222 protein-coding genes and 5 pseudogenes (1 of these 227 running past the window's edge) are annotated in these 221,792 nt (G+C 64.1%); 103 read left to right on the top strand and 124 right to left on the bottom strand.

Going from position 1 to position 221,792, the window contains the following annotated elements:
* A protein-coding gene (gene epmA, locus ABIB66_RS14775; protein ID WP_354203599.1) for an EF-P lysine aminoacylase EpmA crosses the window boundary here: on the bottom strand, positions 1-269 show its start. The gene continues 796 nt to the left of window position 1, outside the view; the window shows 269 of its 1,065 coding nt (coding positions 1-269); its start codon is at positions 267-269; its stop codon lies beyond the left edge, outside the window.
* 162 nt (positions 270-431) lie between these two features.
* On the opposite strand from epmA, the gene efp reads away from it, so the two are divergent.
* From efp to ABIB66_RS14760, 3 genes are all read left to right on the top strand, one after another.
* Complete coding sequence (gene efp / locus ABIB66_RS14770; RefSeq protein WP_027569909.1) at positions 432-998, top strand: elongation factor P; 567 nt, start codon at positions 432-434, stop codon at positions 996-998.
* 23 nt (positions 999-1,021) lie between these two features.
* Entirely contained in the window at positions 1,022-2,644 is a 1,623-nt protein-coding gene (locus tag ABIB66_RS14765) for a M23 family metallopeptidase (RefSeq protein WP_354054685.1), read from the top strand.
* Positions 2,645-2,728: 84 nt separating this feature from the next.
* The gene (locus tag ABIB66_RS14760) at positions 2,729-3,715 is read left to right on the top strand and encodes a DUF808 domain-containing protein (RefSeq protein ID WP_354254962.1); all 987 of its coding nucleotides are present in this window, start codon (positions 2,729-2,731) and stop codon (positions 3,713-3,715) included.
* Positions 3,716-3,745: 30 nt separating this feature from the next.
* Here ABIB66_RS14760 and ABIB66_RS14755 read toward each other — a convergent pair whose 3' ends face one another.
* Together ABIB66_RS14755 and ABIB66_RS14750 are read right to left on the bottom strand one after the other, a co-directional pair.
* On the bottom strand, positions 3,746-4,249 hold the full coding sequence (locus ABIB66_RS14755; protein WP_275172017.1) for a cupin domain-containing protein: 504 nt from the start codon (positions 4,247-4,249) through the stop codon (positions 3,746-3,748).
* 21 nt (positions 4,250-4,270) lie between these two features.
* The gene (locus ABIB66_RS14750) at positions 4,271-4,750 is read right to left on the bottom strand and encodes a carboxymuconolactone decarboxylase family protein (protein ID WP_275171995.1); all 480 of its coding nucleotides are present in this window, start codon (positions 4,748-4,750) and stop codon (positions 4,271-4,273) included.
* Positions 4,751-4,804: 54 nt separating this feature from the next.
* Here ABIB66_RS14750 and ABIB66_RS14745 point away from each other — a divergent pair, with 54 nt between their 5' ends.
* The gene (locus tag ABIB66_RS14745; RefSeq protein ID WP_275171994.1) at positions 4,805-5,329 is read left to right on the top strand and encodes a MarR family winged helix-turn-helix transcriptional regulator; all 525 of its coding nucleotides are present in this window, start codon (positions 4,805-4,807) and stop codon (positions 5,327-5,329) included.
* A gap of 27 nt (positions 5,330-5,356) precedes the next feature.
* On the opposite strand, the gene ABIB66_RS14740 is transcribed toward ABIB66_RS14745, so the two are convergent.
* The 3 genes from ABIB66_RS14740 to ABIB66_RS14730 form a co-directional block, all read right to left on the bottom strand.
* Positions 5,357-5,536: a hypothetical protein gene (locus tag ABIB66_RS14740; RefSeq protein ID WP_275171993.1), complete on the bottom strand. Its 180-nt coding sequence runs from the start codon at positions 5,534-5,536 to the stop codon at positions 5,357-5,359.
* 85 nt (positions 5,537-5,621) lie between these two features.
* Complete coding sequence (locus ABIB66_RS14735; protein WP_354054694.1) at positions 5,622-5,873, bottom strand: hypothetical protein; 252 nt, start codon at positions 5,871-5,873, stop codon at positions 5,622-5,624.
* 61 nt (positions 5,874-5,934) lie between these two features.
* The gene (locus ABIB66_RS14730; protein ID WP_219680264.1) at positions 5,935-6,195 is read right to left on the bottom strand and encodes a hypothetical protein; all 261 of its coding nucleotides are present in this window, start codon (positions 6,193-6,195) and stop codon (positions 5,935-5,937) included.
* Between the two features lie 134 nt (positions 6,196-6,329).
* Here ABIB66_RS14730 and ABIB66_RS14725 point away from each other — a divergent pair, with 134 nt between their 5' ends.
* Entirely contained in the window at positions 6,330-7,559 is a 1,230-nt protein-coding gene (locus ABIB66_RS14725; protein ID WP_354203605.1) for a lytic murein transglycosylase, read from the top strand.
* 19 nt (positions 7,560-7,578) lie between these two features.
* On the opposite strand, the gene ABIB66_RS14720 is transcribed toward ABIB66_RS14725, so the two are convergent.
* The 3 genes from ABIB66_RS14720 to recJ all read right to left on the bottom strand — a co-directional run bounded on the left by ABIB66_RS14720 (position 7,579) and on the right by recJ (position 11,182).
* Entirely contained in the window at positions 7,579-8,376 is a 798-nt protein-coding gene (locus tag ABIB66_RS14720; protein ID WP_354203607.1) for an aldolase, read from the bottom strand.
* A 109-nt stretch (positions 8,377-8,485) separates the two neighbouring features.
* Positions 8,486-9,295 carry an SDR family NAD(P)-dependent oxidoreductase gene (locus tag ABIB66_RS14715; RefSeq protein WP_275171989.1) on the bottom strand — a complete coding sequence of 270 codons (810 nt, stop codon included), beginning with the start codon at positions 9,293-9,295 and terminating at the stop codon, positions 8,486-8,488.
* Between the two features lie 45 nt (positions 9,296-9,340).
* Positions 9,341-11,182: a single-stranded-DNA-specific exonuclease RecJ gene (recJ, locus tag ABIB66_RS14710; protein ID WP_354203609.1), complete on the bottom strand. Its 1,842-nt coding sequence runs from the start codon at positions 11,180-11,182 to the stop codon at positions 9,341-9,343.
* Positions 11,183-11,461: 279 nt separating this feature from the next.
* Here recJ and ABIB66_RS14705 point away from each other — a divergent pair, with 279 nt between their 5' ends.
* Positions 11,462-12,538, top strand: coding sequence for a methyl-accepting chemotaxis protein (locus ABIB66_RS14705; protein WP_275171987.1), 1,077 nt, complete (start codon positions 11,462-11,464; stop codon positions 12,536-12,538).
* A gap of 159 nt (positions 12,539-12,697) precedes the next feature.
* Here the strand turns inward: ABIB66_RS14705 and ABIB66_RS14700 are convergent, their stop codons facing one another.
* Both ABIB66_RS14700 and ABIB66_RS14695 read right to left on the bottom strand, forming a co-directional pair.
* On the bottom strand, positions 12,698-13,684 hold the full coding sequence (locus ABIB66_RS14700) for a helix-turn-helix domain-containing protein (protein ID WP_354203612.1): 987 nt from the start codon (positions 13,682-13,684) through the stop codon (positions 12,698-12,700).
* A gap of 317 nt (positions 13,685-14,001) precedes the next feature.
* On the bottom strand, positions 14,002-14,775 hold the full coding sequence (locus ABIB66_RS14695) for an MBL fold metallo-hydrolase (protein WP_354054709.1): 774 nt from the start codon (positions 14,773-14,775) through the stop codon (positions 14,002-14,004).
* Between the two features lie 73 nt (positions 14,776-14,848).
* On the opposite strand from ABIB66_RS14695, the gene ABIB66_RS14690 reads away from it, so the two are divergent.
* Entirely contained in the window at positions 14,849-15,733 is an 885-nt protein-coding gene (locus tag ABIB66_RS14690; protein ID WP_354203614.1) for a LysR family transcriptional regulator, read from the top strand.
* A 13-nt stretch (positions 15,734-15,746) separates the two neighbouring features.
* Here the strand turns inward: ABIB66_RS14690 and ABIB66_RS14685 are convergent, their stop codons facing one another.
* The gene (locus ABIB66_RS14685) at positions 15,747-16,487 is read right to left on the bottom strand and encodes an SDR family oxidoreductase (protein ID WP_354203616.1); all 741 of its coding nucleotides are present in this window, start codon (positions 16,485-16,487) and stop codon (positions 15,747-15,749) included.
* Between the two features lie 99 nt (positions 16,488-16,586).
* On the opposite strand from ABIB66_RS14685, the pseudogene ABIB66_RS14680 reads away from it, so the two are divergent.
* The 4 genes and pseudogenes from ABIB66_RS14680 to ABIB66_RS14665 form a co-directional block, all read left to right on the top strand.
* A pseudogene (locus ABIB66_RS14680) lies at positions 16,587-16,733 on the top strand (IS5/IS1182 family transposase); the annotation flags it as partial.
* A gap of 349 nt (positions 16,734-17,082) precedes the next feature.
* Positions 17,083-18,096: a formylglycine-generating enzyme family protein gene (locus tag ABIB66_RS14675; RefSeq protein ID WP_354203618.1), complete on the top strand. Its 1,014-nt coding sequence runs from the start codon at positions 17,083-17,085 to the stop codon at positions 18,094-18,096.
* A 237-nt stretch (positions 18,097-18,333) separates the two neighbouring features.
* A complete protein-coding gene (locus ABIB66_RS14670) occupies positions 18,334-19,077 on the top strand; it encodes an SDR family oxidoreductase (RefSeq protein WP_354254961.1) in 744 nt (247 codons plus the stop codon).
* 10 nt (positions 19,078-19,087) lie between these two features.
* Positions 19,088-19,504, top strand: a complete 417-nt coding sequence (locus ABIB66_RS14665; protein ID WP_354254960.1) for a cupin domain-containing protein — start codon at positions 19,088-19,090, stop codon at positions 19,502-19,504.
* A gap of 42 nt (positions 19,505-19,546) precedes the next feature.
* Here ABIB66_RS14665 and ABIB66_RS14660 read toward each other — a convergent pair whose 3' ends face one another.
* The 9 genes from ABIB66_RS14660 to ABIB66_RS14620 all read right to left on the bottom strand — a co-directional run bounded on the left by ABIB66_RS14660 (position 19,547) and on the right by ABIB66_RS14620 (position 28,492).
* Positions 19,547-20,542, bottom strand: a complete 996-nt coding sequence (locus tag ABIB66_RS14660) for a L,D-transpeptidase family protein (RefSeq protein ID WP_354203624.1) — start codon at positions 20,540-20,542, stop codon at positions 19,547-19,549.
* A 12-nt stretch (positions 20,543-20,554) separates the two neighbouring features.
* Positions 20,555-21,616: a glycosyltransferase family 4 protein gene (locus ABIB66_RS14655; RefSeq protein WP_275171976.1), complete on the bottom strand. Its 1,062-nt coding sequence runs from the start codon at positions 21,614-21,616 to the stop codon at positions 20,555-20,557.
* Positions 21,617-21,751: 135 nt separating this feature from the next.
* Positions 21,752-21,961 carry a hypothetical protein gene (locus ABIB66_RS14650; protein WP_275171975.1) on the bottom strand — a complete coding sequence of 70 codons (210 nt, stop codon included), beginning with the start codon at positions 21,959-21,961 and terminating at the stop codon, positions 21,752-21,754.
* A 136-nt stretch (positions 21,962-22,097) separates the two neighbouring features.
* Positions 22,098-23,102 carry a 4-hydroxythreonine-4-phosphate dehydrogenase PdxA gene (locus ABIB66_RS14645; RefSeq protein ID WP_354203627.1) on the bottom strand — a complete coding sequence of 335 codons (1,005 nt, stop codon included), beginning with the start codon at positions 23,100-23,102 and terminating at the stop codon, positions 22,098-22,100.
* Positions 23,099-24,649, bottom strand: coding sequence for a tripartite tricarboxylate transporter permease (locus tag ABIB66_RS14640; RefSeq protein ID WP_354054729.1), 1,551 nt, complete (start codon positions 24,647-24,649; stop codon positions 23,099-23,101). Before ABIB66_RS14640 ends, ABIB66_RS14645 begins: the two co-directional genes overlap by 4 nt.
* 11 nt (positions 24,650-24,660) lie before the next feature.
* A complete protein-coding gene (locus tag ABIB66_RS14635) occupies positions 24,661-25,143 on the bottom strand; it encodes a tripartite tricarboxylate transporter TctB family protein (protein ID WP_354203630.1) in 483 nt (160 codons plus the stop codon).
* 246 nt (positions 25,144-25,389) lie between these two features.
* Positions 25,390-26,382 (bottom strand): Bug family tripartite tricarboxylate transporter substrate binding protein, encoded by a 993-nt coding sequence (locus tag ABIB66_RS14630; RefSeq protein ID WP_354203632.1) that lies wholly within the window; start codon positions 26,380-26,382, stop codon positions 25,390-25,392.
* Between the two features lie 47 nt (positions 26,383-26,429).
* Positions 26,430-27,689 carry a CaiB/BaiF CoA transferase family protein gene (locus tag ABIB66_RS14625; RefSeq protein ID WP_354203634.1) on the bottom strand — a complete coding sequence of 420 codons (1,260 nt, stop codon included), beginning with the start codon at positions 27,687-27,689 and terminating at the stop codon, positions 26,430-26,432.
* 8 nt (positions 27,690-27,697) lie between these two features.
* A complete protein-coding gene (locus tag ABIB66_RS14620) occupies positions 27,698-28,492 on the bottom strand; it encodes an enoyl-CoA hydratase/isomerase family protein (RefSeq protein ID WP_354203636.1) in 795 nt (264 codons plus the stop codon).
* A gap of 116 nt (positions 28,493-28,608) precedes the next feature.
* Between ABIB66_RS14620 and ABIB66_RS14615 the strand changes: the two genes are divergently transcribed.
* The 6 genes from ABIB66_RS14615 to ABIB66_RS14590 all read left to right on the top strand — a co-directional run bounded on the left by ABIB66_RS14615 (position 28,609) and on the right by ABIB66_RS14590 (position 32,594).
* Positions 28,609-29,274: a GntR family transcriptional regulator gene (locus tag ABIB66_RS14615; protein ID WP_354203638.1), complete on the top strand. Its 666-nt coding sequence runs from the start codon at positions 28,609-28,611 to the stop codon at positions 29,272-29,274.
* A gap of 186 nt (positions 29,275-29,460) precedes the next feature.
* On the top strand, positions 29,461-30,432 hold the full coding sequence (locus ABIB66_RS14610; protein ID WP_275171967.1) for an MBL fold metallo-hydrolase: 972 nt from the start codon (positions 29,461-29,463) through the stop codon (positions 30,430-30,432).
* Between the two features lie 211 nt (positions 30,433-30,643).
* Positions 30,644-32,059 (top strand): L-lactate MFS transporter, encoded by a 1,416-nt coding sequence (locus ABIB66_RS14605; RefSeq protein WP_354203640.1) that lies wholly within the window; start codon positions 30,644-30,646, stop codon positions 32,057-32,059.
* A 26-nt stretch (positions 32,060-32,085) separates the two neighbouring features.
* Positions 32,086-32,241: a hypothetical protein gene (locus tag ABIB66_RS14600; protein ID WP_275171965.1), complete on the top strand. Its 156-nt coding sequence runs from the start codon at positions 32,086-32,088 to the stop codon at positions 32,239-32,241.
* A 7-nt stretch (positions 32,242-32,248) separates the two neighbouring features.
* Positions 32,249-32,374 (top strand): MFS transporter small subunit, encoded by a 126-nt coding sequence (locus tag ABIB66_RS14595; RefSeq protein ID WP_275171964.1) that lies wholly within the window; start codon positions 32,249-32,251, stop codon positions 32,372-32,374.
* 10 nt (positions 32,375-32,384) lie between these two features.
* Positions 32,385-32,594 (top strand): hypothetical protein, encoded by a 210-nt coding sequence (locus tag ABIB66_RS14590; protein WP_354203643.1) that lies wholly within the window; start codon positions 32,385-32,387, stop codon positions 32,592-32,594.
* 27 nt (positions 32,595-32,621) lie between these two features.
* Here ABIB66_RS14590 and ABIB66_RS14585 read toward each other — a convergent pair whose 3' ends face one another.
* The 4 genes and pseudogenes from ABIB66_RS14585 to ABIB66_RS14570 form a co-directional block, all read right to left on the bottom strand.
* Positions 32,622-33,515 carry a LysR family transcriptional regulator gene (locus ABIB66_RS14585; protein ID WP_354203645.1) on the bottom strand — a complete coding sequence of 298 codons (894 nt, stop codon included), beginning with the start codon at positions 33,513-33,515 and terminating at the stop codon, positions 32,622-32,624.
* Between the two features lie 72 nt (positions 33,516-33,587).
* A pseudogene (locus ABIB66_RS14580) lies at positions 33,588-33,743 on the bottom strand (haloacid dehalogenase type II); the annotation flags it as partial.
* A gap of 52 nt (positions 33,744-33,795) precedes the next feature.
* Entirely contained in the window at positions 33,796-36,945 is a 3,150-nt protein-coding gene (locus ABIB66_RS14575) for an ATP-binding protein (RefSeq protein WP_354203647.1), read from the bottom strand.
* A gap of 216 nt (positions 36,946-37,161) precedes the next feature.
* Positions 37,162-38,526, bottom strand: coding sequence for an FAD-binding protein (locus tag ABIB66_RS14570; RefSeq protein WP_354203649.1), 1,365 nt, complete (start codon positions 38,524-38,526; stop codon positions 37,162-37,164).
* Positions 38,527-38,854: 328 nt separating this feature from the next.
* Here ABIB66_RS14570 and ABIB66_RS14565 point away from each other — a divergent pair, with 328 nt between their 5' ends.
* On the top strand, positions 38,855-40,675 hold the full coding sequence (locus ABIB66_RS14565; protein WP_354203651.1) for a peroxidase family protein: 1,821 nt from the start codon (positions 38,855-38,857) through the stop codon (positions 40,673-40,675).
* Positions 40,676-40,677: 2 nt separating this feature from the next.
* On the top strand, positions 40,678-41,622 hold the full coding sequence (locus ABIB66_RS14560) for a hypothetical protein (RefSeq protein ID WP_354203653.1): 945 nt from the start codon (positions 40,678-40,680) through the stop codon (positions 41,620-41,622).
* On the opposite strand, the gene ABIB66_RS14555 is transcribed toward ABIB66_RS14560, so the two are convergent.
* The 5 genes from ABIB66_RS14555 to ABIB66_RS14535 all read right to left on the bottom strand — a co-directional run bounded on the left by ABIB66_RS14555 (position 41,619) and on the right by ABIB66_RS14535 (position 46,675).
* Positions 41,619-42,338 (bottom strand): haloacid dehalogenase type II, encoded by a 720-nt coding sequence (locus ABIB66_RS14555; RefSeq protein WP_354054757.1) that lies wholly within the window; start codon positions 42,336-42,338, stop codon positions 41,619-41,621. The genes ABIB66_RS14560 and ABIB66_RS14555 overlap by 4 nt on opposite strands.
* A 139-nt stretch (positions 42,339-42,477) precedes the next feature.
* On the bottom strand, positions 42,478-43,479 hold the full coding sequence (gene glpX / locus ABIB66_RS14550) for a class II fructose-bisphosphatase (protein ID WP_354054759.1): 1,002 nt from the start codon (positions 43,477-43,479) through the stop codon (positions 42,478-42,480).
* A 138-nt stretch (positions 43,480-43,617) separates the two neighbouring features.
* Entirely contained in the window at positions 43,618-44,934 is a 1,317-nt protein-coding gene (locus tag ABIB66_RS14545; protein ID WP_354203656.1) for a homoserine dehydrogenase, read from the bottom strand.
* Positions 44,935-44,963: 29 nt separating this feature from the next.
* Entirely contained in the window at positions 44,964-46,184 is a 1,221-nt protein-coding gene (locus ABIB66_RS14540; RefSeq protein WP_354203658.1) for an LL-diaminopimelate aminotransferase, read from the bottom strand.
* Positions 46,185-46,399: 215 nt separating this feature from the next.
* Positions 46,400-46,675, bottom strand: coding sequence for a hypothetical protein (locus ABIB66_RS14535; protein ID WP_354203660.1), 276 nt, complete (start codon positions 46,673-46,675; stop codon positions 46,400-46,402).
* A gap of 254 nt (positions 46,676-46,929) precedes the next feature.
* On the opposite strand from ABIB66_RS14535, the gene ABIB66_RS14530 reads away from it, so the two are divergent.
* The 3 genes from ABIB66_RS14530 to ABIB66_RS14520 all read left to right on the top strand — a co-directional run bounded on the left by ABIB66_RS14530 (position 46,930) and on the right by ABIB66_RS14520 (position 50,149).
* Positions 46,930-48,738, top strand: coding sequence for a PHA/PHB synthase family protein (locus ABIB66_RS14530; RefSeq protein ID WP_354203662.1), 1,809 nt, complete (start codon positions 46,930-46,932; stop codon positions 48,736-48,738).
* A 65-nt stretch (positions 48,739-48,803) separates the two neighbouring features.
* Positions 48,804-49,202, top strand: coding sequence for an MAPEG family protein (locus ABIB66_RS14525; RefSeq protein WP_275171950.1), 399 nt, complete (start codon positions 48,804-48,806; stop codon positions 49,200-49,202).
* A gap of 179 nt (positions 49,203-49,381) precedes the next feature.
* Positions 49,382-50,149: an outer membrane protein gene (locus ABIB66_RS14520; protein ID WP_354203664.1), complete on the top strand. Its 768-nt coding sequence runs from the start codon at positions 49,382-49,384 to the stop codon at positions 50,147-50,149.
* A 245-nt stretch (positions 50,150-50,394) separates the two neighbouring features.
* Here ABIB66_RS14520 and ABIB66_RS14515 read toward each other — a convergent pair whose 3' ends face one another.
* The 5 genes from ABIB66_RS14515 to ABIB66_RS14495 form a co-directional block, all read right to left on the bottom strand.
* The gene (locus tag ABIB66_RS14515) at positions 50,395-50,964 is read right to left on the bottom strand and encodes a class I SAM-dependent methyltransferase (RefSeq protein ID WP_354203666.1); all 570 of its coding nucleotides are present in this window, start codon (positions 50,962-50,964) and stop codon (positions 50,395-50,397) included.
* A 14-nt stretch (positions 50,965-50,978) separates the two neighbouring features.
* Positions 50,979-52,025 carry an N-acetyl-gamma-glutamyl-phosphate reductase gene (gene argC, locus ABIB66_RS14510; protein ID WP_354203668.1) on the bottom strand — a complete coding sequence of 349 codons (1,047 nt, stop codon included), beginning with the start codon at positions 52,023-52,025 and terminating at the stop codon, positions 50,979-50,981.
* A 99-nt stretch (positions 52,026-52,124) separates the two neighbouring features.
* On the bottom strand, positions 52,125-53,108 hold the full coding sequence (gene argC / locus ABIB66_RS14505) for an N-acetyl-gamma-glutamyl-phosphate reductase (RefSeq protein WP_354203670.1): 984 nt from the start codon (positions 53,106-53,108) through the stop codon (positions 52,125-52,127).
* Positions 53,105-53,773: an FMN-binding negative transcriptional regulator gene (locus ABIB66_RS14500; protein ID WP_354203672.1), complete on the bottom strand. Its 669-nt coding sequence runs from the start codon at positions 53,771-53,773 to the stop codon at positions 53,105-53,107. The genes argC (ABIB66_RS14505) and ABIB66_RS14500 overlap by 4 nt, the downstream gene beginning before the upstream one ends.
* 226 nt (positions 53,774-53,999) lie before the next feature.
* Positions 54,000-54,530, bottom strand: coding sequence for a DedA family protein (locus ABIB66_RS14495; protein WP_275171944.1), 531 nt, complete (start codon positions 54,528-54,530; stop codon positions 54,000-54,002).
* Between the two features lie 272 nt (positions 54,531-54,802).
* Here ABIB66_RS14495 and parE point away from each other — a divergent pair, with 272 nt between their 5' ends.
* From parE to ABIB66_RS14475, 4 genes are all read left to right on the top strand, one after another.
* On the top strand, positions 54,803-56,845 hold the full coding sequence (gene parE / locus ABIB66_RS14490) for a DNA topoisomerase IV subunit B (protein WP_275171943.1): 2,043 nt from the start codon (positions 54,803-54,805) through the stop codon (positions 56,843-56,845).
* A gap of 434 nt (positions 56,846-57,279) precedes the next feature.
* Positions 57,280-58,062: an outer membrane protein gene (locus tag ABIB66_RS14485; protein ID WP_275171942.1), complete on the top strand. Its 783-nt coding sequence runs from the start codon at positions 57,280-57,282 to the stop codon at positions 58,060-58,062.
* A 274-nt stretch (positions 58,063-58,336) separates the two neighbouring features.
* Positions 58,337-58,522 carry a hypothetical protein gene (locus ABIB66_RS14480; RefSeq protein ID WP_007591540.1) on the top strand — a complete coding sequence of 62 codons (186 nt, stop codon included), beginning with the start codon at positions 58,337-58,339 and terminating at the stop codon, positions 58,520-58,522.
* A gap of 21 nt (positions 58,523-58,543) precedes the next feature.
* On the top strand, positions 58,544-59,314 hold the full coding sequence (locus tag ABIB66_RS14475; protein WP_354203675.1) for an SDR family NAD(P)-dependent oxidoreductase: 771 nt from the start codon (positions 58,544-58,546) through the stop codon (positions 59,312-59,314).
* Positions 59,315-59,423: 109 nt separating this feature from the next.
* On the opposite strand, the gene ABIB66_RS14470 is transcribed toward ABIB66_RS14475, so the two are convergent.
* A complete protein-coding gene (locus ABIB66_RS14470) occupies positions 59,424-60,200 on the bottom strand; it encodes an outer membrane protein (protein WP_354203677.1) in 777 nt (258 codons plus the stop codon).
* 179 nt (positions 60,201-60,379) lie between these two features.
* Positions 60,380-61,636: an FAD-dependent oxidoreductase gene (locus ABIB66_RS14465; protein WP_354203679.1), complete on the bottom strand. Its 1,257-nt coding sequence runs from the start codon at positions 61,634-61,636 to the stop codon at positions 60,380-60,382.
* A 119-nt stretch (positions 61,637-61,755) separates the two neighbouring features.
* Between ABIB66_RS14465 and ABIB66_RS14460 the strand changes: the two genes are divergently transcribed.
* On the top strand, positions 61,756-61,890 hold the full coding sequence (locus tag ABIB66_RS14460) for a hypothetical protein (RefSeq protein ID WP_354203681.1): 135 nt from the start codon (positions 61,756-61,758) through the stop codon (positions 61,888-61,890).
* A 151-nt stretch (positions 61,891-62,041) separates the two neighbouring features.
* Here the strand turns inward: ABIB66_RS14460 and ABIB66_RS14455 are convergent, their stop codons facing one another.
* The gene (locus ABIB66_RS14455; RefSeq protein ID WP_354203683.1) at positions 62,042-63,556 is read right to left on the bottom strand and encodes a caspase family protein; all 1,515 of its coding nucleotides are present in this window, start codon (positions 63,554-63,556) and stop codon (positions 62,042-62,044) included.
* 211 nt (positions 63,557-63,767) lie between these two features.
* On the opposite strand from ABIB66_RS14455, the gene ABIB66_RS14450 reads away from it, so the two are divergent.
* The 4 genes from ABIB66_RS14450 to fabA all read left to right on the top strand — a co-directional run bounded on the left by ABIB66_RS14450 (position 63,768) and on the right by fabA (position 68,472).
* Positions 63,768-64,733: a helix-turn-helix domain-containing protein gene (locus tag ABIB66_RS14450; protein ID WP_354203685.1), complete on the top strand. Its 966-nt coding sequence runs from the start codon at positions 63,768-63,770 to the stop codon at positions 64,731-64,733.
* A 298-nt stretch (positions 64,734-65,031) separates the two neighbouring features.
* Positions 65,032-66,600, top strand: coding sequence for a DEAD/DEAH box helicase (locus ABIB66_RS14445; RefSeq protein ID WP_354203687.1), 1,569 nt, complete (start codon positions 65,032-65,034; stop codon positions 66,598-66,600).
* Positions 66,601-66,762: 162 nt separating this feature from the next.
* Complete coding sequence (locus ABIB66_RS14440) at positions 66,763-67,833, top strand: GGDEF domain-containing protein (RefSeq protein ID WP_354203689.1); 1,071 nt, start codon at positions 66,763-66,765, stop codon at positions 67,831-67,833.
* A 108-nt stretch (positions 67,834-67,941) separates the two neighbouring features.
* Positions 67,942-68,472: a bifunctional 3-hydroxydecanoyl-ACP dehydratase/trans-2-decenoyl-ACP isomerase gene (gene fabA / locus ABIB66_RS14435; protein ID WP_275171932.1), complete on the top strand. Its 531-nt coding sequence runs from the start codon at positions 67,942-67,944 to the stop codon at positions 68,470-68,472.
* 2 nt (positions 68,473-68,474) lie between these two features.
* On the opposite strand, the gene ABIB66_RS14430 is transcribed toward fabA, so the two are convergent.
* From ABIB66_RS14430 to ABIB66_RS14395, 8 genes are all read right to left on the bottom strand, one after another.
* A complete protein-coding gene (locus ABIB66_RS14430) occupies positions 68,475-68,930 on the bottom strand; it encodes a TfoX/Sxy family protein (protein WP_354203691.1) in 456 nt (151 codons plus the stop codon).
* 164 nt (positions 68,931-69,094) lie between these two features.
* Positions 69,095-69,505, bottom strand: coding sequence for a HesB/IscA family protein (locus tag ABIB66_RS14425; RefSeq protein WP_081747958.1), 411 nt, complete (start codon positions 69,503-69,505; stop codon positions 69,095-69,097).
* Between the two features lie 85 nt (positions 69,506-69,590).
* Complete coding sequence (locus ABIB66_RS14420; RefSeq protein WP_007591551.1) at positions 69,591-69,962, bottom strand: SUF system Fe-S cluster assembly protein; 372 nt, start codon at positions 69,960-69,962, stop codon at positions 69,591-69,593.
* Positions 69,959-71,206, bottom strand: coding sequence for a cysteine desulfurase (locus ABIB66_RS14415; protein WP_354203693.1), 1,248 nt, complete (start codon positions 71,204-71,206; stop codon positions 69,959-69,961). Before ABIB66_RS14415 ends, ABIB66_RS14420 begins: the two co-directional genes overlap by 4 nt.
* On the bottom strand, positions 71,203-72,507 hold the full coding sequence (sufD, locus tag ABIB66_RS14410; RefSeq protein ID WP_354203695.1) for a Fe-S cluster assembly protein SufD: 1,305 nt from the start codon (positions 72,505-72,507) through the stop codon (positions 71,203-71,205). The genes ABIB66_RS14415 and sufD overlap by 4 nt, the downstream gene beginning before the upstream one ends.
* Before the next feature lie 12 nt (positions 72,508-72,519).
* Positions 72,520-73,272 (bottom strand): Fe-S cluster assembly ATPase SufC, encoded by a 753-nt coding sequence (gene sufC / locus ABIB66_RS14405; protein WP_354054809.1) that lies wholly within the window; start codon positions 73,270-73,272, stop codon positions 72,520-72,522.
* Between the two features lie 62 nt (positions 73,273-73,334).
* The gene (gene sufB / locus ABIB66_RS14400) at positions 73,335-74,831 is read right to left on the bottom strand and encodes a Fe-S cluster assembly protein SufB (RefSeq protein WP_007609805.1); all 1,497 of its coding nucleotides are present in this window, start codon (positions 74,829-74,831) and stop codon (positions 73,335-73,337) included.
* A gap of 116 nt (positions 74,832-74,947) precedes the next feature.
* Positions 74,948-76,087: a cysteine desulfurase family protein gene (locus tag ABIB66_RS14395; protein ID WP_354203698.1), complete on the bottom strand. Its 1,140-nt coding sequence runs from the start codon at positions 76,085-76,087 to the stop codon at positions 74,948-74,950.
* A 341-nt stretch (positions 76,088-76,428) separates the two neighbouring features.
* Between ABIB66_RS14395 and ABIB66_RS14390 the strand changes: the two genes are divergently transcribed.
* A complete protein-coding gene (locus tag ABIB66_RS14390; RefSeq protein ID WP_007591562.1) occupies positions 76,429-77,076 on the top strand; it encodes an alpha/beta hydrolase in 648 nt (215 codons plus the stop codon).
* Between the two features lie 13 nt (positions 77,077-77,089).
* Here ABIB66_RS14390 and ABIB66_RS14385 read toward each other — a convergent pair whose 3' ends face one another.
* From ABIB66_RS14385 to ABIB66_RS14375, 3 genes are all read right to left on the bottom strand, one after another.
* The gene (locus tag ABIB66_RS14385) at positions 77,090-77,413 is read right to left on the bottom strand and encodes a DMT family transporter (RefSeq protein ID WP_354254959.1); all 324 of its coding nucleotides are present in this window, start codon (positions 77,411-77,413) and stop codon (positions 77,090-77,092) included.
* 10 nt (positions 77,414-77,423) lie between these two features.
* Positions 77,424-78,101: a glutathione S-transferase family protein gene (locus ABIB66_RS14380; protein ID WP_275171925.1), complete on the bottom strand. Its 678-nt coding sequence runs from the start codon at positions 78,099-78,101 to the stop codon at positions 77,424-77,426.
* 107 nt (positions 78,102-78,208) lie between these two features.
* Positions 78,209-79,312 carry an anhydro-N-acetylmuramic acid kinase gene (locus ABIB66_RS14375; protein ID WP_275171924.1) on the bottom strand — a complete coding sequence of 368 codons (1,104 nt, stop codon included), beginning with the start codon at positions 79,310-79,312 and terminating at the stop codon, positions 78,209-78,211.
* Positions 79,313-79,476: 164 nt separating this feature from the next.
* Here ABIB66_RS14375 and tyrS point away from each other — a divergent pair, with 164 nt between their 5' ends.
* The 4 genes from tyrS to ABIB66_RS14355 all read left to right on the top strand — a co-directional run bounded on the left by tyrS (position 79,477) and on the right by ABIB66_RS14355 (position 84,773).
* Positions 79,477-80,730 (top strand): tyrosine--tRNA ligase, encoded by a 1,254-nt coding sequence (gene tyrS, locus ABIB66_RS14370; protein ID WP_354203704.1) that lies wholly within the window; start codon positions 79,477-79,479, stop codon positions 80,728-80,730.
* 57 nt (positions 80,731-80,787) lie between these two features.
* The gene (locus tag ABIB66_RS14365) at positions 80,788-82,059 is read left to right on the top strand and encodes an MFS transporter (RefSeq protein WP_354203706.1); all 1,272 of its coding nucleotides are present in this window, start codon (positions 80,788-80,790) and stop codon (positions 82,057-82,059) included.
* Positions 82,060-82,278: 219 nt separating this feature from the next.
* Positions 82,279-82,683 carry a DoxX family protein gene (locus tag ABIB66_RS14360; RefSeq protein ID WP_275171921.1) on the top strand — a complete coding sequence of 135 codons (405 nt, stop codon included), beginning with the start codon at positions 82,279-82,281 and terminating at the stop codon, positions 82,681-82,683.
* Positions 82,684-83,078: 395 nt separating this feature from the next.
* Positions 83,079-84,773, top strand: coding sequence for a methyl-accepting chemotaxis protein (locus tag ABIB66_RS14355; protein WP_354203709.1), 1,695 nt, complete (start codon positions 83,079-83,081; stop codon positions 84,771-84,773).
* A 94-nt stretch (positions 84,774-84,867) separates the two neighbouring features.
* Here ABIB66_RS14355 and ABIB66_RS14350 read toward each other — a convergent pair whose 3' ends face one another.
* Positions 84,868-88,665: a YhdP family protein gene (locus ABIB66_RS14350; protein ID WP_354254978.1), complete on the bottom strand. Its 3,798-nt coding sequence runs from the start codon at positions 88,663-88,665 to the stop codon at positions 84,868-84,870.
* Between the two features lie 204 nt (positions 88,666-88,869).
* Between ABIB66_RS14350 and ABIB66_RS14345 the strand changes: the two genes are divergently transcribed.
* On the top strand, positions 88,870-89,562 hold the full coding sequence (locus ABIB66_RS14345; RefSeq protein WP_354204541.1) for a peroxiredoxin: 693 nt from the start codon (positions 88,870-88,872) through the stop codon (positions 89,560-89,562).
* 110 nt (positions 89,563-89,672) lie between these two features.
* Positions 89,673-91,031, top strand: coding sequence for a M23 family metallopeptidase (locus tag ABIB66_RS14340; RefSeq protein WP_275171919.1), 1,359 nt, complete (start codon positions 89,673-89,675; stop codon positions 91,029-91,031).
* An 18-nt stretch (positions 91,032-91,049) separates the two neighbouring features.
* On the opposite strand, the gene ABIB66_RS14335 is transcribed toward ABIB66_RS14340, so the two are convergent.
* The 6 genes from ABIB66_RS14335 to ABIB66_RS14310 form a co-directional block, all read right to left on the bottom strand.
* A complete protein-coding gene (locus ABIB66_RS14335) occupies positions 91,050-92,285 on the bottom strand; it encodes an ABC transporter substrate-binding protein (protein ID WP_354203712.1) in 1,236 nt (411 codons plus the stop codon).
* 108 nt (positions 92,286-92,393) lie between these two features.
* Positions 92,394-93,305: a DMT family transporter gene (locus ABIB66_RS14330; RefSeq protein WP_354203714.1), complete on the bottom strand. Its 912-nt coding sequence runs from the start codon at positions 93,303-93,305 to the stop codon at positions 92,394-92,396.
* Between the two features lie 129 nt (positions 93,306-93,434).
* Entirely contained in the window at positions 93,435-94,316 is an 882-nt protein-coding gene (locus tag ABIB66_RS14325) for an NAD(P)-dependent oxidoreductase (protein ID WP_354254958.1), read from the bottom strand.
* Positions 94,316-95,447 (bottom strand): peptide chain release factor 2 gene (prfB, locus tag ABIB66_RS14320; RefSeq protein WP_007609760.1). Its coding sequence is split into 2 segments (ribosomal slippage): positions 94,316-95,377 and positions 95,379-95,447, totalling 1,131 coding nucleotides; the frame shifts between segments, so codons are not numbered across the junction. The genes ABIB66_RS14325 and prfB overlap by 1 nt, the downstream gene beginning before the upstream one ends.
* Before the next feature lie 111 nt (positions 95,448-95,558).
* The gene (locus ABIB66_RS14315) at positions 95,559-98,060 is read right to left on the bottom strand and encodes a penicillin-binding protein 1A (RefSeq protein WP_354054830.1); all 2,502 of its coding nucleotides are present in this window, start codon (positions 98,058-98,060) and stop codon (positions 95,559-95,561) included.
* Positions 98,061-98,333: 273 nt separating this feature from the next.
* Positions 98,334-99,626: an N-acetylmuramoyl-L-alanine amidase gene (locus tag ABIB66_RS14310; RefSeq protein WP_354203718.1), complete on the bottom strand. Its 1,293-nt coding sequence runs from the start codon at positions 99,624-99,626 to the stop codon at positions 98,334-98,336.
* Positions 99,627-100,330: 704 nt separating this feature from the next.
* Between ABIB66_RS14310 and ABIB66_RS14305 the strand changes: the two genes are divergently transcribed.
* Positions 100,331-103,420: an Rne/Rng family ribonuclease gene (locus ABIB66_RS14305; protein ID WP_354254957.1), complete on the top strand. Its 3,090-nt coding sequence runs from the start codon at positions 100,331-100,333 to the stop codon at positions 103,418-103,420.
* Positions 103,421-103,484: 64 nt separating this feature from the next.
* The gene (locus ABIB66_RS14300) at positions 103,485-104,717 is read left to right on the top strand and encodes an NAD(P)/FAD-dependent oxidoreductase (RefSeq protein WP_354203722.1); all 1,233 of its coding nucleotides are present in this window, start codon (positions 103,485-103,487) and stop codon (positions 104,715-104,717) included.
* A gap of 120 nt (positions 104,718-104,837) precedes the next feature.
* Here ABIB66_RS14300 and ABIB66_RS14295 read toward each other — a convergent pair whose 3' ends face one another.
* The 3 genes from ABIB66_RS14295 to ABIB66_RS14285 all read right to left on the bottom strand — a co-directional run bounded on the left by ABIB66_RS14295 (position 104,838) and on the right by ABIB66_RS14285 (position 108,085).
* Positions 104,838-106,172 carry a dicarboxylate/amino acid:cation symporter gene (locus ABIB66_RS14295; RefSeq protein ID WP_354054838.1) on the bottom strand — a complete coding sequence of 445 codons (1,335 nt, stop codon included), beginning with the start codon at positions 106,170-106,172 and terminating at the stop codon, positions 104,838-104,840.
* An 83-nt stretch (positions 106,173-106,255) separates the two neighbouring features.
* On the bottom strand, positions 106,256-106,810 hold the full coding sequence (locus ABIB66_RS14290) for a biotin transporter BioY (protein WP_275172013.1): 555 nt from the start codon (positions 106,808-106,810) through the stop codon (positions 106,256-106,258).
* Between the two features lie 87 nt (positions 106,811-106,897).
* Complete coding sequence (locus ABIB66_RS14285; RefSeq protein WP_354203725.1) at positions 106,898-108,085, bottom strand: pyridoxal phosphate-dependent aminotransferase; 1,188 nt, start codon at positions 108,083-108,085, stop codon at positions 106,898-106,900.
* A gap of 217 nt (positions 108,086-108,302) precedes the next feature.
* Between ABIB66_RS14285 and ABIB66_RS14280 the strand changes: the two genes are divergently transcribed.
* From ABIB66_RS14280 to aat, 10 genes are all read left to right on the top strand, one after another.
* Positions 108,303-109,706, top strand: a complete 1,404-nt coding sequence (locus ABIB66_RS14280) for a M48 family metalloprotease (protein WP_354254956.1) — start codon at positions 108,303-108,305, stop codon at positions 109,704-109,706.
* A 99-nt stretch (positions 109,707-109,805) separates the two neighbouring features.
* Positions 109,806-110,573: a DsbA family protein gene (locus ABIB66_RS14275; protein WP_354203729.1), complete on the top strand. Its 768-nt coding sequence runs from the start codon at positions 109,806-109,808 to the stop codon at positions 110,571-110,573.
* Positions 110,574-110,799: 226 nt separating this feature from the next.
* Positions 110,800-111,654: a DUF1236 domain-containing protein gene (locus ABIB66_RS14270; RefSeq protein WP_354203731.1), complete on the top strand. Its 855-nt coding sequence runs from the start codon at positions 110,800-110,802 to the stop codon at positions 111,652-111,654.
* A gap of 254 nt (positions 111,655-111,908) precedes the next feature.
* Positions 111,909-112,376, top strand: coding sequence for a type II 3-dehydroquinate dehydratase (aroQ, locus tag ABIB66_RS14265; RefSeq protein WP_007591609.1), 468 nt, complete (start codon positions 111,909-111,911; stop codon positions 112,374-112,376).
* Positions 112,377-112,413: 37 nt separating this feature from the next.
* Positions 112,414-112,902, top strand: coding sequence for an acetyl-CoA carboxylase biotin carboxyl carrier protein (gene accB / locus ABIB66_RS14260; protein ID WP_275171905.1), 489 nt, complete (start codon positions 112,414-112,416; stop codon positions 112,900-112,902).
* Between the two features lie 60 nt (positions 112,903-112,962).
* Positions 112,963-114,321, top strand: a complete 1,359-nt coding sequence (gene accC, locus ABIB66_RS14255) for an acetyl-CoA carboxylase biotin carboxylase subunit (protein ID WP_275171904.1) — start codon at positions 112,963-112,965, stop codon at positions 114,319-114,321.
* Between the two features lie 106 nt (positions 114,322-114,427).
* On the top strand, positions 114,428-115,945 hold the full coding sequence (locus ABIB66_RS14250; RefSeq protein WP_354254955.1) for a sensor histidine kinase: 1,518 nt from the start codon (positions 114,428-114,430) through the stop codon (positions 115,943-115,945).
* Positions 115,942-116,382, top strand: a complete 441-nt coding sequence (locus ABIB66_RS14245) for a response regulator (RefSeq protein ID WP_354203736.1) — start codon at positions 115,942-115,944, stop codon at positions 116,380-116,382. The genes ABIB66_RS14250 and ABIB66_RS14245 overlap by 4 nt, the downstream gene beginning before the upstream one ends.
* Positions 116,379-117,482 carry a sensor histidine kinase gene (locus ABIB66_RS14240; protein ID WP_275171902.1) on the top strand — a complete coding sequence of 368 codons (1,104 nt, stop codon included), beginning with the start codon at positions 116,379-116,381 and terminating at the stop codon, positions 117,480-117,482. The genes ABIB66_RS14245 and ABIB66_RS14240 overlap by 4 nt, the downstream gene beginning before the upstream one ends.
* A gap of 50 nt (positions 117,483-117,532) precedes the next feature.
* The gene (aat, locus tag ABIB66_RS14235; RefSeq protein ID WP_354203739.1) at positions 117,533-118,213 is read left to right on the top strand and encodes a leucyl/phenylalanyl-tRNA--protein transferase; all 681 of its coding nucleotides are present in this window, start codon (positions 117,533-117,535) and stop codon (positions 118,211-118,213) included.
* Positions 118,214-118,247: 34 nt separating this feature from the next.
* Here aat and ABIB66_RS14230 read toward each other — a convergent pair whose 3' ends face one another.
* Positions 118,248-119,294 (bottom strand): DUF2155 domain-containing protein, encoded by a 1,047-nt coding sequence (locus ABIB66_RS14230; RefSeq protein ID WP_354203741.1) that lies wholly within the window; start codon positions 119,292-119,294, stop codon positions 118,248-118,250.
* A gap of 204 nt (positions 119,295-119,498) precedes the next feature.
* Between ABIB66_RS14230 and lipP1 the strand changes: the two genes are divergently transcribed.
* A complete protein-coding gene (gene lipP1, locus ABIB66_RS14225) occupies positions 119,499-120,446 on the top strand; it encodes a LipP1 family hormone-sensitive lipase (RefSeq protein ID WP_354203743.1) in 948 nt (315 codons plus the stop codon).
* Between the two features lie 13 nt (positions 120,447-120,459).
* Positions 120,460-121,476, top strand: a complete 1,017-nt coding sequence (locus tag ABIB66_RS14220; protein WP_354203745.1) for a Na+-dependent transporter — start codon at positions 120,460-120,462, stop codon at positions 121,474-121,476.
* A gap of 62 nt (positions 121,477-121,538) precedes the next feature.
* On the opposite strand, the gene ABIB66_RS14215 is transcribed toward ABIB66_RS14220, so the two are convergent.
* On the bottom strand, positions 121,539-121,715 hold the full coding sequence (locus ABIB66_RS14215) for a hypothetical protein (protein WP_275171898.1): 177 nt from the start codon (positions 121,713-121,715) through the stop codon (positions 121,539-121,541).
* Between the two features lie 164 nt (positions 121,716-121,879).
* The gene (locus ABIB66_RS14210) at positions 121,880-122,821 is read right to left on the bottom strand and encodes a GlxA family transcriptional regulator (protein ID WP_354203747.1); all 942 of its coding nucleotides are present in this window, start codon (positions 122,819-122,821) and stop codon (positions 121,880-121,882) included.
* A gap of 91 nt (positions 122,822-122,912) precedes the next feature.
* Between ABIB66_RS14210 and ABIB66_RS14205 the strand changes: the two genes are divergently transcribed.
* Positions 122,913-123,599, top strand: a complete 687-nt coding sequence (locus ABIB66_RS14205; RefSeq protein WP_354203749.1) for a DJ-1/PfpI family protein — start codon at positions 122,913-122,915, stop codon at positions 123,597-123,599.
* Between the two features lie 496 nt (positions 123,600-124,095).
* Here ABIB66_RS14205 and ABIB66_RS14200 read toward each other — a convergent pair whose 3' ends face one another.
* Complete coding sequence (locus tag ABIB66_RS14200; protein WP_354054866.1) at positions 124,096-124,503, bottom strand: NADH:ubiquinone oxidoreductase subunit NDUFA12; 408 nt, start codon at positions 124,501-124,503, stop codon at positions 124,096-124,098.
* Between the two features lie 248 nt (positions 124,504-124,751).
* Here ABIB66_RS14200 and ABIB66_RS14195 point away from each other — a divergent pair, with 248 nt between their 5' ends.
* From ABIB66_RS14195 to ABIB66_RS14185, 3 genes are all read left to right on the top strand, one after another.
* Positions 124,752-125,459 (top strand): BA14K family protein, encoded by a 708-nt coding sequence (locus tag ABIB66_RS14195; RefSeq protein ID WP_354054868.1) that lies wholly within the window; start codon positions 124,752-124,754, stop codon positions 125,457-125,459.
* Positions 125,460-125,694: 235 nt separating this feature from the next.
* A complete protein-coding gene (locus ABIB66_RS14190; protein WP_275171893.1) occupies positions 125,695-126,117 on the top strand; it encodes a response regulator in 423 nt (140 codons plus the stop codon).
* Positions 126,114-128,366 (top strand): CHASE3 domain-containing protein, encoded by a 2,253-nt coding sequence (locus ABIB66_RS14185; protein ID WP_354203752.1) that lies wholly within the window; start codon positions 126,114-126,116, stop codon positions 128,364-128,366. The genes ABIB66_RS14190 and ABIB66_RS14185 overlap by 4 nt, the downstream gene beginning before the upstream one ends.
* Here the strand turns inward: ABIB66_RS14185 and ABIB66_RS14180 are convergent.
* A complete protein-coding gene (locus ABIB66_RS14180) occupies positions 128,363-128,560 on the bottom strand; it encodes an arginase family protein (protein ID WP_354204545.1) in 198 nt (65 codons plus the stop codon). The genes ABIB66_RS14185 and ABIB66_RS14180 overlap by 4 nt on opposite strands.
* 329 nt (positions 128,561-128,889) lie before the next feature.
* Here ABIB66_RS14180 and ABIB66_RS14175 point away from each other — a divergent pair, with 329 nt between their 5' ends.
* Positions 128,890-129,381 (top strand): group I truncated hemoglobin, encoded by a 492-nt coding sequence (locus ABIB66_RS14175; RefSeq protein WP_275172012.1) that lies wholly within the window; start codon positions 128,890-128,892, stop codon positions 129,379-129,381.
* Between the two features lie 301 nt (positions 129,382-129,682).
* Here ABIB66_RS14175 and ABIB66_RS14170 read toward each other — a convergent pair whose 3' ends face one another.
* The 3 genes from ABIB66_RS14170 to ABIB66_RS14160 all read right to left on the bottom strand — a co-directional run bounded on the left by ABIB66_RS14170 (position 129,683) and on the right by ABIB66_RS14160 (position 132,121).
* Complete coding sequence (locus tag ABIB66_RS14170) at positions 129,683-130,351, bottom strand: type 1 glutamine amidotransferase domain-containing protein (RefSeq protein WP_354203755.1); 669 nt, start codon at positions 130,349-130,351, stop codon at positions 129,683-129,685.
* Between the two features lie 75 nt (positions 130,352-130,426).
* The gene (locus ABIB66_RS14165; RefSeq protein ID WP_354254954.1) at positions 130,427-131,185 is read right to left on the bottom strand and encodes an alpha/beta fold hydrolase; all 759 of its coding nucleotides are present in this window, start codon (positions 131,183-131,185) and stop codon (positions 130,427-130,429) included.
* A 522-nt stretch (positions 131,186-131,707) separates the two neighbouring features.
* Positions 131,708-132,121, bottom strand: coding sequence for a hypothetical protein (locus tag ABIB66_RS14160; RefSeq protein WP_354203759.1), 414 nt, complete (start codon positions 132,119-132,121; stop codon positions 131,708-131,710).
* Between the two features lie 108 nt (positions 132,122-132,229).
* Between ABIB66_RS14160 and ABIB66_RS14155 the strand changes: the two genes are divergently transcribed.
* Complete coding sequence (locus tag ABIB66_RS14155) at positions 132,230-133,165, top strand: LysR family transcriptional regulator (protein WP_354203761.1); 936 nt, start codon at positions 132,230-132,232, stop codon at positions 133,163-133,165.
* 29 nt (positions 133,166-133,194) lie between these two features.
* Here ABIB66_RS14155 and ABIB66_RS14150 read toward each other — a convergent pair whose 3' ends face one another.
* Entirely contained in the window at positions 133,195-134,091 is an 897-nt protein-coding gene (locus ABIB66_RS14150) for a DMT family transporter (protein WP_354203763.1), read from the bottom strand.
* 504 nt (positions 134,092-134,595) lie between these two features.
* On the opposite strand from ABIB66_RS14150, the gene ABIB66_RS14145 reads away from it, so the two are divergent.
* Together ABIB66_RS14145 and ABIB66_RS14140 are read left to right on the top strand one after the other, a co-directional pair.
* The gene (locus ABIB66_RS14145; RefSeq protein ID WP_275171885.1) at positions 134,596-134,796 is read left to right on the top strand and encodes a hypothetical protein; all 201 of its coding nucleotides are present in this window, start codon (positions 134,596-134,598) and stop codon (positions 134,794-134,796) included.
* A gap of 56 nt (positions 134,797-134,852) precedes the next feature.
* Positions 134,853-138,617: a vitamin B12-dependent ribonucleotide reductase gene (locus tag ABIB66_RS14140; protein ID WP_354254953.1), complete on the top strand. Its 3,765-nt coding sequence runs from the start codon at positions 134,853-134,855 to the stop codon at positions 138,615-138,617.
* A 367-nt stretch (positions 138,618-138,984) separates the two neighbouring features.
* Here the strand turns inward: ABIB66_RS14140 and ABIB66_RS14135 are convergent, their stop codons facing one another.
* A complete protein-coding gene (locus ABIB66_RS14135) occupies positions 138,985-139,554 on the bottom strand; it encodes a DUF7946 domain-containing protein (protein WP_354254952.1) in 570 nt (189 codons plus the stop codon).
* Positions 139,555-139,912: 358 nt separating this feature from the next.
* Between ABIB66_RS14135 and ABIB66_RS14130 the strand changes: the two genes are divergently transcribed.
* Positions 139,913-140,428 (top strand): ParB N-terminal domain-containing protein, encoded by a 516-nt coding sequence (locus tag ABIB66_RS14130; RefSeq protein ID WP_354254951.1) that lies wholly within the window; start codon positions 139,913-139,915, stop codon positions 140,426-140,428.
* A 120-nt stretch (positions 140,429-140,548) separates the two neighbouring features.
* Here the strand turns inward: ABIB66_RS14130 and ABIB66_RS14125 are convergent, their stop codons facing one another.
* Complete coding sequence (locus ABIB66_RS14125; protein ID WP_354254950.1) at positions 140,549-140,845, bottom strand: HdeA/HdeB family chaperone; 297 nt, start codon at positions 140,843-140,845, stop codon at positions 140,549-140,551.
* 219 nt (positions 140,846-141,064) lie between these two features.
* Here ABIB66_RS14125 and ABIB66_RS14120 point away from each other — a divergent pair, with 219 nt between their 5' ends.
* The gene (locus tag ABIB66_RS14120) at positions 141,065-142,123 is read left to right on the top strand and encodes a hypothetical protein (protein ID WP_354254949.1); all 1,059 of its coding nucleotides are present in this window, start codon (positions 141,065-141,067) and stop codon (positions 142,121-142,123) included.
* 55 nt (positions 142,124-142,178) lie between these two features.
* Here ABIB66_RS14120 and ABIB66_RS14115 read toward each other — a convergent pair whose 3' ends face one another.
* The 3 genes from ABIB66_RS14115 to ABIB66_RS14105 all read right to left on the bottom strand — a co-directional run bounded on the left by ABIB66_RS14115 (position 142,179) and on the right by ABIB66_RS14105 (position 143,925).
* Positions 142,179-142,397 (bottom strand): hypothetical protein, encoded by a 219-nt coding sequence (locus tag ABIB66_RS14115; protein ID WP_354203774.1) that lies wholly within the window; start codon positions 142,395-142,397, stop codon positions 142,179-142,181.
* Complete coding sequence (locus ABIB66_RS14110; RefSeq protein WP_354203776.1) at positions 142,391-142,609, bottom strand: hypothetical protein; 219 nt, start codon at positions 142,607-142,609, stop codon at positions 142,391-142,393. The genes ABIB66_RS14115 and ABIB66_RS14110 overlap by 7 nt, the downstream gene beginning before the upstream one ends.
* Positions 142,610-142,917: 308 nt before the next feature.
* On the bottom strand, positions 142,918-143,925 hold the full coding sequence (locus ABIB66_RS14105; RefSeq protein ID WP_354203778.1) for an acyl-CoA desaturase: 1,008 nt from the start codon (positions 143,923-143,925) through the stop codon (positions 142,918-142,920).
* A gap of 268 nt (positions 143,926-144,193) precedes the next feature.
* On the opposite strand from ABIB66_RS14105, the gene ABIB66_RS14100 reads away from it, so the two are divergent.
* Positions 144,194-144,928 (top strand): lytic transglycosylase domain-containing protein, encoded by a 735-nt coding sequence (locus tag ABIB66_RS14100; RefSeq protein WP_473317977.1) that lies wholly within the window; start codon positions 144,194-144,196, stop codon positions 144,926-144,928.
* A gap of 139 nt (positions 144,929-145,067) precedes the next feature.
* Here the strand turns inward: ABIB66_RS14100 and ABIB66_RS14095 are convergent, their stop codons facing one another.
* The 4 genes from ABIB66_RS14095 to ABIB66_RS14080 form a co-directional block, all read right to left on the bottom strand.
* Entirely contained in the window at positions 145,068-145,343 is a 276-nt protein-coding gene (locus ABIB66_RS14095; RefSeq protein ID WP_275171874.1) for a hypothetical protein, read from the bottom strand.
* Positions 145,344-145,434: 91 nt separating this feature from the next.
* On the bottom strand, positions 145,435-145,761 hold the full coding sequence (locus ABIB66_RS14090; protein WP_354203782.1) for a hypothetical protein: 327 nt from the start codon (positions 145,759-145,761) through the stop codon (positions 145,435-145,437).
* A 90-nt stretch (positions 145,762-145,851) separates the two neighbouring features.
* The gene (locus ABIB66_RS14085; RefSeq protein ID WP_354203784.1) at positions 145,852-146,505 is read right to left on the bottom strand and encodes a cell envelope biogenesis protein TolA; all 654 of its coding nucleotides are present in this window, start codon (positions 146,503-146,505) and stop codon (positions 145,852-145,854) included.
* Positions 146,506-146,811: 306 nt separating this feature from the next.
* Positions 146,812-147,348 (bottom strand): helix-turn-helix domain-containing protein, encoded by a 537-nt coding sequence (locus tag ABIB66_RS14080; protein WP_275171871.1) that lies wholly within the window; start codon positions 147,346-147,348, stop codon positions 146,812-146,814.
* Between the two features lie 199 nt (positions 147,349-147,547).
* On the opposite strand from ABIB66_RS14080, the gene ABIB66_RS14075 reads away from it, so the two are divergent.
* Complete coding sequence (locus tag ABIB66_RS14075) at positions 147,548-147,898, top strand: zinc ribbon domain-containing protein YjdM (protein WP_275171870.1); 351 nt, start codon at positions 147,548-147,550, stop codon at positions 147,896-147,898.
* A gap of 145 nt (positions 147,899-148,043) precedes the next feature.
* Positions 148,044-148,229: a hypothetical protein gene (locus tag ABIB66_RS14070; protein WP_275171869.1), complete on the top strand. Its 186-nt coding sequence runs from the start codon at positions 148,044-148,046 to the stop codon at positions 148,227-148,229.
* A 21-nt stretch (positions 148,230-148,250) separates the two neighbouring features.
* On the opposite strand, the gene ABIB66_RS14065 is transcribed toward ABIB66_RS14070, so the two are convergent.
* The 5 genes from ABIB66_RS14065 to ABIB66_RS14045 form a co-directional block, all read right to left on the bottom strand.
* A complete protein-coding gene (locus ABIB66_RS14065) occupies positions 148,251-149,171 on the bottom strand; it encodes a DMT family transporter (RefSeq protein ID WP_354203787.1) in 921 nt (306 codons plus the stop codon).
* 56 nt (positions 149,172-149,227) lie between these two features.
* On the bottom strand, positions 149,228-149,374 hold the full coding sequence (locus ABIB66_RS14060) for a hypothetical protein (RefSeq protein ID WP_167552239.1): 147 nt from the start codon (positions 149,372-149,374) through the stop codon (positions 149,228-149,230).
* Positions 149,375-149,623: 249 nt separating this feature from the next.
* Positions 149,624-149,878 carry a hypothetical protein gene (locus tag ABIB66_RS14055; protein ID WP_275171867.1) on the bottom strand — a complete coding sequence of 85 codons (255 nt, stop codon included), beginning with the start codon at positions 149,876-149,878 and terminating at the stop codon, positions 149,624-149,626.
* A gap of 172 nt (positions 149,879-150,050) precedes the next feature.
* On the bottom strand, positions 150,051-150,254 hold the full coding sequence (locus tag ABIB66_RS14050; protein WP_247297420.1) for a hypothetical protein: 204 nt from the start codon (positions 150,252-150,254) through the stop codon (positions 150,051-150,053).
* A 63-nt stretch (positions 150,255-150,317) separates the two neighbouring features.
* The gene (locus ABIB66_RS14045; protein WP_275171866.1) at positions 150,318-150,488 is read right to left on the bottom strand and encodes a Flp family type IVb pilin; all 171 of its coding nucleotides are present in this window, start codon (positions 150,486-150,488) and stop codon (positions 150,318-150,320) included.
* Positions 150,489-150,833: 345 nt separating this feature from the next.
* Here ABIB66_RS14045 and ABIB66_RS14040 point away from each other — a divergent pair, with 345 nt between their 5' ends.
* Positions 150,834-152,138, top strand: a complete 1,305-nt coding sequence (locus ABIB66_RS14040) for a M15 family metallopeptidase domain-containing protein (RefSeq protein ID WP_275171865.1) — start codon at positions 150,834-150,836, stop codon at positions 152,136-152,138.
* Positions 152,139-152,148: 10 nt separating this feature from the next.
* On the opposite strand, the gene pdxY is transcribed toward ABIB66_RS14040, so the two are convergent.
* From pdxY to ABIB66_RS14025, 3 genes are all read right to left on the bottom strand, one after another.
* A complete protein-coding gene (gene pdxY / locus ABIB66_RS14035) occupies positions 152,149-152,961 on the bottom strand; it encodes a pyridoxal kinase (RefSeq protein WP_275171864.1) in 813 nt (270 codons plus the stop codon).
* 46 nt (positions 152,962-153,007) lie between these two features.
* Positions 153,008-153,649, bottom strand: coding sequence for an FMN-binding negative transcriptional regulator (locus ABIB66_RS14030; protein ID WP_275171863.1), 642 nt, complete (start codon positions 153,647-153,649; stop codon positions 153,008-153,010).
* 92 nt (positions 153,650-153,741) lie between these two features.
* Positions 153,742-154,386 (bottom strand): TetR/AcrR family transcriptional regulator, encoded by a 645-nt coding sequence (locus ABIB66_RS14025; RefSeq protein WP_275171862.1) that lies wholly within the window; start codon positions 154,384-154,386, stop codon positions 153,742-153,744.
* Positions 154,387-154,483: 97 nt separating this feature from the next.
* On the opposite strand from ABIB66_RS14025, the gene ABIB66_RS14020 reads away from it, so the two are divergent.
* A complete protein-coding gene (locus ABIB66_RS14020) occupies positions 154,484-155,149 on the top strand; it encodes an O-methyltransferase (protein WP_354203792.1) in 666 nt (221 codons plus the stop codon).
* A 164-nt stretch (positions 155,150-155,313) separates the two neighbouring features.
* Entirely contained in the window at positions 155,314-155,658 is a 345-nt protein-coding gene (locus ABIB66_RS14015) for a DMT family transporter (protein WP_275171860.1), read from the top strand.
* 68 nt (positions 155,659-155,726) lie between these two features.
* Here ABIB66_RS14015 and ABIB66_RS14010 read toward each other — a convergent pair whose 3' ends face one another.
* Positions 155,727-156,035 carry a hypothetical protein gene (locus ABIB66_RS14010; RefSeq protein WP_275171859.1) on the bottom strand — a complete coding sequence of 103 codons (309 nt, stop codon included), beginning with the start codon at positions 156,033-156,035 and terminating at the stop codon, positions 155,727-155,729.
* 84 nt (positions 156,036-156,119) lie between these two features.
* Positions 156,120-156,326, bottom strand: a complete 207-nt coding sequence (locus ABIB66_RS14005) for a hypothetical protein (protein WP_342761057.1) — start codon at positions 156,324-156,326, stop codon at positions 156,120-156,122.
* Between the two features lie 111 nt (positions 156,327-156,437).
* Between ABIB66_RS14005 and ABIB66_RS14000 the strand changes: the two genes are divergently transcribed.
* Positions 156,438-156,716 (top strand): DUF3551 domain-containing protein, encoded by a 279-nt coding sequence (locus ABIB66_RS14000; protein WP_275171858.1) that lies wholly within the window; start codon positions 156,438-156,440, stop codon positions 156,714-156,716.
* Between the two features lie 19 nt (positions 156,717-156,735).
* Here the strand turns inward: ABIB66_RS14000 and ABIB66_RS13995 are convergent, their stop codons facing one another.
* The 3 genes from ABIB66_RS13995 to ABIB66_RS13985 form a co-directional block, all read right to left on the bottom strand.
* Positions 156,736-157,014, bottom strand: coding sequence for a hypothetical protein (locus ABIB66_RS13995; protein WP_275171857.1), 279 nt, complete (start codon positions 157,012-157,014; stop codon positions 156,736-156,738).
* Between the two features lie 174 nt (positions 157,015-157,188).
* Entirely contained in the window at positions 157,189-158,175 is a 987-nt protein-coding gene (locus ABIB66_RS13990) for an SH3 domain-containing protein (RefSeq protein WP_354254948.1), read from the bottom strand.
* A gap of 168 nt (positions 158,176-158,343) precedes the next feature.
* A complete protein-coding gene (locus tag ABIB66_RS13985; RefSeq protein WP_354203796.1) occupies positions 158,344-160,266 on the bottom strand; it encodes an FAD-binding monooxygenase in 1,923 nt (640 codons plus the stop codon).
* A gap of 103 nt (positions 160,267-160,369) precedes the next feature.
* Here ABIB66_RS13985 and ABIB66_RS13980 point away from each other — a divergent pair, with 103 nt between their 5' ends.
* Positions 160,370-160,834, top strand: a complete 465-nt coding sequence (locus ABIB66_RS13980; protein WP_354203798.1) for a MarR family winged helix-turn-helix transcriptional regulator — start codon at positions 160,370-160,372, stop codon at positions 160,832-160,834.
* Positions 160,835-161,011: 177 nt separating this feature from the next.
* The gene (locus tag ABIB66_RS13975; RefSeq protein ID WP_354203800.1) at positions 161,012-161,440 is read left to right on the top strand and encodes a COG4315 family predicted lipoprotein; all 429 of its coding nucleotides are present in this window, start codon (positions 161,012-161,014) and stop codon (positions 161,438-161,440) included.
* 7 nt (positions 161,441-161,447) lie between these two features.
* On the opposite strand, the gene ABIB66_RS13970 is transcribed toward ABIB66_RS13975, so the two are convergent.
* Positions 161,448-162,065, bottom strand: coding sequence for a L,D-transpeptidase (locus ABIB66_RS13970; RefSeq protein WP_275171852.1), 618 nt, complete (start codon positions 162,063-162,065; stop codon positions 161,448-161,450).
* A 354-nt stretch (positions 162,066-162,419) separates the two neighbouring features.
* On the opposite strand from ABIB66_RS13970, the gene ABIB66_RS13965 reads away from it, so the two are divergent.
* The 4 genes from ABIB66_RS13965 to ABIB66_RS13950 all read left to right on the top strand — a co-directional run bounded on the left by ABIB66_RS13965 (position 162,420) and on the right by ABIB66_RS13950 (position 164,881).
* Positions 162,420-163,439, top strand: a complete 1,020-nt coding sequence (locus tag ABIB66_RS13965; protein WP_354203802.1) for a hypothetical protein — start codon at positions 162,420-162,422, stop codon at positions 163,437-163,439.
* A gap of 371 nt (positions 163,440-163,810) precedes the next feature.
* Positions 163,811-164,041: a DUF6894 family protein gene (locus ABIB66_RS13960; protein WP_354203804.1), complete on the top strand. Its 231-nt coding sequence runs from the start codon at positions 163,811-163,813 to the stop codon at positions 164,039-164,041.
* A 91-nt stretch (positions 164,042-164,132) separates the two neighbouring features.
* Positions 164,133-164,522 carry a hypothetical protein gene (locus ABIB66_RS13955; RefSeq protein WP_275171851.1) on the top strand — a complete coding sequence of 130 codons (390 nt, stop codon included), beginning with the start codon at positions 164,133-164,135 and terminating at the stop codon, positions 164,520-164,522.
* Positions 164,523-164,632: 110 nt separating this feature from the next.
* Positions 164,633-164,881, top strand: coding sequence for a hypothetical protein (locus tag ABIB66_RS13950; RefSeq protein WP_354203806.1), 249 nt, complete (start codon positions 164,633-164,635; stop codon positions 164,879-164,881).
* 28 nt (positions 164,882-164,909) lie between these two features.
* Here ABIB66_RS13950 and ABIB66_RS13945 read toward each other — a convergent pair whose 3' ends face one another.
* From ABIB66_RS13945 to ABIB66_RS13925, 5 genes and pseudogenes are all read right to left on the bottom strand, one after another.
* A complete protein-coding gene (locus ABIB66_RS13945; protein ID WP_219683905.1) occupies positions 164,910-165,095 on the bottom strand; it encodes a hypothetical protein in 186 nt (61 codons plus the stop codon).
* Between the two features lie 176 nt (positions 165,096-165,271).
* The gene (minE, locus tag ABIB66_RS13940) at positions 165,272-165,553 is read right to left on the bottom strand and encodes a cell division topological specificity factor MinE (RefSeq protein ID WP_275171849.1); all 282 of its coding nucleotides are present in this window, start codon (positions 165,551-165,553) and stop codon (positions 165,272-165,274) included.
* Positions 165,550-166,285: pseudogene (locus ABIB66_RS13935) on the bottom strand (septum site-determining protein MinD). Before ABIB66_RS13935 ends, minE begins: the two are co-directional and overlap by 4 nt.
* Positions 166,286-166,304: 19 nt before the next feature.
* Entirely contained in the window at positions 166,305-167,003 is a 699-nt protein-coding gene (gene minC / locus ABIB66_RS13930) for a septum site-determining protein MinC (RefSeq protein WP_354203809.1), read from the bottom strand.
* A 283-nt stretch (positions 167,004-167,286) separates the two neighbouring features.
* Entirely contained in the window at positions 167,287-168,303 is a 1,017-nt protein-coding gene (locus ABIB66_RS13925) for an ABC transporter substrate-binding protein (protein ID WP_354203811.1), read from the bottom strand.
* 101 nt (positions 168,304-168,404) lie between these two features.
* On the opposite strand from ABIB66_RS13925, the gene ABIB66_RS13920 reads away from it, so the two are divergent.
* The 6 genes from ABIB66_RS13920 to ABIB66_RS13895 all read left to right on the top strand — a co-directional run bounded on the left by ABIB66_RS13920 (position 168,405) and on the right by ABIB66_RS13895 (position 173,615).
* Positions 168,405-169,052, top strand: a complete 648-nt coding sequence (locus ABIB66_RS13920) for a TetR/AcrR family transcriptional regulator (RefSeq protein WP_007591743.1) — start codon at positions 168,405-168,407, stop codon at positions 169,050-169,052.
* 84 nt (positions 169,053-169,136) lie between these two features.
* Positions 169,137-169,907: an ABC transporter permease gene (locus tag ABIB66_RS13915; protein WP_275171845.1), complete on the top strand. Its 771-nt coding sequence runs from the start codon at positions 169,137-169,139 to the stop codon at positions 169,905-169,907.
* Positions 169,908-169,937: 30 nt separating this feature from the next.
* Positions 169,938-170,975 (top strand): NAD-dependent epimerase/dehydratase family protein, encoded by a 1,038-nt coding sequence (locus ABIB66_RS13910; RefSeq protein WP_354203814.1) that lies wholly within the window; start codon positions 169,938-169,940, stop codon positions 170,973-170,975.
* The gene (locus tag ABIB66_RS13905; RefSeq protein ID WP_354054953.1) at positions 170,962-171,783 is read left to right on the top strand and encodes a GNAT family N-acetyltransferase; all 822 of its coding nucleotides are present in this window, start codon (positions 170,962-170,964) and stop codon (positions 171,781-171,783) included. Before ABIB66_RS13910 ends, ABIB66_RS13905 begins: the two co-directional genes overlap by 14 nt.
* Before the next feature lie 6 nt (positions 171,784-171,789).
* Positions 171,790-172,845 (top strand): dihydrodipicolinate synthase family protein, encoded by a 1,056-nt coding sequence (locus ABIB66_RS13900; protein ID WP_354054955.1) that lies wholly within the window; start codon positions 171,790-171,792, stop codon positions 172,843-172,845.
* A complete protein-coding gene (locus ABIB66_RS13895; protein WP_354203817.1) occupies positions 172,833-173,615 on the top strand; it encodes an ABC transporter ATP-binding protein in 783 nt (260 codons plus the stop codon). The genes ABIB66_RS13900 and ABIB66_RS13895 overlap by 13 nt, the downstream gene beginning before the upstream one ends.
* Before the next feature lie 122 nt (positions 173,616-173,737).
* Here the strand turns inward: ABIB66_RS13895 and ABIB66_RS13890 are convergent, their stop codons facing one another.
* The 3 genes from ABIB66_RS13890 to ABIB66_RS13880 all read right to left on the bottom strand — a co-directional run bounded on the left by ABIB66_RS13890 (position 173,738) and on the right by ABIB66_RS13880 (position 176,261).
* Entirely contained in the window at positions 173,738-174,829 is a 1,092-nt protein-coding gene (locus ABIB66_RS13890) for a TRAP transporter substrate-binding protein (RefSeq protein WP_354203819.1), read from the bottom strand.
* Between the two features lie 144 nt (positions 174,830-174,973).
* Complete coding sequence (locus tag ABIB66_RS13885) at positions 174,974-175,231, bottom strand: hypothetical protein (protein ID WP_275171839.1); 258 nt, start codon at positions 175,229-175,231, stop codon at positions 174,974-174,976.
* 79 nt (positions 175,232-175,310) lie between these two features.
* Positions 175,311-176,261 carry a DUF2778 domain-containing protein gene (locus tag ABIB66_RS13880; RefSeq protein WP_354203821.1) on the bottom strand — a complete coding sequence of 317 codons (951 nt, stop codon included), beginning with the start codon at positions 176,259-176,261 and terminating at the stop codon, positions 175,311-175,313.
* 234 nt (positions 176,262-176,495) lie between these two features.
* Between ABIB66_RS13880 and ABIB66_RS13875 the strand changes: the two genes are divergently transcribed.
* Complete coding sequence (locus ABIB66_RS13875; protein WP_354203823.1) at positions 176,496-176,936, top strand: DUF1810 domain-containing protein; 441 nt, start codon at positions 176,496-176,498, stop codon at positions 176,934-176,936.
* 97 nt (positions 176,937-177,033) lie between these two features.
* A complete protein-coding gene (locus ABIB66_RS13870; RefSeq protein ID WP_354054966.1) occupies positions 177,034-179,115 on the top strand; it encodes a methyl-accepting chemotaxis protein in 2,082 nt (693 codons plus the stop codon).
* 128 nt (positions 179,116-179,243) lie between these two features.
* Here the strand turns inward: ABIB66_RS13870 and ABIB66_RS13865 are convergent, their stop codons facing one another.
* Entirely contained in the window at positions 179,244-179,834 is a 591-nt protein-coding gene (locus ABIB66_RS13865) for an NADPH-dependent FMN reductase (RefSeq protein ID WP_354203826.1), read from the bottom strand.
* Between the two features lie 49 nt (positions 179,835-179,883).
* On the bottom strand, positions 179,884-180,831 hold the full coding sequence (locus ABIB66_RS13860) for an AraC family transcriptional regulator (RefSeq protein WP_354203828.1): 948 nt from the start codon (positions 180,829-180,831) through the stop codon (positions 179,884-179,886).
* 302 nt (positions 180,832-181,133) lie between these two features.
* Between ABIB66_RS13860 and ABIB66_RS13855 the strand changes: the two genes are divergently transcribed.
* From ABIB66_RS13855 to ABIB66_RS13845, 3 genes are read left to right on the top strand one after another with little or no spacing between them, the layout of a single operon-like run.
* On the top strand, positions 181,134-182,240 hold the full coding sequence (locus ABIB66_RS13855) for a DUF2336 domain-containing protein (protein WP_354203830.1): 1,107 nt from the start codon (positions 181,134-181,136) through the stop codon (positions 182,238-182,240).
* Positions 182,237-182,563, top strand: a complete 327-nt coding sequence (locus ABIB66_RS13850; protein WP_354203832.1) for a PilZ domain-containing protein — start codon at positions 182,237-182,239, stop codon at positions 182,561-182,563. The genes ABIB66_RS13855 and ABIB66_RS13850 overlap by 4 nt, the downstream gene beginning before the upstream one ends.
* 48 nt (positions 182,564-182,611) lie before the next feature.
* Positions 182,612-183,733, top strand: a complete 1,122-nt coding sequence (locus ABIB66_RS13845; RefSeq protein ID WP_354203834.1) for an HD-GYP domain-containing protein — start codon at positions 182,612-182,614, stop codon at positions 183,731-183,733.
* 363 nt (positions 183,734-184,096) lie between these two features.
* Here the strand turns inward: ABIB66_RS13845 and ABIB66_RS13840 are convergent, their stop codons facing one another.
* Positions 184,097-184,774 carry a nitroreductase gene (locus tag ABIB66_RS13840; protein WP_354203836.1) on the bottom strand — a complete coding sequence of 226 codons (678 nt, stop codon included), beginning with the start codon at positions 184,772-184,774 and terminating at the stop codon, positions 184,097-184,099.
* A gap of 128 nt (positions 184,775-184,902) precedes the next feature.
* Between ABIB66_RS13840 and ABIB66_RS13835 the strand changes: the two genes are divergently transcribed.
* Positions 184,903-185,865, top strand: coding sequence for an alpha/beta hydrolase (locus tag ABIB66_RS13835; RefSeq protein ID WP_354254977.1), 963 nt, complete (start codon positions 184,903-184,905; stop codon positions 185,863-185,865).
* 40 nt (positions 185,866-185,905) lie between these two features.
* Here the strand turns inward: ABIB66_RS13835 and ABIB66_RS13830 are convergent, their stop codons facing one another.
* Positions 185,906-186,277, bottom strand: coding sequence for a nuclear transport factor 2 family protein (locus ABIB66_RS13830; protein ID WP_354203838.1), 372 nt, complete (start codon positions 186,275-186,277; stop codon positions 185,906-185,908).
* A 101-nt stretch (positions 186,278-186,378) separates the two neighbouring features.
* On the opposite strand from ABIB66_RS13830, the gene ABIB66_RS13825 reads away from it, so the two are divergent.
* Positions 186,379-186,942, top strand: a complete 564-nt coding sequence (locus ABIB66_RS13825) for a TetR/AcrR family transcriptional regulator (protein WP_275171828.1) — start codon at positions 186,379-186,381, stop codon at positions 186,940-186,942.
* 15 nt (positions 186,943-186,957) lie between these two features.
* Here the strand turns inward: ABIB66_RS13825 and ABIB66_RS13820 are convergent.
* Positions 186,958-187,428: pseudogene (locus tag ABIB66_RS13820) on the bottom strand (cupin domain-containing protein).
* A gap of 204 nt (positions 187,429-187,632) precedes the next feature.
* On the opposite strand from ABIB66_RS13820, the gene ABIB66_RS13815 reads away from it, so the two are divergent.
* Positions 187,633-187,881 (top strand): hypothetical protein, encoded by a 249-nt coding sequence (locus ABIB66_RS13815; protein WP_354203841.1) that lies wholly within the window; start codon positions 187,633-187,635, stop codon positions 187,879-187,881.
* A 259-nt stretch (positions 187,882-188,140) separates the two neighbouring features.
* The gene (locus ABIB66_RS13810) at positions 188,141-189,193 is read left to right on the top strand and encodes a type II asparaginase (protein ID WP_354254947.1); all 1,053 of its coding nucleotides are present in this window, start codon (positions 188,141-188,143) and stop codon (positions 189,191-189,193) included.
* Positions 189,194-189,322: 129 nt separating this feature from the next.
* On the opposite strand, the pseudogene ABIB66_RS13805 reads toward ABIB66_RS13810, so the two are convergent.
* From ABIB66_RS13805 to ABIB66_RS13795, 3 genes and pseudogenes are all read right to left on the bottom strand, one after another.
* A pseudogene (locus ABIB66_RS13805) lies at positions 189,323-190,203 on the bottom strand (MBL fold metallo-hydrolase).
* A gap of 72 nt (positions 190,204-190,275) precedes the next feature.
* On the bottom strand, positions 190,276-191,898 hold the full coding sequence (locus tag ABIB66_RS13800) for an ABC-F family ATP-binding cassette domain-containing protein (protein ID WP_354254946.1): 1,623 nt from the start codon (positions 191,896-191,898) through the stop codon (positions 190,276-190,278).
* A gap of 123 nt (positions 191,899-192,021) precedes the next feature.
* On the bottom strand, positions 192,022-193,629 hold the full coding sequence (locus tag ABIB66_RS13795; RefSeq protein WP_354203849.1) for a multicopper oxidase family protein: 1,608 nt from the start codon (positions 193,627-193,629) through the stop codon (positions 192,022-192,024).
* Between the two features lie 236 nt (positions 193,630-193,865).
* On the opposite strand from ABIB66_RS13795, the gene ABIB66_RS13790 reads away from it, so the two are divergent.
* From ABIB66_RS13790 to ABIB66_RS13780, 3 genes are read left to right on the top strand one after another with little or no spacing between them, the layout of a single operon-like run.
* Positions 193,866-196,637 (top strand): xanthine dehydrogenase family protein molybdopterin-binding subunit, encoded by a 2,772-nt coding sequence (locus ABIB66_RS13790; protein ID WP_354203851.1) that lies wholly within the window; start codon positions 193,866-193,868, stop codon positions 196,635-196,637.
* Positions 196,634-197,158, top strand: coding sequence for a (2Fe-2S)-binding protein (locus ABIB66_RS13785; RefSeq protein ID WP_354203853.1), 525 nt, complete (start codon positions 196,634-196,636; stop codon positions 197,156-197,158). The genes ABIB66_RS13790 and ABIB66_RS13785 overlap by 4 nt, the downstream gene beginning before the upstream one ends.
* An 8-nt stretch (positions 197,159-197,166) precedes the next feature.
* Positions 197,167-197,784, top strand: coding sequence for an Isoquinoline 1-oxidoreductase subunit (locus ABIB66_RS13780; protein WP_354204549.1), 618 nt, complete (start codon positions 197,167-197,169; stop codon positions 197,782-197,784).
* 120 nt (positions 197,785-197,904) lie between these two features.
* Here the strand turns inward: ABIB66_RS13780 and ABIB66_RS13775 are convergent, their stop codons facing one another.
* The gene (locus ABIB66_RS13775; protein WP_354254945.1) at positions 197,905-201,000 is read right to left on the bottom strand and encodes an autotransporter domain-containing protein; all 3,096 of its coding nucleotides are present in this window, start codon (positions 200,998-201,000) and stop codon (positions 197,905-197,907) included.
* 371 nt (positions 201,001-201,371) lie between these two features.
* Here ABIB66_RS13775 and ABIB66_RS13770 point away from each other — a divergent pair, with 371 nt between their 5' ends.
* Both ABIB66_RS13770 and ABIB66_RS13765 read left to right on the top strand, forming a co-directional pair.
* The gene (locus ABIB66_RS13770; RefSeq protein WP_275167137.1) at positions 201,372-202,169 is read left to right on the top strand and encodes a helix-turn-helix transcriptional regulator; all 798 of its coding nucleotides are present in this window, start codon (positions 201,372-201,374) and stop codon (positions 202,167-202,169) included.
* A 68-nt stretch (positions 202,170-202,237) separates the two neighbouring features.
* Positions 202,238-202,588, top strand: a complete 351-nt coding sequence (locus tag ABIB66_RS13765; protein ID WP_354203858.1) for a hypothetical protein — start codon at positions 202,238-202,240, stop codon at positions 202,586-202,588.
* A 114-nt stretch (positions 202,589-202,702) separates the two neighbouring features.
* Here ABIB66_RS13765 and ABIB66_RS13760 read toward each other — a convergent pair whose 3' ends face one another.
* A complete protein-coding gene (locus ABIB66_RS13760) occupies positions 202,703-203,407 on the bottom strand; it encodes a GrlR family regulatory protein (protein ID WP_275167139.1) in 705 nt (234 codons plus the stop codon).
* Between the two features lie 330 nt (positions 203,408-203,737).
* Here ABIB66_RS13760 and ABIB66_RS13755 point away from each other — a divergent pair, with 330 nt between their 5' ends.
* A complete protein-coding gene (locus ABIB66_RS13755) occupies positions 203,738-204,196 on the top strand; it encodes a hypothetical protein (RefSeq protein WP_275167140.1) in 459 nt (152 codons plus the stop codon).
* Positions 204,197-204,260: 64 nt separating this feature from the next.
* Here the strand turns inward: ABIB66_RS13755 and ABIB66_RS13750 are convergent, their stop codons facing one another.
* The 4 genes from ABIB66_RS13750 to ABIB66_RS13735 all read right to left on the bottom strand — a co-directional run bounded on the left by ABIB66_RS13750 (position 204,261) and on the right by ABIB66_RS13735 (position 207,747).
* The gene (locus ABIB66_RS13750) at positions 204,261-205,082 is read right to left on the bottom strand and encodes a tetratricopeptide repeat protein (RefSeq protein WP_275167141.1); all 822 of its coding nucleotides are present in this window, start codon (positions 205,080-205,082) and stop codon (positions 204,261-204,263) included.
* Positions 205,083-205,114: 32 nt separating this feature from the next.
* On the bottom strand, positions 205,115-205,798 hold the full coding sequence (locus ABIB66_RS13745) for a substrate-binding domain-containing protein (protein ID WP_354203860.1): 684 nt from the start codon (positions 205,796-205,798) through the stop codon (positions 205,115-205,117).
* A gap of 18 nt (positions 205,799-205,816) precedes the next feature.
* On the bottom strand, positions 205,817-206,518 hold the full coding sequence (locus ABIB66_RS13740) for a GrlR family regulatory protein (RefSeq protein ID WP_354203862.1): 702 nt from the start codon (positions 206,516-206,518) through the stop codon (positions 205,817-205,819).
* A gap of 194 nt (positions 206,519-206,712) precedes the next feature.
* Positions 206,713-207,747: a glutamine synthetase beta-grasp domain-containing protein gene (locus tag ABIB66_RS13735; protein WP_354055017.1), complete on the bottom strand. Its 1,035-nt coding sequence runs from the start codon at positions 207,745-207,747 to the stop codon at positions 206,713-206,715.
* Between the two features lie 538 nt (positions 207,748-208,285).
* Between ABIB66_RS13735 and ABIB66_RS13730 the strand changes: the two genes are divergently transcribed.
* Positions 208,286-208,489 (top strand): DUF2735 domain-containing protein, encoded by a 204-nt coding sequence (locus tag ABIB66_RS13730; protein WP_007609476.1) that lies wholly within the window; start codon positions 208,286-208,288, stop codon positions 208,487-208,489.
* A gap of 114 nt (positions 208,490-208,603) precedes the next feature.
* On the opposite strand, the gene ABIB66_RS13725 is transcribed toward ABIB66_RS13730, so the two are convergent.
* Entirely contained in the window at positions 208,604-208,915 is a 312-nt protein-coding gene (locus ABIB66_RS13725; protein WP_354203865.1) for an MliC family protein, read from the bottom strand.
* Between the two features lie 71 nt (positions 208,916-208,986).
* Here ABIB66_RS13725 and ABIB66_RS13720 point away from each other — a divergent pair, with 71 nt between their 5' ends.
* Positions 208,987-209,760: a tyrosine-protein phosphatase gene (locus tag ABIB66_RS13720; RefSeq protein WP_354254944.1), complete on the top strand. Its 774-nt coding sequence runs from the start codon at positions 208,987-208,989 to the stop codon at positions 209,758-209,760.
* Here the strand turns inward: ABIB66_RS13720 and ABIB66_RS13715 are convergent.
* Positions 209,750-210,493, bottom strand: a complete 744-nt coding sequence (locus tag ABIB66_RS13715) for an SGNH/GDSL hydrolase family protein (RefSeq protein WP_275167147.1) — start codon at positions 210,491-210,493, stop codon at positions 209,750-209,752. The genes ABIB66_RS13720 and ABIB66_RS13715 overlap by 11 nt on opposite strands.
* A 117-nt stretch (positions 210,494-210,610) precedes the next feature.
* Between ABIB66_RS13715 and ABIB66_RS13710 the strand changes: the two genes are divergently transcribed.
* The 3 genes from ABIB66_RS13710 (at position 210,611) to ABIB66_RS13700 (ending at position 212,491) form a co-directional block, all read left to right on the top strand.
* On the top strand, positions 210,611-211,291 hold the full coding sequence (locus tag ABIB66_RS13710) for an SDR family oxidoreductase (RefSeq protein ID WP_354203868.1): 681 nt from the start codon (positions 210,611-210,613) through the stop codon (positions 211,289-211,291).
* A 112-nt stretch (positions 211,292-211,403) separates the two neighbouring features.
* Complete coding sequence (locus ABIB66_RS13705) at positions 211,404-212,090, top strand: DUF2161 domain-containing phosphodiesterase (protein ID WP_354203870.1); 687 nt, start codon at positions 211,404-211,406, stop codon at positions 212,088-212,090.
* 95 nt (positions 212,091-212,185) lie between these two features.
* Positions 212,186-212,491: a hypothetical protein gene (locus tag ABIB66_RS13700; protein WP_007591844.1), complete on the top strand. Its 306-nt coding sequence runs from the start codon at positions 212,186-212,188 to the stop codon at positions 212,489-212,491.
* Positions 212,492-212,570: 79 nt separating this feature from the next.
* On the opposite strand, the gene ABIB66_RS13695 is transcribed toward ABIB66_RS13700, so the two are convergent.
* The 7 genes from ABIB66_RS13695 to ABIB66_RS13665 form a co-directional block, all read right to left on the bottom strand.
* Positions 212,571-213,200: a GNAT family N-acetyltransferase gene (locus tag ABIB66_RS13695; RefSeq protein ID WP_354055029.1), complete on the bottom strand. Its 630-nt coding sequence runs from the start codon at positions 213,198-213,200 to the stop codon at positions 212,571-212,573.
* A 149-nt stretch (positions 213,201-213,349) separates the two neighbouring features.
* Positions 213,350-213,751, bottom strand: coding sequence for a PaaI family thioesterase (locus ABIB66_RS13690; RefSeq protein ID WP_354055031.1), 402 nt, complete (start codon positions 213,749-213,751; stop codon positions 213,350-213,352).
* 171 nt (positions 213,752-213,922) lie between these two features.
* On the bottom strand, positions 213,923-215,125 hold the full coding sequence (kynU, locus tag ABIB66_RS13685) for a kynureninase (protein ID WP_354203873.1): 1,203 nt from the start codon (positions 215,123-215,125) through the stop codon (positions 213,923-213,925).
* An 8-nt stretch (positions 215,126-215,133) separates the two neighbouring features.
* Positions 215,134-215,973, bottom strand: coding sequence for a tryptophan 2,3-dioxygenase (gene kynA / locus ABIB66_RS13680; protein ID WP_027569723.1), 840 nt, complete (start codon positions 215,971-215,973; stop codon positions 215,134-215,136).
* A 33-nt stretch (positions 215,974-216,006) separates the two neighbouring features.
* A complete protein-coding gene (locus tag ABIB66_RS13675) occupies positions 216,007-216,816 on the bottom strand; it encodes a hormone-sensitive lipase (protein ID WP_354055036.1) in 810 nt (269 codons plus the stop codon).
* A gap of 257 nt (positions 216,817-217,073) precedes the next feature.
* A complete protein-coding gene (locus tag ABIB66_RS13670) occupies positions 217,074-218,351 on the bottom strand; it encodes an ArgE/DapE family deacylase (protein WP_354203876.1) in 1,278 nt (425 codons plus the stop codon).
* A 54-nt stretch (positions 218,352-218,405) separates the two neighbouring features.
* A complete protein-coding gene (locus ABIB66_RS13665; protein WP_354055040.1) occupies positions 218,406-219,131 on the bottom strand; it encodes a pyridoxamine 5'-phosphate oxidase family protein in 726 nt (241 codons plus the stop codon).
* Positions 219,132-219,205: 74 nt separating this feature from the next.
* On the opposite strand from ABIB66_RS13665, the gene pdxR reads away from it, so the two are divergent.
* Complete coding sequence (gene pdxR / locus ABIB66_RS13660) at positions 219,206-220,678, top strand: MocR-like pyridoxine biosynthesis transcription factor PdxR (RefSeq protein WP_354203878.1); 1,473 nt, start codon at positions 219,206-219,208, stop codon at positions 220,676-220,678.
* Positions 220,679-220,749: 71 nt separating this feature from the next.
* Complete coding sequence (locus ABIB66_RS13655; RefSeq protein ID WP_027517580.1) at positions 220,750-220,998, top strand: DUF6719 family protein; 249 nt, start codon at positions 220,750-220,752, stop codon at positions 220,996-220,998.
* Between the two features lie 3 nt (positions 220,999-221,001).
* Here the strand turns inward: ABIB66_RS13655 and ABIB66_RS13650 are convergent, their stop codons facing one another.
* Both ABIB66_RS13650 and ABIB66_RS13645 read right to left on the bottom strand, forming a co-directional pair.
* Entirely contained in the window at positions 221,002-221,364 is a 363-nt protein-coding gene (locus ABIB66_RS13650; protein ID WP_354203880.1) for a hypothetical protein, read from the bottom strand.
* A gap of 35 nt (positions 221,365-221,399) precedes the next feature.
* A complete protein-coding gene (locus ABIB66_RS13645) occupies positions 221,400-221,564 on the bottom strand; it encodes a hypothetical protein (protein ID WP_354203882.1) in 165 nt (54 codons plus the stop codon).
* Between the last annotated feature and the right edge of the window lie 228 nt (positions 221,565-221,792).

Here is a 221,792-nt window from a genome sequence, read left to right as displayed (position 1 = left end):
AGCTTCTTGCAGGCGAATTCCGGCGAAGTCCGCAGATATCGGCTCACACGGCTGCCGTCGGGTCGCATGATCTCCGTCCGGGGGGCGTGCAGGTGGGTCTCATTGCCGGGGGAGACTTGGAGAACGGAGGTTTCGACCTCGACGAAGCCCTCCTCCGCGAAAAATCCCCGTAGAGCCCCGGTGATGGCCCCCTTGGCCTGCAGGAATGGCCGGCGGTCGAGATGCCGCGAAGGCGACCAGTACGGCGACATCGGCTTGTCCCCAGCCATTAGCCGGCCGCCCCGCAGGCCAGCAAAATGCTGGCATCCAACGGCAAAACCAGTATGTTGCGGCCCGAAACAGGTGCCGCGGTCTGATTTGGGGCCCCAGGTCCCCCATCAATTTGACCACGTCCTGGCCCGAGCCGGGCCAAGCAAGCAGGAAATACAGCTTTGAGAGTCATCGCCAGTTCTATTCGCAAGGGCAACGTGATCGAGCAAGACGGCAAGCTATATGTCGTCGTGACCGCCGAGAACATCCATCCCGGCAAGGGCACCCCGGTCAGCCAGATCGAAATGCGCCGAATCTCGGACGGGGTAAAGATCTCCGAGCGCTACAAGACCACCGACCAGGTCGAGAAGGCCACGATCGAAGAGCGCAACTTCACCTATCTCTATGAAGACGGTGACGGTTTCCACTTCATGAACCCGGAAACCTATGACCAGGTCCAGGTGTCCAAGGACGTCATCGGCGACGCCGCGGCCTATCTTCAGGAGAGCATGACCGTCAAATTGTCGACCCATGACGTCAACGTGGTATCGATCGCGTTGCCGCAGCGCGTGACGCTGGAAGTGGTCGAGACCGAGCCCGTGACAAAGGGCCAGACCGCTTCCTCGTCCTACAAGCCCGCGATTTTGTCGAACGGCGTGCGCACCACGGTGCCGCCGCACATCGCCGTCGGCACCCGAATCGTCGTGATGACCGAAGACGGCTCCTACTCCGAACGCGCCAAGGACTGACGGGGCCAAAGCGAGCGCAACAGGTGCCGCCGGGGGGCGAGACAGTGGTTGGGAAAAGTTTCCGCTTCGTCTCGCAACTTCTGGCGTCGCTTTCGCTCCTCATTGCCTCTCCGCTCGCTGCGGATGAGTTCCGCAGCCCCTCGCTCACGGCGCTGCGCGTCGATTGGCGCGCGGCGCTCGACCAGCTCCGCACCGAAATCAACACCCATCCACGGGCCGCGGACGATTTCATCTTCGCCCCCCGTCGTTCGGTGCCGCGCTACGATCCACGTGCAATGCCGGCGCTGGTGCAGCTCAACGCGATCTCTTCGCAATTTTTCACCGGCATCGCCCGCAGCTCCGTGCCCGTGCTGCTGCCGTTCGACACAGCCGCTTATTTCGAAGCACGGCGCAATGGCGCGCCGACGACCCTCGCGCTGTCGCGCTACCAGGCCGACTTCAGTTCCGTCGACATGTTCGATGCCGGCCCCGCCGGCTACAGCGCGACCTTTTCGTTCGAGCCTGGCGCCGGAGACGGCATGCCGAGCCGGGTGTTCGCAAGGCCGGTCGAGGTGCAGATCACGGGTTCTGCGCTCGTCTATGACATTGCCGATCCCTCGGGCGGCAAGGGCGACCCGGTCAAACCGCTCGCGGCGCTCTACCCGGACCTGCGCAAGTTCATCAGGGAAGGCTATGTGCGCTACGCTTTCACCCGTTTCGGCGTCGCCTATGTAGTGTCGATCCAATGCCTCGATAGCGTCGCCAAGCCGCGGCGACTTGCCTGCAAGGAGGCCTATCCGGTCGCCGAACGCTTCCTGAAGGCGCTGCGCGTGGCCGGCGGCCAGCGCATGCGGCCGCTGACGGACATCGCTTCCAACATTCTCGATCGTCCCGGGGTACGTTCCCCGGACTTCACCTACCGGCCGAGCGGCGACATCATCCCGAACACCGGCTATCGCAAGCAGGGCGGCCATCCCGACTTGATGGCCTACGCACAGATCCGCTTTCCTCTCGATAAGGCGCCCGCGTTCGTACACTCGCAATCCTATGCCAAGCGCGACAAGATGGAGAGCACGACCGCCTATCCCTGGCGGGACAATTTTTGCGAGTCCCGCAGTTTCGAGGTCTGGCAATGCGGCGGCGGTTATGGCCATCAGGGCGAGGACATCCGCGCGGCCGAGTGCCCGCCGCCCGGTGAAGGCCGCCAAGCCTGTGATCCCAAGCAGCGCGCCGTCGTCGCCGTGCGGGATGCGAGGGTCATACGCGCCTCCAAGGACCAGGCCGTGACGCTGCAAATCAACAGCCGGACCGAGCACATCCGTTTCCGCTACATGCATATGAACCCGCAGGCGCTGAACGCAGATGGCCTGCTCAATGGCCGCATCGTATCGGAGGGCGAGAAGATCGGCGTGGTCTCGAACTATCTCGACCATCCCGCCGGCACCTCGATGCACCTGCATTTCGACGTGCAGGTGTTCACTCGCGACGGCTGGATCTGGGTCAGTCCTTACGTCACGCTCGTCTCGGCGTACGAGCGCCTGATCCGCGCCCGCGGCCGCGAGGTCGGCCCGGAGATCGCCGGCACGCCGCAGCCCGTGGCGCATGCGCTACCGGAGGACGTGCTCAAGCCGGACCTGCGCGAGGGATCGGGCGGCGACGAGAACTGACGGCTTGCTCCTTCCATTGCCAGGCAGTGCAACAGCGTGTTTGTCGCACACACCGCCCGCTGGAAGGCCGAAGGAACTGGGTTGATGAGTGTCGGACTGATTGGTCTTCTCGACGATATCGCGGCGATTGCGAAGGTTGCGGCAGCCTCGCTCGACGATGTAGCGGGCCAGACGGCCAAGGCGGGAGCAAAGGCGGCTGGCGTGGTCATCGATGATGCAGCCGTCACGCCGAACTACGTGATCGGCTTTGCCTCGAAACGCGAACTGCCGATCGTGGGCAAGATTGCGGTCGGGTCGCTGCGCAACAAATTGCTGATCCTGCTGCCGATCGCCCTGTTGCTTGGTTATTTCCTTCCCGCCGCCGTCACGCCGCTGCTCATGCTGGGCGGCGCCTTTCTCTGCTACGAGGGTGCCGAGAAGGTGCTCGAGGCCGCAATGCCGCATGATGCGCACCACCACGAAGCTCAGTCCCAGCCGATTGCATTGAATGCGCGGTCGGTCGAGGACGAGAAGGTTGCGAGCGCGATCAAGACGGATTTCATCCTGTCGGCGGAGATCATGGCGATCACGCTGGCAGCCGTGCCGGCGGGCAGCATCTGGACGCAGGCGCTCGTGCTGGCGCTCGTCGCCATTTTCATCACAGTTGGTGTCTACGGCGTGGTCGCCCTGATCGTGAAGGCGGACGATGTCGGCCTGGCCCTTGCGCGGTATGACGGCGCTTCGGTCATTGGCAGCGCAATCCGCTTGCTTGGACGTGCGCTCGTCCGCGGCATGCCTGCCTTCCTGGCGGTGCTGAGCACCATCGGCACTGCGGCCATGATCTGGGTCGGCGGCGGCATCATCCTGCACGGCATCGAACAATACGGCCCACCGGCGATCGGCCAAACGGTCCATGCCGCGACCGAGGCTGCCGCGCACCTCCTTCCGTCCATTGCCGGCATCGTCGAATGGTCGGTCGAAGCAGCCATCTCAGGCGTCATTGGGCTCCTTGTCGGCGCAGTTGCGATACCGGCCGTCACACACGGTCTTTCACCGCTATGGAAACGTGTGAAGCGATCGCAGCCCACCTGAACAAGAGCCGCTTCGGATTGCGAGTGCCGGCTACTCCAGCAACGTCGTGAGTTGCGCGCCCTCGTCGGCCACGAACACCGCGATCAATTCCGCCGGCTCCGTGGTGCTGGCATTGGCCGAAACCAGATGGGTCGAGCCGGGCGGCTCGAAGAAGGACTGGCCGACGCCGAACGTCTCGACCGGGCCGCCGCCGAGCTGGGAGCGGATCTCGCCCTTGGTGATGTAGGCGGTGACGGATCCTGCGTGACGATGCGGCCGCGAGAACCCGCCGGGACCGTAGAACACGCGCACGATGGTGACGCGCTTGCCCGGTACGTTCGGCAGCGCGTAGGAGCCGATCGGTTCGATCTTGTCGAGCGGCGAGCTTTCGGCGGCTGTGGCGCAGAGCGGCGAGAGTGCGCCGGATATGGTGTCCATCGTCACCGGCAGCGCCTTGCCAATCGCAAGCGCGCAGGCGAGCCCTCCGACGACGGCGATCGCCATCGAGCGCGATGGCAACGGGCGTGGTGTGGTGGGCAGACTCATCGCTGTCATCATGATCTCCCTTCGTTGCAATCAGGATGCCGCTGCATTCGCTGCGACCGGCCGCTTCGCCGGCGTCCAGCGAAACGCCGCACCAAAACGGTTCCAGACGTTGATGGAGGCGACCGCCGAGGTCAGGTATGTCAGCTCGGTCTCCGAGAATTCACGGCTCGCCTCGGCGTACACGTCTTCGCCGACGCCGTCGGGCAGGCAGGTCAGCGCCTCGGTCCAGGCCAGCGCGGCACGTTCCCGCGCGGAAAAGATCGGCGCCTCGCGCCAGACCACGACCAAATTGAGCTTGTCCACTGGGACGCCGATCCGCTCCGAAAGCAGGATGTGATGCTGCAGGCAGAAGGCGCAGCCGTTGATCTGCGATGCGCGCAGCTTGACCAGTTCGAGAAGCTGCTTGTCGAGGCCGGCCTTGGCCGCGACCCGGCCGAGCGCCAGCACCAGCTCATACGCGTCGGGCGCGATCTTCTTGAAATCCTCGTATTCGCTGCGGGCGTGTGACATTGCCGTTCACCTCGTGGTATTGTAAGAGTGCTGATACATTATAAGAGCACTTATATGACGCGCAAGCCGCCTGATATCACGAGATCGCAACCGCGGCGGCAGGCAGCCACTGCCGCCCCGGCGGTTCGGGTGCCAGCGCCAGGGGAAGGCAAGCGCGGCGAACAAGGCTATCTCGGCTATCTGCTGCGCCAGGCCCACGCCGCAGTCCGTCTGACGATGGAGCGGTCGCTGGCCGATCTCGGTGTCACCTCACCGCAATTCGCGGTGCTGACCATGCTCAATGCCTATCCGGGACTGTCAGGGGCCGACGTCGCCCGCCTCACGTTTCTGACGCCCCAGACCGTCGGCGTCATCATCCGCAATCTCGAACGTGACGGTGCGATTGTGATGACGCCCCATCCCGTCCACGGCCGCATCCAGCAATGGACGCCGACGCCGCGCGGCGCGACGCTTTTGAAAGCGTGCCGGGAACGGGTGATTGCGTTGGAGAAGCGCCTTGCGGTCGGGCTCGATGCCAGGGCCGAGGCAAGCATTCGCCGCTGGCTCGCAGGCATCGCGGCCGATTTGCAGGAGGATTAGGCGAAGCGCGTTCGCCGCTGACGGGTCCTAGTCGCCGCCTCCTCCATCGCCGCAGCCGCCACCGTCCGAATCCGGGAAGTCACTTGCGGCGCCGTTGCCTCGAATACCGCGCCCAAAGTTCTCCGCAAGGATCATCAGGATGACGACGAACAACCCGGCGCCGAACGGCCAGGGATTGGCGCGGATGATGTCGAACAGCTCCTGCATTCACGCATTGTGCGCAGACGGAAGCGAATCGACCGTAAAGCGACAGGCTCAAAATTGGGGATACCCGACCCATTGCAGGCGCGCCCTACCCGCCCTTCAACACTTTCTTAACCTCGCCATCAGGCCAGGTCTCGCCCGCTGCAATCACCCGCACGCGGCTTTGATCGGCATCATTCACCAGCTCATGCGAACTCACCCGATCGCCGCTTCGCTCCAGATGCAGATCGGTTTCGGGCTTCCAGCTCAGCGTGGTCGCGAGATCGCCGGGAAAGATCTGCCATAGCGATCCGTCGTCGAGCTCGACGACATGGCTTTCCGCATGCGCGCGTATCTTCATTCCACCCCGAATCCTCGATGAACGGACGGCGGGCCCCGACGATCGGCCGGGCCCCAACCCATCAGTCGTTGTCGTGATGAATCACGGTCTTGCTGCGATTGCCGAATTCGTCTTCCTTCTTGATCACCGTGGTGCGGTCGGCGGGTTCGCGCTCCTTGATGACGGTGGTGCGGTCGCGATCACGGTCCCGCTCACGATATTCGTGAGACTGTCCGACCGTCACGCCGGCACCGACCGGACCGACGTGAACGCCGACTTCGTCGGCAAACGCAGGCGCGGCGATGGCCGTGACCATGGCGGCGGCAAACAGATATTTCCTCATCTTCTCCTCCTCTAATTTGGTGCTGGGGGAATGCGGGAGTGCGACAGTTTGTTCCGGGGAACGCGTGCCTGCGTCTCTTCCTCTGGTTCCAGGAACCGGGTCACAGCCGCCATGTTTCCCGCTAGAATGGGCCCATGAAACACGCTGATTCCATTGCCTCCCGCAGCCGCCGCGCTCTGCTTCGATCCACGCTCGGCGCGGCCGCACTCGTCGCAATCCCAACGCGCATCCTGGCCGCGCCTCCAGGCTTCGAGGAATGGCGCGAGGGCTTTCGCGCACGTGCAATGGCCAAGGGCATCTCCGCTGCGACCTGGCAGCGCGCGATGGCGCGGGTCGAGCCCGACATGAGCGTGTTCAAGCAGATGCGCAACCAGCCCGAATTCCATGAGCAGGTCTGGCAATACATCAACCGCCGCGTCTCCGACTGGCGCATCATCAACGGCAAGATTGCGCTGAAGAACAACGAGGCGCTGCTCGCGCGCGTCGAGCGCGATTTCGGCGTCGAGCGCGGCACGCTGCTGGCGCTGTGGGGCGTCGAGTCCGCCTATGGCGATCCGCTGGTGCAGCAGAACCACATGACGCCGGTGTTTCCCTCGCTCGCCGCCCTCGCCTGGAACGAGCCGCGCCGCAAAGCCTATTGGGAAACCGAGCTGATCAACGCACTGCGCATCGTCGACAAGGGCTGGAGCACGCCGGAGCAGATGCAGGGCTCATGGGCCGGCGCGATGGGGCATTCACAATGGATGCCGGAGGTCTGGCTCAATGTCGGCATCGACTACGATGGCGACGGCAAGGTGTCGCCGTTCGGCAAGCCCGACGACGCGCTGGGCTCGACCGCAAAATATCTCGTCAACCGGGGCAAATGGCACCGCGGCGAGCATTGGGGCTACGAGGTGCGCGCGCCCGGCGAGATGAGCGGCACCCGGACCTATGCGGCTTGGCAGGCAGCCGGCGTCACCCGCGCCGACGGCCAGCCATTCCCGCAAGCCTCCGCATCCGCGCAAATGTGGACCCCGGTTGCGGGCGGGCCGACGTTTCTGCTGGGACCGAATTTCAACGCGGTGAAGAGCTACAATCCCTCGATGAACTATGCGCTGGCGATCTGCCATCTCGGTGACCGCTGCCTCGGCGCGCCGCCTTTCATCCAGCCATTCCCCGGCTCCGAGCGCGCGCTGACGCTCGCCGAGGTGCAGGAGATGCAGACGCGGTTGACCAAGGCGGGCTTTGACACCGGCGGCACCGATGGCCGTGTCGGCAATGACACCATGAAGGCAATCAAGGATTTTCAGCAGCGCGCGGGCATCACGCCCGCGGACGGCTATGGCGGGCTGAAGGTGCTGGCGAAGCTGCGCCAGGGGTCGTAGGCGGGGGTCGTAGGCAGGCTCAGTGCCTGTACTGCGGCTCCTCCGCATCGAGCTGGCGACGGATTGCGGCGAGATGCAGCCGGGCGGATTCGGAATCGCCCTCGCGCATCTGCCTGTACGTCTCGGCCGCAATGGCGGGATCGACCGGCAGTACCTGACGCCCCGTCGACATCGCCAGCACCTGCACCTCGGCAGCACGTTCGAGATAATAGAGATCGTCCCAGGCTTCCGCGATGGTCGGTGCCAGCACCATCACGCCGTGATGCTTCATGAAGACGATGTCGGCGTCCCCCACGGCCGCTGCGATGCGCCCGCCTTCGCGGTTGTCGAGCGCAAGGCCGTTGTAGTCGCGGTCCACGGCCGTGCGACCGTAGAATTTCAGCGCGGTCTGGCCGGCCCAGATCAGCGGATCGCCCTCGGTCATCGACAAGGCCGTGGCGTAGGGCATGTGGGTGTGGAAGGCGACCTTGGCGCGCGGCAGCCGCTTGTGCATCTCGGCATGGATGTAGAACGCGGTCGCCTCGGGCACGCCCTCGCCGTCGAGCACGTTGCCGTGGAAGTCGCAGATCAGCAGTTTTGACGCGGTCAGCTCGCGGAACGCGTAGCCGTAAGGGTTGACCAGGAAGAGATCGTCATGGCCCGGCACCACGGCCGAGAAGTGGTTGCAGATGCCCTCCTCAAAGCCGTTGCGCGCAGCCATGCGAAAGCAAGCGGCAAGATCCTCGCGCGCGCTGCGGATCGCGTCGGTGACGAGGTCCGGACGGTTCGAGCGGAACGTTGCTGGCATGGATGACGAAGAGTGAAGGCTGTGCGCCATGGCGGAAGGACACCTCTGTCGATCGGAAGACGCCCGCGTTGTACAGGTCCGACGCCTGCGCGTCAGCCCCCGCGGGCGCCACCCTGCCCTTCGCAGCCCGCGCGGCGGCTTATTGCCGCCGCGGCACACCGCCGGCATTCATGCCGCCGTCGATGACGAGCTCGGTGCCGGTGACGTAGCGCGAGGCATCGGAGGCCAGATACAGCACGCCGGAGGCGATTTCCGCAGCCTGGCCGGCGCGGCCGAGCGGCGTGACGACGCGCGCACGCTCCTCCGGATCGATCGGCGCGTTGGCCTGGTTGCCGGTCGCGCCAGTCGGGATCTTGCCCCAGATCGGCGTGGCGATGATGCCGGGATGGACCGAGTTGACGCGGATGCCGTCACAGGCCGCCGCGCACTCCATCGCGATCGATTTTGCGAACAGCCGCACGCCGCCCTTGGTCGCCGAATAGGCCGACAGCCCGGGCGCGCCGCGCAGGCCCGCGAGCGAGGACATCATGACAATCGAGCCGCCGCCGGTCTTGCGCATCAAGGGCAGGCAATACTTCACCGAGAGGAACACGCCGTCGAGGTTGATCGCGTTCTGCTTGCGCCAGTCGCTGAGCGTCATGTCGACGATCGAGGGCACGGCGATGCCGATGCCGGCATTGGAGACGAGAATATCGAGCCGGCCAAAGCGCTTCGCGATCTCGGCTGTGATCTCGATCCAGCGCTCTTCGCTGGTGACATCCTGCTCCAGGAAAATTGCCTTGCCGCCGGCCTTGGTGATGCGTTTGGCGAGCTCGGGGCCGCGCAGCTCGTCGATGTCGGTGGCGATGACGGTGGCGCCCTCGCGCGCGAACATCTCGACGATGGCCTCGCCAATTCCGGATGCGCCGCCGGTCACCAGCGCGACCTTGCCCTCAACCTGCCCTGCCATGTTCACTCCCTTTTTTGCTGTAAGCTTTTTTGTTGTTTGCCGGGCCTATCTAATCATGGATGGTCCCTGGTCGGGTAGCGCGACGTCGATGACGCGGAATTGCACACGCTCGGCGCCCTGGTAGCGATCGACCGACAATGATCCCGCGACATGCAGTTGCTGGCCGCGATTGGCAACGAGCGCGTTGCCGAGCTTCTGTCCGATCGAACGGAACGCGATGCCGTTGACGATGGCGCCGTCGCCCGATTTGAAGCGTAGCCTCAAATGTGCCTGTCCCACCTCGTCGGCATAGACGAGCTGGTGCGCCGGCAGCGCCAACACGACTTCCGGATTGCCGCTGCCGAAGGGACCTGCGCGGTTGAGCGTCGTTGCAAGCTCGGTCGTCACCGCGCGCGCGGAGACCGCGCCGTCGATGTAGAGCTCGTTGACGTGGCGCGCCTCGGCGACGTCGCGTGCCAACGCATGCTCGAGGTAGGCGCGAAATTCGGCGAGCTTTTCCTTCCGCAGCGTGACGCCCGCAGCCATCGCGTGACCGCCGCCCTTGAGAAGAATGCCGTCGGCGACCGCCTGCCGCACCGCCTTGCCGAGATCGACGCCGGCAATCGAGCGGCCGGAGCCGGTGCCGATGCCGCCGGGCTCCAGCGCGATCGCAAAGGCGGGCCGCGAGAACTTCTCCTTCAGCCGGGACGCAACGAGACCGACCACGCCGGGATGCCAGCCTTCGGAGGCCGTCACGATCACGCCGATCTTGTCCTCGAGCCCGATCGAGGCGAGCGCCTCGGCTTCGGCCTGCGCTTCGGCCGCCTGCTCGATGATACGACGCTCACTGTTGAGGCGGTCGAGCTCGGCGGCGATCCGCGCGGCCTCGACGCTGTCACCCTCCAGAAGTAGCCGCACGCCGAGATCGGCGCGGCCGATGCGGCCGCCGGCATTGATGCGCGGCCCCAGCATGAAGCCGAGATGCCAGGCCTCCGGCGGGCCGTTGAGCCGCGCCACGTCCATCAGCGCGGTGTGGCCGACATGGTCGCGCCGCCGCATCGCGATCAGGCCCTTGGCGACGAAGGCGCGGTTGAGACCAATCAGCGGCGCGACATCGGCAACCGTGCCGAGCGCGACGTGATGCAGCATGCCGAGCAGATCAGGCTCGGGCATCTCCGCTTTCCAGAAGCCGCGCTGGCGTAATTCACGATTGACCGCGACCAGCGTCACCAGCACGAGGCCGACAGCGGCGAGATGGCCGAGGCCGGAGAGATCGTCGAGCCGGTTCGGATTGACCAGCGCGTCGACCTCTGGCAGCTCCGTGCCGGCCTGATGATGGTCGATCACGACGACGGACATGCCGAGACGTTTTGCCTCGGCGAGCGGCTCGATGCTGGTGGTGCCGCAATCGACGGTGACGAGCAGCGTGGCGCCCTTTTCGGCCAGCGCACGCACGGCTTCCGTGTTGGGCCCGTAGCCCTCGAAGATGCGGTCGGGAATGTGAATCAGCGGATCAAGCCCGCAATGGCGCAGATGCCAGGTCAGCAGCGCCGCCGAGGTCGCGCCGTCGACATCGTAATCGCCGAAGATCGCGACCTTCTCGCCGTTCGCCGCGGCATCCGCGATCCGCTTTGCGGCGGCTTCCATCTCCGTCACCGTGAACGGGTCCGGCAGAAGCTTGCGGATGGTGGGATCGAGGAAATCTGCGACGGCGTCGCTGTCGACACCGCGGCCTGCCAGGACCCGCGCCAGCAGTTCGGGCAGTTGGTGGCGCTGCACGATGGCAAGCGCCTTCGCCGCCCCGCGCGCATCCAGCCGGTCGCGCCAGAGCTTGTCGGTGAGCGAGCGCGCCACCCCCAGGAACGCCTGGGGCGCTTCGACGGGCAAGGCGGTGGCGGGCGGCGTCATGAGCTGCGGTCGGTTTGAGGAACCTGGGAGCCGGAGGTTGTTGCATCGTCCGGCCGACGGGACGATTGGCCCGGAATCCTGCGGGATTTGCAATGTCTGCGCCGCACAAAGCGGTGGATTGCCGCTTTGCTACGCGGACTGACTATCATTTGAGCATTCCGCAAAACAGCAAATTAAGCAGGCGTTAGGCGGAATCTTCGAAAAAGAATTGTATTCGATCTGTCAGTGATTGTTCCGGGTTCGTTGCAGATCAGACCTCATTGCCAAGGGAAGCCCCCGATGTCTGCTGCGCCGGGTCTCAAAGCCAAGCCGATCGCAAATGAACCCGCTGATGATGATTCCGACATCTCCGCGCTGATCAACCGCCTCACGGCGGAGGTCAACCAGATCGCGGTCGACAAGACCAAGGCGATCCAGCAGATCACCAACCAGATGAAGATGCTGGCGCTGAACGCGCTGATCGAAAGCTCGCGCGCCGGCGCGCAGGGCGCGGGCTTCGCCGTGGTGGCGCAGGAGGTCCGCGGCGTCGGCCAGCAGGTCGAGACCATCGCCCGCGAGCTCGAAAGCCAACTGACGAAACGGACCGGCGATCTCGTCTCCTCGATTGACCGGATGAGCCAGCGCTCGCGCGGCGAGCGCATGGTCGATTTGTCGCTCAACGCCATCGAGCTGATCGACCGCAATCTCTATGAGCGGACCTGCGACGTGCGCTGGTGGGCAACCGATTCAGCGTTGGTCGATTGCGCGGCCTCGCCCGACGGCGCGGCCGTGTCCCATGCCTCGCAGCGTCTCGGTGTGATCCTGGGGGCCTACACCGTCTACCTCGACCTTTGGCTCTGCGACCTCGACGGCAACGTCATCGCCAACGGCCGCGCCGACCGCTTTCGCACCGTCGGCCAGAACGTCGCCCACACCAAATGGTTTCGCGAGGCCAACACCCTGCGCTCCGGCGACGACTATGTCGCCGGCGACGTCGAGAACCAGCCGCTGCTCGGCAACGCCCAGGTCGCGACCTATTGCGCCAGCGTCCGCGCCGGGGGCCAGGCCAACGGCGCGCCGATCGGGGTGCTCGCCATCCATTTCGACTGGGAGGCACAGGCCCGCGCCATCGTGCAGGGTGTGCGCGTCGGCGACAGCGACAAGGCACGCGTGCTGCTGGTCGACTCCAATCTTCGCATCATCGCCGCCTCGGACGGCCAGGGCATCCTCAGCGAGCGCATCTCACTCTCGCTGGACGGCCAGCGCTCCGGCTTCTATCAGGACCGCTCGGGCACGCTGGTGGCGTTCCACGCCACGCCGGGCTACGAGACATATCGCGGCCTGGGCTGGTATGGCGTGATCGTCTGCGGGGCGTGAAGCTGGAGGCGGTCTGCCCATCCAACTCAAAACCGTGAAAACAACCCCATGCACAGTAGCCATCTGGTTGTTTTCATGACGGTTTTTTTCGCGATTTGACGCCGGCAAAAACCGGCACGCATGCCATCATGGCGTCTTTCGCGGTCCAGGCTCAGAGCGCTAGGCTCTGGTGATATCGTCTTCGAAAGCCTGCACCGTCGCAATTCCAAGCGTTTGCGACGGACGCTCTCCGAACATTGCCAGGTAATATTGCGAAAACCGGCCGAGCTCGTAAAAGCCCTGTTGCATGGCGACGGCTGTCACGGTGGTCGAGCCGGGTGCGCTCTGGTGCAGGATCGAATGAACAGCGCAGAGACGCTTGTGCCTGAGGAAGCTGACCGGGCCGAGACCGAATACCTCCTGAAAGGCGCGGTGGAGGGTGCGCCGCGATACGCCGAGCACCGCGCAAATTTCCGACACATGCACCGGACGCGTGCCGGCGTCGTCGAGAAACTCCTCGACCTTGCGGATCAGCCGTCGCGCGGAAGGCAGCCAGCCATTGCCATCAGGTGGCAGCGACGACGCGACGTTGGCAGCCATGCATTCGGCGATCGATCGTTTCCAGAAATCGGCAGTTGATGGCGTCAGCCCATATTTGTTGTCGCGCAGGTGCGACATGACCCGGACCAGGCGGCGCGAGGCGATCGCGCCGGTCTCGATGTGCGCGCGGAAATGACCGCGGCTGCGCCAGGTGTCGGGGTCGCTCAGCCGTGCCTCACCACCGAACAGCGTTGCGACTTCGTTGAGGTCGAAGCGCATGGCGGCGTAGGCGGAGCCGCCGTGAAAAACACCGTCATGTTCGAGCCGCGGCGGAATGACGAGCACATCATTAAGCTGCATGTCGAACGACCAGTGGGCGACGCGTTCTTCGGCTGCGAGCAGCATCCCGATGATCAGTCTGTCGTCGCTGGAAACCCGCTGCGTGCGCATGCCGACGTTGAAAGCACCAATGCTGAGCGAGAAGTCGCCGATGCCGACATGGGATAAAGTTCCGCGCAACCGACCGCGGCCGAGTTGCATCACATCGACATGCGAGCCGTGGACGGCCTGCTGAAGACCTTCGAAACCGTCCAGCTTGCGCGAATCAACCAGAAGGAATTGCCCCATGGCTGTACCGTGTTACTGAAGCGCGACAATTCTGCGGCAGGCAGCAGCGAAATACCACCACAACGCGAGGTGGGCGCGACAAGCCGACTTCGCGTTTTGAGGCAAATCATCGCCGAATTTGTCGCGAGATATGCCACTGAATTGCCTCTGCATTGAGGGATTTGCGACATGGGGCGCCAGGGTGCGTACCCATAAAATCTGCTGCTAAGAGTAGGCGCGCAATGTCCGCTTGTCCTCCAACAGCGGCGCGAAAGCGGACGTTGTCGGACTTCCAAGAAGGGCTGATCGCCGACACGTGCCGTCGCGCCAACCATCCGCTACCAAGAGATCGTCAACGCTTCGCCCTTCTCAAACCTTGTCAGACGTTTTGACAAGTTAAACGAGGCAAAGACTTCGGCAAGTTGATCTTGGCTCTCTCTCAGATGCCCCCATCCCTCATTATGCACAGCGACTAGAGCTGCATCCGGGAAGGCGTGCGCAGCCTCCAGCGCGTCCTCGCTACCCATCGTCATGTGAAACCGCCCGCGGGGCTCGGCCGCGCCAGTGTGTAGGATGACAATCCTGGGCGAAAACTTCCGCGCCACCTCAGACGTGCCATCGAACCAAAGCGTATCGCCCGTGATATAGATCAGGTCGCCGGCCTGCTCTGCTCCAAGCGCAAAGCCGACCACGTCACCAGCCTCGACGCCAACAGGGCCATGGCGAGCCGGCGTGGCGGTCACGATTAACCGCTGACCATCCTTTCCTTCGAGAAAACGAGCCTCAAATGGGTCAATGCCGACGGCATTTCCACCTAAACGTTGAGCTCCCGACATGGTCGTATAGACCGCGCCGACCTTCGGTAACAAAGCCCGGCCCAAATTATCGAGATTGTCAAAATGGTGGTCGTGGCTCAACAGGACTGCATCCACCCTTCCGACATTCTCCACCGAGATACTCGGCCCTTCGGTCTTGACGTGTTTCACGGGGCTGTGCGGCCCCTGATATTGCCCAGGTGGATCAAAGGTAGGATCAGTCAGTAGGCGAAAGCCATTGTGCTCAATGAGCACTGTTGGACCACCGATCAAGGTGAGGGTGATTGAACCGGACATAGAGCTCTCTTCAATGTTGTCCAACCTTAGATAATCCACTGGCCATCGGATAAAAATCCACTATCTTCTCCCAATGGCTGTTAAAAATCGCACAGCGCTTGATTGGGAGAATGTTCGGGTCTTTCTCGCGCTCGCTCGCCACGGTAGTTTGTCGGCTGCCGCGCGTGCCCTCTCCGTAAATCACGCGACGGTCGCCCGCCGCGTGAAGTCGTTAGAGCAATCTCTTGGTGAGCAGCTGGTCGAGCGGCGTCTCGACGGTTATTTGCTGACACCTGCGGGCACCCGTCTTCTCGGTCCAGCCACTGAAATGGAAACAGCGGCGGCAAACCTCGGCCGTGGCGGAGGCGAGGACAAGCCTATTGGGCTTGTTCGAGTAAACGCGCCGCCAAGTCTCTCGCAACACTTTCTCGTTTCACGGCTCGCCAAACTGTGCAGGCAACATCCAGGGCTCGATGTCGACTTGGCGACCGACTTTCGGTCGGTGAGTTTAGAACGACATGAAGCGGATATTGCCCTCCGTTTCGGACGCCCGCAGGATGGTGACGTTGTTGCCAAGCGGCTGCTGCCAATCGGGTTCGGCTTTTACGCTAATGCCGAATGGCGGCGCCGGGTTCAAGCCGGAGCCGAGCCGGTCTTTGTCGGGTTCGATGAAGTGAACGCGCATTTGCCGGAAGCACGCTGGCTGTCTAAGCACTTTCCACGTTGTCGATTATCTTTTCGAACCGACAGTCAGTCCGCCCAGGCGGTCGCCGCTCGTGCGGGCGCAGGCATTGCACTTCTACCGCATTTCGTTGGCAAATCGGAAGACGGCCTCTTCACATGCAATCTTGAGCGTGAACCGCTGATCCGCGAGCTGTGGCTGATCATGAGGCGTCAAAGTCGAGAAAGCCTGCCTATCAAAACCGTCGCGGACCATATTTCTTTTACTTTCGACGACGAGTCCAAATTGTTTCAGTAAGATCGATCCACGGTCAAATTGCTTGAGCCGTCGGGCGAACCACGATCTCATTTATATCGACATTGGCGGGTTGCTCCATTGCAAACGCGATTGCACGAGCTACCGCTTCGGGCGGAATCGCATTTTTGTAGATCTCAAGCATGCGCGCACTTTCGGAGCCTGTGGTCTTATGTTGGATGCCGGTGTCGACGGCACCTGGCGTGATTAAAGTCGACCGTATTGGCGTCGTTGCAAGTTCGGCTCGAAGACCCTCGGATAGCGCCCGGAGCGCAAATTTAGAAGCCGAATGCACCGCGCCGCCTGGCGAAAACACTTTGAGGCCGTGGATGGAACTGAGACTGATGATATGCCCGCGCTGCTGGCGCATGAAAACCGGCAGAACAGCCGCGATTGCCCACAACGCCCCCTTAATATTTAAGTCGACAGTGGTCTCCCATTCCACGGTGTTGATCTCCATCAGCGGGCGGACAAACATGATCCCGGCGCAGTTGATCAGCGTATCCAGCGAACCAAAATCCTGAGCGACCTTCGCGACTGTTGCCTTTACCTGCTCTTTCTGTGTCACGTCGACGGGATAGGCGCGGCTTTCGCCACCCGTGTTACGTATCGCCCTTGCAACATCCTCGGCCTTCGCCTCGCTGATGTCGGCGACCGCGATCTTCGCCCCTTTTGATGCGAGATCCTTTGCCGTTGCTGATCCGATGCCGCCAGCGCCACCAAGAATAAGAACAACTTTGTCTTTAGCGTCGCTCATCCGCCATCCCTCTACGTTGTGCGAAACGTAGCTCACCAAAGTGCCGTGTTGAATGAGCGTTTTTGATCAGCGACGGCGCAAAAATGAGTCGGCTTGATCTGCTTTAGCCCGTACCTCTATCGCGCTCGCAACCTCGTCGGACTGTTCTTCAACAGGATCAAGCACTGCCGTCGGGTGGCGACGCGCTACGACAGGCTTGCAGGAAACTACCTTGCCGTCGTCCAACTTGCATCTATCCGGCTATAGCTGGCCGCGCGTTATGAGTCCGCGCCCTAGGTCTCACCAAATGCCTGCAGACTGGCACAAACTGCACATCACAGCCGTCCAATCTTCGAGTACCGTTTGCAACCTTAGCGATATCAAGGGGAAGCGCTCTGCGGATGGCAGAGCGCACGCGGCATGATTTGCCGCGTACTCGAAAACGTGCGTGCGAAGGAAAGAGATGTTGACGCAATGCAGCGTCTTCCTCTCCCCCGAGCACCAAAAAAAGAGGGGGACTCAATGCGTCCAGTGGGCCGGGCAAAGAGCTATCGTCGAAGTCTGCCAGAGTTGGCGCAGTAGCATCGAGTGGAATGCGAGTATCGGAGCTTCCACCATGTTGCGAGCGGATCTGGATCACTGCGAGTGGTTGCCGGATGATTTGAAGACCGGCGAGATGGTCTTCATTCCCGGCGGAACCTTTCGCATGGGATCCGACCATCATTATCCCGAGGAAACGCCGAGCCATCGCGTCGCTGTCGACGGCTTCTGGATTGACCGCACGCCCGTGACCAACCGGCAGTTCAAGCAGTTCGTCAACGCAACCGGCCATGTCACCGAGGCGCAGATCGTTCCCAATCCGAAGGACTATCCAAGCGCGCTGGCAGAGTTGCTCTACGCGGGATCGCTGGTGTTCTCACCGCTGCCGCGCATCACCGATCTGACCGACTGGAGCCAGTGGTGGACTTTCCTGCGCGGCGCCAACTGGCGCCATCCCTATGGCCCCGGCAGCAACATCAAGGACCTCGACGACCATCCCGTCGTTCACGTCTCCTTTAGCGATGCGGCAGCGTATGCCCGCTGGGCCGGCAAGGACTTGCCGACGGAGGCGGAATGGGAGTTCGCGGCGCGTGGCGGCCTCGAGGCGGAGGAATACGCCTGGGGCGATGCGCTGATGCCGGGCGGCAAGCACATGGCCAATGTCTGGCAGGGCAACTTCCCCGTCCAGAATCTCGGCGAGGATGGGTACGAACGTACCTCGCCGGTCATGGCCTTCCCGCCGAACGGCTACGGTCTCTACGACATGATCGGCAATGTCTGGGAGTGGACCTCCGACTGGTGGTCGTCAAAGCACGCCGCCGAGGCTGCAAAACCCTGCTGCATTCCCAAGAATCCCCGCGGCGGCGGTGAGCACACGAGTTACGACCCTCGCCTCCCCGGCATCCAGATTCCGCGCAAGGTCCTCAAGGGCGGCTCGCACCTCTGCGCGCCGAACTATTGCCGCCGATATCGTCCGGCCGCGCGGCACGCCGAGCCGGTCGATACCTCGACCAGTCATGTCGGATTCCGGTGTGTGGCGCGGATGCCGTCAGTAACCGAACGCCAACAAGAAGGACGTGCTGCAATCTAGCGAGTGCCGCCGGCGGACGCCGGCGACAGCACTGCGCGCCGCGCTTCGGACTATTTCGATACCCAACTTTATCTATCGGCGATCGGATAGACGTCTTCAGCATTTTTCGACAAGGCAGGCCGGTTACAGGCAAGAGCCCGCCCCATTTCCCCGGTAAGAGTCGCCTCATCGCTTTCGCGACGCGCGCGCCGTCGCTCCTGAAACGCTCGCGCTCGCAACGTGCCGAGGAGACATGCCATGAAGATCGTCGTGATCGGCGGGACGGGATTGATCGGATCCAAGCTCGTAGCGAGACTCAAGCAGCAAGGCCACGACGCCGTCGCGGCTTCGCCGAAATCAGGCGTGAACGCCGTGACCGGGGAAGGCCTCGCCGCTGTGCTGGCGGGTGCGGATGTCGTCGTCGACGTTGCCAACGCGCCGTCCTCGGAGCCTGCCGCCGTGCTCGAATTCTTCGAGCGTTCGAGCAAGAACCTCGCTGCGACTGAGGCGGCTGCAGCCGTGAAGCATCATGTGGTCCTCTCGATCGTCGGAACCGAGCGCTCGCCCGATAACTCCTATTTTCGCGCCAAGCTGGCACAGGAGACCATCGTCAAGGCATCTCCGGTCCCTTACTCGATCGTCCGCGCCACCCAGTTCTTCGAATTCCTCAGCGCCATCGGCGATATGGGCGCGGCCGACGACCGGATCGTCGTTCCCACGGCATTGTTTCAGCCGATCGCAGCCGAGGACGTGGCTGATCGCCTCGCAGAGGTTGCGATGGGCCAGCCGCTCAATGGCACGATCGATATCGCAGGGCCTGAGAAGGCGCCCTTCAATGAATTCATCGAACGGCGCCTCAAGGCATCCGGCGACGCCCGACCGGTGGTGGGAGACCCAAAGGCGCCGTACTACGGCGCTCCCATCGACGACACATCGCTGAGGCCTCTCGGCGAGGCGCGGCTTGGCAAAACGCCGCTCGCTACATGGCTCGCGAGACTTTGAGGAGACTTCCATGCGCAGATTGCTGATCGCAACCGCTGTTTATGCCGCATCATTCCTGACGGTCCATGCCGCCGAGACGGCGGCACCCACAGCCAAGGTGACGGTCGTGTTCGACCAGGCGCTGCCCAACGTCCCAGGCAAGAGCATGAAGGGCGTGCTGGTCGAGTACGGCCCAGGAGGCTCCTCTCCGGCCCACATCCACGCGCCCTCGGCTTTCATCTACGCCACCGTCCTGGAAGGAGCGATCCGCAGCCAAGTGAATGACGGCCCCGCCAAGGTCTTTCATGAGGGAGAGAATTTTTCCGAACGACCTGGCGACCGTCATGCCGTCAGCGCCAATGCCAGCGACACCCAGCCCGCGAAGCTGCTTGCCGTGTTCGTGGTGGATACAGCCGACAAGGAACTGACGACGCCTCTCGCGAAGTAGCGCCAGGTCAGCAGACGGCGATGCTGGAACGGGACGCTGGCGTCAACCCGCGCTCGCCACGAACGCGACCGGCGTACCTTTCGAGACACTGGCTGCCACCCGTTCAGCGTCCCAGTTGGTGAGACGCACGCAGCCGTGGGATTCCGCTTTGGAGATCTTCTTCGGCGAAGGCGTGCCGTGAATGCCGTAGCCCTCGGCGGACAGGTTGATCCACATCGTGCCGACCGGATTGTTCGGACCGGGCTGGATGGTGAAGGGCTTGCGCGAACGGACGTCCCTGAAGTGGTAATCGGGGTTGTAGCGATAGTGCGGATTGCGGCTGATTTCCGTGACCTTCAGGGTGCCCGAGGGCGATGGCTTCTCTTCGCTTCCTACCGTCGCAGGATAAAAGCCGATCAGCGCATTCGACTTGTCGAACAGCTTCAACGTCTGTCGGCTCTTGTCGATCTCGACCCTGTCGGCTTTGGCAGGCGCAGCGCCTCCACTCGCGGTATCCACGATGACGATGGTGTCGCCGGCACGATCGAAGCGGCGCCCGGGGTTGAGCGCTGCCAAGAGCTCCTCGCTCATGTGAAATTTCTCGGCCAATCCTTCGCGCGGACTCGTGAATCCAAGCTTCGGAATTCCTTTCATCTCCTCCATGCTCGACGGAAGCCTGCTCAGGAAAGGGCCCGCCACGTCCTGCTGGGCAATCGTGTAGGTCGCCGTTGCCGGCCGGTCGTCCGCCAGCAACGCCTTCCAGATGTCTTCCGAGAGAGCCTCCGAACTCGGCAATTGCTGCGCTTCCGCATAGGCGCGCAGCGCCTTCCTGGCGTTCTCTCCGAACTTGCCGTCGATCTCGCCGGGCGAGAAACGCGCCCTGTCCAGGAGGACCTGCAGCCGGACGCCGGCCGGCGTCGGCTTCTCGTTCGAGAGAATCTTGTTGGTTGGCTGGGCGGAATTGATGGCGGCGGCGTCCATCGCCGCGGCGAACGCTGGCGGCGCCGTCAGAGCGAAGACCAGAAAGATGCAAATCTGCCCCGCTTTTCCGAGCGACATCGCCGGGTCCTTTCACGTTTCCGACGGTTCAGTGATGAATTCCCGAGCCACGGCGGCAGACAATTTGCGGTACTGATCTTCGTACTGCCTCGCCATTCGGCTCGCGGAAAAGCGCTCCTCGAACCGGGAGCGCACCTTCCTTCGATCCAGCTTGCCCAATTCGCCGACTGCCCTGACGGCCTGCTCCTCGTTCTCGACGATGAAGCCTGTCAATCCGTGCTCGACGACTTCAGGGACGGAGCCGGAGCGATAGGCGATTACCGGGGTTCCGCATGCCATGGCTTCGATCATGACCAGCCCAAACGGCTCCGGCCAGTCGATCGGGAACAACAGCGCAGCGGCTTCGGCAAGGAAGGGCTGTTTCTTCGCGTCATCGACTTCACCAACAAGCTGGATGTTCTTGCCGTCGATGTTGGGCTCGATGTGCTTCCTGAAGTAGGCTGTCTCGGCGCGAGGGACCTTCGCGGCGATGCGGAGGGGCATCTGGACCGCGCGTGCGATGCGAATGGCGTCCTCCGGACCCTTGTCTGCGGTGAGACGTCCGAGAAACGCCAAATAGGACCCCTGTTCGTAGGACGGCCGAAACAGGTCGGACGGCAGCCCGTGCTGGATTGTTCCGATCCATTTCGCATCCGGAAGCGGCAGGCGCTGATGATCGGAAATCGACACGAAGCATGCTTCAGGAAATTGCCTGGCTACGTCCGGTAGCCCAGGCAAGTCGAGGCGCCCGTGCATGGTCGTAAGGAACGGCACGCCGAGACGACTGAGCAACGGCAACGACAGCCAGTCGACATGCGCGTGGATCACGTCGAACTCCTTCGCACGCCTTGCAATCGCCTCCATCAGCATCGCGCTCGCGGCCGTCGGGTCCGCCCCCGTCCGCCCGAGACGCAGCGCGCGTGGCCAAACCGGATGAAGCGCACCATTCGTCCTGGAATCGCCGCTCGCAAACAGCGTGACCTCGTGGCCGAGCTCGACCAGTCCATCCACCAGCCAGGCCACTACCCGCTCAGTGCCGCCGTAAAGCTTCGGAGGGACGCTTTCGGCGAGGGGAGCAAGCTGAGCGATGCGCATGAGAGGCTACCCGTTAAACCGCCGCACGCACGATCAGAATGATCGCGGCGGACAGAAGGTTCGAAATCGCGAGCAGCGTCCAATTCGGCCTGGCACTTGCAGCCGCGACCCGGCAGACGACCCCTTCCATGAGCCTCAACATTCGTCGTCAGGAAGCCGATCGAGGTAGGCAATCCCGAATTGCGTGAGTTCTTCGGCATCGCTCCCGCGCGCTTTCCATCTCCCTTGCAGATGACGCTCAAGCAGACAGCGACGACTATCCGCGGCATCGACGTGGCGATGCCGGGCGCGGTAAACGGACCAAGCAATATCCACCGCCGTTCGTAGCGGGTCGTCGTCGACCATGTTCCAACTCCGAGATGGAGACGTTCATGCGACGGCAACTCGTTACGAGGACGGAAGTTTCCACTTTTTCCCGGAAAGTCCGAAACTGCGCGGCCACCGCAGACACAAGCAGGCGCCCACCTCCCCGTCGGAGAAATCAGGCGACGCGACGCACGGCCATCTCCGCGGCGAGCAACACCGCGGCGCGGCTGGCACCGACTGATGCAATGCCTTGGCCGGCGATGTCGTAGGCAGTGCCGTGGGCGGGCGTGCAGATCGGGAACGGAAAGCCGCCGAGCAACGTTACGCCGCGATCAAAACCCATCAGCTTCATCGCGATCTGGCCTTGGTCGTGATACATGGTCAGCACCGCATCGAAGGTCCCACCCTTGGCGCGCAGGAACACGGTGTCGGCGGGAAACGGTCCCTCCACGACGATGCCATCGCGCTGGCCGGCTGCGACTACCGGCGCAATAACATCGATCTCCTCGCGGCCGAAATTTCCGCCGTCGCCGGCATGCGGGTTGAGACCGGCGACCGCGATGCGCGGCCGGGCGAAGCCGGCATTGCGCATGCAGGCATCAGTCAGCTTGAGCGCGCGATGAATACGTTCGCCGGACAACAGCGCGGCGACGTCCTTGAGCGGGATGTGGGACGTCACGCGGGCGTTCCAGAGCCGGTCCAGCACATTGAATTCGCTTGCGGGAGTTTTGAGTCCGACCACTTCCGCCGAGAACGCGATCTCGTCGTCATACTCGGCGCGAGCCAGCCGCATCGCCTGCTTGTTGAACGGCGTAAAGCAGACGGCATCGACCCGGCTGTCACGGCCGAGTTCGAGCGCGTGCTTGTAGTTGGCAAGCGCGAACCTGCCGCCGGCTAGGCTCGCAATGCCCTGCCTGATGTCGCCGGGATCGAGGTGGCCGAGATCGACGAACAGCGTCTCGCCCACCGCCTCGCGCAGATCGGCCCCCTGCTCCACCATTGTCAGCTCCGGCTTGACGCCGGCAATGCGCGCGCCTTCGTCGAAGATGCGGCGGTCGCCGATCACGACGATCCGGCTGCGGGCGCGGATGTCGTCCTGCACGACCAGCTTTGCGGTCAGCTCCGGACTGACGCCGGCAGGATCTCCCATTGCCAATGCAATGAGGGGCTTTGCGGTCATATGGTCACCTTCTCTCGAGCGGTCTCTTGGGCCGTTGTCTCGGTCGCGGCAGATGCGGGTTTGCGCCAGAGACGCGGCAGCTGCAGCACGAGCGGAAGCAGCAACAGCGCGATGCCGGCCAGGATCAGGCACGTCACCAGCTTGTTGGCGAAGAAGATTCCGAGCGATCCCTTGGACATTAGCATCGACTGCCGGAACGCGTCCTCGGCCTTGTCGCCGATGACGATCGCGAGCACGAGCGGCGCCAGCGGATAGAACAGCTTCTTGAAGAGATAGCCGACGATGCCGAAGCCGAGCATCATGACGACGTCGAGATAGGAGTTCGACACCGAATAGGCGCCGACGACGCAGATGATCACGATCAGGGGTGCGATGATCACGAAGGGAATCCGCATCAGTGCCGCGAACACCGGGACGGTCAACAGCACCAGCACGACGGCGACGATGTTGCCGACATACATCGAGGCGATCAGGCCCCAGACAAAGTCCTTCTGGTCGACGAACAGCATCGGTCCGGGATTGAGACCCCAGATCATCAGCCCGCCCATCATGACGGCCGCGGTGGCCGAACCGGGAATGCCGAGCGAGAGCATGGGCAGAAGCGCGCTGGTGCCTGCGGCATGATCGGCCGTCTCCGGCGAGATGATGCCTTCGACCTCTCCGGTGCCGAAGTATCGGCCACGGCGCGAGAAGCGTCGGGCGATGCCGTAGCTCATAAAGGACGCCGCTGTCGGGCCGCCCGGCGTGATGCCCATCCAGCATCCGATGGCAGCGCTGCGCAGCAGCGCAACACTGTGCCGCGGCAGGCGGCCGATCGCGCGAAACACCTCGCGCCACTCGATCTTCGACGAGACCGCGCGGGCATGAAACTCCTCTTCGACGGCCACGAGCAGCTCGCCGATGCCGAACAGGCCCATCACCGCGACGACGAAGTTGACGCCCTTGACCAGCTCGTCGACACCCATCGTGAGGCGCACGCTGCCGGAGACGGTGTCGATGCCGATAGCCGCGATCGCAAAGCCGATCGCCAGCGCGACGATGGTCTTGATCGGCGCCGACCCGCCCATGCCGACGAAGCTGGCGAAGGCCAGGAAATAGACCGCAAAATATTCCGCCGGCCCGAAGGCGAGTGCGACCTGCGCCACCCATGATGCGAGGAAGGTGATCAGGATGACGCCGATCAGCGCGCCGAACGCCGCCGAGCCGAAGGCGGTGGCGAGCGCCGTCGTCGGCCGTCCGTCGCGGGCCATCGGATAGCCGTCGAAGGTGGTGGCGACAGACGACGGCTCGCCCGGAATGTTGAACAGGATCGAGGTCACGGACCCCCCGAACAACGCGCCCCAATACATGCTGGAGAGCAGGATGATGGCAGAGACCGGCTGCATGCCGAAGGTCAGCGGCAGCAGCAGCGACACCCCGTTCGGAGCACCCAGCCCAGGCAGCACGCCGACGAGAATGCCGAGCAGCACGCCGATCACCATCAGCGCCAGATGCGGCAGCGTGATCGCGATGCTGAAGCCGTGAAGGAGTTCCCCAAGATTGTCCATCGGCCTCTCCGTCAGAAGCCGAATGCCGCGGCGAGCGCGCCGTGCGGCAAGCTCACCTGGAACATGCGCTCGAACACGACATAGAGCGCGAGCGCTGTCGCCGCCGCCATGCCAAGCGCGCGCGGCACGGATTGTCGTCTGGGGATCGCCAGCACCGCGAAGATGTACAAGGCTGAGGCGACGTACATCCCGGCCAGCGGGATCGCAGCCACGAAAATCGCGGCCGGCACGAACAGGCCGGCAAGCCGGCGCAGCTCGATCGGCGTGATGGCAATTGGGACGCTGGCGAGCGTCGCGGCCGGCACGACACCTCGAACCAGGTTGTAGAGGCTCCCGAGTACGATGATGATCCCGGTCAGGAACGGAAACGTCCCGGCCTCCACACCCGCGCTCGACCAGCCGATACCGTTATCGAGGCTGGAGACGACGACGGTCACACCGAAGCTGCCGGTGAGGACGGCGGTCGCAAATTCGAGAGCGCGGCGCGATATCATGGCGGGACACCTTTGAAGGCAGGGCTATCGCATGTGACAGCGGAGAAGCTGCCGCACGCGCTCGGCCTGCATGGTTTGAGACGCCCGCTTTGGCGGGCTCCTCACCATGAGGATCTGATTTCTCGCCGCAACACGGGACGTCATCCTGAGGACCCGCCGCAGGCGGGCGTCTCGAAGGATGGCCGCAAATCCCTTGGCCGCCGCGTTTTTCGTCATATGCGCTTGCCCTGCCTTGAGGACCTCGCCTCACTTGACCAACCAGCCCTGCTCGCCCGCGACCTGCTTGACGTGCTCGAGGTCCTCCTTGATGAACTTGTCGAACTCGGCGCCGGTCAGGAAGGTGTCGACCTGGGAGGTCTTCTCGATGTAGTCCTTCCAGTCCGGGGTCGCCTGCACCTTCTTCATCAGGTCGACATAGAACGCGGCCTGGTCCGGCGTGACCTTGCCGGGGAGCCACACTGTCCGCGGCTGCTCATACTGCTTGATGTCGAGGCCCTGCTCGACGCAGGTCGGAACGTCGCCCCAGCCTTCGGTCGCGGTGACTTTGGCGCCCTGCGGCAGCCGCTTCGGGCTGAAAACGCAAAGCGGCCGTTGCGTTCCACCGCGCCATTGCCCGAGACTCTCGCTGGGATTGTTGACGTGGGAGTCGAGGTGTCCGCCGGCCAGCTGCACGGCGGTCTCAGCGCCGCTCTTGAAAGGGATGTAGGTCAGCTTGATGTGGCCGGCCTTCTCGATCATGCGGGTCAGCACCTCGTCGGTGTCCTTTGACTGCGCGCCGCCCATCTTGAATTCGCCTGATGCTGCGGCCTTCAGGTAGTCGCCCGCCGTCTTGTAGGGCGCGTCCTGCTTGACCCAGAGCAGGAACTCGTCCTGCGCCATCGCCGCGATCGCAGTGAGATCGGTGTAGTTGAAGGCAACCTTGGAGACGAGCGGCTGCTGCCAGGCATTCGACGTGCCGAAGATCACCTTGTAGGGATCGCCGGCGGATGCCTTGCCGTAGACATAGCCTTCCGCGCCGCTGCCGCCGCCCTTGTTGACGACGACGATCGGTTGCTCCACCAGCTTGTGCTTGATGATGATGTTCTGCACGGCGCGCGCGAGATTGTCGGTGCCGCCGCCGGGCCCGGCGGTCGCCACGAACTCGATCGGCTTTTGCGGCTGCCAGGCGCTGAGCGCCGGCATCGTACCGGCGAGCACGGTTGCGGCGGCGGAGAGCAGAAGTGTTGACGTCCGACCCATGATTTCCTCCAGCTGATTTTTTGTCTCTTGTTGTTTTCGACGTCCGGTCAGGCGACGCGTTCCTCGCGTCTTCCTGATGCCAGGACGATTGCGCCTTCTTGTTCGAGCGCTTCGATCTGCTTCTGGTCGAACCCGTGCTCGACCAGCACCTCGCTTGTATGCTCACCGTAGACCGGGGCGCCCGTGCGGACTTTGCCTGGGGTCTCCGAAAACTTGACCGGCAAGCCGATCGTCTTCACGGGACCGAGCGTGGAATGCTCGACCTCGACGACCATCTCGCGCGCCAGCGTCTGCGGATCGCGAAGCGCCTCCAGCATGTCGTGCACGGGTCCGCACGGCACGCCCTTCTCGTCTAGTGCCGCCAGCCAGTGCGCCCGCGTGCGGGTGCGGAAGCGCGCGCTCAGGACGGCTTCGAGCTCCTTCAGATTGGCCATGCGGTCGGCGCCGTTGATGAAACGCGGATCGGCAGCGAGCTCGCTCGCGCCCAGGGCCTCCAGCATCAACAGCCAGTGCTTCTTGTTGGCGCCGCCGACCACCAGCCAGCCGTCCGAGGCCTCGAAGGCCTGATAGGGTGCGTTGAGCGGATGGGCCGAGCCCATGGCGCGCGGTGCGGTACCCGCAGCCAGCGCGATGGTCGACTGCCAGTAGGTCTGCACTAGCGCGGCCTCATAGAGCGAGGTCTCGACCCACTGCCCTTCGCCGGTCTTGAGACGGTGCGTGTAGGCCGCGAGGATGCCCATGCTCGCCAGCAGGCCGGCGGTGATGTCGGACAGCGGCGGGCCGCATTTCACGGGCGGACCATCGGGACGTTCGCCGGTAAAGCTCATGATGCCGCTCATGGCCTGGGCGACCAGATCGAAGCCGCGGCGGTGCTTGTAGGGTCCGGTGCGGCCGAAGCCCGACAGCGAGCAATAGATCAGCGTTGGATGCTGCTTGTGCAGGTCTTCGTAGCCGAAGCCGAGGCGCTCCATGGCGCCCGGCGCAAAGTTCTCGACCAGCACATCCGCGCCCGCGATCAGCCGCCGCAACACTTGCTTGCCGCCATCGGTCTTCAGATCGAGCACGATGCCGCGCTTGTTGCGGTTCATCATCAGGAACGAGGCCGCCTCGTCGCCAATCTTCGGCGGCACCGAATGGCGGGTGTCGTCACCGTTCGGCGATTTCTCGATCTTGATCACGTCGGCGCCCATGTCGGCCAGCATCAAGGTGCAGGTCGGCCCCGCCATGACATGGGTGAGATCGATGACCTTGAGGCCGGCGAGCGGCCCCGAATGGCGCGAGGTTGATTGCGAGCGATCGCTTTGCATCGGGCGTCCTATTGGCCGCGCCATTGCGGCGCGCGCTTGGTGAGGAAAGCATCGAGCCCTTCGCGAAAATCCTGGCTCGTGTAGCACATCAGGATGAGGTCTTCGCCCTCGTCCGCCGTCAGCGGCCTTTGCAGGCGCGCCACTGCCTGCTTGGTCGCATTCAGCGTCAGCGGCGCGTGGCTGGCGAGCAATCGGGCAACCTCGTCCGCGCGCCTGTCGAGCGCGGCGAGATCCTCGACGACCTCGCCGAGCAGCCCGACACTGGCAGCCTCCGTCGCGTCGACGAGGCGCGCGGTGAAGATCAGATCCTTGACGCGGGCGGCGCCGATCAGCGCGGTGAGACGACTGACATTGGACATCGACAGGCAATTGCCGAGCGTGCGGGCAATGGGAAAGCCGATTTTCGCGCTTTGGGTACCAATGCGGAGGTCGCAGGCCGCGGCGATGCCCGCGCCGCCGCCGGTGCAGAACCCGTTGATCGCCGCGATCGTCGGCACGCGGCACTGCTCGAGCGTGGTCAGGACCCGATCGATGCGGCTCTCGTAGTCGATCGCGTCCTGCGGCGACTTGAAATCGCGGAACTGGTTGATGTCGGTGCCCGCGGCAAACGCCTTGTCGCCGGCCCCGCGCAGCACCAGCACCTTGATCGCGTGATCGTGGTTGATCTCCTCGCAGATCGCAGCGAGCCGCTCGTACATCGCGAAGGTGAAGGCGTTGCGGGCCTGCGGGCGGTTGAAGGTGATCCGCCCGATACCGTCCTGGCGCTCGAAAACGAGGTCTTCCGCCCCCACCTGCTGGTCCATTTCCTCATGTCCTTCTGTTTTTTACATTTTTGAATGCAAAATTACCGGTTTACAAGATGGAACTTGCAATCTTTCACGTATAGCTCCATTTTTGCATTCAAATGGACTTCAGACCCATGCTCCATGAGGAAGTCGTCGGCCGCATCCGGGCCATCCTGCTCGACGGCGAAATCCCGCCGGGCGCGCGGATTCCCGAGCGCGAGCTGTGCGAGCGGCTTCAGATATCGCGCACGCCGCTACGCGAGGCGCTCAAGGTGCTCGCCGCCGAAGGGCTCGTGCAGCTCCTGCCCCACCGCGGCTCGCGCGCGGCGAAACTGACCGACAAGGACATGCGCGACCTGTTCGAGGTCTGCCAGGGCCTCGAGGCGCTCGCCGGCGAGCTCGCCTGCGAACGCATCACCGATGCCGAGATCGACGCGATCGCCGCGGTGCACGCGAACATGGTGCGGCACTATCGCGAGCGCGATCTGATCCAGTACTATCGCGGCAACCGCGCCATTCACGAAGCCATCGTCGCTGCGGCCGGAAACCCGGTGCTGGCGGGGCTGTATACGTCCGTGACTGCGCGCATCCGCCGCGCGCGTTATGTCACGCCGATGACGCCCGAGCGATGGGCGGTCGCCGTGCAGGAGCACGATGCCATCCTGAACGCACTGCAGAGGCGGGACGGCGTCGGCCTCGCCCATATCCTGCGCGCGCATCTGCGCCATAAGCGCGAAGAGGTTTTGCAGGCAGGCTTTGCCGAAACGGAGCGCACTGACTTGGTGCCGAGGATTGCGTGAGACGGCATTCGCGACGAAGAAACTTGCGGTCCCGCTACAACGCGCAGTCAAGAGACACAATCGCGACACAATCATTGACTGCATTCGGCCGTACGATCCGATCGTGCTGACGCGAGGCGATCGGCGCAGGCCGAATGTAACGCGCAAACAATTGCGCAAAACAAAAGACAAAAGCGGAGGAAACGCATGACAATCGATGTCTCACGTCGGTCCTTGTTGGCCCTTGGGGCCGGCCTTGGAGCCAGCGCAATGCTCGGCAGCAGCGCGATGGCGCGCGCTCCCAAGCTCGGCACCCAGACGCCCTACTGGCACCGCTTCGTTCTCGGCGATGCCGAAGTCACCATCGTCTCCGACGGACCGCTTCCGCTCGGCGATCCCTCCGGCACCTTCACCGGCGTTCCCAAGGAAGAGGTGAAGAAGATGCTGGCAGACAATTTCCTGTCGCCGGACAATGTCGTGCTCGAACAGAACTCGCCGATCGTCAACACCGGCGACAAGCTGATCCTGTTCGATACGGGCATGGGCAGCTCGAAGATGTTCGGCGCTACCACTGGGCGGCAACAGAAGAGCATGACCGAGGCCGGCATCAAGCCCGGGGACATCGATGCGGTGGTCTGTTCGCATGCCCATATCGACCACATCGGGGGCATCGTGGACGACGGCGGCAAGCCGCTGTTTCCGAACGCGCAGATCTACATCTCGCAGACCGATTTCGACTTCTGGACCGACGAAGGCAAGCTCGGCAGCGACGCCAAGGATTTCGTCGTTCACGCCCGCAAGAACCTGCTGCCGGTGCGCGACCGCATCGTGTTCTTCAAGGACGGCCAGGAATTCCTGCCAGGCGTGCAGGCGATCGCGGCGCCCGGCCATACCGTCGGCCATACCATCTTCATGGTCTCGTCCGCCGGCAAGTCCTTCGCCTTCATGGGCGACCTCTCGCACCATTCGGTGCTGCTGCTGGAGCGGCCGCGAATGGAATTCTCCTACGACACCGATCCGAAGCAGGCGGCCGAGTCACGCGTCAAGCTGCTGACCATGCTCGCCGCAAACAAGGTGCCGGTGATGTCGTATCACTTCGCCTGGCCGGGCTATGGCCATGTCGCCAAGGCCGGCGAAGGCTTCCATTATTATCCCGAACCGATGCAGATGACTTTGTAGGTCGTCAAAGTCCGGGCAGCGCCTGCCGCCCGGACTTTTTGCTTCCCGTCCCAATGCGCCCACTTCGCCTTTTGGTATCTAAGATTCCGATTTAATCAGCCGATATTATTCGTTTGTCAAAATCGCCCTCCTGCGTAGCTTAGGCAACGCGGCTATCGCCCGCAGCCCGAACGGCCGCCACCAAGAATGGCGAAGCGCGAGGAGGATGAAGATGACGACGACGCTCGACGCATCGGGACTGCCTGCACGCTCGCTACTGCGGTTCCTCGATCGAGAGCATACGATCGCAAGGCCGGGCTATAGCCGATGGATGGTGCCGCCCGCGGCGCTTTGCGTGCACCTCTGTATCGGGCAGGCCTACGCCTTCAGCGTCTTCAACCTGCCGATGACCAAGCTGATCGGCGTCACGCAATCGGCGCCCGGCGACTGGAAACTGACCGAGCTCGGCTGGATCTTTTCCATTGCGATGGTGTTCCTCGGACTGTCGGCCGCGGTGTTCGGACGCTGGGTCGAGGAAGGCGGCCCGCGGCGCGCGATGTTCACCGCCGGCGTCGCCTGGGCGAGCGCGTTCCTGATCTCGGCACTCGGCGTCTATCTCCACAATCTCTGGATCATCTATCTCGGCTACGGCGTCGTCGGCGGCTGTGCACTTGGCATCGGCTACATCTCGCCGGTTTCGACGCTGATGAAGTGGTTCCCTGACCGGCCAGGCATGGCGACGGGCATGGCGATCATGGGCTTTGGCGGCGGCGCACTGATCGCCTCCCCCTTCTCGGTCTGGCTGATGAGCAAGTTCGCCAGCGCGACCGACGTCGGCGTGCTCGGCGCCTTCATCACGCTCGGCTGCGTCTATTTCGTCTTCATGATGGTCGGCTCCGCAATCGTGCGCGTGCCTGCGCCGGGCTGGAAGCCGGAAGGTTACGTGCCGCCTACAACCGCGACCAAGCTGATGACCAAGAACGACGTGTTCGTCTACCAGGCGATCAAGACGCCGCAGTTCTGGCTGATCTGGATCGTGCTGTTCTGCAACACCACGGCCGGCATCGGCGTGCTCGGCCAGGCCTCGGCGATGAGCCAGGAGATGTTCCCGGGACAAATCACCGCGGTCGCGGCCGCGGGTCTCGTCGGCCTGATGAGCCTGTTCAACATGGGCGGACGCTTCAGCTGGGCTTCGTTGTCCGACTTCATCGGACGCAAGAACACCTATTTCGTCTACATGGTGCTCGGCTTCGCGCTTTACGTCACGGTGCCCTATGCCGGCGCGAGCGGCAATGTCGTGCTGTTCGTGCTGTGCTTCCTGATCATCGTCAGCATGTATGGCGGCGGATTTTCCACGGTGCCAGCCTATCTGCGCGACATGTTCGGCACCCGCTACGTCGGAGCCATCCACGGCATCCTGCTCACGGCCTGGTCGATGGCCGGCATCGCCGGGCCGGTGCTGATCAACTACATCCGCGAATACAACGTCACCCACGGCGTGCCGAAGGCGCAGGCCTACAACACCACCATGTACATCATGGCCGGACTGCTCGTGGTCGGCTTCCTCGCCAACCTCTGCGTCCGTGCCGTCGACAAGCGCCATCACATGAAAGACGACAACGCAGGTCTCGAGCCCGCGCGCGCTTGAGCCGCGGCGGAACAGAAGGAGCGACCATGACAACGACATCGCGAAGCGAAGCGTCATTCTCCCAGTTGCTGCTGAGCTGGATCACCTATCGGGTGTCCCAGATGGCGGCGATCAAGCCGTCCCATCGCGCCAGCGAGATCGCTGCCGCCGCCGCGGCGAGCAACAACCCCTCGGGAGCGTGACATTATCATGCATCATGCCCAGACCGTAAAAACCACGCCGCTGCAATTGGCACTGGCCTGGAGCTTCGCAGGCATCCCCTTGCTTGCCGGTGTCATCCAGACCCTGCTCAACGCGATGAAGCTGTTCCAGTAGGCACGACCCCATGCGCTCGACGGACAGGCCCGCAACGCGCGTCGGCGGCGCGCGGCAATTGATCGCCGATGAGGGCTTTACCTTCTGCATGCTTGCCGCGGTGATCGCCGCTGCGGTTCTTGCATTCGGCTTCGATGCGACCCCGGACACCGTCGTCGCCATGCTTGCGATCGGCGCGGTGACGGCCGTTGCCGAAACCCGCTTGCACCGCCGGCGCTAGGACCGTCCGGCCGCTGCGAACCTGATGTCAGCGGCCTTTGCGCGCGCTCCGCGCCGGCGTTTCCATCACGCGCCGCGCTTGCTCGGCGGCGAGCTCGCGCATGATCGCGATCGCGCTCTGTACATGGTCGTCCGACTGGTCGACCGAATAGACGACATAGGCCGGCATGGAGAACTTCGGCGCGCCGGCCACCAGGTGCAGGTGCCGCGCCTTCAGCAGCGGTTCGACGATCCGGTGCGCGAAGTAGCCGGAGCCGCCGTTTGCCAGAACATGCTGAAGTCCGAGCCAGCCGATATTGGCGGTCAGCGCGGGCCCCGCAAAATTGGGGAAGACAGCGCTGTGGCGGGCATAGAACTCCGGTCCCCAGTCGACATAGACGTAACCTTCCTGCGGCTCGGGGGCGCTTTTGGGATTGGTCGAGACCAGCACCAGCTGCTCCTCGATCAGCAGCTCGACTTTCAGGCCGGGCCGACTTTGCGGCGTGTACATCACGCCGATGTCGATGCGGCCTTCGACCAGCCCCTGCATCAACTCGGGCTCGAGCGCGCTCTCGGCGCGGATGGAGATTTGCGGATTGGCCTCCTGCATGCGCGGCAGCCAGAGCAGCAGAAACTCCTCCCACAGCCCGATGCGGCCGCCAACCACCAACGCCCCGCTAAAGCCCTTGGGAACGCCGACGTCATGCCGGGCCTGCTCGACGGTGCGCACCAGGGTCGAGGCGTGGCGCTGGAATTGGCGCCCGGCTGCCGTCAATGCTGCGCCGGCCTTGTTGCGCACGAACAGCGTGCAGCCGAGCAGTTCTTCGAGGCTCTGGATCCGCGTGCTGACGGTGGACTGGCTGACGTGAAGCCGCTCGGCGGCCGTAATGAAATTGCCCGTCGCGACCACCGTCAGGAATGTACGCGCAAGCTCGGTATCCAAGGGCGGCCTCACATCGACATCGTCGATATGAAAGGCGCTCTCTTGAGGGATGTCAAACCGTAGAAAGGCTGCCTAGCACCCGAGCTTGTCGGCGATTCCGCCAAAATCCTTGGCGACGATGTCCCAATTGCCCGTGGCCTCGAAATCGACCTTCTTGAGCGGACCGTATTCGGTCGGCCGCGCCACGAAGGCGGTCAACCCGATCTTCTGCGCGGCGGCGATATCGCCGATGCCGACCGTCTCGCCGGCCGATGTCCTGATCGACCCCGGGTCTGAGCTATCAGCGCGACCGCTCCTGGAGGGAGCGCAACAGCCTGCTGGCCTCCGGACGATCACCACCGTCCGGCTGACCGACAAAAAATTGCAGTTCGTGATGCAGGAGCGTCCGGGCGCGCTCGGTCTCTCCTTTGGCGGCGAGCAGGCGCGCAAGACCCTCCGCGGCACGCAGGCCAAATCCGTGCTGGCCACGACGCTTGGCAAGCGCGAGCGCCAGCTCGAAGTTCCGCTCGGCCAGCGAAGTGTCGTTGATCTGCGCATGTGCGGCAAATCGCCCTTCGATACGCAGGCACTCGGCCTCGTACCAGTAGTTGCCGCCCCGCCCGAAGACGTTGCGCACCTGATCGAGACAACGCCGTGCGTCTGCCAGACGGTCGGCGCGGACATAGGCCTCTGCCAACCAGCAGAGATAAGTGGGCAGCCAATAGACGAGGTGCGCCGTCTGCAGGAAATCGCGCTGCTTCTCAAGCAGATCGATGCCTTCCGTGAGGCGGCCGCTTTCAACGTCGGCCCAACCGAGAAATGTCCGTGCCACCGAGACCCAGAGCGGCAGCTCCCGTCTGATCGCCCCATCGAGCGTCCGCTGGGCGAGCTCCCGCACCGTCGGCACGTCCCGCTCCAGCGTGTAGAGCATGCAGGCGTGGGCATAGGCGTAACCGAGGGTATGGGCATGCGACAATTGGTGCGCGTGTCGAAGTGCCTCTCGGCCGTGCGTGACCGCGTCGGCAACTCGGCCCACCAGCCAGTAGCAGATGCACAGGTTGGACAGGCTCGTGATCTGCACGTCGGTGCCGTATGTCACGGCCGTCGCTCGGTCGGCGGCAGCATCGTAGAGTTTGGCGGCCCGATCGAGATGGACGCACGCCTGCTCGGTCTCCCCGTCGAGCAGCGACGTGCCGAGCAGCCGGTGGCCCACCATCCGATCGGCCCTCGTTCCCTTTTGCTCGGCGAGCGTCAGAAAATCCCGCGCCAGCGTGCCGGCCTCCCGCACGTTGCTTGCAACACGCAAATAAGACCATCTTGCGTACAGCGCCGGAAAGATGCGCGGATCGTTGTCGAGGGCACGGCAGAGCTCGATGGCGCGGCTGCTGACGTCAGCGACCGCATCGGCGCCGAATCCCTGCAGCGCGATCGTGGGCCCGATCAGCGCGATCTGGGCGTTCAGCTCCAGATTGTCCCGTTCAAGTCCCGCCGGAAGCTTCCTGATCTCCTCCAGCGCCATGTTGAGCTCGGCGACCGCTTCCAGATTAGCCGAACGTTGTGCTGCCTGCTGGGCCGCCTTGAGCCGCATCTGTGCCGCGCGGGAGGTGCGCCCGGCCTCGGACAGGTGCTGCGCAAGATAGCCGGGTTCGGTGATGGCAACCTCCGGCAGATGGAGCTCGATCTCCGCAGCCACGCGGTCGTGAAGCTCTCGTCTCTGCCGTTTGAGAAGCGAATAATAGGCAACGTCCCGGACCAGCGCATGCTTGAAGGAGTAGACCTTTTCGTCGTCGTTGCGCTCAAATCCTATCAGCCCAGACGCTCGCAGCCGCTCGAGAGCCGGTTCGAGGCTATCTTGAAGCTCGCCGGCGACGGCAGCAAGAAGCCGATGCGGAAAGCTTCGGCCAATCACCGACGCGAGCTGCGCGACGGCCTTGGCATTGCCGAGGCGCTCGAGACGCAGCATCAGGGAGTCGTAGAGCGCCGACGGCACTTCTGAAGGTCCGCTGGCGCCAGCCGTTCGGACGCCCGGATCGACCTGGCCCGTTTCGAGGGCCGCCGCCGCCAGCTCCTCCACGAACAGCGGCACACCGTCCGATCGCGCCACAATCTGCTGTATCAGCTGACTTGATAGCTGTTTGTCGCGCACGACCGATCCGGCAAGATGGCGGCAGTGCTCATCGTCGAGACGCTGAAGCGCTATACGCAGGATCGTCGGCGACACGTCACCAAGCACGGATGCCCGGCTGGTGACCACTAGGAGATTCCGCGTACCGGCGATCTGGCCGGCAATTCGCTCGACGATCTCGATTGTTGATGGATCGGCCCAGTGAAAATCCTCAATCAGGATCAAGCTGGCTTCGCCGCGCGTTTGCGAGATCAACAGCCGCACCGCCGCATCACGCGTCTTTCGACGCTGCTCCTGCGCGTCGGGAATGATCGCGCCTGACGCCGCCGGCACCGCCAAGCCGAGCATCTGGCCGATCAGCGTCAACTGCTCCTCGTCGCCGCCGGACGTCGCGGCCACGAAATCATGCAGACGCGCCGAATTCGCGTCGGCGTCTCCATCCCTGCCGATGCCGATGCGCTGCTCGAGTGCCCTGATGATCGGGTAAAGCGGCGTGCTCTGATGCGGGGCGGAGGCTTGGATCGCCAGAATCAGGTCGTCCGGCAGCGCGGCCCTTTCGATCAGCTCCAATGCCAGGCGCGATTTTCCGATCCCGGACTCCCCAGTGATCTCCACCGTACGCCCCTGCCCGGTCCGCGCCAGCTCCCACGCTTGCAGCAGCTGGCCCATTTCAGCGACCCTGCCCACCAGGCGCGAGGCATTGCGACGGCGTGCACGATGGCCAGCGCCATCTTCCAACGCCTCGCCCATGACGAGAAAGACCTCGACTTTTCGCGACAGTCCCTTGAGCGAACGCATACCGAGCGGTTGCATGGCGAATTTGCCGCGGAGGAGACGCCTGGTCTCACCGCTGATCACCAGCGAATTGGGCTCGCCCATCTCCAGCAACCGGAATGCGATGTTGGGCGTATCGCCGACGATCTCGGTTGCATCGTGCACATGGCCCGGCCTTGCCTTGCCGATCACCGCTACGCCCGTATGGACCCCGATCCGAACGCGCAGCGGTTCCCGGATCTCCGCGATCGCGCGCTCACTCAGTTCGTGGAGTGCCCGCAACAACACCAGGCCGGCACGGACCGCGCTCTCGGCTTCGTTCTCAGATGCGAGCGGATAGCCGAATTCCGCACGAATGCCGTCGCCGATATAGTTGACGACGCTGCCCCCGGCATTGCTGATGCATCGCGAGCTTATCGCCTGGAACTCCAGCAGGATCTCTCGCAAATCCTCCATGTCACAGCGCTCGGACAGGCCTGTTGAGTCGACCACGTCGCAGAACAGGACTGTCAGCTGGCGGCGTTCGGTTGCTCTGTCGTGAGGGTCGTCCATCACTCATCCCGAAATTCTGAAGCATGTTGCCCGGTTCGACGTCACGGCTCGACTTGGCTCCGCTCCTCTTTCGAAAGTGTGACGCAGATTGGCCATTGCCTCGGCAGAAGTCCACGACACGTTACGCGAGTAATTGGTCAATCCCACTGCCTCAATCGTCAGAGCCCGCAGCTACTGCCGGCTTGTCAGCCTCGGTCAAACCGCTGGACTCGATCCTCACGGACTCAGCAGATCGGCAAAGAACGGATTCAGCATTCGTCCTCGCGGATCTTCCCTTCTCACATGCGCCGAGAAGTCGATCCATCTTGTCCCGTACGCTGCCTCGACGTGGTCCCTGGTGATGAATGGACTCTGGTTCAACAGGGGAATGCCGCCCCTCTTGCTCGCAAATTCATTGAACGCCTTCAAAAACCCGTCCCAAGCCGGCCGGTCCGTATAAGCGTGGATGGGGTCGACCGAAAACACGTCTCCGTCATGCGAGTAGGACAGCAACGAGTGCTCATCCTTCCGGATGAAATAGGAGCCGAGCGCCATGTTGCAGCGGAAGTCATGGTCCTTGAAATATTTTTCGCTGAAGTCCACGTAATCGCGCAGCACATGCAGCCATTCAGAGCGCGGAAATGCCCAGAACGTAAACGCATATCGCGCCGACGGCCGCGTATTGCTGTAGTCGATCGTCTTATCGGGATTGTATAAGGTCGCTCCGCCGATCAGGTGCAAGAACGACATCAACAGCCGGTTGCCAATGAACCACGTGTCGAGCAACGCATCCCTGAGAGGCTTGGTCGGGATGCTGCTGTCGATGAATCTGCCGACGCGGGCTTCCGCAAAATTCCAGAGGTTACGGCGGCTGGCGGCGAACAGCGATCCCAACGGTCCGATCCTGTCGATGGGACGTCGCGTCTGGAAGTACGCCTTTCGTCCGACCGTCCAACAGATCAGGCCTCGCGACGCATCGATGATCCCGTCCACTTCCTTCTCGGTCAGTTCGCCGATCCGGCGCGGCAAATATCTGAAGTGGATCGCTTCCAGCGGCTTGATGCGAAACGTCACCTCGTAGATGACGCCGCACAGGCCGTAACTGGAGCGCATCAGGTACATCAGATGCGGGTCCTTCTCCTCCGATGCTTCCGCCAGCCCGCCGCTGGGCGTCACCCATTTCATCGCTGTGATGTACGAGCCGACCTGTCCGAACTCGCCGCCGTCCAGGCCGTCCTTGGTGTGGCAGCAGGCCGCCGCACCGAGCGTCATGTTCCCGATCTCGATATTGGTCAGAAACTGGAGGTTCATCGCCCGCAATAGCCGCGATGCAGCAATGAACTGGAGACCGGCCTCGGCCGTGAACGTCATGCTGTGTGGATCGATCTTGTGGATGCGGCTCATCCCGGACATGTCGATGATCGTCCCGTCCGAGGACGCGCAAGGCGTCAAGGAATGATAGCTGCCCATCGCCCGAACAGGGCTTGGGTAGCGGTCGGCATCCCTGAGGATTGATTGAATCTCGTCGACGGAGCGCGGTGACCCCAATTGCGCGGGCGAGCTTGTGATCCCGCCGTCGTAATTGCGAACCATATTGCCCATCTGCGTCACCCCCTTGACGGCGAAACACGCAACTTAGGATGGCTTTTCGGTCTTGCCGGCGCCGGTGCCGGCCTGGTTCTCACGAGATTGAAGCGCTTTGTCGCGCAGCTTCGCCGCGCTCACGCAAATTCAGCCGGGTCGCCCGATGCACCCACGTGCTGTACGCTATCCTATCCGACCAAACATTTGGTCGACAGGGAAAATTGCATGCCCGGGCGACCGCAACCGCCGGAAAGCCGCGTTGGCAAACGGCCATTTTGGTGCTATTGAACTGCATTTACTAGTTGCAAATTGAGTTTATTTCACGCCATCGAGTTTGGGAGCGTCAATGTCCCGCGAGAACGATGGTTTTGCCTTCCATCGTGACCTGCTCCAGGCGGTCCTGGATGTTGTCTATCGGGCCATCAACTTCCTTGTCAGATGGGACCACCTGCCGACCCTGCTCGGAGCTGCCAATCTTTCGGTGTTCCGCGACCGGCTGCGCGAGCACAACCTCCACCATACCGGCTATGGCGCGACGTCGCCTGGCTGGAGCACCGGCAATGACCGGTGGCGTTCCGCTGACGGCTCGTTCAACAGCCTCGACCATCCGCGCATGGGCATGGCGGGCGCCCGGTTCGGACGCAATTTCCCGCTGCCGGAATGCGTGCCGGACGGCGTAGACGATCTGCTCGAACCCAGTCCGCGCGAAATTTCGACGGAATTGCTGGCGCGGGACCAATTTATTCCCGCGACCAGCCTCAATCTGCTGGCCGCCGCCTGGATCCAGTTCGAAACGCATAATTGGTTCAGCCATGGGGTGCCCGAGCCGGGAAACGAGTTCAAAATCCCGCTGAAAGCGGGCGACCAATGGCCCAAGAAGGAGCGGCTCGACGACTGCATGAAGATCCGTCGCACGGTTTGCGACGAGACATCGCGTGAGTCATGGCTCGGCGCCACACCGACATTTCGCAATTTCAACTCGCACTGGTGGGACGCCGGGCAGATCTACGGCAGCGATCGCGCGAGGCAGATGCAGATCCGATCCGGGGTCGATGGGAAGATCAGGGTCGGCGATGATGGGATGCTCCCAGCCGATCCAATCCATCCGGGTGCCGATCTCACCGGCTTCAATGACAATTGGTGGGTCGGGCTCAGCCTGCTCCACAATCTCTTCGCGCGTGAGCACAATTACATCTGCGATGGCTTGAAGACCCGGTATCCGGCCTGGAATGACGAAGAACTATTCCAGCGTGCGCGCCTGATCAACGCGGCCCTGATCGCCAAGATCCACACCGTCGAATGGACGCCAGGCATCCTCGGCCATCCTGCGCTGGATTTCAGCATGCACGCCAACTGGTCGGGGATACCATACCGGGTGCTGCGCGCAGTGCTCGGCAAGAACAGCGAGGCCGCCTATGGCATCATCGGCTCTCCGACGGACCAGCACAGCGCGCCCTACGCGATGACCGAGGAATTCACCGCTGTCTACCGCCTGCACCCGTTGCTCCCGGACAAGATGGATGTGCGGCGGCTCGATACCACAGAGCCAAAATCTTGCGACTTGGTCAACATGCAGGGACGCGTCTCCCGCGAGTTCATGCAGTCTCACGGCTTCGCCAACCTGATGTACTCCTTCGGCACCGCTCATCCCGGCGCCATTCGCCTCCACAATTATCCCAACTTCCTGCGCCAGTTCACGAAAGACGGCCAGCCGCTGCTGGACGTGGCCGCGATCGATATCATGCGTGATCGCGAGCGCGGCGTGCCGCGCTACAATCGTTTCCGCGAGCTGGTCGGCAAGAAGCGCGTCAAGACATTCGAGGAAATCACCAGCATCCCCGGTGCCGCCAAGAAGATGCGCACGATCTACAAGGGCGACGTCGACCGCGTTGATCTGATGGTGGGGCTGTTAGCCGAGGACCTGCCGGACGGCTTTGGCTTCAGCGATACCGCTTTCCGCATCTTCATCCTGATGGCATCGCGGCGTCTCAAGAGCGACCGCTTTTTCACCGACGACTACCGGCCGGAAGTTTACACCGACTTCGGTCTGGACTGGATCAACCACAACGGAATGAAATCGGTCCTGCTGCGGCATGTGCCGCAGCTCGGGGCGGCGCTCGAGGGCGTCAACAACGCTTTTGCCCCCTGGAATGTGCTGCGAGGCTAGTCATGGCCCTCATCATCACCATTCCGGGCCTCGTTCGTCTTGCCCTCGTGCGCGATCCGGACGAACTGCTCCGCGTCAACGATGCGGGCGTGGTCGCGCGCTCGCTGTCCGGCCGCGGCGGTCTGTTCAATCGCTCGATCGCGGCAAAGCTCGCGGTTTTCCGCACACGTGATGGTGACATCTGGCCGGCGTTTCGCGACCGGCGCGATGCATTCCGCGCGGCGCATCAGGCGGCGCTCGAATCCGCACTTTCGGATGTCGAGCCGCTGTTGCAGCGGATCGCGCCGGAGATCACCGAACTCGGCAATTACATCCGCGACGGGCACGCACATCGCAGCATGGGCGTCGCTGTTCAGCAAGCGATAGGCCGGCTCTTCTTCGCCGACTATGTTGCTAGCGAGGAGTCCTACGCCGCCGCGCGCACGTTGCAGGCCTGGCTGTCGGCCTGGCCGCTGCGTGCATACTGGATCAGGCGCAGCGGCGCGTTGAAGGCTGCGCTCGATCGAATTGAGGCAGCCTCGCGCGGCGACATGGCTTGCGCGCATGCAACTGCGCTTGCGATGGACAACATCGTAAAGTCGATCGATCTGATGCGCGAGCTGGTGCTTCGCGGCGACAATCTGGCGAAGATCGAACCGCAGGATGCACTGCTTCGCACGCTGCGCGCGCCCGCACGCGTGATCCGCGAAGTGCGCGATGGAGACTGCGTTGGTTTGATCCGGCTGCGGTCACGGACGTTGGTGCTGCTAGCAGTCGAAGACGCCCGCCAGCAACGTGCCTCCGACCCGGGATTCGCATTCTTTGCCGATGCGTGGAATCGTTGCCCCGCGCACAGCATTGTCCCCGCGTTGCTCATCGAGGTCTGGCAGGCGGCAAGGACCAACAAGAAGCACAGCGCGACGGGAACGCCGCCGCAAGGTGGAGTGACAACGTCGCGGCCGGCCTAGCACTTGAGCTTGTCGGCGATTCCGCCAAAATCCTTGGCGACGATGTCCCAATTGCCGGTGGCCTCGAAATCGACTTTCTGGAGCGGACCGTATTCGGTCGGCCGCGCCACGAAGGCCGTCTTCAGCCCGTTCTTCTGCGCGGCGGCAAGGTCGCCGTTATGGGCTGCGACCATCATCACCTCTTCCGGCTTGAGGCACAGCAGGCGCGCGGCGCCGAGATAGGTTTCGGGATCGGGCTTGTAGTGCTCGAACAGCTCGGCCGACATGATGAGGTCCCAGGGAAGCCCTGCGAACTTCGCCATGTTGGTGAGCAGCGCGACATTGCCGTTCGACAGCGGCGAGATCACGAATTTCGTCTTCAGCCGCGTCAGGCCCGCGACGCTGTCGGGCCAAGGGTTCAGGCGGTGCCAACCCTTGGTGAGGTGATCGAGATCGGCTTCGGTCAGGCCTGAAATCGAAAATTGCGCGACCAGCTTTTCCAGCGAGCGGCGATGCAGATCATCCAACATGACATAGCCGCGCTCGGGATGTTTGCGCACGTCATCCATCGAGGCCATGTACATGCCGCGCCAGCCGTCGACCAAGGCGGTCCAGTCGGCGGAGATCCCGCGGCCCTTCGCCCACCACATGAAGTCCGTGATCAGGCTGGTGCGCCAGTCGACGACGGTGCCGAACACGTCGAACACCAGGGCTTTGACGGCGGTGAGGTCTGACACTGGCGCTTCCCTTGATTATTCTTGTTGTCATTCCGGGGCGACGGCGCAGCATCAAGCCCGGAATCCATTTCACCGCGGATACTGCCGTCCGATAAATTCCGGGCTCTCGCTTTGCGAGCCCCCGGAATGACGGAGAACATCAATCCAGGTGGAATTTCGCCAGCTCGCGGTGCTCGGCCTTGATGTAGCGCACGGTGCCGGTGACGGAACGCATCACCACCGTCTCGGTCTCGATCACGCCGTCCTTGCGGAATTTAACGCCTGACAGCAGCGAGCCCGTGGTGACGCCGGTGGCCGCGAACAGGCAGTCGCCGCGCGCCATGTCCTCGATGCCGTAGATCATCTTGGGATCGTTGACGCCCATCTTGGCCGCGCGTTCGCGCTTCTCGTCGGAGTCCAGGATGAGACGGCACTGCATCTGGCCGCCGATGCAGCGCAGCGCAACGGCTGCGAGCACGCCTTCGGGTGCGCCGCCGGTGCCGAGATACATGTCGACGCCGGTGTTGTCAGGGTCGGCGCAGTGGATCACGCCGGCGACGTCGCCGTCGGTGATGAGGCGCACGGCGGCACCGGTCGAGCGCACGCTCTCGATAATGCTGGCATGGCGCGGACGGTCGAGCACGAGAACGGTGATGCCGTCCGGCTTGACCCCCTTGGCCTTGGCGAGGCGGCGGACGTTTTCGGCCGGTGTCGCATCGAGCTCGACGACGCCCTTGTCATAGCCGGGACCGATTGCGAGCTTCTGCATGTAGACGTCGGGGGCGTGCAACAGCGTGCCGCCGTCGGCCATCGCCATGGTGGCGATCGAGCCCGGCATGTTCTTGGCGCACAGCGTGGTGCCTTCGAGCGGATCGACCGCGATGTCGACCTGCGGGCCGGCGTTCATGCCGACCTTCTCGCCGATGAAGAGCATCGGCGCCTCGTCGCGCTCGCCCTCGCCGATGACGATGGTGCCCTCGATCGGGAGCTTGTTGAGCTCGCGCCGCATCGCGTCCACCGCGGCCTGGTCGGCCGCCTTCTCGTTGCCGTGCCCGCGCAGACGCGCCGAAGACACCGCCGCCCGCTCCGTCACACGCACGATCTCCAGCGTGAGAATGCGCTCGAGCAATGCATGCGGCGGGACTGAAATATGGGTCGACATCGGCTCACTCCTTCGAAACAGTTTTGGACGGACATCTCCGCCGCATCAACTCGTAACACCCACAGTTCGTTCGAACCGTGTCTTATTCTTGGAGCATGACCTTTCCGGAAAACCGCTTCACACTTTTCCGGGACATGCTCAGTTCTTCTCGATCCTGATGACCTGCGGCCGTCCGCTGATCACCTTGTCCTTCTGCACGGCCGCGAGCGCGCGGCGCACGGCGTCCTCGTGCGTGGCATAGGTGATGAGGATGACGGGCACCGGTACCGCCTTGCCGTCTGCCGGCGCAGCGCCGCCATTGGGATGGCGCTGCACGATCGACTCGATCGAAATCTTCTGCTCCGCAAGCCGCGTCGCGATCGCAGCCGCGGTGCCCGGGAAATCGCGTGCCAGAAGGCGGATGTAGTAGCCGCCCTCGTGGCGCTCCATCGGCGCCTTCTTGGTATCGCGCAGCTGCGAAATCGGCCGGCCGAACGGATTGGCGCGAATGCCGCGCGCGACATCGGCGATGTCGGCGACGACGGCGGATGCGGTCGCAGCGCCGCCGGCACCGGGGCCCACCAGCGTGATCGGCGGGATGCCCTCGCCATCGATCGTGACCGCATTGGTGACACCCATCACCTGTGCGATCGATGAGGATTTCGGAACCATGGTCGGATGCACGCGCTGCTCGATGCCCTTGGCGGTACGAACGGCGACGCCGAGGAGCTTGAGCCGGTAACCGAGATCGTCAGCGGCACGGAGATCTTCCGGCGCGATGGAGGAGATACCTTCGACATACACCGCGCTTTGAGCAACTTTCGTGCCGAAAGCGAGGCTGGCGAGAATGGCGAGCTTTTGCGCGGTATCGTGGCCGTCGACGTCGAATGACGGATTGGCCTCGGCATAGCCGAGCCGTTGCGCGTCCTTCAGGCACTCGGCGAAGGACAGGCCCTCCTGCTCCATCCGGGTCAGGATGTAATTGCAGGTGCCGTTGAGGATGCCGTAGACCCGGTTGATGCCGGTTCCGGCGAGACCTTCGCGTAACGTCTTGATGACAGGGATCGCAGCGCCGACGGCTGCCTCGAAATTCAGCGCGCCGCCGTGCTTTTCGGCGGCCTTGGCCAGCTTGAGGCCGTGCTTTGCCAGCAACGCCTTGTTGGCGGTGACGACGGATTTGCCGGCACCAAGCGCGGCCTCGACTGCCGCCAGCGCGGGATCGCCGGAGCCGCCCATCAGCTCGACGAAGCAGTCGATGCCGGGATGCGTGGCGAGGGTAAGCGGATCCTTGACCCATTCGATGCCGCGCAGATCGACGGCGCGCTTCTTGGCCTTCGAGCGGGCGGTGACGGCGACGACGCGGATGCCGCGGCCGCTGCGGCCGGCAAGCACGCGCGCCTGCGTTTCGATCAGACGGACAACTTCGGCGCCCACGGTGCCGAGCCCCGCTATGCCCACTTTCAGGGGTGCAACCATGATGCCTTGGAAAACCTGCGGAAGAGAACTTAACGCCGAGTGGCGAGCGGAACGACGTTGTGCAACGTTTCGATGCCGCTTTCAAGGAAGCGGCGCACGCCGCGCGCGGCCTGCCTGATCCGTTGCTCGTTTTCCACCATGGCGATGCGGACATATCCTTCGCCATGTTCGCCGAAGCCGACGCCGGGCGAGACCGCGACGCCGGATTTCTCCACCATCAGGGTCGCGAACTGCATGCTGCCGACGCTGCGGAAGGCTTCCGGCAGCGGCACCCAGGCGAACATCGACGCTTCCGGCGGCGGGATCTCCCAGCCGGCGCGGCCGAACGATTCCACCAGCGCGTCGCGCCGCTTGCGGTAGGTGTCGCGCATCTCCTTGATGCAATCGTCCGGTCCGTTCAGCGCGGCGGTCGCTGCGACCTGGATCGGCGTGAACGCACCGTAGTCGAGATAGGATTTGACGCGGCCGAGTGCCGCAATCACGCGCTCGTTGCCGACCGCGAAGCCCATGCGCCAGCCAGCCATCGAATAGGTCTTCGACATCGAGGTGAACTCGACGGCGACGTCCATCGCGCCCGGCACCTGGAGCACCGAGGGCGGCGGGTTGCTTTCGTCGAAATAAACCTCGGCATAAGCGAGATCGGACAGGATCAGGATCTCGTGCTTCTTCGCGAACGCGACCAGGTCCTTGTAGAAGTCGAGGCTCGCGACATAGGCGGTCGGGTTCGAAGGATAGCAGACGACGAGCGCCAGCGGCTTCGGGATCGAATGCACGATCGCCCGCTCGGCCGCCTCGAAGAATTGCGGCGTCGGCTCCGACGGCACCGAGCGGATCACGCCCCCCGCCATCAAGAAGCCGAAGGCGTGAATCGGGTAGCTCGGATTGGGACAAAGGATGACGTCGCCGGGCGCGGTGATCGCCTGCGCCACGTTGGCAAACCCCTCTTTGGAGCCGAGCGTGCCCACCACCTGGGTGTCGGGATTGAGTTTCACGCCGAAACGGCGGGCGTAGTAGCCGGCCTGGGCCCGGCGCAGCCCGGGGATGCCGCGGGAGGCCGAGTAGCGATCGGTGCGCGGCTTGCCCAGCGTCTCCTTCAGCTTCTCCAGCACGTGCGCTGGCGCCGGCAGGTCCGGATTGCCCATGCCGAGGTCGATGATGTCGGCGCCGGCGTTCCGCGCGGCTGCCTTGGCCCGGTTGACCTGCTCGAACACGTAAGGCGGAAGGCGGCGGATGCGGTAAAACTCTTCCATGGCTCTCTCGGCTCCAGGCAACCGGTCAGGACAGAATCGACAGACCATAACGGCCATGCGGAAAGGCGCCCGCTTCCCTCGCGAAAATTACTCAAGATCAAATACTTAGAGCAATCATCGACGACGGCGACTGAAGTCGTTCGCCCTGACTCTCGGCTGAACTAAGGTCTTTTAGCACGGCGAGGCGGAGGCGCCAGCGATTACCTTGCAGCGCCCTATTTCGCGTCCTTGGTGGCAACCGCCTGGCGGTCGCGCGCGGCAGCAAGCTCGGCCTCGATCTTGGCGCGTTGATCCGGCGGCATGACCGCCTGATCGCGATCCGGCGGCAGATCGTGCACCGGCAGATAGCTACCGGCCTCCCTGGGATGCGCTTGCGCATCGGCAGGCGTCATATCCGCAAGCTGGCTCGAGCAGCCCCCCAAGGCGAGCACCGCCATCAGCAGCACACCACAGATCCACCGCGACTTTTGCAGGTCCCTCAACGCCAACACCAGGGAAATCCCCTACCCGTCCCAAAGCACGGCCCCGGGCAACCTTACCCAAGTCCGCGCCCAAGCTCAAACCATTGCTGCCCAGATGGTGCGAGCGAGAAAACAACCCCGGGTCCACCAAGCCGAGCGGTGCGGCTCGATTGTGACGGAACCAAGAAAATTTGTCGCACTGCAACACATCTTCGAGAGTGTTTAACGCCAACCATGCGAGCTTCGCGGTGACGAATACGGAATGAATCGTTACTGTTCTGCTCATGAGTATGGCCACGACCGATACGCCCAAACCCGAGACGAAGTTCGATGCGGAAGCCTTCGCGATGAATGTCGCGCGGGCGATGGAAAGCGGCGGCAAGGCGCTCGCGGCGTACCTGAAGCCGCGGGAGAGCGGCGAGGTGCAGGATCGTCCGCCGGCGGAGCTTGCCGAGGTCGTCAAGACCTTCACCGCCGTCGCCGAATACTGGCTGTCGGATACGTCGCGGTCCTCCGCGCTCCAGACGAAGCTCGCCAAGGACTATCTCGATCTCTGGGGTTCGGCGGCGCGCCGCATGGCCGGTCAGGACGCCCCGCCCGCGATCGCGCCCTCGCCGCGCGACAAGCGCTTTGCCGATCCGGAATGGAAGTCGAACCAATTCTTCGATTTCCTGATGCAGCTCTATCTGCTCACGACCAAATTTGCGCAGGAGCTTGTGCGCGACGCCGAGGGGCTCGATCCGCTGACCCGCCGCAAGGCCGAGTTCTACGTCCAGCAGGTCACCAACGCGATGTCGCCCTCGAACTTCGTGCTGACCAATCCGGAAGTGCTGCGCGCGACGGTGGCCAGCAGCGGCGAAAATCTCGCTCGCGGGCTGAAGATGCTGGCCGAGGACATCGCCGCCGGCAAGGGCACGCTGAAGATCCGTCAGTCCGATCCGGATAATCTCGTCGTCGGCGTGAACATGGCGACGACGCCGGGCAAGGTGATCTACCAAAACGAGATGATGCAGCTGATCCAGTATGCGCCGACGACGGAGAACGTGCTGCGCACGCCGCTCCTGATCATCCCGCCCTGGATCAACAAATTCTACATCCTCGATCTCAAGCCGGAGAAATCCTACATCAAGTGGTGCGTCGACCAGGGCATCACCGTGTTCGTGATCTCATGGGTCAATCCCGACAAGCGGCTCGGTGCCAAGAGCTGGGAAGACTACATGAAGGAAGGCCCGCTCACGGCGATGGACGTGATCGAGAAGGTCACCGGCGAGATGAAGGTGCACACCGCCGGCTATTGCGTCGGCGGCACCATGCTCGCGACCACGCTGGCCTGGCTCGCCGAGAAGCGCCGCCAGCGCGTGGCGTCCGCGACGTTCTTCGCAGCACAGGTCGACTTCACCCATGCCGGTGATTTGCTCGTGTTCGTCGACGAGGAGCAGATCGCATCCCTCGAGCAGGACATGAAGGCGGCGGGCGTGCTCGAAGGCTCCAAGATGGCGATGGCCTTCAACATGCTGCGCTCCAACGATTTGATCTGGTCCTATGTCGTCAGCAATTACCTCAAGGGCCAGCAGCCGAGCGCGTTCGACCTGCTGCACTGGAATTCGGACGCGACGCGCATGACGGCGTCGAACCATTCGTACTATCTGCGCAATTGCTATCTTGAGAACCGGCTCTCGACCGGCACGTTGGTGCTGGACAACACCTTGCTCGATCTCTCCAAGGTCATGGTGCCGATCTACAATCTCGCAACCCGCGAGGACCATATCGCGCCGGCGGAATCGGTGCTGTACGGCTCCCAGTTCTTCGGCGGCCCGGTGAAATACGTGCTGTCCGGCTCGGGCCACATCGCCGGCGTGGTCAATCCGCCCGCCTCGAACAAATACCAGTACTGGACCAACGACAACGTGAAGTCCGGCAACGTCACCGAGTGGATGAAGGGCGCGGTCGAGCACAAGGGCTCGTGGTGGCCGGACTGGCGGCAATGGCTGGGCACACTCGATCCCGAGGAAGTCCCGGCCCGCACGGTCGGCAGCGAGGCGTTTCCCGCAATCGAGGACGCGCCCGGCAGCTATGTCAGGGTTCGCGCATAGCAGAATCTTCCGCGCTTTCGTATAAGCTCCACGCCTGCGGCAGAAATTGATGAGGGGACCGGGTTATGACGCGTGAATTGTTCTGGCTGACACTGACGGTGGTCCTGACCGGAATCCTCTGGATTCCCTACACCATCAACCGCTGCCAGATTCGCGGTCTCGGTGGCGCGATGGCCAATCCCTCGCGCGCCGACAAGCCGCAGTCGGAATGGGCAAACCGCCTGATGTTCGCGCATGACAACGCCGTCGAGAACCTCGTGCTGTTCGCGCCGCTGGTGCTGATCCTGAACGCGATCGACTATTCCTCGACATGGACGGTGCTTGCCTGCGCCGTCTATTTCTGGTCGCGCGTCGCGCATCTGATCGTCTATGCGCTCGGAATCCCGGTATTCCGCACGCTGGCGTTCACCGTCGGCTTCATCGCGCAGGCCGTGCTGGCCGTCGCGATCTTCAAGGTGGTTTGATCGCGTCTCCGATGGCTTAGCGCCTGCAACAAAGGAGTGAAATCCTCGAAACCTGCCCGGCTGCCGGTGTTGCCAAAGGATGACAGTGCGACAAAAACAGGGATGCCATCCGTGGGAGAGACGAAGGATCGCCAATCCACAGGTATATTTGGTCATCTCATTGATGATTCGGGGCAGACATGAATTGGAAGATTGCATCCGCGCTCGCCGGCCTCTCGCTCGCAGCCGTCACGACCCAGGCCAGTGCCGCCGATCTCGCCGCACGTCCCTACACCAAGGCGCCGCCGATGATCGCGGCGATCTATGATTGGAGCGGCTTCTACATTGGCGCCAACGGCGGCTATGGCTCGTCACGCAATTGCTGGGACCAGACTGTTGGTTTCGCGGCCGGCGTTGCGGAAGGCTGCCATGACGCGACGGGCGCCGTCGCCGGCGGCCAGATCGGCTATCGCTGGCAGAGCAGCGCCTTCGTGTTCGGCCTCGAAGCGCAGGGCGATTGGGCGGATCTCTCCGGCCGGAGCGCCAGCACCGTGGCCGGCGTCGCGAACCGCACCCGTGTCGATGCTTTCGGTCTGTTCACCGGCCAGGTTGGCTATGCCTGGAATAGCGCACTGCTTTACGTGAAGGGCGGCGCCGCCGTCACCCGCAATCGCTACCGCGGCATCGGAACGGGCGGTCTGGCCGGAGCCGAGTTCGACGGTGCCGACGATACCCGCTGGGGCGGCACGGTCGGCGTCGGCATCGAATACGGCTTCGCCCCGAACTGGTCGGTCGGCCTCGAATACGACCATCTGTTCATGGGCCGCCACGACGTCACGCTCACCTCCAACGGCGCGCTGGCGCCGGTCGGCACGTTCTCACGCACCGACCGCATCGGCCAGGACGTCGATTTGATCACCGCCCGCATCAACTACAAATTCGGCGGCCCGATCATCGCGAAGTACTGAGAAAGCCGCTCGCAATCGTCATGCCCGGGCTGGTCCCGCCTGCGCGGCTGAAGTCGCTTCGGCCAGGCGAAGGCCCGGGCATCCACAGTCTTCCTCGACTGCGGCGACGTGGATGGCCGGGACAAGCCCGGCCATGACGAGCAGCGAATGTTGCTCCTACGCCTTCACCGTCGGCTTCATCGCGCAGACCGTGCTGGCCATCGCGATCTTCGAGGTGGTTTGAGATCAGGCCTTGTAGCCCGAAATCAGGCTTTGCGAACGACGAGATGCAGCATGTGCGCCGGCGTCTTGTCAAAACTCTGGATCACGTTCCTGTCCGAGGACAGCGTGATCCATGAACCTGCGCTGGCGTAGGTCGCCTCGAGCCATTCTGGCGACGCATAATTGTAATAGCGCCCGAGACTGTCCCGGCCGTCGCCCTCGCCCATCTTGTAGCTTGCGTAGAACACGCCTGACGGCCTGAGTGCGCGATGAATCCGCGCCAGGATGCCGGCGAGTTCGTCGCGCGGCACGTGCAGGAGACAGGCACTGGCCCAGACACCGTCATAGGCCTCGAACCGCATCGCCTCGACGGCATGACCGAGCCGCTGCGAGGCGATCTCGGCCATTTCAGGCGAGCCGTCGTTGGCGCGCACCGAAAAACCTTCGGCCAGCATCACCGCCGAATGATTGCCGGCGCCACAGCCGAGCTCGAGGATCGAGCCGCCGGACGGCAGCAGAGCGAGAAAGCCTCGCAGCCGCGTCGAGGGCGCCTTCGCCCAGTCCGCATAGGACCGGGCGTTGCTCCGATAGAACTGCAGAGTCGCTTCGTCCACGGTGGCCACTCCGATCAGGGAAACAGCGCGATTTGCTCCAGTCCAGCGGTCTCGGGGAATCCGAACATCAGGTTCATGTTCTGGACCGCCTGACCGGCCGAGCCCTTCACCAGATTATCGAGTACCGAAATCACAATGGCGCGGTTCTTGATCCGGTCGGCGATGACGCCGATCTGCACATAGTTCGAGCCGCGTACGTTCTGGGTCTGCGGCAGCACACCCTTCTTGACGACATGCACGAACGGCTCGCTCGCGTAGGCTTTCTCGAGGGCGGCCCGCAAATCGTCCGGCGTCGCGCCATTGAGCTTGACGTAGGACGTGCAGAGTTCGCCCCGCGACATCGGTATGAGATGCGGCGTGAAATTGATCGTCACCGCGGAACCGGCGGCGACGCCGATCTCCTGTTCGATCTCCGGCGCATGCCGGTGCGTGCCGACCGAATACGGCGAAATCCCCTCGCCCGCCTCGCTGAACAGCGTGTTCTGCTTCAGGCCGCGTCCGGCGCCGGTGACGCCTGACTTGGCGTCGATCACGATATCATCGACGTCGATCAGTTTTGCTTTCGCCAGCGGCACCAGCGCCAACAGCGCTGCCGTCGGATAGCAGCCGGGACAGGCGACCAGCCGCGCCGCGGTAATCTTCTCCCGATAGAATTCGGTCAGGCCGTAGACGGCTTCGCCCTGCAGCTCGAGCGCCTGATGTTCGTGGCCGTACCACTGCGCGTAGGTTTCCTTGTCGCGCAGCCGGAAATCGGCGGACATGTCGAGGACCTTGATCTTCGGGTTGGCCTTCAGCACGGCCGCGATGATCTGCTGCGTGGTGCCGTGCGGCAGCCCGCAGAACACCGCGTCGAGTTTGGTCCAGTCGACCTTTTCCCATTCCACAAGTTTGGGCAAATCCAACATGAAGAAATGCGGAAACACCTCGCTCATCGCCTTGCCGGCATGGGTGTTGGCGGTGAGTGCCGTGATTTCCGCATTCGGATGCCGCGCCAGCAGGCGCACCGCATCGGCCCCGGTGTAGCCGGATGCGCCCAAAATGCCGATCCTCTTCGAACTCATCACACGTTCCTTTCAGGCGTCGCTGGATCGTCTTGGCGGGGTAGAAGGTTGCCGGGTCGCTTCGCCCACCGGACTGGTCTCGCGGCAACGCTCGATCGGTTACTCGTCGGCAAGGCCCAGCATCAGCCGCATGTTCTGCACGGCCGCGCCGGACGCGCCCTTGCCGAGATTGTCGAGCCGCGCGACCAGCACCGCCTGGTGGTATTTGTCACTGGCGAAGACGTAGAGCTCGAGCGTGTTGGTCTCGTTGAGCGCTTCCGGCTCGAGCTTGCCGCCCTTGGTCGCCTCGTTCTGCAGCGGCATCGCCGAGACGTATTTCGAGCCGGCGTAACGCTTTGCCAGTGCGGCCTGGAGATCGGCGCCGCTGGGCTTGCCGGGCAGCGTGTCGAGCTGGAGCGGCACCGACACCAGCATGCCCTGCCGGTAGTTGCCGACCGACGGGATGAAGATCGGCCGCCGCGTCAAGTTCGAGTAGAGCTGCATCTCCGGCAGATGCTTGTGCTCGAATCCGAGGCCGTAGAGCTCGAAGGACGGCGCACTGCCGTCCTCGAAGCTCGCGATCATCGACTTGCCGCCGCCGGAGTAGCCGCTCACCGCATTGACGGTGACGGGATAGTCCGCAGGCAGCAGGCCGGCATCGACGATCGGTCGCAGCAGCGCGATCGCGCCGGTCGGATAGCAGCCGGGATTGGAGACCTTCTTCGCAGCCCTGATCTTGCCAGCCTGATCCGGCGTCAGTTCCGGAAAGCCATAGGCCCAGTCGGGCGCGACCCGGTACGCGGTCGAGGCGTCCAGCACCTTCGGGCCCGACGGCCCCATGCTGTCGATGAGCGCAACCGTTTCCCTGGCAGCATCGTCCGGCAGACAGAGGATGACGAGATCAACCTCCTCCATCAGCGCCTTCTTGGCCGCGGGATCCTTGCGCTTGTCGTCGGCAATCGTCTTCACGACAACGTCGCTCTGCAGCTTCAGCCGCTCGTTGATCCCGAGGCCGGTGGTGCCGGAGCCACCGTCGACGAAGACGGTCGCGGGCTTTGTTGCAGCGCCGGTCTTGGGGGCATTTTTGGTGTCAACGAGACTCATGGCGCGCTCCTTTCGAGCATGTTGGTTTCGGATGCGAAGGCCTCCGGCCTTACGTCCTGCATCAGTTGCGCGATCTCCCTGGCGTCGGCGTGGGCTTGCGCGCCAAGCGCGTTGGCGATCGCCGTATAGTCGGCATCGGACTTGTGCTGGTTGAGCTTGAAGCTGCCTTCGACCTCCTCAATCGTCATGACCAGACCCACGATCCCCTTCTTCAGCCCCTCGAGCCGCCCCGCCGTCATTTTGCCTGAGGTCCACGGCTTCTTCGGCAACAGCCAGTTCTCGAACTTGTCGCTGAGCGTGTCGATCTGCACCGCCAGCTCGTCATCCGACAGGAGCCTCACCGGCCCGCTCAGATGCACCGACTGGTAAAGCCAGGTCGGCACCTGATCCGGCGAGACGTACCAGTCCGGCGACACGTAGGCATCGGGGCCGTTGACCGCGAGCAGCCAGGACGCCGCGCCGCCCGCCAGCTTTAGCAGCGGATTGTGACGGGCGACGTGGAAGGCGGCCTGCGGCGTGCCATCGGCGGCATAGGTCAAATAGAACGGCAGCGGCGAGGCGACCGGCTTGTGGCCGTCGAAGGCGCAGATGGTGCCGAAGCCGCGCGTGTCGGCGAATTTCAGGCTCGCGGCGCGGTCCTGCTTGAAAAAGGGTGGCGTGTACATCCTGGTCTCCTGCTGGCCTCTTTCGGGGGGGCCGCCGGATCAGATCGCGCTGACAGGAGAGAGAATGCCGCGGATCGGATCCAGCGGCAAAGACGATGATCTCAAACGCGATCGACCGCCCAAACCGCTAAAGAGCGGCGGCGGCGACGGGCGAACAAAATGGTCGCGGCGTTGATCATGGCGCGGGGCTATAGGGCCAGTTGCGGTTGGCGTCAAGGTTCGCACGTCACACCACGCGCCAGATCCATTCCATGAACTTCGCGATCACGTCGCCGAACAGCAGGAGCGCCGCCGACCAGATCAGCGCCGAGACGAAATTGGCGGCCTGGAAGCTCCAATAGGGCATCTCGAAAATGCCGGCCGCAAGCGGCACGGAGGCGCGCAAGGGGCCGAAGAAGCGGCCGATGAAGATGCTCGGCACGCCCCAGCTGCGCACGAAGGCCTCGCCCCTGGGCAGGAGTTCCGGATAGCGCGAGAGCGGCCACATCTGGGCAACCTTCTCCTTGTAGCGATAGCCGAACCAGTAGGAGACCCAGTCGCCCAGCGCCGCGCCGATGCCGCCGGCGATCCAGACCGGATAGAAGCTGATGCCACTCGCGCCGATCAGCGCGCCGATAGCGACCAACGCGCCCCAGGCCGGAATCAGCAGCGAGATGAAGGCGAGCGACTCCCCGAAGGCGAGCACGAACACGATGGGAGCTGCCCACGTCTGATGCGCGCGCACGAAATCGGCAAGCGCGTGCGCAAACTGCTCCATTCAAAATTGCCTTTCCGCCTGCCCGAAGGTGCTGCTCGATGAAAAGGACTGGTAAGCCAAGGACTTGTGTGACATCAAGTCACAAAGTCCCGTCCAGACCGGACCGGACCGTCAAATTGCCGGGAATTGATGGGGCTGCGGCGTAAAATCGCCGGGATTGGCTCCCAACCACACCGCCCGGCCCGCCCTGCGATAACCTTTCCAAGTCAGAAGTGGCATAGTCGGCCCAACCGATTCGCCGCTCATGCGGCCCTCAAAACGCATAAAGATATATGTCCAAGCAGTTGAAACCAAAAGCAAAAGACGACTTTTTCGGTGGTGATGAGCCGAAGCCTCGACCCGCCAAGGCGGCCCCGCGCGCGAGCGGCGCCGAGGCCGACTACACCGCGGCCGACATCGAGGTGCTCGAAGGTCTGGAACCGGTGCGCCGCCGGCCCGGCATGTATATCGGAGGCACCGACGAGAAGGCGCTGCATCACCTCTTCGCCGAAGTCATCGACAACTCCATGGACGAGGCGCTGGCGGGGCATGCGACCTTCATCGGAGTCGAGTTGAGCGCGGACGGGTTCTTGACCGTCACGGACAACGGCCGCGGCATCCCGATCGATCCGCATCCAAAATTCCCGAAGAAGTCGGCGCTCGAAGTCATCATGTGCACGCTGCACTCGGGCGGCAAGTTCGACTCCAAGGTCTACGAGACCTCGGGCGGCCTGCACGGCGTCGGCATTTCCGTGGTGAACGCCCTCTCCTCGCTGCTCGAGGTCGAGGTCGCGCGCAGCCAGAAACTCTATCGCATGACGTTCGAGCGCGGGCACCCGAAGGGCAAGCTCGAGGATCTCGGCAAGATCAACAACCGCCGCGGAACCCGCGTGCGGTTCAAGCCGGACACCGACATCTTTGGTGCGAAGGCCGCGTTCAAGCCGCAGCGCCTGTTCAAGATGACGCGTTCGAAGGCGTATCTGTTCGGCGGCGTCGAGATCCGCTGGAATTGCGCGCCCGAACTGCTCAAGGGCGTCGACGACGTGCCGGCGGAAGCGACGTTCCACTTCCCCGGTGGCCTCAAGGATTATCTGGCGGCCGCGATCCATGCCGACACGCTGGTGCATCCCGACATCTTCTCCGGCAAATCGGGCCGCAACGGCGCCCATGGCGCCTGCGAATGGGCCGTCGCCTGGACCGCGGATGCCGACGGTTTTCTGTCTTCCTACACCAACACCGTGCCGACGCCCGACGGCGGCACGCACGAATCCGGTCTGCGCAGCGCGCTGCTGCGCGGCCTCAAGGACCACGCCGAACGCGTCGGCCAGGGCAAGCGCGCGTCGTCCATTACGTCTGAAGACGTGATGGTGGGTGCAGCCGTGATGCTCTCGGTGTTCGTGCGCGAGCCCGAATTCCAGGGCCAGACCAAGGACCGTCTCGCCACCGCCGAAGCGCAGCGCATCGTCGAACAGGCGATGAAGGATCCCTTCGACCATTGGCTGTCGGGCAATCCGAACCAGGCCAACAGGCTGCTCGACTTCGTGGTCGACCGCGCCGAGGAGCGGCTGCGCCGCCGGCAAGAGAAAGAGACCGCGCGCAAGACCGCCGGCAAGAAGCTGCGCCTGCCGGGGAAGCTCGCCGATTGCAGCGATGCCGGTCTGGACGGCTCGGAACTCTTCATCGTCGAGGGAGACTCGGCCGGCGGCAGCGCCAAGCAGGCGCGCGACCGCAAGACTCAGGCCGTGCTGCCGCTGCGCGGCAAGATCCTCAACGTCGCGTCCGCCGGCAAGGACAAGCTGACAGCGAATACGCAGCTCGCCGACCTCGTGCAGGCGATCGGCTGCGGGATGCTCGCGCAGTATCGTGAAGAGGATCTGCGCTATCAGCGCATCATCATCATGACCGACGCCGATGTCGACGGTGCCCACATCGCTTCGCTGCTGATCACCTTCTTCTACCGGCAGATGCCGCGGCTGATCGACGAAGGCCACCTCTTCCTCGCCGTGCCGCCGCTCTACAAGCTGACCAACGGCACGAAGTCGGTCTACGCCCGCGATGACGCGCACAAGGCAGCACTGATCAAGAGCGAGTTCAACGCCAACGCCAAGGTCGAGGTCAATCGCTTCAAAGGCCTCGGCGAAATGATGCCGGCGCAGCTCAAGGAAACCACCATGGATCCGGCCAAGCGGACCATGCTGAAAGTGGTTCTGCTCGCCGACGACCGCGACACCACGGCGGATTCGGTTGAGCGCCTGATGGGCACCAAGGCCGAAGCGCGCTTCGCGTTCATCTCGGACAAGGCCGAATTCGCCAATGACGACCTGCTGGACGTCTGATCCGCAGGCGCTGCCCGGTCGTATCCCATCCAGAGCCCCGGCATGAAGCCCCGGGGCTCTTTTGTTTTTGGGGCCGACAATCGTCCTACCCCACCTCGACTCGCTGATTCCCGGCCTCGTCGCATCGCGAGTCGGCCAACGACTCACCCAGCCAAGCTGATGCAGGATTGCCTCCATTTCGGACAAAGCCGGATTTGCTAACGAGAAGTTACCAAAACACAGATCGCGAAATTCTGAATAACACGTTGATAATGCAGCTCTATTGTATATTTCGGCAATGGCACTCAGAATCCCTGCGGTGCAGCGTTTCCCGGCGACTGTGCCTGCTCTGCAACAGCATTTCGGAGAGAAGCAGCTATAGTCCGGGACATCAGATCACACGGACTTCAGTGCGCTCGCGCCTGCCAGACAGACCAAAGCTTGGGGATTTTAAAATGAAGAAGATTTTGCTCGCACTGACTGCGGTTGCCGCGATGACCGGTTCGGCCTCGGCCGCTGACCTTGGCGCCCGTCCCTACGTGAAGGCGCCGATGGCGGCTCCCGTCGCCAGCTGGACCGGTTTCTACATCTTCGGCGGCGCTGGCGGCGGCCTCTCGGCCTCTGACCAGCGCGTGCAGACCACGGTCGGCGCAGTTCCCCTGACGATCGATCAGCGCCAGGGTGGCTCGGGCTGGTTCGGCACGGTCGGCCTCGGCTACGACTGGCAGTTCAGCGGCACCTGGGTCGCCGGCGTGTTCGCTGACGGTCAGTTCGGCAGCATCCGTGCCACCATTCAGGATCCGACCCTTGGCCTCACCGGCAACCAGAAGCTGGAAGACTCCTGGGCCGCTGGTGTCCGCCTCGGCTGGCTGGTCGCCCCGAACGTTCTCTCCTACGTCAACGGCGGTTACTCTGGCGCCCATTTCGGCCAGACCAACTTCATGACGCTGGGTGGCGTTCCCGCTGGTGTCCACCTGGGCAGCTACAACCGCAACGGTTGGTTTGTTGGCGGTGGCGTCGAGAACAACCTGAACATCTTCGGCATCCAGTCGCCCGGCTGGTTCATGAAGACCGAGTATCGTTCGGCCTTCTACAACGCCAAGACCTCGGACATCGTGACCGACGTGGGCAATCTTCCGATCGGTAACAGCATCCGTGCCAACAGCTGGAACCAGACGATCTCGACCTCGCTGGTCTACCGCTTCAACTGGACCGGTCCGGTCGTCGCGAAGTACTGATCCGAACGCAAGTTCAGACGTCAAAGCCCCGGCATCGTCCGGGGCTTTTTCGTTGTGCGGTGCTTCAGCGGCTGATGCCCGCTTTCAGCTTTGGGTAGGCGTCTCGAAAGCTGGCTTTCCGGCGATCTTGCGTATGGACATGCATCCGCCCTGCGGCCTGCATCAGCAGCCATTGTATCCCAACCACGGCTACGGCTAGTCTCCCGCCAAGTTTTCGGGCCGCGGCAATCGGCTTGTCGCGTCCCGACAGAAGCGGACCAATGGGGAGGAATGCATGCGCAGATTTCTGCTTGTAGCAGGCCTGTTTGCCCTCGCCGTCGGGCTGCTCTGGATCGGACAGGGCACGGGCACCGTCGCGTGGCCGCGATCGAGCTTCATGGTCAACCAGTTGCAATGGGCCGGCTATGGCGCAGCCATGGCCGGCTTTGGGCTGGTGCTGATCTGGCAGAGCAACCAATAGAAGAAACCAGGGAATAGCAGCATGACATCCAGTCGGTTCGATCTCCGCGGCAAGGTCGCGATCGTCACGGGCGGCAATGGTGGCATCGGGCTCGGCATGGCCCGTGGCCTCGCCGATGCCGGCGCCAACATCGCCGTGGTCGGTCGCAACGAAACCAAATCCGCCGCCGCCGTCGCCGATCTCAGCCAACGCGGCGTGAAGGCGATCAGTGTTGCCACCGACGTCACCGACAAGGCGGCCATCGCCGCGATGGTCGAGCGTGTCATCGGGGATCTCGGCCGCATCGACATCCTCATCAACAACGCCGGCATGAGCATCCGCAAGCCGCCGCACGAGCTCGAGCTCGACGAGTGGAATACGGTGATCAACACCAACCTCACCAGCGCCTTCCTGTGCTCGAAGCTGGCCTATCCGGCGCTGAAGGCGTCCGGCAACGGCAAGGTGATCAACATCGGCTCGATGATGTCGATCTTCGGCGCGAGCTTCGCAACGGCCTATGCGGCGAGCAAGGGCGGCATCGTTCAGTACACGCGCGCCTGCGCCAATGCATGGGCGCCCGACAACATCCAGGTCAATGCCATCCTGCCGGGCTGGATCGACACCGACCTGACCCGCGGAGCGCGGCAGCAGGTATCAGGATTGCACGAGCGGGTGCTGGCACGCACGCCTGCGGGGCGGTGGGGCGACATCGACGACTTCGCCGGCATCACCGTGTTCCTTGCCTCGTCCGCCTCCAACTTCGTCACCGGCACCGCGATCCCCGTCGATGGCGGGTTCTCGGTGATGGCGTAGGCCGTACGCGAAAGCCCTGCACACAAAAAAGAAGCCCCGGACAATGCCGGGGCTTTTAAATTTGGGCAGTGATCGTCTTTTGTGGCTGCTTGGTCGTTCGTTGACGCACTCAGTAGCGGGCGATGACCGGCGCGTCGAACTTGTAGCTGGCGCGCACGACGGCCCACTGGATGTCGCGCGGCTTGGCATCGAAGCTGTAATTGCCCGAGGTGCCGCCAAGTTGATAGGTCTGGCTGGCGAAGGCTGCGTAGTTGTACTCGAGGCCGACGATCCAGTTGCGGGTGACGCCGTATTCCCAGCCGGCGCCGACGGTCCAGCCGTTGGCCCAATGGGTCTGACCGCCAGAGCCCGTCGACGGGTTCGGAACGGTATCGCTCACCGACAGGCGGTTGTTCACGCCCGCATAGCCGCCCTTGATGTAGAACAGATTGTTCTGCACGGCGAAGCCCGCACGACCGACGACGGTCGCGAGCACGTTGGCGCGCCAGGAGAACACATCGTCTAGGCCGACGCCGAACGTATTGTTCCTGCCCGAGCCGTGGTTGTCGAGGCCGGAGATCGTACCTTCCATGCCGAACACGTAGTTGTTGGCCTGCCAGTTGTAGCCAATCTGGGCGCCGCCCATGATGCCGGCGCCGCGCTGACGAAAGCCCTCGCCCGGAGCGAGGTCACCAAAGGGCGTTGTGTTCGCGGTGTTGTTCCAGCGCTCGTTGGTCCATGCGCCACCGATGTGACCGCCGACATAGAAGCCGGTCCAGTTGAACATCGACTCCATATAGGCCGGCGCCTTTGTGTAGGGCCGTGCACCGAGATCGGCAGCGGAAGCGGCGCCGGTCGAAATCAGAGCGGTCGTGCAGGCGAAGGCGGCAATCAATTTGTTACGCATGGTACACCCCGTGTCCTTTGATGGGTGCACGCTCACATGCAGTTCTTACTCAAATTTGAATCAAGACAGTTAAGACGTGGGATTGGCAAGCAGCGCGCCTTCAATCCGTTTGCGCTGTTGCACGCAGGCAACGCGCCGAGCGCGATTTAACGCAGCGTTATCCCTACCGGGTTCTTGCGCTACCGTGCCGGCGCAGCCTTCGACCGCACGTGCTCGGGCCGGACGCCGAGCGCGAGCAGGCGCGCCGGAATGCCCTGGAGCCACGGCAGCGCGGTGATGAGGCGCACGACCAGCGGCACTTTCAGCGGCCGGTCGCCGCCCTGCAAGGCGCCGCTGATGATGTTGTTCTGCACGATCATCTGCATTCGCTGCGTCATTTTCACCGGGAATTCGCGGCGACGGCGCACGGCATCGAGTTCGTCCTCCGACGGACAGCTGTTTTGCAGCTTGTCCGCCAGCAGATTTGCGGTCGCAACCGCATCCTGCACGGCGAGATTGACGCCGACGCCGCCGACCGGCGACATCGCATGCGCGGCATCGCCGATGAGAAGCAGGCCCGGCCGCGTCCAGCGCGGCAGACGGTTGATCGCGACGGTGAGCAGCTTGAAATCGTCGAAGCTCTTCACATCGGCAATGCCGATCTTCAGGATCGGCGCCATGCGAACGACGTCATCGAGCAACGCCTGTAATCCCCTCGCCTTCACCGCGTCGTATTGTCCCTTGGCGATGACATAGGCGCACTGCCAATAGTCGCCGCGGTCGAAGGTGATCATCATCTTGCCGGGCTCGACGCGCGCGAACACGTTCTCGGTCTCGTTCGCCTTGCGGCCGACGCGGAACCACAGCACGTCCATTGGCGCGCCGATCTCCTCGACCTCGAGGCCGGAACGCTGACGCACTGTCGAATGCCGGCCGTCACAGGCGATGGTGAGATCGGCTTCGATGTCCACGATGCCGTCCGGCGTCTTCGCCCGCACGCCGACGACGGTCTCGCCGCGGCGGATCAGATCGACGGCCTCCGTGTTCATCATCACCTTCAGCGAGGCGAAGCGCTGGCCGGCCTCGCGCAGGAAATTCAGGAAATCCCATTGCGGCATGAAGGCGATGAAGGGGTACTTGGTGCGGAGGCGGCTGAGATCGGCGATGCGAACGGGGGTACCGCCGAACAGGCCGTCCATCTTCTGCAAGCGCTGATGCGGCAGCTTCAGGAATCCGTCGATCAAGCCGAGCTCGTCCATCACCTGGAGTGTCGAGGGATGCACGGTGTCGCCGCGGAAGTCGCGGAAGAAATCCGCATGCTTCTCCAGCACCACGACATCGATGCCGGCGCGTCCCAGGAGATAGCCGAGCATCATGCCCGCCGGTCCGCCGCCGACGATGCAACACCGCACTTTCACCGAGGAGCCCTGGGGATGCTGCGACGTATCGGATTTCACGGCCGGGTCCTCATCCACCAGTTGAGCTTTCTGTGCAGTGCAGCAAGCAAGATTCATTTGCCGCAGTTGTGAATGGCCGTTAGCCTTGCTGCCAATTCCGACTCATTCAGGAAATTGCAGTGCAGACAATCTTAATACTGCTCGGCGTCTGGATCCTGATCAACGTGCTTTTCGTCGTGATCATGATCACGCCGCGGAGGCCCGGGCTGGCGCCGGTGCGCATCGAACAGAACGGCTATCCGTACGAGGAGTAGGAGAAGCTCCTGCTGCGCCGCGTCATCATTTCGATCGCGATGGGCGCGTTCTTCTCGCTGACTGCGCCCTTGATCGAGGCGCTCGACTCGATCAAGCCTTTGATAAGGATGCGCCGCGAATAGTTGCGGCGGACGCGGCCTGCTCGACACCTCAGTTGTTGCTGCGGTTCGCGCTGCGGAAGCTCTTGATCTCCGACACGCTGCCGTCGCGATAGGTCAGCTCCACCGAGATGAACTGCGTTGCCGGCGCGAGCTTCATGTAGAGCGGCATGCCAGCGCTGATCGCGCTGGGATCGCGCATGTCGCAGCCCGGCATCTTCAACACCTGGTTCGGAACGGCGGTGTCGATGCCGATGCGCACCTCGCGGATTGCGCAGCGGTAGGACACGAGGTGCGTGTAGTAGACCAGCAGCCCGTTGAACTCGCGGAATGACAGCCAGCTCGTCGCGGTCATGTCGAGGATCTTGCGCTGGTCGCGGATCAGCGCGGCTTCGGGATCGAACCTGATCGGGAACGGCCCCTGCATGTCACCGGACTGGTCGACATAGCGGACCTCGATGGTGCCGGCCTGCGCGTCCGGCGGCAATTCAATCGATGGGTTCGGCATTCTCTTGCGCGTGCGCGGGTCGAGCGTATCGATGAAGCCGGTTTCGCGGAAATCGCCATTGCCGGCCATGCGCCAGGATACGCCGAGGGTCGGGTCGGCAAAGGAGAACACCACGCTCCACCCGCCATTGTGGCGCGAGAAGCTCGCGATCGGCGCATTGGTGGTCTCCTCCTTCGGCACGCGCGGCACCGACACCGGCGGCAGCGCCGCAAGCTTCTGCGCCGGCGGATCGGCCGGGCGCGCGGCGACGTCCTTGGCGATGCCGCTGAGGAAGACGTCGTCGACCATCTGATCGAAATAGACCGGCACCTGCCTGTGCTTGACGGTGTCGGCCATCTCGGCGACGAGACGGCGCGTACGCTGCGCCACCTGCACCAGGTTCTCGCCGGGCTGGAGCAGCTCCTTGGCGAAGGTGCGCGTGAACACCGAATTGGGATTGGCGTCGTCGTTGGAGAGGCGGTCGAGCGCGGTCTGGCGCGGGCCCGCGGAGAAGACCGAGAACACGCCTTCAGGCAGCTGCACCATCGGGGCAAGTCCGCCACCACCTGAGACGGCGCGGGTGCCCTTGCGCTCGAACGGGTTGTTGCGGCACGCGTCGAACACCAGGATCGAGGTTCGCGCCTTCTTGTTCTGGAGACGCTCGACGATGCGATCGGCCAGGATGGAGGCGTCACGCACCAGCTCTTCCTGCCCTTCCGTCGCCGCCGGCACGTCGGTCGGCAGCAGATAGTTCTGGCCGGCGATCTCGAAGCCGTGGCCGGCATAGAAGAAGAACGCGGTGTCGCCGGCCTCGATCGTCCGATCGAACGCGAGCAGCGTTTCCGAAAATTGCTGCCGGCTCTGGTTTTCGGCGACCATCACCGAGAAGCCGAGCTGCTTCAGCGTATCGCCCATGGTGCGGGCGTCGTTGACCGCCTTGAGCAGCTTCGGAACGTTCCTGTAGTCGTTGTTGCCGACGACGAGCGCAACGCGCTTCTCTGCACAGGCGGGAAGCGCGAAACCGCTGAGGCCGGCCGCGAGGCCAAGCGCCGCCAGAACTCTGAAAAGCCGACGCGTCATCGAAAATCCCTCACGAACGGCCCACGCCGGTTCCCTCGAACATCGGTTCATGGGAACCGCGCCGTTGATGTGATAGTCGGCCCAGCCATAGCGCTGGTTCAACAGCCCCGAGGACTCAGGTTCTGTCGTCTAGCCTATGGCAGATCCCGCTGGAATCTGCTTTTTCTCAGTCAATTCTTGTGGGCGATTCCGCTGGAAGCGAGGGGCTGCCGTGTATCGCTGGTGCACCGACGAGGTCGAGCCGCACGACCGCTTCGACTTTTGGCGCGAGGTGCGCGCCAAGGGCCTGTTCGGCGTCACCGCCGAACTCGAGCGAGAACGCCGCGCGGACTTCTTCGGCGAATTCTCGCTGCGCCAGCTTGGCGGCGCCGGCCTCGTCGAACTGAAGGCGTCGCACTACAGTGTCGAGCGCAGCATGACCGACATCGCTCACGCGCCGAGCGACAGCATCTGCGTCTATCAGCAGCTCGGCAGCGGCGGCTGGTTCGGCGGCATGCGCAGCAGCGACTTCACGATCGCCAATGGCAGCTTCGCCACCAGCCATACCGACCAGCCCTATCGCACGACGCCGCTGGGCGCAGGAGGCTTCCATCTGCGGATCCTGAAGGTCCCCGTGAGCAGCCTCTCCACGCAGGATAACCGCATGCGCGAGCTTGCGCCCCGGACGTTCGACGATTCCACCCTGGCGCCTCTGCTCGGCGCCTGCTTCGCCGATCTCGGTGAGGTTGCCGCGGGTGATGACGGCCCCGCCGATGCCGCTTCCCTCGTCCAGGCTTTAGCCCATCTGGCGCTGATCGAGCGCGGCATCCTGCGGCCCGGCAGCCGCCTCGGGCAGGCCGCGCTGCGGACCGCCCGGCTCTCGCAGGCACGGCGCCTGATCGCGCGTCACCTGCAAGACCCGAATCTGGCGCCGACAGTGGTGGCCGATCTGCTCGGCATCTCCGTGCGTCACCTTCATATTCTGTTCGAAAGCACGGCCAAGAGCTTCTCGCAAACCGTGACGGAGGAACGCCTGAACCAGAGCCGCCACTTGATGCGCGAAGCCCCGGACCGGCTGATCGCCGACATCGCGACCTCCTGTGGCTTCGACAGCCTGGCGACCTATTACCGGGCCTTCAACGCCGCCTACGGGATGGCCCCCGGCGACTTCCGCGCGCAGGGGCCGCAGGGGCGTTAGCCGACGTTTGGGCAGCTCCGGCCGATCGCCGGATTGGGCGGAAAACCGCAGCCGCGCCCGCTATTTGGGCGAAAACCTCAGGTTTTTTAGGGCCTTCCCGCGCCTGCTCCATTGACTTTGGCCGATTCCCGCCTATGTTCCGTGGCGACGCGGCTCAGATCGAAGAGCGATTCCTGAGCTTGGCGCTTTGTTCGCGTGAGTCAGCACCCCCAGCTTCTTTGAGAGCGCGCCGTTTTGGGGTGGAACGCGACAGCCTTATTACCCTCGATTCCGAACGGCGGTTTCGACCAGAGGCTCAATGTCTTTTACCCATCTCGGACTATCCGAAAAAGTCCTCGCCGCAGTGGCGGCCACCGGTTACACCACCCCCACCCCCATTCAGGAACAGGCGATCCCTCACGTCCTCGCTCGCAAGGATGTGCTCGGCATCGCCCAGACCGGCACCGGCAAGACCGCGGCCTTCGTGCTGCCGATGCTCACCATTCTCGAAAAGGGTCGCGCGCGGGCGCGCATGCCGCGCACCCTGATCCTTGAACCGACCCGCGAACTCGCGGCGCAGGTGAAGGAAAACTTCGACCGCTACGGCGCGGGTCAGAAACTCAACGTCGCCCTCCTGATCGGCGGCGTTTCCTTCGGCGACCAGGATGCCAAGCTGACGCGCGGCGTCGACGTGCTGATCGCCACTCCCGGTCGCCTGCTCGACCACACGGAGCGCGGCGGCCTGCTGCTCACCGGCGTCGAGTTGCTCGTCATCGACGAAGCCGACCGGATGCTGGACATGGGCTTCATTCCCGACATCGAGCGCGTCTGCAAGCTCGTCCCGTTCACCCGGCAGACCCTGTTCTTCACCGCGACCATGCCGCCGGAGATCCGGCGCATCACCGAAACCTTCCTGCACAATCCGCAGAAGGTCGAGGTATCGAAGCCCGCCACCACCGCTGTCACCGTTACGCAGTGTCAGGTCCCGGCCGGGCGTGAGGCGCACGAGAAGCGCGAGCTGCTTCGCCGATTGCTGCGCGAGGCCAAGGATCTCCAGAACGCGATCATCTTCTGCAATCGCAAGCGCGAGGTCGCCGTCGTTCACAAATCGCTGCAGAAGCACGGCTTCAGCGTCGGTGCGCTGCACGGCGACATGGATCAGTCGGCCCGCACGGCGGCACTCGAACAGTTCCGCAAGGGCGAGCTGCCCCTGCTGGTCGCATCCGACGTCGCCGCCCGCGGCCTCGACATCCCCGAGGTCAGCCACGTCTTCAATTTCGATGTTCCCCACCATCCCGACGACTATGTCCACCGCGTCGGCCGCACCGGTCGCGCAGGCCGGTCCGGCATGGCGATCTCGCTCGTCACGCCGCTCGACCAGAAGTCGATGGTGGCGATCGAGAAGCTGATCGGCCAGAGCATTCCGCGCGCCGAAGGCGATTTCGAAGTCCGCACCGATGCTTCCGATGCGAGCGAGCGTCCGCGCGAGCAGCGCGGCCGTGAACGTTCACGCGGCGGACGCGGCAAGCCGCAACGCGGTCGCGATCGTGAGCGCAGCCACGAGCCGCGCGAAGCGCGTGGCGAGGCACAGCCTTCAGCCGAAGCACGGACCGCTCCCGAGGCGAGGCCCGCTTCCGAAGCAAGGCCCGCACGCGAGGCCAGGCCTCCGCGTGAATCAAGGCCTCCGCGTGAAGCCAGACCTCCGCGTGAAGGCAAGCCATCATCCGAGCCGCGTGACGGTGCGCGCCAGCAGGCCAATCCGTCGCATGTGCCGTCGATCGGTCGCCCCGAGCCGCGCCGCCAACGTGAGGCCGACAGTGAGCCGGGCGACCACTCGCATCTGCCGGCATTTCTGCTGCGTCCGGTTCGCACCCCCGCCGGCGCCTGAAGCGCGATGCGCGCCTTTGGTTGAAGTAAAGCTGGCGCGCACTTTTTTGGACGCATTCGTGGGCGTATATTTACGGGGCGTTCACGATCGTCCGTTAGCCTACGAACATAATTTAAGTATTGCTGCGGTCGACGGCGCGCCGATCGCTGTGGGGTATGTTCCGTGGTCAAGGTGCTCGACGAACACGAACGCACGATGGCGTTCGCTGAGGTTGCGCTCGGTCAAATCCGATCGCTACGACAGACGGCAATTCCCCGCAATTACGAGATCTGGTTCGTCTACGCCACCGGCTACAACGCCCCCCTCAACAAGATCATCAACGAGACGCTGGCGCGGAGCGGCAAGCTGACCGAAGCCGATCTCGATCAGATCTACGAGACCTACCTCTCCCACATCAAGACCACCGACCGCATCGACAAGGTCGGCGCGCGCGTCATCGGCGAGATCGACGACGTCATGAAGGTACTCGGCGACGCACTCGAGATGACCGGCTCCTACGATGCCAGCCTGTGGGGCGCGACCGAAAAGCTGTCTACGGCGCCCGAGAGCCGCGAGCAGATCAAGTCGATCGTCGAGACGCTGCTGCATTCCACCAGCGAGATGCGCGAGACCAACAAGGCGCTGGAAGATCGGCTGACGCTCTCGAAGAGCGAGATCAGCAATCTCCAGCAGAGCCTGGAGGCAATCCGCGCCGAGAGCCTGACCGATCCGCTGACGGGGCTCGGCAACCGCAAATATTTCGATCGCATGATCGACATGGCCGTGCAAGGCGCGCTCGCCTCGGGCGAACCGCTGTCGCTGCTGCTGGTCGACATCGATCATTTCAAGTCGTTCAACGATTCCTACGGCCATCTCACCGGCGACCAGGTGCTGCGGCTGGTCGGCCTGTCGCTGAAGCAGACCATCAAGGGCCAGGACATCACCGCGCGCTATGGCGGCGAGGAATTCGCGGTCGTGCTACCCAACACCGCGCTGCGCCAGGCCCTCACGGTGGCCGATCACATCCGGCGCGCGGTGATGGCGAAGGAATTGAAGAAGAAGTCCACCGGCGAAATCCTCGGCCGCGTCACCATCTCCGTCGGCGTCTCCATGCTCAAGCAGGGCGACGACACCGATGCGCTGATCGAACGCGCGGATGCTTGCCTGTACGCCGCCAAACGCAACGGCCGCAACCGCGTGATCTGCGAGGCCGATCCGGAATTCGCGGTAGAGACGCACAACCGCGTGGCGTGACGCCGAAGCCGCGCACCGCCGCCCGCGCTTGACATTCTGACCTGACGAACGACATCTCCCTCGCCGTCTCGAGGCGCCCGACTGCGAGCATCCGGAGGACTTATCGTCTTGCCCAACCCGCATGATTTTCACACGCCGCAACCGTCCTACACGAGGGACGACTTGTTGAAATCGAGCGAGGGCGGCTATTTCGGCCCGGGCAATGCGCAATTGCCGGCGCCGCCGATGCTGATGATGGACCGCATCACGGAGATCAGCCTGGACGGCGGCGAGTTCGGCAAGGGCCATATCGTCGGCGAACTCGACATCGCGCCGGCCCATTGGTTCTTCGATTGCCACTATCGCGGCGATGCGACCATGCCGGCCTCTCTGGGGCTGGATGCCATGTGGCAGATGGTCGGCTACTGGCTTGGTTGGTCGGGCTCGCCGGGCAAGGGCCGCGCCATCGGCGTCGGCGAAGTCGCGTGCACGGGCGAGGTCACACCGAACGCGCAACGCGTGCGCTACGAGGTCGCCATGCGGATGGTCCGGCGCGGCAAGCTGGTGCTCGGAATTGCTGACGGTCGCGTGCTTGCCGACGGCATCTGCGTCTTCACCGCCAAGGACATGCGGGTTGGTCTGACCAAGGCCGTGGACTGAGCTTACCCCAGTCGCTTGGCGCGCTTCCCAAGCGAGCTCTTTTTGCTCGCCTTCTTCGGCGCTTTCGCAGGCTTGGCGACCTTCTTCGCCGGCTTGTTCGCCGCTTTCTTCGGTGTCTTCTTGGCTTTGGGCCGCTTCTTCACCTTGGCGCGCTGGGCGGCGGCGAGCGCGGCCCTCGCCCATTGCGCGAGTTCCGCGGAATCGTCGAACAGGCGGGCCGGCAGCTCCCAGTAGGAGTTCACCACCACGGTCTTGGCGCGGGTCGAGTATTGGAACGGCTTCGAGCCTTCCGCCTCAAAATCCGGGATCGTCATCTCGTCGGCGCGGAAAAACAGGCCGGCGCGCAACGCGAGCGCGAAGTTGATGCCGTCGGCGGAGATGCCGTAGCCGGAAAACATTTTTCGAATCGCGACGGGGCCGAAATCGGCGAACAGGTCGATCAGGAATTCGCGGTCCATGGCTGACCTATCTCCGCACGGTCGTCCTGGCGAAAGCCAGGACCCATTACCCCAGGGAGTAGTTTAGCGAAGACTGCCCGTCGCGCCACGCCGGTACCGACATCTCTTACCGACGAGAGATCACGCTGTATGGGTCCTCGCTTTCGCCAGGACGGCCGCGGGCCCTACCCGTCGATCTGCGCGGGACGCAGCTCGACCGACTCGCCGCAGCCGCAGGCGGAGATCTGGTTGGGGTTGTTGAAGACGAACTGGGCCTGCATCTTATCGGCCTTGTAGTCCATCTCGGTGCCGAGCAGGAACAGCACGGCCTTCGGATCGACCAGGATCTTGACGCCCTTGTCCTCGACGACCTCGTCGGTCGGGCGGACGTCATGGGCGTATTCGACAGTGTAGGACTGACCGGCACAGCCGCCGTTCTTGACGCCGACACGCAAGCCCACGATCTCGGAATCGGCCCGCTGGGTCAGCTCGTTGATGCGCTGGGCAGCAGCGTCCGTCAGCCGCATCACCTGCGGGCGGGGCCGCCGCGGCTTCGGAGTGGATGCTGGTGTCGAGCCTGACGAAATCTGTGTCATGTCAGTGATGTGGTCCGTTGCCGAGCGAATTCAATGCCAAGGATCCAACAAGGATCTTCTAAGTATCTAAAGCGAAGGTTACGCGTCACCACATGTTGAGCACGAGGCGCGCCTCGTCGCTCATGCGCTCCGGCGTCCAGGCCGGTTCCCAGACCACCTTGACGTCGACTACGCCGACGCCGGGGACGCTGGCGACCGCGTTCTCGACCATCGTCGGCAGCTCGCCGGCGGCCGGGCAGTTCGGCGTCGTCAGAGTCATTTGCACGTCGACGGAACGATCGTCCTTGATCTCGACCTTGTAGATCAGGCCGAGCTCGTAGATATCAGCCGGGATTTCCGGGTCGAACACGGTCTTGAGCCCTGCGATGATCTCGGTGGTGAGACGCTCGGTCTCCTCCGGCGGCAGCGCCGACTGGGTTTCCATCGGATTGGCTTTGATTTCGGCCGTGTCACTCATGCGAACAAATCCCGCGCCTTCAGAAGCGCCTGTGCCAGATGATCGACTTCTTCCCGCGTATTATACATGCCGAACGACGCCCGGCATGTGGCTGTGACGTTGAACCGCTCTAAAAGCGGCATCACGCAATGGGTGCCGGCGCGCACCGCGATGCCCTGGCGGTCGATCACGGTGGCGACGTCATGGGCGTGCGCGCCCTTGAGCTCGAAGGAGATCACCGGGCCCTTGCCCCGCGCCGTGCCGATCAGCCGCAGCGAGTTGATCTCGCGCAGCTTGTCCTGCGCATAGGTGACGAGATCGTGCTCGTGCGCGGCGATACGCTCCTTGCCGATCGAATTGACGTAGTCGATGGCGGCGCCAAGCCCGACCGCCTCGACGATCGCCGGCGTCCCGGCCTCGAATTTGTGCGGGGGATCGCCATAGGTGACGATGTCGCGCGAGACCTCGCGGATCATCTCGCCGCCGCCGTTAAACGGGCGCATCGCGACGAGGTGGTCGTACTTCGCCCAGAGCACGCCGATGCCGGTCGGACCGTAGACCTTGTGGCCGGTGAAAACGTAGAAGTCGCAGCCGAGGTCCTGGACGTCGACGGGCAGATGCACGGCGCCCTGGCTGCCGTCGACCAGCACGGGGATGCCGCGGGCGTGGGCGATCTTCACGATGTCCTTGACCGGAACGATGGTGCCGAGCGCGTTCGACATCTGCGTGATCGCGACAAGCTTGGTCTTCGAGGTCAGCAGCTTCTCGAATTCGTCGATAAGGAAATTGCCCTCGTCGTCGACCGGCGCCCATTTGATCACGGCACCATGGCGTTCCCGGAGGAAATGCCAGGGCACGATGTTGGAGTGGTGCTCCATGATCGAGATGACGATCTCGTCGCCTTCTTTGATGTTCGGTTCAGCCCAGGACGAGGCGACGAGGTTGATCGCCTCGGTCGCGTTGCGAGTGAAGATCACTTCCTCGGTCCGCGGCGCGTTGATGAACTGCGCCACCTTGGTGCGGCCGCCCTCATAGGCCTCGGTCGCGGCGTTGGCGAGATAATGCAGGCCGCGATGTACGTTGGCGTATTCGGAGGTGTAGGCCTGCGTCATGCGATCGAGCACGGCACTCGGCTTCTGCGCAGAAGCCGCGTTATCGAGATAGACCAGCGGCTTGCCGTAGATCTGCATGGCCAGCGCCGGGAAATCCTCGCGCACGCGCGCAACGTCATAGGCGCCGTTCTTGACTGCCGGATGCGTGCTCATTGGCGCCGCTCCAGCCAGCGCTCGGCAATGCCGATCACGTGCTCGCGCAGATCATCATCGGCGATCTGCTCGATCGCCTCGCCCACGAAAGCCTGGATCAGCAGCGCCTGGGCCTGCTTCTCCGGCAGGCCGCGCGCTTTCAGATAGAACAGCAGGCTGTCATCGAGCGCGCCGGCGGTCGCGCCGTGACCGCAGGAGACGTCGTCAGCAAAGATCTCGAGCTCGGGCTTGTTGTCGGCTTCCGCCTCGTCCGACAGCAGCAGCGCGCGGATCATCATCTTGCCGTCGGTCTTCTGCGCATCTGGACGAACGATGATGCGGCCCTGGAACACCGAGTGCGCACGATCGTCGATCACGGCCCGGAAGACTTCGCGGCTCACACAATTCGGCACGGCATGGTCGACCACCAGCGTGGTGTCGCCATGTTCGGTCTTCTGCAACAGGTTCACGCCGTTGACCGAGAGTTCACTGCCCTCGCCTGCGAGCGTGATGAAGCCCTGGAGGCGGCTGACCGCAGCACCGGTGGTCATGTTGAAGAAATTGAGCTTTGTATTCGCGCCGACGGTGACGAATTGCGAGGTGATGTTCACCGCATCCGGCGAATCGTCCATCAGGCGGATATGCGCGACGTCGGCGTTGTCGCCGACCGAGAGGATGACGGCATCGTTGACCTGGTAGGCCTTGGCGCCGGCCGCGACAAAGCTCTCGATGATGGTGGCACGAGCGCCCTTCCCGACCGCGACCTGCGAGCGGGTGAAAGTCGACGCGGAAGGCGCGGTCGCAATGTGGATGATCTGGATCGGCGCGGACAGCTGCGCGCCGTCGGCGATATCAAGCACAACACCGTCGGTCGCCATTGCCGCGTTCAGCGAGATCACAGCATCGGTAGCTGCGGTCTTCAGCAGCCCGGAATCCTTCTCCAGCGTCTCCCGCAATGTCTTAAAGCCCGCCTCGGAGGCCAGCGCCTTGATGTCCGAGAGATCGGGAGCGAACACGCCGTCGACCAGCACCAGCTTGCGGGCGCCCGCGATCGCGTGCGCTTTCACCGCGTCCGCGGCGCGCTTCAACCCAGCCGCATCGGGCGCCGCCGCCAGCGGCAGCACCTCGCCGACCAGCGCGCGCAGATCGGTGTACTTCCATTCCTCGATCCGGCGGTGCGGCAGGCCGAGACGCTCATAGGTCTCGAACGCCTCGCGGCGCGCCGCGATCACGGAAGGCGAACCCGGCAGGCGGCCTTCGGCGCTGGCGAAGAGATCGCTCACCGCGCGGCCGTTTCCGGTCTTTGCCACAGCAACGTTCATCTCAAACAATCCTTACGCGGCGTCCTCGAACTGGGCGTAGCCCGACGCTTCCAGCTCCAGCGCCAGTTCCTTGCCGCCGCTCTTCACGACACGGCCCTTCGACATCACGTGCACGATGTCGGGCACGATGTAGTTGAGCAGCCGCTGATAGTGGGTGATCACGACCATCGCGCGCTTGGGCGAATGCAGCGCGTTGACGCCGTCGGCTGCGATGCGCAGCGCGTCGATGTCGAGGCCGGAATCCATCTCGTCGAGGATGCACAGGCTCGGCTCGAACAGCGCCATCTGCAGCACCTCGTTGCGCTTCTTCTCGCCGCCGGAAAAGCCGACATTGACGCCACGCTTGAGCATGTCCTGCGGGATATTCAGCGACTTCGAGACTTCACGAACCTTCTTCAGGAAGTCGGGCGTCGAATACTCGCTCTCACCGCGCGCCTTGCGCTGCGCGTTCAGCGCGGTGCGCAGGAAATTCATGGTGGCGACGCCGGGAATCTCGACCGGATACTGGAACGCCAGGAACACGCCCTTGGCGGCGCGCTCGTTCGGGGCCATCTCGAGCAGGTCTTCGCCCTTGAACAGAATCTGGCCGTCGGTAACCTCGTAGCCCGGCTTGCCGGCAATGACGTGGGACAGGGTCGACTTGCCGGAGCCGTTCGGCCCCATGATCGCGTGGATCTCGCCCTCGTTCACGGTCAGTGTCAGCCCGTGGAGGATCTCACGTTCCTCGACACGAACCTTGAGGTCTTTCACTTCGAGCAAAGCCATCTTGGTGTCCAGTTTATTCAAATGATGCATGGGGCGCGCGATGCGCGCCGCGAGGATCGGCGCTAGCCGACCGATCCTTCGAGCGAGATCGAGATCAGCTTCTGCGCTTCCACCGCGAACTCCATCGGCAGTTGCTGAAGCACGTCCTTGACGAAGCCGTTGACGACGAGGCCAACCGCCTCCTCCTGCGTGAGGCCGCGCTGGATGCAGTAGAACAGCACGTCCTCGGAGATCTTCGACGTGGTGGCCTCGTGCTCGAACGTCGCCGACGAGTTCTTGGCTTCGATGTACGGCACGGTGTGCGCGCCGCATTTGTCGCCGATCAACAGCGAATCGCAGGCGGTGAAGTTGCGCGCGCCGGTCGCCTTGCGATGCGCCGTGACGAGCCCGCGATAGGTGTTCTGCGACCTGCCGGCGGCGATGCCCTTGGAGATGATGCGGCTCGACGTGTTCTTGCCGAGATGGATCATCTTGGTGCCGCTGTCGACCTGCTGATAGCCGTTCGAGATCGCGATCGAATAAAACTCGCCACGCGAATTGTCGCCCCGCAGAATGCAGCTGGGATACTTCCAGGTGATCGCCGAACCGGTCTCGACCTGGGTCCAGGAGATCTTGGAATTGTTGCCGCGGCAATCGCCACGCTTGGTGACGAAATTGTAGATGCCGCCCTTGCCTTCCGAATTGCCCGGGTACCAGTTCTGCACCGTCGAATATTTGATCTCGGCGTCGTCGTGCGTGACAAGCTCGACCACGGCCGCGTGCAGCTGGTTCTCGTCGCGCTGCGGCGCGGTGCAGCCCTCGAGATAGGAGACGTAGGAGCCCTTGTCGGCGATGATCAGCGTGCGCTCGAACTGGCCGGTGTTGCGCTCGTTGATGCGGAAGTAGGTGGACAGTTCCATCGGGCAGCGCACGCCCGGCGGCACGTAGACGAACGAGCCGTCCGAAAAGACCGCCGAGTTCAGCGTCGCATAGAAATTGTCCGACGTCGGCACCACCGAGCCCAGATATTTCTGAACCAGCTCGGGATGCTCGCGGATCGCTTCCGAGATCGGCATGAAGATCACGCCAGCCTTCTTCAGCTCGGCCTTGAAGGTGGTCGCAACCGAGACCGAATCGAACACCGCATCGACCGCGATCTTGCGCCTGTTAGGGTCTTCCTCGCCGGGCTTCGGCTCGACGCCTTCGAGCATCGCGACTTCCCGCAAGGGGATGCCGAGCTTCTCGTAGGTCTTGAGGATCTCGGGATCGATCTCGTCGAGCGAGGTAATCGTCTTCTTCGGCTTTGGCGCCGAATAGTAATAGAGGTCCTGGAAGTCGATCTTGGGATAATCGACGCGCGCCCAAGTCGGCTCGGTCATGGTCAGCCAGCGCCGATAGGCTTCGAGCCGCCACTGGAGCATCCAGGCGGGTTCGTTCTTCTTCTCGGAGATGAACTTGACGGTCTCTTCCGACAGCCCCTTGGGGGCCTTGTCGGACTCGATCAGGGTCTCAAACCCATAACGATACTGATCGACGTCGATGCGCTTCACGCGCTCGACCGTCTCTTGCACGGCTGGCATTCTATCCTCCGCTCGCGGTTTCAAGGACCGCGGTGGATCATCAAACTCGGACGACTATTACGATGTTTCTTGGCGGGACGCACGCGCTTAGAACCGTTCAAGCCGTGTTTCATCGCTTATCCCTTAAGTAGGGTATTACCGAGCTTTCGCCAAGCCTCTAACGCCCTGTTGATGTCATCCGGCTCCGTGGACCAGCCCAGACTGAGACGCACCGCTCCCTGGGCGACGGTGGGATCATACCCCATTGCCGACAACACGTGGGACGGCTGGACTTTGCCCGAGGAACAGGCAGAGCCCGAGGACACTGCGACACCTTCGAGGTCGAAACCGATCACGGCGGTCTCGGCCTTCAAGCCAGGGGCCGTGAAAAGAACGGTATTAGGCAACCGCTCAACGTTGTCTGAGAAGACCGTTGCGCCGGCCATGGAGCGAATGCCGTTTTCCAAGCGATCTCTTAGACTTGCCATCCTCTCCGTATCCTCCGGCAAAGCCTGAAGCGCGACCCGCACCGCAGCCCCGAAGCCGGCGATGCCGGCGACATTCTCGGTTCCCGCGCGCCGGTTCATCTCCTGCCCGCCACCCCGCAGCAACGGCTCAAGTCCGGCCACGCCCTCGCCCACAACCAGCGCGCCGATCCCCTTGGGGCCGCCGATCTTGTGCGCAGAAAAGGTCGCAAGGTCTGCGCCGATAGCTTTGATATCGAAAGGGATTTTTCCAAGCGCCTGGATTGCATCGACGTGCAGGAGGCCGCCAGCCCCGTGAACGATTCCCGCGGCCTCGGCGATAGGCTGCTGCGCGCCCGTCTCGTTGTTGGCGGCCATGACGGAGACCAGCGCCGGCGGGCCATCGCCAAGCAGCGCCTTCAAATGGTCGAGGTCGATCACGCCGGATCGCGTGACCCGGATCTGACGGATCTTATCGCCCGGGAACCGGCCGCCTGCCAGCACCGAAGCATGCTCGACGGCCGAGACCAGAAGCCGCTCGACAGGCCCGCCCGACGGGCCCCGAAGGCCCGGCGACAGCGCCAGCGCGTTGGCCTCTGTTCCCGCCGAGGTGAACACGACATTCCGCGGCAGCGCCCCTACGGCTTCGGCAAGCGTGGACCGGGCCCCCTCGACGAGCCGCCGTGCCTCCCGCCCCTCGGCATGAACCGAGGACGGATTGCCGATCAGCTCGTAGGCTGCGAGCATTGCGCTTCGCGCCTCGGGGCGAAGCGGCGTCGTCGCGTTCCAGTCGAGATAAACACGGCTCGGCATGACGTATTATATTACCATTGAGTCAGGCTGCTTCGCCCGCTGGTACCCGACATGGGCCCGCAGGGAGCACTTGGCAATCTCGATTCCCAATCGCCATCGCGCGATGACGGCCATGACAGGCTAACGTCTTGAGCCGATTGCGGGATGTTCAAGATGCTTGCTTTTTGACCCTCGCCTCATGTTAGAACGCGCGCGTCAGTTCGCCGCGCGCCGCTCGCGCATCATCCGAGGGCGCCGCTCCACCCTTCCATTCGCGGCTTGATCGGCCCAGCAGCCGATGAAATCCGCACAATCGGTTGATTGTTGAAGAGCGTCTTCAAGGGATCAATCAAGAGATCATCATGCCTGAAGTTATTTTCACCGGCCCCGCCGGCCGTCTCGAAGGCCGCTACCACCCGGCCAAGCAGAAGAACGCGCCGATCGCGATGGTTCTCCATCCGCATCCGCAGTTCCACGGCACGATGAATCATCAGATCATCTACCAGTGCTACTATGCGTTCGCGCATCGCGGTTTCTCGGTGCTGCGATTCAATTTCCGCGGCGTCGGCCGCAGCCAGGGTTCGTTCGACCACGGCACCGGCGAATTGTCGGACGCGGCCGCGGCACTCGACTGGGCGCAGACCATCAATCCCGAAGCGCGCGCCTGCTGGGTTGCCGGCTTCTCCTTCGGCGCCTGGATCGGCATGCAGTTGCTGATGCGCCGCCCCGAAGTCGAGGGCTTCATCTCGATCGCGCCACCCGCCAACCTCTACGACTTCTCGTTCCTCGCGCCCTGCCCGTCCTCGGGCCTGATCGTGCATGGCGAGAAGGACGCGGTGGTGCCGCCCAAGGACGTCAACACACTGGTCGAGAAGCTGAAGACCCAGAAGGGCATCGTGATCGACCAGCAGGTCATCCCCGGCGCGAACCATTTCTTCGACGCCAAGCTCGAGCCGCTGATGGAAACCATCACCGCCTATCTCGACATGCGCCTCGCCAACGTGCGCTAAGGGGCGGCACCGCTCAAGCCAGCTTGAGCGCGACGATTCCCATCAAGACGAGCGCGATGCCCGCAAGTTTCATCGCGCTCAGGGCCTCGCCGAACAGCGCGACGCCCATGACGAAGGTGCCGGCGGCGCCGATGCCGGTCCAGACCGAATAGGCGACGCCGACCTCGAGCACCTTCAAGGCGCGCCCGAGCAGGACAACGAAGGCTACGAGCAGCACGAGCGAAACGACGCTCCAGCCAGAGCGCGTGTAGCCCTCCGCATATTTCATCGAGATCGCCCAGCCGACGTCGAGGAGGCCGGCGATCACCAGCATCAGCCAGGCCATGGATTGCGACATCGGCGTGGGCTCAGGCCGCAAGCTTGAGCAGATGTGCGTCGTGGCGCACGAGGAAGGCGCGCAGCAATTGCGAATAGTCCGCGCCCACGGCAGTGCGGACGCTCGGACGCTTCGCCAGCTCGGCGCGCCACGCCCGGACCTTCGGCACATCGCGGAAAATGCCGTGCTCAGTCAGCTCGTCGAACAGATCGAAATAGCGGAAGACGGGAGCGAACACGGCGTCGACCAGACTGAACGCTTCGCCAGCAAAATAAGGACCGGCACCGAGCGCCGCTTCGACCCGCGCAAATTTCGCCACGAGCGCCTGGCGCTTGCTCTCGAACGTCGCCGGATCGGTCGTGGTCTCCAGGCCCCAGAGGTCGCCGAGCACTGCTGAACCGAACTCCATCCAAGCCCGGTGCTCGGCACGCTTCAAGGCATCCGCCGGATGCAGCCTCACCCCGCCTTGCGTCTCCTCGATGTATTCGCAGATCACGTTGCTCTCGAACAAAGCGACCTCGCCCTTCTCGCTCGTCACGACCAGCACCGGCACCTTGCCAAGCGGTGACAGTTTGAGAAACCAGTCGGGCTTGTTGGCGAGATCGATGTCGACCCGCTCGAACGGAACGCCCTTCTCCTTGAGCGCGATCACTGCGCGCTGCACGTATGGACAAAGCTTGTGGCTGATCAGTTTGAGGGAAGCGGTCATGGCAACGATCCCGGCGGTTGGATGCAACTGCATCCAACATAAATGCATTTGCATACACTCGTCAAGTTCAATGCATTTGCATGGATCGGCGCCGATCTATTAAGGCCTCAAGGCCGCGCGATCACCCCGCCCGTCATCGGCATCGGCACGCCCGTGGTAGTGGGATACGACAGCGGCAGTCCCTTCAGGCCGCGCGCGGCGAGGAAGCCGAAGGCCTGCGCCTCGATGGCGTCGGAGGCCCAGCCGACTGTCTCGGCGGCCTCGACCGTGGCGGACCCGACGCGCTCCCGCAGCATCTGGAGCATGGTCCGGTTGCGCGCGCCGCCGCCGCAGACGATCCAGCTCCGCGGCCTGCGAGGCAGCAGCGGGATGATGCGGGCGATCGCCGCCGCGGTGAAGGCGGTGAGAGTCGCGGCGCCGTCGGCCGGCTGCACCTCGCCGAGCTTCAGGGCGGCAAAATCGTTGCGATCGAGCGATTTCGGCGGCGGGCTTGCGAAGAACGGCAGCTCCAGCGCTCGCGCGATCCAGGCTTCGTCCGCCTTGCCAAGGGCTGCGAACTTTCCGTCCGCGTCGAACGCCTGATTCATGGTGCGGTACATGAAATCGTCGAGCAGCGCGTTGCCGGGCCCGGTATCGCAGGCAATCAGCGTGTCGTTGCCGTCGATATAGGTGATGTTGGAGACGCCGCCGATATTGACGACAACGATCGGCCCTTCGCGCTCCAGCGAATGGACGAGCGCCCGGTGGTAAACCGGCACGAATGGCGCGCCCTGCCCGCCGGCCTCGACGTCGGCGGCGCGGAAATCATGCATCACGGGGATATGGATTGCCCTGGCCAGCGCCGGCGCATCGCCGATCTGCACCGTCAGCCGCTTCTCGGGGCGATGCAGCACGGTTTGGCCGTGGAAGCCGACGATGTCGATGTCTTCCGGTTTCATCCGGTTCTGGGCAACGAAAGCGGCCACCGCCTCGGCATGCGCGAGCGTCACCGCGCGTTCGGCCTCGGCCAGAACTCCCGGCCGGGCATCGCGTTGCGACAGCTGCACGGCCTCGCTCAGCGCCTGGCGCAGCAGGTTGCGCTCCGCCGGGCTATAGGGCCGATAGCCGGACGGCCCGAACGCCTTCACCTGCTTTCCGTCGGTTTCGATCAGCGCGACATCCACCCCGTCCAGCGAGGTGCCGCTCATCAAGCCGAGTGCCGTCAACATCATGGATCAGCGTCCTCAAGAGCCCCCTCCGGCATGCCGATCTTGTGCCAGAGGGACACATCTTATAATGCCACAGGCCAAAGTGGCGGGCGGCAACCGAGTTCCCACGGAAGACCCTTAAATTGCTCCCAAAACAGTAAACCAAGAATTGTCAGGCGCGCCGACAAATGACTGCATTCAAATCGGATTTCCTCAATACGCTGCAGGAACGTGGATTCGTCCATCAGTGCTCCGATTTCGAGGGGCTGGACGCACTCGCCGCCAAGGGCGAGGTGACCGGCTATGTCGGTTACGATTGCACCGCTCGCTCGCTGCACATCGGCAATTACCTGACCATGATGATGCTGCACTGGCTGCAGGAGTCCGGCAACAAGCCGATCACCCTGATGGGCGGCGGCACCACCATGGTCGGCGATCCCTCCGGCAAGGACGAGACGCGCGCAATCCGCTCCGTCGCCGAGATCGAGGCCAACAAGGAATCGATCCGAGGCGTGTTCGCAAAAGTGCTGCGCTATGGCGACGGCAAGAGTGACGCCATCATGCTCGACAATGCCGAGTGGCTGACAAAGCTCAACTACATCGAAATGCTGCGCGACGTCGGCCGGCACTTCTCGGTCAACCGCATGCTGACCATGGACTCCGTGCGGCTCCGCCTCGAGCGCGAGCAGGAGATGAGCTTCATCGAGTTCAACTACATGATCTGCCAGGCCTATGACTATGTCGAACTCGCCAGGCGGACCGGCTGCAACTTGCAAATGGGCGGCTCCGATCAGTGGGGCAACATCATCATGGGCGTCGATCTCGGCCGCCGCATGGGCACCCATCAACTGTATGCGCTGACGACGCCGCTGCTGACGACGGCGTCGGGCGCCAAGATGGGCAAGACCGCGCAAGGCGCGGTCTGGCTCAACGCCGACCAGTTCTCGCCGTATGATTTCTGGCAGTACTGGCGCAACACCGAAGACGCCGACGTCGGCAAATTCCTGAAGCTGTTCACGACGCTGCCGATGAGCGAGATCAGGAAGCTCGAGGCGCTCGGAGGCTCCGAGATCAACGAGGCCAAGAAGGTGCTCGCCACCGAGGCGACTGCGCTCTTGCATGGTCGCGACGCAGCGAACGAGGCGGCCGAGACCGCGCGCCGCACCTTCGAGGAAGGCGCGTTGGCCGAGAGCCTGCCGACCGTGGAAATTCCGCGCGGCGAGTTCGACGCCGGCCTCGGCGTGCTCAATGCCTTCGTTAAAGCGGGCCTCGTTGCCTCCAACGGCGAAGCACGGCGCCAGATCAAGGGCGGCGGCCTGCGCGTCAACGACGAGCCGGTCACCGACGAGAAGATGGCGTTGTCGGCGGCCGACCTGACGCCGGAAGGCGTCGTCAAGCTGTCGTTCGGCAAGAAGAAGCACATCCTGCTCAGGCCTGCATAGGCGTATGAGCTTTTCGCTGCTTGTCAGGGCGCGCCGAAGCGCGCTCCCTGATCGGCAATGGACCAGAACACGCTCGGGGAACAGTCCAAGCAAGCGACCAGGGAACGCGTCACGGCGACGCCGCAGGGTGTCGTGCGCACCGCGCTCGTGGTGCTCGCGCTCTGTTTCACACTCGCCGTGCTCGGCCGCGGCCTCAGCGAAAGCTTCACCGTCTTCCTGAAGCCGATCTCGGAAAACTTTGGCTGGGATCGCGCCCAGGTGGTCTCGATCTATTCGCTGACCTGGCTCGTTAGCGGACTGATGGCGCCGCTGGTCGGACGCCTGTTCGATCATTCCGGCCCACGCATCGTCTATGCCCTCGGCCTCTTGCTGCTCGGCTCGGCCTTCCTGATCGCAAGCCACGCGCAGTCACTCTGGCAGTTCCAGCTCTCGATCGGACTCTGCGTCGGCATCGGCGTCGCCTTCATCGGCAATGTGCCGAACTCGATCCTGCTGGGCCGCTGGTTCGGCCCGAAGCTGCCGACCGCGATGGCGGTGGTCTACTCGGCCATGGGTGGCGGCGTGCTGGCGCTGCTGCCGGCCTCGCAGCTTTTGATCGATCATCTCGGCTGGCGCGAGACCTACCAGCTGTTCGGCTTCGCTGCGCTCGGCCTCCTGGTGCCGCTCATGCTGCTGCCATGGCGGCTGTTCGCCTCGGGGTCGCCGCGTATCGCCAAGAAGACCGATCCGCATTTCGTCGATCACGGCTGGACCCTTCCGAGCGCGATGCGCCATCACGCCTTTTGGGCGCTGTTCTCGACATTCTTCTTCACCGCCGTCGGCATGTATGCGATCGCCGCACAGATCGTGGCCTATCTGATCGATGCCGGCTTTCCACCGCTGCAGGCCGCCACCGCCTGGGGCTTCTCCGGCGTCGTGCTGGTGTTCGGCATGCTAGGGGTATCAGCGCTCGACGGCCTGATCGGACGCCGGCCATCCGTGCTGCTCAGCTACGCGATCTCGATTCTCGGCATCTTCCTGCTGTGGCTGTTGCAGTACGATCCGAACATCCTCCTGCTCACCGGATTCGTGGTCTGCTTCGGCAGCATGATGGGCTCACGTGGACCGCTGATCACGGCGACCGCAATGAAGATCTTCGGGGGCAAGCGCGTCGGCACCATCTACGGCACCATCTCGATCGGCAGCGGGCTCGGCTCGGCGTTCGGCTCCTGGAGCGGCGGCCTGATCCATGACGCGACGCATGGCTACAACGCGCTGCTCGCCTTCGCGCTTGGGAGCGTGGTGCTCGGGATGATCCCGTTCCTGGTCGTGCCCGCCTTGCGGCGATAGGTCTCCCGCAGGTAACTTGGGCGCATTCGCGTCACCGGGAAATTACGGATGGGCGCGGCGCGAATAGATGCAAAAAATGCGGATCGCACGCGGCTGAAAGTCTCGGCTGCGGTGTTTTGTCCGACATGACAAAAATGTCAGCTCAAATTGAGCTGGGGTGGCTTGCGGCTCGGAACCGAATACGGTCCAAGTCGCGCATTGGATGGAGGGCACAAACCAATGAACTTTCCCTATCTCGTTCGCTTTCAACCCGTTCTCTTGAGCCTGTTTCGCTTTATGACTGGACTCCTGTTGCTCCAGTACGGCATCGCCAAGCTGTTCAAGTTTCCGGTGCTTCCCTACTTCGCAAACATCCCGCCGATCATCTACGCAGCCGGTACGCTTGAGCTCGTGCTTGGCGCGCTGCTGATGATCGGCCTGTTCACCCGCCTCGCGGCGTTCATCCTCTCGGGTGAGATGGCCTTCGCCTATTTCATGGGCCACATGTTCAAGGGCGAGACGCCGGTGTTCCTGCCGCTGCTCAATGGTGGCACCGCGGCGATCCTGTTCTGCTTCGCCTGCCTCTATCTCTCGGCAGCCGGCGGCGGCTCGGTCAGCGCCGATGCGGCGATGGGCAAGGACTAGCGGCACAACCGGCGGCGCGCTCGCGCGGCGCTGAGGCGTCAGCAATTGATTCGTGAATAAAGGGATGGCACCAGTATATTTACGGGTGCCATCTCAGCGCGAGCCCAGCACGTTCCAGACCAGGACGAGGACCGCGACGAGCAGCATCGACATGATGAGGCGATGAACGAATCGGTTCATGTCCGCTCCCACCGCATTCGATCGCGACTAAAGACCCACACAATTTTCTCCGACTTGACGCGCCATGCGCCCACGCGACGCATTTCCGCATGGATATCTGCGCATGCAGCTCGCGGACGCCGCTGCGCGGCAGCCCGTCGCACGCGTCCATTCATGATTGGTAAGAATTTCATGCTACCGACGCGAGCAACAATAACCATTCCGTCGAGGCCGTGATGAAGCTGCTGAGTCATCTCAAGATCCGCACCAAGCTCGCCAGCATGGTCTGTCTTTCGGCGCTCACGGTCACGGCCATCATCGGGGTGTCGTCCGTGCTCAGCAAGAGCCGCATGCTGGAGGACCGCGTCCAGCAGATGCGGACCGCGGTCGATATGCTCCACAACTTCGCCCAATCACTTGAAGAGGAGGTCGGCGCCGGCAAGCTGACGCAGGCCGAGGCGAAGGTCCAGTTCCATCTGCGCGGCCGCCGCATGAGCTTCAATGGCGGGCAAGGCTATCCGGTGGTCTATAACGCCGATACGTCTCTCATCGTCAACGGCGCCAACCAGCAGCTCGAAGGCAAGATTACCGGCGCGAAGGACTCCAATGGCGTCCTGATCGCCGACGCTATTATAAAGGCCGGCGCTGAGACCGCACAGGGCGGCGTAACCTCCTATCTCTATCCCCGCCCCGGCCAGACGGAGCCCGTCCGCAAGACCGTGTTCGCGCGCAAATTCGCGCCCTGGAACGCGACGATCAGCTACGGCCTCTATGTCGACGACATCGACGCCGACGTGCGAGCCTTGACGCTGGAATTGGGTGCGATCGGCATCGGCCTGATGCTGCTGATGGCGACACTGTCCTGGCTGATTGCCCGCGACGTGCTCGGTGCGCTCGACCGCCAGAAGAACCGCATGCAGGCCATTTCCGAAGGCGCCATCGACGCGGCGGTCGAGGAGACCGGTCGCGGCGACGAGATCGGTCGCATGGCCGAGACCCTCGAAGTGCTCAGGCAGACCGCGCTGACGGCGCGCAAGCTGGAGGCCGAGCAAGTCGCCACCAAAACCCGCAGCGAACAGGAGAAGCGCGACGCGCTGATCTCGCTCGCCGATCGGTTCGATGCCTCTGTCGGCCAGCTCGTCGGCCTGATGGCCTCGGGCTCCGGGGAGCTGGAGGTCACCGCCAAGTCGATGTCGTCGACCGCGGAAGGCACCAACCGCCGCGCCGCCGTCGTCGGCTCGGCTGCCACCGAAGCCAGCCAGCGCGTCCAGACGGTCGCCGCCGCCGCCGAGGAGCTCTCCTCCTCCATCACCGAGATCAGCCGTCAAGTCGCGCAGTCCGCCGTGGTCACCGGCCGCGCCGTGGACAGCGCACGCCGCACCGACACCATCGTGCGCGCGCTCTCCGATGGCGCCCAGCAGATCGAGCATGTCGCCGAGCTGATCTCCAGCATCGCGGCGCAGACCAATCTGCTCGCGCTCAACGCCACCATCGAGGCCGCACGCGCCGGCGAAGCCGGCCGCGGCTTCGCCGTTGTCGCCTCCGAGGTGAAGTCGCTGGCGAGCCAGACCGCGGAAGCCACCCGCGAGATCGGCGAAAAGATCGCCCAGATCCAGGGCGCGACCAAGGAAGCGGTGGACGCCATCGGCGGCATCACCGCCACCATCGAGGAGGTCAGCCGGATCGCCACCTCGATCGGCGCTGCGATCGAGGAGCAAGGCGCCGCCACCGCCGAGATCGCCCGCAGTGTCTCGCAGACAGCGGAGGCGACCCAGGAAGTCACCACCAATATCGGTGGCGTCAGCACGGCAGCGAACGAGACCGGCAATGCCGCGGGCATGGTGCTCGCCGCGGCCTCGAACCTCTCCAAGCAGGCCGAGCAGCTCTCCGGCGAAGTCGGGACCTTCCTGGCCGGCGTGCGCGCGGCGTAAACGGCCGGCATCAAACCCAGCACGTCGTCATGGCCGGGCTTGTCCCGGCCATCCACGTTCTGCGCGCTTATGGAAGGAGCTCGCGGCCTCGCCGCTATCGCCGCGCCAGGGTGCAGCCGCTCGATAGCTGGCGCGTCGATCCGCTCGAGCCATCGTTCGATTGCGACGGGAATTCCTCGAACGGCGAGTTCTGTTTGCCGGTGTTGAATTCGAAGATCTTGCGGAATAGACCGGGCGCCATCGCCGAAATCGGATTGACGCGCATCACGGGCGCGGCCGGCGTGCCGACGACCTCGTAGGTCACGCCGATCAATCCTTCATTGTTGCCGCCACCGAGGAAGATACCGAACAGCGGAATCTGGCCGAAGATGTTGTTGACGCCATACATCGGCACGAAGGTGCCGCTCATGCAGACCTGATTGCCGGGAAAGTCGATTGACCCCTCGATGGTGGCGCCGATCATCGGCCCCTTGACCACGCCGTCGCGGATCGTGAGCGCGCCGTTCTGCCGCGTGAACTCCGCACGCAACGCCGTGAAGGCCACGCCGCTCTGCGCACCGTTGGGAGCGCCCGCCGCGACGCGATCGAGTTGATCCATTCCCTTGACCGAGAAGTCGCGCACATTGATCAGGCCTTCCCGTGTCGTAGGCTCTGACGTCGGCGGCTCCATGGCCACCACCATCTGGCCGCCGTAGACCTTGTTGGTGGTGTCTGTGAAGCGCAGGAAGTTGCCGGCATCGCTGGTCTGGAGATAGATCACCTCGCGGTTGCCCTGGGCGCGGCCACCGCGCAGGTCGGCTGCCACGGGCGTGTCTTTTCCGATCCTGCCGCTCAGCGTGAAGGCTTTAACCGCACCGTTGCGCCGCGACATCTTGGCCTCGACGCTGCGCATCGCCTCGCCGTTGAAACCCATGACGGCGCCGAGCTTCACGTCCATGTCGAAATCGACGTTCTTCGTCTTGCTCTTGGCATCGTCCTTGGAATTGCCTGAGATCGCCGATTTCAGGAAGCCGCGGCCGTCGAATACGTCGCCGCGCATCGTGCCCTTGACCACGCCCTCCTGGCTACGCTCCACCTTCAGCGACGCCTTGTCGCCGTCGGACGGCGCGTAGGTCGGGAAGTTCGCGTTCATGAGATCGCCGTTGGCATCGACCTCGAGCGACCCCTTGATCGAGGCGCCGCCGCCTTCGATCACGATCTCCTCCAGACGCGTCGATTGCGCCGTCGGCACCACCTTGAAGCTGGCCTTGCCCGCTCTGCCCGGCAGCTTGACCCAGCCGGGCAGGATGTTGTCGAGCTTGACGGAGGTCAGGTCGGCCTCGATGCCGAGCTTCGTCGTCTGGTCGGGCCCCCCGGCGATCTTGCCCGACAGCTTGATCGGCACCGATCCGCTGACGGCGGGACCCAAGTCAAATCCGAGGCGCGCGCGGCTCGCATCGTCGAGCGTGGTCTGCAATTTGACGTCCGCGTCGCCCTCGGCCGGTTTGCGGTAGTCGAGCGAGGCCGCCTGCCCGTTGATCTTGACGTCGCCCTTGACCTGGTAGCCCTGGTTGCTCGCGACGATCTTGAGGTTGTTGGCCTCCAGCTTCTGGTTCATAACGAGCTTGTCGGCACCAAAACCGTTGAGATCGGCGGTAACGCTGTAGGTGGTGTCGGCTTTGGTCAGCTCGCCCTTGACCGGCAACCCAAGCTGGACGTTCGCCGAGAACGTCCCCTTGCTCGTATTGGGATCGATGACGGTCGACGACAGATCGCTCAGGCGATCGTTGGAAAGCATTTCGGCGGCCGCAGGCACCGGGCCTTCGACACGGAACCTGGTCCGCGACGGCGAAGGCTTGGGCGCCATATCGGGCACCTCGAAGACAAAGTCGGAAATCGTGACCTTGCGGCCTGCTGGCGTATCGGCAATGCCCTGCCCGATATTCACCGTCGCGGTGCGACCGGTCACGCGTGCCTTCAAATCGGCATCGTGCACCACCGGCAAGCCATCCACAGGGCGAACCGTGACACCGCTCGCTACGATATTGACCGACAGGCCGTCGTCGGGAATGGGCGGGCCCTTGCGCGGAAGATTCTTCGTCGGTGAATTAACGCCGATCTCGATGCGCTGGAGCGTTCCACGCTCGATCCGCTCGATCACCCATTCGCGCAACTCGGGAACGACAAGCGTCGGCCACATCCGCTTGAGCGCGGAGGCCGACATCGGCGTACCCGCAAAACCCAGTGTCAGCCGCGGCTCGCCCGAATAGTCGATGGCACCGGTGCCGGCGACGCCGATCTCCCCGTTGGAGATATCAGCCTGCGTCAACAGCAGCCTCTTGTGGTCGGTGTCGAAACGGAAGCCGATCGCAATACGGTTGAAGACCAGCGGCGGCTCGTTGTCGATGCCGCCGAGCAGGATCGAACCGCCGCTGAAACCCAGCTGCCAGTCATTGACGGTACCGTTGGGCGGCTCGACATGAGCCAGAAGCGTCAGACGGTTCGCGCCCGAGAGGACCTTGAAGGGAGCGACCAGCACCCGCCGATTGGCGTCCCACTCGACATTGATCTCAGCCGAGTCGATCGCCATCGGATAGTCGGGCGTATCGGTGTCGATGATGTTGCCCGCGCCGACCGCGATCTTGCCGCGAAAGAAGGTCGGCACGCCGTCGCGGCCGAGCTCGCCCTTGAGCTCGCCGGTCAGCGGCAGGTCGGCGGTGTAGGTGAGGTCCTTCACCCGCAGCGCCAGCAGGATGTTGGCGGTCGAGACCTTGTCGGCGCGGATATCGACCGAGCGCACGCCGTTCTCGGCGGGGCCGATCGTGGCACGCAACGACCACGGACGCGCGCCCTCCTCGCCGAGGCTGAGCGCGACGCCGCCACGGCTCGGTCGGCGCAGGCTGAGCGTGATGTTCTCAAACGTCCATTTGCTGCCGCGCTGCTGATCGTCGACGATCAGATTGCCGTTCTTCAGGCCGATCTCGTTGAGGTTCTGGCCGTCGAGGCCGGTCATGCTCAGACTGTCGAGCCAGTCGAGGCCCTGAAGAATGCCAGTCGGGGCCGCGGCCTGGGGCGCGACTTGCGATGCGTCGGGGGTCGCAGGCTCGGTGGCGAACGGCGGCGGTGGCACACCGTTGCGCGGGAAAGTCGGCGGCAGCCCCGCGTCCTTCTTGGAGGCGACGCCGGTTGCGAGCGGCTTTGCGGTGTCGCCAGCCGACACCGTGACGGTGCCGTCAGGCGCGATCCGGATCGCGAGCTCGGCATCGACGAGGTTGAGGCTTTCTGCGCGCAGATGCCCCATCAGCAGGCCCGCACCCGACAGCTTCACCTCGGCCTTCGGTGCGGTGGCGACAATGACGTGATCGTGGTCGCGCACGACGATATCGCGGATGCGCACGGCAATGCGGATCCGCCCGGCCCGTTCGATCTGCGTGCCGCCGACCTCCACGGTGTTGCCGTGACCGATATTGTCCTCGATCGCGGCGGCGAGCCACGGCGTCGCAATGTCGAGATTGATGGGACCGGCGCCGAGCCGCCACCACAGCGCGCCGAAACAGCCGACGAAGATGACGATCAGGGCACCGACGACCACGGCCACGCGCTTCAGCCAGCGACCGCCGCCCAGCCAGCGGCGCAGCGGCCCAAACCCGTCAGCGAAGCGATGGAAGCCCGAATTGGAACGCGACAACAGCCGGCGCGCCCGATAGCCCGCCGCCGCTTCCTGATCCGGATCCCAATCGGCGTCGTCCCATTGCTGCGACTCTGTTTGGCTGCCGCGCCGATCCAAATCCCGATTGTAATCCTGGGGCGACGTATTCCTTGCCATTGCCTCTCGATACAGGCGCCCGTCGTGGGATTGAGCGCCGCCGGGGCCGCAGCCGTCGACGGGAAGCGAAGCTTCCCGCGCCGGCATTGCCGCCATACCTCGAATATTCCTTCTGTTCGTCATGTCGCCCCGGGAGCGCGTTCAACGAGCAGTGGGGTGGTGCGTGGAATTCCTTGTAACCAGACTCCGGCGTCGTCAGACTCGCCCTGCCGAGGGCACGATTCCGGCATAGCGGAAAAGGGCTGCAATACCGCTTTGGTTGACCCGCCGAAAGCGACGAAAGGAAGGCGTATGTCCAAGAAATCCCAAAAGAAATCGTCCAAAACGCCCTCCGGCAGTCCGACGGCTAAAAAGACGCCCGTGAAAGCGCGGGCTGCGACTCAAACCAAGTCCGCGAAAACACAGCGGACGCCGGCGAGCAAATCAACTGGGACCATAGCAAAGACAGCATCGCATAAGGCCGCATCGAAACGGTTAAATTTTTCCAAATCGGCACCCGCGTCCGAAAAGGCGACGAAGGCCGGCTTGGCCGAGGGTCAGGATGCTCCCGCCTTCCGCCTGCCCCGCGACGGTGGCGGTGTCGTCGCGCTGTCGGATTATACCGGCCAGAAGCTGGTCCTGTTCTTCTATCCTCGCGCCGATACGCCGGGCTGCACCAGGGAAGCCATCGATTTCACCCGGCTGACCGGCGCCTTCGCCAAGGCTGGCACCGCCGTGCTCGGTATTTCCGCCGATCCGGTCAAGACTCAGGACAAATTCCGCGACAAGCACGGTCTCGGCGTCCCCCTCATCTCGGACGAGACGCACGCGATGCTGGAGGCCTACGGCGCCTGGGGCGAAAAGTCCATGTATGGCAAGAGCTTCCTGGGAGTTCTTCGTACCACGATGCTGCTTGGCGCCGACGGCAGGATCGCCCGGATCTGGCGCAATGTCCGCGTCGATGGCCACGCCGACGAGGTCTTGGAAGCGGCAAGAACCCTTTAACCAATCATTTAAATTCAAGCGGTTCCGTTTCCGGAAAATTAACCATGACTGGCCCAGATTGCCGCGGCAATTAGGCCGTACGGACTCATCCGACCGGCGCGGGAGTGCCGATGTCGAAAAGTTCTGCCCAGCTCTCGCAGTACCCCCAACATCACCCCCACGACCACGGACGAGCCTTTCATCGCCGTGCTGCCGCGGTGGCAACCGCGCTTCCCCTTCCGGACACCGACGACGCCTACACCATCGTGCATCACGGCAAGCAGGTTCGCCTGGGGCCCGTGGTGTTCTGGATCGTGGTCGGCACCGTGGTGTTGCTCGGGCTCTGGTCGGCCGCGACCGCGACCTATTTCGCCTTCCGCGACGACGTCCTCACCCGGCTGATCGCCCGGCAGGCCGAGATGCAATACGCCTATGAGGACCGCATCGCCGAGCTGCGCGCCAAGGTCGACCGCACCACCAGCCGGCAGCTGCTCGACCAGGAGCAGTTCGACCAGAAGCTCGACCAGATCATGAAGCGCCAGACGGCGCTGGAGTCCCGTGCCACGGCGCTCGGGTCCATGCCGGACGTGACCGGATCGATTCCCCGTTCCAACCCACAGCGTGGCGATGCCAGCCAGGCGACGCAGGGCACGCCAAAGCCCTCGCCGATCAGCGACACCGTGATCTTCGTGGCGCCGCCGGATCGCGAAGCGCGGCTCGAGTCGCGCGCGCCGACGCTCGCAGCTCCGCCCGTCAATCAATTCGCCAAGAATCAAGGGTTCGACAACGTCGTGGTTCGGCTCACGACCTCGCTGGACCAGGTCGAGCGTCGCCAGATGGCGGCGCTCAACGCCGTCGAGGAAGGCATGGATTCACGCATGCGCCGTATGCGCGGCGTCGTCAGCGATCTCGGCCTGAACCTCGCAAATCTCGAAGCCGCCGTGCCGCGCACGGCAATGGGTGGGCCTTTCGTACCCGTGAAGCTCACCGCCAGTTCGGGGCCGTTCGAGAAGCAGCTCCATCGCATCAACAGCACCCGCGCCGAGATGGACCGGCTCAATCGCACCCTCGCACTCGTGCCCTATCGCAAGCCCGTCATCGGCGAGGTCGAGTTCACCTCCGGCTTCGGCGTGCGCAGCGATCCATTCCTCGGCCGGCCCGCGATGCACACCGGGCTCGACTTCCGCGCCGCGAGCGGCGATCCCGTTCGTGTCACCGCCAACGGCAAGGTCGTCTCGGCCGGCTGGTCAGGCGGCTACGGCCGCATGATCGAGGTCGATCACGGCAATGGTCTTGCGACCCGTTATGGCCATCTCTCCGAGATCAACGTCAGGGTGGGCGAGATCGTGAAGATCGGCCAGGTGGTTGGTCTCGTCGGCTCGACCGGCCGATCCACCGGCCCGCATTTGCACTATGAAACCCGCATCGACGGCGAAGCGGTCGATCCGCAGAAATTCCTGCGCGCCGGCGTGCGCCTCAGCGCGGGCTAGGCCTGCGCTTCTCGCATTCTATTGGCCGCGCTCGTGGCCGACCTCACCGGTGATGACGTCGCCGAACAGCTCCCAGGCCTGCCCGTTGAAGCGCATCAGCTGCATCTGCTCGATCGGGAAATAATCGTCGGGCGACGTATTGACCATGATGCCCGGCAGCATCAGGTCGGTGTGGAAATCCTTTAGGTTCGTGGCCTGCTTCATCACGTTGTCACGTGTGAGGTTGTCGCCGCACTGCTTCAGCACCTGCGCCATCGCCTCTGCCTGAACGTAGCCGTAGATATTGTTGGAATTGGCCTTGTCGCCGTCAGGGTAATATTTGTCCATGAACTCGCGCCATTTGATCACCGCAGGATCCTTGTCCCAGTTCGGATCGGTCGGGTCCTTCAGATAGACGGTCGAGATGATGTCCTTGGAATAGTCGAGCCCGGCTGGCTTGAGCACCGAGGCGACCGAGGTCGCAGTGTTGGCCAGAAAGAATTTTGGCTTCCAGCCGAGCTCGCCGACCTTCCGGATCGCCTGCGCCGATCCCTTGGGCGCGGCCCATGAGAAGAAGATGTCGGCGCCGGAATCGTGAAGCGCGACGATCTGCGAGTCGATCGAGGGATCGCTGACCTCATAGGATTTATCGGCGATGATCATATTGGCCTTGTCGCCGAGGCCGTCCTTCAGGCCCTTGAACTGGTCCTTGCCGGCGTCGTCGTTCTGCCAGAACACCGCGATCTTGCTGTTCGGAAACTTGTCACGGATATATTTTGCGTAGATCCGCCCCTCGCTCTGGTAGTTCGGCTGAAATCCCATGGTCCACGGGAAATTCTTGGGATCGCCGAACTTGGTGCCGCCGGAGGCGACGAAGAGCTGCGGCACCTTCTTGGAATTCATGTATTTCATGATCGCTGAGTTCGAAGGCGTGCCGAGCGGCTGGAAGATCAGCAACACCTCGTCGCTCTCGACCAGCTTGCGCGCCTGCTCGATCGCCTTCGGCGGCGAATAAGCGTCGTCATAGCTGATGAAATTGATCTTGCGCCCGTTGATGCCGCCCTGATCGTTGATCATCTTGAAGAACGCGGCCTCAGTCTTGCCGATCACGCCATAGGACGATGCCGGCCCGCTATAGGGCATGATGTTGCCGAGCTTGATTTCGGTGTCGGTGGCGCCGGGATCGTATTTTTTCTGCGCCAGGGCCGGTGTCGTGACGAGCACGCCGGCAGCAAGAATGGCGAGGGCAGCAAGGCTTTCGCGACGACCCGGCATCGTTCTCTCCCCTGTGTTTTGTAGTCTTGTTTTGCCGAGAGTGTCGCAAGGCCGCCTGCGGCTGGCAAGCGCCACGATTTTCCGTGAGGTGAAACGGCCGCTCCAGAACTATGTGCCGCGCCGCAGCAGGTTCAGAACGCGCCCATCGATCACCAGCAATGCACTGCCGATCACGATCGCGCCCGCGATCTCACGCATCGAGATCGGCTCGCCCAGCACCAGCCATCCCAGAAGGATGGCGGTGACGGGAATGAGCAGCGTCACCAGCATCACATTGGTCGCGCCCGACCGCCGCAGTATCTGGAAGAAGACGATATAGGCGAGCGCCGTCGACAGGCCGGCAAGGCCAAGCACCGCGAGCCATGTCGTCACGCCCGGCATCGGGAGACGCCACGGCTGCTCCATCGCGCCGACAACGATCGCCATCATCCCCGTGGAAGCCATCAGTTGAAATGCTGCCGTCCCCAGCGGGGCGGCATCCTTCAACAACCGCCGCGCGGCCAACGCCGCAAAGCCATAGCTGAAGGCGCCGCCGAGGCAGAGCAGGATGCCGAGCCCCTGCCCTGCTCGTGTCTCGACACCCCATCCACGCAGGATGATCACGCCGGCGAGACCCAGTGCCACGCCGCCGACGCGGCGCAGCTGCAAGGCCTCTTCGCCTGCCGCCGCCATCACGATCACCGTGAACAGCGGCGTGGTGGCATTCAGGATCGACGCCAACCCGCTTGGAATGAAAGTCTGACCGATCACGATCAGCGAGAACGGGATCACGTTGTTAAGGAGTCCAATCGCAAAGAACGGTTTCCAGCCCCTCACGCCCTTTGGAAATCGGATGGCCTGGATACGGAGCAGCGGCAGCAGAATGGCCGCGCCAAGCGCGACACGCAAAAGCACCAACGTCAGCGGCGGCAATTCCCGCAGCGCCGCGCCGTTGAAAAAGAACGAGCCGCCCCAGAGCACCGAGAGCACAGCGAGCAGCGACCAGTCTCGCGCGTCGATCCGGTTGTCATTCGGGGGCATGGCGTCTCGTGTCGGTAGGCGAGACAGCCGCCCTAGGACAACGCGGCGAAAAGCGCCACCCGATTTCCGATGACGCGTCGGTTTACACAACCGATGCTCGAACGAGGCTGCGTATGCGGATATGATCCGCTACGACGGCTTCTTCGGCCGCGACACCAGCTCGATCATCTTGCCTTCATCGTCGTCAGGCATCGCGGCCTTGGCCTGCGCGTAGGCCTCGACCGCGGCGCGCGCGACCAGCGGCTTGTCGGCCAGCAGGCTCTCGGCGAGCTTCACCGCGTAGGCGGCATCCTTATGCCGCAGCGCCGCCGTGAACGTCGCGCCGGAAAAATCGCGGGCGACCATGCGCTTGGAGTGACGCTGCACCTGCGGGCTTGCGGCGACGCCAGCCTGGATCGAGTCCAGCACGAGGTTCATGTCGAGCCCGGCCTGCTCGGCGATCGCAAGGCCCTCAGCGAGACCGGCGATCTGGATCGCGCCCATCAGATTGTTGATCAGCTTGTAGACCGTGCCAGCGCCGACCGCGCCGAAATGGCGGATGGTCGAGCCGATCGGTGTCAGATAGGGCCGCGCGCGTTCGAGATCGGCCGCATCGGCACCGACGAGCAGCGTCAGCTTTCCGCTCGCTGCCGCATTCGGCAATCCCGTCACGGGGCAATCGATATAGATCAGCCCGCGCGCGTTCATTTCGCGGCCCATCTCGCGCGCATGGTCATAGGAGACGGTGGAGCATTCGATCGCGATGGTGCCAGCCTTGGCCGTCTTGGCCGCGCCCTCGGGCCCGAGCCAGACCGCACGCGAGGCCTCGTCATCGGCGACCATGGTCACGACGGCATCGGCGTCGATCGCCGCGTCCTCAGGCGAGGTCGCCCACAGCGCGCCGCGCGCGATCAGGTCTTCCGCCTTGGCCTTGCTGCGATTCCACAGCGTCACCGTAAAACCGGCATCGAGATAGCGGCCGGCCATGCCGTGGCCCATCCGTCCAAGCCCGATGAAGGCGATCCGGGGCATCAGTCGACGTCCTCGATGTCGGCGCCGGGAGTGCCGAAGGCGCGCTGCGCCAGGGTCGCGGCCATGAAGTCGTCGAGATCGCCGCCGAGCACGCCTGATGTGTCGGAGGTCTGCACACCCGTGCGCAGGTCCTTCACCATCTGGTAGGGCTGGAGCACGTAGGAGCGGATCTGGTGGCCCCAGCCGATGTCGGTCTTGGCGGCCTGGTCGGCGGCGGCTTTCTCTTCCCGCCGCTTCAGCTCGATCTGGTAAAGCCGCGCGCGCAGCATGTCCCAGGCCTGCGCCTTGTTCTTGTGCTGCGAGCGACCGGCCTGGCAGACCACGGCGACGCCGGTCGGGATATGCGTCAGTCGTACCGCGGACTCGGTCTTATTGACGTGCTGGCCGCCGGCACCGCCGGAGCGCATGGTGTCGACGCGAACGTCGGATTCCTTGATGTCGATCTTGATGGTGTCGTCGATCACCGGAAACACAGCGACGGACGAGAACGAGGTGTGCCGCCGCGCGTTGGAATCGAACGGCGAGATCCGCACCAGGCGGTGCACGCCCGCCTCGGTCTTGAGCCAGCCATAGGCATTGTGACCGGAGACCTGGATGGTCGCGGACTTGATGCCGGCCTCTTCGCCCTCGGACTCTTCCAGCATCTCGACCTTGAAGCCGTGGGTTTCGGCCCAGCGCGAGTACATGCGGAGCAGCATCTGCGCCCAGTCCTGGCTCTCGGTGCCACCGGCGCCGGCATGCACTTCGAGATAAGAATCGAAACTATCGGCCTCGCCCGAGAGCAGCGCCTCGAGCTCGCGCCGGGCAACTTCCTTCTTGAGGGTCTTCAGCGCGGCTTCGGCTTCCTTGACGACGCCCTCATCGCCCTCGGCTTCGCCGAGCTCGATCATGCCGATGTCGTCTTCGAGCTCCTGCTCGACCTTGCCGATGCCGGAGAGCGCATCCTCGAGCGAGGTGCGCTCCTGCATCAATTTCTGGGCTTTCTGGGGATCGTTCCAGAGGTTGGGATCTTCTGCGAGCTTGTTCAGCTCAGCGAGGCGCGCCGTCGATTTCTCGACGTCAAAGATGCCTCCTCAGCAGCCCGACAGACTGCTTGATCTCTTCTACCAACCGTTCGATTTCGGCGCGCATGGGATTCTCTGGTCTCGCGGGATTGTTCCGCGTCTAATGACAACGGGATGTAGCGGCGGCGGCTGCAAAGCGCAACCACCGCGGCGACGAACGTCTGTCTTGTCCTAAGCCTTAGTACAGCCCGCCCGTGCCCGGCCGCATGAAGAAACCGGAATCCGGCTGCTGCTGCTGCGACGCCGGCATGCGGCCGTCGGCATCGGCAACGCCGATGACCGAATAATTATCCGGCGGCGCCGTGCCCGGCTTGAAGGCTTCGAGGATGGTTCCGCCGGTCTCGCCCGGACCGGCGCGCATGCCGGACTTGGCGACGACCCGCACCAGCTTGATGCCTGCCGGCACCTTGAAGGGGACTGCCGGCTTGTCGGCGAGCGCGAGCTGGAGGAAGTCGCGCGCGATGGGAGCTGCGAGATGGCCGCCGGTCGCGGCGTTACCCTTGCCGAGCGGACGCGGCTTGTCGTAGCCCATATAGATGGCGACGGCGACGTCGGGCGAGAAGCCGACGAACCAGGCGTCCTTGGCCTCGTTGGTGGTGCCGGTCTTGCCGGCGATCGGCTTGCCGACCTGCTTGACAACGGTCGCGGTACCGGCCTGGACCACGCCCTCCATCAGCTCCGTGATCTGATAGGCGGTCATGGAATCCAGCACCTGCTCGCGGCGATCGATCAGCTGTGGCTCGTTCTGGTTCTTCCAGCCGCCCGGTGCGTCGCAGCCGCGGCATTCGCGCTGGTCGTGCTTGAAGATGGTGTGGCCGTAGCGATCCTGGATGCGGTCGATCAAGGTCGGCTTCACCCGGCGGCCGCCATTGGCGAGCATCGAATAGGCCGTGACCATGCGCATCGCCGTGGTCTCGCCGGCGCCGAGCGCGTAGGACAGATAGTTCGGCAGTTCGTCATAGACGCCGAAGCGGCGGGCATACTCGCCGATCAAGGGCATGCCGATGTCCTGGGCGAGGCGCACCGTCACCGTGTTGAGCGACTGCCGCAGCGCGTTGCGCAGCGTCACCGGCCCCTGGAATTTGCCCGAGGAGAAGTTTTCAGGCCGCCACACGCCCGCGCCCTGGCCCTGGTCGATCTCGATGGGCGCGTCGAGCACGACCGTCGAGGGCGTATAGCCGTTGTCGAGCGCGGCCGAATAGACGATCGGCTTGAACGACGAACCGGGCTGCCGATAGGCCTGCGTGGCGCGGTTGAACTGGCTCTGGTCGAACGAGAAGCCGCCGACCATCGCCAGCACGCGGCCGGTCCAGGGGTCCATCACCACCATCGCGCCGGACACTTCGGGGATCTGGCGCAGCCGGTACTGACCTTCGACAGGTTGGGCGTCCTTGTACAGCGGATCGGCGTAGATCACGTCGCCGGGCTGGAGCACCTGCGACACCGCGCTCGCCGCCCTGCCCTTCGCAGCTCCCGAGGCTGCTCTTGCCCATTTGATGCCGTCGAGCGTGATGAGGCCGGTCTCGCGCTGCTTGCTCACGGCGCCGCCGAGCTCGCGGCTCGGCTGGAAGCCGATGCGCGCCGACTGGTCGCTGGTCTCCAGCACCACGGCCATGCGCCACGGCGAGATATCGGACAGAGACTTGATCTCGGCGAGCTTCACGCCCCAGTCGCCCGAAATGTCGAGCTTGCTGATGGCACCGCGATAGCCCTGCTGCTCGTCATAGTTCACGAGACCGGCGACCATGGTCTTGCGCGCCATGACCTGAATCTTGGGATCGAGCGTGGTGCGGACCGAGAGGCCGCCCTCGTACAGCTTCTTCTCGCCATAGCGCTCGAAGATGTCGCGGCGCACTTCCTCGGCGAAATATTCGCCGGCGAAGGTGTGGGCGCCGTTGGAACGGCTGGTAACGGCCAGCGGCTCCTTGCGCGCCTTGTCGGCGTCGGCCTGCTTGACCCAGCCGTTCTCAACCAGACGATCGATCACGTAGTTGCGGCGCTCGATGGCGCGGTCGCGGTTGCGGACGGGATGCAGCGTCGCGGGCATCTTCGGCAGCGCCGCGAGATAGGACGCTTCCGCCACCGTCAGCTCGTTCACCGACTTGTCGAAATAAACCAGCGACGCGGCCGCGATGCCGTAGGCGCCGAGGCCCAGATAGATTTCATTCAGATACAGCTCGAGGATCTTGTCCTTCGAGTAGGTCTTCTCGATCCGCATCGCGAGCAAGGCTTCCTTGATCTTGCGGGCGAAGGAGACCTCGTTGGTCAGAAGGAAGTTCTTGGCGACCTGCTGGGTGATCGTGGAAGCGCCCTGCGGACGGCGGTTGGAGCCGTAGTTCTGGATGTAGACCACGCCGGCGCGCGCCATGCCGGTGTAGTCGATGCCGCCATGCTCGTAGAAATTCTTGTCCTCGGCCGCCAGGAAGGCATTGATCACGAGTTTCGGCACCGCCTGGATCGGCAGGTACAGCCGCCGCTCCTTGGCATATTCGCCGAGCAGCGAGCCGTCGGTCGCGTGCACGCGGGTCATCACCGGCGGCTCGTAATCCTGAAGCTGAGAGTAGTCAGGCAAGTCCTTGGAGAAATGCCAGATCAGGCCTGCGATGGCACCCACCCCGACAAGGAACAACACCGTTCCCGCGGCGAACAGGAAGCCCATGAACCGCACCAGCAAGCGCATTATCTGTTTATCCGTTCAAACTCTGGATCAGCCCAAAGATCAGCCCAAGACCAGCTTAAGATCAGCCCTCAGCACCCGAAACAGGCGCCAAACCATCGCGAATTCACCGGCCTTACTCAATACTATCAGTGCCGGACCCAAGGCGCTTGCCGAACGGGATTCTCGCCGATTCCGGAACCCCCTGCGGCGTTTTTATAAAGCGCCCGCTGTGGCCAAACTAGGGCTTTTGCGGCGGGACGGAAATTCCCCTCTCAATTCGACGATCCCCGGTCGTCAGTTCGACGATCCGGCCGTGGCCATCCGCTTGGCCAAAAACCCGTCGATCGCCTGCGCCATGGAGCCGACGGCACGCGACCGCCATCCTTCGGAGACCAGATGCTCGAGGTCGCCCTTGTTGGAGACGTAACCGATCTCGACCAGGACCGACGGCACGTCGGGCGCCTTCAGCACCCGGAAGCCGGCCGACTTCAGGGGATGCTTGTGCATTCGCACCGTCGACTTCATTTCGCCCATCAACAGCCGGGCAAAACGACTTGAAAATGTGCGGGTTTCCCGCTGGGTGAGATCGATCAGGATGTCGGCGACATCGGTCGGCTCCTCCGCGAGGTTGAAGCCCGCGATGGCGTCCGCCCGGTTTTCCGCATCCGCCAGCCGCTGCGCCTCGGCGTCGGAAGCCTTGTCGGACAAGGTGTAGATGGTCGCGCCCTGCGCATCGCCCTCGGCACGCGGCAGCGCGTCGGCATGGATCGAGACGAACAACGCAGCCTTGAGGCTGCGGGCGACTTTGACCCGGTCGTTGAGCGGAATGAAGGTGTCGTCGTCTCGTGTCATCACCACGCGATATTTGCCGGTTTTTTCCAGCCGTTCGCGCAGCGCCAGACCGAAGGCCAGGACCAGATTCTTCTCGCTCTCGCCGCTCGACTGCGTGCCGTTGTCGATGCCGCCATGCCCGGGATCGATGACGACCACCGCGCGGCCATCGGCCTTTTGCCCGGCTTCAGGGTGTGCAGATGCGGGAACCGTCGCGGGCGGCGGATCGGCAATTGCCGGCCGCAGCTCAGGACGGTTTTCCGGAGCCAGCGACGGCACGAAGGCGGTGCGCTCGACCTCCTCCAGTTCGAGCACCAGCCGCGCCGGCTGGCCGTTGGCAGCCTCCACCACGTAGGAATTGGCGATCTTGGCCGGGCCCGTCAGGTCGAACACGATTCGGGAGCCGCCGGGCATCACCAGCCCATAGCGGAAGGCCTTGACCAGCCCGCGTCCGCCGGCCCCGGTGCCAGCGGGAAGCTGAAAATTGACCTGGGGGACGTCGACCACCACCCGATACGGGTCGGCCAAGGCGACGGCGCGGAAGCTAAGGGTCTGGTCGATGTCGAGGACAAAGCGAGTTTGCCTGCCGTCACCGGCCAGCCGGGCGGCCGAGGCCGTCGGGAAATTCGCTGATGCAACAGGGAGTTGAGGCTGACTTTCCGCGGCCTTCAGGCGCGAGGAATCAGCACATGGCAATGCCGCCGCGCAGAGCAGCACGCATCCCAGCAAGATCCTTTGATTTGCGCGGCTCGCCACCGATTCCGTGCCTCCGAGCAGCCTCTTTAACGCAATAGAACCACAGGGTTAAACGATCCTTAATGACAGACACGCGAAACTCGCTGACTGTGACCGCCGTGCGACGCTCCTTGCACGGATGGTCCAATCCACGTATGTACGGAATGCTGACGGCCGATATTTCCGGTTGTGTCGCATTCAGCCTCCCGGTGCAGCGCCGGAACTCTCAAGGTTTGGGAATTCCAGCGTTTTTCCGTTCCCCTCTAGGTCCAGCGCGGTGCGCGGCAGCGAGGTGGAGCGGGGCAAGCCCCGGCGGCGGACGGTCTCCGGTTACCACCACGTTTCCGGGACGGTTCTGACAGCGGCGCAACCCGTTACCCGGTCCCTTAATCTCAAGGGAGCGGTTCGTACTACCCAAGGCGAGCGCGCTCGCGCCATGCCTGGCCAACAGCAACTGATTGAGGGGCGGCCCCGCCGCCCAATGTTTCATACGGGCCGACGCTTGATGCGCCAGACTGTGCCGACCAATTCTGAAGGACCATTCGCGACGCTGCGGAGTGACAATTCCGCGCGCCGCTTTGGTCCTCCGGCTTCCGGTTCGGCAAGGCGCGAGAGACGGCGTTTCGGCCTTCCCCTCACCCCCGAATCAGGTGGACCGTCGCGTCACCCGGCAGCGCTGATGGCGCCCACGGTGAATCGCGCCCGCCGCCGCCAAGAGTTAAGACATGCCCAACAAGATGTTGATCGATGCCACCCACCCGGAAGAGACCCGGGTGGTCGTGGTCCGCGGCAATCGCGTCGAAGAGTTTGATTTCGAGACCGCGCAACGCAAGCAACTGCGCGGGAATATCTACCTCGCCAAAGTCACAAGGGTCGAACCCTCGCTCCAGGCCGCTTTCGTCGAATATGGCGGCAACCGCCACGGCTTCCTCGCCTTCAGCGAAATCCATCCCGACTATTACCAGATCCCGGTTGCCGACCGGCAGGCGCTGATCGAAGCCGAAGAGCAGGCCCATCGCGAGGCCGAGGAAGAGAGCGAGAACCGCTCCCAGGGCCGCCGCCGCTCGCGCCACCGCAATTCCCGCCGCCGTAGTCATGGCGAGCGCGTCCGCAGCGACATCGTCGAAGGCACCGATCCCGCCGCCCAGCAGGTCCAGGGCGAGGCCCTGCCCGAGGGCGCTTCGCACGAGGGCGAGCACCTGCATGCCGGCGCAGAGCATCACGGCGAGCACGAAGGCCACGATCATCACGATCACGGCCACGAAGTACATGACCACGAAGGGCATGGCCACGAAGGACATGACCACGACGACCATCATCATGCCCATGGCGACGATCATCACGACGACCATCGTGGCGAACACGATCATCGCGACCATGATCATGCCGACGAGACACCGGCGCCTGTCGCAGCAATCGGCGCCGAGCCCGCGGTCGCCACCGAGGCCGTTGCCGAGCCGCAGGAGGTTGCCTCCGACGTCCACGCCGACGATCTCGCCGAGGCCGTGACAGCGGCTGCTGAGCCTGCCGACGCCGTGTACGCCGCAGGCGAGAGTGCGCAGCCTCCGCATCACGAATCCGAAGCGACGGCCGAGGATGACGACGAAGACGAGGACGACGAGGAAGCCGAAGAGGACGTTGTTGAATCCGTCGGCGGCGACGATGTGCTGGAGGAGGTGCCGGAGCGCACCTTCCGTCCCCGCCGCCAATACAAGATCCAGGAAGTCATCAAGCGCCGCCAGGTGATGCTGGTGCAGGTCGTCAAGGAAGAGCGCGGCAACAAGGGCGCAGCGCTGACGACCTACCTCTCGCTCGCCGGCCGCTATGCCGTCTTGATGCCGAACACCGCACGCGGCGGCGGCATCAGCCGCAAGATCACCAGCGCGCAGGACCGTTCGCGCCTGAAGGAAGTGGTGCAGGATCTCGACGTGCCCGAGGGCATGGGGATCATTCTGCGCACCGCCGGTGCCGCCCGCACCAAGCCCGAGATCAAGCGCGATTTCGAGTACCTGATCCGGATGTGGGAGACGGTGCGCGACATGACGCTGAAGTCGCAGGCCCCGACCCTCGTCTACGAGGAAGGCTCGCTGATCAAGCGCTCGCTGCGCGACCTCTACAACAAGGAGATCGACGAGATCTCGGTTGCCGGTGAATCCGGCTACCGCGAAGCGCGCGACTTCATGAAGATGCTGATGCCCGCCAATGTGAGCGCGGTGAAGCAGTATCGCGACGGCCAGCCGCTATTCTCGCGCATGGGCGTCGAAAGCCAGCTGGATGCGATGTTCTCGCCGACCGTGCAGTTGCGCTCCGGCGGCTACATCGTGATCAACCAGACCGAAGCGCTGGTCTCGATCGACGTCAACTCCGGACGTTCGACCCGCGAGCACCATATCGAGGACACCGCGCTCAAGACCAATCTCGAGGCTTCTGAGGAGGTCGCGCGTCAGCTTCGGCTGCGCGACCTCGCCGGCCTGATCGTCATCGACTTCATCGACATGGACGAAAAGCGCAACAATCGCGCGGTCGAACGCAAGCTGTCCGACTGCCTCCGGCAGGACCGCGCGCGGATCCAGGTCGGACGCATCTCGCATTTCGGCCTGCTCGAGATGTCACGTCAGCGCATCCGCGCCAGCGTGCTGGAATCCTCGACCGATCCCTGCACGCATTGCGGCGGCACCGGCCATGTGCGCTCGGTATCCTCGGTTGCGCTCCAGTTGCTGCGCGGCCTCGAAGAGATCTTGATGAAGGGCGCGACCCACAATCTGGTGGTCCGCACCCGCACCGACGTCGCGCTCTATGTGCTGAACCACAAGCGCGGCCATCTGCGCGACCTCGAGAACGGCTTCAAGGTCACGTTGGCGGTGATCGCCGACCCGAGCGTCAGCGGACCGCAGGCCTATGTCATCGACCGTGGCGAGCAGGTGCATACGCTGGAAGCCGCCAAGGCTCTGCTGGTGGCGCAGGCGGCCGCAAGCCCGCCGCCCCTGATCGAAGAGGCCTATGACGACGAGGAGTTCGATCCTGAGACCGAATCCGAGGTCGAGACCGAGGAGACCGAAGGTCTCGCCGAGGAGCAGACGGCAGGCGATGCCGCTACCGAGCAGGACGGCCAGCGCCGCAAGCGCCGCCGCCGCCGCCGCGGTCGCGGTGGCCCGCGCGACGAGGAGACGCGCGAGGATGGCGCTCCCGCTATTGCCGAGACGGCCGTGGCAGCCGGCGAAGGCGAAGAGGATACCGAGGCCGAGCCGGAGGGCGAGGAAGGCGAGGAACAGGCAGCCCGTGGCGAGCAGCAGGGCAGCGCCGATCGCCGTCGCCGGCGTGGTCGCCGTGGCGGCCGCCGCCGTCGCGGTCCTGGCGAGGAAGGTCTCGCCGGCTCCATCAGCGACGAGCTCACTGCCAATGCGCCGTCGGAAGCGACCGACGCAGTCGCCGATTTCGACGGTTTTGGCGGCGAGGCTGCGCCTTCGGTCGCGCAGGCCGAGCACACCTCGCAGCCGCAGGTCACGCAGCCAGAGCCGCGCGCCGAGGCAAAGATCGAGGCACGGATCGAGGCAACGCCCCAGCCTGAGCCGGCTCCTGCTGCCGCGGACGAAGAGCACGCCGACGACAAGGCCGCACGACGCCGTTCGACGGTTCGGGAAAAGGTAAGCTTCCTGTCGAGCAGCCAGAGTGAACCGGCACCGGTTGCTCAGGCGGCCGAGCCGGGTGCGCCGCCCGCACCGGCTCCGGAGCCCGCGCCCGCAGCGGCAAGCGAGACGTCGGCCGCACCGCGTCGCGCCGGCTGGTGGTCCCGCCGCTTCGGCGGCGGCGAATAGACGAGCAAGACAGTTGAAACCGCCCGGCCAAGCCGGGCGGTTTTGATTTGGCGAGGTGAGTTCAATGCAAAGCGCGATCGTACTCGGCGGCGGCATGATCGGCGTCAGCGCGGCGCTGCACCTCCAGCAGCGCGGCTGGTCCGTCACGCTCATCGACCGCAGGGAGCCGGGCCGGGAGACCAGCTACGGCAATGCCGGGATGATCCAGGCGGAAGCAGTGCGCCCCTATCCGATGCCGCGCGACCTTGCCACGCTCCTGCAGATCGCGACCGGCCGCACCAACGACGTGCGTTACAGCCTGTCGTCGCTTCATCTCCATATCGAGCCCCTGCTGCGCTATTGGTGGCATTCGGCACCGAAGCGGCATCGTGAAGCCATCGACGCCTGGGCGCGGCTGATCGCCTACGCGACGGCGGAGCACGACATCCTCATTCGCGAAGCCCACGCCGATAATCTGATCCGCCGCGCGGGATACCGACACCTGCATCGCGACGCAGCGTCGTTCGATCTCGCCGTCAAGGCGGCGGAAGAGGACGAGCGCGAATTCGGCGTGAGGTTTCGGGCGCTCTCGGGCGCCGAGCTCGCCAAGGCCGAACCTGTCCTGCGCGACGATCTGCCCGGCGCGATCCATTGGCTCGACACCTGGACGGTGTCCGATCCCGGCGCGCTCGTCACGGCCTATGCCGATCTGTTCGAGCGCCTCGGCGGCAATATCGTGCTTGGCGATGCTCAGACCTTGCAGCAGACCGCGACCGGCTGGTCGGTCGCGACCGACATTGGACACATCGACGCCGCCCACGCCGTGGTGACGCTCGGGCCGTGGTCGCCCGATCTCCTGCTCAAATTCGGCTATCGCATCCCGCTGGTGCGCAAGCGCGGCTACCACATGCATTACAGCGGCGGCGCCTCGCTCGATCTGCCGCTGGTCGACAAGGCCGGCGGCTACGCCATGGGTCCGATGGCCAAAGGCATTCGCATCACCACCGGCGCGGAGTTGACCGGTCTGGACGCGCTCGCGACGCCCGTGCAGCTCGCCAGCGCCGAAGCTTCCGCGCGCGAGTTGATTGACCTCGGCAAGCGGGTCGAGCCCGACCCGTGGTTCGGCACCCGCCCCTGCACGCCCGACATGCTGCCGGTGCTCGGCCCTGCCCCACGCCATCCCGGCCTGTGGATGAACTTCGGCCACGGCCACCAGGGCTTTACGCTGGGGCCAGCGACCGGGCGCCTGCTCGCCGAGATGATGAGCGGCGAAACGCCAGCGATCAATCCGACGCCATATCGGCCGGAGCGGTTCTAGCGCTCTGCGCTCGCGGGGAGGATCTCGACTGGTCACCGCAAGAAAAAGGGCTGATCGAGGATCTCGACCAGCCCTGCTATTTCAAGACCTGACGGCGCGCCGTCGGTGACAGCTTGCAGATCAGTCCGTCGTGAGCGCCGTTTCCATGTCGGTCGGATCGATCTGCTTGGCGAGGTTGGCGTTGAGCTTGTCGCGATCGAGCTCGCCCTCCCACCAGGCGATGATCACGCAGGCAACGCCGTTGCCGCACAGATTGGTCAGCGCGCGGCACTCGCTCATGAACTTGTCGATGCCGAGCACGATCGCCATGCCCGGCACGAGGCGCGGATCGACCACGGCGAGCGTCGCCGCCAGCGTGATGAAGCCCGCCCCCGTGATGCCGGAGGCCCCCTTCGAGGTCAGCATCGCCACCACCAGGATGGTGAGTTGCTGGCTGAAGGAGAGATCGAAGCCCAGCGCCTGCGCGATGAACAACGTCGCCAGCGTCATGTAGATGTTGGTGCCGTCGAGATTGAACGAATAGCCCGTGGGCACCACGAGGCCGACCACCGATTTGGAGCAGCCGAGGCGCTCGAGCTTTTCCATCAGGGACGGCAACGCGCTTTCCGAGGACGAGGTGCCGAGCACGATCAACAGCTCGTCTTTGATGTAGGCTAGGAACTTGAAGATGGAGAAGCCGGCGAAGCGCGCGATGATTCCGAGCACGACGAACACGAACAGCGCCGCGGTCACGTAGAACGTCGCGATCAGGCCGATCAGGTTGAGGATCGCCCCGGTGCCGAACTTGCCGATGGTGTAGGCCATCGCGCCGAAGGCGCCGATCGGCGCCGCGCGCATCACGATGGAGATGACGCCGAACACCGCATGCGCGGCGTCGTCGATGAAGCTGCGGATGGTATGGCCGCGTTCGCCGAGCCCCATGATGGCGAAGCCGAACAGCACCGAGAACAGCAGCACCTGAAGGATCTCGCCTTGCGCGAAGGCGCCGACGACGGTGTCCGGAATGATGTGCAGCACGAAGTCGACCGACTTCTGGCCTTCGGCCTGCTTGGCGTAGTTGGCGACGGCCTGCGCGTTGGCGGCGGCGCCGCCGAAGCCCGCACCCGGCTTCACCAGATTGCCGATGATGAGACCAATCACCAGTGCGAAGGTCGAGACGATCTCGAAATAGACCAGCGCCTTGACGCCGATGCGGCCGACCTTCTTGGCGTCCTGTATATGGGCGATGCCCGAGACCACGGTGCAGAAGATGATCGGCGCGATCACCATCTTGATCAGCTTGATGAAGCCGTCGCCGAGTGCCTTGATCCACTCATTGGTGGCGACTGACGGCCAGAGCCAGCCGACGATGGCGCCGAGCACGATCGCGATCAGCACTTGGATATAAAGTACTTTGTACCACGGCTTGGCGGCGGGCGGCGCGACCGGCGCCCCCGCCATCGTTGTCGTCGTCATTGTTTCACTCCCCCTCAAACGCCAAGCCAGCCAAGATCAACTTGGCCGGCCCTGTCAATCGGAACTGCTCGTTATTGCGCGCTTTACCCGCGATCGACCACCCGGCGTGTCGCCGGCATCAATGTCGCGCCCAGCGCGTTCTTGACCAGCGACGCCGCAACGAACGGCATCAGGCCAACCTGCCACGCTTTTGCGGCGCCAAGGCCGAGACCGAACGCCAGCCAGCCAAAGCCCGCGGCCAGAATGAGGATGTGGCCGACGGCCATAGCGGCAAACAGCAGAAATACGCTGCGATCCCAGCCGCGCTCGGTGAGCCAGCCGGTGACGAAGGCGGCGCCAATGAAGCCAAACAGATAGCCCGCGGTCGGGCCGACCAGCGGTGCAATTCCACCGACGGGGCCGGCGAACACCGGCAGGCCCATTGCGCCCTCGGCGAGGTAGGCGATCATGGTTGCGCTGCCAAGCCGCCAGCCATAGGCGGCGCCAATCATCAACACGACCAGCGTCTGCAACGTCATGGGCACGTAAGGCAGCGGCAGGTTCACCTTGGCTGACAGGGCCATCAAGGCGGTACCGAGCGCAATCAGCACGACAGCACGCAAAGCGCCGACGGTTTCACCGGGCCGGACTGGCCACATCAATGCGGCGAGAGGAGAATGCGTGGCGGTAGACGGGGCGGAACGGTCAGGCAAGTTGCACTCCAGAAGGCTGTCGAAAACTGGCGGCTATTTAAGCCAGTGAGCGATCCGGTCAACTGCTTCCCGCATCTCCGCAGCCGAACGCGCATAAGAGAGCCGTATGAATGAACGACCATGGATGGGATCGAAGTCGAGGCCCGGCGTGGCCGCGACATGGGCCTGCTCGAGCATCTGCTTGGCGAACTCGAAACTGTCGGAAGTGAAGTCCGAGACGTCCGCATAGAGATAGAATGCGCCGTCGGCCGGCAGAAACCTGGTCAGGCCGGCCTTGGGCAATCCCTCGATCAGGATGCGCCGGTTTTCCTGATAGCCGTGCTTGATCTCCTCCATCTCAGCCGCGCCGTCGAAGGCCGCTTCGGCCGCGATCTGCGACAGCGACGGCACCGAGATCGACAGGTTCTGCTGCAGCCGCTCGATCGGCCGCACCAGAATCTCGGGCACGACCATCCAGCCGACGCGCCAGCCCGTCATGCAGAAATACTTCGAGAACGAGTTGATCACGAACGCGTGGTCCGACAGCGCCGCAGCCGTCACCGCGGGAAATGCGTAGTCGAGCCCGTGATAGATCTCGTCCGAGATGAAACGGATGCCCGCGTCTTCCGCCGCCGCGATCAGGCCGGCGAGCGCCTCGCGGGACATCATGGTCCCGGTCGGATTGGCGGGGCTGCCGACCAGCACACCCTTCAGCGGCGCCTTGCGATGGGCGGCCAGCAGCGCCTCGCCGGTCAGCGCATGCCGCGTCTCGTTCGTGGTCTCGATCAGCACCGGCTCGCAGCCGAGCGCGGTGAGGATATGTCGGTACGGCGGATAACCCGGCACCGTCACGGCAACGCGGTCGCCCGGCTCGAACATCGCCAAGAAGGCCAGGATGAACCCGCCGGAGGAGCCGGTGGTCACCACGATCCGCTCGGGGCTGATGTCACAGCCATAGGCATCGCGATAATGCCGCGCGATGCGCGCGCGCAAGGAGGGGATGCCGAGTGCGGAGGTATAATCGATCCGCCCTGCCTCGAGCGCCGCATGGGCGGCCGCAATCGCGGTCTTCGGCGCGCCCGCGGCGGGCTGGCCAACCTCCATGTGGATGACATGGCCCCCCGCCGCCTCGATCCGGGCCGCGGCGGCCATGACGTCCATCACCATGAACGGGGGAACATCGCTGCGGCGGGAGGGCTCAAGCCACTGCCCCAACCGGTTCCTCAATGTCGTATCGTGCATCGATTTCTGCTATTCGCTGGCGAACCGGTCCGTCCGACCCGGAAACGGGGTGCTTGCGCCCCAGACTGGCCGCATTGTACGGCTCATAAGGGGTACGGCTCAAAGGGGCATATCGCGTATCCGGTCCGCCGCCAATCGCCAAAAACCAATCACGAAACTGCTTGACCAAGAATGCCTGACAAGCCTGCCGACAAGACCGTTTGACCCAGACCGCTTGATGTTATTCCAGATCGCATTGCGCAAGAAGGCCACCGCCCTCACCTCCCTCGTTGCGGCGGCTGCGATCGCGCTGACGCCGTTCTCGGCCGCGCATGCGCAGGCCAAGGGGCCGCCGGTCTTGCGCGACACCGAGACCGAACAGCTGCTGCGCGAATACACGCGCCCGATCCTGCGCGTCGCGGGTCTGGAGAAGCAGAACATCCAGATGGTGATCGTCAACGAGGGCTCGTTCAACGCGTTCGTCGCCGATGGCCGCCGCATCTTCGTCAATTACGGCGCGATCCTCCAGTCGGAGACGCCGAACCAGATCATCGGCGTGCTCGCGCACGAGACCGGGCATCTGGCCGGCGGCCATCTCTCCAAGCTGCGCGAGCAGCTCGCCAACGCCCAGACCCAGATGATCATCGCGATGCTGCTCGGCGCCGGCGCGATGGCCGTGGGCAGCACCCGCGGCAGCGGCAGCGCCGGCAACAATGGCCTTGCCAATGCCGGAGCCGCCGCCCTCGCCGGCCCGCAGGAGATGATCCGCCGTACGCTGCTGTCCTACCAGCGTCAGCAGGAGGAGAACGCCGACCGCGCCGGCGTGAAATTCCTGACGGCGACCCAGCAGTCGCCGAAGGGCATGTACGAGACCTTCAAGCGCTTCACCAGCGAGAGCCTGTTCGCGGCACGCGGCGCCGATCCCTATCTCCAGTCGCACCCGATGCCCGCCGAGCGCGTCGCGTCACTCCAGGAGTTCGCCAGCGCGAGCCTTTATTGGGACAAGAAGGACGATCCCGCGCTCCAGCTCCGCCACGACATGGTGCGCGCCAAGATCTCCGCCTTCATGGAACGGCCGGAGACGGTGTACCGCCGCTATCCTCTGACCAACGACAGCATGCCGGCGCGCTACGCCCGCGCCATCAGCACCTATCTCCATGGGGATTTGCGCAGCGCGCTCGCCCAGATCGACGCACTGATCCAGGTCCAGCCCAACAACGCGTATTTTTACGAGGTGCGCGGCCAGGCCCTGCTGGAGGGCGGCAAGCCGGCTGAGGCGATTCCTGCCCTGCGCAAGGCTGTCGCACTTTCGAACAACGCGCCCCTCATCGAGATGTTACTTGGGCAGGCTCTGGTTGGGTCCGATAATAAGGCCTACACCGATGACGCCGTTCGGATTCTCCGGGCCGCGGTGGCACGGGAACCGGAGGCCGTTCTCGGCTACATGCAGCTCGCGATGGCCTATGGCCGCAAGGGCGACTATGCCGAGGCCGATCTGGCGTCGGCGCAGGCCGCTTATCTGCGCGGCGACAACAAGACCGCCCGCGAGCTTGCGACGCGCGCGAAAACCCGTTTCGCCGTCGGCACGCCCGGATGGGTCAAGGCCGACGATATCGTGGCGTCCAAACCGCCGCGCAACTGACAAGACCAGAACGACGCCTTACGAAATGACGTCACGACACCGAGATTAAGTCCGCCGGGACGTTTTCCGAAAACCTGCTTTGGATAAGAGGATTTGCCTATGCCTTCGCTGCGCCTGCTTGCTCCCGCGCTGTTTGCGCTCGCCATGTTCGGCGCAGCCGCGCCCGCGTCGGCCGACAGCTTCTCCGATGCCCAGCGCACGGACATCGAGGTGATCATCAAGAACTATCTCGTCACCCATCCCGAGGTGCTCGAGGAAGCGATGGCCGAGCTCACCAAGCGCCAGGCCGCGGCCGAGACGCAAAAGCACGAGGCCAGCGTCGCGCAGAATTCCGATGCGATCTTCAACTCGCCGCGCCAGGTCGTGCTCGGTAACAAGGACGGCGACGTCACCTTCGTCGAGTTCTTCGACTACAATTGCGGCTACTGCAAGCGCGCGATGGACGACATGCTCACCCTCATGAAGGCCGATCCGAAGCTGAAGGTGGTGCTCAAGGAGTTTCCGGTGCTGAGCCAAGGCTCCGTCGAAGCAGCCCAGGTCGCCGTCGCCGTGCGCATGCAGGATCCCTCCGGCAAGAAGTACCTCGACTTCCACCAGAAGCTGCTCGGCGGTCGTGGCGCGGCCGACAAGGCGCGCGCACTTCAGGCGGCCAAGGAAGCCGGCCTCGATACCGCGAAGATCGAGAAAGACATCGGCAGCGCCGAGGTGCGCACCACCATCGAGGAGAACTTCAAGCTCGCCGAAGCAATGGGCATGAACGGCACGCCGAGCTACGTGATTGGCAAGCAGATCGTTATTGGCGCCGTCGGTGTCGAAAGCCTGAAGGAAAAGATCGCTGTGGCCCGCTGCGGCAAAGCGACTTGCTAACAAGGCGACTTGCTAACAAGGCGACTTGCTGATCACGTCTACAACTCACGCATGCAACGAGGCCGGCTGAAAAGCCGGCCTTTTCATTGCGCCGAAATCTGGCGCGCGCGTTCATCTGGCATTCAACAAACAAAAGCCTCGGAACCGCCAATGTTCCGGAACTCCTGATACGTCGTTTCGTTGTCGGCGCGGGCAATGACGCAGAGAAACACGTGAGGAGAATTCAATGTCTAACCGCTTTATGATCTCGGTCGCCGCGCTCGCGCTCGTCGCCGGTACCGGTCTGGCGAACGCACAGGGCACCATGAACCGCGACAGCGGTGGCGGCGCAGGCGCGCAGCCGACGCAGCACTCGCAGCCTTCCGGCGCCGCCGAGCGCGGCGGCTCGATGGGCCGTGAATCCGCTCAGGAGAAGGGCACCGTCGGCCAGACTGGCGGCGCCATGAAGCCCGGCGGAGCAGCCGAGGAGAAGTCGTCGGGCGGGATGGACAAGTCCGGCGCGATGAACAAGAACGCGGCCGACGAGAAGGCCGGCGCGGCGAAGGGTGAGCACGCCCAGGGCGCGCAGGACAAGTCCGCGCAAGACAAGTCCACGCAGGACAAGTCCATGCATGACAAGTCAGCGCAGGACAAGGCAGCGCAGGACAAGTCGAAGAGCACGATGGACAAGTCCCAGACGGACAAGACCAAGAGCACGGAGACTGACACCAAGAGCGGCAACATGAACGCCCAGACCAAGGGCGCAGACAGTCAGACCAAGGGTGCAGACAGCAAGGCTGCCGATACCAAGTCTCAGACCACGACCGGCACGGCCTCCGCGACCGCTTCTGCGCCGCCGCCCGAGAAGCGGACCGAGATCTCATCCGCGATCAAGTCGACCAAGATCGAGGAAACGACCAACGTCAACTTCAACATCTCGGTCGGCACGACCATCCCGGCGAGCGTTCGTTTCCATCCGCTCCCGCCCCGGATCGTCGAGATCTATCCGGAGTGGCGCGGCTACGAGGTGATCTTCGTGCACGGCCAGTACGTCATCGTTCGTCCGCAGACGCGCGAGATCGTATACGTCATCGAAGGCTAAGCTGCCTCGCTGATGCCCAAATGAGCCCTTGCCGAGAGATCGGCAGGGGCTTTTGGGCTATCGGGCGCTCCTCCCCCGCCTGTCCCGTCCGGCAGCCACGATTAGAACTGGTTAACAAGCAATTTCCTTGCGCACAGGTTTTTGCACCCCGGATGAGGCATCTGAAGCCACCTCGGAGGTCCTTCAAGGCTTCCCCTCACGCGCTTTGTTACCTATAACCCCCGCCACGCCGAAGCACCTCTTGCGGGATTGGAATGGCCGAACCAGCAACCGACACGATCCTTGTCCTGAACGGGCCGAACCTCAACATGTTGGGGACACGCGAGCCCGAGAAGTACGGGCATGCGTCGCTGGCCGACGTCGAGGCGCTGTGCCGGGAAACGGCGGCGACGTTCGGCCTCAAGGCCGACTGCCGGCAGTCCAACCGCGAAGGCGAGCTGATCGACTTCATCCACGAGGCGCACGCCCGCAAGATGAAGGGCATCATCATCAATGCCGGCGGCTATTCGCACACGTCGATCGCGCTGCACGACGCGCTGCTTGCAGTGCAGATCCCGACGGTCGAAGTGCACGTCACCAATATCCACGCCCGCGAGAACTTCCGGCATCATTCCTACACCGCGCGCGCGGCCTTCGCTTCGCTCTGCGGTTTCGGCATCGAGGGCTACCGCCTCGCCATCCAGGGCCTTGCCGCCAAGCTCGGCATCAAGCCCAAAGCCTGACGCTCCCCCTTCACACAGAACATTCGGATCAAACAACATGGCGCGCCAGCCAGACGACAAAGCAGCCGCAAAGTTTTCCAGCGAGGATTCCGCCCTCGTCCGCGAGCTCGCCTTGCTGCTCGATGAGACCAGCCTCACCGAAATCGAGATCGAGCGTGCCGGCCTGCGCCTGCGCGTCGCCCGCAACATCAGCGTCGCCGCGACCATGCCGATGCAGATGGCGGCCGCCCCCGCCGCTCTCCCAGCGGCCGCCGTTGCCGCCGCGCCTGCCGCTGCCGACCTGTCGAAGCATCCCGGCGCCGTGACCTCGCCGATGGTCGGCACCGCCTATTGGGCGCCGGAGCCCGGCGCCAAGCCGTTCATCGAGGTCGGCAGCAAGGTCTCAGTCGGCCAGACGCTGCTGATCATCGAAGCCATGAAGACCATGAACCAGATCCCCTCGCCGCGCGCCGGCACGGTGACGCAGATCGTGATCGAGGACGGCCAGCCGGTCGAGTACGGCGAGCCCCTCGTGATCATTGAGTGACGGTCGAGGGCGGTCTCATCGCCCTGGCCGCTTTCCGCGCGTCAGTCCAATAAGGACACCATGTTCGACAAGATCCTCATAGCCAATCGCGGCGAGATCGCCCTTCGCATCCTCAGGGCCTGCAAGGAGCTCGGGATCGCGACCGTCGCCGTGCACTCCACCGCCGACGCCGATGCCATGCATGTGCGCCTGTCGGACGAGAGCGTGTGCATCGGGCCTCCGGCGTCCAAGGACAGCTATCTCAACGTGCCCGCGCTGCTCGCGGCCTGCGAGATCACCGGTGCCGATGCCGTGCATCCCGGCTACGGCTTCCTGTCGGAGAACGCGCGCTTCGCCGAAATCCTCGCCGAACACAATCTGCATTTCATCGGCCCGAAGGCCGAGCACATCCGCCTGATGGGCGACAAGATCGAGGCCAAGAGGACTGCCAAGAAGCTCGGCATTCCCGTGGTGCCCGGCTCCGACGGAGGGGTCGGCCCCAACGACGACGCGATGGCGATCGCCAGGAAGATCGGCTTCCCCGTGCTGGTCAAAGCCGCGGCCGGCGGCGGCGGCCGTGGCATGAAGGTGGCCGAGAGCGAGGCCGATCTTCAGGTCGCGCTGTCGACGGCCGCCAACGAGGCCAAATCCGCCTTCGGCGATGCCTCCGTCTACCTCGAAAAATATCTCCAGAAGCCGCGCCACATCGAGATCCAGATCCTCGGCGACGGCCGCGGCGGCGCGATTCATCTTGGCGAACGCGACTGCTCGCTGCAGCGACGCCACCAGAAGGTCTGGGAGGAAGGCCCCTCGCCCGTGCTGACCGCGGCTGCACGGGCCAAGATCGGCGAGACCTGCGCCAAGGCGATGCGCGAGATGAAATATCTCGGCGTCGGCACCATCGAATTCCTGTTCGAGGACGGCGAGTTCTACTTCATCGAGATGAACACGCGCATCCAGGTCGAGCATCCCGTCACCGAGAGCATCACCGACATCGACCTCGTGCTGGAGCAGATCCGCATCGCCGCCGGCGGCGACCTGCCGGCGCGGCAGGACGAGGTCCAGGTCATCGGCCACGCGATCGAGTGCCGCATCAACGCCGAGAATCCGCAGACCTTCCGTCCTTCGCCCGGCCGCATCACGCAATATCACCCGCCCGGGGGACTTGGCGTGCGGATCGATTCCGCCGTCTATCAGGGCTACACGATCCCGCCTTATTACGACTCGCTCGTCGGCAAGCTGATCGTGCACGGCAAGACCCGCGGCGAGTGCCTGATGCGGCTGCGCCGGGCCTTGGACGAGATGGTGGTCGAGGGTATCGAGACCACCCTGCCGCTGTTCCGCGCTCTGGTGCGCGAAGACGACATCATCAACGGCGACTACCACATCCACTGGCTGGAACAATATCTCGCCGGCAAGGCGGAACCCGCCCCGAAGTAGCCGTCCCTCCACATGGAACCCTTTGGCCCCAATCGCGTTTGGGACGATGGGGACAGTTCCGAGGGGGCGTTTTGAAGTCCGGCAAGCCTGACCGAGCGAGGCCGTCGTGACTGCTGACGCACAGCGACGGCGTGCATTTTGGCAGATCCTGCTGTTCACGGCGGGGCTTCTCGTGCTGACCGTGATCAGCGCCGGCTCCGTCTACCTCGTCAACAAGGCGAGAGACGACAGCAAATGGGTGGTTCACACCATCGAGGCGGAGAACCAGATCAACGCCCTCCTGCTAGAGATCCGGCGGGCCGAGAGCGCCGCCCGCGGCTACCTTCTGACGCAAGGAGAGGATTTCAAGGCCGACCATGACAAGGCCGTGGCGGCCGTCATCCCGGCTCTCGACAAGCTCACGCGCCTGATCGGCGACAATCCGGCGCAACGCGAGAACATCGAGAAGCTGAGCGCGTCGATCGAGACCCGGCTCGGGCAGTTCGTGCGGGAGATGGATTTCATCCGGCGGGGTGAGCCGGAGAAGGCCGCAGCGCTGGTCCGCGAGATCGCCTCCACGGACGCGACAGCCGCGATCGCCAAAGTGGCGACCGGGATGATCCAGGAAGAAGAACGGCTGTTCCGGCTTCGAACGGTCAATTCGGACCGCAGCCAGACCCTCGCGGCGTCGATGACCGGCATCGGCTCCGGCCTCGTCGTGCTGCTGGCGGTGATCTCGATCTGGCTGGTGCGGCACTCGGTCCGTGCCCGTGACGATGCCGAGGCGCGCCTGCGCGACGCCAATGTCAATCTGGAGGCCGTAGTGGACGAACGCACGGCCGATCTGCGCGAGGCCAACAACGAGATCCAGCGCTTTGCCTATATCGTCAGCCACGATCTGCGCTCGCCACTCGTCAACATCATGGGCTTCACCAGCGAACTCGAGGAGCTCGGCGGCGACATTTTCCGCCGTATCGGCGGCCTTACCCATGTCCCGGCCGACGGTCCGCCGCCTTCGACCGGCGAGATCGCGCTCGAAGGTCCCGACAAGCAGCTTTCAGCGGATTTTGCCGAAGCGCTGGGCTTCATCAAGTCGTCGATCGCCAAGATGGACCGCCTGATCTCGGCGATCCTCAATCTCACCCGCGAGGGCCGGCGCGAGTTCCAGCCGGAAAAGATCGACACGCGCGAGTTGATCGAAGCCATCGTGTCGACGCTGGCGCATCAGGCCGCCGAGGCGCAGGCCGAAATCCATGTCGCCCCCCTGCCCAATCTCGTCAGCGACCGCCTGGCGCTGGAGCAGATATTCTCCAATCTGATCGACAACGGCATCAAATATCTCAAGCTCGGCGTCCCCGGCGAGATCAGAATTCGCGGGCGTACCAAGCTCGGCTACGCTATCTTCGAGATCAGCGATAACGGCCGCGGCATCGACCCCAAGGACCACCAGCGGATCTTCGACCTGTTTCGCCGCGCCGGAACCCAGGACAAGCCCGGTCAGGGCATCGGTCTTGCGCATGTGCGTGCACTTGTGCGTCGCCTCGGCGGCACCATGTCGGTATCATCGGAACTGAATACGGGCAGTACCTTCACCATCACGCTGCCCATCACCTGGAACGCCAGCAACCGGAACGCGGATCAATGACTCAACCCGTCAGCATCATCATGATCGAGGACGACGAAGGACACGCGCGGCTGATCGAGCGGAACATCCGAAGGTCCGGCGTCAACAACGAGATCATCTCCTTTGCCAACGGCACGGACGCGATGAAGCACCTGTTCGGGTCCGACGGTAGCGGGCTGGTGCAGAAAGGTAATGCGCTCCTGATCCTGCTCGATCTCAACCTTCCCGACATGACCGGGATCGACATCCTCAAGCAGATCAAGGAGAACAAATACCTGAAGGCCTCGCCCGTGGTGGTGCTGACCACCACCGACGATTCCCAGGAAATCAAGCGCTGCTACGAGCTCGGCTGCAACGTCTACATCACCAAGCCCGTGAACTACGAGAATTTCGCCAATGCCATCCGGCAGCTTGGCTTGTTCTTCTCGGTCATCCAGGTCCCGCCCGCCGCCCCATGAATCAACGTACGCCCACACTGCTCTACATCGACGACGACGGGGCGCTTGCGCGCTTGGTCGATCGCGGCCTGACACGGCGCGGCTACAAGGTCGTCCATGCCGCGAGCGGCGAGGAAGGCCTTGAGCTCATCCGCCGCGCGGGCACGACCGGCGGCATCGACGTCGTGGCGCTCGACCAGTACATGCCCGGCCTCGACGGGCTGGAGACGCTGGAGCAGATCATGGCGATCCCGGGCGCACCGCCGGTGGTCTTCGTCACCGCGTCGCAGGATTCCAGCATCGCGGTGACGGCGCTGAAGGCGGGCGCGGCCGATTATCTGGTCAAGGACGTCAAGGGCGACTTCATCCCCCTGCTTCACGTCGCGGCGGAGGGCGCGCTGCGCCAGGCCGAATTGCAGAAGGCGCGCGAGGAAGCTGAAGCCGAGATCCATGCCTCGCGCGACCGCTACGCAGCGCTCGCTGCCGAACGCGAACTGCTGCTGCGCGAGGTCAACCACCGCGTCGGCAACTCGCTGCAGATCATCGCCTCCCTGCTGCACCTGCAGGCCAGCTCCGCCGCGCAGGACGAGGTCAAGGCTGCGTTGACCAACGCGATGGGCCGCGTCGCCGCGGTCGCGCAGGTGCACCGCCGCCTCTACACCTCGCAGGACCTCAAGAGCGTGGTCCTGAACCAGTATCTGGACTCGCTGCTCGAGGATTTGCGCCGCTCGGCCGAGGGTAACCGGATGTCGCGCCTGACGCTGAAGGCCGAACCGATCGAGATCGATCCGGATCGTGCGGTCGCCGTCGGCATCATCGTCAACGAGCTGGTGATGAACGCGGTGAAATACGCCTACCCCGACGGCGCTGGCCCGATCCATGTGGAGCTGACCTCGCAGGGCGACGATCTCCTGCTGTCGATCAGCGACGATGGCGTCGGCGACAACGTCAAGGCCGATCCGCGCTCCACCGGCATGGGCCAGCGCATCGTCGCAGCCATGGCCACCAAGCTCGACGCTTCGGTCGAGCGCGACCCCACCCATTCCGGAACCCGCGTCATGTTGAGGTTCCGCCGTGTACCGGCCGCCGCCAGCAAGCCGGCTGCTGCCGCAGCGAACTGATCCGCACCGCCCATCGCAACCGCATTGCGATCCTGCTATTGTGGCGAGCCATGACTTCGCGCGACTCTGCCCCGTCTGAAATCACGCCGGCCGTGCTGCTGCGCGCCTATGCCTGCGGCATCTTTCCGATGGCCGAAAGCGCCGACGATCCGACCCTGTTCTGGGTCGAGCCGGAGTTGCGCGGCGTCATCCCGCTCGATGGTTTTCGCGTGGCCTCGCGGCTCGCGCGCACCGTGCGTTCGGATTCATTCCGTGTCACCGTCAATACCGCCTTCAAGGCCACCATCGCCGGCTGCGCCGCGCCGCAGGCGGGGCGCGAGGACACTTGGATCAACAAGCGCATCCGCGACCTCTATGGCGGGCTGTACGAGCTCGGCCATTGCCACAGCGTCGAGGCCTGGCAGGGCGAGGACCTCGTCGGCGGGCTTTACGGCGTCAGCCTGGGGCGGGCTTTTTTCGGCGAGAGCATGTTCCACACCGCGCGCGATGCCTCCAAGGTCGCGCTGGTGCATCTGGTTGCGCGGCTCATCCATGGCGGCTTCGAGCTGCTCGACACCCAATACGTCACCGAACACCTGAAGAGTTTTGGCGCGGCCGAGATTTCGCGGCGGCGCTACACCGCGCTGCTCGACAAGGCGCTCGCGGGCGAGCCCGGCGATTTCCTGAGGCTCTCGGCCGGTGAAGCGATCCCCGGCACACGCGCGCTCGAGATCATCGCCGCACGCCAATAACCAGGCATTTCCGACCGAACTCGGGGAATTTGGCCTAGCGGCCAAACCCGGGGATGCCGAACAGACCCGGGCGCTGCTCGGGCGGCGGAGGTGGCGGCGGCGGAGCCGGCTGCTGCTGCTGGATCGGCGGCAAGGGCTGCGGCGGACGCTGCTGCACCTGCTTGGGCGCGGCTTTCTTCTGCGCGGGGGGCGGCGGTGCTGCCGGCTTGGTGCCGGGATCCGGTGCCGCGGTCGCAATCGTTTGCTGCGGCTCTTTGCAGTCGGTGAGCCAGATATCGTAGATCGGGTGCTCGACGCCGTGCAGGCCCGGACTTGCCGCGTACATCCAGCCCGAGAAGATGCGCTTCACCTCACCCTGCAAGGTGATCTCGTCGACCTCGACGAAGGCGTCGGTGTTGGCGGCCTCGGTCGCCGGCCGCGTGTAGCAGGCGTCGGTTTTGACCCGCAGCGCACCGAACTGCACGGTCTCGCCGATCTCCTCGTCGAAATTGATGATGCGACCGGTGATCTTGTCGAGGCCGGAGAAGGTCGCCTTCTTGTTCACGATCTTCTGGGCCGGCGGCTCGGTGACGACCTCGTCGCCCGGCTGAAGGCTCGCCGGCGTCTGTGGGACTGCGCCGCCCGGCCCGCCCTTCTGCTGTGGCTGGCGCTGACCGGGCGTACCCGGGGCGCCTTGCGAATTGGGTGGAGCGACCGCGACGGGCGGCGGCTGGTTTGGCGGAGCAGCACTAGACCCGGGCGGCGGCGCCAGAGGTTGGGTCTCGACCGGGCCCGGCATCACGTTGCCCTGCCGGCCCGGCGGCGGCGCCATCGGACGCGACGGCAGCACACGGCCCTGCGGCGGCAGCTCCGGCACCTCTTCGTCGTCGTCGGGGATCTGTGGCTGCGGCTGGGGCTGGCCACGCGGAATGTTGCCGGGCGGCCGCAGCGGCGGCGGATCGGAAAAGATCGTGCCGATTTGCGCCTGCGCCGGCGTCGCAGCCGTCAGTACGGTGGCGGCCAGAAGCGCCGCAAGACCTGTCAGGGTAAATGTTCGAAACATCTCGCGCGGCTTCAACAGCGAATCGGGCTTGCTGGACATTCTACAGGGGATACCGCCGCTCGCAGGCCATCCGGTTAACACGGCGAATACGGCGGGGGAAGGGCGGCATCCCTGCCCTTCCCGGCCCGGTCTGGCCAGATCGGCCCCCGGATGGGATAGTCGAGCGCCCTTCCCCGGGGGCCAGGCGGCGCCGCTCCCAAAAAGAACTCCAACCATAACTGGAAACCCAGAGGTCGCTTCCCCATGCCCGTTGTGCTCGATCCCGATGCCGCCGCCGTCTACCAGGCCTTCCAGGAGGCAGGCCGCCCCGCCTACGAGACCCTGACCGCCCCGGAAGCGCGCGCCTATTACGCGCAGGCGCGCTTTGCGACCAATCCCGAGCCACCGGACCTCGCACGCGTCACGCCGCTGTCAATCCCGGCACCGCACGGCGCCATTCCCGCGCGCCTCTATGTTCCGAAAGAGTCCCGCCGGCATGATGGCTTGTCCCCGGCGCTGGTGTTCTTCCACGGCGGCGGCTGGGTGATCGGCGATCTCGATTCCCATGACGTCGTCTGCCGCCAGCTTGCCGACGCCGGCGCGCTGATCGTGATCTCGGTGGACTACCGCCTCGCGCCCGAGCACAAATTTCCCGCCGCCGCCGATGACGCGATCGCCGCGACCAAATGGGTCGCCGCCAACGCGCGCGAGCTCGGCATCGACGCCTCCCGGCTTTCGGTCGGCGGCGATAGCGCCGGGGGCAACCTCGCCGCAGTCGTCGCGCTCGCCGCGCGCGACGGCAACGGTCCCGCCATCGCGGGCCAGTTGCTGATCTATCCGGCGACCGATTTCGCCATGACGCACGGCTCCCACAGCGAGCCCGAGACCAGCGTGCTGCTGACGCATTCTGTGATCCGCTGGTTCCGCGACCATTATCTCAACGGCGCCGCCGATATCCACGACTGGCGCGCCTCGCCGGCACGGGCGAAGAACCTGGCCGGCCTGCCGCCGGCCTATGTGCTGACCGCCGGCGCCGATCCCCTGCGCGACGAGGGCGACGAATATGCCGAACGTCTGAAGCAGGCCGGTGTGCCCGTGGCTACCAAGCATTATCCCGGCCAGTTCCATGGCTTCTTCACGATGGGCAAATTGCTGCGAGAGGCCAATGTCGCCGTGAGCGAGATCGGCGCGTGGCTGAAAGGATTGGGCTGAAACGCCATTCCTCATGCCGCCCGTTCTTCAAAGCATATTCGCCCTCCCCCTGCGCGGGCTGACATGGCTCGGTGGCCAAGGCACCCGCGCGGTCGCCGCCGTCGTGTTCATCGCGCTCGCGGTGCCGCCGCTCGGTGCGTTGCTGCGTCCCTACGTCACCGAGGCGATCTTCGTCCTGCTCTGCATCTCCTTCATGCGGGTCGATCTGGCCGCGCTCTCCGGCCATCTGCGGCGGCCGGCGCTGGTGGCGACCGCGACCGTCTGGACCATGATCGGCGTGCCTGTGATCGTCGGGCTGATCGTCCATCTCACCGCGCTCACGGCGCGCGCGCCCGACCTTGCCCTGGCATTGATGCTGCAGAGCATGGCGTCGCCGATGATGGCCGCGCCGGCGCTGGCCGCGCTGATGGGCCTCGACGCCACGCTGGTGCTGGTCACGCTGGTGAGCGCGACCGCGCTGGTGCCGTTCACGGCATCGCTGTTCGCAAGCCTGTTCCTCGATGGCATGCTCAGCATTTCGCCGCCTGCGCTGGGCTTGAAGCTGCTCGGCATCCTCGCAGCATCGCTGCTGGCCGCGACCGTGATCCGACAGATCTTCGGCGCGGCCGCGATCCAGCGCCACAGGCAGCCGATCGACGGCTTCAACATCGTCATTCTGCTGGTCTTCGCGACCGCGATCATGGGCGACGTCGCGAGCGATCTCGTCGCCCGGCCGGTCTCCACCCTCGGCTTCGCAGCGCTCGCCTTCGCGATCTATTTCACGCTGCTCGCCGTCACCACGGTGCTGTTCCGCCGTATCGGCTATGAGCGCGCGCTGGCGCTCGGGCTGATGGTGTCACAGCGCAATCTGGGCCTGATGCTCGCCGCGACCGCCGGCGCGCTGCCGCCCACCACCTGGCTCTATTTCGCGATGACGCAGTTTCCCATTCACCTGGCGCCCTATATGCTGATGCCGATCGCGCGGCGCTTGACGGCGCGCGCACAGGCCTCGGGCGCCGCGGCAACCGACGGCAAGGCCGCATCGGGCTGAATCAATCTTCACGTCATGTCCGCTGTGCCATCGCGAAGCCGCTGGTGACCAGGCGAATGTCGTCACGCAGCGCGCCAATTTCCCTTGTGAATATCGAACTTCACAGCGCCTTCGTCACGCATCTTCAACAGGAGCGATTGGCAGTCGTCCTGGTTCTTGATGTTCACGCGCTTCATGACTTCGAAAGTCTTCAGAGGCTTTTCACGAAGGGCAATCAGGATCTTTTCTCGATCGGTCATTGCGGTTCCTTGCATAGGTATCGGCGACGGTACGTGTTGTACCGATCGTCTACAACGGGTGCATCCGCTTGACGAGGTCCGTTCCGGGTCAAAAGGCGGAACGCCCGGCCATATGCAAGTCTGCTCACCCGCTCAAGCGGGCTCTCCAACCCGATCAATTCTCCCTACCCGGCCCTTGCCGCGCGCCGCAGCGCCTGCGGCGGCTGGCCGAAGGCACGGATAAAGGCACGACGCATGCGCTCGGGATCGCGAAAACCTGTCGCCTCCGCGACGAGCTCGATCGCCTCGCGCGAGGACTGCACGCGCTCGCGCGCGACCTCGATGCGCAAGCGCTCGATGGCCTTCGAGGGCGTCGTGCCGGTCTCGGCGGCAAAGGCGCGGGTAAAATGCCGCGCACTCATGCCGGCGCGGTCGGCGAGGTCTTCGACCGTCAACCGGGCGTCGAGGTTCTCGCGCGCCCATGACAGCAGCGCGCCAAAGCGGCCGTTCGGCGTCTTCAATTCCAGAAGTGACGAGAATTGCGACTGGCCGCCGCTGCGGCGATGATACAGCACGAGCTGCCGCGCGGTGTCCTGCGCGATCTGCTCACCGTGATCCTCCGTCACCATCGCGAGCGCGAGGTCGATGCCCGCCGTGATGCCTGCCGACGTCCACACATTGCCATCGCGCGTGAAAATCTGGTCCGGCTCGAACTTCACCTTGGGATAGCGCGCGACGAAATCCCGCGTCCGTCCCCAATGCGTGGTGGCGCGGCGGCCGTCGAGCAATCTCGCCTCGGCCAGCACATAGGCGCCCGAGCAGACGCTCGCGACCCGCACGCCGCGCCGCGCCAGCCGCTGCACGAAGGCACGCGTGACCTCGCAGCGCGCGGCATCGGTCACGCCCGCGCCTCCCGCCACGACCAGCGTCGTGATCGCATTCGCCGACTTGAAGTCGCGCGCCATCATCTCCACGCCGGACGAGCTGCGCACGGGCCCCGCGTTCACCGCCAGCACGCGGATCCCGGTCGTCGTCTTGCCCGTACAGCGCGCCGCGATCTCGAACACCGAGATCGGGCCGGCCGCATCGAGCAACTGGAAGTCCGGGAAGATCAGGATGCCGATCATGGTCATGTCCGAAAGCGAGGGAAATACGCCATTTTGGACAGAAGGGCATCATGACAGGCTGCCTCCGTCAAGCTCATAATTGGAGGCTCTCATGTCGTCCCCGCTCCAGATCGGTCTCTTGGTGTTTCCGCGCGTCACCCAGCTCGATTTTACGGGTCCCTTGCAGGTGTTCTCCTCCGTGCCCGGCGCAAAGCTGCATTTGATCTGGAAACGGATCGAGCCGGTGCCGAGCGATTCCGTGCTGACGCTGACGCCGACCACGACATTCGCCGACTGCCCGCAGCTCGACGTGATCTGCGTGCCCGGCGGCGGCGGCACCAACGATCTGCTCAATGACGAGGAGGTGCTCGGTTTCCTGCGCCGCCAGGCCGAGGGCGCTAAATACGTCACCTCGGTCTGCACGGGATCGCTGGCGCTCGGCGCCGCCGGCCTCCTGAAGGGCTACCGCGCCGCCACGCATTGGAGCGCGATGGAGATGCTCAGCCAGTTCGGCGCGACCCCGACCAAGACGCGCGTCTGCGTCGACCGCAACCGCGTGACCGGCGGCGGTGTCACCGCGGGAATCGATTTCGCGCTGACCCTGGTGTCGATCATGGTCAATCGCACCACCGCGGAGGCGATCCAGCTTCAGCTCGAATACAATCCGGCCCCGCCGTTCAATGCCGGCTCGCCGGATACCGCGCCGGCGGAAGTGGTGGCGTTGCTCAGAGAGCGTGGCGCGCAAGGCCAGGCGCGCCGCCTCGAAGCGGTGAAGCGCGCAGCCGAGCGGATGACCTAGTCTCCACTCTCGTGTCCCGGACGCGCTGCAGCGCGTAGCGGTACTGCGCAGAGCCGGGACCCAACAAGCCACGCGGCACGCCGCGGCATGGGCCCCGGCTCTGCAGCGCATCACTCCGTGCTGCGCCGCGTCCGGGGCACGTGACGTCCAGTTGTCCCTTCACGAAAGAAAAAGGCCGCCCGGTTTCCCGAGCGGCCTTTCCTGTCTTACGGCGGCTGCACATTTCATCGGGCGATTTCGGAGCTTCCAGACCGGGGGCCTATCTCCCGATCGAGTCCTGGTCGGCGGCCGCTGCATTTCGGGACAGTCGCGAACTGTTGCCCGAACCGAACGCGATGGTCTCCCATCTCCGTAAGATGCGACCATTGAGCCGCATCGCTCGCACGGCTGCAACCAGTGCGCAGCAATCATCCCCGCTGTTCCCGCTGTCCACAGCAAAGCGAGGCGGATGCGGGTGCATCCACTCCTACGACAAGGATTCAGCGGGATCGGAAGCCTAGCTGGGCGTCCAGGGCTGATAGTCGCCGGTCGCCTTCGGCCGCTTGCCGCTGGCGAGCGTCGAGCCCGAAGGACGGTAGGCATTCGCCGTGCCGGTGAGATTGGGCTGGTGCGGCTTTTCCCACTCGCGCGGCTGGTAGTTGTCCTGCGTCGGCGGCACGTCGACGGTGTGATGCATCCAGCCGTGCCAGGACGGCGGGATACGGCTGGCCTCGGCATAGCCGTTATAGACCACCCAGCGCCGCTCGAAGCCGAGCGCAGGATCGATCGCCCCGCCGCGGGTGCGATAATAGAGGTTGCCCTGTTCGTCCTGGCCGACCAGCTCGCCGTAGCGCTTGGTCCAGAGTTGAGTGCCAAACGTCTGGCCATTCCACCAGGTGAAAAACTTGAGGAAGAACTGTTTCATGCGGCAAGGGCCCTGCTTCGTCGGGTCCTGATGCCATCCGGACGGCGAAATGTCCAGTTCGGCGCGGGCGGCGGTGCCCCGCTGCAGATGCGGTCGCCGGGCACACGGACGCTGCCGCAAATCGGACGCGATCCGTTCATGCCGGATACAGCGTGGCCATGAAAGCTTATCCTCGCACGCAAACCGCCGTGATCCCAGGAACTACAGCCCTTTCATGGGGTTTGCTTCCGGGAAAAGGAGTTTTGATCATGAAGAGTCTGAAAGTCTTGAGCGCGGCTGCGGCCGTGGCGCTGGTTCTCCCGTTGGCGACGCCAAGCTTCGCGCAAGGTCGCGGCGGACATGGCGGTGGCGGCGGTGGGCATTTCGGCGGTGGCGGCGGTGCCCACTTTGGCGGCGGAGGTGGCGGTGCCCACTTCGGCGGCGGTGGCGGCGGCGCTCACTTCAGTGGTGGGGGTGCTCACTTTGGCGGTGGCGGCGCCCGCATGGGCGGCGGCAATTTCGGCGGCGCGAGGATCGGTGGTGGCGGTGGCAATTTCGCCGCCGGCGCAGCGGTACGTCCCAGCGGTGGCAGCTTCGTAGGCGGCACCGCGAGCCGACAGGCCTTTTCGCCGTCCTACAGCGGGACACGCAGCGTCGCGACTGCGGGCAACTGGCAGGGCGGTAGCGGCAATTGGAGTGGTCGTCACTGGCATCATCGTCGCGGCGGCGGGTTCTGGCCCGGTGTCGCCGCGGGTGCTGCGATCGGCGGCCTCGGCTCGTACGCCTATTACGGCGGCGGCTATTACAACGACCCCTACTACTATGGCGACGACAGCTATTATGACGAGCCGTCAGTGGCCGTGGTCCCCGATAGCGGCGGCGACTCCGAGGGCTACTGCGCGCAGCGCTACAAGTCCTACGATCCGGCGTCCGGCACCTATCTGGGCTATGACGGCCAGCGTCATCCTTGTCCGTAAGCACACCGGCAACATTTGAAGAAGAAGGCGTCGCAGCGATGCGGCGCCTTTTTGCATTGGGGGCGCTTCACCTGTTTCGCGTGTTCGTCATCTGCAATGCCGCGTACCAACCGACGCGAGCGGACCTTTATTCACCGCACCGTGCATATCTACCCTTATCCAATCCCAAATTGACCCGACGCGCGATTCACCTGTATCAACTTGGCTATGGGGACTTCGATGACTGGGAAGTGTCATGCCGCGTATTCTCGTGGTTGATGACGATCCGATGGTCGGCGCGACCATCGAGGTCCTCCTCCAGCGCCAGGGCTTCGACGTCACGTTGACTGACGGCGGAGAAACGGGTTTGGCTGCGCTCGAAACACAGAGTTTCGATGTGATGCTGGTCGACATCTTCATGCCGCATATGCGCGGCTTCGAGTCCATTCGCATCTTTCACGAGCGCGCGCCGGCGGTTCCGCTGATCGCGATGTCCGGCTACGCCTTCGCGTCATCCGCCTCGCCCTCTCCCGACTTCCTCCGGATGGCGCTGGAGCTCGGCGCGACCCGCTGCCTGCGCAAGCCGTTCACGCCGGACGCGCTGCTGACCACGATCCGGGAATGCATCGCCGGGCCGGGCGATGGCTCACAGCCGAAGGACAAGAAAGAAGCCCCTTGATCCCAACGCAGCGCGTCATTCTCGGTGCTGGACTTGCCATCCTCCTGATCATCACCGCAGCCTCGATCGGCCTCGACGTCAAGTCACGGTCCGATGCGGCATGGGTCAATCACACCGTCCAGGTGCTGAAGAAGATCTCCGACCTGCGGGTGCTGATGCGCAGCGCCGAGAGCGCCGCACGCGGCTACGAGATCTATCGCAGCCCGAGCTTCAGCGAAGAATTCCAGGCGGTGCACGCCCGGATCGCACCGGCACTCGCCGACCTCAAGCGCAGCGTGCGCGACACGCCCGAACATGTCGCGCTGCTCGAGGGCACCGAGCCGCTGGCGCTCCGCCGGATCGAGATCGCCGCCGAAGTGATGCGCCTGCGCGCCGGAAACGATCAGGCCGGCATTGCCGCGGTGCAGGGCAAGGGCGAGGGCCGTGGCCTCATGGACACAGTGATGGGCAATTTCGATCGTTTGAGCGCAGAGGAAGAACGATTGCTCGCGGCGCGCTCCCAGGATTCGCGCCGTACCGGCATCGTGCTGCTCGGCATCGACCTCGCCGGCGCGCTGGTGATCCTGCTGCTGGTCGTGATGATGATGCGCGAGAGCCGGCGCACCGAGGGCGCACTCAAGAGCACGCTATTGGAGACCACGGCCGCCAAGCAGCAGCTCGAGTCCGCAGTGGCCGAGCGCACCGAGCATCTGGTCACCGCGCATGACGAGCTGCGCCTGTCGGTCAACGTGCTCCAGAGCACGTTTCACAGCATGGCGGAGGCCGTGCTGGTCATCGATGCCGAGGGCAACGTCCTTCTGTCCAATCCGGCCGCGGAGCGCATGCTGCTGCACCGGAGCGGCATGAACCTGCGCAATCTGCGCGCGATGTCCAGTGTGCTTCACGGCGACGGCGTCACCCCGCTCAAGCCCGACGAGCTGCCGTCGGCACGCGTGCTTCGCGGCGAGCCGTTCGAGAATATGGAGATGATCGTCCGCCCGCACAGCGGCAATCCTTCCCGCCATCTCATGATCAGCGGCCGGCCGATGCTGGACGGGCAAGGCAACGTCTCCGGCGCGGTGCTGGTCTATCACGACGCGACCATGTCGCGCGAGACCGAGCGGCAGTTGTACCAGTCGCAGAAACTGGATGCCATCGGCAAGCTCACCGGCGGCGTCGCGCACGACTTCAACAACATGCTCACCGTGATCTCCGGCAATACGGAGACGCTGGTGGCAAGCCTGAAGCAGCAGCCCGACCTCCAGCGCGTGGCGCGCCTGATCGACGAGGCCGCCGAACGCTGCGCCGAGCTGATCCAGCATCTGCTCGCCTTTGCGCGCAGGCAGCCGCTCCAGCCGCGCAACGTCGAGATCAACACCGCGGTCGGGGACATCGCGAAACTGCTGCGCCCTACCCTCGGCGAGCAGATCGAGATCGAGACCGTGCTCGAACAGGGGCAGATGACCGCGCACATCGATCCGTCCCGCCTCACCAATGCCCTGCTCAACATGGCCATCAACGCCCGCGACGCCATGCCGAACGGCGGCAAGCTGCTGCTCGAGGCCCACCGCGTCGTGCTCGACCAGGCCTATGCGCAAAACAATCCCGACGTACGGCCCGGCCCGTACGTGATGCTCGCCGTCAGCGACACCGGCACCGGCATGCCGGCCGAGGTGCAGCAGCAGGCGTTCGAGCCGTTCTTCACCACCAAGGAGGTCGGCAAGGGCAGCGGCCTCGGCCTCTCCATGGTCTACGGCTTCGTCAAGCAGTCCGGCGGCCACATCAAGATCTACAGCGAGGAAGGCCACGGCACCACGATCAAGCTCTATCTGCCACCGGGCGAAGGCATGGCCGAGGCGGCCCCGACCACGCCGCCGCAGGCGGAAGGCGGCGCCGAGACCATTTTCGTGGTCGAGGACGATCCGCTGGTGCGCAACTTCGTCACCGTGCAGCTCCAGAGCCTCGGCTACCAGACCGTCGCCGCGCCCGACGGCAAGGCCGCGCTGGAGTTGATCCGGGCGGGCCAGCCGTTCGATCTGCTGTTCACCGACGTCGTCATCCCCGGCGGCATGAGCGGGCGCGAGCTCGCCGACAAGGTGGCGACGATCCGCCCCGGCGTGAAGGTGCTCTACACCTCCGGCTATACCGACAACGCCATCGTCCACCACGGCAAGCTCGACGACGGCGTGATGCTGCTGACAAAACCCTACCGCCGCAACCAGCTCGCCGAGATGATCAGGAAGGCGCTGGGAGGCATGCCGGCCGGCTAGCGTATCTGCTTGGCGACACATCCAATGGTGTTGCAGATGATCCGCGCTGCGCAGATTGCCCCGATATTCTGCACATCACGCTCCGGCGCCAATTCGACCAGATCGAGACCGACAATTCTGGCCTTCGAGGCGACGCCCGCGATCAGGTCTATGACGTCGAAATACGACAGGCCGTGTACATAACGTCGGCTCACCAAGGCCAAGCGGAAGCTCCTACGTTGGGTGTGATCGGCGACTTGTGACCCAGTCCGGACATTCGTGGCGCGGGTTTTGTTCGTCGACTTCGATTTTTGACGGGAACCTCTTCGCTTCAAAGCCATCCAAGGAGACAGCAAGGAGAGCGCCGATCAGACGGGGCCTGAACGCCAACAGTGGCGGCGTACCCGTTGGCATCGGAGGACGCCGAGCTACGACACACCGTGCTCAAGGCGGTGAGGCCTTTTGAGCCATCTCTAAGGAGCTGCCAATGACAAAGACTCGTTCGACTTCCATCACGCGACGAAGCATCGTCGCAGGATTGGCGATGATTGCTGTCCCCATGGCTTTGGCGAGTGCGGACAACGCGCAAGCACAGAACAAGCAAACCACGCCTGAGAAAAGCCTCTATGAGCGGCTGGGCGGCGCTTTCGCCATCGCGGCTGTAGTGGATCACTTCAGCGATGCCGTCGTGAAGAATCCCATCGTCGGCCAGAAGTCCAAGAATCCGCAGCTCCGAGAATGGCACACCAAGAGCCTGGAAAGGCTCCCCGGCCTCAAATTCATGCGCACGTTGTGGGTCTGCGACGTTTCGGGTGGCCCCTTCAAGTTTGCAGCAACCAGGCCCGGCGCAACCCCGCTTGGCCTTGAGGAGGCCCATCGCAACCTCCGGATCTCACCTGCAGAGTTCGACGAAGTCGCAGCGGAACTCGGACGGACCCTGGATCACTTCAAAATCCCGAAGCGCGAGAAAACCGAAGTTCTGGAAGCCTTCGCTGCCCACAAAGACGAGGTCACCGCGGGCGCCAAGCGCGGCTGAACCGTCATAACGCCCCGGCCTTGGCGGAATTGTTAGCTGCGCGCTGACGCGGGCGATCGAAAGTTGCGAACTGCTGAGTCGCGATGCGTCCGCTCGTGGGCCCATTGCTCCAGTTTGCGCTACAGCGAAGTGTCCGAAGCCGGGAGTAGACCGGAAGTCGTCGAGCTACCGGCGAACCAACGTGTATGCCCCCGAAGCAGACCTTCACTTCGAGTTCTGCGTCCGAGGCATTGTTATCAACCACGCTTCCTCGGGGAATGCGGCCTCCAGGTCAGCCAGGCGATGCTCGGCTGCCTATTCTTTATTTTCTGAGTGCTGCCAGCAACTCCTTGGCCAGGAGCCCGGCCGAGGCGGGATTCTGGCCAGTGATGAGGCGTCCGTCGACGACGACGTGAGGTTGCCAGTTTGCTGCGGACGTATACTGGGCACCCTCTGCCCGCAGCGCATCTTCAAGTTCGTAAGGAACGTCTTCGCGTGCGTAGTCGTACTCTTCCTTCTTCGAGAACGATGTGAGCTTCTTGCCCTGCACGAACGGCTTGCCATCGCCAAGGTCTACGCCAAGAAGCGCGCACGGACCGTGACAAACGGCAGTTACAAACTTTCCACTGCTCCAGGCGCGCACGACTGCATTCTGAACGACGGGGTTACGCTGAATGTCGACCATCGGTCCAAGACCGCCTGGCACGAAGATGGCTTCGTAATCGGCAGCATCCACCTCAGCTAGTTTGCGACTGCGATTCAAACGGCGAAAGGCCTTGCTTTCGAGAAAAGACTTCTGCGCAGGATCTTTCTCGTCGTAGGCATCATATGGCGTCCACCCGCCCCTTAGAGAGGCGAACTCAACGGCAATGCCTGCCTTGTCCAGCACATCGAACGGATGCGCGACCTCGGCGAAAAAGAAGCCCGTCTTACGATTGTGCGGACCGATCACGGCTGCGTTGCTGACGATAACCAGGACGTGCTGAGTCATGACATTCCCCTTGAATCTTGTGAAGGCACTAAGCCCAAACGTCGTAATATTGCCGCCAACATGGTGCCGGTGATATCAATCTGCTTCTCCGGCTGCGCTTTCGATGAAGGCTGCAACTTCCCGCGGGTGGGAGAGCATCGCGGCATGGCTGCTCGGCAGCTCGGTAAGTTTCGCTTTTGCTCGCGAAGACGTGAAGCGCTGTGTGCTGGGCGGCACCATGTGATCTTGCGTTGTCAGCATGTAGTGCACAGGCTTGTCTTTCCATGCTGCGCCAACGATCTTGTGTTCGACCGCTTTGAGTCCCCACGGAACTTGTGCTGCGGCCATGAAGGCGGTGATGGACGGATCAACATCCTGCGCGAACGCACTCGGAAACTTCGCCGGATCAACCAGAAGAAAGCCGCCGCTCGGCGGCAACAACGGTGCACCGGCCTCGCCCGGAGTAGGACGCGTCGCGAGCTCGTAGACGGATTCTCCGACCTCTGGCGCGAAAGCGGCAATATAGACAAGCTTGCGAACCCTGGGATCGCTTCCGGCTTCGGTGATGACGGCACCGCCATACGAGTGGCCTACCAAAATGATCGGCTTTCCCGCCTTGCGTATGACCTCCCGCGTTGTCTCGACATCACCGTCGAGCGTTGCAGTCGAGTTCTGGACGACCAAAACCTCATAACCGTCGCGGGTCAGAATGTCGTAGACAGCCTTCCAGCCCGAGCCGTCAACGAAGGCGCCGTGTACGAGAACGATCGAGACGGGCTTGCTTGCGGGCGTCTGCGCGAACGAAGGAAGGCTGGCCGCCATGGAGAGGAGTGCTCCCAGGATCAGGTGTTTCATTGCGATACCTTTCGGACGGACGAAACTGCGATCCAGCGACTATAGTCCGGTGGGCGGTGCGGGTCGGTTAAATCAGGTAAATCCGCCGTTCGTGGCAGGGGCCGCACGAAGCCCAAGGAACGCTTTGGATCCTGCGACAAAATGCTCGCTGCGATCGTGCTTTTCAAAATCGCGATGTTCAGCAGCCTTGTGACGCATGATATTTTCAGCGCACTGTCGCGTCCTTTGGCAGTGAAGAATGCGGGCTACCACGGAGACATTGCAGAGAGGCCGGCGTCGAGAGGAACTCACGTTTTCCTTTGGGCCATTCCAACTCATTCCGCGCCGCCAGCTTCTTCTTTTCGATGGCCACCGGTCAAAATGGGCGCCGCGCCTTTGAGCTGTTACAGCCAGATCCGCCCAACGTCACCCGCATCGGTATCTCGACCTCCCTGGAGTATGCCAGCAGGTGCTCGAAGACAAACTCCCGATGACTGAAGTGCTCCGTTAAAGGCGAATGCCGAGGCCGTCGCCTCGATGCGTTCACATCGCCTTGGCGAGCGCGAACAGCCGGAAATCCTCGAGCGCCGCGTGCCGATGCGGGGCGGCTTCGCGCCGGTAAGTCTCGGTGTCGACGATCGAGCGGAAGGTGGCGAAATCGCCGTATTCATTGATCGCCGCTTCGTCCCAGCGTTCGCTTGGCGCGCCGACGAGGCTCGTCAGGACCGGCCCGGAAAACATCCGCACGAGCGGCTTACCGGCCGCGAGGCGCCGAAATGCCGGCCTATAGCGTTCATGAAAGGCTTCGCGGCCCGAGCAGGGCGCGGCGTCGAATCCGTCCTCGTAACGCGCATACGCGCGGTAGCGCAGCAGATTGAGCATATAAACCGGCTGGCCGGGTGGAATCGCGCGCTCGGCGGCGTCGAGGGCTTGCAGGGTGATTTCGATGGGGTTCATGGGACTTCCCGCGGTTTCTAGCGGCGCAGATTGCGCGCTGACGCTCCGTATTTAGCCGCTAGGGAATGGCTCTTGTAGTGACTGCATAGCCATGACTATGTGGACTGCATGTCCACAACGACTTTACCTCCCGACCTCTCACGTCTCCTCGCCTTCGTCCGCGTCGTCGAGGCGGGCTCCTTCGCCGAAGCCGCGCGGCGGGCGGGGACGACCACCTCGGCAATGTCCAAGGCGGTCGCCCGCTTCGAAAAGGCTCGCGGGTTGCGGCTTTTGCATCGCTCCACCCATTCGTTGGCGCTAACCGAAGAGGGCGACAGGCTAATGGCGGCGGGACGCGCGTTGGTCGAAAGTCTCGCCCGTGTCCAATCCGCGCTCGGCGAAGTCGCGCGCGACGATGGCGGACGTGTGCGCGTGACCGCCCCCGCCTCGTTCGCGCGCGCCTGCATCCTGCCGCGACTGCCCGCATTCCTGCGGGAACGGCCGGAAATCGAGATCGAGGTCAAATTCCGCAACGAGATTCTCGATCTCGCGGCGGAAGGCGTCGACGTCGCGATCCGCTCAGGGTCCCTCGACCGCGCGCCCGGCCATCAGGCGCGGCGGCTTTGCACGTTCCCCTGGATCGCTTGCGCCTCGCCTGCCTATCTGAACGCGCGCGGCGCGCCGGCTACGCCATACGAGCTTTCCGCGCACGACCACGTCGGCTTCCGGAATCCCGCGAGCGGTCAGATCCTCACCTGGCGTTTCGCCGACCCGCGCGGCAAAGGACTCATTCGCGTCACGCCCAAGCCCAAGCACATTTGCGACGACGCGCACGCTTCGCTCGCTTTGATCGCGAATGGGTTCGGCATCGGCTGGGGGCCGGCGTGGCTCGTCCATGAAGACCTGCGCGCCGGCCGGCTGGTCGAAGTGCTTGCGCCCTGGCGCGCGCCGGCGGAGCCCCTATGGATGCTGCGCACCTCCGATCGCCGCCCGCCCCTGCGCACACAGCGCGTGATGTCGTTCCTCACCACGCTTCCCGCTGCGTTCGGAGACAAGGCGGTGTGAAGCGTGGGTCGTCACCGAAATTTAGGCGCCTAGCGCGTCGCCAGCACCACCGCCGCCAGCGTGAAGATCAGCGCGGCAATCTGCCCTGCTCCCAGCGGCTCGTGGAGTGCGATCGCGGATGCCACGACGCCGATGACAGGCACCGCCATGGTGCCGATCGCGGCGACCGAGGCCGGCAGGCGTGCAAGTGCTGCGAACCAGCTGACATAGGCGATGCAGAACTGCACCACGGTCGAATAGACCAGCAGCCACCATCCGACCGGCGTCACCAGCTCCAGATGCGTGGTCTCGACGGCGAGGCCGATGATCGTGATCGGCAGGCAGCCGATTCCGATCTGCCAGGCCGCGGCCGTGATCGGCGGCAGGCGGATCGGGTACTTCTTCGAAAACACCGTGCCGAGCGCGAAGCCGAGCGCCCCGCACAGCGCCATGATGATGCCCGGCAGCTTGTCCGCGGTGGCGGCAAAGCCGTTGCCGCCCATGATCGAGGCGAGGCCTGCAAAGGCCATCACCAGCGCGATGGTGCGCAACAAGGTCGGCCGCTCGCCCAGCACCGGCCAGGCGATCAGCGAGGCCCAGACCGGCATGGTGTAGGCGATCAGCGCTGCTTCGCTCGCCGGCAGCCACAGCAGCGCCAGGCCCATCAGCACCATCCAGCCGGTGACGTTGAGGAGCGCGGCGGTCACGAGCCGCGGCCAGATCTCGCGCGGGACGCTGAGGCTGTCGCGGCGGATCAGCGCAAGCGCCGCCAGCAGCACCGCGCCCAGCACGCCGGTGACCCCGCGCAGGGTCAGCGGCGGCAGCTCGGAGAGCAGGAATTTCGTCACCGGCCAGTTGAAACCCCAGCCCACCGAGGTGATGGCGAGGAACATCAGGCCGGCCGGGGCGATGCGCGCTCGCGCATCCCGGCGGGTCGAATCAAGCATGTGGGTAGTCCGGCAAAATCCAGCGCAGCTTGGCGCGGATTCGCGCCTCCCACCACCAGCCCGGCGGGCATGCCTGCCCTTACCTACCGTAGCCCTACGTGAGTCCCGCTGAGGCAACCCCGCGACTTAAAAATATACCTGGCCTGTGAACAGCGGGGTGAAGCCTCAGCAGGACCACCAGATGCAAATTTTTTCGGTTGGGAATCCCTGAGGACTCACTGATACTTGGCTCAACAACAGGCGCGGGCCTGCCCCCTGTTATCCCCCACAATCCACCATATTTAGTATTTGATTCAGGAACTCGCACTAGTTCTTGACGGGCGTAACGGAGAGTCCTAGTTTTCGATCCGTTCGGCGCGAGTGTGTTTGCGTCCCGCCGGCACTCCCCCAAAGGGTCTGCAAAACAGCACTCCGCCAAGCCAGACAAAGGCAGCGGGATACGGGCTTGTCTGCCCGGCGAGAGCGGACTTTTCGGGCGCCTGAACGGGCTGGAAACAGGCTCGGATGGCAATGGTTGAAGACGTGACGTTGTGGGGCGTTGAACGCATGTCGGGCTCATCCCTTTGGGGCGGATGGGTCTGGACGTGCCGGCGGATGATCGGTGCGCGCATCGAGCAATCGCGTCGGGAGAAAACGGGCCGGGTCTACCGGCTGAACTGCGATGCCAGGGGCCAGACGGCCGCCGAGCACCGCGAAATGAAATGATGACCCGGCACGCCTGAACGGAGGCGGTTCGGTCAAAGATAGGACGGGGCAAGACCATGCGGATTGAGCGGCGCCACACCACTTCGGGACAGTCACCTTACGCCGGCATCGAGTTCCGGCTGACCACGTCGGAGATCAGGAATCCCGACGGCTCGGTCGTGTTCAAGCTCGACAATGTCGAGGTGCCGACCGCGTGGTCGCAGGTCGCCTCCGACGTCCTGGCCCAGAAGTACTTCCGCAAGGCCGGCGTTGCCGCGCGCCTGAAGAAGGTCGAGGAAGAGTCCGTCCCCTCCTTCCTGTGGCGCTCCGTGCCCGACACCGAGGCGCTCGCCCTCCTGCCCGAGAAAGAGCGCTATGTCAGCGAGCTCTCGGCCAAGCAGGTGTTCGACCGTCTCGCCGGCTGCTGGACCTATTGGGGCTGGAAGGGCAACTATTTCTCCTCCGACGAGGACGCCCAGACCTTCTACGACGAGCTCCGCTACATGCTGACCATGCAGATGGTCGCGCCGAACTCGCCGCAATGGTTTAACACCGGCCTGCACTGGGCCTATGGCATCGACGGCCCCGGCCAGGGCCATTATTACGTCGACCCCTTCACCGGCAAGCTGACCCGCTCGAAGTCCTCCTACGAGCATCCGCAGCCGCACGCCTGCTTCATCCAGGGCGTCGGTGACGACCTCGTCAACGAGGGCGGCATCATGGACCTCTGGGTCCGCGAAGCCCGCCTGTTCAAATACGGCTCCGGCACCGGCTCCAACTTCTCGCGCCTGCGCGGCGAAGGCGAACGCCTCTCCGGCGGCGGCCGCTCGTCCGGCCTGATGAGCTTCCTCAAGATCGGCGACCGCGCCGCCGGCGCGATCAAGTCGGGCGGCACCACGCGCCGCGCGGCCAAGATGGTCGTGGTCGACGTCGATCACCCCGACATCGAGACCTATATCGATTGGAAGGTGAAGGAGGAGCAGAAGGTCGCGGCTCTCGTCACCGGATCCAAGATCAACCAGAAGCACCTCAAGGCCGTGCTCAAGGCCTGCGTCAATTGCGAGGGCTCGGGCGACGATTGCTTCGATCCCGAGAAGAACCCTGCGCTCCGCCGCGAGATCAAGCTCGCGCGTCGCAGCCTCGTGCCCGACAATTACATCAAGCGCGTCATCCAGTTTGCCAAGCAGGGTTACAAGGACATCCAGTTCGACGTCTACGACACCGACTGGGATTCGGAAGCCTATCTCACGGTGTCCGGCCAGAACTCCAACAACTCGGTCTCGCTCAAGGACGACTTCCTGCGCGCGGTCGAGACCGACGGCGACTGGAATCTCGTGGGGCGCACCACCAAGAAGATCACCAAGACCCTGAAGGCGCGCGACCTCTGGGAAAAAATCGGCTACGCCGCCTGGGCGTCGGCCGACCCCGGCCTGCACTTCAACACCACCATGAACGACTGGCACACCTGCAAGGCGTCCGGCGACATCCGCGCCTCCAATCCGTGCTCGGAATACATGTTCCTGGACGACACGGCGTGCAACCTCGCCTCGGCGAACCTGCTGACCTTCTACGACATCCCCTCCAAGCGCTTCGACGTCGAGGGCTACGAGCATCTCTGCCGGCTCTGGACCATCGTGCTCGAAATCTCGGTGATGATGGCGCAGTTCCCGTCGAAGTCGATCGCCGAGCTCTCCTACGAGTTCCGCACGCTCGGCCTCGGCTACGCCAATATCGGCGGCCTCCTGATGACCATGGGCCTGTCCTATGACAGTAAGGAAGGCCGCGCCATCGCCGGCGCGCTGACCGCGATCATGACCGGCATCACCTACAAGACCTCGGCCGAGATGGCTTCCGAGCTCGGCACCTTCCCCGGCTACAAGAAGAACGCCGCGCACATGCTGCGCGTGATCCGCAATCACCGCCGCGCCGCCCATGGCCAGTCCAACGGCTACGAGGCGCTCAGCGTGAATCCAGTGCCGATGGACCTGGTGTCCTGCCCGCAAGGAGACCTCGTCACGCATGCGCAAGCGGCCTGGGATGCGGCGCTCGAGCTCGGCGAGAAGCACGGCTATCGCAACGCCCAGACCACGGTGATCGCGCCGACCGGCACGATCGGCCTCGTGATGGATTGCGACACCACCGGCATCGAGCCTGATTTTGCGCTGGTGAAATTCAAGAAGCTCGCCGGCGGCGGCTACTTCAAGATCATCAACCGCGCAGTCCCCGCAGCACTGCGCGCGCTCGGCTATCGCGAGAGCGAGATCGCGGAGATCGAGGCCTACGCCGTCGGCCACGGCTCGCTCTCCAACGCGCCCGGCATCAACGCCTCGACCTTGAAGGCCAAGGGCTTCACGGATGAGGCCATCGCCAAGGTCGAGAAGGCGCTGCCGACTGCGTTCGACATCAAGTTCGCCTTCAACAAATGGACCTTTGGCGAAGACTTCATCCGCGACCAGCTCGGCATCGGTGCCGAGGCGATCGCGGCCCCCGGCTTCGACCTGCTCCAGGCCGTCGGCTTCACCAAGCGCGAGATCGAGGCGGCCAACGTCCACATCTGCGGCGCGATGACGGTGGAAGGTGCCCCGCACCTCAAGGCCGAGCACTATCCGGTGTTCGACTGCGCCAATCCCTGCGGCAAGGTCGGCAAGCGCTATCTCTCGGTCGAGAGCCACATCCGCATGATGTCGGCGGCGCAGCCCTTCATCTCGGGTGCGATCTCCAAGACCATCAACATGCCGAACGACGCCACCGTGGAGGACTGCAAGTCCGCCTACATGCTGTCGTGGAAGCTGGCGCTCAAGGCCAACGCGCTCTATCGCGACGGCTCCAAGCTCAGCCAGCCGCTCAACTCGCAGCTCATCGCCGACGATGAAGACGAGGACGATGCGGTCGATCATCTCTACGACAAGCCGATGGCGGCGCGCACCGCCCAGGTCTCGGAAAAGATCGTCGAGAAGCTGGTCGAGCGCATCATCGTGATGCGCGAGCGCGAGAAGATGCCGGATCGCCGCAAGGGCTACACCCAGAAGGCGGTCGTCGGCGGACATAAAGTCTATCTCCGAACCGGCGAATATGACGACGGCCGCATCGGCGAGATCTTCATCGACATGCACAAGGAAGGCGCGGCACTGCGCTCCTTCATCAACAACTTCGCCATCGCGGTGTCGCTGGGTCTCCAGTACGGCGTGCCGCTCGACGAATATGTCGACGCCTTCACCTTCACCCGCTTCGAGCCGGCGGGCCCCGTGCAGGGCAACGACAGCATCAAGTACGCGACCTCGATCCTCGACTACGTCTTCCGCGAGCTGGCTGTGAGCTATCTCAGCCGCTTCGACCTCGCCCATGTCGATCCCAGCGAGACCGGGTTCGACGTGCTCGGCAAGGGCGTCGAGGAAGGCAAGGAGCCGGGCGATCACAGCCACGGCGCCTCCAAGCTGGTGTCGCGCGGCCTCACCCGCTCCCGCACCGACAACCTCGTGGTGATGCGCGGCGGCTCGACCGCGGTCGCGCAAGGCAACGACAGCGCGCCGGCCGGCGGCAGCAAGGTCACCTCGCTCGCCTCGCACGGCGCAGGCCGTGCCGGCGACGTCCTGGAAGGCGCGGTCGCGCTGAAGCAGGAAGTGGCCCACGACCTCTCGCCCACCGAGAAGCTGGAGGCCCTGCAGTGGAGCAAGGCCGGCAGCGCACAAGTCGCGGTGCCCAGCAAAGCCGAGCGCCGCGCGGAAGCCAAAGCCAAGGGCTACGAAGGCGAGATGTGCAGCGAGTGCGGCAACTTCACGCTGGTGCGGAATGGCACCTGCATGAAGTGCGATACGTGTGGCAGCACGACGGGGTGTTCGTAAGAACTAAACTGATCAATGTCTTCTGAGGACAGCATTTATCTCAGCAGAGGGGGCGGTTGGAGCCGCCCTCTCTCCACTTTTAAGGCGGTTCATTTCGTGGCAGCTTGGGTACGTAGCAGAATGAGCGCATTGCCACTCTAATTGGATTTACGTGGCTATGATCAGCAACGAACCAAGGCATTGGCTCAATGACGCAATTGCTAGGCACGCCCGATTGACGCCAGCAGTTGCCGGCCTCCTCAAGAACGTCCTAAATCGACATTCCATCGAATATCTAAGCATTCACGGAAGAACCAAAGACTTCAGTTCTGCAGAGGAAAAGATAAGGAGGAAAAAATACACAAATCTTAAAAGCCAGCTCACTGACTTATCTGCGGTCCGCGTCATCACGTTCCTCGAGACCCAGGTCAACGCGATCAGTCAGCTCATCCGAACACCGGAGTAGGTCGAGAGCTTCCTTTGTGCTTGCTCGCTCTCCTTCACTAATTGCCTTCCAAGCATTCAGCTCGGCTAGGTCGATGCGTCTCTGTTTGGTTCTTTCTCTTTCGATCTCCAGTTGGTGGTTTTCAGCTAGCCGGATCTTGGCCAGCTCTTTTACAATTTCGTCGGATTTCTCCGTCCGCGGCAGCAGCATTTGCCAAACATACGAAATCAGTGCAGAGAGCGGAACGGAGACGGCCGCGGCCATCCCCTGTTTCACGCCCGACACAATGATATCTTCGATGAATGACCCGCGCTGCGGGCTTCGAACTATCGCCTCGACATTTGATTCGAGGGTAATCTTCGCCGTGACTCGTTTGGTTCTTCTAAAATGTTCTACGGTCGCGATGAACCGAGCCATCGCGTATTGCGACCTGCTGCATTCGTAGAAATGGAGCTGGCCGGTGCTGGCGAGCCCTCCATCAAAACGCAACCGAATCAATTCTGTCTCGGCCATACCCCCTCCCAAAACCCCAGGTTGCACCAAACCTCTCGGTTCAGGATACCGATGTCAAGCTGCCGGGCCGCTCCTCCTCACTGCTCGCCTTGCATTATGCACTGCACTCGCCTCTCCCGCGCGAATTACGGTGACAGTGCACTAAGTTCACGGCTCCGTCCTGCCGATCTGCGGCTTCGGCTCGCGTTGGTGAACGGCGTCAATCAAGTGCACTGCCACCGTCATCGAGACCGGTTCCAGCTTCGTTGCTCATCATCACCCTGCCGCCGAATTGCCTTTGCGGTCGAGCCCTTCCCTTCTAAACTCCCGACACCACCGGCATGCGTTCCGACGGGCCTGGTAGACGCGGAGTCAGATTATGCCCAAACCGGAAAGCTTCCCGATCGAGAAGATCTTCGTTCCTACGAAGCAGAAGAAAACCATCAAACCCGGGATCGTCGGGGAGATCGCTGAAAGTATGCTGGACATCGGACAGCAGGAACCCATTTCCGTCCGGCTCGACGGAGACCGCCTCGTTCTGGTCGAGGGACTGCATCGGCTCGAAGCCTGCAAGGCGCTCGGCGAGACAACCATTATCGGTGTCATCGTCCCGGCGGAGGTCGCTCAACACAGGCCGCTGCTGTCCGAAGGACCCGCAGTCGAGGCAGAGCGCATCAAGATGGCGCGATTGAAACAGTTGCGCCTCGAGAAGGAAGCTGCGGAAGCATCTATGGCTGGCTCGAAGAGCGTCAACGCCACGGAAGCTGCGCGTACCCGTCCGACGAAAGGCGTTCGCGACAATCCGAAGGCATCACCGGGCCGGACCGTGGGATCGGCACCGAAGACATTGTCGGACTGGATCACGCAGCAAAAGGGCCACGGCGGCCGCTATTAATGGCCGGCGATGACGGTGCTAGTGCACTTCACCTGTCGATGTAGATTCCATGCGCGTCGCCGCAATGCGCGATATGGTCAGGCCGGACACGACCGCAAACGCCCGCGCCCTCCTCGGCCCCTACTTCGTATTGGCCTCGACCGCGTCCAGCAGCGGCATCTCGCGATGCGACTCGCAGAAGCGCGAGAGCTTGTTGCCGTTCTTGTTCAGCGCTTGCGTGTCCACAACGGGATTGTTGCGGCGGCCGGCGTAGAACCCGGCGAGCCAGACGTTCACGGTCTGCATGTGGGTAATGCGCTGGGTGATGTACTGGTCGCAGCTGATCTTGGAAACGTCGACCAGCACCTGTGCCTTGGCCGGCACGGCCAGCAGCAGGGCCGCGAAGGCACCAAGGATGATCGCTCTTGTCTGAACCATGTGTTCCTTCCGATGAATGTCTGCACGGTGGCGACGGTCGGGCGCTGCATGCTTGATCCAGATCAAGGGCGCCCGTTGCATACCCCGCGACCGCCCCACCCCGAGGTCTCGCCATAATTTCTCCTTCGCACGCGCGTTGTGTGGGACGGCGGCGAGTCTTATCGTTCCGATCGAACTGCCGCACTCCCATTGACGCCCGACGGAATCGAGAGCGCATCGGTGCCCGAGACGAACGACCCCAAACCTGATGACCACAAGCCTGACGCCCCCAAGCCGGACGCCCCAAAGTCGGACGCGGGGCGCGCCAATGGCGGGCTGGCGCGGGCTTACGACCGGATCAAGAGCGCGGAGCAAGACCTTGCGCGGCTGGACCGGCTGGTTTCCGGAATGGAACGCGGCAGCGAAAGCCCACGGGCCTCGCGAGCAAGTGCCGGTGCGGATGCTGTCGAGACTCCCAAGGACAAGGCTCCCGAGGACAAGACTCCCAAGGCCGCGGCGCTGGCGCCGGCTAGCACGGTTCGCGACCAAGGCCTGAAGAGAGATCGGCCCATGCGGCGCGCTCTGGTTGGTCTCGTGCTGGCGATCGGCGTTCTCGGTGTCGCCTTCGCTTCGCAATATCGCGACGAGGCCAGGTCGATGAGCAGGTCGATCATGGCGCGGTGGGCTCCGCCAGCAGCGAGCGAGCCTCCGCAAGCGTCCGCGGTTGAAACTCCGGCGCAACCGCCGGCAGTGCAATTGGCTGCCGCGGATGAGCCTGGCACGGTGCCCGCGCCGCCGGTCGGCAAGGACACGGAGAGCAATGCAGGGTTTGACGCTTCAAGACCCGACGCTCCAAGGCCCGACGCTTCAAGAACTGGCGCCACAACGCCTGACTCGTCGTCGTCCGATCTCGCGCAATCGCTCAAGACCATCACCAGCGAGCTTGCGAACATCAACGGAAAGCTAGAGCAACTGAAAAGCCGCAACGAGCAGACGCTGCGCGAGCAGGCCGACACCATTCAACAGCTCAAGGCGGCGCAGGAGAAAGATACGGCGGCCAATGCGCGCCTCGCCGCCCAGGTCCAGGCGCTGCAAAAGGAGCTGACGACATCATCCGCATCGTCGTCCGCACCTGCATCCGCGAAACCGGCCGCGCGGAGCGTGATCAACAACGAGACCGCTGCGCCTGCACGGCCGCACGCGCAGGCGGCCGCACCTCGGCGACCCCGGCCGTCGCGAGGGCCCTGGATGCCCCCGCCCTATATGGTCGATCCCTACTACGGCGATCCGGATTGGTGAGCCCGCAGGGCAATGCGAGCACGTCTGCGCCAGCACACAAGCTCGCGGACCGGCATCAATCACGCGGCGAGATCTGAAGCTCCATCAACGCCATGCGCTCCAGGACGACGGGGTCTCGCTCGCCCTCCTTCGCTGTGCGAAGGATTGTTTCCGCGATAGACCGGACATGCGCGGAGCTGACCGGGGCCGGCAGTGACGCAACCGCCGTTTCCAGCGCAGTTTTCATGATGCCGATGGTTTCAGGCGTAAAAGATGCATTGGAAAAGTCTAACATGCTGGATCCGATCCGGAGGTCATCACGAGCGTCGCTTGGTTCGAATGGCTGCTGATCTGCGCAATCCGCTCGACCAGGGCCGTCAGATGTTGCGGCAATGGGTCGTGCTCGCCGCGAAGCTTGATCCGCAGGCGGTCTGCTATTTCATGAGAGATCGCCAGGCTTGAGCCGCGGTCGATCTGAATCGGATTGCGAACATCGGGGCTGTTCATGAAGATTTCCGGTTGGTACGCACGGAGCACGCTTCGCGCCGAGCCGCGCTCACAACGCGACTGCGGTTACTCAGGCGAGGATCGGAGGTTCGATCTCGCTACGCTCGGGGATCACAGGCTCAACGGCCCCATCGGGCCAGAGTTCCCTCCGAACACAACTTAGGTTTGGATTTCACGGAAGCAGCAGTTTCTGCGGCTTGCGGCGGCTAGGGACCGTAGCCCGGATGGAGCGCAGCGAAATCCGGGATCTCGCGCCAAGCTGGTCTGGTCCCGGATTGCGCTGCGCTCCATCCGGGCTACAGCGCCCTTTAGACCATTGCTTCGGTATCTGCCACTGGACGTTTTCCGCCGTCCGGATCTCCGGAGCGAACAGCCCTGCTCCCCGCCGCGAAGATGTCGTGCACCAACCCGAGCTTACCAAGCCCGAGAATGATCAGGCCGTTGATGTCGATCTCGTACCAGGCGTGCGAAATGTAGGCGTCGCGCGGAAACCGGTGATGGTTGTTGTGCAGGCCTTCGCCGAAGGTGAGGATCGTGGTCACGAACTCGTTGGTGGTGCCGTCGTCGAGATCGAAGCGGCGGTAGCCGTAGCGGCCGTCGCTGTGGCAGACCGAGTTGACCAGCGATGTCGCCATGGTCATGAGGTAGCTGCGGAACAGGCCGGAGAACAGGATGCAGCCGGTCATCGTGTGCACGCCGCCGAACGCGTAGCCGATCGCGCCCGGAATGATCACCGCCGAGAGCGCGTACCAGTACCAGCGCGTCCTGGTGAAGAACATGGCGATCGGGTCGGCCAGGATATCCTTGGCGTAGTATCCGGCATCGGTGGTGGCCTGATCCCACACCCAGCCGCCTTGCGCGTGCATCATCCCCTTGGCGAAGGTGACATAGGGGTTGCCGTCGCCGTCATAGTAAGGGCTGTGGACGTCGCCGGGCTTGTCGGAGTGAAGATGATGCCGGCGATGATTGCTCACCCATTTCAGGATCGAGCCCTGCACCGCCATGGTGGCGATAGCCGCGAACAGCGTCCGCATCACCGGACCGCAGCGAAAGCTGCGGTGGACGAAGTAGCGATGCATGAAGCCGATGCCGACCGTGGACAGCGCGAATGTGCCGGCGAAGACCGAAACCTCCACCCAGCCGATGCCTTGCCAGAAGGCCCAGACCAGCGCCGCGATCGAACCGCCGATCATGATGACGAAGGAGATGTAGGAATCGCGAAACTTGGCCTCGACCACCGGCCCTTCGACCAGCACGCCCGGCGGCATTTTCCGCTCCGCAGCTTCCGCCGACACCACGCTTTCGATTACGGTCATTCCAGTCGATCCATTCACACAAAATTAACCCTGCTGCGGCGCACACTACAACCTCGGGTTATTTCCATCAAGGATGCGAGCTGCCGTGGGAGTACGGAGCGGCGACTTGAAAGGGCGCGACCAGAGGGAAAAGAAGCCGGATTTCAAGGCCTGGTGACCGCGTTAACCAGGTGCAAAGCCTCCGCAATGCACTCCCGGAAGACCGATGCCAGGAAGAAGCAAGCCCCTCCTCCCTCGCCTTCGCAAGCTGCGGCGACGCGCGCGATGGATGCGAAAGACTTTCGCGCGCGCACCGCGGATGATCCAGATCGCGGGCGGCGCGGCGATGCTGCTTGCGATCGTCGTGCTCGTGAACATCGCCTATCAAACCATGCGCAAGCCGACCGAGCTGTTCGTCCTTGTCGGCCACGCGCTCGACAAGGAGCCATCGGAGACCTGGCGGCAATACGGGCCGCTGTTCCGCAAGCATGCTACCGCGACGATCACACCCGAATTGCTGGCGGCGCTGGCGCAGGTCGAGACATCGGGCAATCCGCTCGCGCGCACCTACTGGCGCTGGCGATGGAGCCTTAATCCCCTCGCGATCTACCGGCCCGCCTCCAGCGCCGTCGGCCTTTTCCAGATGCTGGACGCAGCCTACGCCGACGCCGCGCGGTTCTGTATTCGCAGCAACGCGGTCACGGAAGCCGGCTGCGGTTCGACCTTCCTCTATGTCCGCGCGATCCCGAGCCACGCCATCGAGCTGGCATCGGTGTATCTCGACCGCAATGTCGCTGATGTCTTAAGCCGCGCGGGTGATGTGAAGGCGAGTGCGCGCGAGAGGCAGGATCTCGCCGCCTTCATCCATCTCTGCGGCGCCGGCCCGGCCACCGCCTACGCGCGCCGCAAGTTTGCGATGATCCCCGACGAGCGCTGCGGCGATCACCTCGTCGCAAGCTATGTCGCCAGGGTCAACGCGATGAAGCGGCAGTTTGTGCGGCTTGCAGCGGATGACGATCCGTAGGGTGGGTTAGCCTGCGGCTGCGCGAAGCGCAGTCCGCCAGCGTAACCCACCATGCTTCAGCGAATGCGGCAAGAAATTGGTGGATTACGCTGCGCTAATCCACCCTACGCACTGTTCTATGCCGCGTTCGTCGGTGGCTTCACCACCAGTACGGCCAGCGCCAGCCCTCGTAGCGGACATACGACGACACCAAAGGCGGCCCGTAGGGATCGACCCGGTCATCTTCCGGGCGATAACGATAGCGTGGAACGATATTGTAATCCCACGGCGTCGGCCTGAGCACGGGGACATCCACCCTCAGCCGTTGTTCATCCACCACGCGGACCTTCCGCGTTCGGGCTTCGGCATCCGATATCCCGAGATTGCACAGCACCAGGGCGGTTCCGAGCGCACACGCGACAGTCATGATCTTCATGCGTTGGTCTCCTTCCCGCCAGAGTGCAAAAGGATGCAAAGCAAGGCAAGCGAATTTGTCCGAGGTCTTTCCGCGCAGCGCAGACCGACCGTCACGCGCCGGTCTTGCCATCCAACAACGCGAGCGCCCGCGGTACCTGATCGCGGTCGGCAACCAGCACATATTCCTGCCGCGCCAGGCTGGCGCCGCTCGCGATCACGATCGATTGTTTCGGGCACAGGCCGAAGCATCCGGTCACGATCAGCTTAGCCGGCTTGGTGCGGTCGCGCTTGTTCGCCTTCAGTTCGGATTTCAGCGCACGCCTGACGTCGCGGCCCTCGTCGCTGCGCTTGAGGCATTTGCGGCACACCAGGACCGGCGCCGCGCGGCGCGGGCGCACGATCATCGGGCTTGCAGAATTCGAGGGCTTTTCAGGCATTGGCAGACCTATATGGCACTTCAGTCCATATAGGGATGGAACCGCGATCTCGCCGCTGAGCACGACGACCTGCCACGCATGACCAGGCATTTACTCCCGCGCGCGACGCACGGCCTCAGATAGCTTCATCCTCTGCTTGTCCCACCGGCTCTGCTCCGCCTCGGCGCGTTCGTCCAGCGCAACTCGCTCCGCTTCGATCGCCTCCGCACGGGCGTCGTGCTCCCGCCTCGCTTCGTCCAATGCGGCCTGCGCAGTTGCGACCGCCTTGTCCCGGCGCGCGCGCTCCTTGGCGCGAGCGGCCTCTTCCTTGCGGCGCTCGGCTTCCCGCCGCCGCTCTTCCTTCTCGAACGCCGCGGCGGCCTTGCGCGCCTGTTGATCGTCGACCTTGCGGGGTGGTTGCTTTGCCGCATTTGAAGGACGCTCTTTTGGCTTGGATTTCGCTTTGGACTTGGCCTTGCGCTTCGGCGTGGCCTCGTCGTCAGCGAGATCGGTCGGCAACTCGGAATGCTCGGTGAACGCCCCGTCCGATCCGACCGGACGCCGGAGCACCACGCCCGGCTTCTCCATCGTCGCCGCGACGATGTCGGGGTCGTCGGTCTCCTTCGCGGCGCCCTGATGAAACAGATTGGACCTGGCGCCCCAGGCGTCCAGCGCCGCCTTCATCGAGGGTGCGGCGATCGCCTGGTCGTAGAAGCCGAGCGAGGTCTGGTAGGTCTTCAGTTTTCTTTTTGGTGTCTTCGGCATGTCGCCCCACGGCCCGGCGAGGCACCATCACGCCAACCTTCGCCACGATGACATCATGCCCCTGTTTTGCCCGACGAGTCAAACTCGATTCGGTATCGCCGAAGTCGATGCGGGGCCCGTAGCCCGGATGGAGCGAAAGCGTAATCCGGGACGGTGCCCGCCGCAGGACTCCCGGATTGCGCTTCGCTCCATCCGGGCTACGGTCCAACACCAACGATTTTTCGGATTTCCAACACACTGAAATCCCTCGGGATTTCTACTGTGCATGGGGTTGTTTTCGAGGTTTTTGTTTTGGCGGGTCGCCACCTACGCCGCGTCGACATCCTCGGGCGCCGGCCCGGCAACGAGCCCGTCGAGACCAACCATCAGCAGATCGGCGATGTGCATCAGTTGATACAGCGGAATGTCCGCCTCGCCCTGCTCGGCCAGCGACACGAAGGCCGACGTGGCGCCGATGAGCTCGGCGAGCTGGCCTTGCGTGTAGCCGCGCTTGTCGCGCGCAACCTTGAGGCGCGCACCGATCCCGAGTCTGTGCCGGGACTGCTCGTCGGTGGTCATCATCACGGCCTGCTCGTCCGCGCTCGCATAGCCGGCCACGAACGCGCTGCCGATCAGCCTACCCTTGCGCCAGGCGACGCGGCAGTCCTTGCGCAGTCCGCTGCTGAAGACCAGGGTGAATTGGTCGGCGACCCAGAGCGAGGCGTTGAGGCCGAGGCGCGCCCCGGTGCCGGAGACATCGCGGATCGTGCAGGGCGCGCTGATGATCTTGCCGGTGCCGTTGTCGAATTCGACGATGCCGGTGCGCAACGTGTGATGTCTGACTGCGGCGCGATGCTCGCTCATGACCAGAACGCTCCCTTCCGCGGCAACGTCGAACGAACGCCGCGTAAACCCGGACCTCGATACCGCAAACTTTTTCCTGAACTCCTAAATTTCCAAGGGTTCCACCAGGACTGAAAGCCATGGTAAAGGATTTGCTCCCAATCCATCTTTTTCCGGCGGAAAGCGTGCGGCGCGCCCGTGACGGGCGACGAGGCAAACGATGACCGACGCGATGAAATGTCCGACCTGCAACTCCGAGCACGCCTATCAGGATCGCGGCCTCTGGGTCTGCCCGGAATGCGGCCATGAATGGAGCGGCACGGCGGAGGCCCCCACGGACGCCGCGCAGCAGGCGGGCGTTCGCGATGCCAACGGCAATGCGCTCGCCGATGGCGACAGCGTCATCGTGATGAAGGATCTCAAGGTCAAGGGCTCCTCCTCCGTCGTCAAGGGCGGCACCAAGGTCCGCAACATCCGCCTGCAGGACGCGACCGACGGCCACAACATCGCCTGCAAGATCGACGGCATCGGCGCGATGAATTTGAAATCGGAGTTCGTGAGGAAGGCGTAAGCCGAGGCCCAGTGTTCAAAAGTGGACATACGCTGCTGCGCCGGACCGGTACCCATCAGTCGACATCCGCACGAACAAGTCTTGGGAGGCCGCTCTGCGAGGACCGCCAACAGGGGACGCCAATAGGCCAAACCCGACAGATGACATGTTCGACAATCTGAGCGATCAGGCCGTCTTGCGATTGTACGAAAACATCCGGCATCAGGTTGCCGCCGACAAGGCGCTCGGAGGCAGGTATCGGCTGCTCGGCAAATCCGCCAGCGAGCGCGCCGAGCGGCTCGGGCGGGAGCTGACCGGCCGCGGCGTCAAGTTCACCGCCATCGAATGGTAAGCGCCGTTTAGGGTCCGCGATCTATCGCTGCCGCTGCGCCAGATAGAATCCGCACAGCACCGTCACCAATCCCGCCGTCTGCAATAGTGTCGGCGGCTCGCCGAGCAGGAGCCAGCCGGTGAGCACCGTCAGCGCCGGCACGCAGGCGGGGACAACGGCGGCGCGGGCCACGCCGAGGCGTTGGACCGAGACGGCGAACAGATAAAGCGCAGCCGGGCCGGCAAGCACGCCCTGCGCCAGCGCCTGGATGGCGTTCTCACCGATACCGATCGCCGCGATCCGCGCCAGCCCGCCGGTCATGAGGTAGATCGGCAGCAGCAGCAGCGACAGCACGTTGATGACGAGCGCGGCCGACACGGCGGAGACACGCCAGTGGCGCAGCAGCGCGCCGAAACCTGCGAACATCAATCCGGTCAGCACGAAGGTGAGATCGCCGAGCACGCCGTCGACGCCGATATGGCCGATCGATTCCGCGCCGATCACGCCGAGCCCGCCGACGATGACCAAGGCGCCGGCGATGCGCGACACAGAGACATGCTCTTTCAGGAACAAGGCCGCGAGCAGCAGGCCGCCGAGCGTCGCGCAGGAGGGCTGGATCACGCTGCCATGGCCGAGCGGCACGAACAGAAAACCAGTGTAGGAGATCAGCGACATCACGGGGCCGCCGAGCACCATCAGCGCAAGGCCCCTGCCCCAGCCGATGCCGCAGAGATCGGAGATTCCGCCGCGTATCACCAGCGGCAGGAACGCGATGCCGGACCAGACATAGCGATGCACCAGCAAATCGACCGGCGTGAAGCCGACCTTGAGCCCGTGCCGCGTGCCGGCGAAGCCGAGCGCCCAGAACACCGCCGCGGCGAGGCCGCAGAGCACGCCGACAAGCGCCGGCGCCGCATCGTTCTTTTGAGTGAGAGCGTCGGCGCCGCTCGTCCGCTGATCCATAAGCAAGCCTTATGTCAGCACGCGACGAGGCTCAACCCACGCGGTTGCAGATCTGGCTAGAAAAATCCGGGGCTGAGATCGAGGCCATAGGTCAGGCTCAGAACGAACACGAACAGCGCGGCGGCTGCGAACAAGGCGAGATGCCTGAGAATGAACGCGCGCGGCGAGACGCTTGCAACAACGGCTTTCTGTGCAACAGGCATGACTACTCCATTATGAAAATGATTCTTGGCTGCTCAATCAGCGGCGCCCGCATCAAGCGCCGCGATCTGCAAAGCAACTATTAAAGAGATCACACTCGCTTTGAACGGCCGTACACAAGTGGCACGCGATCATGACTCGCTGTGCCAAAAAAAAGACCGCGCTCCCAAAAGGGAACGCGGTCGCGGCAGCCTCGGAGAAAAACGAGCCTGCATCACGTTAGCTTGATGTTGGCTTGTGGCGCCCCCAGATCAGCGGGCGCTGCCGGTCGTGACATCAGCCGTCTTCACCTTGCGCGGCGAGAGAACGCGGGCCTGGTGGATCGAAGCAACGTTGGTGGGTGCCGAGGCCTGCTGCTCGACATGCGCGGCACCGAGCACGCGCACCTGCATCGGGGACACCGGAAAGCCGTTGGCCTCATAAGTCGGCAGCTCGCCGGCGAAAGCCGCGGTGCTGCCCGCGATCGTCAGGATGGCGGCGGCGATCGACAGAGTCTTGTTGTTCATGGGTGATGCTCCTTCAGTGGAAGATTCGGAGCACATTTAAGCGCGTTTTGCTGCATTGCGACATGCGTTGTTGCAACGCAACAACGCGCCGGGTGCATGGCAATATGTTTAATGCGCGCGACGCTTTGGCAAAATCACCGCCCGGCGCGACATGACGCTTTTATGGGCGGCGTCAGCCGCCGAGCACGTGGCCCCAGCCGTCGAAGACGTAGGCCTTCCAGATCACGGTTCCGTCCTGGCCCGGCCGGCTGGCACGCCTGAAATCGTCGGCCTGCTCAGCGGTCCACGTGATGATCGTATCGGAGAGCTGGTCGTGCAGGATGGCGGGCTCGGTGGGGTCGAAGGCGTCCATGGGACGAAGCGAGGAATGCGTCATGGGCGCCTAACGCGCTAGCCGCAGCAAAGTTGCCGCAAGGCGTCGGGCGCCACTCCACACAGCTCATTTCAACGCCGTCGCCAGCGATTGCAGTTTTGCGACGAGGTTGGTGCCGAGGGCGTAGATGATCTCGATGATCGCGAGCGCGATGCCTGCTGCGATCAGTCCGTATTCGATCGCGGTGGCGCCGGATTCATCGGCGGCGAATTCAGCCCATTTGCGTTTCAGTGTCATGCGCGTGTCCTTCCCAACTCTGCCGGAATCGCCGGCGCGGGAGACTTGCACGACCACAATCCAAGATTGAGTAAATTCAACCGCCTCAAGTTGACGACAATGAATACTGCATTTGCAGGCCCTTTCGGCTGTGCCACCCCTGGAACGCAATGGAACCCGCGTTGCCCGCGCGCAACACTTGCTCGAAAAGCCCGCTTTCGCCGAATTGCGCCATTGCGCCGCCACACCGTCCTCCGAACAATCGACGCGCGGCGTGCCTTTTCGTGCAAGACTGTTTGTCAAGACTGTTGGTCAAGACTGTTCGGAGAAGACGAGGTTCGACAGAACCGTTTGGAGGCAGGGATCATGAATGATCGGCGGTCTCTTCTGGTGGCGGTCTCCTGCCCCTCGGCGGTTCTCGCCGGCTGGTTGGCGCTCTCTTTGTCCGCCTATGCCCCTGCCCTCATCGAGAACAGCGGCGCCAATGCTTCTGCCGTCTCGCGCGCGAAGGATCTCAGCCGGCTTGACCTCGCAGACATCCCGCACGCTGCGGCCATCGAGGACGGCGTCGCCCTGACCGCCGATATCGCGGCCGCCGTCGCTGCGACACCAGGCACGGTCACCGCTGAAGCGGCAGCGCCCGAGGCGCCAGCTCCGGCCATCAAGCTCGCCTCGGCCGACCCAGTGCTGATCTTGCCGACCGAAGCGCCGCTCGCGCCGCAGATTTCGCCTGACCCGACACCAGTCGCCAGCGAGGTTGCTCCGGCTCCGGCGCCGGAGCCCGTGATAAAGCTCGCATCCGCCGATCCCACCGAGATCGTGACGACGGACGCGCTGTCGCCCGCGACGATCGCGACCGGCCCTGCGCCTGCCGCGAGCAAGGCCTCGCCGTCGGCGGACACGACCGCAGTACTCGACGAATGCTACGTCATGGAAGCCTGTATCGACCGGTATCTCTGGGCGCTCTACCAGCGCACGGCCAAGGAAGACTCGATCAAGGTCACAGATCGCCGCGCCGTCACCGTCAAGCGCAAGGGCAAGGTGGTGACCGTGATGCGCAGCTTCACGAAACTGGTCGACGAGGACTTTGGCTGGAAGGATCCGAAGGCGGCCGACCGCGCCGGCATGTCGATGATGGACTACGTCATCGGCGGCATGGACAAGAGTTTCAAGAAAAAGCTGTTTCGCACGTTGCTCGCGGCTGAGGCTGCCGGGCTTTCGCCGGGCATCACCAGCGCGTTCCGCGACGACTATCGCCAGTCGATCGCGAGCGGCCTGAAGGCCGCCTCCGACCGCTCCTATCACGGCGGCAGCACGCGCGGCGGCTACGGCCACGGCATGGCGGCCGACATCGTCAGCACCAAGGGCGACAACCGCGCGCAACGCTGGGTCTCGACCGAGGTGCTGTGGAAGTGGGTCGATGCCAATGGCAAGGCGCTCGGCATCGGCCGCCCCTATCTTGGCCGCGATCCCCCGCATGTCGGCCCGGTCGACGGGACGGAATACGTCTCCCGCCGAGGCACGTCGGACCGTAAGGAAGCCAACGTCAAGCCCAGGAAGGCGCGGGCCGTGGCAAGCGCAAAGCCGCCAAAGGCGCAGGCGACGCGCGAGCAGAAGGTCCCGGCAAAGCCGCAGAAATCAGCGCAATCGGCCGCGAAGCGCGCGACCTGAGTATGGCGGTCTACCGTCCGGGCGTCGGCAGCGGCACGAGCCGCATTTCGGCGGTGCCGGCCTCCTGCGTGCGCACCAGCACTGCGAAAATGGTTTCGACTGCGAGCCGCACCGCCGCCTCGGTCACTGTGCCCCTAGCCAGATGTGCCGCGATCAGGCCGGTGAGGAGATCACCGGTGCCTGAGGGGCGGATCGGCAGGCGCGGCGTCGCAAAGCGCGACAACTGACCGTCGGCGCACAGAATCGTTTCCACCTGCCCTTCCGCCGTATCAGTGAGCGTGCAACCGGTGGCGACCACGTCGATGCGACCGGTTCCGGCCAGCGCCGCGCACGCCGCGCGCAGACCCTGCGCATCCAATATGTCGAGGCCTGTGAGCAGCCCGAGTTCGAACTGGTTCGGCGTGGTCAGATTGGCAGCCGGCAGCAGCCGGTGCCGGACCACGTCCAGGATGCCGTCCGCGACATAGACCCGGCCGTCATCGCCGATCACGGGATCGCAGAGATAGACCAGCTTTGAATTGCGGGTCAGCGCCCGCTCGACGAAATCGGCAATGACAGCGGCATTGCCGGGCGAACCGAGATAGCCGGTGACGATTACCGCGGCCTCGTCGACGAGATCGCGCTCCTCGACGCCTCTCAGCAGATCTGCAACGAGCTCGGTCTCCAGCACCCGCCCGCGCACGGTCGGATAGCGCGGATGGTTCGACAGCAGCGTTGTCGGCACCGCCGCGACATTCACCCCTTCCGCCTGCATGGCATAGGCAGCGGCGCTGTTGCCGACATGGCCGTGGACCACCTGGCTTTGAATGGAGATGACAAGCATGAAAGTCCGTAGGGTCAAATGCCGCGCGAGACAAGGGTCGCCCGGATCACCAAAGACCATACCCAAGCCCGGGCCGCAGCGCCTGCATCTTCCGCGCCAGCCGCCGATGCCCGGTCTCCTCCGACCGCGCCAGCCGGTCCACGACCGCGACGTGATCCGCATCGCTCTTGTGCTGGTTGAGCTTGGCCTGCCCCTCGACGGTATCTACCACGAGATCGATGACGCGAATGGCGGCCAACATGGTCTCGCGCTTGTCCGGCTCCATCTGTGCCAGGTCCCAGGGCGCCTTCGGCAGCCGCGCTTCGGCGACCGCGAGTAGCGTATCGCCGTGCCCGCGGTTCTCGTCGAGCCCGCGCAGATGCGCCACGCCGGACAGGTGCACGGCCTCGTAAAGCCAGGTCGAGACGTTGTCGCGCGAAGAATACCAGTCATTGGAGATGTAGGCGTCGTCGCCGACAACAATCAGCAGGAAGCGCCGCGTGCCGTCCGCGAGCAGAGCGAGCGGATTCCTGGCGGTGAAATGGATTTGCACGATCGTGCGCCCGTCGCGCTGCTCCAGCACGAACGGCACGTGCGAGGCGCGCGGCCCGCGCTCATCCGCCGCCACGATCATGCCGAAGCCCCGTCGGGTTGCGAATTCCAGCGCTTGCTGCTCCTCGATGCGGAATTGGGGGCGGAGGACATGCATGGCGGCGCGCTCGTTGACTGGCTGGAGGACAAACCGAGGCTAACTCATGATCCAGTCAAGTCGGAAACGATATTGGCCCGCGAACGCGGATGTCAGGAATGACTTCGTCGCCGCGCAAGCTCATCGATATAGGCGCAGAACATGTCGGCCATTGCGTCGGCATGACGCGCGATCTCCGCCTCGTTGCGCGGTGTCTCCGAGAACCGCTTGCCAACCTCGCTCAGCGTCGTCTTGATCAGCTCGCCGGCAAGCTCCCGCGTCGCATCCGGCGCCTCGGGCAGGGCCTCCCGCATGAAGGCCGCGACGATGCCCTTACCGGCGGCCCGCGCGTCGTGTGCTTCGGGCGCGTCGCGATAAAGTGGTGCGGCGTCATCGAGCGCCCCACGGATCGCAGCCTCCTCGCACTCGGAACGAATGAAGGCGTGGACCAGCGCGCGCAGCCGCACCAGTGGCGGTTCCGCCCGGTGCGCCAGGATGCCGCGCAGGAGCTCGCTCGTGCGCCGCCACTCGTCGCTCTGGAGGCGGAACAGGATCGCCGCCTTGTTCGGAAAATATTGATAGAGCGATCCGACGCTCACTCCGGCCCGCTCGGCCACCCGCGCCGTCGTGAAGCGCTGCGCCCCCTCCTTGGCCAGGACCTGAACAGCCGCATCCAGAATGGCCGCCACCAGCTCGTTCGAGCGGGCCTGCTGCGGATGTTTTCGTGAGGAAACTGAACGGCTTCGGCGATCGGCCATGGCGCCCTCGGGCAATGCGAATAGCGAATGCGACGAATTAGTCGTATTTCAATTCTCACGCAAGCACTCGCCTCGCGGCGACATCTGGAGACTACACATGACCACCCCGACCATCATATCACTTGCGCCACTGCTCGATCGTCTGTTCGACCAGGACGAAGCGGCGCGCGGCGCGATGCAAGCCGCCTTCGCCGATGTGACCGACGCCGACCGCACACGGATGATGCAGAGCAAGACCGCTTACCGCGACCTCTACGGGCGGCTGAAGGACGCACCGCTCGCAGTCTCCCGCGAGACCGGTCACCTGCTTTACATGCTCGCACGCAGCTCCCGCGCCAAAGCGATCGTCGAGTTCGGCACCTCGTTCGGCATCTCGACCCTGCACCTTGCCGCGGGCTTGCGCGACAATGGCGGCGGTCGCCTCATCACCACCGAATTCGAACCGTCCAAGGCGGCCCGGGCGCGCGAGAACCTCGCGGCCGGCGGGCTGCTGGACCTCGTCGAAATCCGCGAAGGCGACGCGCTGAAGATGCTTCAAGTCGACCTGCCCGACACGATCGATCTCGTGCTGCTCGACGGCGCCAAGGCGCTCTACGCCGATATCCTGGATCTGGTCGAAGGCCATCTCCGGCCGGGCGCGATCATCGTAGCCGACAACGCCGACGACAGCCCCGACTATCTGGCGCGCATGCGCAGGCCCGGAAGCGGCTACATGTCCACGGCCTTTGCCGAGGACGTTGAACTCTCCGTACGGATCAACTAACGCCGCCACCAATGAGCCGCCGCGCGAACCATCGCGCGGCGGTTTCGTGCTGCGCTCCGCCGTGTCGCAGGCTCGTCACTGACACGTGATAGCTGGACCCGGGCAAACGTCACATTCCCCGTACCGCGCGGTATCTTTCTCTGCGCAACACGCCCGAGCCCGTGATGACTTCCGCCTTCAATGCCTACGCAGCGCTTGCGCTCGCTATCGTCCTCGAGGTCACGGCGTCCGCCTTCCTCCAGCAATCCGTGCAGTTCACGCGGCTGTGGCCGACACTGGCGATGGTGCTGTTCTATGTCGCCTCGTTCTACGCGCTGTCGGTCGCGATCCGGGTCATCCCCCTGAGCATCGCCTACGCGATTTGGGGCGGGGTCGGCATCATCCTGACGGCAACCGTCTCCTTCGTGCTATTTCGCCAGATGCTCGACGCTGCGGCCTTCGTCGGCATCGCGCTGATCGTGTCCGGGGTCGTGGTCATCAACCTGTTCTCGGCGACCACGGTGCATTGACGCCGGCAGCACTGTATTCACCGGCAAGGCCTTCGGCTTCGCGACGCCCTGCGGCAGCCGACTCACGCCTACTGGCTTTGCGACGACTTGGGAGGACGCGGCCCGGATCGCTTCGCGCCAGGTTTGGCCGCAGCCGGCGCCGTATCGACCGATTCCAGATAGGCGGCAAGCGCCTTGGCTGTGTCCGAACTGGTTGCGTAATGGTCCTTCAGGAACCAGGACAGCGTCAGGGTGAAGCGTCCCTTGGCAAGGCCGCGCGGGCTGCGATGGCAGGTCGCGCACCCATCGGCGAAGAGCTTTTGCGGCGACTTGCCGGCATCGAGATTTTGCGCGGCGGCAAATGTCGCCGTCAGGACGGCGGCGGCTGCAAGAGTCATCGTTGGAAGAGTCGTCAAGGGCGCGATCAGGCCGCGCCCCTGTCGAAAGTGCGAAATCAATGTCGTCCCTGCCCCGTATTGCGGTCAGGCCGCCAATAGCTGATCGAATTCGGGCGGGGCGTAGGCCTTGCCGTCCTGGTCGGTGATGACGACCTTCCACCCCTCGCTTGCCCAAACCTTTGCCTTCGCCACGATCAGCAACCGGCTCTCACGGGCAAAACTGCACTTCTCATTGTCGCGTTCTGCGATCATCTTGTAGGCCAATGCGCATCCCCTTGCGTTGCCCTGCACCCGGTCTCGTCGTGGCAGCGGGCTTTGGCGGCAATTCGCCGGGAGCGTGGCAATTTGATGCCATCCAAGGCAGCATTGTGCCTGGTTCCGGCCGAACGATGGAGGTTGATTGTGCGTCGCGTCATGAATGCGATTCTGCTTGTCGCGGGCTTGCCTGGTGCGGGCTTGCTCGGCGTGACGCCGACAGCCGCGCAGACCTACGACCCGCGCCATCCCGTCTGCATCGAGATCTACACGATCGACGGCCGCAGCATCGATTGCAGCTTTGCGACGATCGCGCAGTGCGCCGCGACCGCCTCCGGGCAATCCGCGCAGTGCTACGCCAATCCTTATGCCACGCAGAGCCGGCAGCTGAGCTTGGTTCCGTCGCCGCCGCGACGAAGCCGATAGCATCAGGTCTGCGCTCCGATCAGTGGACGCGAATGATGTGGGGGCGGCCAAGATCAATCAGCCCCTGCACCGCCGAGAGGCGGTCGTCGAGGGCTGCGATGGTCAGCAACAGATTGTTGCGGCGTTCGTCGAGAAGGCCCATCTCGGCGCCGGAGAGTTTGGTGCTCGATCGCTCCTTGTGAATCATCTCGAGAGATTGGCGCAATCCGGCAATCAGGCCGGACAGCTGCTTGGCCTCCTTGGTCATCGACCGCTTCGCGACATTGTGGCGGCGCGTCTCCGCCTGGTTCTGTCTCATCGTCGTCATCCTCCCGTGCCCCGCTGCCCCGAGTGGAATGCTTGCAGCTTTGAGTAGACATATTACGATCGATGAAATCTGCCCGCGAAGAACTTTCTTAAATTATACGCGCCGGGAACCCGGTCCGGCCCAAGCAGAAAGCCCGGCGCGAGGGCCGGGCTTTCGTTGGCAAATTTAGTGCTTCTGGTGGCCGCCACCTGGGCCGCCTGCCGGCGCACCGCCGCCGCGCGGCGCGGCGTTGATGTGAGGAGCGCCGCCGCCATGCGGCATCGCGGGCGCAGCCGCGCGCGGCGCCGGTGCCGGCATTTGGGCACGAGCATTCATCGGCGAGCCGTGGCTCAAACTGGGCTGGGCCACATGCGGCATCGCGGGCCGGCTTGCGGGAGCGGCTGACACCCGCGGCGCCTCATGCGGCCGCGCCATCGGTTGCGCACGCACAGCCGCGCGGCTCGCGGCCTGCTCGTGCATGATGCGGGCCTGTGCATCGCGCGGATTGCGGCTCTGCAGATTGGTCCGCTCATGCGCGATGCGCTCGGTTCGTCCAGCACGGCTCCGGTCCGTCGTCACCGCAGTCTCGCGCTTGGCGATGGCGGCGTCGTGCCGTGAAGTTGCGGCATCACGGCCGGAGACCGCGGCCGCGCCCTTGACACTGTCCCTGGCATTCGCTCCGTTGCGCCCGAGTGCGACCGCCGCATCGCGCGTTGCCGCGCGGCCGATGCGAGCCGCGCGCGGATCGATCGTCATCCGCGTCGCTTCGCGCTGATGCGAAGTCCAGTAGCTATTCCAATGGGCATGCCGCCGATACCAGGGCCGCCCCTCATAATACCTCGACCAATACGAGGTCAGCACGAAGGGAACGATCGGCACGTCTATCTCATCGACATAGTCGGGGAGATAGACGTAGTGATTGCGGTAGAGATATTCGAGATATTGCGACGACACCCAGCCACGGTCATCCGAGAAGCTCACGTCGCACCAGGCTTTGCTGCGCAGGCAGCCATGGATGTCGACGCGGGCGCCCTCGGGGATGCGATCGACCAGCGGAAAGCCCGAACCCGGCCCGGCGCGCAGGCCGGTCGAGACGGTGACCATGCCCGGTGCGGCCATTGCGGCCGTCGGGGCGAGCAGCAATGCGGCTAACAACACGCTTCGGAATTTCATGGCGTAGTCCTCCTCTTTCGAGTCGGAACGCGCTAGCGGAACGGGCGTTCCGCGTACGAAGGTCTCATCCGCCAAAAGATCGGGACGGATGCCGCGCGCGGTTCAATATTCATTCGCCGTTCATCGACACCGCGCGCAGAGAGAGCCTACGGGTGCGCCGCCGGCCCGTCAGTTCACTTGCAGCATGAAGCCGTCGAAGTACGCAGCAAGCGCAGCAAAATCGTCCAGCGGCAACACGGTCGCGACGTACTGATCCGGCCGCACCACGACCATGCAGCCGACCTTGCGATCGATGCCGCGCATGGTGAAAACGTCCTGACCATTCTTGAGGTCCGGACAGAACATCTTCTCGTAGTCGATCAGGCCGTACCGGCCCTTGCGCGGAAGCAGCAGCGCGGGCATCGCCTCGACGGCGAGCTCGCGATGATCTTGCTGGAAGACCGCCCGCAGGTCGATCACGCTGTCGACGTCGGCGGCCGCGGGCGTGTAACGCCGGACCGGCGACTCCCGCGCCTCGGAGAGAAAACTGCACAAGGCGCGAATGGCCGAGCCGGCTGCTGCGGGATTCTCAGCGCCAGAGAAAGCGTAGATGCGGAAGCGGCCATCCGCCGGCGCAGCGTGACCGAGATGCACGGGCTTCGCATCCGCAAGCCGGATCACCGGTGCGGAATGAAAGCGCGTGCCGATGACGAACCCTTGCGCGAGATGCTGGTGCGACGTCGCTCCGGTCAGAACCGACGGACGGTAATGCGTCGCGGTGCCCGCGGTGTAGCGACCGTGCCTTACGAAATAGTCCTGCGTCTTGGCGGCATCGGCGCCGCCGGCCTTGGCGGCGGACGCAAGAATCCCCGCCCATTCGCGGTCGAAATCGATCAGCTCTTTCGCGACCGCCTGGCGCTCGGCCGAATAGGAATGCAGCAGGCTCGGCGCAGACTGCTTCCGCAGAACGGCAGCGAGCTTCCAGCCGAGATTGAAGGCGTCCTGCATCGAAACGTTCATGCCCTGCCCCGCCTTCGGGCTGTGGGTGTGGCAGGCATCGCCGGCGATGAAGATCCGCGGCAGACGCGTAGCGATCTCGGTCTCCGGCACGTCGTCGAACTTGTCGGTCAGTCGCTGGCCGATCTCGTAGACCGACCACCAAGCGATCTCCTTCACATCGAGCGCATGCGGCTTCAGGATCCGCTGCGCTTTCGCGATCACGTCATCGGCGGTGATGTTGCGATTGGCGACGCGCTCGCCGATGTCGAGCTTGGCGAGTTCGACGTAGAGGCGGACCATGTAGCCGCCCTCGCGCGGGATGATCAGCAGGCTGCCGTCCTTGGCGGACTGGATCAGGGCCTTGAAGCGGATGTCCGGAAAATCGGTCACCGCCAGCACGTCCATCACGCCCCAGGCATGATTGGCGGAATCGCCAAGCAACTCGCGGCCAATCGATTTGCGCACCATGCTGCGGGCGCCGTCGCAGCCGACGACATAGCGCGCCTTGATGGTCTCGACCTTGCCCTCGTTCCCGGCATCGACCCGTTCGAGCCGCGACGTCACGGCATGGCCGGCGGGCCCCGCGGCCGGATCGACCTGAAGGTCGAGCAGGCGCCGGCTGTAATGGGGCTCGAGCCTGGCCGGCGCTTTGCGCATAACGTCGAGAAAGCCATCATGGATGCGCGCCTGGTTGAGGATGACGTGGGGGAATTCCGACAAACCGTCCTCGACGTCCTGCACCCGGCCGCTGCGGACGATATTTTCCGGCGCCCGCTCGTCCGGTTTCCAGAACGTCGTCTCGTTCACCCAACAAGCTTCCTTCAGGACGCGCTCGCTGAATCCGAAGGCGTGGAACATCTCCATGGTGCGGCATGCGATGCCGTCCGCCTGCCCGACCAGCAAGCGGTCCGGCTTCTGCTCGACGATGCAGGTCTTTATGTCGGCAAACTGCGCAAGCTGGGCGGCGAGCGTCAGGCCCGCAGGGCCACAGCCCACGATGAGGACATCCACTTCGTCAGGCACGGCCCCGGTGGCGCCGGAGGCCTGAATGCGCGCGGCGGGATCGGCGATGTCAGGATCGCCCGGCTGAAATCCATTGAGATGGAATTGCATGAGCACCTCTCCCGTCGATGTTCTGCTTGGATATTGCTCAGTATGCTGACTATCAGTATACTTGTCAACGACACCGGCCGACCTGCCCCAATGGAGAAATTCGGTGAAAGACAACAACGACATGCCCGGACATCTTGCGCGCCGATTCCAGCAGATCGCGGTCGCGGTGTTTCTGGCCGAGGTTGGAGACGCCGGCTTCGACCTTACGCCGGTGCAATACGCCGCGCTCGCGACCATCAAGGCCAATCCGGGCTTAGACCAGGTGACGCTCGCAGGATTGATCGCCTACGACCGCACCACCATCACCGGCGTGATCGACCGGCTCGTGCAGAAGGGGCTCGCGGAGCGCCGCGCCTCGAGCCGCGACCGTCGTGCCAGCGAACTGGAGGTCACCGACGAAGGCCGCCGCACGCTGCGCAAGATCACACCGGCCGTCGAATCCGCGCAACGCATCATGCTGCGCGGCCTCAGCGCCAAGGAAGGTTCGGATCTGATGCGGCTGTTGCACAAGGCCATCGCCGCCGGCAACGAGCTCAGCCGCGCCCCGCTGCGCCAAGCGCAGGCTTAGAGCGGTTTTCGAGAGGGGATATCGGTTCGCGTCAAGAAAACGCGCCAGGACGATCAGCCCCGTAATTCTACCCGTCATTGTCGTAGATCTGCGAAACCAGGAACTAACCTTCGGCTGTTAGGGTCGGCCGCATTCGGCGTTTAACGCGCGATTAACTTTGCCGGTCTGGAGTTTCGGATGTTCAGGTTCCTCATTGCGGCGGCGGCCATCGCACTCTCGACCGTTCCGGCGCTCGCGAATGGCCATGGTGGCGGCGATGCCCCTCCTCCGCCGAAGCCCGCGACCTCACCGGCGAAGGTGATCCTGACCAAGCAGGGTCCGACACTCGTCGACCTCAACGGGATGACGCTCTACTATTACGAGCGCGATACCACCGGCAAGTCGTCGAACTGCAACGGCAAATGCGTCGAGAGCTGGATTCCGCTATCGGCAACGGCCGATGCCAAGGCGATCGGCGATTTCACCGTGATCAGCCGCAACGACGGCAGCAAGATGTGGGCATATCGCTATCGTCCGCTCTACACCTCGCCGGCCGACAAGGCGCCGGGCGAGGCCAACGGCAATGCCACGACGCTGCAATGGCGCATTGCACGTCCCGAGAACTAGGGCGACCTCACCCGCGCCAGCTGGGCCGCGCCTCGACCTGCGCGTTCTGTCCGGGCGGCAGCACCACGACCATCGAATTGAGCTTCACGCGGTCATAGAGATCGATCACGTCCTCGTTGCGCATCCGGATGCATCCGGACGAGATCGCCTGCCCGATATATTCCGGCTGGTTGGTGCCGTGGATGCGGTAGAGCGTGTCCTTGTTGCCGGCATAGAGATAGATGCCCCGCGCACCCAGCGGATTGGCAGGACCGCCGGGCACGCGCGCCGGATAGGGTCCGAGCCGCGCCTGGATGTCCGCCGTCGGAACCCAGTCCGGCCATTCCGCAAGACGACCGACCCGCGCCACTCCGGAGAACGCCATGGCTTCCTCGCCGACCGCGACGCCGTAGCGGATCGCCTTGCCGTCGGGCAGCACGAAATAGAGATAGCGCGCATCGGTATCGACCAGGATCGTGCCCGGCTGCTCCTTGCGCGGATAATCGACGATGTGACGCAGATATTGCTCGGGCACGCTCGCCTGCGCGTAAGGCGTATGCGCGAGCAGCTGCCGGTCGCGCGGCGTCATGCTCGCGTCCGTCGATGGCGAAAGCGTCGTCTGCATGCAGCCGCCCAGCGGAAGCATGGCAAGGACGAATAGAACGAATAAGGATCTTGGCACCGCCGGCCCCGATAGCGATAGCAGCACCCCCAGCAACACCAGATGCTGCCAAAATCGTGCTGAAAACAAGGCATTGCGGAACACGTGCCCGTGTTTGATGTACCGGGTTCCATCACCACAAACGGCGCAAGAGCGTCGCACAGTCTCCATCCCCTCGCCTTGCTTTGGTCAAACCCGGCTGGACTCGTGCGTCATGTGCTTGGGCCTCGGGGAATGGATGGGCTCGTCTCACGGATCCGCTCGCGCGAATGCGGACGGCCAAAACTTCAACTACTCAACACCTGGTCTTCAAAAAACCCAGGCTTTAAAGGAGCTGCGATGCTCGCGACGCTGAACTCTCGGCAAATCGTCGATGAGATCGTGAAGGACACGGTCACGAACAACGACCCGCACGACGCCGTGCAGATTTCGCCTGACATTGTGCTGGCCTCGCGCCCTCTCAGCGTCGCGCCCGCGCTCGCGCCTGAGATCACGACTCGTCCGGAAGTCAAAATAGATCCGGCGTTCACACTGAAGTCCAGAATGGATCCGGAGCCGAAGTTCAGTCCCGTCCGCGAGCCGCAGGCGGCAGCGCCCTCGGTCGACACCGCGGTGCGCGTCGCACCCGGTGATGGTCTCAGCCGGCAGAAGCGCTCCTCCGCCGGTAAATGGCTGCGCGGTGCGTTCGTCACGATGCTGTTTGCGGGCGGAAGCGCGGCCGCCACTGTCGCCTGGGAGAAACATGGCGACACCGCAAAACAGATGCTCGCCGAATGGACCCCGGCAGTGGCGTCGCTGCTGCCTTCGACGTCGCAGACGGCACCGGTCGCCGCCGCACAGGCCGCGCCGCCCGCGGACCAGGCCGCGACGGATCAAGCCGCAACAGATCAAGCGGTCGATCAAGCTGCGGCTCCGCCTGCAACCCAGATTGCAGCAGCGGTGCCCACGGCAACACAATCCGATGCTGTACAATCGGTGCAGTCGATGACGCGCGATCTCGCCGCGATGGCGCAGCAGGTCGAGCAGCTCAAGGCCAACATCGCCGAGTTGAAGGCCGGGCAGGAGCAGATGGCACGCGAGATGGCGAAGCCGCCCGCGGCGAAGCCGGTTGCCGATGCCAAGCCGCGCATCGATCCGCGCGCGCAAATGTCCGCGCTGCCGCCGCGGCCCGCGGCGCCGCCGGTTCGCAAACCCAAGCCGGTCGTGTCGCACACCTACACGCCGGCTTATTCGCCGGCACCGCTCGCTCCGCCGCCGTCGCAGGCTGCCGCAGTGCCTCCGCCAGCTGCCATGACGACGACGCAGGCCGTTGCCGACGACGACGGACCTGTGGTGCGCCCGCCAATGCCGCTGCGCTGAACGATCGCACGCGAGGGCATGAAGCGTCGCGCCAGGGACGCTGTCCGAGTCGATGTGATGCGTTGAGTCCGGGTGACTACGGGAAGCAATGCTTCCATTGTTTTCCATCAAGAGAAAAGGCCGTCGGGATCTATGCCGGCGGCCTTCTCTTGCAGCTGCCGGTTCCCGGAGCCCGGTTCTGCTGCAATTCCATGGCTCATGATCACGCCGACATATTTAATAAAATCTTAACACGCTTGAATGTTGCACATCATTTCTGCGCCATAAGCACAGAGATTGCGCGCGCCGTTCATTCGATAAACATCGACTCAGTGGTACCATCAGTCATGTGTTGAAAGCCGAAGCTCAATTCGTCACACCGGGGAATTCGGATGCCTTACTATTCCTTCGATCTCGTGGTTGGTGAAGAGTTCAAGAACCAGGGCGATATCATCCTCGAAGACATCGAGGTCGCCTCCGATCGTGCCGTTCAACTGGCCACCGAGCTGTCACAGGTGAAGCCCGAGTTGCAAAGCAAGGGTTGCGCTGTGCGCGTCACCGACCGCGATCACAAAGAGGTCTACCGCACGCCGCTCGATCCCGTGCCGGCCTGGCGGCGCTAGCTCGCCGGCCGCTTCGCTCCCGCACGCCATCCCCATTGCGGAGCGGCGCGCCAGCCGCTAGCCTTCCCGAAAATTCGGGGAGGTACCAAGGATGCGGACTGGTTTTCTGATGACGGCTCTGTTGCTGCTGGCGGCGCCGGCCCAAGCGGCCGACCATCCACGTTCGACCTATGTCACGTTGGTCTTGCAGGCCTTCGCCGCCAAGGTCGAATGTCCCGGCACGGATGTCGTCTACCAGGATCTGGTGCAGAAGGCGGAGCAGATGCAGCTGCCCGAGGGCACCACCGAGAAGGTCCGCAAGGCGATCGCCTGGATGCACACCGGCGGCAAGATGGGCGAGAAGCAGGACGACGATCTGATGGCCGAAGTCGCGGTGGCCACCCAGGCGACCGACCTCAACCAACGCCGCCTCGGCATGCCCAGCTGGTGCGAGGCCCAGAAGACCAACCTCGCCGGCCTGATCCGCAGCAAGGGCGGCTAGGGTTCTCAAGTGGCGTTAAGCACGCCGCGCCGGAACTTTTGCTTCGGCCAATAATCGTCACAATCCTCGCCAGCATGCGGCTCTCTTCGAAACTCGAACAGGGGAGCCCCATGCGGATCAACCATGTCTTTCTCGCCGTCGCGTTTGCCGTCGCTTCGATGCTGACTGCGCCCGTGCTGGCGAAGAATTCCGATGCCCAGAAGGGCGAGGACAAATCGACCTCGTCGTCATCGTGCAGCGCCTATCAGCAGGCGCCGGACGGCTCTTGGGAGCCGCTCCCCTGCAAGGAGACGGGCGAGCGCTCCCAGCCGACACAGAATCGCACGTCGCCACAGGGCGCCGATCGCGGGGAGCGTTGAACGCGGGGAACCTTGACGCGCGAGGGTGTCAGCTCTGGTGCGGGCCGCGTATGATCTTCATCGCGTCGGCGATGTGACGCCACTCTTTGGCCTCGTCGCCCTCGCCGCGGCCCTCGCAGGCCCTGGCCTGTTCGGCGGCCTTCGCGATCGCCGCAAAACCATGCTGTTCCAGCATCTGGCGCGCGACGGTGTGGACCTGGACCTCGGTCATCATGGGCGTTCTCCCGTTTGACGAAACCGCGGTGCATCGCGCCGCCGCGGGTTGTTCACAACGATTGAGCCCCTGACCTCGTTCCGCAGCGTTCACGTCAGCAAGCAAAAGCGGCCCGCTATGCCCAGCGGACCGCCTTCTCACCCACCCCAAATTTTGAAGCGTCGCGGCCGAGGTCCCTACCCGACCGCCGCGCGCCTGCGCTCGAAATCGTTGGGCACCTCGATATCGACCTCGAGGGTCGAGACCTCGTCGCCGCGATCGAGCCGGACGATGACCTTGGTCGGGTCCAGCGTGACGTGCCTGGAGACGACCGCGAGAATTTCCTCACGCAGCACACCGAGCAGATCGGGCTGGCCGCGCAGTCCGCGTTCATGGGCAAGCAGAATCTGCAACCGTTCGCGTGCGACGGGTGCAGAGGCCTTGTTGCCGCGGAGAAGCCGAAGCAGACCCATGCTCATGCGGCCCTCCGTCGCAGCAGGCGGTCCATGAAGCCCTTGCGCTCGGTCGGCACCTGCATCGGCACGGTGTCGCCGCAGAGCCGTCGCGCCGCATCGATATAGGCCCGCGCCGGGGCGCCTTCCGCGTTCGACAGCGTTACGGGCGTCCCGACGTTGGAGGCACGCAATACGTCCTGGCTCTCCGGGATGATGCCGAGCAAGGGTGTTGCAAGAATTTCGAGGATGTCCTCGATGGTCAGCATCTCGCCGCGCGCGGCGCGCGAGGGATCATAGCGGGTGATTAGGATGTGCTTTTCGACCCGTTCGCCCTTCTCGGCCCGCACCGTCTTGGAATCGAGCATGCCGATGATGCGATCGGAATCGCGCACCGAGGCTGTCGCAGATCACCCAGTCGAAACGACTGCGCAGATCGTCGATGACCTTGCCCACGCCCTCTTCGGTCAGCGCGTCCTTGTCGCGGGTTTGCGAGGCCGGCAGCAGCCAGAGGTTCTCCAGCCGCTTGTCCTTGATCAGCGCCTGCGGCAGCTTTGCGACCCCCTGCACCACGTTGATGAGGTCGAACACGACGCGGCGTTCGGCGCCCATCACGAGGTCGAGGTTGCGCAGGCCGACGTCGAAATCGACGACCACGACCTTTTCGCCGCGTTGCGCGAGCGCAGCCCCCAGTGCGGCGGTCGTCGTCGTCTTGCCGACGCCCCCCTTGCCTGACGTTACGACCAGTACCTTGGCCATCTCTGAAATCTCCTTCTGGTCAGTTCAGCGCAGTAATTCGCATGGTGTTGCCCTGGAGCCAGGCCTGGGCCGGCTTGCCGCGCAGGGCCGCGTCGATATCGTCGGCGGTCTGGTAAAAGCCATCGATTGCAAGCAGTTCGGCCTCGATCTTCTGACAATAGATGCGTGCGCTCGTGTGACCGTTCACGCCCGCCATGGCGCGGCCGCGCAGCGCGCCGTAGATGTGAATGGAACCGCCGGCGACGACCTCGGCGCCGGAGCCGACAGAACCCAAAATGGTGACATCGCCTTCGGGGAAGATCACGGTCTGACCGGAGCGCACCGGGCTTTCGAGCAGCAGGGACGTCGGCTTGGTTTCGATCTTCGCCTCAACCTTCTTGGGCGCACTCGGCTCGACCACGCAGCTCCGCCCGCCCGAAAGCAGCGGCGGCATCATGGGGGTCAGCCGGCTCTCCTCCACGCCCTCGATCCCGAGCACGCGGATGTTGCGGTCCTGAAGGCTGGTGAGGAGATGGCCGATGCCGGATTGGCTGAGATCGACCGAGGACAGGTCGATCACCACGGGGCGGCCGGCGAAGAAACCCGGCGAGCGCGCGATGGTGGTGTCGATCTCCTGCAGCCAGTCCTGGATGGGAACCGTCGGCACGAACACGAAGGCCACATAGGAGCGCCCGCGTAAGCGCACCATTTGGCGTTGAGGTTTTACTGCAGCCTCCATAGCGGCCGACTCGTTCCCTGTTATTGAATGGTTAACGATGCCGCCGATATGGTTAATGGCCGGTTAATTTCTCCGTGGGGTTACGTGGGGGCGGGCGTCGGGCCGTGGCCCTCGGCGGCGGGCAGCCGCCCCAGATCTCCGGTGTCGTCCTGGCGAAAGCCAGGACCCATACCGCGGAATCCATCGATGCGGACGGTGGGAGTACCGAACCACGAGTCTTCGCCAAACCACGCCCTGGGGTAATGGGTTTTGGCTTTCGCCAGGACGACGATAAGGAAGCCCCCTACTTCTTCACCTTGCTCGCATCCATCTTGATGGCGGGATCGAGCATTTTGGTCGTGAACGCCGTCGTGACGTCGAACGGCTTCTCCATGCCCAAATAGGTCTGGACCAGATCGTAGTCCTTCTTCATGCGCTCGCCGTCGATCCAGCCGAGCGACTTCGTCGTCGTGAATTCGTCGGTCATCAGGAATTTGATGCGCTCCCACTGGCGCTCCTGGTTCTCCTTGTCGAGACCGGAGACCTGATCGAGCAGCGCCTTCAGGCAGGGCGCGGCGTCGGCGACGCAGGTCGCGAAGGCCTTTTGCGTGACCCGCACGAACTCCTCGACCAGCTTCGGGTTCTTCTGCAGATAGCCGCCATTGACGATCAGCGAATTGCCGTAAGGATTGAGCCCGATGTCCTTCCAATTGACGTAGCCGAGATCGCTTCCGAACTCGATCACCTTCAAATCGTGCTCGTTGTAGAAGTCGCTGATGATGTCGACGGTATGGCTCTTCAGCGCAGCGATCTTCGCCGTCGGCCCGACATTGACGAAGCCGACGGAGTCGGGCGCAAGCCCTGCGGCCTTGGCGAAGGCCGGCCACATCACGCGCGAGGCGTCCCCCGGCGGATTACCGATCTTGTGGCCGGCAAAATCCTTCACCCCGTTCACGCCGTAGCTCTTCAGCCAGTAGAAGGTCTGGCCGGTGTTGGCGTAGACGCTCATCACGGCCACAGCGTCAGCCCCCTTGCTCTTCGCCACCAGCATGGTGGCGAGATCGGCGACGCCGAACGGCGAGCCGCCGGAGCCGACCTTGGCGGCGGAGACGCCAGAGCCCTTGCCGACCTCGATGGTCAGATCGATGCCCGCCTTCTCGTACCAGCCTTGCGCCTTGGCGTAATAATAGGGCGAGTGATCGGCCGTCGGCGCCCAGTTCAGGATCAGATTGACCGCCTCGCCCGCGCTCGCCGGCATCGCCGGTGAACCGAGCATCAGGGCCACAGCCAGGGCCGAGCCCGCCGCCTGCAAACGCTTCATCGCATCTCTCCTCGTTGCCCGCGACCCGGCTTGTCGCTCTCCCCCTGTGAGGATACCAATGCAACAAGGCCGCCCTTCACTTGTCAACTGTTTGGTTGGAAATGCCCGCAAAACGTTCAGGCGACACCGTGCCGCAGCGGCGCGACCCGGTCGCCACGCGCAAGAAGCTGCTCACGGCGGCGCGCGAGGAGTTCGCCCGGCACGGCTTTGCCGGCGCCCGCGTCGACGAGATCGCGGAGCGCGCCGGCGTCAACAAGCAGCTCGTCTACCACTACTTCGGCGACAAGGACGCGCTCTATCTTGCCGTCCTCGAATGGGTTTACGCCGATATTCGCGAACAGGAGCGCCAGCTCAATCTCGAAGGCCTGCCCCCGGAAAAGGCGATCCGGAAACTGATCGAGGCCTCGTTCGATTACCTCGCGACAAACCCCGATTTCATCGTGCTTCTGAACGACGAGAACCGCGGCGGTGCCCGCCACGTCCGCGGCTCCACGCGGCTCGAGGCGATGCATTCGCCGCTGGTGAAGAGCGTGTCCCACATCCTTCACGAGGGCGTTCGCGCCGGCATGTTCCGCAAGGGGATCGACCCGATCCAGCTCTATATCTCCATCGCGGGCCTCAGCTATTTCTATCTCTCGAACACGCCGACGCTGTCGGCGATCTTCGGCAAGGACCTGTCGAGCCGGGCCGCGCGCCGCGCCCGCCGCCGGCACGTCGCCGATCTCGTGCTGCATTCGCTCCGGCCGTAATCAACCAACTGGTTGAAACTTCCCTCCGGGACGGGTAGGCTTGCGACCAGCGGCAAGGTGGCCGCTGATAACAGGGAGCAACCGGTGACAGGAGACGGCGCCCGCAATACGCGCAGCTTTGCGATCGTCCTGATCGTGCACCTCGCCGTGCTCGTGCTCTGGCAGGTCCTGGTCGACGCCTTCCACGTGCCGAAGTTCATCCTGCCCTCGCCGCTCGCGACGATCCAGACGCTGGGAACCGCGAGCTACGCCTGGGGCGCCAATACGCTGGTGACCGCGATCGAGATCCTCGGCGGCTTTGCGCTCGGCGCATTCGTCGGCGTCACGTTTGCCGTCATCTTCAGCTGGGCACCGTTGCTCAGCCTCGTGCTGCTGCCGCTGTTCGTGACGCTGAACATGATTCCGAAGGTCGCGCTCGGCCCGCTCCTCATCGTCTGGTTCTCCTACGGCATCGTGCCGAACATCCTGATCGCCTTCAGCATCTGCTTCTTTCCGATCCTGCTCACCACCGCGCGCGGCTTGCGCGAGGTCGAGCCGGATCTGCTCGATCTCGTCAAATCGCTGCGCGGCTCGCGCTGGACGCTATTCCGCAAGATCCAGCTGCCGGGATCGCTGCCTTACATCTTCTCCGGCATGAAGGTCGGCGCCATCCTCGCGGTGGCCGGCGCCATCGTGGGCGAGTTCATCGCCTCCGAACGCGGGCTCGGCTACCTCATGATCCAGGTGCAGTCGTCGCTCGACACGCCCGCGATGGTGATGGCCGTCGTGCTGCTGACGCTGCTCGGCGTCGCGCTTTACGGCTTCGTGCTCGTCCTCGAACGCATGTTCGTGGTCGGTGACGCAACACCGACATGAAACGGCAGAGCCAGACCAAGGACCAAAACCATGCTCCTCACCCGCCAGACACTGCCGAAGACCATCCCTGATATCGCCGCGCTCGACGATCTCCTGTGCCGGCCGACGCAGGCACTGATCGACGACCTCGCCAGGGTCGAAGGCGACATCATGATCCTCGGCGTCGCCGGCAAGATGGGGCCGACGCTGGCGGGGCTTGCCAAAGCTGCAGCGCCCGATCGCCGCGTCATTGGCGTCGCCCGCTTCAGCGACGCCGGCGTCAAGGACTGGCTGCACGCGCGTAGCGTCGAGACCATCAATTGCGACCTGATGGACGAGACCGCGATTCAGGCGCTGCCGAAGGCGCCCAACATCGTCTTCATGGCCGGCCGCAAATTCGGCGCGGAAGGCGATCTGTCGCTGACCTGGGCGATGAATGCGCACGTGCCGGCGCTGGTCGCGCAGGCCTTCCCGTCGTCGCGGATCGTGGCGTTCTCGACCGGCTGCATCTATCCCTTCGTTCCCGTCGACGGCAAAGGCTCGAGCGAGGACATGGCGCCGAACCCGCCCGGCGAATACGCCCAGTCCTGTGTCGGCCGCGAGCGCATGTTCGAGTATTTTTCGCGCAAGCTCGGAACGCCCGGGCGGCTGTTCCGCCTCAACTACGCGATCGACATGCGCTATGGCGTCCTCCACGACATCGCACTGAAAGTGCTCACGGGCACGCCGATCGATGTCAGCATCGGCCACGTCAATTTCATCTGGCAGGGCGATGCCTCGTCCCAGGCGCTGCGCTGTCTCGCGCATTGCACGGCGCCGACCTCGCCGATCAATGTCAGCGGCCACGAGATTTTGGCGGTGCGCGACCTCGCAGCACGATTCGGCGCCAGGTTCGGCCGCGCGCCGGTCCTGACAGGAAACGAACAGCCGACGGCATGGCTGACCGACACGTCCAAGGCAGTCGAGCTGTTCGGCCTGCCGGTCGTCGACACCGAGCAGCTGATCGCCTGGACCGCGGATTGGATCTCCCGCGCCATGCCGAGCCTCGGCAAGCCCACCAAATACGAGGTGCGCGATGGACGCTACTGACGCTCCGCGCGTCATCCGGCTTGGCGTCGAGGATGCTGCGGCAGGCCTCGCGCTCTCGACAGAGGCGCACTGGAACCAGAATGAAGACGACTGGCGCTTTTTCCTAAGCGACGGCATCGTGTTCGGCATCCGTGATGGCACGCAACTGGTCGCGACCGCGGCGCTCTTGCCCTACCCCGGCAACAACGCCTGGATCAGCATGGTGCTGGTGACGGCAAGCCACCGCCGGCGCGGTCTCGCCACGCGGCTCGTCGACGCCTGCCTGGCGACGGCACGCAAACGCAACCTGACGAGCTGGCTCGACGCTACGCCGGATGGTGCCGCCGTCTATGGGCCGCTCGGGTTCACGCCGACCCTGCAGTTGCGCCGCCTCAGGCTGGTGAAATCCGCTTCAACGTCGGAGCAGGCACCTTCATCCGCGCCGCTCGACGCGCTCCGCGCGCGTGACCGGCGCGCTACGGGCCTCGATCGAACCGCCCTGCTCTCTGCCTTTGCGCAGCGGCCCGGCTCACGCATCGTCTCCGCGAGCGGCGCCATCGCGCTGGTTCGCGACGGACGCACGGCGCGCCATATCGGCCCGCTGTTTGCCGACGACGCCGCAGCCGCGCTGACCTTGGTCGATGCCATCGCGCGATCGGAAACCGGCCCGCTGCTGCTCGACGCCGTCGCGTCGCAACCTGGGTTCCCTGAAGGATTGACCGCATCGGGCTGGAGCATCGAACGTCCGTTCCAGCGCATGCGGTTCGGCCCCGCCACTGCCACAGGTGAAGAAATGCCATTCGCCGTCGCCGGCCCTGAATTCGGATAGGACATCATGCACCACAGCCAGATCAACAGCGAGATCCGCAAGCTGATCGCCGACGGCACCGTGCTGCCGGCGCATCCCCTCGCGCTCACCGCCGAACGCCAGCTCGACACAAAGCATCAGCGCGCGCTGACGCGCTATTACATCGACGCCGGCTCCGGCGGCCTTGCGGTCGGCGTGCACACCACGCAGTTTGCGATCCGCGATGTCGGCCTCTACCGTCCCGTGCTCGAACTCGCCGCCGAGACTGCGGCGAACTGGACCAAGCGTCCGCTGGCGCTGGTCGCGGGCCTCGCCGGTCCGACCAGGCAGGCCACCATCGAAGCCCGCACCGCGCGCGACATCGGCTACCACGCAGGGCTCCTCAGTCTCGCTGCGATGAAGGGCGCGTCGGAGGACGAGATCATCGCGCATTGCGCAGCGGTCGCTGCCGAAATTCCGCTGGTCGGCTTCTATCTTCAGCCGGCCGTCGGCGGCCTGGTCCTGTCGAGCCGGTTCTGGCAGCGTTTTGCCTCGATCGACAATGTCATCGCGATCAAGATCGCGCCCTTCAACCGCTACAGGACCCTTGATGTTCTGCGCGGCGTCGCGGCGGCCGGCGCGCTCGACCGCGTTGCGCTCTATACCGGCAATGACGACCACATCCTGCTCGATCTGATGCTGCCGTTCGACCTCCGTGACAACGGAATCACCACGCGCACTTATTTCAAGGGCGGACTGCTCGGCCACTGGTCGGTTTGGACCGCGAGCGCCATAAAACAGTTCGAGCGCTGCAGAGCGGCACGGCACAAGGACAGCGTCCCGGCCGATTTGCTCGCGCTCGATACCCGCGTCACCGATTGCAACAGCGCATTCTTCGACGTCGCCAACGATTTTCACGGCTGCATCGCCGGCTGCCATGAGGTGCTGCGACGGCAGGGCCTGATGCAGGGCCTGTGGTGCCTCGATCCGAACGAGGGCCTTAGCCCCGGCCAGAAGAATGAGATCGACCGCGTCTACCGCGAGCATTCCGACCTCAGCGACGACGCGTTCGTGGCCGCAAACTTGAACAAATGGCTGGCATGAGCTCAAACCCCTTCATCAGCCTGCAAGGCGTCCGCAAGGTGTATCGCAGCGGCGGAGCCGAATTCCTGGCGGTGTCCGACGTCACCATGGACGTGCAGGAGGGTGAGCTTGTCTCGCTGGTGGGCCCATCCGGCTGCGGCAAGACCACGGTGATGAAGATTTTGGCCGGCCTGCACGACGCCGACGGCGGCACGGTGAACATCGGCAATGCCAAAAGCCCGTTCGATCCGACCCGCGACATCGGCATGGTGTTCCAGCAGGCGCTGCTGCTGAAATGGCGGACGATCCTGGACAATGTGCTGCTGCCGGCGGAGATCGTCGGCCTTCCCATGAAGGCCGCGCGCGAGCGGGCGCGCGATCTGCTCAATCTGGTGGGACTTGCCGGCTACGAGCAGAAATATCCGCGAGAGCTCTCCGGCGGCATGCAGCAGCGCACCGCAATCGCGCGCGCCTTCATTCACGACCCGAAACTGATTCTGATGGACGAGCCGTTCGGCGCGCTCGACGCCTTGACGCGCGAGCAGATGAACCTGGAGATGCTGCGGATCTGGCGCGAGAGCGGCAAGACCATCATCTTCATCACGCACTCGATCCAGGAGGCCGTGTTCCTGTCCTCGCACTGCGCCGTGCTGACGGCAGGCCCGGCGAAGATGGCCGATTATTTCCCGATCGACCTGCCCTTCCCGCGGGCTCTGCCGCTGAAGACGACGGACGCGTTCGGCGCCTATGCACGGCGGATTTACGAGAAGCTGGGTCTGGGCGCGGCTTAATTCACCACACGATAGATGCCGTAGGGTGGGCAAAGCGAAGCGTGCCCACCATGGCGACTCAAGCAAGCAGTGGTGGGCACGGCGCAAGCGCGCCTTTGCCCGCCCTACAGGAGTTTGCGCACTCAAGCCTTGTTGCGCATCTTGCCGAGCAGATAATTGTCGTAAAAATTCTCCGCGATCTGCGTGTAGAACAGCAGCTCCTTCATATAGGCGTCGTGGCTTTCCTTGGTGCGCTTGAACAGGTCGCTCTTGGTGGCGAGCTCGTTCAGATGCTCCTGGGTCGCGGCGTAGCAGGCCTCCAGCACCGGCTGCGGAAACGCCTTCAGCTCCGCGCCATTGGCGATCAGCCGCTTCAGCGCCGCCGGATTGACGCTGTCGTATTTCTCGAGCATCCAGGCGCCAGCGGCTGACGCGGCCTGGTTGACGATCGCCTGGTACTGCTTGGGCAGCGACGCCCACTTCTCGTCGTTGACGATCATGTGCAGCATGGCGCCGCCCTCCCACCAGCCCGGGAAGTAGTAGTATTTGGCGACCTTCTGGAAGCCGAGCTTTTCGTCGTCATAGGGGCCGACGAATTCGACCGCGTCGATCGTGCCCTTCTCCAGCGCCGGATAGATGTCGCCGCCCGCGATCTGTTGCGGCACCACGCCGAGCCGCGCCAGGACATGGCCGCCCATGCCGGCGATGCGGAATTTCAGACCCTTGAGATCGTCGACGGTCTTGATCTCCTTGCGGAACCAGCCGCCCATCTGGGTGCCGGAATTGCCGCAGAGGATCGCATGCGCCTTGAACGGCTTCAGCGCCTCGTTGGTAAGGTCGGCGCCGCCGCCGAAATGCCACCAGGACTCCTGATGGCGATGGTTCATGCCGAATGGCGCGCCGGTCGCATAGGCCAGCGCCGGCTCCTTGCCGATGTAGAAATAGAGCGGGGTCTGCGCCATGTCGACAGAGGCTGTGCTGACGGCGTCGAGCGCCTGCAGGCCGGGGACGAGCTCGCCGGCAGCAAAGGTCTGGATCTGGAATTTGTTGTCGGTGGCCTCGGCAACATATTTCGCAAAAGTCTGCGCGGTGCCGTAGATGGTGTCGAGCGATTTCGGGAAGCTCGACGTCAGGCGCCATTTGATCTCGGGCGCGCTCTGCGCAATCGCGGGTGCGGCAACCAGCGTCGTCGCGCCGGCGACAGCGCCGCCCTTGAGAAATGTACGGCGTTTCATGATGGGTCTCTCCCTGAACTATGTTTCAACGTATCGGCTTGAGCGCGATCTTCGCAGACCATTGCCTGTTGCTATAGCGGAGTTCAACCTGTGCGCGGTAGCCCGGATGGAGCGCAGCGCAATCCCGGCCACGCAGGGTTGCTCCTAGAGCAGCTTTGCGCTCACGAACAGCGCGCGCACGGCGTTGGTCGCCTGCACGACGAGCATGGCGTTCTCGGCGGCGCCTTCGAGCGCTGCGACCGCGTCTTCATGCAGCGAGCGGAATTCCATCCACTCGACCGATTTGAAGTTGGTGAGGAATTGATAGGCCTGGCCGACGGTCGCAATCGCCAGCGTGTCGCCGTTCAGCTTGATCTTGAACGTCGTGCGCAGCGGGGTCTCGGAATTTTGCGGATCACTCATGGGCTGCTTCTGGACGATGACGGCTTAACGAAGGGAAAACGGCAGCCCCGCCGTAGCAGGCAAATATCAGGCGCAGATATCAGGACTCAGTGCTCGCGCGCTGCGAGGCAGTCGCCGACGGGGTCAGCCGGGGCACCACGACCAGACGGTTGAACTCACCGTTGTCGTAGGCCTTCATGAATCGATCATAGTCCTTGATCGAAACGCAACCGTTGGAGTCGCCACGGGGCCCGAGCATGTAATTATGGGTGAGCAAGCCGACGCGGCCGAGCGCGCTGGTGCCCTCGGTGGGCGTCAAGCGCAGTGCGCGGACGCCGTGAAACAGTTTCTCGCGCGGCTTCAGGTCGTAGGTCGCGGGCGGGGTGGCGCCAACCATGCGCTGGTCGACGTGCTCCGGGTCGTCCATCAGCGCGCCCATGCCCGAATGCGCTTCCAGCGCGAGGCCGCTCGGCAGGTAAAGCGCCTTGGCCGAGATGTCGTAGACCGCGGTGCGCGAATCGTAACCGAGCGCGGCGAGATCGGGCGCCTTGCCGAACAGGCCGCTGTCGGGCGTCAGCGAGGCCAGCCTGATCTTGTCGGTGAATTTTTCGAAGAAGTTGCGGTTGTCGACCCGGGGGTTGGTCTCGGCATAGGCCTGGCTCGAGGCGATCTGGGCAGAGATGTCGGCTTGGGGCGGGCGCGAGCGCGGCATCGGGATGGCGTCAGCACGCTGCGAGAGTCTCGCCTCCTCGGACATGTGCCGGTCGTCGTCGGTCAGGGTCGAGCGCCAGTCGTCGCCCTGGAGCTTCTGGGCGAGCATCGCCTTGGCGTCGCGCAGCTTGAGCTGGACTGCACTCACTGCCGAGCGCTCTAGCGTCCGCAGGCCTAGCTCGCGGGCGGGCGGGCTGCCCGATGCCGAAGCGAAACGATCATCGAATGAAGGCGCATTGGCCGGCGGCAGTGCGGCGGTAACGAGCGAGGCCGAACCGCCGATATCCGCGACCCAGGCGGCGGCGCCCAGTGCCAGCGCGACGGCGGCCAGGGACAGCAATATCGTCTCGGCTCGCCCAATACGGCGGCGCGACAATAGCCTCTCGGCTTGTGCCCGGTCGGAAACCATCAGCTCCCCAAAATCGTCCCCCCGGGGGGACCCACCCCCACCCGGAGATTCTATACCAGCTACCACATTGGGAGCCAAAAGTTAGGCATAATCGGGGCCGGCAGGGGTCTGGCAAGGGTCTGGCAAGGCTCCGGCAAGCCATTCCGGGGTATCCCAAGGTATCTTATGACCGATCCGTTCGATCTGGAACGCTTTGTCCGGGCCCAAGACCCGGTCTATGGCGACATCCAGGAGGAGCTGACCCGGGGCCGAAAGCAGAGCCACTGGATGTGGTTCGTCTTCCCCCAAATCGCCGGCCTCGGCTTCAGCGCCATGTCGCAGCGCTACGCCATCGCCTCCCGCGCCGAGGCCAGCGCCTACCTCGCCCACCTCATCCTCGGTCCGCGCCTGATCGAATGCACGAGGCTCGTGCTTGCCGTCGAGGGCCGGACCATCAACGCCATCCTCGGCGCGCCCGATGACGCCAAATTCCGCTCGTCGATGACGCTGTTCGACGCGGTGTCCGATGAGCCCGTTTTCGACGAGGCACTCGCCCGATATTTTTCGGGCAAGCGCGATCAGGCAACGCTCGATATCCTCGCCGCCCTCGACCGCAAGGCCAGGTGACCGCGGCTGCCGGCGGCCACCAGCGTAAACCCAGGATTAACATCGCCTGCCTATTGTCCGTGCAAACAATTTCCCGCGCCAGTTGCCGGACACAATCATGAAAATCGGTACGCTCCTGACCACCGCCATCGTTTCGCTCTCGACTGTGGGCGGCGGCCTCGCCGTCTACGTCGCCGTGACAAAATACCAGACGATGGAGCGGATCACCGAAGCCCAGGGGCGGCTGGCGATCGTCCGGGCCGTCAGCGACATCCCGCGCTACCTCAATCCCGAGCGCGGCTTTTCCACCAACATCCTGTATGGCCCTCCCGCCGTCGACCCGGCGCTGCTTGCCGAGCAGGGCAAGCTGCGAAAGCAGACCGATGCCGCCCGCGACACGATGAACGCGCTGCGCAAAGACCTGCCCGGCCCGTTTGACGACGGCAACACGACCGGCGGCAACATCGACGCCATCAACTCGAAGTTCACCGCACTGCGCGAGGCCATCGACAAGGCGATGTCGGGCCCGCCTGAGGCGCGCAAGGACGCTGCCAAAAAGATCGTTGCCGACAACGCCGTTCTTAACGCCGGCGTGACCGCGCTGCTCAACGAGCAGGTCCGCCGCATGGCGATCCTCAACGGCGATGCCTATCGGCAGGCCAGCTACGCCAACATCGCGATGACATTGCGCGACGTGGGCGGCTTCAACTCCAGCCTGCACAAGAATCTCGTCGGGGGCAAGAAGCCGGCGACCGACACCGAGAAGGCCGAGATCAGCCGCTCGCAGGGCCGCAACGATCAGATCGTGATGTCGCTGCTGGAGTTGCGCGGCAATCCCGCAACGCCGGCGAACGTCGCCGCCGCGCTTGAAAAATTCAACGCGATCTACATCGAGGAGTTCGGCCGCGAGCTCAAGCTGGTGAAGGAGGGTGCGGTCAGCGGCAAGTACGAACACGACATGGACACCTATTACACCGCTACGCAGCGCGGCCTCAGCACTATCATCGAGGTTCGCGACGCGTTCTACGACAACGCCGAGCAGATTCTCGCCGGTGCCTCGACCGCCGCCCACACCAGCTTCACCATCGCACTCGCGGGCCTCCTCGCCGTGCTGATCGCCAGCGCCGGCCTCATCGTCACGGTCCGCCGCCGGGTCTGCGCTCCGATCGTCAACCTGACGACGCGGATGTCGCGGCTTGCCGACGGCGAGGTCGCGGAAGAGATTCCCGGCGCCGAGCGTTCCGACGAAATCGGCGCGATGGCCGCGGCTGTCCGGGTCTTCAAGGACAACATGATCCGGGCCGACAGCCTCGCGGCGGAGAAGCAGGCCGAGAACGACGGCAAGATGCGCCGCGCACAGGCGCTCGACGGGATCACCCGCGCGTTCGAAGCCAAGGTCACCGAGCTCGTCGGCGGACTATCGAAAGCCTCCTCCACCATGGAAAGCACGGCGCAGTCGATGACCTCGACGGCGGCCCAGACCAACAGCCAGGCCGCGGTCGTCGCCGCCGCCTCGCAGCAGACATCGAGCAACGTGCAGACCGTCGCGAGCGCCACCGAAGAGCTGACCTCTTCGATCTCGGAGATCGGCCGTCAAGTGGCCCAATCCACTGAGATCGCGGCCCGCGCCGTCGACAACGCCCGCCGCACCGGCGACACCGCCCGCGCGCTGGCCGAGGGCGCGCAGAAGATCGGCGACGTCGTGACGCTGATCCAGAGCATCGCCGAGCAGACCAATTTGCTGGCGCTGAACGCGACCATCGAGGCCGCCCGCGCCGGCGAGGCCGGCCGCGGCTTTGCGGTGGTTGCTGCCGAGGTGAAATCGCTGGCGGGCCAGACCGCCAAGGCCACCACCGAAATTTCCGAGCAGATTTCGGCGATCCAGGCCGCGAGCGACGAGACCGTGACCGCGATCCGCAACGTCGCCGACGTGATCGGCGAGATCGACCAGATCGGCACCGCGATTGCGGCCGCGATCGAGGAACAGGGCTCGGCGACCAAGGAGATCGCCCGCAGCGTCCAGGAGGCCGCGCGCGGCACCCAGGAGGTCAACACCAACATATCGGGCGTGCAGCGCGCCGCCGACGACACCGGTACGGCCGCGCGGGAGGTGCTGGGCGCCGCCGAGCAGCTCTCGACCCAGTCACGCGACCTCGCCGGACAGTTCGACCGCTTCCTCGGTGAGGTCAGGTCGGCGTAAGCGCGGCAAACGCGCAGCTTCGTAGCCCGGATGGAGCGAAAGCGTAATCCGGGAATCGTGCCGCAAACACCGGCGGCCCCGGATTGCGCTGCGCTCCATCCGGGCTACGGGACCGTCAATACGGGACGTCAATAAGGCGGCGCCTTGCGCGCCCGTTGCGCCTTGGCGGCCTCGATCCACCAGGCGAGATCGTCGGCGAAGCGCGGGAACGAGCGTTCCAGCGCCTTGCCGCCTTCGCCGATCGGTTCGCCCGCCTCCGACAGCGTCTGAGCGATCGGGCCGACGCCGATGGTGCTCGACACCACCACCATGCCCATCTCCGAGAGCGTGCCATGCCAGGCGGTCGAGGCACGCGCGCCGGACAGGCGGCCGGCCGAGTAGCTCACGATGGCGGCCGGACGCCAGAACCACTCCTCGAGGAAGTGGTCGGTAAGATTCTTCAGGCCGGGCTGGATTCCCCAATTGTATTCGCCAGTGACGAACACGAAACCATCCGCGCCGCGGATATCTCCGGCCAGCTTCTCCAGCGCCTCGGGTGCGGTGCCCTTGGGATATTCCTTGTACATGCGATCGAGCATCGGCAGGCCGATCGCCTTGGCGTCGATCAACACGACGTCGTCGCCGCGGGCGCGCAGGCGATCGATGACGAAATTCGCAAGGCGGATGCCCATGCGGTCGGAACGGTAGGAACCGTAGAGGACGAGGATGCGATTGCTCATGACCGGTACTATAGCACGGATCATCAGACCGGCCTCAACGTTTTGACGGCTAGGTTCGCCGTCCGCATTCAAGCGTTTGCGACGGTGTCTCGCCGAACTGGTCCCGATAGCTTCTGGAGAAGTCGCCGAGATGCCAGAAGCCGAACGCCAGCGCAACGGCCTTGACGCTGTCGGCACCGGCGAGCAGCCGCTGGCGCACCAGCCACAGCCGCCGCAGGCGCAAGTAGCGGTGCAGGCTCATGCCGCGATAGCGGCGGACGACGTCGTGCATGGTGCGAACGGACAGACCGAGCTTGCGCGCGATCTCGTCGCTGTAGATGGGCTGCGAGAGGTCGTCGGAAAGCAGCGCGCGGATGTCCTGAAAGACCTTGAAGTTGCGCTCGTCATTGGGGCGCAGGGTCCATCGCGCAGGAACGATGCTTTCGAAAACTGCGTCCACAGCGCCGAGCAGGGTCTCCTTCATGGCGGCCGCCTTCAGCGGCACGTCGGGCGCATCGACCGGCTCCGAAGCGGCTGCCAGCACCTCCCGAACCACACCGCGGAGCCGGTTCAAGCCCGCCGCGGTCGTTTCGAAGATGTTGAAGCAGAAGGCTGCTTGTGGCCAACCGCGATCCGTCACCTCCGGCCTGAACACCACCGAGGCGATTTGCCGCTGCACCTCCTCGATGGTGGTGTAAGCCGCGCCGCCGCTGCCGATGACGATGACGGGTCGTGTGCGCTGCGTGCCGTTGAATCGAACCGGCACATCCAAATCGTCCATCGTGAATCCGATCGCCGTACAATTCTCGACGAGCTGTGCGTCGACGACCCGCGGAAATGCCCGCGTCAGATTCACGTCGCAGCCGGGCAGCGACAGAATGGTCTGCTCGGCCGAAATCCTCCGTACGAAAGGCGTGAACTCGAAGTTCAGGCCTCGTATGGCACTTCGAAATTCATCGACGTCGGTGAAACGAAATACCTTCGGCGCCAGCGTCGGCGCATCATCACTTCTGTTCATGGCAATGTGAAACTTCGCGTCGCAACACACGCGCGTCCGGCGACGATGCTGGCCCAACTTCCCCGTTCCGGTGTCCCCTTAAGTCTGAAAGAATCACTTCGAACTATGCTGACCAGTTGGCGAGCGTTGAAGTCCAAGGACAAGGCGACGCATCAAATCTCGCCAATTTTCGATAGCGTTTCCCGTGTGGCCTGCGGTGCACATATACCTAGACGAGCAAAATCCAAATTTCAAATTAACGTTTGTCGAGCGGAATAGGCGCAGTTCGATAATCCAAATTAATTTTGAGTCAGGCCCCTGCCATGATGGCAAATTCGCCTGCTGATATTCTTGCTGAATTGGAAGAGACGGTCGCAACGTGCCCGGCGGAGCGTTGCGCACGCATTCTCTCCGGCATGGTGCAGTTGCTCATTGGCAGCCGCGACCAGTGCCGGGAATTGCTCAGCAACGTGGTCGACGGCGTTCTGCTGCGATTGACGGAACGGGTCGAGGCCAGCGCACTGGTCCAGCTCAGCACGGCGCTCGCCGAGCTTGACATCGCGCCTCCCGAAACATTGTGGCGTCTCGCCTCGCACGATAATCCGGACGTGGCATGTCCTGTGTTGCTCAAGTCGCGTGCACTTTCCGCAGCCGATCTCGAGGCTGTCATTGACTCCCGTGGCGAGTGGCATCGACGCGCGATCGCCGACCGCAGCGACATCGCGCCGGCCGTGACCGAGGCGTTGATCAAGCACGGCGGCCCGATCTGCCTTGCCCTGATCAAGAACCCGGGAGCGAAATTCTCTGACGCAGCCTATGCAGCGCTGATTGCCAAGGCCGACCAGGACGGCGAGATCACGAAGGCGCTGGTACTCCGGCCCGGCACGCCCGACCTGGTCGTGCGCAAGCTGCTCTCCGTCCCACCAATCCGGAAGGCACCGGCGACGCCCAACCCATCCGCCGCGGCGCCGGTGCCGGAAGCGGAGCCGGCTGCGCCAAAGCGGCCTTGCCGGGCCGACTACGCAAGCGCGAGGCCGGAGATCGTCGTCCTCAACCGAATCGGCAAGCTCAATGATTCCACGGTGAACCGTTTTGCGATCCGCGGCGAGACGGCCAACCTGTTCACGGCGCTGTCGGTGCTTTCAGGGGCGCCGCTTGAAATCATCGAGCATGTCCTGAGCGACGACGATTGCGAGGGGCTGGTCATGGCGTGCCGGGCTTCGCGGCTGAACTGGCAGACCACCCTTACCATCCTGAGCAACCGCAGCGGCAAAAGGCTCTCCTATGCCGAGCGCGAGCGCGCGCAACGGATCTTCGAGACGCTGCTTCTGTCCACCAGCCAATGGACAGTGCGATGGGGGGAAATAGCGGCAAGCGCCAACACGAGCGATCCGGCAAATCGCGGCGCGAAGATGGGGGTTGGCCGATGAAGTTCGACGGTCGCAAGGCGCAGCGCGTGAAAATGGATCACAAGCAGCCGGTCAATCTGATGGGCTCGGACGGCACGTGGCGGCGCAGTTGCGTTCTGCTCGACATATCGCAAAGCGGTGCGAAGATCGAAGTCGAGGGCACACTCGACGTTCTGCGGGCCAAGGAATTCTTCCTGCTGCTGTCGTCGACGGGGCTCGCCTACCGGCGCTGCGAATTGGTCTGGATCGACGGCACCACGGCCGGCGTGCACTTCGTCACCGTAGACGGAAAGAGGAAACCGGCAGCCGCCGCTGCCGCTGCCGCTGCCGCTCAGAGCAAATAGGCCCAAGGATTCATCGGTCACATCCACTCAGCATAATTCAGGTCAACCGTGCAGAACGCGCAAATTATATCCCGCCCCGTCAAAGGCGACGGCGGCATCCGAGAGAAGGAAGCGGCACGCCCGTGCGTGCATGTGCTGGCTGATTCCTCAGACAAATTATCGAGCGTCTGTTCGATTCTCGAGCAGCAGTTTGCCGTCTCAGGCGAACGGCTCGACGCGGAAGCCAAGCTGTCCCAGATGCCGTTCGCGATCGTCATCCGTGCGGAATTGCGTGACGTCCGCACCATTGCGGCCATCAAGAAACGAGCCGTAAAGCTCGCGAAGGCAACGAAGCGCATCTTCCTGGTCGAGCACTCCTCTCACATGAGTATTTCGCAGGCCTACGCGCTCGGGGCCACGCTCGTCCTTCCCGGAACGATCGACAAGATCAAGCTGCTGGCAGCGCTGGCGGAGCCCGCCGAAGTGGCGTCTGCTTTCTCAGGTCACGCGGCGCAGCCGGACGATGCAGTCGAGACCGCGGCGACCGCGATCGCATCGATGTTCACCTCGGTGACATCGGGCCAGCCGATCGACGTCAACGGCGCCAGAGAAGCCGGCCGCCAAATCGCCGATCGCATCAGCCAGCATGGCCTGTCGGAATGGCTCACGACGGTGCGGCGCCATCACGAGGGGACCTATCAGCATTGTCTCCTCGTCACCGGCGTCACCATCGACTTCGGCCTGAGCCTCGGCGTCGGCAGGCCCGATCTGGAGCGCCTGTATACGGCGGCCATGTTCCACGACATCGGCAAGGCCCGGATCCCTCTTGCCATCCTCGACAAGCCCGGCCGTCTCGATCCGGAGGAACGTGCGATGATCGAGACTCACCCGGCAGCGGGCTACGATTTTCTGAAAGACCACGATGATATCTCGCCGGAGATCCTCGATGCCGTGCGGCATCATCACGAATATCTCGACGGCAGCGGCTATCCGGATGCGCTCGGGGCCGAGAGCATTGGCGACATCGTGCGGATTCTCACGATCTCGGACATCTTCGCGGCCCTGATAGAGTATCGGCACTACAAGCCGACGCTGCCACGCGGCGAGGCCTATGACATCCTATGCGGGATGAGCGGAAAGTTGGAGAAGGCACTGCTGATCGCGTTCAGGCAGGTCGCGCTCACGCGATAAGCGCGTCACACCCGTCTCGACTCCAGTCTAGTGCGCGGCGCGATGTCTGGTGCGGCGCGGAACGGACCGGCAGGCGAGCCCGTTGGCCAGCAGCTTCATGTCCTCATGCCGGCCGCTACGGATCAGCCGGCCGAACTCTTCGGGGGTGAAAGGAAGACTTGGATCATCATCGATCGGACGCCGCACTCGCGGGCCGAAGAACCGTCGAACCAGGCTAGCGAGCCGCCGCATGTCAATTCCCTCGCGCCAGCATCAAACCTTTCAGTCCGCACATTGTTCCTCCCGCACGATCGAGATTGCAAGAGGCCGCCAAGCGGTCCGCACCAAAAATTTCAGGCGAGAGAATAATCTCCTCTGCCTGCACTACTCCGCGAATCCGACGTAGCGCACGAAATCGTCGTTGCCCTCACGATCGGAACGCACGGCGTTCGCGGCAAAGTTGTCGTCGGGATAGCCCATCGCGACGCAGGTCATGATCACCTCGTCCTCCGGAATGTTCGCGACCTCGCGCACGATGTCGGAACGCATGATGCCCTGCCCGTTGATCACCGAACCGAGACCACGGTCCCAGGCCGCGAGCACGATGCCGTAGCAGAGCGCGCCCAGATCGAAATGGCAGACCGCGCCGGGATCGAGCACGCGGTCATAGGTCAAGACCAGCGAGACCGGCGCGTCGAACTGGCGGAAGCCGCGCAGCACCCAGTCCTGCCGCATCGGCTTGTCGTCGCGCGCGATTCCCATCGCGCCGAACAGTTTCTTGGCGACGTCGACTTGCCGCGTGCGGTGCACGCCCTGATATTCGCCATGGCTGACGATGTCGCGCTTGACCTTGGCGCCGCCGACCATTTCCTCCATGTTGCGGCGGCGCAGCTGTTCCAGCGGTCCGCCTGTGAGCACGTGGACATGCCAGGGCTGGGTGTTCATCGACGACGGCGCACGTTTGGCGCTGTCGATGATCGCCTCGATCACCGCGCGCGGCACCGGCTCGTTCTTGAAGCCACGCACGCTGCGGCGCGACTGGACCAGCGTTTCGAATTCCACCTCAAGACCTCCCTGCCCGTTCATTCCCGGCATTGCCACATGCGAGCGGTTGCCGATGCGGCGCGCAAAATCTATGCTAACCCTCAACCAAGACCAAGAACCCTGTGAGGATCCCCATGAAAGCCAAGATGGCCGCACCGCTCGATCCCGTCATCGCCCAGATCATTCCGCTGCTGCCGATGCGCGATCACACGACGATGACGCCACAGAGCGCCCGCGATTCCTTGCGCGCACTGGCTGCCTCGCGCGCGGCCATACCGCCGCCGCCGGTCGACATCGTCTCGGATATCAAGGTGAAAGGCGGCGCCGGCCCGCTCGATGCACGTGTCTACCGGATCGGCACCACGCCGGCGCCGACCGTGGTGTTCTTCCATGGCGGCGGCTGGGTCGCGGGCGACCTCGAGACCCACGACCGGCAGGCACGCAACCTTGCGATCGAGACCGGCGCGGTCGTCGTCTCCGTCGACTATCGCCGCCCGCCCGAAACGCGCTTTCCCGGTGCGTTCGAGGACGCCTTTGCCGCGGTCAGCGACGTGTTTGGCCGCGTTGCGGAATTTGGCGGCGATGCAAAACGTCTCGGCGTTGCCGGCGACAGCGCCGGCGGCAATCTCGCAGCCACCACCGCGATCGCCTGCCGCGACGCCGGCATCAAGCTCGCGGCGCAACTCCTGGTCTACCCCGTGACCGACGTCCTCGGGAGTTATGCGGACGCGCGCGAGAACGCACGCTTTCCCTCGCGCGCCGAGAATGCCGAAGGCTACTTTCTCTCACGCGCGGTGATGGAGTGGTTCTGCGGCCATTATCTCGCCGATCCCTCGCACGCCACCGACTGGCGCGTTTCACCGCTGCGCGCGAAGTCGCTTGCCGGCGTCGCGCCCGCGATCGTCACCACCGCCTGGTTCGATCCCCTGCGCGACGAAGGTGCCGCCTATGCACGCGCGCTGGAAGCCGCCGGTGTGCCGGTGAAGCATCATGAGGGCCCCGGCCTGATCCACGGCTATTTCGGCCTCGGCGACGCCTCCGAGGTGGCGCGGGCCGAAGCGCGGCGTGCACGGGCGGACTTCAAGGCGCTTCTCGCGCGGGGCGTATGATGTCGGGAGCGGCAGGGTCGACCGCCGCGCCGGCCAGCGGTCAGACCTTGGCAGCGGGCACCTCGAAGAAACCCGTCGCCTGAACGAGCCGGCCGTCGTCGCCGAAGCGGCCGAAGCTCTCGCCCGTGACGAACACGTCACCGGCGCCGTCATACATTGTCCAGCGAAAAAGCCCCTGATCATGGTGCTCGAGGAAGCTGTCATTCCTGAAATGCGCGCCAGGAAACTTGAGCTGGGTTTGACCAATGCGCGCCATCAAGGCGTCACGTCCCTCAATCTGCGAGCCCGGATCGGTATACACGCAGTCCGCGGCAACGCTTTGCTCGAGCAGCCGACGCCGCTCGTCCTCATCGATGGGTCCCCACGCCGCCTGATAGGTGTTCCAGGTCTTCAATCGCGCTTCATCGTTCATCTCGCAGAACCTCTCATGGCCTCATGCAGCTTTCTGCAAATTGACAATTATCGTTATTTTGTCAATATGGCCGACGTTCAGTTCCGACCCTCGTGAGGCTCATGGCTCGTTCCGGCATTTCGAAAGAAGAGCTCGCCGTCGGGGCTGCGACGGAAGTCTTCTCCCGCTACGGCCATGCCCGCACGACGATGGGCGACATCGCCGCCAAGGCGGGAATGTCGCGGCCGGCGCTCTATTTGCTCTTCCCCGACAAGGATGCCGTGTTCGCGGCGGTGATCCAGCGAATGGACGAGCAGAAGCATCGGGAGATCAGGGCCGCCATCGCGCGCCTCGACGGCCTTCACGCCAAGCTGCTCCATGCCTGTAAATCCTGGGGATCGCATGGCTTCGACCTGATCGAGGCGCATCCCGATTCGGCAGATCTGTTCGACCTCCGTTTCCCCGCGGTTCGGAAGGTCTACGACAACTTCCAGTGTTTGGTCGCCGACCTCATCCGCGATCAGGTGAAGGCCGCTGGGATAGCGGACGAGCCGGAAGTGCTGGCGCGATGCCTGGTGTTCGGCATGCGGGGGCTGCGCGAAACCGCCCGAAGCGGCAAGGAGATGCGGCGGCTGATCGCCGTTCAGGTCACCGTGCTCGTCAGAAGCATCGATGACGGCCGTTGAGCTGCGAAGAGCCGCCTATCGGGCGCTCCGCGCCCGTTGCGCGTCGGTGTGCCCCCACGTCTGGTCCCAATCCTGACCGGCGGCATCGACGACGCGGCCGTCGGCTTCGAAGAACTTGTTCGGCACCTGGAAGATCGCCAGGATCAGGGCGCCCTCCGGGCACTAGGCAGCATGCCGGCTGCCCGCCTCGCGCCAGATGAATTCGCCGGCCTTGCAGGCGATGCCGCTGGCCGGTCCCTCGTTGTCGACGAGAGCGCCCTCGATGACATAACTCTGCTCGACGCCGACATGCTCGTGATCGGGCAGCACCGATCCCGGCGCAAAGCGCATCAAGGCCGTCATCAGACCGCTGCTGCGATCGAACAGCAGCGTCTTGGCCTCGCAGCCGGGAAAGCGCGTCTTTTGCCATTCCATCTCTTGCGGCCGAACCAGGTGAGAATGCCGGTCGGAAGCGGCATTCGGCATGTTCGCAATCAGGGTCTCCATCACAATGCTCCCTCCGGCTAAACTCGCCCGAAGCTAGCAGGATTGCCCGGCCCGGTCAGCGAGCAGTGCAGCAGGCGGTGGGCCCTGTCGCACCCGCGCTCGGAAAATCGCTGGGAAGACCGGACGGCAGGCGCTCATCCAGCTTGATTGCGCCACGATTCCCGGCTCCAATCCGCGCGCCATTTCTGGTTTAGGGAGACAATTATGATGAAGCGGATTTTCCTGGCTGCGATCGTTGCCACGTTTGCAGCGGGTTCGGCCTTCGCGGACGACACCTGCGAAAGCAGGGCCGTCGGCAAGGACGGCAAGGCCCTGGCGGGTGCCGCGAAGACCTCGTTCATGAAGAAGTGCAAAGCCGACGCCTGCGCGCCCAAGGCCGTCAGCGCCGAGGGCAAGCCGCTCGCCGGTGCCGCAAAGAACAGTTTTATGAAGAAGTGCGAGATGGGCGCGTAAGGCGTCGCGAATTCGCTGCATCTTTAGCGGGCAATCGCCAAACGAACACTGTCATGGCCGGGGCTTGTCCCGGCCATTCGCGTTTGTGCTTCCAATGCCGGCGTCCAGACCAAATCATCCGAAAGTCGCCACCCTAGACAGGAGCTCTCGACTGACCGATCATGCGGTGCTGAGCGAAGCGGGGCGCATCGACAGGGCTTTCTAGGAAAGGGACGTCAAGAGGTGGCAACCTCGAGTGCGTCATCACTTCATCGCGGCAATGAGCTTGCTCTTCGCGCTGCTCATCGGACTTGAAGCCGCGAACGCGCGGGGCCCGGGACTGCCCAACGTCATGGTGCTCGCAACCGGCGGCACGATCGCCGGCAGCGGGGCGAGCAGCACCACCGTGGTCGGCTACACCGCAGCCACGGTGGGCATCGAGACCCTCCTGAATGCCGTCCCCGAACTGAAAACGGTGGCCAACGTCAAGGGCGAGCAGGTTTTCCAGATCGCCAGCGAGAACATGAACAATGACTACTGGCTCAAGCTCGCAAAGCGCGTCAACACGCTGCTCGCGCAGGACGACGTCGATGGCATCGTGATCACGCACGGGACCGATACGATCGAGGAAACCAGCTATTTCCTCGACCTCGTCGTCAAGAGCAAGAAACCGGTCGTCGTCGTCGGCGCGATGCGGCCGTCGACAGCGATCAGCGCGGATGGGCCGATCAACCTCTTCAACGCGGTGATCCTCGCAGGCAGTGACGAGGCCGTCGGCAAGGGCGTGCTCGTTGCTCTCAACGATCAGATCAACGCGGCTCGCGATGTCACCAAGAACAACACCTCGACGGCAGACACCTTCCGGACACCGGAACTTGGCTTTCTCGGCTACATGCAGGGCAACAAGCCGTACTTCTATCGTCAATCGACGCGCCGGCACACGGCAGACTCCGAATTCGACGTCTCTGGCCTCGATGTCCTGCCGCAAGTCGACATCGTCTACGGCTACGCCAACATGAACCGGGTCGCGATCGACGCCTTTGTCGCCGCCGGAGCCAAGGGGATCGTGCATGCCGGCGTGGGGGACGGCAGCCTGGCTCGGCCCGCGGTCGAGCCGGCCCTCGACGAAGCCCGCAAGAAGGGTGTCGTGATCGTGCGCAGCAGCCGTGTCGGCAACGGCATCGTCGCGCGCAACGGCGAGGCCAAGGACGACGAACACGACTTCGTCGTCTCGGATACGCTCAATCCCCAAAAAGCGCGCATTCTGCTGATGCTGGCGCTGACCAAGACGACCGACACGAAAGAAATCCAGCGGATGTTCTTCAGTTACTAGACCGTCCGACGTGCGGTCCCTCCACGAACTCGTCATGCCCGGGCTTGTCCCGGGCATCTACGTTCTCGTTTCCGCGTAGAAGGTCGTGGATGGCCGGGACGAGCCCGGCCATGACGGCGAGGCGGTCGCCTACTCCCGCTTGAAATGGTAGTCAAAGGCGGCGCCGAGCGGCTTGATCAGCCCGACGGTCGGCGTTGGAAAATGAATCGGCAGGATCAGCGTGTCGGTATCGGCGACGGAAGCAAAAAACTTTCGCCGCGACACCGCCGACTGCTTCGCATCCCAATCCGGCTTGGCCGACCAGTCCGGCTCGCGGCACTGAATCTGGTGGTGCATGAGGTCGCCGGCGACCACCGCGCGGCGCCCCTTCGAGAAGATGTTCACGCAGCAATGACAGGGCGAATGCCCCGGCGTCGGCGTCAGCGTGACGGTGTCGTCGAGCGCGTAGTCGTCATCGACCAACAGCGCTTGGCCTGCCTCGACGATCGGCAGGCAATTGTCGCGGAACACGGTGCCGGGCGGGTTGCTGCCCTTGGCATGCTCGGCCTCCCAGGCCGCATATTCACCCTTGTGGAAGACGTATTTCGCATTCGGAAACGTCGGCACCCAACGGCCGTCGCGCAAGGTCGTATTCCAGCCGGTATGGTCGATATGAAGATGCGTGCAGAAGACGTAGTCGATTTGGTCGAAGCCGATGCCGAGCGCGAACAGCTCGCTGCGCCAGCGCGCCTTGCCCGGAAAATCGAACGGCGGCGGATGGCCCTTGTCCTCGCCGGTGCAGGTGTCGACCAGAATGGTGTAGCGCGGCGTGCGCACAACGAACGTCTGATAGGTGATCACCATCATGCCGCGCCGTGCGCTGCGTCGAACACCTCCGGCTCCATCGTCGGCAGATGGCGCTTGAACACGCCCTCGTCATAGGCCGGGAAAAAATCCTGCGGCCGCCGCCACGGCCCTTCCCGCTCGATCACTGCATCGATGGTGATGTCGCCGATGCGCAGCTGCTTCATGATTGTTTCGCTCCCGCCTTTTTAAGCAGCGTAGCGAGCGGCAGCAACGCGTCAAGGCGGCGTAGCGGAATGCTAGCTCCGCAACCCCGGCGCTTCGTGCCCTGTGCGCGCGACATATTCGGTGTAGCCGCCGCCGAACTGGTGGATGCCCTCGGGCGTCAGCTCCAGCACGCGGTTCGACAGGACGCTGAGAAAATGCCGGTCATGCGAGACGAACAGCATGGTGCCCTCGAAATCCGACAGCGCCGTGATCAGCATCTCCTTGGTGGCGAGGTCGAGATGGTTGGTCGGCTCGTCCAGCACCAGAAAGTTCGGCGGATCGAACAGCATCTTCGCCATCACCAGGCGCGCCTTCTCGCCGCCCGACAGTACGCGGCAGCGCTTCTCGACGTCGTCGCCGGAGAAGCCGAAGCAGCCGGCGAGCGCGCGCAACGAACCCTGCCCCGCGGTCGGAAACGCGTATTCGAGTGACTCGAACACCGTCTGCTCGCCGTCGAGCAAATCCATCGCATGCTGGGCGAAATAGCCCATCTTGACACTGCCGCCGACCGCCACCGTGCCCTCGTCCGGCTCGCTCGCACCCGCGACGAGCTTGAGCAGTGTCGATTTGCCGGCGCCGTTGACGCCCATCACGCACCAGCGCTCCCTGCGGCGGATCATGAAATCGAGCCCGTCATAGATGCGCTTGCTGCCGTAGCCCTTGAACACCTTTTTGAACGCAACGACGTCCTCGCCGGAGCGCGGCGCCGGCGGGAAGTCGAATGCCACGGTCTGGCGGCGGCGCGGCGGCTCGACCCGCTCGATCTTGTCGAGCTTCTTCACCCGGCTCTGCACCTGCGCTGCATGAGAGGCGCGCGCCTTGAACCGCTCGATGAACTTGATCTCCTTGGCGAGCATCGCCTGCTGGCGCTCGAACTGTGCCTGTTGCTGCTTCTCGCTCAGCGCCCGCTGCTGCTCGTAGAACTCGTAATTGCCGGCGTAGGTGGTGAGCGATCCTGAATCGATCTCGACCACTTTCGAGATCACGCGGTTGATGAACTCGCGATCGTGCGAGGTCATCAGCAGCGTGCCTTCGTAATCGTGCAAGAACTTCTCCAGCCAGATCAGGCTTTCGAGATCGAGATGGTTGCTGGGCTCGTCGAGCAGCATGACGTCCGGGCGCATCAGGAGGATGCGGGCGAGCGCCACGCGCATCTTCCAGCCGCCGGAGAGCTTGCCGACGTCGCCGTCCATCATCTCCTGGCTGAAGCCGAGGCCGGACAGCGCCTCGCGCGCGCGGCCGTCGAGCGCGTAGCCGTCGAGCTCTTCGAAGGCGTGCTGCACCTCGCCATAACGCGCGATGATCTCGTCCATCTGGTCGGCCTTATCAGGATCGGCCATCGCCGTCTCGAGCTCGTGCAGCTCAGCCGCGACCGCACTCACCGGCCCCGCCCCGTCCATGACCTCGGCCACGGCGCTGCGGCCGGCCATCTCGCCGACGTCCTGGTTGAAATAGCCGATGGTGATGCCGCGATCGGTCGAGACCTGCCCCTCATCGGGCAGTTCCTCGCCGGCGATCATCCGGAAGAGCGTGGTCTTGCCGGCGCCGTTCGGGCCGACGAGCCCGATCTTCTCGCCCTTGTTGAGGGCGGCGGACGCTTCGATGAACAGGATCTGGTGGCCGGCTTGCTTGCTGACGTTGTCGAGGCGGATCATGGGGTCTTTTTGGGGGAATTGTTGCGTTGCAGCGTCAATAGGCCATGCGGGCCGTCAGGGGAAGCCCGGCCGGACCCGGATCAGCCCTGCCCGCCGCCAAATTCCCGCAATTCGACCCGCAGCTTACGGCTTATAGACCTCCACGGTCTGCATCATGCCCATCTCCTCATGGTTCATCATGTGGCAGTGGAGCATGTAGACACCGGTGAAATCGATGAAGCGCGAGCGGAACACGACCACCCCGCCCTTGCGCTCCACGATCACGGAATCCCGCCATTCCGGCACCGCCAGCGCCTTGCCATTGGCCGAGATCACCTGGAACGGGTTGGTATGGATGTGGAACACGTGGTCATCATGCTCATGCGTGTTGACGATGGTCCACTCCTCGACCGCGCCCAACTTGACCCGCTGATCGATGCGGCTGGGGTCGAACTTCTTGCCGTCGACGAAGAACTGGAATTCCTGCCAATGGCCGGCCGCATCGGCCTCTGGCGCGGTGGCCGACAGCACCACCTTGCGGCGGTTGGTGATCTCGGAATCCTTGATGGCCGCGAGCGGCGCCGGCGGCAGGGTGCGCGGCAGCTTCATGTCCATCGGCGCGCCTGAGACCACGACCCGGGCCAGCGGTCCCACCGGCGACGGATGCCCCTGGTCGTAGGGCGCGGCATTGAAGGCGTAGGTGCCGGGGGCGCCTGCCTTCACCAGAATGTCGGCGCGCTGCCCAGGCGCGATCAGGACCTGCTTGAGCGGCTGCATGGCGCCGAGCTGGATGCCGTCATAGGCGATCGCATGCAGATCGTGCTTTTCCAGGTCGAGCAGCATGTCGTCCTGATAGGCGGCATTGAGGATGCGCCAGCGCTGCACTTCGCCTGGCCGCATCTCGATCATCGGCCGGCGCTGGCCGTTGATGGCGAGAAAGCGCGTGGCAGTCTCGGGAAACAGCGTCTCGAAATTCTCGACCATGCCGTTGGCATCGTAGACCACCTGGGTGAGCACCATGAGCCGTTCGCGAGCCGTAGCGATCTCGGGAATTTCGGCGAAATCGCCCTCGATGATGACGGCGCCGACCATGCCGGAGGACATCTGGATGTCGGCGCTGCCGTGGTGATGCGGGTGATACCAGTAGGTGCCCCTGGTGTGATCGGCCGGCAGGGTGATTTCGATGTTGTAGCTGCGGCCCGGCGCCATCGACCGCATGACGTTGTCGGAAATCCCGCTCGGGCTGGTATGCGCGCCGTGGAAATGGAAATTGGTGTTGTTGAACTGGTGCGGATGGCTGATGTCGGCCGGCAATCCATCGCGGTTCGGCGGCAAATCGTTGATCATCTTGATGCGCAGGGTTTCGCCGGGCTTCATGCGCAGGGTCGGTCCGGGGCTGCCGCCTTCATAGGATCTGACATAGAGCCTGACGCCGCCGATCTGGCGATAGGCATAGCCGACGCGCAACGTCGTGCTCAGCACGCCATTGACGGACCGCCGCACCTCGGGCTCGACCAGCGCTTGGTCCATGGCAGGAACGGGCGTTTCAGCGACCATCCCCATGCTCGGCGACATGTCCGCGGTGTGGGACGTGCCCGCATGGTCGTGCATGGCGTGCTGGGCATTTGCGGCACCTGCGAACAGCGACAACGCGCCGGCTTTGAGACCGCAATCCAGCAATTGGCGGCGCGACAATGTCGTCGTACCCATCGCCCTGGTGACTGAAGACGCACCGTTCGGATCCTGCTGCATTTGAATTGCGCCCCCCTGTTGCCGGACCGTCTTCCGTTCGATTCGATTCTAAAGCAAGCACGAAACCACAATTCGATCTGCGAGCGCACGACATTCAGCGGTTGTAAACCTTCTCACCCGTTCTATCGTCGCATGATGCATCGTGACGGATTCGCGCTGGCGCGCGCCTATGCCCTTCGGACATCGCATGCTGACGGCATCCCGATGTTCTCGAAATTCTGTACAAGGATATGATCATGGGGACTTCGCGACGCGAGTTCGTGAAGTGGTTGTCGGCGGGAGGCATCTCGGTCAGCCTGTCACATCTGGCGTCCGCGGCCGGTGTGCCCTTCGCAGCGCACGAGACGCTGCCTGGACGCGGCAAGTTCAATCCCGCGACAACGGGCGCCGGCCGTGTCGACGGCGTCGCCAAGGTCACCGGCGCAAAACTTTACGCCTCCGACTTCCGCGCCAACGATCTCCCCGGCTGGCCGCAGGCCACCTCGCACGCCATCCTGGTCCGCGCCAACGACGCCACGCATGTCTATACCGGGCTGGACCTCGCCCGCCTCGGCGGCGCGCTCAAGCCGTCGGTGGTGGTGACTGCCGCCGATCTCGACCGGATCGGGACACAGGTGCCGGAATTCTATGCGGGCGACCTGTTGTGTCCGATCGGCAAGACGCCGCTTTATCTGGGACAGCCGGTCGCGCTTTTGATCTTCGAGAAGTTCGACGCCTTCGACCAGGCGCGTCTGGCGCTGCGCGACGGCACGTTCGTCCAGTTCGGCGAGGAGACCGGGCCCGTCGTCGTCCCCGATTACGGGGCCTTCCGCTTCACCCGCGTGGCCGGTCCCTCACCTGACAAACCGGATGTCTATTCGCCGCTCCAGGCCGGCTGGGTCTCGCCCAAGAAGGTCCAGAGCGCGGCGCTGCCGGTGTGGTCGCCGCTCGCGAAGGACATGCCGGCGGATTACGCCAAGGCGGCGAAATATGGCGAGCAGATCCGCGGCGAGCTTGCCGCGGATGACGCCTCGATGCTGGTGCTCGACCGCGAGTTCGAGACGCAATCGGTCGACCCGATGTTCCTGGAGCCGGAATGCGGGCTCGCCTGGTACGACGGCAAGGGCGGCAATCTCGAACTGCTGCTCGGCGTCCAGTCGCCTTACGAGGCGGCGGAGTCGATCGCGCATCTGCTCGGCAAGGCCCGCGCGCCCTACAAGCCGGCGCACATCAACGCGCAGTTCGCCCATGTCGGCGGGGGCTTTGGTGGTCGCGATCACACGCCTTTTATTCTCTATGTTGCGCTTGCGGCGGTCTGCTTTCCTGGCAAGCCGGTGCGGCTGGCGCATGACCGCTACCAGCAGTTTCAGGCTGGCATCAAACGCCACGCGATCAAGATGCGCTCGCGCATCGGCATCGATCGCGCGACCGGCAAGATCAAGGGGTTCGCCGCCGATCACGTGCTCGACGGCGGCGGGCTCGCCCATTTCTCGGCCAGCGTCGCCGTCGTCGCAGCCACCGGTGCAATCGGCATCTACGACATTCCGAAGGTCGACGTCAGGACCGTCGCGGTGCACTCGCGCGGTGTGAGCGCGGGCTCAATGCGCGGCTACGGCATCCTGCAAGCCATGACGGCGCTGGAGGTCCTGATCGACGAAGCCGCGTCCGAGCTCAAACGCGATCCGATCGAATTCCGGCGGCGCAACGCGCTGCCGCAAAACGGCCGGACCATGACGGGCAATCCCTACATCGTCTCGGTGCGCACGCCCGAAATCCTCGACAAGCTCGAGAAGCACCCGATCTGGCAGCAGCGGGCGCAGTTCAAACAGACCTCATCGGATCGACTGGTCGGCACCGGCGTCGCCTGCGTGACGAAAGACTATGGCTCCGGCGCGGACGGCTCGCTCGGACGCGTGGAGCTTGGACCTGACGGCAAGATCGTCATCTATTGCGATCATGTCGAAATGGGCAACGGCATCGGGACGGCGCTGGCCAACCGGGTCGCCGGTCATCTCGGCGCCATCGCCGACGAGGTCTCGGTCGCCCGCGTCGACAGCTATGACGTGCTCGGGCTGGTCACATCAGGCGATCCCTCCACCATGGACCAGAAGACCCAGGATGCCGCGGAGAAAAATCCGCGCTGGGTGCCCGCGATCAGCTCGCCGACAAGCTCCTCGATCGGCGCGCATGTCGGCACGCATTCCGCCGCGGAAGCCGCCCGCGTGATTTTCCGCTTCGGCCTGTGGCCGGCGGCGCTCGAGCTGTGGCGCATCGCAAAGACTGATCCGCGCGCGCGGCAATGGGCCAGCGCAAGTTGGCAGAATGGCCAGCTCACAATGCCCGGCCTCGAACCGCTCGCCCTTCCCGTGCTCGCGGCAACAGCTCACGCGCGCGGCTTCGTCACCGGTGCGGTCGCGCACAGCTTCTCGCGCTGGGCGTGGTCGCGGGCACGCTTTCCGCTGTCCGGCGAGCAATACCGCGCCGACATCGACGCGCTGGCGATCCGCAAAGGCAACGGCAAGTTCGAGCGGATCAACCGCACCAGCGTCAAGTTTCCGCCGACCGACAACAACCGGATCGGCACCGCCTACACCTCGATGTGCGGCACGGTCGTTCGCGTCGAGATCGAGCGCGCAACCGGGAGCTTGCGCATCGCCAAGGCCTATAGTGTGCTCGAATGCGGCACCGCGCTCGTGCCCGAGGTGGTGATGGGCCAGGCCCAGGGCGGCTTCGCCATGGGCGTCGGCTACGCGCTGCTCGAAACCCTGCCCCCGTTCGAGGGCGGGCCGGGCAACGGCGAATGGAATCTCGGGCGCTATCTGGTCGCACGCGGCTCTGACCTGCCGCTCCGCGATCTCGAGATCGAGATGCTGAAGCCGCAAACGGCAGACGAAGCACCGAAGGGCATGGCGGAGGTCGTGATGATCCCGATCGTGCCGGCGCTGATCAACGCCATCCACGACGCCACCGGCCATCGCTTCCGCGCGCTGCCGGTCACCGCAAGCCTATTGAAGGGAGTGCTCGCGTGACGACCCTCAGCCTCACCATCAACGGCCAGAAGCACGGCCCGATGGACGTCCGCGAAGATCTCTCGATGAACGATTTTCTGCGCGAGATGCTGGGCATGACCGGCACCAAGTTCGGCTGCGGCGCCGCGCAATGCCTGAGCTGCGCCGTCATCATCGATGCGCCCGACGGCACCAGCACCACCAGCCCGACCTGCGTCGCGCCCGCCGTGAATTTCGACGGAAAGTCGATCCGCACCGTCGAGGGGCACGCGAGGGACGGCGAGCTCTCGACCCTGCAAAAGGCCTTCATCGCGCATTTCGCCTTTCAGTGCGGCTATTGCACCGCCGGCTTCCTCAATGAGGGCCAGGTCTTGCTGGAGCGCCTGTCGCGGACACCGGTCGCGCGCGAGGCGCTGGAGCAGACCATCGCGGATGCGCTCGACGGCCATCTCTGTCGCTGCACCGGCTACATCAAATATCACGAGGCGGTGCGCGACGTGATCCTCGCCGACTCGAAGCGCTACCTCATGGCCACCAAGTGACACGCATCATGATCTTCGACGTGCGGTTCAAGATGATTGCCGTGGTCGCCGCCCTCGCCGGCAGTCTCAGTGCGGGCTACGCGGCGTCGGAGACGGCAGGCTACGCCCTCGCCTCACCCGAGAGCTTTGCTTCGATCGGCGACACAGACAAGCGTTCGGCCGCAATCTTCACCGAGCTCGGCAAGGTGCTGACGCATCCGCGCTGCACCAATTGTCATCCGGCCGGCGACAGGCCGCACCAGGGCGACAATGCCCGCCTGCATCAGCCGCCGGTCACGCGCGGCGCTGACGGCCACGGGCTCGAGGCGATGCGCTGCAACACCTGTCACCAGAAGGCCAATTTCGAGCCCGGCCGCATGCCCGGCCATCCCGAATGGCATCTCGCCCCGCGCGAGATGGCCTGGGAGGGCAAGACCGTCGGCGAGATCTGCGAGCAGATCAGGGATCCCGCGCGCAATGGCGGGCGCAAGGTGGAAGACCTGATCGACCATATCGGCAAGGACACCCTCGTCGGCTGGGCCTGGAAGCCCGGCTTCGGCCGCACGCCCGCCCCGGGCACGCAAGAGCAGGCCGGCGCGCTGGTCGAGGCCTGGGTGAAGACCGGAGCGGCGTGTCCGGCGCCGTGACGACGTCGAAGTGGTCCGGTCCGCGAACGGCGTTCAATCAAACTTGTCTTCCACGCCGAGCGTCATCATGTCATGGCGCGGCTTGATCGTTTCCGACGGCACCGCTGCCACCCGAGGAGTTCACCACACATATCGCACCACGCCCTTGCCGGCGTAGCTGCGCGTCACGTTGGAGAACTCGCCGTCGAAAGTCGCGGCGGTCGACCAGCCGTTCATCCATTTGGTTTCGGCGGATGCGGTGAGAAGCGCGGAATCGCTAGCCTGCGGGGCGCCGTTGACGAATAAGCTGGCGCCCGGCAGCGTCTGGAACGTCGCACCGATGCCGCGGTCGGAACTGAAGTCATGCGCCCAGGCCACGCGGCCGCGCAGCGTCAGCATCGCGCTCTGCATGGCGAAGGATTTGTCGGCGCGCACGCCGAGTTCGCTGCGGGTGTCGGTCACGCTCTTCGCCGTATAAGCGAGCGTAAAGGTGTTGTTGCCCGAGATGACACCTTCCGCATAGGCCGGCAGTTCGAACGTGGTGAACTGGCCCGCCCCGTAGGGCGTGAAGCCAATTCCGCCGATCAGGGGCGCCACGAAGCGGTAGCCGCCCTCGACGCGGCCCGACCAGGCATTGGCGTTGAACTGCGCGCGCAGCCGATCGATGCCGGCGACGGTAACGGTGCGATCGGTGGTGACGTCCTGCCAGCCATAGGCGAGCGCGCCGGAGACATAGGCGGCGTCGATAGTGTGCCGAACGAACGCGCCGGCCTGGAACAGGTCGGAACGCCCGGTGCCGTTATTGGCGACGCTGAAACTGGTGCCGCCGCCGGCCAGCGAGAAGCCGGCGATGGTAAACGGCGAGAAGCGATAGTCGGCGCCAACAGCTGTGCCATAGACCTGCGACGTCGCCGCATTGGAGCCGGTCACGTTGTTGCCATCCGTCGTTTGCGAGCCGCCGAAGCCGGCCGCCCATACGCTCCAGCGCTGCTGGAATGGCACCGCAGCTGGCGCCTTGGTGTAAATCGCCGCCAGCGCATCGCTCGGATTGCGTTTCTTCGCGGCATGCGCCAGCGCTTCCGCGTCGGCGTAACCTGGCGCCGTGCCGGGCGTGTTCGCGCCTTCGTCCCTCCCGGCAATGAACGGGTCGGTCATGACGCCCATGAACTGGTTCATCGCGTTGAACGTGGATTGCTGCGATCCCGTTCCGGTCTCGCCGGCCGCCTGCGAGAGCCCCTTCGGCGACATGTTTGCGAACACTGCGGGAATGCCGCCGGTGGTGTTGAAGAACTTCGTCAGCGCGTCGCCGACCGCCTGCTGATTGGGGTTGAGGCCGCCTGGAATGGCGAAACTCAGCACCATGTCCAGGTAGACGTTGTTGGCATCGTAGCTCAACGTCGAAGAAAAGTTCGATGGCGCACCGGAAGTAATCACGCCACCGAAGGTACCGCCGACGCCACCGGTCGCGGTGAGGATGGTGTACTTCTTCTGCACATAGGTCCCGGGCGCAAAGCTGGCGCCCACCGCAGCGCCGCCAAGCGTCGCTGTACCGTTGACGACCGCAAAAGAGGCGGTCGTGGGGTCGATTTGGACCAGATATTGCGCGGCCGCCTGGAACGCGAGATTGCCTGTTATCGCCATCGACGAACCTGGCGTGCCGTTGCCAGGCGCAAAGATGCCGGAGATCGTGCTGTTGGCGCCGGTCACTGTGCCGGCGCCTTGCAAAACGGCGAATGTCTGGTTGAAGCCGTTCAAATCCAGCGTCGCGCCGCCCGCGACCGAAAACTGGTCGCTGGTCCCGAACGCGGCGGCATGTCCGGCGCGCAGCGTTCCGCCGTCTACTATCGTTGCGCCGCTATAGGTGCTGGCCGCCGAGAGCACCAGCGTGCCGACGCCGTTCTTGTTCAGTCCCCAGGTTCCGGCGTCGACACCCGTGCCGCCAGAACCGGTCTGGTCGGCGATGCCGTCCGAAAGCGTTTGCGTCGCACCGCCGCCGGGCTGGAAGTTGAGGATGCCGTTGCCTTGAAGGAAGATGCCGGCTCCGAAGGCAGAACCGCCACTACCCGCCGTGCCATTGTCCACGCCGCCAAAACCGTTGCCGCCGGCGCCGCCGACTCCCCCGGCGACGCTGCCGCCGTTGACGTTGAACGCGCCGGCGATCGTTAGCGAGCCGCCCTCCTGAACGAACAGCGCGCCGCCCAATCCGGCACCGCCGCCTCCGCCGCCGCCTCCGCCACTCCCACCGTTCGCCGCGATGCTGCTGCCGTTTCCGGCGCCGCCACCGCCAAATCCTCTACTCCCGCCCGTTCCGGCCACCTCACCCAAGTGGTCGGCCCCGCCGCCGCCGCCGCCGCCGCCGCCAACGCCACCAGCGCCTCCCTGATGGCCCGCTATCGAGTGCCCCCCTGCGCCGCCGCCGCCAAATCCCCCTGTGCCGCCTCTGTCGTCCGCAGCGCTATGACCGCCGCCGCCGCCGAATCCGCCTTGGCCATTGCTGAATATAGGACTTCCACCGATCCCGCCGGCGCCTCCATCGCCGGCACCTCCGCCGTTAATGCCACCGGGGGAACCGCCGAAACCTTGTCCGCCACTTGCCGCGCCCACGACAATGCCCGCTCCACCTCCGACCCCTGTGTCGCCATCGGCGCCGCGTCCGACACCGCCACCGGCCCCACCCCCTGCATTGCCGCCGAGACCGCCGCCTCCGCCGCCGGCCGTTCCTGCGCCCGGCACGCCGTGACCGCCGACAGCGCCGGCGCCGCCCGTTGCGTTGTTGCCCGAAAGAACGACGTTGCTCACGGTCACATGGCCGCCGCTCGCCACGAAAAGCGCGCCGCCGGCACCGAGTCCGCCAGCGCCGCCCCCGCTACCGAATCCAATGGTGCCCCCATTGCCGCCGAGCGCCTGGGTGTTCTGGATCGTCAGATTGTTGACGGCGACAGTGCCTGCGTAGACAAAGAACCCGCGCTGCACACCACCGCCGTCCAGCCTGAAGCCGCCGCCATTCACCGTGACGTTGCTGGTGGTGTTGAAGGCGCTCAGCGTGTCGGCCGCTGCGCCAGTCAGCGTTATGTTGTTCTGGAAATTGATGACATAACTCGCGCTGGCATTGCTGTCGGCCTGCGCGATCGCCGCCGACAGGCCGGCGCTGTCGGACACATTGATGACCGTCTGGGCGTGCGCACAGGTGCAACCGATCAGGGCATAAGCCGTGCCGCTCAGGAGAGCTGATCGCATTAGAAGCTCGCGGCGCTGTCGACGGGCAGGCAGATTCTTCACTTCATTGCTCCACCGCCGGCACCTTGGCCGGTGGAAGCTGCGAGTGCCGGAATAGCGCCTGAGAGGACGAAGAAAGGGTCGGGCCATCGCCTGTCCGTCCGGCCTTCGCCGGGCCATCTAAGCCGGGCGCGCCCGTCGTCGTACGCATCGCTGATCTCCCAATGTCGCTACGCTGAGAGAATCCGTCTTCCCAGTCACGCCGCCGAATATCGCGCCGCTGGATAGGTCTGAGAACTACCTAGAAAGGTGGTTCGCCGTGCTTTATGTATGCCCGCGCAGGTCGGCGACCTCTGAGGTCGGAGAAACTCTGCACGCGCACTGGGAATGACATGCTTCTCTCCACGGATCCCATCGATCCGCAAAATCAAGAAATCTATGCGCTCTGGGATCAGTTGGCCGACTTCTCGGTTGCCGATGGTGATGCGGCGCTGACCCACCTGATGTCCGCACTGCGAACCATGTTGTCGGCACGCAATGTGCTGTGGGGCGTGGTCGTGCGATTGCCTTCGCCGAAGCGGGCCGATCCCCTGCTCGGCTGGCGTCCGCGCTTCGTCAGGGTGCTGGACCCGATCCCCGCGGTCGCGGCATCCGTGCAGAAGCAGTACGATACGCTCTGGTCCGACGACGTCGACCTGTCGCAGATCCTGTCAATGTCGGGCGATGAGCCGTTCCGCGTCCGCCTGCTGTTCGAAACGCTGCCGCCGGAATGGTTCGAGGGCAAGCACTATCGGCGGCACTATCTGGATGTCGGCTTCGCCGACAGCATTTCCGTGCGCATTGCGCTCAATGACGATTTGAGGATTCGCCTGTTCGTATTTCGTGATGCGCAGCAACCCCGCTTTACGGCACAGGACGGCCAGCGTCTGGGCTTCGTGATGCGCGCCTTGAGATGGTTTCACCGTCAACAATTGCTCAGCCACGGACTGCTCATCGCCAACGCGCCCCTCACACCCGCTGAACGCCGGGTGCTGCTCGGACTGCTCGCCGGGGACACGGAAAAGCAGATCGCACAGAAGCTCGACCAAAGTCCGAACACCACGCATTTCCACGTCAAGTCGATCTACGCCAAGTTCGCTGTGCGCAGTCGCCAGTCGCTCGCCGCGCTGTGGCTCGGCAGGCTGCGATAATGGGCGAGCAAATGTATTGCTGCTCGATTGTTTCGCCGTAGGATGGGAGCACAAGCTGGAGGGGTGAAATGACTTCTTTTCGAAGGTTGGTGATGGGGATTGTCGAAGCAATGGCGGTGCTCTCGATACTTTTCGGCACGATTGTCGGAGGACTTTATGGTGCAGCGTCTGGAGCGGTTTGGTCGAGCATTTTCGGAATTTCTCCCAACGTTGACATCCGGTTGCAAGGCATGGGCCAGGTAGCGACTACTGGAGTCGTGTTAGGGGTTATCATTGGCGCTATTCTAGGATTTGTTGTCTCGTCAACATTTGGAGGCACCGTCTTCTTTTTTGCCCAAATTGAACGGAACACCCGTAGTCCATTGGAAAGAGAACGCTCTGAAGAGCCGACACAGTATCGGATCGCCCCGCGCTTCTAAGCATCCGCTGACGACTCAATGTCGTAGTTGGGTCACTTGCCGATATCGGCCCAAGTCGCACGTCAGGCCTGCTCTACCTTCGCAAGCGGACACCCAGAATTCTAAGCAACCGCCCTACGCCCGCCGCATCAGCTTGAGCGAGGCCGCCAGCCGCAGGCTGCGCTTGCCGGCAAGTGCGATGCCTTCGAGCTCACCGCTGTCGGCGGTGCAGGTTCCGGAGAAGCCGATCCCGACCTCGTTGCCGCCGAACACGGGGTTCTCGCCTTTCGCCGGCGTGTGCTCCTGGTTGAGCATCTCGCCCTTCCAGCGGCCGTCCGCCGAGGAATAGGAGCCGAGGTAGTAGAAGAACGCATCTCCGCCCAGGATGCGGCCGTCCATCAGCAGCATGACGCCGGAGAGCCCGGCATCGACGCCGTCGAGCGCGCGCAGATGGATCGCATAGAGCCCGTTCACGACCCCGCCCGGACCAACCGTCCCCTGCGGCGGCAACCCCTCGTCATCGAGCCGCGTGAGATTGGCCCAGAAGCCGGCGCCCGGCATCGTGTCCGCGCTGCCCGCAAGACGGATCTGGTTGCCGACGAGCCGGCCGCGTGCGCCGATCGAGGCGACGTCAGCCCCCATCAGCGGCTGGTAGTTGGGATCGTCGTTATGCCGTTCGGTGATGACTTCGGCGATGATCTCGCCGTCGCGCTCGAAATAGCTTCCGAGATGCGCGAAGGCCGAATTGCCGCCCAGCAGCTTGCCCTCATGCATGCACATGATGCTGCGGCCGAAGGCATCGTTGACGCCGTATTCAACCTTGTAGAGCCCGTCCAGCAACGCAAGTGACCCGCAAAATCAGAAGGAAAGCACGCGCTACCTAGCACCGCCATCGCATCAAGGCCATCGCGCTTTTTCGCGCAGGGCCATTCGCGAAGCCACACCCTGCAATGATGCCATCATGCGCCTGTTTTGCCCGACGGCGCAACCGATTTCGGCATTTCCGTAGGTGGCGATTTCAACAGCATTGCAGAGCTGTGATTTCAACTACTTGGCTACTGTGCATGGGGTTGTTTTTCGACTTTTTGTTTTGGCCGGGTCGCGAACGGCCCTTATGCACTGACCAAAGCCGGCTTCGAACCCGCCGGCTGAGGCGCACGACAAAGCAGCATGGATCAAATGGAGCCATCAGCCGAGGCGCAGATCGCAACCCTCATCGCAAGCGCGGCGAAGCTGCCGCTGCTCGATGCCGCGTTCGAGCTCTGGCTCCGACGCTATCAGCTGGACTCGATCGAGGGGCGCCCGACCGCCGCAGAGGTCCGCGTCAACCGCACCCTCACGCCGGAGCGGAGCAGCGCGAAGTACCGCCGGGATCGCGACCACGCCCATAAGGGACCGACGTTCGGTTATGTGAAGCGTGCTCATCCCGGCGCCGATGACACTGCGATCAGGCGGGCCATCATCACCGCCGTCAGGTTCGAGGACGCGACCTTCACGCATTTCAGCTGGGACGGCGATTTCTGGGACTGCGTCGTCCGCGCGGTGGCAATGGCCTCCGCGCACTATCCGGATTTTCTCGAGACGAGCTATCGCGACGCCCGCAACAACGTCGCCTACTCCTACAAGTGAAGCTAGAGCATGATCCGGAAAAGTGCGCGGCGGTTTTATAAACCTAAAGCGCGTTCATCGCGCTTTAGAAGCACAGCGTGGTGACGAGCTTGCCCTGCTTGTCCTTGATCGCATAGGGACAGCGCAGCCGCTCCAGCGCCTGCTTGGCATCCTCATCGCCGAGCGCCGCGGCGCGCTCGTAATAGGATTTCGCGGCGTCCTTGTCCTTTGGCCCGCCGCGGCCTTCCTGCGCGAAGGCGCCCATCCGCTCCAGCGCGCCGGGATGGTTTTGCGCCGCCGCCTTCTCGAACAGCGCGCGCGCCGCGGCGTCGTCCTTTGCCCCGCCCGTGCCTTCGGAGAGCATCATGCCGAGCTGATACTGCGCCTCCGCATTGGTCTCGGCGGCCTTGCCGAGCAACGCGCGCGCCTGTGCTGGATCGGCCGGCGCGGCACCGCCGGTGCCGCCGAGCGCGGCGAGATTGCTGATGCCGCGGGGATTGCCGGCCTGTGCCGCCTTCTCGAACAGTTTGCGCGCCTGCGCTTCATCTCTGGCGACGCCGGAGCCGGTGCCGTAGGCCACACCGAGCTCGACCATCGCCGCACTCGATCCCTTGTCGGCGGCCTTGCGCCAGGCAGCCATCGCTTCCGCCGTCTGCCGGTTGGCCGCATAGGCGCGGCCGAGCGCGAACATCGCGCGCCGCGATGATGGCGCAGCCTGCTTGCAGAACTTGATGGCGGTCGCAACGTCGGAGGCCGCAATCTCCGTCACGCCCCTCATATCGGCCGGCTTGTCGGGATCGCTGGGATCGGCGGCGACGCGGTCGCATAGGACGAGATCGGCCGATTGCGCATGCGCCGATAACGGTGCCGCTAGCGTGAGAAGGATGGCAACGAGGAAAGTTCGCATGGACACCAGGTTGCTTCGCAGTCCCGGCAAATTCAAGGCTCGAGTCCCGATTGGCGCAGCACCGGGACGACCTCGGGCGATGCCAGATAGCGCAGCAGCCGATCCGCGGCGTCGGCGTGCTCGGCGCTTGTCATCCTGCCGGCGGAGAACACAGCCGGCGTTTGCAGATCGTGCGAAATCGGGCCGACCAGCTCGATGCCTTCGACCTGCTTCAGCTCGCTGATCTGCTGCACGGCGAGGTCAGCCTCGCCGCTCACGAGCCGCTCCGCGGTAAAGCCCTGCTCGACGATGGTGGCTTTGGCGTTGATCTCCGCCGCGATCCCCATCTGCGCGATCAACCGGGCGAAATAGACCCCGCTCGCGCCCAGCCGCGAATAGGCCACGGACCGCGCCGCGAGCAGCGTGTTGCGCAGTGCGGATTCCGTGGCGATGTCGGGATGTGCTTGCCCTGCCCGCACCGCGACGCCGACGAAGGAGCGCGCGAGATCGGCCGCGCTCCCTGCGACGACGCGGCCCTCGCCTATCATCTCGTCGAGGCCTTCGCGGGTGAGGATGACGAGATCGGCGGCCTCGCCGTCGCGCAACCGCTTGAGCAGTGCCAACGTTGGCGCGAAATCGGCGTCGATGTGGACGCCGGTCGCGGTCTCGTAGGCGGAGGACAGGCTGCGCATCGCGCCCATCAGGCCGAGCGTCGAAAGCATGCGAATCTTTTCCATCAGCAATTCCCGTGGCGATCAGGCGCGGTGCATCAGCTTGAGCGCGGCGGTCAGGCGCAGGCTGCGCTTGCCGGCGAGCGCCGTTGCCTCCAGCACTGCCTGCTCGGCATCATAAGTGCCGGAGAAGCCGATGCCGACCTCGTGGCCGCCGAAGATCGGATCGTCCTTGGCCGGCGTGTGCTCCTGATTGAGGATCTGGCCCTTCCAGCGCCCGTTGGCGGCGGTGTAGCTGCCGAGATAATAGAACGATGCATCGCCGCCGAGGATGCGGCCCTTGTTGAGCAGCATCACGCCGGTGAGACCGCCGTCGACGCCATCGAGCATGCGCAGATGCGCCGAGTAGAGCCCGTCGGCGATGCCGGCCTCGCCGACGCCGCCGGCGATCGGCATCTCGTCCTCGGTGATCGGCGTCATCAACGATTGAAAGGGTACGCCGGGCAGCTCCTTGAGCTCGCCCTTGAAGCGATAGAGATCGCCGTCGGCCCATCCCTTGGCGAGCAGGGTCGCATCGTCCGTGCCCGCCATGGCGCGATAGTTCGGATCGGGGTTGTGGCGGACGGTGTCGATCACGACATCGACGCCTCCTTCGGTCTTCGTGTAGGTGCCGATATGGGCGAAGGCCGAATTGCCGCCGAGCATCTTGCCGTTGCCGGCATGCATCACGCTTCGGCCGACCGTGTCGCCGAGCTGAAATCTCACCTTGTAGAAGCCTTCAAACACCAGCCGTCCCCGGCCTTGCGCGCACCCAGACGCACTCTATCCCGCTTTCGGCGGCGAAGGACAAGTTTTCCGCCATGAGGTCCGAGGAGTCTCCGCAACGGCTGTCATCAGAATGAAAAATCCGCCGAAGCCTTTCGGCTTCGGCGGATCGAAGTCCAACCCGGGCCAGCCCCCCAGCCCGGGCCGGGAGGATCTTAGGCGGCGGCCTTCTTGTCGGCCGGCACGGAGGCGATCGTCTTCAGGATCTGCGAAGCGATCTGGTATGGGTCGCCCTGCGAGTTCGGACGACGGTCTTCCAGATAGCCCTTGTAACCGTTGTTGACGAAGGAGTGCGGCACGCGGATCGAAGCACCGCGATCGGCAATGCCGTAGCTGAACTTGTTCCAGGGCGCGGTCTCGTGCTTGCCGGTCAGACGCTTGTCGTTGTCCGGGCCGTAGACGGCGATGTGGTCCATCAGGTTCTTGTCGAAGGCCGCCATCAGCGCCTCGAAGTACTCCTTGCCGCCGACCGTACGCATGTACTCGGTCGAGAAGTTGGCGTGCATGCCGGAGCCGTTCCAGTCGGTGTCGCCGAGCGGCTTGCAGTGGAACTCGATGTCGATGCCGTACTTCTCGGTCAGGCGCAGCATCAGGTAGCGGGCCATCCACATTTCGTCAGCGGCCTTCTTGGAGCCTTTGCCGAAGATCTGGAATTCCCACTGGCCCTTCGCGACTTCCGCGTTGATGCCTTCATGGTTGATGCCGGCTGCCAGGCAGAGGTCGAGATGCTCTTCGACGATCTTGCGGGCGACGTCGCCGACGTTCGAGAAGCCGACGCCGGTGTAGTACGGACCCTGCGGGGCCGGATAGCCGGAGGCCGGGAAACCGAGCGGACGGCCGTCCTTGTAGAAGAAGTATTCCTGCTCGAAGCCGAACCAGGCGCCGGAATCGTCGAGGATGGTGGCGCGCTTGTTGGTCGAGTGCGGGGTCTTCCCGTCCGGCATCATGACTTCGCACATCACGAGCACGCCGTTGGTGCGGGCGGCATCCGGGAACACCGCGACCGGCTTCAGCACGCAATCGGAGCTGTGGCCTTCAGCCTGCTGGGTGGAGGAGCCATCGAAGCCCCAGAGCGGAAGCTGCTCGAGCGTCGGGAACGACGCGAATTCCTTGATCTGAGTTTTGCCGCGCAAGTTCGGAGTCGGCGTATATCCGTCGAGCCAGATGTACTCGAGCTTATACTTGGTCATTGAGCCTCTCTGTAGATGATGCGAAAGGTGGGGGCCGCAGGCCCCCGCACGATTGTTTACCCGGCCAACATCGGCCGACCCTTTCCAAGCATTTAACGTGCCAAAAGGCCGCAGCGCGGGAGGTTTTCCACCGCAACCGGCCTCCGCTCCCACCCGGCGGGTCATCCAGTCCGCCGTGCGTCATAGCGGCGCACCTTTGCGTGAAGCTGCACCGCAAAAATCCCGCGGAAAACGCCCGATTCTGGAGCAGGCAGGCTGGCGCCTGAGGTTGCCGACTAAACGCGCATCAACGTCCGGCAATATTCGCCAAGTCTGTGCCCGTCGCCCGCAACCTTCGCAATGGCCCACGCGTTAGCCACCCGACCGCTGCCTCAGAGGAAGCAGAATGCAGTCTGCCTACAAAATAGGCCAAGGCTGATTTCCTTTTCAGCACTTTGCATTTCGGAATGCACGGCCGATATGGGGATTCCAGTAACCACAAGCCAACGAGTCGGGCGCACCATGGAGGCCCAGCGCTGCGATCTCGGGAGATACCGCAATGATGAACAATGGACTGAGTCACGGATCTGCACAGATCTATCAATTCCCTGTCGGGGGCCGCTCGGCTCTCGGGGGGCGCCGCAACGGTGAGACCCGCCTTCCCGCCAACCACGCCTCGCTCCCCGCGAACGAGACGATTTGCAGCGGCAGCTGGTACCATCAGGAAGCAGTCGATGAAGCCAAGCCGAAATGGGATCGCTGATGCCTGCGTTCGGTTCAATACCGCCGCGCCCTCTCAAGCGTCCGGCGTCAGTTTGAAAAAGGGTCGAAACAACGAAGTTTCGGCCCTTTCTGATTTTTGTGGAAATGCCGCCGTTCAGATGCCCGCGCAGGCCGTGACCGGCCGCTTCAGATGCTTGACCGTGGTGCTGCCGGTCTTGCCGATCACCAGCGTGATCCCCGCCCCCGAATAGCGCGCGCCGGAGACCGTGATCCGCTTGGCGAGCGTAACAGGCTCGCCGTCGATCTGGAGGAAGGCGCGCTTGTCGGCATCATAAAACCCAACGATGAACTGCGTACCATCGACGCACCGATAGGTCCGGAACGTCTGCGCATCGGCCTGCCGCGCTCCGATCATTGCGCCCGCCAGCATGGCGACCGTCAAAAGAATGGCCTTGTGCCGGCCCATGATCGCCCCCTGTAATAGATCTCAAGGACGCCCGTCGTGCGTCCAATGGAACCATAACGCAAGCTGATCTCATGCAAGACAAGTCCCCGCAAGGCAACTCCGGACAAGACGCCCCTGCCCGCCATCTCGCCCTGCAGGGCGCCAGCAATTTTCGCGACCTCGGCGGCTATCCGACCGCAGATGGCCGTACCACGCGCTGGCGGCACATCTTCCGCTCCAACCATCTCGGCCAGCTCACTGCTGCCGATGTCGAGATCGTCCGCGCGCTGGGCGTGCGCAGCGCCTTCGATTTTCGCGGTGTCGAGGAGCGCGCGGCGGGCGTCTGCGTGATCAACGAGATCGCCGTGCATTCGCTGCCGATCGAGCCGACGGTCGTGGCTGCGCTGCGCGGCGAGCTCGCCAGGGGCAGGCTGACCGCGCCGGTCGCGCTCGAGCTCATGCGCGAGTCCTATCGCAATTATGTCCGCCACAACACAGCCAGTTTCCGCACCCTGTTCGGGCATCTCCTGGAGGACCGCGCGCCGCTGGTCATTCACTGCACCGCCGGCAAGGACCGCACCGGCTTTGCCAGCGCGTTGATCCTGCATGCGCTTGGCGTGCCGGATGACGTCATTGCCGAGGACTATCTGCTGACCAACCAGCACTACAAGCGCGATGCGACGGCTGCCACCGATCTGCCCGAAGACGTACGCAATGCCATCGGTAGCGTAGAGGCGTCGTACCTTGCCGCAGCTTTCGAAGCTGTCGGCGCCGAATATGGCGATCTCGAAACCTATCTGCGCGACGGGCTCAAGCTCGGCGCGGCCGAGCGGAGCGCGCTCAAGGAGCGCTATCTCAAGTCGTAATCAGGCATGGGCATCTTTGCGTTGCACCGGTCGCCGTTAGGATCGCCGAACGCAGAGCCCGCGCGACTTGCATGGTGCTCCAGTCGCTCTGGTGCAGCTTCAACTCGTCGTCCGGCGCGAGCAGTTGCTCAAGCGAGGCGTTGTTGTGCTCGTTCCAGTGCCGCATCAGGGCCCAGCGCTGGAACAAATTGACTTTGGCCTCTTGCGCGGCGGCCCGGATGGCCGAGACCATCTTCTCCGAGAGCTTGGCATTGTCGCCGAGCATGGCCGTGACGTATTGCGGGTTGATAAGAATGACATCTGTGGCCGGATGATCGCGCAGGCGGGCCAATCCCTCGGTGATCTTAGCCACCACCTCATCGAAGTCGAATTCGTTGCTGCGAAACACGGCGTTGGTTCCGACCTGCCAGAGCACCAGCGAAGGATTGTCGGCAAAGATGTCGTCTTTGAACCGAGCCACTTCTTGCGGCGCCTCTTCGCCGCCCTTGCCACGGTTGAGCACGTCGATCCGGATGTCCCGATGGGGATCGTCATCCTTGTAGTGCGTTCTCAAATACAACTCGAGCCGCGCAGGATATGCGACGACGTTGCCAAGTCCGGCCGTCGAAGATGACCCCATCGCCACGATGCGCACGGGCCCCCTTCCGCTCAATGCCTTCCTGAAGTTCGGCAGCGGATACTGCAAATCAACGATCGCAGCAGGAAACTCGAGGGTCGGCAAATTGTCGGTCATGAAACAGCCTCCTCCACGATCTAAAGTTGCATCTTAGCCCAATTTGGAGCCGGCCGCCATTGCAAGTCCAATTCGGGCCGCGCAATAGTCGGCGACAGGTGAAGGACGGAGAGTCTCGTGCAGGGAAAAGTCGTTGTGGTGACCGGCGCACTCGGCTCGCTCGGCAAGGTGGTCGCCGAGACCGCACTGGCACGCGGCGCGCGCGTTGCCGGCATCGACCATGCGCCGTCGCAGATCCCCGCAATGCCCGAGCGCATCGAGATCGGCGGCGTCGATCTGTCCGACGCAGCACAAGCAAAGACGGCGGTCGAGGCGGCGGCGAAGCATTTCGGCAAGCTCGATGCGCTGATCAACATCGCCGGCGGCTTCGCCTTCGAGATGGTCGGCGACGGCGACGTGAAGACATGGCAGCGCATGCATGCGCTCAACCTGCTGACGGCTCTCAACGCCTCGCACGCGGCGCTGCCCCATCTGGCCGCGTCCAAGGCCGGCCGCATCGTCAATATCGGCGCCATGGGTGCGCTTCAGGCCGGCTCCGGCATGGGCCCCTATGCAGCGTCGAAAGCCGGCGTCCATCGTCTTACCGAGGCGCTGGCGAGCGAGTGGAAAGGCAAGGTGACCGTGAACGCGGTGCTGCCCTCGATCATCGACACCAAGGCCAACCGTGCCGACATGCCAAAAGCCGACTTTGCCAAATGGGTGACACCGCAGGAGCTCGCCGAAGTCATCCTGTTCCTCGCCAGCGATGCCGCCAGCGGCGTCACCGGCGCGCTGATCCCAGTCGGCGGGCGGGTGTAGTTGCATACCGGTTTGCTTGTCTCTGCGCCGGCTCCGATTCTATCGAAGCCAGGAAAGCTCTACACTGCCCGCAACTGATTCCCCGATCGGACGTGATACTCGGAAGCCTCCTTTGGAAACCACGCTCTACCTGCCTGTCAAACGGTTCCTCGAAGAGCTCGGCTTCACGGTCAAGGGCGAGATCGGCGGCTGCGATCTCGTGGGCCTCAGCGCCGGCGATCCGCCGGTGGTGGTGATCGGCGAGCTCAAGCTGAGCTTCAATCTCGAGCTGATCCTTCAGGCAGTCGATCGCGCACCGGCCGGCGACGACGTCTGGATTGCCGCAAAAATGTCAGTGCGCGGCAAGGGACGCGAGACCGACGCACGCTATCGCAATCTCTGTCGCCGCCTCGGCTTCGGCATGCTCGGGGTGACCGACCGCGGTCAGGTCGAGGTGCTGGTGAAGCCGCCGACGGCAGCCCCACGCCGCGAGCCGAAGGTCCGTTCGCGCCTCGTCGCAGAGCATCAGCGCCGCCGGGGCGATCCGGTGCTGGGCGGCAGCACCCGCGCGCCGATCATGACGGCCTATCGGCAGCAGGCGCTGGCATGCGCCTCGGAACTCGCGGCGGGCCCGCGGCGGGTGAGCGAATTGCGCCAACGCTGTCCCGATGCCGGGAAGATCATGCTTAACAATGTGTATGGCTGGTTCGAACGCATCGAGCGGGGAGTCTACGGGCTGACGGAAGCGGGTCATGCGGCGCTGAAACGCTGGCCACAACGGCGGGTTGAGGATGTTGCCGCTGTCGCGTCACCACCCTGACACCCAACCCGTGCATAGCTGAGATGCCACACCGATTTCATATTGCAATGCAACATGGACGGCACTAGGTATCCCGGCATCGAAACGAGGCCGTTATGAACGCAGACTGGAATACCAAATATGGCACGCGGCGCGTGCGCCACGATCCCCCGACTTTGGACGAGGCGATCTTCGCCGCCGTCGGCATCACCGACGATCAGGAGCAGCAGGCCGAGATCGCCGCAGCCCTGATGGGAATGCCGCTCGATGTCGTCCAGGCCGAGGTCAAGAAACAGGTTCGCACCAACAGCCGCATCACCTCGACCCGCGTGATCGCCGGCGAACAGGGTGCGCAGCGCTCGGTAGTGGTCGAACGCCGTGTCGTCCGCCGCTTCGGCAACGACAAGCGCACCGGCACCTGAACGCTTAGCTCGTTATTTTGAATACGAAAGCGGACCGGTTTTGCCGGTCCGCTTTTTGATTCCAGTCGGCTTTTTCAGGTCAGGCGGCGCGATTGCCATAGATGCTGGAGATGATCTTCCAGCAGGTCGAGTTGAAACTGATAAGAGCGCGGCCGGCCGTGAATGGCGAGGCCGCGAGATCAGCAAGTTCGTCCCCAGGCGCCTTGGCAAGATCAATCGTACCGGTCGATTCGCCATGACGGAATTGCAGATGCGCCCCGAATTTCCTGGCGAGCGCCCGCATTGCGTGGTTCTCGGCGCCGGTGGTGATGCGCAGGCGCTTGTAGCCTTTCCAGCGCGCTTCCGCGATCAGGCGGCTGAACAGCACGGTGCCGACGTTCTGGCGCCGCGCCGAGGCTTCCACGCTGAAGGCGACCTCGGGCAGCGAATCCCCCTCGGGCGGATGCAGCTCGGCCGCACCGCGGACCACGCCGTCGACGATATAGGCGACGATCACGGTGCCGTCCTCGGCACAGCGGGCGGCGTAACGCTCGATAAAACTGTCATCGAGAAAACCGTTGAAGCGGTCGTGCCGGCTTTCGGCATCGAGCCTCAGCAGGTGATCGCGCAAGAGCGGCAATTCTTCCTGCTGGCTCAAGGTGCGCACGTAGCCCTGAACGGACTTCGGGCGATTGGTTAGTTCAAGTCCAAAATCTGCTGCGAGTGACAAGTCAAAACTCCTCTTGGTATCACTCGAGGAGGCGTTCGAATCCCTAGGCCTCCAATATTGTGCATCGCAACAAACTTTTCAAGACGGGAACCTGCCCAAGTTTCGGGCATTGGAGGCGACTAATTCGTTAATAAAATCAAGCCCCGTATTCATACGAGGACCAGCTGGGTCTGCGTCACCACGGCGACCAGCTTGCCGTCCTCGGTCTCCAGCCGAGTGGTCCAGACCTGCGTCCGCCGGCCCCTGTGGATTGGGGTGGCGGTCGCGATCACGGTGGTTCCCTCCTTGGCCCCGCCGATGAAGTTGGTCTTGCTCTCGAGCGTGGTCGTACCCTTGGCGTCGTCCGGCAGATTGATCACGGTGGCCGCTGCGCCGACGGAATCGGCCAGCGCCATCACCGCGCCGCCGTGGATGGTCTGATGAAGCGTGCAGAGATCGGGCCTGACCGTCATCCGCGCCACCACGCGATCTTTCCCGGCCTCGACGAACTCGACGCCCTTGAGTTCGGCAAACGGCATCTTCATCGCTTTAAGTTTCTCGAGCGGCGTCATCGGATCTCCTCCCAAATCATTCTGCTCGCAGGGTGAATTGCTCCACGCGGCAAAGCAATGACGTCCGAGGTAATCAGTGCGAGCGCGGCGAAGCAATCCAGACTCTTTCCGCGGATACATTTCTGGATTGCTTCGCTGCGCTCGCAATGACGGGGGAGACAGCCTTCGACCTCACGTCACCGCATTCACTACCTGATACTCCGGACGCCGCCACACCTCGCCCGCAATCACCTCCTCGATGATCTCGGCTGCCTTCATCACCTCGGCCTCGCCGATATACAGCGGCGTGATGCCAAACCTCATGATGTCAGGTGCGCGGAAATCGCCGATGACGCCACGGGCGATGAGGGCCTGCATCGCGGCGTAGCCGCCGTCGAAGGCGAAGGAGACCTGAGAGCCGCGGCGCTCATGCGGGCGCGGCGTGACGAGCTTCAAGGACGGGCAGCGGCGTTCGACCTCGGCAATCAGGAGATCGCCGAGCGCCAGCGAACGCGCGCGGACTTCCCTGATATCGACGCGATCCCAGATGTCGAGCGAGGCCTCCAAGGCCGCCATCGCCAGCACCGGCGGCGTTCCGACGCGCATGCGCTCGACGCCGCCGGCGGCCGCATAGGCAAGCTCGAACGCGAACGGCTTTGCGTGCCCCATCCACCCCGACAAAGCGGCGCGCACGCTGTCGGCATGGCGCGGCGCGACGTAGAGGAAGGCCGGCGCGCCAGGGCCGGCGTTGATGTATTTGTAGGTACATCCGGCGGCGAAATCAGCGCCGGTGCCGGCAAGGTCAACCGGCAGCGCGCCGGCCGAATGCGCGAGGTCCCACACCGTGACGATGCCGAGCGCATGCGCTGTTGCAGTCAGCTTCGCCATGTCGTGGCGCCGTCCGGTGCGGTAATCGACCTCGGTGATGTAGAGCACCGCGATCTCCACCGATAACGAAGCCTCGATCTCCTCCGGCGCCACCAGGCGCAATTGATGGCCACGGCCGAGCGTCGCGATCAGGCCTTCAGCCATGTAGAGGTCGGTCGGAAAATTGCCGGTGTCCGACAGGACGATTTTGCGCGATGCGTTCATGTCGAGCGCGGCGGCGAGCGCCTGATAGACCTTGAGCGACAGCGTATCTCCGACCATGACGGAGCCGGCTTCCGCACAGATCAGTCGCGCGATGCGATCGCCGACATGACGCGGCTGGACGTACCAGCCCGCCGTATTCCAGGAGCGGATCAACTCATCGCCCCACTCGGCGGTGATGACGCGGCTGACGCGCTCGGCGACACCAAGCGGCAACGCGCCGAGCGAATTGCCGTCGAGATAGATCACACCGTCCGGCATATGGAACAGCGCTTTGGTGTCGTCGTAGACGCGAAGCTTGGTCATGAAAATCTCTACAGGATCGTGCGCACGCGCCAGAGTTCAGGAAACAGCTCGACCTCCAGCATGCGCTTGAGATAGCTGACGCCACCGGTGCCCCCGGTGCCGCGTTTGAAACCGATGACGCGCTCGACTGTCGTCACATGGTTGAAGCGCCAGCGCCGGAAGTAATCCTCGAAATCGACCAGCTTCTCGGCGAGCTCGTAGAGCATCCAATGCGTTTCCGGCGCCTCGTAGACGATACGCCAGGCCTGCAGCACACCTTCGTTGAAACTGTGAGTCTCGCGAACATCGCGCGCCAGCACGGCCGCGGGCATCTTGAGTCCGTTGCGGTCGGCGAGCCGCAGCACCTCGTCGTAAAGGCTTGGGGTCGCAAGCTCGGCTTCGAGCAGTTGCGTGGTTTCCAGATCGTGCGCGTGCGGCTTGAGCATGGCGTGGTTGCGGTTACCAAGGAGGAATTCGATCAGCCGATATTGCCGCGACTGGAAGCCTGAGGACTGGCCAAGCTGCGAGCGGAAGCGCGTATACTCGCTGGGCGTCATGGTGCGCAGCACGTCCCAGGCGCCGTTGAGCTGCTCGAAGATCCGCGACATCCGTGCCAGCATCTTCATCGCAGGCTGCACCTCATCCTTCGCGATCGAACGGCGTGCGGCGCTGAGCTCGTGGATGGCGAGCCGCATCCAGAGTTCGGTGGTCTGATGCTGGATGATGAACAGCATTTCGTCATGGGCTTCCGACAGCGGATGCTGCGCGCCGAGGATCGCATCCAGCGCCAGATAGTTGCCATAAGACATGCGCCGGGCGAAATCGGTCTCGGCGCCTTCGCTTGCGGGATCGTATTCGCTGGACGTCATGGCAGGCCCTTTCGATCGATCGTTATGGCCTCGTCAGTCGAGGCCGATCAGGCGCGCGGTGATTGGCGACGACGGGTCCTTGAGGGCGTCGATCACGGTGAAATGGTTCAGCCCGGGATCGACGACAAGACGCGTCGGCACGTCGAAGCCAGTCCAGACATTGGCCATCAGATCGGACTGGCGGATGAATTCTGGCCGCTCATTGCCGCCGACCCAGGCGGTCACGGGGGAAGGCCCACGCGGCAGATGCAGCGCTGCGCTTTCCAGCGTCGCCTCCTCCATCGTCATGCGCAGGGTGTCGTTCATCCTGGTCTTGAGCAGCGGACGCAGATCATGCAGGCCGCTGACGGAGAGCGTGCCGGCGATGCGGTTGAAGATGGCGGGATCGAGCCGGCTATCATTGCACAGCATACGCGTGACGAGATGACCGCCCGCGGAATGGCCGGCGAGCCGGATCGGACCCGCGACGAGAGCGGCCGCCTTGGCGATCGCTGCGGCAATTTCCGTCGTAATGTCGGAGATGCGCGCGGCCGGCGTCAGTGTGTAGCTTGGCAGTGCCACCGTCCAGCCATGATGACGCGCGCCTTCGGCAAGATCGGTCCATGTCGATTTGTCGAAGCGCATCCAGTAGCCGCCGTGGACGAACACGACGAGGCCCTTGCTGTCGCCGTCTGGCAAGATCAGGTCGAGGCGCTGGCGCTCGCCGGGGCCATAGGCGATGTCGGCGCGAAACTCCTTCAGCCCGGCACGATAAGCCGCCGCCCGCTCCGCCCATAACGCCGGGATCTTGTCCGAGCCTGGGATATGGGCCGAATTGGCGTAAGCGTCATCCCAATCGCGCATCGTTGCTTCCTCGACGGACTCGGGTCTTGTGCAGCTGGCGCCAGTCTGCCACCGGCGCGGGCGGCATCCTAGTCTTTAGTTTAAGCTTAAAGGATTTGGGGGCGCCGCTGGATTGGGCAGGCGGAAGATGGTTCGTTCCCCGGGCGCAGCGCAGCGTGAAACGATGCGCAGCTGAACCGGGGTCCAACTGTGCGGTGACGTGGGTCCCGGCTCTGCGGCGCACCGCTTCGCGCTGCGCCGCGTCCGGGACACGAGAGCTACCCCTTCTCGACCCCGCACCAATCCGCGATGAACAACGCCATCGCCTTGGTCGTCTTCTTCAGCGAGTCCAGATCGACAAATTCATTGAAGCCGTGCATCTCGCCGCCACTCGCGCCGAAGCACAGGCTCGGGATACCGTGATTGAGGCCGTAGAAGCGGGTGTCGGTGAGCGCGGTGAAGACGAGGTCTTCGATTTCGCCGCCATAGACGGTGTTGAAGGCCTTGCCGAACGCCGCCTCAGGCGCGGCGGCGTCGGTCAGCTCATAGCCTTCCGACAAGAAGCCCGACCATTCGACCTCCGGCGGATTGTTGGCGAGGAAGCGGTGGTTGCGTGCGGCAGCCGCAACGCAGGCCATGATCTCTTTCTGGTGATCGGCGATCGACCAGCCCGGCAACACAGCGATCCGGCAGTCGACGTCGCACCAGGCCGGCACGCTGGAGGCCCAGTCGCCGCCCTTAATGATGCCGGGGTTGAAATTGATGGGATGGTTCAGCGCCTTGAAGTGACGATCGGCTTTCGCGCGCTCGTTCCACTCGATCTCGAGTTTTTGCAGCGCCTGAATCAAATGATAGGCCGCCATGATTGCGTTCGCGCCGGAGCCGGCGAAAGCGACATGGGTCGGATGGCCCTTCACGCGCAGGCGGAACCAGATCACGCCGACCTGCGAGCGCACCATCTTGCCGCCGGTCGGCTCAGGGACGAAGCAAGCATCTGCACGATAGCCGCGTTGAAGCGTCGAGAGCGCGCCGACGCCGGTGCTCTCCTCCTCGATCACCGACTGGAAGTGGATCCGCGCCGTCGGCTTGAGGCCCGCAGCCTTGATCGCATCCAAAGCATAAAGCGCGCCGATGGTGCCCGACTTCATGTCGCAGGCACCGCGACCGAACATCTTGCCGTCCTTGATGACGGGCGAAAATGGCGGGGTATCCCACAATTCCAGCGGCCCCGCCGGTACCACGTCGCAGTGGCCCTGGAGGATCAGCGATTTGCCCGCCTCGGTTTTGGGCCGGTACGTGCCGACAACAGTGCGCGCCTTCGAAAAATCATGCTCGATGGGGCCGAAGCCGCGCAAATCCTTGAGGTCGTCGACATCGATGTGCCAGTCGTCGACCTCGTAGCCGCGCGCGCGCAGGAGGTCGCCGATCATGTCCTGGCATGGCCCCTCCGCCCCACGGGTCGAGGGGATCGCGACGAAATCGCGTGTGGTCGCGAGCTGGGCTTCGAAGCCGGCATCGACGGCGTCAAGAATCCTCTGCTGCGTTTCGGCATTCATCAGGCAACTCCAATCGGGCATTGAGATCATCGAAGGAGCGCAAGCTAGCCGATTTCAGCCGTTCGGGTACTCTGCAAAATAGGCATCCCGCAATGCATCTTCGAGCAGCCGACCCTCCGAATAGCCATTCAGTGTCGCCGGCCGGCGCACGCCGTCGAGCAGCCGCGCGCAAGGCTCCGGCGCGCCCAGCACGGTGCGCACGGGGATGCGCTCGGCATAGATCGGCAATGCATAGTCCTCGTCGTCGTCGGCGACACCCTTGGCCCGGACTTTCGCGGAGGCTTCCTCGATCTCCATCGCGATAAAGGAGGTCGCCTTGATCTCCTGCGCATTGCTCGCCCGCAGGCTCGCGGTCCGATCCGGGAAGAAGCGGTCGACCATGGCAATCACCGCGCGCTCTTTCTCCTCGGGATCGGTCACGAGATAGGCGGTGCCAAACGCCATCACGGCGCGGTAGTCGGCGGAGTGATTGAACCCGCAGCGCGCCAGCACCAGACTGTCCAGATGGGCGACGGTCAGGCACACACGCTCGCCCCTTGTCTGGTTGCGCAGCATGCGGCTGGCGCTCGAGCCGTGCCAGTACAGCTTCGTCCCTTCGCGCCAGAAGAAGGTCGGCGTGCAATAGGGTTGGCCGTCGATCGCGTAGGAGACGTGGCAGAGCATCGAGGAATCCAGGATGCGATGAACGGTGTCGTGATCGTAAAAGCCGCGGTCGTGACGGCGCTTCACCTGGTTGCGCGCGGACGTCGGATAGGAATTTGGGTTCTCGGTCTGGCTCACGGCCGCTCCTGTCGGATTGGAACAATTCCAAGGCAGTTGTAGCCGCAGATTTGGTCTGCGATAGTGCCAATTCCATGCGAAAAATTCCGACCAATTTAGTCCCCTCCCCGGCCAAGGCCGAGCTGCCGCTCGATCTCGCAGGCCCGCACGTCACGGCTGGCGCCTCGTCGGCGCACCGGCTGTACCAAGCGCTGTGCGAGATGATCGTTGCCGGCCTCGTCAAGCCGGGCGAGCCGCTGCCGCCGTCGCGCACGCTGGCTAAACAGACCGGCTTTCGGCGCAATGCCGTCGTCACCGCCTATGAGCGGCTGATCGCCGACGGCTTTGCCGACGCCACCGTCGGCTCCGGCACCTTCGTCGCCGCGCGCATCCCCGCACGCGCGGCCGAGCCGAAGCGGCCGAAGATCATCGTCGAAACGCCGGGGCAAGGCGCGTTTTCGCTCGGCTGCACCCATATCGACGCGCGCGCCGTGCAGCGCTTCCGGGCCTTTGTCGGCCGCCGCATGCGCGCCTTCGGCGCGGAGCATCTGCACTATGGCGACCCCCGCGGCAGCCGCGAGCTGCGTGCGGCGATCGCCGATCATCTGTTGTCGGCGCGGGGCCTGCGCTGCGATCCCGATCAGATCATGCTGACGTCAGGCACGCTGCACGCGCTACGCATCGTGCTGAGCGCGATCCTGAAGCCCAACGACCAGGTCTGGTGCGAGGATCCAGGGTACCCCGCCGCGCGCAAAACCATCGCGCATTGCGGCTATCGTGCCGTGTCCGTTCCCGTCGACGCGCAAGGCATGCGTGTCGCCAGAGGCCGCGCAGCGGCGCCGTCCGCGCGCGCAGCCTATGTGACGCCGTCGCACCAGTTTCCGCTGGGTGTGCAGATGTCGATGCCGCGGCGGCTCGAGCTGCTGGACTGGGCCAGGCAGGCCGACGCCTTCGTGCTGGAAGACGATTACGACAGCGAATTCCGTTACGACGGCGCGCCGCTGATGTCGCTGGCCGGCATCGATCACCTCCAGCGCGTGATCTACATGGGCACGTTCGCCAAGACGTTGTTTCCGGGCTTGCGCATCGGCTATTGCGCCCTGCCCGAGCGCTTGATTGCGGATGTCACCGCGGCGCGGGCCGCGCTCGACCGCTTTCCCGGCACGCTGATGGAGGGTGCGGTGGCCGACATGCTCAATTCCGGCGCGTTCGCGGCGAACCTGAAGCGCGTGCGCAAGCTCTACCGCGAGGCGCGCGACGCGCTGGCCGGGACGCTCGAAGCCGCATCCCACGGCGTGCTGTCGGTGCCGGTCCCATCGCAGGGCCTGCATCTTGTCGCCCGGTTCGATTCCTCGGTCGATCTGGCTGTGGCGGCAGACGCCAAGCAGGCCGCCGGCGCCGAAGGCTGGCTATTGGCCGACACCTATTCACGCGCGCGTCCTCTGCCCGGTTTCGTGCTGGGATTTTCCGGCCACGCGATTCCGAAGCTCGTGGCATCCGCCGAGCGGCTCGCGCGGGAATCGAGAGCGGCCTTGCGTGCGAGGAGCAAGCCGGCCCGGTGGGCATGACGAACGTTCACTATGAGAATCGGCTGCCGCTCCCTACATTGCGGCATCGATGCCGGGAGCGAGCTCACACCATGCTGCTACGCCGTGCGACTTGCCTCTCGCTCCTGATCTTCATCGCACTCGCCGCGACGGCGCGCGCAGGCACGGTCGGACGCGAGCAGGACATCGTCGATCTCAAGCTCGGCCAGCGCGTGCAAGTGGACGACGGAACCTGCCCCGCCGGACAGGTCAAGGAAGTCCGCGGCGCCAAGATGACCGACAAGGGCGTCGCACGGACGAGCACCTGCGTGTCGCGGTTTGGTCCGAAATCAAAGCGATGAGCGCTACTTCGCCGGATCGAACATGCATTGCAGGGTCGGCTTGGCTATCTTGGTGAAGGTCGGGCCGATTTCGGTCTGCTTTGCGGCCGGCACCCAGTCGGTCTCGATCGTCGGCACCCCGGTCTCGCTGATGCCCCGCAGCAGGGCCTCGCGGAGATCGCGATCCTCGACGACGGCGGCAGCATGATCGTGCAGGCAGCCGCAGACCTCTTCCGGATGCTCCCATCGTCCGAGCATGCGCGGCGCGCATTGCCTCACGAACTCAGTACGTGGATCGGGTAATCTGGAGGGAGAGCGCACCTGCGCCTGAGCGGCACTGATCGTCAGAAGGGATATGAACGCCGCAGCGCAGAAACGAACAAGCATGACGGCCTTTATCGGCTGATTTTTCTTGTTGACGATCAGAAGCGCGCGGCAACCACGATCGGCTGCGGCGCCGGGGTCGTGATCGGCGAGCCGCTGTACTGGAAAGTACCGATGCCCGGGACATTGCCATCCGGCGAGCCTGCGAACGAGGAGCCGGCGAGCACGAAAGCGAAAGCAAGGATGAGGCTGAGCGTGCGCATGGAGTTCTCTCTGAATTCGGTGGCCGGCGTGCGCCGTCGTCGTTGTGAGGTTGATAACCATGGGCGGTTTCGCGCGTGATGCGCCAAAGCCGGAAAATGGTTTCATCTCCGTGAGAATTGTTTCGTCCCGCTCGCGGCGACGACATATTCGACGGAAAATCTCAATCTTTTCAGATGGGTCATGCGGCCACCCAATATGGCCTGGCAGGTTCCGGGCGAGTTCGGATG

Source organism: Bradyrhizobium sp. F1.13.3, from assembly GCF_040548265.1.
Taxonomy (GTDB): domain Bacteria; phylum Pseudomonadota; class Alphaproteobacteria; order Rhizobiales; family Xanthobacteraceae; genus Bradyrhizobium.
Note: the sequence above shows the minus strand (reverse complement) of the source record. Positions and strands in the feature narration are given on the sequence as shown.

Excerpts from the sequence above, each read along its gene's own strand:
- ABIB66_RS14025 (WP_275171862.1), bottom strand. The coding sequence starts at position 154,386 with ATGGCCGATCGCCGAAGCCGTTCAGTTTCCTCACGAAAACATCCGCAG.
- ABIB66_RS14330 (WP_354203714.1), bottom strand. The coding sequence starts at position 93,305 with ATGCCCCCGAATGACAACCGGATCGACGCGCGAGACTGGTCGCTGCTC.
- ABIB66_RS14135 (WP_354254952.1), bottom strand. The coding sequence starts at position 139,554 with ATGGCCGAGACAGAATTGATTCGGTTGCGTTTTGATGGAGGGCTCGCC.
- ABIB66_RS13990 (WP_354254948.1), bottom strand. The coding sequence starts at position 158,175 with ATGAAATTCCGAAGCGTGTTGTTAGCCGCATTGCTGCTCGCCCCGACG.
- ABIB66_RS14190 (WP_275171893.1), top strand. The coding sequence starts at position 125,695 with ATGCCGCGTATTCTCGTGGTTGATGACGATCCGATGGTCGGCGCGACC.
- ABIB66_RS14605 (WP_354203640.1), top strand. The coding sequence starts at position 30,644 with ATGACGACGACGCTCGACGCATCGGGACTGCCTGCACGCTCGCTACTG.
- ABIB66_RS14730 (WP_219680264.1), bottom strand. The coding sequence starts at position 6,195 with ATGAGGAAATATCTGTTTGCCGCCGCCATGGTCACGGCCATCGCCGCG.
- ABIB66_RS14375 (WP_275171924.1), bottom strand. The coding sequence starts at position 79,312 with ATGATGTTGACGGCACTCGGCTTGATGAGCGGCACCTCGCTGGACGGG.
- ABIB66_RS14215 (WP_275171898.1), bottom strand. The coding sequence starts at position 121,715 with ATGACCGATCGAGAAAAGATCCTGATTGCCCTTCGTGAAAAGCCTCTG.
- ABIB66_RS14290 (WP_275172013.1), bottom strand. The coding sequence starts at position 106,810 with ATGTGGCCAGTCCGGCCCGGTGAAACCGTCGGCGCTTTGCGTGCTGTC.
- aat (WP_354203739.1), top strand. The coding sequence starts at position 117,533 with ATGACTTCGCGCGACTCTGCCCCGTCTGAAATCACGCCGGCCGTGCTG.
- ABIB66_RS14155 (WP_354203761.1), top strand. The coding sequence starts at position 132,230 with ATGTCCACAACGACTTTACCTCCCGACCTCTCACGTCTCCTCGCCTTC.
- ABIB66_RS13795 (WP_354203849.1), bottom strand. The coding sequence starts at position 193,629 with ATGCAGCAGGATCCGAACGGTGCGTCTTCAGTCACCAGGGCGATGGGT.
- ABIB66_RS14105 (WP_354203778.1), bottom strand. The coding sequence starts at position 143,925 with ATGACCGTAATCGAAAGCGTGGTGTCGGCGGAAGCTGCGGAGCGGAAA.
- ABIB66_RS13800 (WP_354254946.1), bottom strand. The coding sequence starts at position 191,898 with ATGATCCGCCTCGACAACGTCAGCAAGCAAGCCGGCCACCAGATCCTG.
- ABIB66_RS13645 (WP_354203882.1), bottom strand. The coding sequence starts at position 221,564 with ATGCGCACGCTCAGCCTCATCCTTGCTTTCGCTTTCGTGCTCGCCGGC.
- ABIB66_RS13885 (WP_275171839.1), bottom strand. The coding sequence starts at position 175,231 with ATGAGTGATCCGCAAAATTCCGAGACCCCGCTGCGCACGACGTTCAAG.
- argC (WP_354203668.1), bottom strand. The coding sequence starts at position 52,025 with ATGAGTTCGAAGAGGATCGGCATTTTGGGCGCATCCGGCTACACCGGG.
- ABIB66_RS13815 (WP_354203841.1), top strand. The coding sequence starts at position 187,633 with ATGATGAAGCGGATTTTCCTGGCTGCGATCGTTGCCACGTTTGCAGCG.
- ABIB66_RS14425 (WP_081747958.1), bottom strand. The coding sequence starts at position 69,505 with ATGACACAGATTTCGTCAGGCTCGACACCAGCATCCACTCCGAAGCCG.
- ABIB66_RS14195 (WP_354054868.1), top strand. The coding sequence starts at position 124,752 with ATGAAGAGTCTGAAAGTCTTGAGCGCGGCTGCGGCCGTGGCGCTGGTT.
- ABIB66_RS13675 (WP_354055036.1), bottom strand. The coding sequence starts at position 216,816 with ATGCGCGATTGGGATGACGCTTACGCCAATTCGGCCCATATCCCAGGC.
- sufD (WP_354203695.1), bottom strand. The coding sequence starts at position 72,507 with ATGAACGTTGCTGTGGCAAAGACCGGAAACGGCCGCGCGGTGAGCGAT.
- ABIB66_RS13730 (WP_007609476.1), top strand. The coding sequence starts at position 208,286 with ATGATGAACAATGGACTGAGTCACGGATCTGCACAGATCTATCAATTC.
- recJ (WP_354203609.1), bottom strand. The coding sequence starts at position 11,182 with ATGACGCCGCCCGCCACCGCCTTGCCCGTCGAAGCGCCCCAGGCGTTC.
- kynU (WP_354203873.1), bottom strand. The coding sequence starts at position 215,125 with ATGACCAAGCTTCGCGTCTACGACGACACCAAAGCGCTGTTCCATATG.
- ABIB66_RS13945 (WP_219683905.1), bottom strand. The coding sequence starts at position 165,095 with ATGATGACCGAGGTCCAGGTCCACACCGTCGCGCGCCAGATGCTGGAA.
- ABIB66_RS14200 (WP_354054866.1), bottom strand. The coding sequence starts at position 124,503 with ATGAAACAGTTCTTCCTCAAGTTTTTCACCTGGTGGAATGGCCAGACG.
- ABIB66_RS14315 (WP_354054830.1), bottom strand. The coding sequence starts at position 98,060 with ATGCGCTTGCTGGTGCGGTTCATGGGCTTCCTGTTCGCCGCGGGAACG.
- ABIB66_RS14045 (WP_275171866.1), bottom strand. The coding sequence starts at position 150,488 with ATGACACTGAAACGCAAATGGGCTGAATTCGCCGCCGATGAATCCGGC.
- ABIB66_RS13835 (WP_354254977.1), top strand. The coding sequence starts at position 184,903 with ATGGCCGCACCGCTCGATCCCGTCATCGCCCAGATCATTCCGCTGCTG.
- kynA (WP_027569723.1), bottom strand. The coding sequence starts at position 215,973 with ATGACGTCCAGCGAATACGATCCCGCAAGCGAAGGCGCCGAGACCGAT.
- ABIB66_RS14700 (WP_354203612.1), bottom strand. The coding sequence starts at position 13,684 with ATGGGGCAATTCCTTCTGGTTGATTCGCGCAAGCTGGACGGTTTCGAA.
- minE (WP_275171849.1), bottom strand. The coding sequence starts at position 165,553 with ATGAGCATGGGTCTGCTTCGGCTTCTCCGCGGCAACAAGGCCTCTGCA.
- ABIB66_RS14110 (WP_354203776.1), bottom strand. The coding sequence starts at position 142,609 with ATGAACAGCCCCGATGTTCGCAATCCGATTCAGATCGACCGCGGCTCA.
- ABIB66_RS14520 (WP_354203664.1), top strand. The coding sequence starts at position 49,382 with ATGAATTGGAAGATTGCATCCGCGCTCGCCGGCCTCTCGCTCGCAGCC.
- ABIB66_RS14070 (WP_275171869.1), top strand. The coding sequence starts at position 148,044 with ATGTTCGACAATCTGAGCGATCAGGCCGTCTTGCGATTGTACGAAAAC.
- ABIB66_RS13920 (WP_007591743.1), top strand. The coding sequence starts at position 168,405 with ATGCCCGCAAAACGTTCAGGCGACACCGTGCCGCAGCGGCGCGACCCG.
- ABIB66_RS14115 (WP_354203774.1), bottom strand. The coding sequence starts at position 142,397 with ATGTTAGACTTTTCCAATGCATCTTTTACGCCTGAAACCATCGGCATC.
- ABIB66_RS14685 (WP_354203616.1), bottom strand. The coding sequence starts at position 16,487 with ATGAGCGACGCTAAAGACAAAGTTGTTCTTATTCTTGGTGGCGCTGGC.
- ABIB66_RS14650 (WP_275171975.1), bottom strand. The coding sequence starts at position 21,961 with ATGGTCGACGACGACCCGCTACGAACGGCGGTGGATATTGCTTGGTCC.
- ABIB66_RS14030 (WP_275171863.1), bottom strand. The coding sequence starts at position 153,649 with ATGCATGTCCTCCGCCCCCAATTCCGCATCGAGGAGCAGCAAGCGCTG.
- ABIB66_RS13715 (WP_275167147.1), bottom strand. The coding sequence starts at position 210,493 with ATGACCGACAATTTGCCGACCCTCGAGTTTCCTGCTGCGATCGTTGAT.
- ABIB66_RS13775 (WP_354254945.1), bottom strand. The coding sequence starts at position 201,000 with ATGCGATCAGCTCTCCTGAGCGGCACGGCTTATGCCCTGATCGGTTGC.
- accB (WP_275171905.1), top strand. The coding sequence starts at position 112,414 with ATGGCGCGCCAGCCAGACGACAAAGCAGCCGCAAAGTTTTCCAGCGAG.
- argC (WP_354203670.1), bottom strand. The coding sequence starts at position 53,108 with ATGAGTCTCGTTGACACCAAAAATGCCCCCAAGACCGGCGCTGCAACA.
- ABIB66_RS14735 (WP_354054694.1), bottom strand. The coding sequence starts at position 5,873 with ATGAAGATACGCGCGCATGCGGAAAGCCATGTCGTCGAGCTCGACGAC.
- ABIB66_RS14160 (WP_354203759.1), bottom strand. The coding sequence starts at position 132,121 with ATGAACCCCATCGAAATCACCCTGCAAGCCCTCGACGCCGCCGAGCGC.
- ABIB66_RS13825 (WP_275171828.1), top strand. The coding sequence starts at position 186,379 with ATGGCTCGTTCCGGCATTTCGAAAGAAGAGCTCGCCGTCGGGGCTGCG.
- ABIB66_RS14300 (WP_354203722.1), top strand. The coding sequence starts at position 103,485 with ATGCAAAGCGCGATCGTACTCGGCGGCGGCATGATCGGCGTCAGCGCG.
- ABIB66_RS14385 (WP_354254959.1), bottom strand. The coding sequence starts at position 77,413 with ATGTCGCAATCCATGGCCTGGCTGATGCTGGTGATCGCCGGCCTCCTC.
- ABIB66_RS14665 (WP_354254960.1), top strand. The coding sequence starts at position 19,088 with ATGCGCAGATTGCTGATCGCAACCGCTGTTTATGCCGCATCATTCCTG.
- ABIB66_RS14475 (WP_354203675.1), top strand. The coding sequence starts at position 58,544 with ATGACATCCAGTCGGTTCGATCTCCGCGGCAAGGTCGCGATCGTCACG.
- ABIB66_RS14625 (WP_354203634.1), bottom strand. The coding sequence starts at position 27,689 with ATGCAAAGCGATCGCTCGCAATCAACCTCGCGCCATTCGGGGCCGCTC.
- aroQ (WP_007591609.1), top strand. The coding sequence starts at position 111,909 with ATGGCCGAACCAGCAACCGACACGATCCTTGTCCTGAACGGGCCGAAC.
- ABIB66_RS14495 (WP_275171944.1), bottom strand. The coding sequence starts at position 54,530 with ATGGAGCAGTTTGCGCACGCGCTTGCCGATTTCGTGCGCGCGCATCAG.
- sufB (WP_007609805.1), bottom strand. The coding sequence starts at position 74,831 with ATGCCAGCCGTGCAAGAGACGGTCGAGCGCGTGAAGCGCATCGACGTC.
- ABIB66_RS13855 (WP_354203830.1), top strand. The coding sequence starts at position 181,134 with ATGATGGCAAATTCGCCTGCTGATATTCTTGCTGAATTGGAAGAGACG.
- ABIB66_RS14295 (WP_354054838.1), bottom strand. The coding sequence starts at position 106,172 with ATGACGACGACAACGATGGCGGGGGCGCCGGTCGCGCCGCCCGCCGCC.
- ABIB66_RS14540 (WP_354203658.1), bottom strand. The coding sequence starts at position 46,184 with ATGGAAGAGTTTTACCGCATCCGCCGCCTTCCGCCTTACGTGTTCGAG.
- ABIB66_RS14745 (WP_275171994.1), top strand. The coding sequence starts at position 4,805 with ATGACGCGCAAGCCGCCTGATATCACGAGATCGCAACCGCGGCGGCAG.
- ABIB66_RS14040 (WP_275171865.1), top strand. The coding sequence starts at position 150,834 with ATGAATGATCGGCGGTCTCTTCTGGTGGCGGTCTCCTGCCCCTCGGCG.
- ABIB66_RS14670 (WP_354254961.1), top strand. The coding sequence starts at position 18,334 with ATGAAGATCGTCGTGATCGGCGGGACGGGATTGATCGGATCCAAGCTC.
- ABIB66_RS13745 (WP_354203860.1), bottom strand. The coding sequence starts at position 205,798 with ATGGAAAAGATTCGCATGCTTTCGACGCTCGGCCTGATGGGCGCGATG.
- ABIB66_RS14055 (WP_275171867.1), bottom strand. The coding sequence starts at position 149,878 with ATGAACAACAAGACTCTGTCGATCGCCGCCGCCATCCTGACGATCGCG.
- ABIB66_RS14125 (WP_354254950.1), bottom strand. The coding sequence starts at position 140,845 with ATGGTTCAGACAAGAGCGATCATCCTTGGTGCCTTCGCGGCCCTGCTG.
- ABIB66_RS13650 (WP_354203880.1), bottom strand. The coding sequence starts at position 221,364 with ATGCTTGTTCGTTTCTGCGCTGCGGCGTTCATATCCCTTCTGACGATC.
- ABIB66_RS13765 (WP_354203858.1), top strand. The coding sequence starts at position 202,238 with ATGACTTCTTTTCGAAGGTTGGTGATGGGGATTGTCGAAGCAATGGCG.
- ABIB66_RS14645 (WP_354203627.1), bottom strand. The coding sequence starts at position 23,102 with ATGACCGCAAAGCCCCTCATTGCATTGGCAATGGGAGATCCTGCCGGC.
- ABIB66_RS13985 (WP_354203796.1), bottom strand. The coding sequence starts at position 160,266 with ATGCAATTCCATCTCAATGGATTTCAGCCGGGCGATCCTGACATCGCC.
- sufC (WP_354054809.1), bottom strand. The coding sequence starts at position 73,272 with ATGGCTTTGCTCGAAGTGAAAGACCTCAAGGTTCGTGTCGAGGAACGT.
- ABIB66_RS14590 (WP_354203643.1), top strand. The coding sequence starts at position 32,385 with ATGCGCTCGACGGACAGGCCCGCAACGCGCGTCGGCGGCGCGCGGCAA.
- ABIB66_RS14750 (WP_275171995.1), bottom strand. The coding sequence starts at position 4,750 with ATGTCACACGCCCGCAGCGAATACGAGGATTTCAAGAAGATCGCGCCC.
- ABIB66_RS13890 (WP_354203819.1), bottom strand. The coding sequence starts at position 174,829 with ATGAAACGCCGTACATTTCTCAAGGGCGGCGCTGTCGCCGGCGCGACG.
- ABIB66_RS14595 (WP_275171964.1), top strand. The coding sequence starts at position 32,249 with ATGCATCATGCCCAGACCGTAAAAACCACGCCGCTGCAATTGGCACTG.
- ABIB66_RS14230 (WP_354203741.1), bottom strand. The coding sequence starts at position 119,294 with ATGTCCAGCAAGCCCGATTCGCTGTTGAAGCCGCGCGAGATGTTTCGA.
- ABIB66_RS14530 (WP_354203662.1), top strand. The coding sequence starts at position 46,930 with ATGAGTATGGCCACGACCGATACGCCCAAACCCGAGACGAAGTTCGAT.
- ABIB66_RS13910 (WP_354203814.1), top strand. The coding sequence starts at position 169,938 with ATGCTCCTCACCCGCCAGACACTGCCGAAGACCATCCCTGATATCGCC.
- ABIB66_RS13690 (WP_354055031.1), bottom strand. The coding sequence starts at position 213,751 with ATGACGCCGCTCGAGAAACTTAAAGCGATGAAGATGCCGTTTGCCGAA.
- ABIB66_RS14245 (WP_354203736.1), top strand. The coding sequence starts at position 115,942 with ATGACTCAACCCGTCAGCATCATCATGATCGAGGACGACGAAGGACAC.
- ABIB66_RS14575 (WP_354203647.1), bottom strand. The coding sequence starts at position 36,945 with ATGGACGACCCTCACGACAGAGCAACCGAACGCCGCCAGCTGACAGTC.
- ABIB66_RS14210 (WP_354203747.1), bottom strand. The coding sequence starts at position 122,821 with ATGATCGGCATCCTGATCTTCCCGGACTTCCAGTTGCTCGATGCGGCC.
- ABIB66_RS14390 (WP_007591562.1), top strand. The coding sequence starts at position 76,429 with ATGCCTGAAGTTATTTTCACCGGCCCCGCCGGCCGTCTCGAAGGCCGC.
- ABIB66_RS14630 (WP_354203632.1), bottom strand. The coding sequence starts at position 26,382 with ATGGGTCGGACGTCAACACTTCTGCTCTCCGCCGCCGCAACCGTGCTC.
- ABIB66_RS14720 (WP_354203607.1), bottom strand. The coding sequence starts at position 8,376 with ATGGCGCACAGCCTTCACTCTTCGTCATCCATGCCAGCAACGTTCCGC.
- ABIB66_RS13770 (WP_275167137.1), top strand. The coding sequence starts at position 201,372 with ATGCTTCTCTCCACGGATCCCATCGATCCGCAAAATCAAGAAATCTAT.
- ABIB66_RS13960 (WP_354203804.1), top strand. The coding sequence starts at position 163,811 with ATGCCTTACTATTCCTTCGATCTCGTGGTTGGTGAAGAGTTCAAGAAC.
- pdxY (WP_275171864.1), bottom strand. The coding sequence starts at position 152,961 with ATGCTTGTCATCTCCATTCAAAGCCAGGTGGTCCACGGCCATGTCGGC.
- ABIB66_RS14455 (WP_354203683.1), bottom strand. The coding sequence starts at position 63,556 with ATGACGCGTCGGCTTTTCAGAGTTCTGGCGGCGCTTGGCCTCGCGGCC.
- ABIB66_RS14420 (WP_007591551.1), bottom strand. The coding sequence starts at position 69,962 with ATGAGTGACACGGCCGAAATCAAAGCCAATCCGATGGAAACCCAGTCG.
- ABIB66_RS14545 (WP_354203656.1), bottom strand. The coding sequence starts at position 44,934 with ATGGTTGCACCCCTGAAAGTGGGCATAGCGGGGCTCGGCACCGTGGGC.
- ABIB66_RS14565 (WP_354203651.1), top strand. The coding sequence starts at position 38,855 with ATGTCCCGCGAGAACGATGGTTTTGCCTTCCATCGTGACCTGCTCCAG.
- ABIB66_RS14175 (WP_275172012.1), top strand. The coding sequence starts at position 128,890 with ATGATTGCTGTCCCCATGGCTTTGGCGAGTGCGGACAACGCGCAAGCA.
- ABIB66_RS14760 (WP_354254962.1), top strand. The coding sequence starts at position 2,729 with ATGAGTGTCGGACTGATTGGTCTTCTCGACGATATCGCGGCGATTGCG.
- ABIB66_RS14080 (WP_275171871.1), bottom strand. The coding sequence starts at position 147,348 with ATGAGCGAGCATCGCGCCGCAGTCAGACATCACACGTTGCGCACCGGC.
- ABIB66_RS14525 (WP_275171950.1), top strand. The coding sequence starts at position 48,804 with ATGACGCGTGAATTGTTCTGGCTGACACTGACGGTGGTCCTGACCGGA.
- ABIB66_RS14430 (WP_354203691.1), bottom strand. The coding sequence starts at position 68,930 with ATGGACCGCGAATTCCTGATCGACCTGTTCGCCGATTTCGGCCCCGTC.
- ABIB66_RS14345 (WP_354204541.1), top strand. The coding sequence starts at position 88,870 with ATGTCCAAGAAATCCCAAAAGAAATCGTCCAAAACGCCCTCCGGCAGT.
- ABIB66_RS13755 (WP_275167140.1), top strand. The coding sequence starts at position 203,738 with ATGGATCAAATGGAGCCATCAGCCGAGGCGCAGATCGCAACCCTCATC.
- ABIB66_RS13870 (WP_354054966.1), top strand. The coding sequence starts at position 177,034 with ATGAAAATCGGTACGCTCCTGACCACCGCCATCGTTTCGCTCTCGACT.
- ABIB66_RS14655 (WP_275171976.1), bottom strand. The coding sequence starts at position 21,616 with ATGCGCATCGCTCAGCTTGCTCCCCTCGCCGAAAGCGTCCCTCCGAAG.
- ABIB66_RS14695 (WP_354054709.1), bottom strand. The coding sequence starts at position 14,775 with ATGTCCGGTTCAATCACCCTCACCTTGATCGGTGGTCCAACAGTGCTC.
- ABIB66_RS14095 (WP_275171874.1), bottom strand. The coding sequence starts at position 145,343 with ATGAAGATCATGACTGTCGCGTGTGCGCTCGGAACCGCCCTGGTGCTG.
- ABIB66_RS13995 (WP_275171857.1), bottom strand. The coding sequence starts at position 157,014 with ATGAGACAGAACCAGGCGGAGACGCGCCGCCACAATGTCGCGAAGCGG.
- ABIB66_RS13895 (WP_354203817.1), top strand. The coding sequence starts at position 172,833 with ATGGCTGGCATGAGCTCAAACCCCTTCATCAGCCTGCAAGGCGTCCGC.
- ABIB66_RS14335 (WP_354203712.1), bottom strand. The coding sequence starts at position 92,285 with ATGCCGGGTCGTCGCGAAAGCCTTGCTGCCCTCGCCATTCTTGCTGCC.
- ABIB66_RS13850 (WP_354203832.1), top strand. The coding sequence starts at position 182,237 with ATGAAGTTCGACGGTCGCAAGGCGCAGCGCGTGAAAATGGATCACAAG.
- ABIB66_RS14470 (WP_354203677.1), bottom strand. The coding sequence starts at position 60,200 with ATGCGTAACAAATTGATTGCCGCCTTCGCCTGCACGACCGCTCTGATT.
- ABIB66_RS14150 (WP_354203763.1), bottom strand. The coding sequence starts at position 134,091 with ATGCTTGATTCGACCCGCCGGGATGCGCGAGCGCGCATCGCCCCGGCC.
- ABIB66_RS13975 (WP_354203800.1), top strand. The coding sequence starts at position 161,012 with ATGTTCAGGTTCCTCATTGCGGCGGCGGCCATCGCACTCTCGACCGTT.
- ABIB66_RS14395 (WP_354203698.1), bottom strand. The coding sequence starts at position 76,087 with ATGCCGAGCCGTGTTTATCTCGACTGGAACGCGACGACGCCGCTTCGC.
- pdxR (WP_354203878.1), top strand. The coding sequence starts at position 219,206 with ATGCGAAAAATTCCGACCAATTTAGTCCCCTCCCCGGCCAAGGCCGAG.
- ABIB66_RS13925 (WP_354203811.1), bottom strand. The coding sequence starts at position 168,303 with ATGAAGCGTTTGCAGGCGGCGGGCTCGGCCCTGGCTGTGGCCCTGATG.
- ABIB66_RS14170 (WP_354203755.1), bottom strand. The coding sequence starts at position 130,351 with ATGACTCAGCACGTCCTGGTTATCGTCAGCAACGCAGCCGTGATCGGT.
- ABIB66_RS13865 (WP_354203826.1), bottom strand. The coding sequence starts at position 179,834 with ATGAGCAATCGCATCCTCGTCCTCTACGGTTCCTACCGTTCCGACCGC.
- ABIB66_RS13735 (WP_354055017.1), bottom strand. The coding sequence starts at position 207,747 with ATGACCAAGTATAAGCTCGAGTACATCTGGCTCGACGGATATACGCCG.
- ABIB66_RS14020 (WP_354203792.1), top strand. The coding sequence starts at position 154,484 with ATGACCACCCCGACCATCATATCACTTGCGCCACTGCTCGATCGTCTG.
- ABIB66_RS14610 (WP_275171967.1), top strand. The coding sequence starts at position 29,461 with ATGACAATCGATGTCTCACGTCGGTCCTTGTTGGCCCTTGGGGCCGGC.
- ABIB66_RS14350 (WP_354254978.1), bottom strand. The coding sequence starts at position 88,665 with ATGCCGGCGCGGGAAGCTTCGCTTCCCGTCGACGGCTGCGGCCCCGGC.
- ABIB66_RS14485 (WP_275171942.1), top strand. The coding sequence starts at position 57,280 with ATGAAGAAGATTTTGCTCGCACTGACTGCGGTTGCCGCGATGACCGGT.
- ABIB66_RS14640 (WP_354054729.1), bottom strand. The coding sequence starts at position 24,649 with ATGGACAATCTTGGGGAACTCCTTCACGGCTTCAGCATCGCGATCACG.
- ABIB66_RS14600 (WP_275171965.1), top strand. The coding sequence starts at position 32,086 with ATGACAACGACATCGCGAAGCGAAGCGTCATTCTCCCAGTTGCTGCTG.
- ABIB66_RS13905 (WP_354054953.1), top strand. The coding sequence starts at position 170,962 with ATGGACGCTACTGACGCTCCGCGCGTCATCCGGCTTGGCGTCGAGGAT.
- parE (WP_275171943.1), top strand. The coding sequence starts at position 54,803 with ATGTCCAAGCAGTTGAAACCAAAAGCAAAAGACGACTTTTTCGGTGGT.
- ABIB66_RS14690 (WP_354203614.1), top strand. The coding sequence starts at position 14,849 with ATGGCTGTTAAAAATCGCACAGCGCTTGATTGGGAGAATGTTCGGGTC.
- ABIB66_RS14635 (WP_354203630.1), bottom strand. The coding sequence starts at position 25,143 with ATGATATCGCGCCGCGCTCTCGAATTTGCGACCGCCGTCCTCACCGGC.
- ABIB66_RS14205 (WP_354203749.1), top strand. The coding sequence starts at position 122,913 with ATGTCGTCCCCGCTCCAGATCGGTCTCTTGGTGTTTCCGCGCGTCACC.
- ABIB66_RS14010 (WP_275171859.1), bottom strand. The coding sequence starts at position 156,035 with ATGACTCTTGCAGCCGCCGCCGTCCTGACGGCGACATTTGCCGCCGCG.
- ABIB66_RS13750 (WP_275167141.1), bottom strand. The coding sequence starts at position 205,082 with ATGCGAACTTTCCTCGTTGCCATCCTTCTCACGCTAGCGGCACCGTTA.
- ABIB66_RS14570 (WP_354203649.1), bottom strand. The coding sequence starts at position 38,526 with ATGGGCAATATGGTTCGCAATTACGACGGCGGGATCACAAGCTCGCCC.
- ABIB66_RS14285 (WP_354203725.1), bottom strand. The coding sequence starts at position 108,085 with ATGCACGATACGACATTGAGGAACCGGTTGGGGCAGTGGCTTGAGCCC.
- ABIB66_RS13790 (WP_354203851.1), top strand. The coding sequence starts at position 193,866 with ATGGGGACTTCGCGACGCGAGTTCGTGAAGTGGTTGTCGGCGGGAGGC.
- ABIB66_RS14500 (WP_354203672.1), bottom strand. The coding sequence starts at position 53,773 with ATGTACACGCCACCCTTTTTCAAGCAGGACCGCGCCGCGAGCCTGAAA.
- ABIB66_RS13720 (WP_354254944.1), top strand. The coding sequence starts at position 208,987 with ATGCAAGACAAGTCCCCGCAAGGCAACTCCGGACAAGACGCCCCTGCC.
- ABIB66_RS14280 (WP_354254956.1), top strand. The coding sequence starts at position 108,303 with ATGTTATTCCAGATCGCATTGCGCAAGAAGGCCACCGCCCTCACCTCC.
- ABIB66_RS14705 (WP_275171987.1), top strand. The coding sequence starts at position 11,462 with ATGTCTGCTGCGCCGGGTCTCAAAGCCAAGCCGATCGCAAATGAACCC.
- ABIB66_RS13950 (WP_354203806.1), top strand. The coding sequence starts at position 164,633 with ATGCGGATCAACCATGTCTTTCTCGCCGTCGCGTTTGCCGTCGCTTCG.
- ABIB66_RS14615 (WP_354203638.1), top strand. The coding sequence starts at position 28,609 with ATGCTCCATGAGGAAGTCGTCGGCCGCATCCGGGCCATCCTGCTCGAC.
- ABIB66_RS13670 (WP_354203876.1), bottom strand. The coding sequence starts at position 218,351 with ATGAATGCCGAAACGCAGCAGAGGATTCTTGACGCCGTCGATGCCGGC.
- ABIB66_RS14050 (WP_247297420.1), bottom strand. The coding sequence starts at position 150,254 with ATGACGCATTCCTCGCTTCGTCCCATGGACGCCTTCGACCCCACCGAG.
- ABIB66_RS14015 (WP_275171860.1), top strand. The coding sequence starts at position 155,314 with ATGACTTCCGCCTTCAATGCCTACGCAGCGCTTGCGCTCGCTATCGTC.
- ABIB66_RS13965 (WP_354203802.1), top strand. The coding sequence starts at position 162,420 with ATGCTCGCGACGCTGAACTCTCGGCAAATCGTCGATGAGATCGTGAAG.
- ABIB66_RS14085 (WP_354203784.1), bottom strand. The coding sequence starts at position 146,505 with ATGCCGAAGACACCAAAAAGAAAACTGAAGACCTACCAGACCTCGCTC.
- ABIB66_RS14100 (WP_473317977.1), top strand. The coding sequence starts at position 144,194 with ATGCGAAAGACTTTCGCGCGCGCACCGCGGATGATCCAGATCGCGGGC.
- ABIB66_RS13655 (WP_027517580.1), top strand. The coding sequence starts at position 220,750 with ATGCTGCTACGCCGTGCGACTTGCCTCTCGCTCCTGATCTTCATCGCA.
- ABIB66_RS14445 (WP_354203687.1), top strand. The coding sequence starts at position 65,032 with ATGTCTTTTACCCATCTCGGACTATCCGAAAAAGTCCTCGCCGCAGTG.
- ABIB66_RS14340 (WP_275171919.1), top strand. The coding sequence starts at position 89,673 with ATGTCGAAAAGTTCTGCCCAGCTCTCGCAGTACCCCCAACATCACCCC.
- ABIB66_RS14740 (WP_275171993.1), bottom strand. The coding sequence starts at position 5,536 with ATGCAGGAGCTGTTCGACATCATCCGCGCCAATCCCTGGCCGTTCGGC.
- ABIB66_RS14755 (WP_275172017.1), bottom strand. The coding sequence starts at position 4,249 with ATGACAGCGATGAGTCTGCCCACCACACCACGCCCGTTGCCATCGCGC.
- ABIB66_RS14620 (WP_354203636.1), bottom strand. The coding sequence starts at position 28,492 with ATGGACCAGCAGGTGGGGGCGGAAGACCTCGTTTTCGAGCGCCAGGAC.
- ABIB66_RS14355 (WP_354203709.1), top strand. The coding sequence starts at position 83,079 with ATGAAGCTGCTGAGTCATCTCAAGATCCGCACCAAGCTCGCCAGCATG.
- ABIB66_RS13900 (WP_354054955.1), top strand. The coding sequence starts at position 171,790 with ATGCACCACAGCCAGATCAACAGCGAGATCCGCAAGCTGATCGCCGAC.
- ABIB66_RS14220 (WP_354203745.1), top strand. The coding sequence starts at position 120,460 with ATGCCGCCCGTTCTTCAAAGCATATTCGCCCTCCCCCTGCGCGGGCTG.
- ABIB66_RS14305 (WP_354254957.1), top strand. The coding sequence starts at position 100,331 with ATGCCCAACAAGATGTTGATCGATGCCACCCACCCGGAAGAGACCCGG.
- ABIB66_RS14140 (WP_354254953.1), top strand. The coding sequence starts at position 134,853 with ATGCGGATTGAGCGGCGCCACACCACTTCGGGACAGTCACCTTACGCC.
- ABIB66_RS14145 (WP_275171885.1), top strand. The coding sequence starts at position 134,596 with ATGGCAATGGTTGAAGACGTGACGTTGTGGGGCGTTGAACGCATGTCG.
- ABIB66_RS14130 (WP_354254951.1), top strand. The coding sequence starts at position 139,913 with ATGCCCAAACCGGAAAGCTTCCCGATCGAGAAGATCTTCGTTCCTACG.
- minC (WP_354203809.1), bottom strand. The coding sequence starts at position 167,003 with ATGGAGGCTGCAGTAAAACCTCAACGCCAAATGGTGCGCTTACGCGGG.
- ABIB66_RS14725 (WP_354203605.1), top strand. The coding sequence starts at position 6,330 with ATGAAACACGCTGATTCCATTGCCTCCCGCAGCCGCCGCGCTCTGCTT.
- ABIB66_RS14715 (WP_275171989.1), bottom strand. The coding sequence starts at position 9,295 with ATGGCAGGGCAGGTTGAGGGCAAGGTCGCGCTGGTGACCGGCGGCGCA.
- ABIB66_RS14325 (WP_354254958.1), bottom strand. The coding sequence starts at position 94,316 with ATGCCCCGGATCGCCTTCATCGGGCTTGGACGGATGGGCCACGGCATG.
- tyrS (WP_354203704.1), top strand. The coding sequence starts at position 79,477 with ATGACTGCATTCAAATCGGATTTCCTCAATACGCTGCAGGAACGTGGA.
- ABIB66_RS14360 (WP_275171921.1), top strand. The coding sequence starts at position 82,279 with ATGAACTTTCCCTATCTCGTTCGCTTTCAACCCGTTCTCTTGAGCCTG.
- ABIB66_RS14065 (WP_354203787.1), bottom strand. The coding sequence starts at position 149,171 with ATGGATCAGCGGACGAGCGGCGCCGACGCTCTCACTCAAAAGAACGAT.
- accC (WP_275171904.1), top strand. The coding sequence starts at position 112,963 with ATGTTCGACAAGATCCTCATAGCCAATCGCGGCGAGATCGCCCTTCGC.
- ABIB66_RS14240 (WP_275171902.1), top strand. The coding sequence starts at position 116,379 with ATGAATCAACGTACGCCCACACTGCTCTACATCGACGACGACGGGGCG.
- ABIB66_RS14660 (WP_354203624.1), bottom strand. The coding sequence starts at position 20,542 with ATGTCGCTCGGAAAAGCGGGGCAGATTTGCATCTTTCTGGTCTTCGCT.
- lipP1 (WP_354203743.1), top strand. The coding sequence starts at position 119,499 with ATGCCCGTTGTGCTCGATCCCGATGCCGCCGCCGTCTACCAGGCCTTC.
- ABIB66_RS13780 (WP_354204549.1), top strand. The coding sequence starts at position 197,167 with ATGATCTTCGACGTGCGGTTCAAGATGATTGCCGTGGTCGCCGCCCTC.
- ABIB66_RS14275 (WP_354203729.1), top strand. The coding sequence starts at position 109,806 with ATGCCTTCGCTGCGCCTGCTTGCTCCCGCGCTGTTTGCGCTCGCCATG.
- ABIB66_RS13860 (WP_354203828.1), bottom strand. The coding sequence starts at position 180,831 with ATGAACAGAAGTGATGATGCGCCGACGCTGGCGCCGAAGGTATTTCGT.
- ABIB66_RS14165 (WP_354254954.1), bottom strand. The coding sequence starts at position 131,185 with ATGAAACACCTGATCCTGGGAGCACTCCTCTCCATGGCGGCCAGCCTT.
- ABIB66_RS14675 (WP_354203618.1), top strand. The coding sequence starts at position 17,083 with ATGTTGCGAGCGGATCTGGATCACTGCGAGTGGTTGCCGGATGATTTG.
- ABIB66_RS13970 (WP_275171852.1), bottom strand. The coding sequence starts at position 162,065 with ATGCTTCCGCTGGGCGGCTGCATGCAGACGACGCTTTCGCCATCGACG.
- ABIB66_RS14480 (WP_007591540.1), top strand. The coding sequence starts at position 58,337 with ATGCGCAGATTTCTGCTTGTAGCAGGCCTGTTTGCCCTCGCCGTCGGG.
- ABIB66_RS14415 (WP_354203693.1), bottom strand. The coding sequence starts at position 71,206 with ATGAGCACGCATCCGGCAGTCAAGAACGGCGCCTATGACGTTGCGCGC.
- ABIB66_RS13875 (WP_354203823.1), top strand. The coding sequence starts at position 176,496 with ATGACCGATCCGTTCGATCTGGAACGCTTTGTCCGGGCCCAAGACCCG.
- ABIB66_RS14090 (WP_354203782.1), bottom strand. The coding sequence starts at position 145,761 with ATGCCTGAAAAGCCCTCGAATTCTGCAAGCCCGATGATCGTGCGCCCG.
- ABIB66_RS14060 (WP_167552239.1), bottom strand. The coding sequence starts at position 149,374 with ATGCCTGTTGCACAGAAAGCCGTTGTTGCAAGCGTCTCGCCGCGCGCG.
- ABIB66_RS14560 (WP_354203653.1), top strand. The coding sequence starts at position 40,678 with ATGGCCCTCATCATCACCATTCCGGGCCTCGTTCGTCTTGCCCTCGTG.
- ABIB66_RS13700 (WP_007591844.1), top strand. The coding sequence starts at position 212,186 with ATGAACGCAGACTGGAATACCAAATATGGCACGCGGCGCGTGCGCCAC.
- glpX (WP_354054759.1), bottom strand. The coding sequence starts at position 43,479 with ATGTCGACCCATATTTCAGTCCCGCCGCATGCATTGCTCGAGCGCATT.
- ABIB66_RS14365 (WP_354203706.1), top strand. The coding sequence starts at position 80,788 with ATGGACCAGAACACGCTCGGGGAACAGTCCAAGCAAGCGACCAGGGAA.
- ABIB66_RS13725 (WP_354203865.1), bottom strand. The coding sequence starts at position 208,915 with ATGGGCCGGCACAAGGCCATTCTTTTGACGGTCGCCATGCTGGCGGGC.
- ABIB66_RS13830 (WP_354203838.1), bottom strand. The coding sequence starts at position 186,277 with ATGAACGATGAAGCGCGATTGAAGACCTGGAACACCTATCAGGCGGCG.
- ABIB66_RS13955 (WP_275171851.1), top strand. The coding sequence starts at position 164,133 with ATGCGGACTGGTTTTCTGATGACGGCTCTGTTGCTGCTGGCGGCGCCG.
- ABIB66_RS14380 (WP_275171925.1), bottom strand. The coding sequence starts at position 78,101 with ATGACCGCTTCCCTCAAACTGATCAGCCACAAGCTTTGTCCATACGTG.
- ABIB66_RS13810 (WP_354254947.1), top strand. The coding sequence starts at position 188,141 with ATGAGCTTGCTCTTCGCGCTGCTCATCGGACTTGAAGCCGCGAACGCG.
- ABIB66_RS14075 (WP_275171870.1), top strand. The coding sequence starts at position 147,548 with ATGACCGACGCGATGAAATGTCCGACCTGCAACTCCGAGCACGCCTAT.
- ABIB66_RS14270 (WP_354203731.1), top strand. The coding sequence starts at position 110,800 with ATGTCTAACCGCTTTATGATCTCGGTCGCCGCGCTCGCGCTCGTCGCC.